Genomic DNA, 230,686 nt, shown 5'->3' on the forward strand with positions numbered 1-230,686 from the left:
GGGCAGCACGCATGAATTCACTATCGAGGTCGGTCCGGAAGTGCGCAACTTCGACCAGCTCAAGGTCGGTGATCTGGTCATCGCGACCTACCGGGCGGCCGCTGCGCTCGAACTGCTTCCCGCAGGAAGCGCATCGACCGGCGTCGTGACAGCCAGCGACGCGGCACGCGCGCCCAAGGGCACCCTGCCCGGCGCGGCCGCCGACCGGGCGATCTCGATCACCAGCAAACTCACTGCCATCGACCTGAAAAAGCACACCGTCACGCTGCAGGGCCCCGATGGCAAGCAGCGCGTGGTGGAGGTGAAGGACCCGGAGCGGCAGGCCCGCATGACGAAACTGCGCGTGGGCGACCTGGTTCGCATCACCTACGTGGAAGCGATGGCGATCGACGTGACGCCCAAACCGCACTGAGGCCGGCTTCGATCCTCAGGGTGATGTCACCGGGCCGCCGGTGTCACCGATCAGCGACACCGCATCGAGCAGGCGTTGCTCGCGTACATCGAGCGCGTTCTGCTGGGTGCTGTACAGCGTGGTCTGTGCCGTGATGGCCGTGGTGTAGTCGACCGTGCCGGCCTTGTACTCGTTGAACGCGATGTCCGAACCGCGCGTGGCGTCCGTCACGGCGGCATCGAGTACCTCGGCCTGCTGCGCGAGAATCCGTATGCCGGCCAGATCGTCCTCGACGTTCTGCAGCGCCGTCAGCACCGTACCGCGATAGTTCGCCACCGCCGATTCGTAGGACGCGCGCGCCGCGGCGACCTGCCCGTGGCGAGCGCCCGCATCGAAGATCGTCTCGCTGACATCGGCACCGAGCGACCAGACATGGTTGGCTACATGTAGCAAGCCGGTCAGTGGCGACTGCGAGAAGCCATCGGCACCCGAAAGCGTGATGTCCGGATAGTACGCGGCAACCGCAACACCGATGGCGGCATTCTGTGCAGCCATCTCGCGTTCGGCAACGGCGATATCCGGCCGGCGTTGCAGGAGCGTCGCCGGCATGCCAGACGGTACCGACGGGAGATCCGGCAGGGCGGCGCTGTGCGGGATGTCCAGTTCCTCCGGCGTCTTGCCGACCAGTACGGCGATCGCGTGCGCGTATCTTGCACGCGAGACGCCCAGGGCGATCAGACTCGACTGCGCGTTCTCAAGCTGCGTGCGCGCCGCAATCACATCCGACGGCGGCGTGATCCCCGCCTTGCCCTGGTTGTCCACCACACGCAGGAACTCCTTATAGGCATCCACCGTGCGGCTCAGCAGGTCGATGTTCGCATCGGTGACGCGCAGATCGATCACCGCGGTAGCCAGTGCCACCTGCTCGGTCAGCTTCGCATTCGCGAGCGTTGCCGCGCTGGCCTCGGCCGTGGCCTTGTTCTCTTCTACGGTACGACGCGTCTTGCCCCAGAAGTCGGGCGCCCAGCTGATATTGCCTTCCAGCGATCCTGCCGTGCGGATGCCCGGGTTCACGCTGACGGTGTTGCCCGTGCCGTTACTCGCGCTGCGCTGCTTCGTCGCGGAACCCGTCACCCCGATGGTCGGGAACAAGGCGCTACGCGCGATCTGCACTTCGGCCAGGGCCTCCTGGTAGTTCGCATAGCTCTGGGCAACGGTCTGGTTGGATACCGACACCATCGGTTCCAGCTGGTCCAGGAGGGGGTCGTGGAACACCGCCCACCAGTCGCCCTTCGGCGCGGCATCGTCAGGCTGCGCGGGCGACCACCCCGGGGTTTCCTTGTAAGCCACGGGCATCGTGACCTCCGGTTTCTTGTAGTCGGGACCGACCATGCAACCGTGCAGCAACCACGCGATCGACGCGACGAGGAGGGTTCGGGACATCTTCATAGGCTTGTGCTCGCGTCGACGTGGTTCCATGGCAGCCGTTCGTTCCAGCGTGCCAGCCTGGCGCGGAAACCGTCCAGGTAGAGATAGATCACGGGTGTGGTGTAAAGCGTGACGACCTGGCTGAGGATCAGGCCGCCCATGACGGTGATGCCCAGGGGCTGGCGCAATGAAGCCCCCTGCCCGATGCCGATCGCCAGGGGCACGGCGCCAAGCACCGCGGCCGCCGTGGTCATCATGATCGGGCGCAGTCGGATCACCGCAGCGTTATGGATCGCCTCGCGCGCATCCTGCCCCTTGTCACGCTGCAGGTGGATGGCGACGTCGATCATCATGATCGCGTTTTTCTTGACGATGCCGATCAGCAGGATGATGCCGATCATCGCGATCACCGAGAACGGCGTACCGAAGATCAGCAGCGCCAGCGTGGCGCCGATGCCAGCCGAGGGCAGCGTGGAGAGAATCGTCAACGGATGCACCGTGTTCTCGTAGAGAATGCCGAGCACGATGTACACCGCGACCAGCGCAGCGATGATCAGCAGCGGCATCGTCGACATCGATTGCCCGTAGGCCTGGGCCGCGCCGGCGAAGCTGCCGTGGACGGCCGCCGGCAAGCCGATCTGCTGCGACACCTGGTCGATGATGGCCGAAGCCTGGCTCAGCGAGCCTCCCGGCGGCAGGTTGAACGAGATCGTCGCGGCGACGAGTCCATCCTGATGGCTGACCTGTGTAGCGGTGTGGTTCGTCACGTAGCTGGCGATAGCGGGGAACGGCACCAGCGTTTCCGCCGCCGTGCTGTCGGCGCTACCACTGGAGCCGCCACCCTTGGCATTGGAAATCGCATTCGTCAGGAGGTTGGCTTCGGCATCCGCGTTCTTCGCGTTCGTCGTGCTGGCTGTGCCCGAGGTGGTGCTGGCGACGGTCGTCGCGGTCACGCCCTTCACCAGTGAACTCGACATCTGCGTCTGCTGCGTGCCACTCGCGTTGCCTGCCGCCGTGCTGAAACGGATGCGCTCGAGCATCTGCGGGTACTGCCAGTACTTCGGTGCGACTTCCATCACCACGTAGTACTGGTTGAGTTCGTTGTACACCGTCGAGACCGTGCGCTGGCCGAACGCGTCGTACAGGCCGGTGTCGATCTGGTTCGGTGCGAAGCCATAGCGCGCCGCCGTGGCACGATCAAAGTTCACGTACACCTGGAGGCCGTGCTGCTGCAGGTCCGAGTTGACGTCGGAGAGCCGCTCCTTGCTGAGCGCGGCGACCAGCTTCGGCACCCAGGTGAACAAGGTGTCCGGGTTGTCGCTGGTCAGTGTGTACTGATATTCCGCGGCCGACTGCCTGCCGCCGATGCGAAGGTCCTGCGCCGCCTGGAGCAACAGGCGCGCGCCGGACACCGCGTTGAGCTTCGGTCGCAGGCGGTCGACGACCTGCGCCGCGGAGATCTTTCGCTCCGCGAGCGGTTTCAGTTCGATGAAGACATTGGCGGTGTTCAGTGCCCGGCCGCCCGTGAAGCCGGCCACGGAGGCGACCGCGGGGTCTTTCTGAACGATGGCCTGCAGCTGCGCCAGCTTCTTTTCCATACCCTGGAAGGAGATGCTCTGGTCCGCGATGATCTGGCCCTGCAGGATGCCGTTGTCCTGTTCGGGGAAGAACGTGGACGGCACGAAGCGGATGAGGAACACGTTGAGGACGATGAGCCCGATCAGCACAAGGGCAACCAGCAGGCGATGGTCCAGTGCCGTCGCCAGCGAACGGTCGTAGCCCTGCTTGAAGCGCTCGAACTGACGCTCCGACCACACTGCAACGCGGCCCTGCTGCCTCGCCTTGCCACGGCCGCGCAGGACGAAGGCGGCCATCGTCGGCGTGACCGTCAGCGAGATCACCAGCGAAAGCATGATGGCAATCGACAACGTCACCGCGAACTCGTGGAACAGCAGGCCGACGATACCCGGCATCAGCAGGATGGGAAGGAACACAGCGATCAGTGACAGGCTCATGGAGATCACCGTGAAGCTGACCTCGGCGCTGCCGACCAGCGCGGCTTCGTGCACCTCCATGCCCTCGTCCACGTGGCGCACGATGTTCTCCAGCACCACCACGGCATCGTCCACCACGAACCCGGTACCGATGGTGAGGGCCATCAGCGAGAGGTTGTCGAGACTGTAGCCGAGCAGGTACATCGGGCCGAACGTACCGATGATGGACAAGGGTAAGGCCACGGCCGGCACCAGCACCGCGCGTGGCGATTGCAGGAACACGAACACGACGCCGATGACCAGAAGGACGGCAATGAACAGCGTCCGTTCGGTGTCGCCGACTGCGGCGTTCACGGACTGCGAGCGGTCGACGGCAATGCCGACATGGACATCGTGCGGAAGCGTTGCCTCCACGTTGGGCAATACCTGCCGGATCTGCCCCACGGTCTTGACGATATTGCTGCCGGGCAGCGGGTAAACGATGACGAGTACCGCGTCCTTGCCGTTATAGAGGCCAGCATTGCGCAGGTTTTCCGCCGAATCCTTCACCTCGGCGACATCGCGCAGGAAGACAGGTGAGCCCTGGCGGTACGCCACCACGATGTCGCGGTACGGCGCGGCCTTGCTGATCTGGTCGTTGGATAGCACCTCGAAGCGCTGGTCGCCCTGGTCGATATGTCCCTTGGCGCTGTTGGCATTCGCCGAACTCAGCGACGCGCGTACGTCTTCCAGGCCGATGCCGTAGCTATTGAGCTGGTCGGGTTGCAGCTCCACGCGGACCGACGGCAGCGCGCTGCCGCCCAACGTGATCTGGCCGACACCGTCGACCTGCGACAGCTGCTGCTGCAGGATCGAGTTGGCGGAATCGTAGAGCTGCGCGCGGGTCAGCGTGGCCGACGTGAGCGCCAGCACCATGATCGGCGCATCCGCGGGATTGAACTGCCGGTACGTGGGATTGTTGCGCAGCGTGCTGGGGAGATCGGCACGTGCCGCCTGGATGGCCGCCTGTACGTCGCGCGCGGCGCCGTTGATGTCGCGTCCCAGGCCGAACTGAATCACCACCTGCGCCGAGCCGACCGAACTGGACGAAGTCAGCTCCGATACGTCGGCGATTGCGCTGAGGCGTCGCTCCAGTGGCGCCGCCACCGTGGACGCCATGATGTCGGGACTCGCGCCGGCCATGCTCGCCTGCACCACGATGACCGGGAAGGTCACGTTTGGCAACGGCGCCACCGGCAGTTTGAAATAGCCCAGCGCACCCGATAGCAGGATCGCGACGGCCAGCAGGGTGGTCGCCACCGGACGCCGGATGAAGAGGCCCGGGATACTCATGGTTCATCGTGCCCGATCAGTTTCTGTTCGGGACGCGGCCGCATGCGAGCCGCCAGGCGATCGAAGAACAGGTAGATCACCGGCGTGGTGAACAGCGTGAGCAACTGGCTTAGCGCGAGGCCACCGATGATCGCCAGGCCCAGCGGCCGACGCAGTTCGGAACCGGTGCCGTTACCCACCAGCATCGGCAAGGCACCCAGCATGGCGGCCAGCGTCGTCATCAGGATGGGACGGAATCGCAGTAACGACGCTTCGAAGATCGCCTCCGCCGGTGACTTGCCGTGGTCACGCTCGGCCTCGAGCGCGAAGTCCACGATCATGATCGCGTTCTTCTTCACGATACCGATCAGCAGCACGATGCCGATGATGCCGATCACGTCCAGGTCGTGGCCCGCCACCATCAGCGCCAGCAGGGCACCGATGCCGGCCGACGGCAATGTCGAGAGAATCGTCAGCGGGTGGATAAAGCTCTCGTAAAGCACACCGAGCACGATGTACACGGCGACAAGCGCGGCGATCAGCAGGTACACCTCGCTGGACAACGAATCCTGGAAGGCCTGCGCCGCACCCTGGAACGAGGACGTCACCGACGGCGGCAGGTGCACGGCCTGTTCGGCGGCAGTGATCTCCTTCACTGCCGAGCTCAGCGAGGCATCCGGCGTGAGGTTGAACGACACCGTGACCGCGGGGAACTGGGCCAGGTGGCTGATCACCAGCGGCGACTTCACGATCTGGATGTTCGCGATGCCCTTCAACGGTACCTGCCCGCTCGTACCCGTCTGGCTGGGCAGGTAGATGTCGCCCAGCGACGCCACGGTCGGCAGGCTCTCCGGCTTGGCCACCAGGATCACCCGGTACTGGCCTGCCTGTTCGAAGATGGTCGAGACGATGCGCTGGCCCAGCGCATCGTAGAGGGCGTTGTCGATCGTCGCGGGGGTGATGCCGTAACGCGCCGCAAGCTGGCGGTTCACCTCGACATTCACAGCGAGGCCATCGTTGTTGAGGTCGCTCGTGACATCGGTGATCGAGGCGATCTTATGCATGCGCTCGAGCAGCGCTGGCACATATTTCCCCAGCTCCTGCACGGACGAGCCGCGCAGGACGAACTGGTACTGGTTGGGCGACACGGTGGTATCCAGCGTCAGGTCCTGTTCCGGCTGCACGAACAGGCGGATACCCGGCACATTGGCGGTCTCGTCCTGCAGGTTACGCGCGATCTCGGCGGCACTGGACGAGCGGTCGTCCTTCGCCTTGAGGCCGATCAGGAACCGCCCGTTGTTGAGCGTCTTGTTCGTTCCGTCGATACCCACGTACGACGTGAGCCCGGTGACATTGGGATCCTTGAGGATCGCCTCGGCGAGCTGGGCCTGCCGTTTGACCATGGCGTTGTACGACACCGAGTTGTCAGCCACGCTGATGCCTTCCACCGCGCCCACGTCCTGCGTCGGGAACAGGCCTTTGGGAATAACGACGTAGAGCACGACCGTGAGCGCGACGGTGACCAGGAACACGATCAGGGTGAGGGTCTGGCGTGCCATGACGAAGCGCAGGCCGCGCTCGTACGCTGCCAGCGTCTTGTCGAACAGGCCCTCGCTGATGCGTTCGAAACGGCTCGGGTGCCGGTCTACCTGCGCACGAAGGATACGCGCGCACAGCATGGGCACCAGGGTCAGCGAGACGATGCCCGAGATAACGATGGTGACCGCCAGGGTCACCGCGAATTCGTTGAACAACCGGCCGATCACGCCGCCCATGAAAAGCAGCGGGATCAGCACGGCGATCAGGGAGACCGTCAGTGACACGATGGTGAAGCCGATCTGCCCCGCGCCCTCGAGCGCCGCCTCCAGGGGCGACATACCCTCTTCGAGGTAGCGCACGATGTTCTCGATCATCACGATCGAGTCATCGACCACGAAGCCCGTGGCGATGATCAGGGCCATGAGCGAGAGGTTGTCGATCGAGTAGCCGAGCTCGTACATCGCGGCGAGCGTGCCGATCAGCGAGACCGGTACCGAGATGCTGGGAATGATCGTTGCCGGGATGTTGCGCAGGAAAACGAAGATCACTACGACCACGAGCACGATGGCCAGGCCAAGCTCGAACGCCGCGTCGGAGACCGACGAGCGGATGACGCCCGTACTGTCCGCGACGACTTCGACCTTGATACCCGCCGGCAGCGTGGATTCCAGCTGCGGCAGCTTCGCCTTGATCTGGTCGACCGTGGCGATCACGTTCGCCCCCGGCTGCCGCTGCACGTTGAGCACGATGGCCTGGGTTTTGCCGAACCAGGCGCCCTGCTCCGTGTTCTGCGCGGACTGTGTCACCCGGGCAATATCGCGCAGGTACACCGGTGCGCCGTTCTGGTACGACACCACGGTGGCCAGGTAATCCACGGGATCGCGGATCTGGTCGTTACCGTTGATGGTGTAATCGAGGTCGGGGCCGTCGAAGTTGCCCTTGGGCTGGCTCACGTTGACGTTGGCGAGCAGCGAGCGAAGGTCGTCGATGTTCAGGCCATAGGCGGCGAGCTTCTTCGGATCCGCTTCCACGCGAATGGCCGGCACGTTGCCGCCGGCGGGGACCACCAGGCCGACACCGGGTACTTCGGCGATCTTCGAACCCAGGCGGTTGTTCGCCACGTCCTCGATCTGCGGCAGCGACATGGACGATGAGGTGACCGCCAGCGTAAGGATCGGCAGGTCGGCCGGGTTGACCTTCGCGTAGGTCGGCGGCGCGGGAAGGCCCGTAGGCAGCAGGCTGTTCGCGGCGTTGATCGCCTCCTGCACATTCTGCTCGGCGACGTCCAGGCTCAGCGACAGGTCGAACTGCAGCGTGATCACCGACGCGCCCGCCGAACTGTTCGACGTCATCTGCTGCAGGCCGGGAATCTCGCCCAACTGGACTTCGAGCGGCGCGGTCACCGTGCTCGCCATGACGGTCGGGCTCGCGCCCGGGTAGAAGGTCTGCACCTGGATGACCGGGTAATCGACCGAGGGCAGCGACGACACGGGCAGGAACTTCACCGCCACCAGGCCGACAAGGACAAGCGCGAGCATCAGGAGCGCGGTGGCTACCGGCCTGAGTACGAACAAACGGGAAATGTTCATCGGATCGCGTGCCCGCCTTTACGACGCGTGGCGTCTGGCTGGCGTGGCAGCCGTGGACGATCCGGCCGGCGGCTTCGCGCCAGCGAGCTTCACCTTTGCACCGTCGGTCAGGCGGTCCATGCCGTCGGTCACCACGGTCTGCCCTGCCGTGAGGCCGGAGGCGATCACGGTGAACTTGCCGTCGCTCGGCCCCAGCGTCACCTTGTGCACCGACACGGTCTGGTCGGCATTGACGAGGTAGACGAAATCGCCCGGTGCGCCCGTCTGCACGGCCGGCGTCGGCACGAGCACGGCCTGTTTCAGCGTATCCACCAGCAGGCGCACGTTGACGAACTCATTCGGGTACAGCGCTTCGTCGTCGTTATCGAAGGTCGCGCGCAGCGTGACCGTACCCGTGGCCGTGGCCATCTGGTTGCCGAGCGCATAGAGCTTGCCGGTGGCGATCTGGCGGCTGTTGTCGCTGCTGAAGGCGGTGACGGCGAGCGTGGTATCCGCCGTGCCGAAGCGCTTCAGCACATTGCCGAGGGAATTCTGCGGCACGGTGAACTGCACCGTGGTCGGCTTCATCGTGGTGATGGTGACGATGCCGGGCGAGGTCGATTGCGTCACGTAGTTGCCGGGGTCGACCAGACGCAAGCCGACACGCCCGGCCACCGGCGCGGTGATATGGCAGTAAGCAAGGTCGAGGTCGAACTGCGCGATGTTGGCTTCGTCCGCCTTCACGGCGGCTTCGTCCTGCTGCACGGTGAACTTCTGGTCGGCGAAGGTCTGCTCGGCGATCGACTTCTGCTCATTGAGCGTGGTGAAGCGAACCAGGTCCGCGCGCGCCTGGTCGAGCGCCGCCTTGTCTTTTGCCATCTGGGCCTGGGCCTGGCGTTTGTCGATCTCGTACTGGCGCGGATCGATCTGCCGCGAGGAACTGGCCCTTCTCGACGTCCTGCCCTTCCTTGTAGCCGACGTCGGTGAGGTAGCCGCTCAGCTGGGGCAGTACGTTGACCGTCGCCACCGGAGTGACCGTGCCGAGCTCGTTGAGGATCTCGGGCATGTCACCGAGCGTCGCCTTCGCCGCGCTGACCAGCTGGGGTGGCGTGACTGGCTTCTTCTTGCCGGAACCGCTTATGACGTGGAACAGCACCAGGGCGATGATGACGATAGCCACGATCGAGACGATCAGCAGACGCCGTCCCTTGTGACGAGGCTGCTTGGCTTGTGTCGCATCGCTCATGAATCGATCTCCTGGTTTACGCGCTATGGCTAGCCAACAGGAACGCACGAGGTCCGATTGCGTTTATCCGGAGAAAGACGCGTTTAACCTGCGCTCATCCGCCGCTGCTCGTAAGATTTCACGACGTAAACCCATGCGAAGGCGGGGCGTTCTCATCATCAGGCCCACTTCCCCAAGGTGTTGTGATGAAGACGCTCCGCTCCCTTTCCCTGGCCCTGTTCGTGACCATAGGCGCCGCCGCCGGCGCGTCTTCCGCTTCCGCACAGGTGTATGTCGATGAAGGCGTGGACATCGGGCCGGAGCCCGCCTGTCCGTACGGTTACTACGAGTACGCGCCCTACCCGTGTGCGCCTTACGGCTACTACGGTGCCGAATGGTTCGCCGGCGGCATCTTCATCGGCGCCGGCCCGTGGTTCCGCGGGCCGCGAGGCTTCCGTGGCCATGTCGATCCCCGTTTCGACCCGCGCCGGGGCTATGCCCGCCCCCTGCCCCAGGTCCGCGAACGCCCTGCGCCGGGTACCCGCTTCGACCGCATACCCGATTTCCACGGCGATGAATGGCATGACGGCCGTGGTAATCCGGGGCATGGCGACGGCCACCGCTGAGCGCGCACGTCGCCCCTCAAGAACCTGCGATCCCTGCCGTTATCAAGTGGAATCAGGCAGGGAAAGCAGGGCCAAGGATGACAATATCTTCATCGAACGCGCTGTCGCCGGCGGCCGTTTCGGTCGCCGTGCGTAACAACGCGGCGACGCCCGCGATAACCAGCGCGGCGGTCACGTCATCGCTGCCCTCGACCTTGCCCGTCACGCCACCACCTTCAGTCATCGTCACGCTCAGTGGCGCCACCAGCGCGCCTGCGCCGCTCCTCTATTCGCCGCAGTCGATCAAGGCCACGCCGATCTGGCAGGCCGCCTCCGTCGCAATCAAGACAGCAAGCGGTCGCAATCTCACACTGTCACTGCAGGACGACGGCAGCAGCTTCGCTATCGAGACCGACGGCGATGCACCCCTGAATGAAACCGACGCCAAAGCGGTCGCGGCGCTCGCCGATGCCTTCAGGACCACACTGGAGGGCATGACATCATCGCCACCACGCGTGGATCTTGCCGGTCTCGCTGGCGTCGACACCAGCGTCCTGTCGTCGGTGCACCTGAGCGCGCAGGCGTCGAACAGCAACCAGCCCATCCAGACGATCGACTTCACTGCCAACGCGAACTCGCGCACGGTGAAGATCGACGGCTCGGCCGGCAAGATCGATGTCACGGTGGATACGGCCTCGCCGGGAGTGACCGGTAGCAAGGCCCAGCAAGCGTCGGCGGTCACCAACTATCTCAAGCAGTTCGATCAGGCCGCATCCCGCGGTCATGCGGATCCTGCACTGATGGCGATGTTCAAGACAGCCTTCACCCAGATGAACGCACCGGCGGGGCTGAGCGCACCCACGCTCACGCGTTCCTCTTCGCCACTTAGTGAGACCGATCACGCACTCCTCAGCGGCCTGGCGGATTTCTCGGCATCGATCACGCAGACGGCGATCGCATCGAACCCGTACCGGTCCGACGAGCACGACGCGTTCTCGTTCCAGGTGTCGCAGAGCACCCGGGTATCGGGACGCGATGGATCGGAGCGTGGCATCACGCAGACCTCGTCGTCGCAAACGAAAGCGAGCTTCCACTCGGCACTTTCGGCCGACTTCCGCCTCAACCTGACCGAAGACCCGAAGTCGCAGAATTACTACTACACGCAGATCGACGACTCCGCGCAGAGCACCATGAAAATCGGTTACCAGAAGGGGCGCCTCGTCCAGGCGAGCCTGAGCCGTACCGCGAGCCAGCAAAGCGAACAACTGAAATACATCATGGGCCAGAAGGTCGAAGACGTGACGACGCCGCTGAAGCGGGCGCAACAACGCGACCTGCTCCCCCTGCTGAACGAGATGGAGCGGCACCCCCCGCAGACACGCGCCGAGCAGGAAGCACGCACGCGAGACCTCGCGACGATCCACGACAGCGTGGGATTCGAGACGAACCCGACCGTCCTCGGCTAGCCCGCCTGGCGTCCCCATAGGGATGTATAGAGGGCTATACATTCGAAATAAGTTTCGATATAACTGACTCACGTGCTGCGACGCAGCACGTTTTGTCACATACGGATGTAGCCGGCGCTAGCCCGGCTACCGGCACCCATCCCTGGCGATTCTCGCCGGTGTTGCGGTCGCGCCTTTGGGGGATTGCCTTCGATTACCCGTGATGCCCGGTTCTGCGGCAGCAGCGACCGCGCGCGCTCACGCCCAAAAAACGGTTCGAGGAGAGTGTCGTTCATGTCCAGCAAGACTCCCGGTATCCCGCGTGCCCTCGCCGCAGCCCTCGCGCTTGCAATCAGTTCCGCCAGCATGGCGCAGTCCACCACGGGCAGCCTGTTCGGGCAGGCGCCCGCCGCCGCCGGGGAGACGGTGACGGTGACCAGCGACACCGGCTTGAACCGGGATATCCCGGTTGACGAGCGAGGCCGCTTCTCGGCCGGGCAGCTGCCCCTGGGCACCTATACCGTCAGCCTGAAGGTCGATGGCAAGGTGGTCGACACGCGACAGAACATCACCCTCAAGGTCGGCGCCGGCACCGAGGTGTCTTTCGCCGCTACCCAGGCGCAATCGCTGGAGGGGGTGACCGTGTCTGCCGCCGCCCTGCCGAGCATCGACGTGTCGACCGTGGATTCGCGCACCGTGGTCACCTCCGAACAGCTGGCGCGGCTGCCGCTTGGCCGGAACTCCGAAGCCATCGCCCTGCTCGCCCCCGGCGTGGTCAACAACGGCGGCAGCTTCAAGGGACCGACGGGTAATTCCCTGGTGAGTTTCGGCGGCTCCGCGGCCAGCGAAAACGCGTACTACGTGAATGGCTTTTCCACGACCGATCCGCTGCGTGGCTTCGGCGGTCTCTCGCTGCCGTACGGCGCGATCGACCAGCAGGAGGTTTACACCGGTGGCTACAGCGCGCAGTACGGTCGCTCCGATGGCGGCGTGATCAACGTCGTCGGCAAACGCGGCACCAACGAATGGCATTTCGGTACCCAGGTGCTCTGGGAGCCGAGCTTCGCCCGCGCCAACCAGCGTAATCGGTACTTCGAGAACGGCCTGCCGGCGTCACCCAAGGCCGGCCAGCTGTATTCGCCGGACAGCAAGGATGCCTTCAGCAGCACGACGGTCAGCGCCTATGTGGGCGGCCCGCTGATCAAGGACAAGCTGTTCATCTTCCTCGCCGGCGAGTACGAGCGGCAGCAGGGCGACACCGTGAACCCGGTAAGCGGCTTCACCAGCACGAAACCGTATGTGGACTACCGCTACAACGAGCCGCGCTGGTACGGAAAACTCGACTGGAACATCACCGACAACAACATCGTCGAACTCACGGGCGCTTCCGACAAGTACGAAACCTCCGGCACTGTCTACAACTACGATTACCAGACGCGTACGCGCCAGGAACGGATCGGCAGCGACGACAACATCAAGACCGGCGGCGACCTGTGGACCGCCAAGTACACGGGCTACCTCACCGACAGCCTCACGCTGACGGCGCAATACGGCAAGCTGAAGAGCGACGACTACGACGCACCCGCAGGCTACGACCCGTCACTGACTTACGTGGACGGCCTGACCAACCAGAACCCAGAACTCAACGGTGGCGCGCCACGCGGCAACAACCAGACCGTCGCCAGCCTCAGCCCGGCTGGCCGCGGCAACCGCACCACCAATACGCGCATCGACCTGACCTACAAGATCGGCGACCACACCATCACCGCCGGCATGGACAACCAGACGGCGAAGGCGCTGGATCAGGGCACGATCACCTCGGGCGCGGGCGGCTATTCCTGGACCTACGGCCAGGGCGACCCGAACACGCCGATTTCCACGGGTCTCGGCGTCCCCGCCACAGGCGCCTTCCCCAACGGTGCGCAGGGCTATTACGTCATCCAGAATATCAACAGCAGCCTCGCGACCGTGCGCTCCACGCAGCGTGCCCAGTACATCGAGGACCGCTGGGAAATCGACGATCGTTGGTTGCTCTCGGTGGGCGTGCGCAACGACCAGTTCGAGAACTTCAACAGCGATGGGCAGCCTTTCGTCACGCAGCACAAGCCGCAATGGGCTCCGCGTCTGGGCGTCAGTTGGGACGTCAATGGCGACGCGACGTTCAAGGTCTACGCCAACGCGGGCCGTTACTACCTCGGCCTGCCGCTGAACCCGGCACTCAATGCGGCGGGCGGCGCACTGACCACCTCGCAATACTTCACCTATGGCGGTATCAGTGCCGACGGAACACCGAACAACCTGCTCGCCATTTCGCCACCCGTCGCGGCTAACAATACGTTCGGCCAGCTGCCGGACCCTTCCACCGTGACGACCAAAGGGCTGAAGTCGGAATACCAGGACGAGTTCATCCTGGGTTTCACCAAAACCCTGGGAACCAAATGGGTTTACGGCGCGAAGGCGACACAGCGCATCCTGCGCAACGCGATCGACGACTACTGCGATATCGACCTCGTGCTGGCCAAGGCGCAGTCGCTCGGCTATGACGTGACCACGTCGAGCAACCCGGTCAGCTGCTGGCTGTTCAACCCGGGCAAGGCGAACACGTTCAATCTCGTCGACACCTCGGGTAATCACGTGAGTGTGCCGCTGACCAACGAGGAGTTCGGCTTCGACCGCCTCAAGCGTCGCTACTATTCGCTGGAGTCGTTCCTCGAGCATCCGTTCGACGGCACCTGGTACGCGCGGGCCACGTACACGTTCTCGCGCAGCTACGGCAACACCGAAGGACAGCTGCGCTCGGACCTCTACCGCGAGTCGCGCGGCACCGGCCAGACCGCGGTGTCGACCACGCAGGACTGGGACAACTCGTACATCATGGTCAACACCAACGGGCCTCAGAACAACGACCACAAGCACCAGCTGAAGATCTTCGGTTACTACCAGATCACCCCGGAATGGCTGGTCAGCGGCAACCTGAGCATGATTTCCGGCGCGCCGAAGCCCTGCCTCGGCTACTTCGGCCCGGATCGCGAAGACCCGGCCGGCTATGGCAACAGCTATCACTTCTGCGACGGGCTTCCCTCGCCGCCAGGAAGCCATGGCCGGCTGCCTTGGGTGCGTCAGCTCGATATCGGCGCCACGTTCCGACCGGCCTTCGCCGACGCGAAGCTCGCCTTCAACGCGAACGTGTTCAACGTGTTCAACGAGCAGCGCGTCGTCGGCATCTACCCGAACGCGGAATCGAGCCCGAACCTGGCCAACCCGCTCTACGGCACGCCGACCTCACGCCAGCTGCCGCGTTACTTCCGCCTGAGCGCGAATTACGACTTCTGAGGAAGGCAACACTCAGCCATCGTCGTCGGGGGCCTCGAAGGGCACATCCTCTTCGGGGCCACCTTCGCTGGAATAGACGCCTTCGGCCGCTTCATCGTCGGCATCACGCTTTACCGGTGCCGTCCTGGGAACATATTCGGCCGGAATTTCGCCCCGGCTCTTGCGCAGGTCGTCAATGATCCGCTGGTTGATGCTCTGGAACGGGCTGCTCATCGTCGACCCCTGGGGCGGTGTGTCAGTGCCGCGATTTTCGCGGCGTCGTGCGTTCGGGTTTGGCGATCACCGAGTCCGGTGCCGCAACGGACTTGCGACCCCTCAGCTGCTTTGCCGTCAGTGGCAGGCACTCGCCCTTTTCGTTGATCTCGCGGATGGCACAGGCAGCCGGATGCGTGGCCGCTGCGACATCGTACGCCTCGAGAATCGACCTGCGTGCCTCGAGATATGACGGTCGATCCTTTGAAATCGTGGACATGACGCGTTACTCCCATGGACGACCCGACGCGCGCCGCCAGAGGCGAGGCTGCGCCGAGCCCCGTTACCGTGCCGTTAGCCTCGCGGGTACACCACGTGCACCTCGTGTTCCTTCTGGTCGTCCTTCAAGGGCAAGCTGTCGCCCTCGACCGACGCGCCGTCGAGCAGGATGCCCGTTAGCTCCCCGTCTCGCGCGGGACGGAGATCGATGACATACGTCGAGCCTCCGAACACGTAGCGCAGGTTGTAGCCCGCCCAGGAGGACGGGACACAGGGTCGGATCTGCAAACGAATCTCTTGCAGACTGAGGCCGAGCAGCGATTCGATCAGGAGACGGTACATCCACCCCGCCGAGCCGGTGTACCAGCTCCAGCCGCCGCGACCGATGTGCGGGGCCACGGAATACACATCCGCAGCCATCACGTATGGCTCGATCTTGTAGCGCTGGACGGCTTCGGCGTCGCCCGTATGACTACCCGGGTTGATCATCCTCGCCAGTTCCCAGGCCCGGTCGTGCTTGCCCATATGCGCGAAAGCCATCGCCGCCCAGACAGCGGCATGCGTGTACTGCCCGCCGTTTTCGCGTACTCCCGGGACGTAACCCTTGATGTATCCAGGATCCATGGCCGAGCGATCGAACGGCGGATCGAGCAGGCGGATCAGCCCGACATCGTCCTGCACGAGGTGGCTGTCCAGCGAGGCCATGGCCTGCGTACGCCGTTCTTCGGGCGCGACATCGGACAGCACCGACCAGCTCTGCGCGATCGCATCGATACGGCATTCGTCGTTTCCTGCCGAGCCCAGCGGCGTACCGTCGTCGAACCAGGCACGGCGATACCACTCGCCGTCCCACGCATGGGTTTCGAGCGCCGCCGACAGCTTCGCCACCTCGGCCACACAGCGTTCGGCGAAGATCGTGTCACCGCGCCGCCTTGCCGTGCCCGAAAACTCGCGCAGCACGTGGACCAGGAAGAAGCCGAGCCAGACGCTCTCGCCCTTGCCGCCCTCGCCCACCTTGTTCATGCCATCGTTCCAGTCGCCGCTACCCATCAGCGGCAGGCCGTTGCGCCCGCGCGGCATGGAATGCTCGATGGCCCGTACGCAGTGCTCGTAGAGGCTTGCGCGGATGCCCGAGGGGCGCGGCAGGTCGTAATACGACTCCTCGCCCGGCTTCAGGAGACGGCCTTCGAGGTACTCGATCGTTTCGTCGAGCACGCCGGTGTCCTTGCTTGCGTGCACGTACCGGCTGGTGGCCAGTGGCAACCAGAGGTAATCGTCCGAACAGGCCGTGCGCACCCCGCGCTCGATCGGCGGATGCCACCAGTGCAGTACATCGCCTTCGACGAACTGATGCGCGGCGCAGACCAATAGCTGCGCGCGGGCCATCGCCGGCGCCGCATGCTGGGTCGCCATGGAATCCTGCAGCTGGTCACGGAAGCCGATCGCGCCGCCCGACTGGTAGTAACCGCTACGGGCGAACAAGCGACTGGCGATCGTCTGGTAGAGCAACCAGCCGTTCGCCATCGTATCCATGGCGGGCTCCGGTGTCCGGGCCTGTACCACGCCGAGGACGCCACGCCAGTGATCACGTACCGCCGCAAGCGTCCTCGCGGCGGAGCCGTCCTGACGGAAACGCTGCACGAGACCACGCGCCTCGGCGTCGTTGCCCGCCATGCCGAGCCGGATGACGACTTCGCGCGACTCCCCGGGCTCCAGTTGGAAGACCGCGCGCGACACACCACACGGATCCAGTCCCGCCCCTATGCGATTGTTCCAGCCCTGGCGCCGCATCCCGAGCGGCGAGTCCATCCGACCGTTGCGGCCGAGGAATTCGGTACGGTCGCCGCCGACCGAGCGCTCGCCATGTCCCACGTCGAGGAAGGCGACGCGCCCCGGGAAGTCGCTGTTGTACGCATTGCGTGCGAAGAGCGCGCCGGTGATCGGGTCGACCTCGGTCACCACGTGCATCGAACTCTTCTCGCGCACATCGCCGAGCAACCATTCCACATAGGCGGTGACCGACAGGCGGCGTGCCTCGGTACCGTTGTTGGTTACCGTGACGACCTGGAACTTCACCGGGGCATCCAGCGCGACGAACATTTCCAGACGCGAGAGAAGCCCCTCTTCGTCATGCTCGAAGGTGCTGTAACCGAAGCCATGGCGCGTGGTGTAAGCACCCTTGCCACGCATCGGCAACGGTGTCGGCGACCATGCGCGCCCACTGGCTTCGTCCCGCAGGTACACCGCCTCGCCACTCGCATCCTCGACCGGGTCGTTATGCCACGGTGTGACGCGGCAACCGTGCGCATTCTCGGCCCAGGTATAGGCACCGCCGCTCTCGGACACCACGGTACCGAATGACGGATTGGCGAGCACGTTGCACCATGGCGCCGGCGTTTCCGCACCCGGCTCCAGGACGATCACGTATTCAGTGCCGTCCGCGGAGAACGCGCCGGTAGGTGCTTTCGCCGCCGACCGCTCGGGACGCGGGAGGCGCGGCCATGACGGCGGGTCCGCCGCAGCCGGGCGCGACTCAAGGCGATGACGTTCCATTTGCTCGGCAAGCGAGCCCAGGCTATCGACCACCACGATGCGCGCGCTGGCTTCCATCACCAGGCGGTCTTCATAGGAAAGCGGCTGCGCGGCACGAATGTAGACACCGCCGGGACGATCGAGCAGGTTCGACTCCGTCCCCGAGGCAAGCAAGCCCGTAAGCGCGTCGTGCAGCGCCTGTCGGTAGCCCGTGCTGTCTTCGTTCCAGATGACGAGATCGACCGCGAGCCCACGCAGTCGCCAGTAGGCGGCCGCGCGAATCAGGTCGCGCGCCACGTCGAGCCGCGCGATATCGCCGATGCGCAGCAGGACGATCGGTAGGTCGCCTGACACCGCCTGTCCCCACAGCCCCGATTGCCCACGGGCGTTCGCGGCAATGAGTGCCGGTTCGGCACGCAGGGCGAGGTTCGGGTAGACCACCGAAGTAGCCATGTGCTCATAAAGCTGGGCGTCGGCAATCGTGTTGTTCGCCTGGCGCAGGGATACCTGGCTATGGGTCCAGGCGAGATCGAACACGCGATCGGAAAGGTGGCGGTCGCGGTACTTTTCGATCAGGCGCATGCAGCCATCGCGCGCGTCCGCCACGCCGGTGACGAAGTCGAGCGTCGCGGTCTGCTCCGGATCCAGCGTGATGCGAACCCGGATGGCGACGATGGGATCGAGCACGGCGCCGTCCGTATCCGACAGGCGCTCCGAGTCGGCATCGAGTGCCGCCGGCTGCGCCGTGCTACGCCCGCGTCCGATGAAGCGGGAGCGGTCGGTTTCATATGAGATCGCATCTACGTCGACATCGTGCACGGCCACGAGGTGACACATCCACGGCGGCTGCTCATCCGCCGAACGCGGCCGACGTGCGCACAACAGCGCCTGCATCGACGCGACGATCTCCGTCGTGACGAACAGCTTGCTGAAGGCAGGGTGCGCCATGTCGCCGTTGGGGTCGGTGAGAACCACTTCGGCGTAGCTGGTCAGCTCGATGGTGCGGCGTGTGCGACCGCGGTTGGTCACGCGCGTACGACGCAGCTCGATGTCGTCCTCGGGCGAGACGACGATCTCGGTATGCGTCTCGAAGCCGCGCTGGCGCACGCGGAACTCCGCGCGCGACTCCGAGAAGATCGCCTCGAACAGCTCCGTCCGTCGTGCCACCGGCTGATACGCCGTGCTCCAGACATCGCCCGTTTCGGGGTCGCGCAGGTAGCAGAACATGCCATGGTTATCGCGCGTGATGTCTTCGCGCCAACGCGTGACCGCCATGGCGTCTCGCCGGCTGTACCCGCCGCCGGCACTGCTGACCATGACGTGGTAGCGCCCGTTGGAAAGCAGCTGGATCGCCGGCCGTGGACGGTCGGGGTCGGTGAAGAGGCGCAGGCGTGCCTCAGGCGTCGACGAAGCAGTGGCGTCGTCACCCAGGCCGGCCGTATGCAGGTACTCGGTCGCACTGCGCGGCACGCGTTCCTGCAACAGCAGGGTCGTCGCCATCACATGCGGATCGGACTCGAAACGCCGCTGCATCGGCTGACCCAGCAGGAGATGGTCGATGGCAAGCAGCGACATGCCCTGGTGATGGGCCATGAACGAACGCACCACCACGGCGTCCTGCCCTGGCGGAAGGCGAGACGGGGTGTAGTCGACCGCTTCGTACAGGCCAAAGCGTCCGGCGAGGCCGGCATCGGTGAGGCGGCGCAGGTTACTGGTCGCCGCTGCGGGCGCGACCATCAGTGCGAGCACGCTGGCATACGGTGCGACGACGAGATCGTCGCCGAGGCCGCGCTTCAAGCCAAGACCCGGCACACCGAAGGCACGGTACTGATACGTCAGGTGAGCATCGACGGCGTTGTAACCGGACTCGGATACGCCCCACGGCAGGTTGCGCTGCTTGCCGTATTCGATCTGCCGCGCCACGGCCGCCCGGCAGGTCTGGTCGAGCAGGCTGCCTTCGTAGGTCGGCATCACCAGCATGGGCATGAGGTATTCGAACATCGAGCCCGTCCACGAGAGCAGGACGGGTGAACCACCCGTTGTCGTGAGCAGGCGGCCGAGCGAGAACCAGCTTTCTTGCGGTATCTGGCCTTCGGCGATGGCAACGAAGGTCGTGAGCCGCGCCTCGGAGGCGAGCAGATCGTAGAACGACGCATCGAGGGTACGGCGCTCGATGTCGTAGCCGATCGACATCAGTCGACGGTTGTCGTCATAGAGGAAGGCGTGATCCATGATTGCCAGCTCGCCAGCCAGCGCGGCGATGTCGCCCAGCGCCTCGATGCGCGCGAGCGCCGCGGAGCGTTGCGCAGCATTCGATGCTCCGCCATGAGCGAGCTGCCACCACGTCGGAATACCGTCCACCTGCGCTTCCCCACCATGCCACTGCCCGGCCTCGGCCAGCAGGTCGGTGCACTGGGCAGTCAGGCGGGAGAGCCAGAACACGGCTTCGTCCGAGGGCTCGTACCGGAGTGCGGCATCCAGCAGGGCCAGGCGATCGACCTGGCTCTGCGCAAAAGCGAGCACCGCATCCAGAGACAGCGGCGGCGAACCCGTCGTTTCCAGCAGTTCGTCCGACCAGGCAAGCAGGTCCGTTCGGTGCACGTCATCCACGTGCTGCAGGAGAACGCCGAGCGTGTCGCGCAGTCCGTCGATCATCACGGCGCGGAACACCGGCTCGTGTGCCAGGGCAAGAAGCCCACGCTGCAGCGTCAGCAGATGGCCGGCAAGATTGCCGCTGTCCACGCTGGACACATAGAGCGGACGCAGCGGCACGAGCGCTTCAGTGTCGTACCAATTGTAGAAGTGACCCCGGTAACGCTCCAGCGCGTGCATCGTGTCCAGCGTCGCCGCCGTGCGCGTGATGACGCTGCCGATGGCGAGATAGCCAAGGTCGTAGGCGGCGAGGTTCGCAAGCAGGCCCAGGCCCATGTTGGTGGGCGACGTGCGCCGGGCGACCCTGGTATCGGGCGTCATCTGCACGTTGTCGGGCGGCAGCCAGTGATCGTCGGGACCGACGTGGGCCTCAAAGAAAGCCCAGGTGCGTCGGGCGAGCAGGCGAAGGAACCCGCGGTCCGCCGCGCTGGGCGCATACACGTGACTGACGTCGGGCCGGCTCACCCACCAGGCGAACACCGGCGAGAAGAACCACAGCAGCAAGACGGGCGCCGCGATAGCGAGCACCATGGGACGCTCGACAGCGAGCGAAACACCAAGCACGACGGCGACCGCTGGTCCGGCCCACAAGGCACGCCACGGTACGTTGTGCGAACCGCGCCCGCTGCGCTCCACCTCACTGGAAGAACGCCACTGCAGCAAGTGCCGGTGACTGACCACGATCCGCCACAGCGAGCGGACGACGGCATCGACACTCACCCAGGCTTCGTGCGGCAGCCACGCCATGGACAGCACCAGGCGCAAGCCATGCTGCCCTGTCGCGACAAGTGAAGCCTGCGCATGCTGCCGCCAACCGATGTCGCGCGGCTTGCGCGACGCTTCCATCAACGCCTGCAGCAGCACGGGCACGAAAGCCATCGACAGGACGGCCAGCGTCCAGGTCAGCACGGGCGTGATCCACAACCAGCCAGCGACCAACAGGGCAAGCGCCGCCGGTGCACCGACGCTGCGGCGCAGGTTGTCGAAGATCTTCCAGCGCGACAGGTGACTGAGATCGTTGCGCCGCCAGCCATCGCGTGTCGGCACCGTGGGCATGAGCCACGGCAGAAGCTGCCAGTCGCCACGCATCCAGCGATGACGACGGATGCTGTCGTCGACGTAACGTTCGGGGTTTTCCTCGAAGACCAACACGTCGCTGAGCAGCGCCGTGCGTGAGAAGCAGCCTTCGATCAGGTCATGACTGAGCACGCGTTCGTCGCGGAGACGTCCCGCCAACGCATGCTCGAAGGCGTCGACATCGTAGATGCCCTTGCCGATGAACGAGCCTTCGTGGAAGAGGTCCTGGTACACGTCCGAGACGGCGCGCGTATAGGGATCGATGCCGGCGTCCGCCCCATAGAGACGCGCGTATGCCGAGCGTGCCTGCGCGGGAAGGCCGATACCGACGCGCGGCTGCATGATCCCGTACCCGGCCACGACCACACCGCGCGTTTCGTCGAACACGGGGCGGTTCAACGGATGATCCATCGCTGCGATGAGCAGGTGCGCCGTATCGCGCGGCAGCTGGGTGTCGGTGTCCAGCGTGATGACGTATCGCACCGGCGGCAGGTTTTCGATCCGGCCAACGATCAGCAGGAAGCGATCCGCGCCCTCGCCACGAAGCAAGGCATTCATGGCGGCGAGCTTGCCGCGCTTGCGGTCCGCGCCGATCCAGCGCTGTTCGGTTTCGCTCCATTCGCGGGGGCGATGGAACAGGTAGAAGCGGTCGACCTCGGCCGAGGGGTATCTCGCGTTCAACGCCGCCACGCGCTCACTGGCGCGCTCGAGGATGGCGCCATCCCCCGGCATCGAGGCTGCGTCCGCATCCATGAAGTCGGTGAGCAGGGCGAAGTGCAGCGCGCCGTCGCGATTGGCCAGGAAGCGGACTTCAAGCGCTTCGGCCACGTCGTCGACATCGCCGGTGCTACCGAGCAGGGTGGGCACGGCGACCATGGTCCGGGCCGCGGTGGGAATCCCCTCGGCATAGTCCATGCGCGGCAGATGGTCGGGGGTGGTCACCAGCACCGCTGCCAGATTCAGCAGGCTGAGCGTGAGCTGGCTGGCCACGATGAGTGCACCGAACGACAGCAGCGCAAGCACCCATCCCGGGAACGACGACGGTGAAGCGCTTTCGACGAGGCCGATCGTCAGTCCGGCGAGCGCCACGAGAAATGCCGTGAACGAGAAGCCGAACGGCGCACGGTCGAAAACACGGCGGCAGCGTGCGGCGAACGAGGGTCGCGTGCCGAGACGCCGTTCGAGCGCGGCAAGGCCCGGACCGACAAGGTGATAACCCACGTGCGTGATCGCGCCGTCCCGACGTTGTCCCGGATCGGGGCAACTCGCCGTCAGGGCGGCGCGCGCCGTGGCGACTTCGCCCATGTGCCCTGCACGTGCCAGACGCTCCACGACGTGGCGATAGCGATCGCGGCTAGCGAAATCCATCGCCGCGTAGATACCCGCGGGGTCCTCACGCAGGCAAGCTTCGACGAGGCTGGCGTGCTCGACGAAATCGCGCCAGTCGACGGTGACCAGCGCACGGAGGCTGCCGATGCTGTTGCCGACCGACACCTGCTGCGCGGCCTGTTGCTGCGACTCCATCTGCACGAGGTAGTCGATGCTCCTGCCAGACTCGGCGAGGCGCTGCTCGATCCAGCCCAGCGGCATGGCCAGTGCGGGGCCCTGCCCTTGCAACCGGCGAACCAGTTCAGCGACGAAGGGGGCGCTCATCACGGGCGACGATCGCGCCATGTCGGCCACGACAAGGACCACGTTCTTCGGATCGTCCGCCGCCATGTGTGTCATGGCGTCGGCCCAGCGCGTCGCGCGACGCCGCCGCGCCTTGTCGAGCATCACGCGTGCGGCGATGCGCCGGAGATTCTCGATCAGCGCGAGGCGCAGCATGATCGGAATGGCCCACAGCTCGCCGAGCTTCAGCGGCACCACGGACTGGTAAGACTGCAGGAAACGGGCGAGGCCCGCTGCGTCGATGCGACCATCGCCATGCGAAATGACTTCCAGCGCGATGTCGTAGACGCGTGGCAGCCCGCGCGACGGACCATCTTCCAGCTGCACCAGCTCGCGGCTGTAGCCTTTAGGAAAGTCCTTGTTGGCGATGCGGATGTGTTCTTCGATGAGGTAGAGGTTGTCGAGCAACCATTCCCCCGCCGGCGTGGTGCCCGCGCCGCGCCGTCCGGCCGCCATCAGCGCGCGGCAGACATCCAGGATGACGCGTTCATTGTCGGCAAGCCTGGGTAGCAGCCATTCGGCCGATCGCCGCGTGGCTACCTGATGGCGCCTCGCAAGCACCAGCCCGTGGGCTTCCATTTGGTCTGCGTTGAAAAGTTCGGCCCGCAGTGCGGGCTCACGCTCCGTACCCGGAGCGTCATGAGGACGTGCGCGCCTGAACAGCTCTATATCCTGCCCCTCGGGGGTGGTGGACTCGATTCGTGAATCAGCGCAGAGGGCCCCGTGACTCGGGGCGCCTTGGCAGCATACGCCTTCCGCTACCGCGCCGTGCGAAAGGTCAGGTTGAGCCGGTCCATGCCCGTGAGCGGATGATGCGAGGCCTTCAGTGGCAGCACGCCGTGGTAATTCATGCGTGAAGGGCCGCCCCAGACGACGATATCGCCATGGACCAATGGGATGTTCAGCGGCCGGACGCCCTTGCCCTGGCCACCAAACTGGAACATGGCCGGCACGCCGAGCGATACGGAAACGATGGGCTCGGAATCGCGCCTCTCGTTCCGATCCTGATGCATGGTGAGGCGCGAGCCGGTGACATACCGATTGACCAGGCACGCATCCGGCACGAAGCCCGCGAACCCGGCCTCAGCCGCTGCTTCCGCCGCCAGCCGCATGAACAGGTCGGGCATGGCCGGCCACGGTTGCCCCGTCTCGGGGTCGATGGCGTCATACCGGTACCCACGCCTGTCGCTGACCCACCCCACGCTGCCGCAATTGGTCATCGCCACGCTCATGGTGTGGCCGCCAGGCGTGACCAGATGCCGGAATGGCGACACGGCGGCTATCGCATGAATCGCGTCGACCAGCGCCGCCCCCTGCTCCAGCCCGAAGGCGCGAAGCACCATCGCGCCCGGGCCCAACAGCTCGTTGCGTCGCTCGGTAGCGGGAGTATCGGCGAACAGATCCGCAGTCATCTCTGCATTATCCCCGATTGGTTACTCGCCGAGAAATTTACCTAGCAGCCGTTTGAGTTCGTCGAACTCGGCGCGGGTGAATGACTTCAGGTGGGTGTTGATCACGGGTGGGACGATCTCCGGGATGGCATCGGCGACGCGGGTGCCTGCGCGGGTCAGGGTGAGGTTGACCACGCGGCGGTCCTTGTCGTCGCGGGAGCGCTCGAGCAATCCCTTCTCCTCGAGCTTGTCGAGCATCCGGGTCATGAGGCCCGTGTCGATGCCCAGCAGCTTCGACAGCTCGAACGGCGTGCTCGCCATGTTCGTGCTCAGCGAAATGATGATGCCCATCTGCTGGCTGCTGATGTCCAGGTCCCTGAGGGCCGCGTCGATCTCGGACGCGAGCACGTTCCGGGCCCGGGCCAGCATGAAGCCGATGCTCTGGGTGTGGACGAAGTTCTTGCGCGTGTAATGGTCCATGGGCGGATTATGGCCCATCAATGGCCCGCTGCCGCAGCCGCCGCCCCGCCACTGCCCTTGGTCGACCGGGCCACCCAGATCAGCGGGATGATCACGATGAAGGTGATGCTGGAGAGCCAGAAGATGTCGTTGAGACCAAGCATGGTCGCCTGCGCCGTGAGGCTACGCTCGAAGAACGCCATGGCGGCGTTCGTATCCACATGCAGCGTGTCGCGCAGCGAGGCGATCGTCCCGAGGAAACCCGGATCGTAAATCGTGGCGCGCTCGGTCAGTTGCGAGTGATGGAGGATGGTGCGGTCGCTCCAGCCGGTGGCGACCAGGGAGGTACCCACCGCACCGGCGAAGACGCGCACGAAGTTCGACAGGCCGGCCGCCGCCGGTACCTGGTCCGGGCGCAGGCCGGACAGAATGATCGCCGTGAGCGGTACGAAGAACAGCGCGGTGGGGATGCCTTGCAACAGCGTCGGCAGGACCAGGGTCAGGCTGTCGACATCGGTGGTGTACAGCGAGCGCATGAAGAACACGATGGCGAAGCCGATGAAAGCGAGCGTTGCCAGCACCCGTGCATCCGTCTTGCCCATGATCCGGCCCATGGCCGGGGCCAGGATAATCGCGAAGATGCCAAGCGGCGCGGTCACGAGCCCGGCATCGACCGATCGGTAACCGAGGTAGCCCTGGATCCACTGCGGCAGGACCACGAGATTCGCGAAGAACACACCGTACGCCACGGAGATGGCGATGGTCCCCCCGAGGAAATTACGCCCCGCGAAAAGGCGCAGGTTGACGATCGGCCGCTCTTCGGTGAGCTCCCAGATGATGAAGAACGCGAAGCTGACCAGGGCGAAGATACCGAGCGCGCAGATCAGCGGCGAATTGAACCAGTCCAGGTCCTTGCCCTTGTCCAGCATGATCTGCAGCGAGGCCACCCAGGCGATCAGCGACAGCAGTCCCATGACATCGATCGGCACGCGCTTGGTCGGCGTTTCACGGTCGCGGTAGATCGTCCAGACCACACCGGCGGCGAACAGGCCTACCGGGATGTTGATGTAGAAGATCCACGACCAGCTGTAGCTGTCCGTGATCCATCCGCCAAGTGCAGGCCCTGCGATCGGGCCGACCGTGGCGGTCATCGCCCACAACGAAAGCGCCGAGCCGCCCTTTTCCTTCGGGAAGGTGTTCAACAGCAACGCCTGCGAAAGCGGTACCAGAGGTCCCGCTGCCACGCCCTGCAGGATGCGTGCTGCCAGCAGCACCGGCAATGTCGGGGCGATGCCACACAGCCACGACGAAAAGGTAAACGCCAGGATCGCGACCACGAACAGCTTCACCTGTCCCACCCGTTGGGTAAGCCAGCCCGTCAACGGAATCGACACAGCGTTGGCGGCAGCGAACAGGGTTATCACCCAGGTGCCCTCGTCCACCGACACACCGAGGTTGCCGGATAACGTGGGGATGGCGACATTGGCGATGGAGGAATCGAGCACGTTCATGAACGTGGCGAGCGCCACGGCCACCGCGCCCAGGACGAAGCGCGCGCCGGTGAGCGGCGCGGGGAGAGGAGCTGCCGATGGCGACGACATGGGGACGTCCAGCTTCTAGATATCTGACATATCAGATATGAGGGTAAAAAGAAGACCGCGATCGTCTGCCCGCAACAACTTGCGGGAGACGGCGGTCCGTCCGGTGCGCCGACGTGCCCGTGCCAGCTACCTGACCACAACTATATCTGACTATGCAGTTATATACAAGGCTTCAGCCAAGAGATTTACGTAGATCTACGCATGCCCTGCGCGTGGCGGCAGGCTTAACGTTGATCGACGTTCGTCCCTTCCGCCGTGGAGCTCACCATGTCCGACAGGAACCGTACCCGCCGAGCCCTTGCCCTGCTGCTTCCCGCTGGCATCCTCGGGGCCTCCACCCTGCTCGGCTCGGCCCAGGCGACCGTCCTGCCCGCCCGGCATGCATCGACCGACCCGGCGGAGGTAACGCTCAACGTGGCCGACCGACTGGCTGCCATTCGCGAAAGTGTTGCCAGCGAAACCACCGACAGTGGGGCCGCCCGCGGCACGGTATATCCCCTCATGGCGTGGGTTAACTTTGGCGGATTCGGCTGGCGCAACGGTGGATGGCGGAACGGCGGTTGGAGGAACTGGGGCAACGGGTGGCATAACTGGGGTAATGGCTGGCACAACTGGGGCAATGGTGGCTGGCATAACTTCTGGCACAACTGGTGAGCCCGGCCATCGTGCGCGCGGACGTTGCCCGTGAGGAGGCCCCTGTCGAGGCAACACCGTGCATCGACACGGTCGTGCTGCAGCCCACGCCCTTCTGCAATATCGCGTGCCGCTACTGCTACCTGCCCAGCCGCAGCGACACCGCGAAGATGTCGCTCAATACGGTGCGCGCGGTATTTACCGCCGTTTTCGCCTCGGGCTGGTCCCATCCTTTCCTCACCGTGATCTGGCACGCCGGCGAGCCGCTGGTCATGCCCGTGGCGTACTACGAAGAGGCCTTCTCCCTCATCGCCTCGCTGACTCCGCACGGCGTTGAAGTGCGTCATGCCATCCAGACCAACGGCATGTTGATCGACGCCGCGTGGTGCGCCCTCTTCCGTCGCTGGGAGGTCGGCATCGGCGTGAGCATCGATGGGCCGCGGGAGATGCACGATGCCAATCGGATAGACCGGCGCGGGCGCGGCACCTTCGACAAGACCGTCGCGGGCATTCGCTGCCTGATCGACGAGAAGATTCCCTTCCACGTGATTTCCGTGCTGTCTAAGCGTAGCTTGCAGGCGCCGGATGACATGCTCGCCTTCTATCGCGAGCACGGCATCACAGACGTCTGTTTCAATGTCGAGGAATCCGAAGGCGATCACGTCTCCGAACTCTTCGCCGAGGAAGGCGTCGAGGTATGTTTTCGCCAGTTCCTCAGCAGCTTCTGGCGGAAGTCGCGCGAAACGGCCGGCATCCGCTTCCTGCGTGAAATCGACGGCATGCTCACGCGCATCCTCCGGCCGGACGATGCGTCCGCTGAGAACTCGCAAGTGCAGCCCTTCGGCATGATGAATGTGGACTGTCACGGCAATGTCTCCAGCTTCTCGCCCGAGCTGCTCGGGCTGAAGAACGCTGACTACGGTGACTTCATCGTCGGCAACATTCACACCGATTCACTCGAAACCATGCGACGCAGCGACGTCATGCACGCCATGCTTCGCGACATTTCCGCTGGTGTCGCCGCGTGCAAGGCGGAGTGCGCCTATTTCTCTGTTTGCGGCGGCGGATCGCCGATCAACAAGCTGACCGAGAACGGCAGCTTCGCCACCACCCGGACTTCGTTCTGCGACCTGGTCCAGAAGGTGCCCACCGACCTGATCCTCGAGGCGCTCGACCGGCTCGAGACAGTTCTCGACGACGACATGCTGGTAAGGAGCGCGTCATGAATGCAAAGACTCAGCTCGTTTTCATCCTTGCCGCGGGCTGCCTCTGGCTGGCACCGCACGGCCTGGCTGTCGGCCAGAGCAGGTCGGCCACGAGGGGTGCCACCGTGCAGGACACGCCCGGCTCGACCGCGGACCAGCCGGCCAGCGAGCAGGACGCGGGCGATGAGGAAGCCGTGCCGATCCTCAAGATCAGCAGCGTGGAACTGATGCGCAGCACCCACGCACCTGAGCTCGATATCGTCCGGGTGCGTGGCCTCAGCAGCACGGAAAACTGGAGCGATCCGCAACTCGTCGCCATCTCGCGTGGGCCGTCGGCCGATGGGATGCTGGACCTGCTGTTCGTCGCTCGCGCGCCGGATGACGTGTCCACCGCAACGAAGTTCGGCCCCATGGAAGCCATCTTCGTGATCGAGCCCGGGCACCCCTACAAGGGGATCCGTGTGCGTAGCGCCACTAACACTGTCAAGCTCACCCAGCTTCCCGGCTACGCAGAGGTTCAGGGGCGCGAGGTCGATTGTTCGGGTTGTGTCGGCAAGACGTATGTGCCCAAGGGCGGCGCGGGCGGTGGCAAAGACGCCGTGCGCGAGGAAGACCTTCCCACGAGTACGCGAGTGCTTCGCGAGAACGACGGCATCCGCAAGCTGGACACCGACCCGAACCGGTTGACGTTGATCCTGGGGCCGAACGACAGGATCGTGCAGGCTTTCTGGGACTGAGTGGCTAGAGCATCGCCGCTGAAGCGGCTCCCACACAGAGCGACAGGCTTTCTGTGGGAGCCGCTTCAGCGGCGATGCTTCACTGTGGGAGCCGATTCATCGGCGATGCTTTATCAGACGCCGCCAGCGTACTGACAACCCGCCTGATCACATCCTCGTCAGGCAACTTGCGCCCGTAGTGGTCGAGGTAAGCACCATCTGGACCGACCAGAAACAGCACGGTCGAGTGGTCCATCAGATAGCCGCCGCCATCCACCGGCACTTTCTTGAAATACACGTGGTACTCATCCGTGATGACGTCGATCTGTTTCGTCGTCCCGGTCAGGCCAACGACGTTCTCCCCGAAGGCCCGCACATAAGCCTGCAACCGCGAAGGCGTATCGCGTTCCGGGTCGATCGTGACAAAAACGGGCGTGACATCCTTGCCACTGGCCTGCCGCACCGCGTCGGCGATCTTCACGATCTTCGCAAGGTCCACGGGGCAGACGTCGGGGCATGAGGTGTAGCCAAAGTAGAGAAGTAGCGGGCGCCCTTCGAACGACGCTTGAGTCACGGCGTGACCATCCTGGTTGGTCAACTGAAACGGGCCGCCCACCGTCGTCGCTCCTGATGCGCTCCCGGCCGGACCTGCTGCCGAGGCCGTGGGCGGCGACAGGGACAAGGCCACGAGCATGACAAACAGCCACCGCATCAGAAGGATCCGTTTAGCGTGATCGAAACGCCGAGCAACCCGGACGTCTGTCCGCCCTGGCGCGAGCGGCCACCCGACAGCGCCAGATCGACGAGGCCGGTGACGTGATACACCATGCTCGCTTCGGTGAGGTACTCGTTGTACCGCGACGCCCCAGTCGGCGAGATCTGCTTGTTGGTGTGCGTAAGCCCGTAGGCAAAACGCCCGGCATCGAACGTGAGGGAAGTAGTCAGGTATTCGGTATCGAAGCCGGGCACGCCATTTTCGTTGTGCACCTTCACGTACTCGACGAAGGGCACGAGGTCGAGATAGCGACCGGCGAGCGTCGGGCCGAGGTCGGTCGTGGGCACGAAGGGAATCATGTAGCGGACCGAGGCCGCACGCATCTGCTCGTTGGCGGCCGTGGGTGATGCGGCAGACACATCGCCCTTGTGGTTGCTCATGTAACCCACCTGCACCTCGAGGTAGGGAATGGCGGCCGGGGCGCGCCAGTTGACCACGGCAGCCGCATTATTGAGCTTGCCCGTGTTGGTCGCGCCACCATCGGCGCGTCGCGCCTGCTGCGACGGACGCAGGAAAGATCGGCTGAGCACCGAGGTGTCGGCGGCATACACGCTCAGGCTGGGAGCGATGGTGCCCCAGTTGTCCGGGTAGAACCGATATTCATAGGTACCGCCATTCATGCCACCCAGGGCATAGGGCGCAACGAAATCCGACGTATACAAGCCGGGTGCGGCGTTCTGCGCGCGACCGAACGGCACGTCGTACTTGCCCAGGCGGAACGACGACACATAGCCCTGGTGGTACCAGTTCACGTCAGTGATATTGAGGCCGGTGCCACCGAGCCAACGCCGCTCACCAGGACGCGTGTCGGTCACGGGACTGACCTCACTACCCACCCATATCTCGTCGATGGTGGTCAGGCGGAAGTGCACCGCGGTGGTGATGTCGAAGTAACCGTTCGTCGTCACCGTATGCGGCTGGTGAGGAACGTCCAGGCCACTGAAGTCGTACTGGATGGCCGTGCTGTAATCCATGCCGAGGCCGGGGTAGCGGCCGTTGCTTGCCTGGGCCTGCCCGGCAAGGGAGAGGCCAAGCGCAAGCCCGACGCCAACGCCGACGTAGTCGATGCGCCTCCTCATGGCTGCTTTTCCGGGGTCGCACCAAGTGGGCGACTAGCGTTCGAAGGCAGCCTCAGCGGGTTGCCACCCGTATTGCGCAGGTACGTACACATCTGGTTGGCGCCGTATATGCCGCCCAGGGGTTCGAGTTTCACTGCCTCGTCGTACTCGGCCGGACGGACCACCTGGATCACCTGCATCATCCCGCCGTCTTCGTGCTCCATGATGTGGCAGTGATAGACGAACTTGCCGAGGATGACCGGATCGGTGAACGGGATCAGCACCGTGGTGGAACCCAGGGCGGGAATGAACACGTTGTCGCGATAACCGATGAAGTCAATGTCCTTGCCGTTGATCTTCGTCACCTGGAAGTCGAGCTGGTGGATATGAAACTGGTGAAGCTCCTGGCTCGGGTTGACCAGGGTCCACTCTTCCACGTCACCGAGCTTTACGGTGGTGTCGACGCGACCGATGTCGAACTGACGACCGTTGATGAAGAAGGCATTGGGATCGGAGTCGGAGTCCTGGAAAACGAAGCGGCGGCGATTGGCCGGCGTCACCTTGCGAAGGTCCGACACGGCCGGATATGGACTGGTGATTGCTACCGTCTTCATCGGTTCACCCGACGAGACGAGCATCCCGAGCAACGCTCCGGCATAGGTATCGCCGGCCGGGCCGGTATTTGCCGAACCCAACGCAAGCGGATAGGAACCCGGGGCGGGACCGGTGACCAGGATGCTCACGCGCGCTGAGGGCCCGATAAGCATCTCGTCGACACCGACCTGCTTGACCACGGTGTCCGCGTCCTGGGAGAGCAGCTGCATGTGGACGCCGTCGATACGGATGCGGAAGTACTGGTTCGCAGCGATATTGAACAGATGCCAGAGCTGGGTTTCGCCCGGATGGATCCGGATGGTCGGCTGGAACTGCCCGTTGATCGTGCGGATGGAAGGCGCGCCGGTCACGATCTCGCTGGCCAGTTGTCCCGTGGAAGTCTTCTGGAAGTTGCGCAGCACCAGTGCGCGCTCCCGCACATTCTTCAGCTCCGGGAACTGGTCCTTGATGCCGTCGACCAGAATCGGGCCCGCCAGGCCGCCGGACACCTGGTGCTCCGCGCCGTCGTGGAAATGGCTGTGATACCAGTAGGGTCCCGGCGAATGGTCGTCGGGTAGATGCAACACGTACTGGCCCTTTTCGTGCGGAGCGGTGGTCCGGAAGATGCTGTCACCGTCGTCGAGCGGCGAGACCTGCATCCCATGGAAATGCAGGTTGGTCAGCTCATCCATGCGGTTATCGAGGGTGAGCTTGATCGTTCCACCCGGACGCGTACGGATAAGCGGCGCGTCGTAGTCGTCGTTGAACACTAACGACGTATAGGGCGTATTGCCGACAAGGATCTTCGACTTCGCGGCCACCAGGGTAACCGTGGTCACCCCGTTCGCGTCGTAGGTGTACTCACGTGGCGGACGCAGGTCATCCGAAGGCGGATCGGCCAGCGCCGTGCCGGCCAGACTTGCCAGCAGGACCAGCGTCGTCGCACGCACGGACCAGCGTCGTTTCATACGCTCAGTGGCGCCCGTTCTCGTTGGCGACATCCGCGGCAAGGCGCAACTCCTCGTTGGCCTGCTCGAGCAGACGCTTGGCGTTCGCTGCGTGGCCGCCCAGGCGAGAATCGTTCATCTCCTGCGCTTCGCTCACCAGATGCCACGCCTGAATGATATTTTCCTGGGCCTGGCGAAGGTTGCCGTGCCGGTTGCCGATGTCGACAGTCGGCCCCTGCTGGGCTTGCGTGGCACAGCCGAAAGCCAGCGCCGCGCCAACGACGGCGCCGATCAGAATCGACTTTTTCATCGTGGAACTCCCCATGTCCGGGCGGTGCCGGCGCACGATGCGTCGACTCCCCTTCGATGCTCATGGTGTCGTTCCCTGCGCAAGCGGTCTTTCGGATACGCAGGCCACTTTTCCGATTCGAACGACGCGACCGCCCCACCGTCCGCCCCGGTGCTCTCCATTCGTCCTAAGTAGTTCTTCGGCTTACCGGGCGGCAGCACAGGCGTAGCGTCTATCTCAGCCATCGGGGAGACGCTCACGTGCGCCTGGACGAGACCTCATATGCATCCGCGGGCGAACGGGATGGCCCTGCCCTCGTCCCCCTGGAAACGATCTGGCTAGTGCCGTCAGGACCGGCCCGAGTCGCGCCACACGTCATGGCGACCCGCTGGATCGAGCGACGAGCGTCGGCACAGCTGGCGGGCATCACGCCGCCGGACGTCTACGTCGTGCGTGTCTTTTTGAGCGCAGCCATGATCCGGCTCGATGCCAACGGCCGAACGATCGTTGACGGTGCCCTGGCTGCGGGCGCGGTGCATGTCAGCCTTCCCGGCGATGCGCTGTCGATGACAAGCGAGGGAGCGTGCGACACCCTTCAATGGTACCTGCCAGGGCCGTTCGTCCGCGATGCTGCCTCCCATATGGGTTGCGCGGCGTTGCTCGACGCTGGCTTGTTCGGCGGCATCTACCACGACAGCGTGATCGAACAGCTGGCAATGGCCCTGCTCACCGTCAGCTCGGGGCCGTGCTTGCTGGACACGGCAGGGCACTTCGCCATCCCCGTCCTCAGCCGCCTGTTCCAGCTTGCCGGTTCGCCGGCGACGACCTCGCTCGACCCGGTGAAACTCGCCATGCCGAGATGGCGCATGCGGCGTGTCGATACGTATATTCATCAACACCTGGGGGACCCGATCAGCCTGGCCGCCGTCGCGGCTGCGGCGGGCCTTTCACCCATGCACTTCGCCGCGCGTTTTCGCCTCGCCACCGGCCAGCGGCCGCATCACTACATCCTGCGGGCGCGCATCGAACACGCGAAAGTCCTGCTCACGTCGTCTGGGCGATCCGTCGTCGAAGTGGCCGGCGACGCGGGCTTTCGCACGCAGGCGCACTTCACCACCATCTTCAAGAAACTCACCGGCGCCACGCCCTGCGCCTGGCGCCGCGAGCGCAACGGTGAATCAAAACATGTGGGGAAATTCAGGTCGCCGGATGAGTGACACCGGGCGCGTTGGACACCATCCCGATCAGCTCCGACAGGCCAAGCCAGAGAATCTGCAGGCCGATGCAGAAGATGAAGAACGCGAACAGGCGCATCACCACCTGCGTTCCCGCCGTGCCGAGGCCACGCTCGATCCGCTCGGCGAAACGCATGCACAGGTAAATGCTCGCGCTGATGATCACCAGCGCGATGCCCACGGCGGCGAAGTGGATCAGGGTAGGCCCCTGTCGCGGCGACCCCGTGCCCAATGCGATAGCCACGGCGATCGAACCCGGGCCGACCGTCAGCGGTAGCGTCAGCGGGTAAAAGCTGGGATCGCGCCGGCCATGGTGGTGGTCCACCGCCGCGGCCTCGTTGTCCTGCTCCTCCTCGACATCGTCCGGAGAGTCCAGCAGCCGCCATCCAGCCATCGCCACGACGAGGCCGCCGGCCACGCGCAGCACCGGAATCGAGATACCGAAGAACTCCAGCACGTAAGCACCGACCAGCAACGAGGCGAGCAACAGGGCGAAGCTGTTCACGGCGACACGGCGAGCCATGTCCGCACGCTCGGCGTCCGTGGCATGCGGCACGATGCTGATCGCCATGAAGGCGGACGCAGGCGGGTTCACGATCGGGAAGAGGCTCGCCACGATCAGCAACACGGTCTGGGTCAACTCTTGCCACATGGGTTTCTCCGGGACGCAGGTTGTTGCGACGCAGGATGACAGATTCGTGTCGGTTGAATCATCCTCGCCGCCGGTGCGTCAGGGGGCGCGTCGCTTACTCATTCAACGCAGGGATCTCGATGAATCATCGACGCATGACGCCGTGTATTGCCGTGTCCGCTCTTCGCCTCCGTCCCCTGGCCCTTGCCTGCACCGCCGCTCTCCTTGTGTTTTCGGTGACCGATGCGTTTGCCCAGGAACAGGCAACGTCGCCGGCCGCCCCGAAAAGTGAGACGCCGTCCACAAAACCGGCAAAAACCGAGAAAAAGAAGGACCAGCGCGCAGCCAATCCGGACGCGGCGAGCAATCTGGACGCGATCGTCGTCACCGGCATCCAGGGCAGCATCCAGAGCGCGATCAAGGCGAAACTGAATTCGGACAACATCATCGAGGCGATCTCCGCCGAGGATATCGGCAAGCTGCCGGACAGCAGTATCGCGGAGAGTCTCGCCCGCCTGTCCGGCCTGGCGACGCAACGCGTCGATGGCCGGGCCAACCAGATCTCGATCCGTGGTACCTCTCCCGACTTCGCGGGCACCCTGCTGAACGGGCGCGAGCAAGCCACCATCGGCGAGAACCGCGGTGTGGACTACGACCAGTACCCCTCCGAGCTGATCAGCGGCGCCGTGGTCTACAAGACGCCGGACGCGAGCCTCATTGGCCAGGGTCTATCCGGCACGGTGGACCTGCACACGATCAAGCCGCTCGACCTGCCGAATCGCGCCTTCGCCGCCAACCTGCGCGGCGAGAGCACGACCAACGGCAGCCTCAATCACGGCAGCGGTGTCGGCGACGCCGGTCACCGCGCCAGCTTCTCGTATATCGACCAGTATTTCGATCACACCCTCGGCCTGGCGGTCGGTTTCGCCCAGCTCGATTCGCCGATCCAGGAAAAGCAGTACCAGGCCTGGTGGTGGAGTAACAACAACGGACCCAACGGCGCCGAGGGCCAGTGGGGTGCCGCACACACCCCGGGTCTGCCTGACGACGTGCTCTCCCAGGAGGGTGCACAGTTGCGTGCGAAGTCCGAGAACCAGCTGCGCAACGGCCTGATGACGGTGCTCGAATGGGCCCCGGACGATCACTACCACTCCACCCTCGATCTCTATTACTCGACTTTCGACCAGAAGACCTACCTCAACGGCGCGCAATGGTCGAGCAGCCCTTACGACAACGTCGCCTATGCGAACGTCGGCACCACGCCGGCGCAGCCGTATCCGATCGTCACCTCGGGCCATATCGACGGCCTGAAGACCGTCCTGCAGAACGAGTACACCAAGGAGCGCGACAAGCTGTTCTCGGTCGGCTGGAACAACCAGTACGACTTCGGCAACGGCTGGAACGCCACGGCCGATCTCTCTTACTCGAGCGCGAAGAAGCATCTGCATGACGCCTACCTGTTCGCCGGCCTGCCGGGCCAGGCGACCTCGTCGACGGACTTCCAGACAAGGCGCGATGAGGGTTTTCCCGACTTCTCGCCGGGCACGGACTGGTCAGACACCTCGGCAGTGAACTTCACCGACCCGAACAACTACGGTTACGACGGGCGCGAGGAATACGACAAGCAGAAGGATACGATCAAGGCGTTTCGCCTGGAGATCAGTCATCCGGTTGGCTGGATTTTCAGCGACTTCAACTTCGGCGTGAACTACTCCGACCGCGAGAAGACCAAGCAGGCCGACGTACTCTTCGCCTGGCTCAACGGCAATGGCTCAACGTCGGCCGACTACCTGCCCGGCTTTGCTGCACCGATCGATCCGGCCTCACTGCGTGGTATCACCGATCTCGGCTTCGGCGGCATTCCGGGGATCGTGAATTACAACGTCCTGAGGGCGCTGGACAACCAGTACTACGAAACCGACCGGAACACACAGGGCGACTGGAGCCGCAACTACACCGTTCGCGAAAAGGTGCCTGTCGTGTACCTGAAGTTCAACATCGATACGATGCTGGGCGACGTGCCGCTGCGTGGAAACATGGGTGTGCAGGTGGTGCGCACCATCCAGTCATCCGACGCACTGCAGACCAATGGCGACGCCCTGGTCGGCAAGATTTCCGACGGGACGAACTACACCAAGGCGCTTCCCAGCCTTAACCTGGTCGCCGAAGTCGCCGACAAGCAGTTCCTGCGTTTTGGCCTGGCCAAGACAATGGCGCGTGGACGTATCGACGACGAGAAGGTCGCCACATCCGCCGGGGTAGCCCTGGTGACCGACGGCCCCGCCGCCGGCCAGGTACTCTGGGCAGGCAGTGGCGGCAATCCGAAGCTGAAACCGTATATCGCGGTCGGCGCGGATCTTTCGTGGGAGAAATACTTCGGTACGGCGAGCTATGTCGCCGCGGCGGTGTTCAACAAGAACCTGCTGAACTACATCTACAACGAAACCACGCTCAACTACGACTTCTCGCGCTACACGAACGATACGCCGACCCTCACGCCAACCAGCACCATCGGTTCCTTTACCCGTCCGGAAAACGGCACGGGCGGCCGGATGCAAGGGCTGGAACTGTCGGGCGTCTTCGAGGGCAACCTGCTCACCCATGCGCTCGACGGGTTCGGCGTGCAGGGCAACTTCTCGCTGACCAACAGCTCGCTGCCCGTCAGCGCTGTTTCGACCATCCCGGGTAGTCCGTCCACCCTGCCCGGCCTGTCGCGGAAGGTGGCGAACCTCGCCCTCTTCTACGAGAAGCATGGCTGGTCCGCGCGCATTGCCGAACGCTACCGTTCGTCGTTCACCGGCGAAGCGGTGGCCCTGTTCGACCAGCTTGGCTACCAGAAGATCCTGGCCGACAAGCAGACTGACCTGCAGCTCGGCTACGCCTTCAACGAAGGTCGCTGGAGCGGATTGTCGGTGCTCCTGCAGGTGAACAACGTGACCAATTCGCCGCTGAAGACCCAGCAGATTTCCGCGTTGCCGAACAATCTCCAGATCGGCCGGCCGCTGGAGTACGACACGTATGGCCGCACGGTGATGTTCGGCGTGAACTACAAGCTCTGAGTCGGCTCAGTTAGGCCAGGGCGTGTCGGACGCGGGCTGGCCGAGGTGTTCCTCGGCCGGTCCCGCGCAAGCCCAGCAGGGCACGCCAATCTGGCAGCCGACTTCTTCGTCGATGTAGGTCAGCTCACCCACACCCTGGCAGATCGGGCAGGGTTCGCCGCCAGCGAACGTCGCAGCGATGGGAGGGGGCATGGCAAGGGCCTCATGCGGTCGTCGAAGCCCTGTTATACGCTGCCGCTATCGCCGGCGCGACGCTGGGAGAGGAACGGCATGCTGCGACAGGACACGTCAGGCCCTATCTTGCGGCCCTCGTTGGCGAGACGCCTGCTGTGGGCCATCGCCGGTGTGATCATCGTTGCACCGCTGCTTTACCTGGCGGCTGCGGTCGTGCTCGGCGCCATTCCGGTGAATCGCCACTGGCAACCCGCCGATGACGGCGTCACGGTGTGGCTGACCACCAACGGCGTCCACGCGGGCCTGGCGATGCCCGTGCGGGATCCCCTGATGAACTGGACGACGCTTTTTCCACCCGTGCATAACGCGCACGCGAACGATAGCAACGGCGATGCCTATGTCACCGTGGGCTGGGGTGACCGCACGTTCTTCCTCGACGTTCCGCAATGGAGCGATCTCCGCGCCTCGACGGCACTCAAGGCGATCACCGGGCGCGACGGCGCCGCCATGCACGTCGAATACGGCCCGGCACCGACCGGAGACCCCAAGGCAATACGACTCACCATCACACGCGAAGCGTATGCCCGTCTGGTCGCCTACGTTCGTCACAGCGCCACCGTCGACGACACGGGCACGGCGGTATGGATTGCCGGTCACCACTACGACACGAACGATGCCTTCTATGAAGCCAGCGGTCGTTACAGCCTCTTCGTCACGTGCAACCAGTGGACTCGCAATGGCCTGGACGCGAGTGGCGTGCGTGTGCCCGTCTGGTCCCCCTTCGACAAGGCGCTGTTCTGGCAGCTGCGCGATCAGGCGGGCCGCTAGGCCACCGTGGCTTTCGCGATAGTGGCCACGAGCTCACGCAGCCACTGGTGTGCCGCGTCGGCCTGCATGCGCGGGTGCCACGACGCGTAGAGGGAGATATCGTGCGTGGGGATGGGTAGCTCAAACGCATCCAGGCGTCGGGCAAAGCGTTGCACGAGCCGCGAAGGCATGACCCCGACATAGTCGGTGGCTTCGAGGATGTCCGGCATCAGGTGGTACTGCGGGACGGACACGGCCACCTGGCGCTGGCGACCGAGTCGGTGCAGGTAGTCATCCATGAAGCCATGAAAACCACCGCCGTCGAGCGACACAAGCACATGGCGTAGAGCGCAATACGTATCCAGGTCAGGCGCCGTCGTGCCGCGCGGATGCCCCCTGCGCTGCGCCATCAGATAGCGGTCTTCGAGAAGCACGCGCGCCTTCATCGCGGGCGGGATCAGGCTCTGGATGCTGATCAGCAGGTCCACGTCGCCGTTTTCCATCAGCGCGCCGATGCGCGCGGGATCGACCGGTCGAAAAGCCACGCGGATACCGGGCCCCGCATGCGAAGCCACCCATGCGACGAGGTCGACGCCGAGGATCGCCACGCCGTTGTCGCTCATCGCGATCTGGAAGGCGCGTGTGCTTTCTGCAGGGTCGAACTCCGGCGCGTGGGTAACCACGCGGTCGAGATCGCGCAGCGCAGCGCGCAGTGGATCGCGCAGTCCCACCGCCCGGGCCGTGAGCGTCATCCCGCGCCCCGTCTCCGCGGGGAGCAACAAGGGATCACCGAACAGATCGCGAAGCCGCGCGAGCTGGGCGGACAAGGCGGGCTGGCTGAGTTTGAGGCGCCTCGCCGCCCGGGTAACGTTGGCTTCCTCAAGAAGCACGTCCAGGGAGACCAACAGATTCAGGTCGGCGCGGTTCATATCCATGGAATGGATAGCTCGTATGTCTGGAATCAATATTGATTATAGGTCTACCGGCCCGAAATAAGGCGCTCCCTACCTCTTGCGAAGCCGTCATGGCCCGTCTTTCCCCTCCCCTTGCGCTGCGCATCCTCAGCATCTGCAACTTCGCGCTCGGCAGCGCCTCGCTGGCCGTCGTAGGGGCCCAGGCCTCCATGGTGGGGTCCGGCATGACGGTCGCCGAGGCGGCGGAGCTGGTGGCTGTCTTCGCCCTGACCTTCTCGGTTGGCGCACCGCTTGCGCAACTCTTCGTCGGCCATCAGCGGCGGCGCGACGTGCTGATCGGAGGGCTGGTGATCCTGGCCCTCGGCTCGGTGCTGTGTGCTTTCGCGCCCAGCTACGGCTGGTTGCTGGCAGCGCGCGTGCTGGCCGGCATCGGTGCCACCGTGGTGGGGCCGATGGCTTCGTCGATCGGTGCGGGACTGGTGCCTGCCGAACGCCAGGGCCATGCGCTGGCCGTCGTGTTCAGCGGCATCGCCATCGCCAGCGTGCTTTCCGTGCCGATCGCTATCTGGGCGTCCGCGGCCTTCGGCTGGCGAGTCGTTTTCGGCGGCCTCGCCGTGCTCGCTGGCGCCGCCGCCCTGCTGGTCTGGTTGACCGTGGACGACCAGTCGCGCGGCGTCCGCCTCGATCTGCGCCGGTTGCTCCGCGCGCTCACCCACCCGGCCACCGGAACGGGGCTGGCGGTGATCTTCTTCCAGGTCTCCGCGTACTTCGTCACCTATACGCTGATCACAGCGTTGCTCCGCGACCGCTTCGGCGCCGACACGGCGACCGCTTCGGCCATCATGTTCGGCTTCGGCATCCTGGGTGTCGCCGGCAATTGGCTCGCGCAGCGCCTGGCGTTGCGCTTCGGCGCGAACCGACTGCTCTATGCCGCGATGGGCACGATGCTGCCCGTCTTCCTCGCACTGGCCGTCGTCCCGTCTTACTGGTGGGCACCCGTGCTACCGCTACTCGTATGGGCCCTCTCACAGGACGTGTTCTATCCCTCGCAGCAACGTCGCGTGGTCGAGCTGGAGCCCGAGATTCGCGGCCTCGTGCTCGCGCTCAATTCGTCAGGTCTGTTCGCTGGTATCGCCTTCGGTTCGTTCGTCGGAGGTCGCATCGCGCAGACCAGCGGCGTCGCCAACCTGCCGCTGGTCTCGCTCCTGCTGACGGCACTTGCCCTGGCGGCGCTAACGGTATCCCGTTATGCCGCCCGCAAGCATGCCGTTCAGGCCCGGTCGATGCGCGCGGCATAGCAGCCATACGCCGCGTAGTGCACGTGTGCGTAACGAACCGACGACATCGTGAACAGCCGCTCGATCGCTTCGTCCAGCAGCGTCCCGTCGACGAGCACCGCGCTGGCAATGTGGTCACGCTCGTCGAAACCGCGCAGGGCAAGCATCCGGGTGCGCAGCACCTCGGGTACCTCGTCGCTCACGGCGCAGGCTTCCATGGCGCCTTCGCGAATAAAGATCGCGTGGCTGGAGCGATACGGGGAGTCGGCAGGCTGGTGCGTGTGATTGAGCAGGAGCAAGGCTTCGCCGCGACGCGCGTTGCGTAGCTCGATCCGCTCGGGGTATCCGGTGTCGTTCGCGGCGATGACGCGGATCACGCCGCGCTTGGCAAGCTGCGAGTCATCGAGCCCGTAGAGCGAGGTGAACGGCTTCGGATCGATACCGGTGATGCGGAAAGACATGGCGTTGCTCCGTGGTGGGGTGTGGCCATGTTCCGCCCGCGCGAACGCTCCCACCATCCGGATCTTGCGTCACGTCGGGGTCTTTCCCTCACGGCGAAAACGCGCCGGCGTGCTGCCCATGACCCGGGTGAACGCCTTGCCGAAGGCCGATTCGGATCGGTAACCAACACGATCCGCCACCGCCCCGGCCGTCAACTCGCCACGGCGTAGAAGCTCTGCTGCCAGATGCATCCGCAGCAGGGTCAACACCTCATGCGGCGCGACGTTGCCGCGCGCCTCGAAGTGACGCGCAAACGTGGCGCGGGACATCGCCGCCTGTTCGGCGAGCGTCGCCACGGTCCACTCACGCTCCGGCTCGCGGAGCATGGCGAGCACGGCGCGGCTGAGTCGTGGATCGACCATCAACCCGAGCAGCGAGGGCGGCATGATCCCGTCACGCAACTGCGCACGCAGCGCAAAAACAAACAGTGCCTGGGTCAACGCGGTCACCACGGCCAGGGCACCCGGCTCCATGTGCGCCACTTCGTTGCGAAACATCGTGACGACGCCGGACAGGGCACCCAACCCGTGCTCGGTACCGAGGCGTACGTGCAGCACCTCGGGCAACGCGCTGAAAAGCAGACGTCCCGCGTCCGGCGCGAAGGTGAAGCGACCACAGAGCAGGTCGAGATCGGTGCTGCCCTCGGTGTTGCGCTTGATGCTGAAGGGACCGGCGTGATCGAGCGAGATCGCGGTGGTGACGTCCCGACCGCGAAGGTCGTGCACGCGGTGGCGTGTTCCCTGGGGGAGCACCAGCAGATCGCCCGCTTCCATAACCACCGTGTGTCCCGGCAGCTCCATCGCCGCGCTTCCGCCAAGCACCAGATGGAACGGCGCTTCGCCGGGCTCTGCGTCGACATGATCGAGGCTGAAGCCGCCGGCCAGCTGGCATCGCAGGTCGAGGGCGCCCTGCACCTGGGCCAGTTCGAGTACGCGGGTCAAGGCGTCCATGAGACGTTCGCGCCATTCATTGAGTGATATGAGTATTCATCCTCTCAGGCAGGCGAGCAACACTTTCTTCGCCCCCTTCGGAGAACCTCGTCCCATGAACACCACTGCCCGCCATGCCCTTAGCGCCTTCGTCCGTACCGAGCGCCTCGGCCCGAACCTCATGCGTATCGCCATCGCCATCGTCTTCCTCTGGATCGGCGCGCTGAAATTCGTTCCTTTCGAAGCCGACAGCATCACGCCCTTCGTCGCCAACAGCCCGGTGATGTCTTTCTTCTACAACCATCCCGACGAATACAAGGCGCACCTGACGCACGAAGGCCAGCTGGTGCCCGAGCAACGCGAATGGCAGACGGCGAACAACACCTATGGCTTCTCCACCGGCCTGGGCATGGTCGAGTGGACGATCGCACTGCTGGTGCTGTCGTATCCCCTGTCAAAGAAGCTCGGCTTGTTGGGTGCGTTCCTGTCCTTCGGCACCACCCTGGTCACCCTGTCCTTCCTCTTCACCACTCCCGAAGCATGGGTGCCCGCGCTGGGTGATGCACAGCATGGCTTCCCCTACCTCTCCGGTGCAGGACGCCTCGTGCTGAAAGACACCATGATGCTGGCAGGGTCCTGGATCATCGGCATCGACGCGGCCAAGGCGATCCTCGCCGGCGATCAGAAGCGATAACCGACGCTGACCCCATAGACCCAGGGATCGATGTGGGCGGTACCGATACCGGTGCCGCCCACTTTGACGTGGGAGTCGATATCGATCCAGCGCGCGTCGACGGTAAGCATCCAGCGCTCATCGAGTGCGATATCGACGCCGCCGTGCCAGGCCACACCCCAGCTATCGTTGAGTTCCACATGTTCGCCGTTCAGGGCGTTGTGACCTTTCGCATTGAAGAAATGCGTGTAGTTGATACCAGCGCCGAGGAAAGGCGACACCGTGTGGCCGGCGAAGAAGCGATAGTTGATCCCGACCACGGGAGGAAGCTGTTTTACGCTCGCCGCGCGCTGACAACCGAGGCGGACGTCATGCTGGAACGGCAGGGCCGCAAGCGCCTCGATACTCCATGACGATGTCATCAGGTACTCGATGCTGACCGAAGGACGCATGTTGCGCGTCGTGCTGGCGCGTATCCCTGCGAGATCGCCCGTGCCGGACGTCGGATCGACCACGTGCGCCCCGACGTGCACGATCCATGGCGATTCCACGCCCTGTGCGATCGAACCCGTGACAGGTGCGACGCACATGAGGGCGGCGATGATGCGATGTTTCAGGTGAGACACGTCGAACTCCTTGCCTGCTTGCATCGGTCGTAGTGACCGGATGCACACAGGTTAGGAATTCGCGTTGAGGGGCGTGCGGAATGTCGCGTCGGCGCGACAATCTGCCCGCCTGCGCGCCACGACGACGTTGCCTGTTACGACGCTACCTCTTACGGCATTACCGCTTACGGCATTGCCGGTTGGAGCGGCGCGGGCGGCGGAGCGACCGCTGCAGGCGGCAGGAACTTGTTCTGTGCGACGCGCACCACGGTTCCGACTATCAGCACCGCCATCACCAGGTTGGTAAAAACGAACAGGACGGGCGCAAGCTCGGCGATCGCACCCGTCAGTCCTCGCAAAGTCATGGTCAACGCGCTCCCCGAGAGCGCCGTGATGCCGAAGCTGAAAGCCCAGTAGCTGGACGCGAAGGGTTGCTTCGCAATCCATGGGAAGAGGCGAATCATCAAGAGCAACTGCACGAGGCCATAGCCCCAGGCGGCCTGCACCATCAGTTCCGGCGGGCCCTGTGTGTTCGCCAGCCACGCGGCGGCAGCGACCACTGGAGGCGCTAGCTGGATACCGAGGGTCGGCCTCAATGGCGGCGGCAAGGGCGTCGCGTTGAGCAGGCGGTTGACGATCACCGACTCCAGCGCGAGCCAGCTGAACACGCCGACCCCGAAGAAAAGGATTCCCCAGGAAGGGAATCCAAGCAGGCCCGCCGCCGCCGCGATAATCAGGTTACCGGCGACCGAAGGCAGGTAGATCACCGGGGTCGTCGTCGAGATATCGCGATCGCCCTGGAGCATGCCGCCGAAGCGCCATAGCGCGAAAGTCACCTGCCCTACGCCTCCGGCCAGCAGCGCGGCGACGGCCAGCCCGTGCGAATGCGGCGCCAGCACGATGCCCATCAAGGCACCCGACGACGGCACCAGGCCGATAAAGCAGCACTGCACCGGGTGCAAGGCCTCCTCGATGGCGGCACGCCGGTGAAAGAGCCACTTGTACGCATAGGCGAGCGTCAGCACGGCGCACACCACGAAGGCCACGGCCATGATGCTTTCGCCGATCGCCGAAGGAAGGCCCCACAGTCGCGACGCGCTACGCCAGTTGGCGCCAAGGCCGACAAGCCCAAGGACCATGCCGAAGAACGACGCGGGAATGGGACGTGGAAGAGCCATGGAACCCCCTTGCTGTGGACGGTGAGACGCAGGCGCCAGAAGTAGATCGTTTCGCGTATGTTCGGACGTACCCGGCAGGATCATGATCTTCCTACCGACGACGCAAGCCCGTGCCGCCGGCCATTCTGGAGACACCGTCATGCTCGACTGGCCTGAATATCGTAAAGAACTCGGTACCCGTATTGGAGAAATCGGCAAGCTCAGCCCCGATACGATCAAGGGCTACCAGACCTTGTCCGGCGCCGGCGCCAAAACCAACCACCTCGATGCCAAGACGCGCGAGCTGATCGCCCTGGCCGTCTCGGTCACCACCCGCTGCGATGGCTGTATCACCGTGCACACGGCCGAAGCGCTGAAGCATGGCGCAACGCGTGAAGAGATCGCCGAAGCCCTGGGTGTCGCCGTCGCCCTTAACGCCGGTGCCGCGCTGGTCTATTCCGCCCGCGTCATGGACGCCACCGAAGCGTATTCAAAAGCCTGACGGCTTGTCCTGCCTCGCCCCCCTTTAGGAGCCCTGTGGACCTTGTGGGAGCCGATTCATCGGCGATAGCTCATGTGGGAGCCGATTCATCGGCGATAGCTCATGTGGGAGCCGATTCATCGGCGATGGGTGCTCGCCACACCCTTTCAAGAGCATCGCCGCTGAAGCGGCTCCCACATGTCGGGTTTCTACATACGGTCGGGCACGTCGATGGCCAAAAGCCACAACGCCTTTTCCAGCGTGCGCAACGTCAGCATGCAGAATCCTAGCCGTGAGGCACGCGCCTCCGGATCCGCCTCGGCCAGCACCGGGCACTCCGCGTAAAACCGGCTGAAGCGCTGTGCGAGTCCGAACGCGTACTCGGCGATCACGCCCGGCTGCATCACCCGTTCCGCCTCGGCCACGACATCGCCGAAACCCAGGCATGCGATGACCAGAGCCCGCTCGCTATCCGCCAGCGGGACGCCTGCTTCGGATGCCATGCCGTCAGCTTTCGCCAGCAGCGACCGCAATCTGACGCACGCATATTGCAGATACGGCCCCGTGCGACCCTCGAAGGCCACCAGGCGATCGACGTCGAACACATAGCCGGATAAACGGTCTCCCGACAGATCCGCAAACTTGACCGCGCCCAAGCCGACACGCCGGGCAAGCGTCAGTTGGCCTGCTGAGTCCAGGCCGCTCCCATAACCGGATCCCTCGATCCGCTCGGCTGCCTTGCCCACGGCGGCGTCGAGAAGATCGGTCAGACGGGCCACGCCGCCATCGCGCGTCTTGAACGGCCGGCCGTCCGGACCATTCACGGTGCCGAAGCCCACGTGGATCAATGCCACGCCGGGGGCAATGCCTGCCTTCGCCGCCGCACGAAACACCTGCTCGAAATGCAACGCCTGTCGCTGGTCGACGACGTACACCACGCGTGCGAGGCCTTCATGCAGGGCCCGCGCTTCCAGCGTCGCGAGATCGGTGGTCGCATACAGCGCGGCACCATCGCGCTTGGCCAGAAGAAGGGGCGGCACGTCGAAAGCATCCTCCGGCGTAGCGACATCGACAACGATGGCTCCATCGCTTTCCCGCGCCACGCCGCTGGCGCGAAGTCGCTCGACGAGGGGCGCGATGGCGTCGCGCACGTCGCTCTCGCCGTCCAGCGCATCGAAGACGACACCGAGCTCCCGGAAGTCCGCTACCTGCGAAGCGAGACTCAATGCCCGAAGCGAACGCCACAATGCGAGAAGCCCGGGATCACCTGCCTGTAGCGTTGCCGTATCGGCGCGGGCTTCGGCCATCCGCCCGGGGTCGGTCCGGCAGGCGGCTGCGGCCTCCGGATACAGACGCTCGAGTTCGTCGAGGGTGACGGGCGGATTCGACGGAAAGGCATCCTGCGCCGTTGCCGCATGGAAGTACGGCAACGAAGGCTCCCGCCGCCGTATGGCTGCACTCAACATGCCCATTTGCAGGCCCCAGTCGCCCAGGTGCGCATCACCCAGCGTGCGCCAGCCCAGCGCGGCATGGATGCGACGCAGGCTCTCGCCAAGTACCAGCGAACGGAGATGGCCCACGTGCAGCGGCTTGGCAACGTTGGGGCCGCCAAAGTCGAGAATCACCAGCCGGCCACGCCCCGTATCGGGCACGCCCAGGTCCGGCCGCCCGGTCATGACCGCGGCGGACTGTGCCAGGTATGCCCCGGCCAGCGTGAGGTTGACGAAGCCGGCGCCGGCGACCTCGACCGCGGAAAAGATCGCGTCATTCCTGAGCAACCGGGCGATGTCTTCCGCAATAACGCGCGGTGGACGTCCGGTCTCGCGGGCGAGGCCGAGCGCGGCGTTGCACTGGAAATCGCCGAACGAAGGCCGGCCGGAAGGCTGCGCGCGAGCAAGAGCCAGGGGAAGGCCAAGGGTAGCGAATACAGCGGCAAGCGAGGCGTCGACCTGCGACGCCAGGGACAGGAACATGGACTTCTCCGAATACGACAGGCATGGGCGCACGCACGAGCGCGCCGGCGGGATCAGCGTGTCGTTCGTCGTCGGAGCAGTCTTGTGTCAGGCATGCACCCGATTAAGCCGAAAAAGGCGAGTCTTCGCAAGCAAGCAACGAATCCATGCGTATGCTCGAACCCAGATTATCGAGGAGACTCCTATGACGGCTTCAAAGCGACCCGGTGCGCACACCGTCGTGATCGTCGGCGGCGGCGCGGCGGGTATCGAACTGGCGGCACGGCTGGGCAAGCGCGGCGACCTTGACGTCGCCCTGGTCGACCGGGACAGCAGCCACTTCTGGAAGCCGAGGCTCCACGAGCTGGCGGTCGGCCTGCTGGGCGACGGCGAAGAAGCCGTGCCCTTCCTGGCTCACGCGCAGTCACATGGCTACCGCTTCGAGCCCGGCGCACTTCAGCGCGTCGACACGGCAGCAAAAACCATCGCCCTCGATGAAGTCCGTTTCCCGCTGACCGACGAAATCATCCTGCCGGCACGCAGCCTGAAGTACGACACCCTCGTGCTCGCCTTTGGCAGCCGGGTGAACGACTTCGGCACCCCCGGCGTCCTCGAATACTGCGACATGCTTGACAGCCCGGCACAGGCCATCGACCTGCGGCGCAAGCTCCTGGCTCTTGCGTTGCGGACGGCGGGCGATCCTGACAAACGCATCCGGGTCGGTATCGTCGGCGCGGGCGCGACCGGCGTCGAACTGGCCGCCGAGCTGCATCACGCCTTCAATGACATGCACCGCTACGGCGGCCTCGATCCGGCCAGCAAGCTGGACATCACGCTCATGGACATGGCGAAGCGGGTGCTTCCCAATGTCGATCCCCGCACGTCGGAATCGGCAGAGAAGATTCTGCTGCGCATGGGCGTCACCCTGCGCACGGGCGTCGGCGTGGACGAGGTGAAAGACGGCGCCTTCCACCTCTCCGATGGCAGCAGCGTGCCTTGCGACGTCCAGGTCTGGGCAGCGGGCGTTACCGGGCACGACATGGTCAAGGGACTCGGTCCGTTCGAACTGTCGAAAGACCGGCGCATCCTCGTCGATGCCCACCTCAGGGCCCAGGGTCTCACCGACATCTACGCGATGGGCGACTGCGCCTTCGCCACGACAACGCCCGGCGGCCCCAGCGTACCGCCCACCGCGCAGGCGGCTCATCAGCAGGCCACGTACCTGGCGCGCGCCCTGCCCCGTGCCCTGAGCGGCGAAAGCGTGGCGCCGTTCGTGTATCACTCCAAGGGCACCCTGGTGTCCCTGGGATCGCGCCAGGCAACGGGCGAGCTTCCCTCCGGCCCCAAGGGCAGATCGATCATCCCGATGCGCGGATGGTTGGCGAAGGTGCTCTACGTGTCGCTGCAGCAGCTGCACCGGGCGACACTTCATGGCTGGCCGAGGGCGACGGCACTGTGGCTGGCAGACTGGTTGCGAAACACGACGCTACCGCCGGTAAAGCTCCACTGAAAAAGGCAACCTCGCTCTCGTAGGAGGTGTTTTTCTTAGTCAAGCCGCGCGACGGTTGTTCAGTGGCTCGACACACAGATTGACGCGGTAACTAAGGACAGTAAGCGCATCCTCGACTTGATCCAGCTTCGCAAGACAAGCGTAATGGCATCCACCGACTCCTGCAGGGCTTCGGCATGGCGTTGGGGTGACGCGCCTCTGATGGACGGCATTGCCCTGCAAGCCGTCTGAAAATTCACGCAACAGCCCCCTCCAAGTCGCTATAACCCCAGCAAGCGAAGCGGGCTGTCCTCAGGATGGTGACGTGGGTCACGTCTGGCCGCTGGCTAAGCCGCTACGTTCCGCTGTCCCTTATCGAGGAGTCGCGATGCAACCCGCGTCCCTGCCCGCCGACGAACAACGCCGCCTCGAGCGCCTGCGCGCCCTGGCCGTGCTCGACACGGCACCGGAGCCGTTCTTCGACGAGATCGTGCGGGTGGCCACCCTGGTGACGGGCTCGCCGACCAACCTGGTCAGCCTGGTCGGCCCCGTGCCCGAGGAGCTGACAGCTACCCAACGCGAGATCCTTGCCACCCTGGCCGGATTGGTCGGCATGGCGCTGGACCAGCGGGAGACGGCTGGCGAACGTAATGCCGCGCTTGCGCGCGAAATCACCCTGGAACGCGACCTCCGCCGGTCGGCGGAGGAATGGGAGGCGCATCGGCGTCGGGCGGTAGCCTCCCTGGAAGCCAGCGAGCGTCGCTTCCGCCAGCTATTCCATTACAGCCTCGGCCTGATCTGCACCCATGACCTGGATGGCATCCTCCTCTCGGTGAATCCTGCCGCGGCCCGCTCACTGGGCTATCCGATCAACCGCCTCATGGGCCGTTCGCTCGCCGAGTTCATGCGACCCGAGATGGTCCCGGCGTTCGACGCGTACCTGCGTCGCATCGTCGATGAAGGCAGTGATTCAGGACGCCTCGAGCTGTGCGCAGCCAATGGCGAGTTGCGGATATGGGCATACCACAACGTGCTCGACGAGGATGACGACGAGCGCTATGTCCTCGGCCACGCCCAGGACATCACCGAGCAGCATCGCCAGGAACGCCAACTGCGCGAGTGGTCGCTCAGCGACCCGCTCACCCATTGCTTTAACCGCCGCTATCTCGGCCAGCTCGGTGAGCTGACGCGGGACGAATCGCTCGGCTGCATCACGGTCGATCTCGATCACTTCAAGGCAGTGAACGACACCTATGGTCATCAGCGCGGCGATGACGTGCTGGTGGACATGGCGAAGTTCCTGCGTGCACGGGTGCGGGACGAAGATGCCGTCGTTCGGCTGGGCGGTGACGAGTTCCTCGTCGTGCTGCGTAGTGCCGACGATATCCAGCTCGCCGAAGTAAGCGGCCGTCTCCGCGCCGAGGCCCGGGCGGCACCGATTGGATTCACCCTCGGCTCGGCGATCAAGGCGATCGGTATGCCGCTGGATGCGGCGCTTTCCAGCGCGGACCAAAAGCTTTACGAGGCGCGGGCGAGCCGCACCGCGCAGTAAGCAATGTGCGAGCCGCTTCAGCGGCGGCGAGGCAATGTGGGAGCCGCTTCAGCGGCGAAAAGCCAACGGAGCAGAGAAGCCCAAGCACTAACCACCGATGAATCGGCTCCCACAGAAAGCTTCGCCGATAAATCGGCTCCTACATTTCGTCGACTTTATTTTACGGCGTGCTCGAGCGCTTCGAAGTCTTCCTGCGACAGCTTCAGCGCGGCGCCCTTGACGTTCTCTTCCAGGTGGTCGGGGCTGCCCGTGCCAGGAATGGGCAGGATCACCGGCGACCGCTTGAGCAACCATGCCAGGGCAACCTGGCCGTCGGTCGCGTCGAGCCTCTTCGCGATCTTCGAAAGCACGGAACCTTCCTTGGCCAGTTCACCGGCAGCGAGCGGGAACCAGGGGATGAAGCCAATGTTGTGCTTGTCCGCGTAGTCGACCACTGCCTCGCTCTGGCGGTTGCCGAGGTTGTAGAGGTTCTGCACGGTCGCGACCTTGAAGAATTTCGAGGCGGCTTCGATCTGCTCCACATTGACCTCGGAAAGACCGACGTGCCGAATCAGACCTTCGTTCTGCATGTCGCGAATGACACCGAACTGCTCGTCCTGCGGAACCTTCTCGTCCACGCGATGCAATTGCCACAGGTCGATGCGCTCGACACCGAGACGGCGCAGGCTCATCAGAACGCACTGGCGCAGGTATTCGGGACGGCCAAGCGGTGCCCAGATGTCCGGACCGTGCCGGGTCAGGCCGCCCTTGGTCGCAATGACCAGACCCTTGTACGGATGGAGGACTTCGCGAATCAGGTCCTCGCTGACGTATGGGCCATAGCTATCAGCCGTGTCGATCAGGTTCACGCCAAGCTCGGGCAGCTTTGCCAGGGTCTCGCGCACGGCCTTCGGATTGGCCGGGTCACCCCAGATGCCCTTGCCGGTGATGCGCATGGCGCCGAAGCCGAGGCGATTGACCTCGAGGTCACCGCCGATCTTGAACGTGCCGCTCGCGGATGCGTTGATGCTTGCCATCTGTAGACTCCGTTACGTTGGGACGAGGGAAACTCAGACAGACATTGGTACGCCATCGGACGTTTAAAGGGCGTCGTGACAGGTCAGTGCAATGATGATCGACATCGTGAGAGTTTGCGTTCGAGTGAGCTCAAAGCAGAAACGCGCAAGTGGCGCAGGTTTCATCCAAAACGTCACTATCGTGTCATTTAAAGCCGCGCGGAAATCGCGTCGAGCAAACCATCGATCAGCTTCGCGTCGAGCGGCTCCCCGGCGAGCGCCCGCTCGACGCGATCGATGTCCGCGGCGATCGACGTCGCACCCCAGACCAGCGCCCCACCCTTGAGGCGATGGGCGAAATGAGCGGCCCGGATGAGGTCGCGATCAGTGAGCGCACCGCGAATGGCGTACACGTCAGCGAGGCATTCCTTGATGAAAGTGGCATCGATTTCGGACTCGGTGCGCGGCGCCACCAGGGCAGCTTTGAGGCCCTCGAGTGAAAGCGGCTTGCCGAGCACGGTATCGATGCCGCTCTCTTCGCAGCGTCGTATGTGCGCCTCGCCGTGGTTCGCCGAGATGGCGATGAAACGCGTGCGCGCACCGCCTGCCGAGCGCTCGCGGGCGCGCAATTCCGCGGCGATGTCGTAGCCGGACATATCCGGCAGTTCGCAGTCGAGCAATACGCCGACATAACGTCCCGCTTCAAAAGCGTCGATGGCCGCCTGTCCGTGGTCCACCGCGTGAGTCGCGTAACCGATGAACTTCAGCTGCGCCGCGATGATCTGCCGATTGGCCGGATGATCCTCAACAAGCAACACCGTGCCGACCGGATCGTCCTTGGCGATGTCGATAGCCTCTTCCCCTGCCACTGCCGTCACGGCGGGCACGAGGCTCGTCGGTAATTCGATACGGACGGCGGTACCCACGTCGACCTCACTGGTGAGATCCAGGCGACCGCCCAGGTGCGAAACGATATCGCGACAGATCGCGAGCCCGAGGCCCGTGCCGCCGAGCCGGGTGTCCAGTGCTCCATGCGATTGAGCGAATGCGCGGAACAACTCCCGTTGCCGATCCGCCGGCACGCCGATACCCGTGTCGAAAACCTCGACGACCAGCCGACGCACGCCATCGGCCGTCTCTTCGGTACCCTGCCAGAGGGCGATGCCGACATGTCCCTGCTGGGTGTACTTCACCGCGTTGGCCAGCAGGTTCTCCAGCACCTGGCGCAGGCGTGTTTCATCCAGGAGCAGCCACGGCAACGCGCCCATGGGGAGATCGAGGCGGACGCCCAGGGCTTTCGCCTCGATCGACGGGCGTTGTGACTCGATGACCTGCCGCGCCACGGCGACGACGTCGCACGACACGGGATCCGGTGTGAATCCCTGGACCTCGGATCGCGTGTAGTCGAGGGCGCTTTTCAGGAGTGTACGCAGGTTGCGACTGCTCGCCTGGGCGATTGCCATGAGATCGCGCTGAGGACCCTCGAGCGGTTGCCGGGCCATGAGGTCGATGGACGACACGACCGCATTCACCGCGTTGCGCACCTCGTGACTCATCACCGCGAGCAGCATGGTCTTCTGTTGTTCGCCTCGCTGCGAGGCCAGCTGCGCGCGCCGCATCTGCCAGAGCGCGAAGAACAGGGCCAGCAACAAGGCGGCGCCCAGGACGATCTCGCCCCGATACACCGAAACGACCTGGGACAGGGTAGGCGCACGCAGGTAGGCGGCTTCGAGCCACCGTTCGATCACGGCCTCGTTTTCGTCGGCGGTGATCCGGCGCATGCCCCCATCGAGAATTTCCAGTAGCTCCGGTTCGTCGCGCTGGACGACCACCCTCACCGTCACCGGCATCTCCGGCACGTCGCCGGCGATACGCAGGCTGGAACCGTAGTCGCGCCGCACGATCGGGTGGTACGCGACGTCCATGCCTACGGCGGCGTCCGCGATGCCGCTCTCCACGGCCGCCAGGACCTCGTGGATGTCATCCAGCGGAAGCCGTGTGACCAGCGGGTGCTCGCGCCTGAGCCAGCTTTCGTAGGCGCCACCGCCTTTGAAGGCGACGGTATGACCGTCCAGGTCGCGCATTGTCATCGTCGCCGGCCCGACGGTTCGCGCCACGATCAGCGTGCGCCCCACATAGAACGGCGCTGAAAGAATGGCGCGGTCGCCCAGGTCCGCAACCACCATGCGATCGCTGATCGACGGCAGCAGATCCACCCTATGCTCGGTGAAGGCCTTGACGGACTCTTCCCAGGACCGGGTACGCAACGTCTCGAACCGGACGCCCGTGTGCTCCGCCACCAGCCCCAGGTACTGGCCAACGAGCGGATTGGCCTCCCCGCCACGAATCTCGGCGCCCTGCTGCGGGTCGAGCGCAAGACGCAACACCGGATGCTTCGCAACCCACCGCTCGCGGTCCGGGTCCGGGGAGTCGGTCGCACCGGAGGCGTTCATGGCAAAGGCGACCAGGCCCAGGACGATCCATCGCCTCACTTCGGTGGCGCCTCGCTGTCCGACGCCAGCAGGTACGAGCGCAGCATGTGCAGTTCATTGTCCGCGCCGATATCCAGCTTCCGGTAGGCCGCTGTCTTCTGCGTACTCACCGTCTTAAGGCTGCGGTTGAACTTGTTCGCTATCTGCGTGATGGACAGGCCCTCGAGTACACAGCGGATCACTTCCCACTCGCGGGGCGATAGCCCGGCCATGGGGTGATCCGCCAGTCCGCTGAGCATACCCGGTGGCAGATATTCGCGGCCGGTCATCACCGCATCGATGGCACGAATGACCTCGTCCGGCTCCTGGCTCTTGGTAACGAAGCCGTGTGCACCGGCCTGCAAAAGACTGCGAATGACCAGGCGCGAACCGTGCGCCGAGACCACGAGGATCTTCAGCGCCGGATGCGATGCCAGCAGCAACCGGATCAGGGCGGCACCGTCGATATCGTCCATGGCCAGGGAATAGTCGATCAGCGCGACGTCCACCGGCATGGCAGCCAGCATCGCCCTGAAAGGTTGGCTGCTGCCGTGGCTGCCAACGATCAGTATCGAAGGAATTTTCTCAAGGTGCGCGGTGAGCCCCTTAAGGACGAGCGCATGATCGTCCAGCAAGGCCACGCGCACTGAGCCGGTATAGGTTCGCGCGGACATGGATCGATCGGGGAACTGCCTTGTAGTCATATGCCCTGCCTCTCAAGCGGAGCGGGATGAACCATATATCGGCCATGGCGGCTTGTAAACGTCGCTTTTACGTGGCCGCCGGTGGCCGAACCGGTTCCTGCCGCGAATGTGCATCGGCCATTCGTCTACCTCCGTAAGCCGTACAGGCAACCGGCGGGTGGATTGGTAACCTCTCATCGCCCCGCACGACGGGGTCATCGGGCCACTGAGGGGAAGGACGCGGGCATGGATACAGTAAGCCGCAGGCCGGCCGGCACCACTGCCGTGCGCGAAGCCGCCGTCGACGACCGGCCTTACGACGTTGCTCGCGACGCCGTGACGCTGTCACTGGACACGGTGCGCATCGGCATCGTCGGGTTGGGATACGTGGGCCTGCCGTTAGCCGTCGAATTCGGCAAGCGCTACGCAACCCTCGGATTTGACATCAATTCCGGGCGCATCGACGAGCTTCGTCGTGGCCATGACGTCACGCTCGAAGTGGACGGCGACGAGCTGGTGGCATCCCGTCGCCTGCGCTTTTCCTCAGGTACCGAGGATCTGGCGGAGTGCGATGTCTACATTGTCACGGTCCCTACCCCGATCGACGATGCGCGCCGCCCCGACCTCACGCCGCTTATCCGGGCGAGCGAAACCCTGGGCAAGGTGCTCAAGCGTGGCGACATCGTGGTGTATGAATCCACCGTCTACCCGGGGTGCACCGAAGAGGTCTGCGTACCGATCCTCGAGAAAGTTTCCGGCCTGGTGTTCAACGAAGATTTTTTTGCCGGGTACAGCCCCGAGCGCATCAATCCCGGCGACAAGACCCACCGGGTTACGGGAATTCTCAAGGTTACCTCGGGTTCGACGCCCGCCACGGCCGATTTCGTCGACGCCCTTTACCGCTCGGTGATCACGGCCGGCACGCATAGGGCGAGCTCACTGAAGGTCGCCGAGGCCGCCAAGGTCATCGAGAATACCCAGCGCGACCTCAACATCGCCCTGGTCAACGATCTCGCCATCCTTTTCAACAAGCTGGGCATCGATACCCTCGAGGTGCTCGAAGCGGCTGGCACGAAGTGGAACTTCCTGCCCTTCCGGCCCGGCCTCGTGGGCGGGCACTGCATCAGCGTCGATCCCTATTACCTGACGCACAAGGCACAGCAGGTTGGCCACCACCCCGACGTGATCCTCGCAGGCCGACGCACCAATGACGGCATGGGTACCTATATCGCCTCGGAAGTGGTCCGCCTGATGGTCCGCAAGGGCATCAACCCCGTGCGCGCACGTGTGCTCATCCTCGGGCTGGCCTTCAAGGAGAACTGCCCGGACCTGCGCAACACCCGTGTGGTCGACATCATTGGCGCCCTGGATGCCTATGGCGTCGGCGTGGACGTTCATGATCCCTGGGTACGCGCGAGCGAAGCCGAGCACGAATACGGCATCACGCCCATGGCCGATCCTGCGCATGGTGCCTATGACGCCGTCGTGGTTGCGGTGGGGCATCGCGAGTTCGTCGCCCTGGGTGCCGCAGGCATTCGCGCATTCGGCAAGGTCGAGTCCGTGGTTTATGACGTCAAGTACGTCTTGCCGCGTGACGCCGTGGACGGACGCCTTTGATCACGGTGCTACCAGCATGAAAGTGCTCGTGACCGGCACCGCCGGCTTCATCGGATCGCACGTCGCGATGCGCCTGCTCGCCCGTGGCGACGAGGTCATCGGTTTCGACAGTCTTTCCGACTATTACGACGTGGAACTGAAGAAGGCGCGCCTCGCGCGCTTCGCCCACCAGCCCGGTTACACGCATATCCACGGGGACCTGGCCGACCGCGATGCCGTGGAGAATGCCTTCGTTACCCACAAGCCACAGCGCGTGGTGAACCTGGCGGCACAGGCTGGCGTGCGTTACGCCGCCGAGAATCCGCACGTGTACATCGCAAGCAACGTGACTGGCTTCCTGCACATACTCGAAGGCTGCCGCCGTCATGGTGTCGAGCACCTCGTCTTCGCCTCCACCAGCTCGGTCTATGGCGCGGACACGCGCATGCCGTTCTCCGAGCACCAGCCGACCGAACATCCGTTGACCCTGTACGCGGCCTCGAAGAAGGCCAACGAACAGATGGCGCACAGTTACGCGCACCTGTATGCCGTGCCGTGCACCGGCCTGCGGTTCTTCACCGTGTACGGTCCATGGGGTCGCCCGGACATGGCGCTGTTCCTGTTTACCAAGGCTATCCTGGCCGGTGAACCGATCCGCGTGTTCAACCACGGCCACCATAAGCGTAGCTTCACCTACGTCGACGATATCGTCGAAGGCGTGCTGCGCACCCTGGACCAGATTCCCGAAAAGAATGCGAGCTGGTCCGGTGATCGCCCTGATCCGGGCTCCAGCGGTGTCGCGCCCTATCGCATCTACAACATCGGCAACGAAAAGCCGGTGGAGCTGATGGAATACATCCGGGTGCTCGAGAAGCGCCTGGGCAAGACGGCAAAGCTCGAGATGCTACCCCTGCAGCCCGGCGACGTACCCGATACCGAAGCCAACGTTTCGGCCCTGGTCCAGGCCACCGGCTACCTGCCGAAGGTAGACGTATGCGAAGGCGTGGGTAAGTTCGTGGACTGGTACCGCGGGTACTACCACGCGTAAGCCGCACCAAGAAAAAGAAAAAACTGCACATACCACGCTGGGAGATACACCCCGTGATCATCGACTACCTCGACGCGTCGGCAGCTGCCGACTATCAGGCGGACCTCTGCGTCATTGGCGCCGGACCCGCCGGCATCGCCATCGCGCGAGCATTCCTCGGCACCTCGACCACGGTCTGCCTGATTGAAGGCGGCGGACTGACGGGCGAAGATCGCAGCCAGTCGCTGTACGACGGAGCATCCACCGGCAGCACGCCATTCGATGCCGGCACCTCACGTATGCGAGTGTTCGGCGGCAGCTGCACGCTGTGGGGTGGTGGCTGCATTCCCCTGGCGGATACCGACCTCGAGGCGCGCGACTGGGTACCTGACAGCGGATGGCCGCTTCGCTACGCCGATCTGGCGCCCTGGTATCAGAAGGCCCGCGAATTCTGCCAGATCGATCCCGAACACGACTTCGGCCCCGGCACGTTTCACGGACCGACACCGCGCGCCCCGCTCGAGCTCGACGCCGAGGCGATGGTCAACTTCATCTTCGCCCGAAGCCCGATCACCTTTGGCGAGGCCTACCGGGACACGCTCGCCCAGGCCGCGAACATTACGGTGATCCTGCACGCCAACGTGATGGAGCTACGTGCCACCGACGACGCCGGCGCCGTGACCGATGCAACCATCGGCTCGGTCGACGGCCGTCGGGGACGCGTGCGCGCGCGGCACTATGTGCTCGCGGCGGGCGGCATCGAGAATGCGCGCATCCTGTTGCTCTCCGACAGCGTGGCTCCCAACGGCCTCGGAAACGACCACGACCTGGTCGGACGCTATTTCATGGATCACCCACGCGGTTCGATCGGCAGCATCCGTTCAGCGCAGCCGGATCGTCTGACCCGACCCTACGAGCGAACCGTCGGAAAAATGCGCGCCTCCGTCGCGTCCGAAATCGGCCTCTCCCTCGAAGCACAGCGTAAGCACCGTACGCTGAACGGGCGTGTGCATCCGTTTGCCGTCGAGGGCGAGGTGCCGCGAGGCATCCGGGCCTTGCGCGATGTGCGTGCGGCCTTGCGACCGCCGACGCGCGATGAAGCCGCGCTGCTCGAGGCGCGCCTTTCGGCCGCGCTGCAGAACGGACCCGGTGGCGCAACCGCTGCGCTGGTCGGGCCCCAACATCTTGCCATCAGCGCCATGCGACTCGGCCTGCATATCGGGGACGTGATCCGCGCGGTGGCGTCGAAAGTCAGCGACCGGCCCACGGTTACGAGCGAACGTGTCGAGCTGGTCGGCTTCTTCGAGCAGGCACCGAACCGGGATAGCCGGATCATGCTCGACGACAAACGCGACGCCCTGGGCCTTCGGCGCGTGCGCGTGGACTGGCGCCTGACCGACCTCGACCGCCACACGCACCGCGCGCTCACCGCGCTGACCGGCGATCGTCTTGCCGACGCCTGCGGCGGTCGCTTCGACCCGGCCGCCTGGACGATCGACGACGACGCACCGTCCGATGTGCATGGCACGGCGCACCACATGGGTACGACGCGCATGGCCGAGGATGCGTCGCAAGGTGTCGTCGACACGCAGGGCAAGGTGCACGGCGTCGCCAATCTTCATGTGGCGGGCAGCTCCGTCTTTCCCACGGGTGGCTGGGCGTTTCCGACGTTCACCCTTATCGCCCTGAGCCTGCGTCTGGCCGAGCAATTGCGCGTCTTGCTCAGCGTCGCGTGAGCAAAGCTGTAACGGAGCTGTTACAGGGGGCGATACACCGATGCATCAGGCGGCCGTTTGGCCTAGCCGTGTGCAACCCGGAAGTGCAATCGACAGATCACCCCCGTGTTTCTAGCCTCCATGTATCGACACGTTCGGACAACGTGCGGAGGGGAACACGATGATCCGTCTTTTCAGACAGCCTATCGTTCGCTGGCTCATCCTGATGGGTGCCTGTGAACTGCTGTTGTTAGCCGCCTCGCTCAATGTGGCGACCTATATCCGGTTTGCGCCATCGCCCGACGACCTTGCGGCATCGACCCAGACGCTCACCGCACGCGCGGTGATGTTCGCCGCGGTGATCTTCCTGGGCATGGCAGCCCTCGGTGAATACCGCTCCACCCTGCGCATGAGTTGGCGCGGCCAGCTCGCCCGCCACGCTATCGCCTTCGTCCTGGGCGGACTGGCCCTCGTGGTCGGCTACTACGTCATTCCGCAAGCCTACGTCGGGCGCGGCGTGCTCGGCATGGCACTGGGCATTGCCTTCGTCGCCACGGCGACGTTCCGCGGACTGTTCATGCGGCTGGTCGAAATGGAGTCACTCAAGCGCCGTGTCGTGGTTCTCGGCGCAGGGCAACGTGCCGCGCAGATCCACAACCGCATGCGTCGTCGCTCGGATCGCCGCGGCTTCTGTCTGGTTGGCTACCTGCAGGGCTACAACGAGACCGTACTCGTTCCCGAAAACCTGCTGCTTCCCGGCAATGAGTCGCTCGCGCAGCTCGCGCGTCGCGAACACCTCAACGAGATCGTCGTCGGCGTCGATGATCGCCGCGGCAGCCTGCCGATGGATGACCTGCTCGCCTGCCGTCAGCTCGGTGTACAGATCACCGACCTGACGACCTTTGTCGAACGCGAAGCCGGCCGGGTGCAGCTGACCATGCTCGATCCCTCGTGGCTGGTGTTCTCCGGCGGCTTCAATGCGTCGCCGACAGCCGTGTTCCTGAAGCGCGCCTTCGATATCGCAGCATCGCTGGCGATCGCCCTGCTCTGCTGGCCGATCATGCTCGGCGTGGTCCTTGGTATACGTCTGGAATCCGGGCGCGGACAACCGATTTTCTACCGGCAGGAACGTGTCGGCGAGCATGGCCGTCCGTTCTGGCTCTATAAGTTCCGCAGCATGCGCACCGATGCCGAGATGGATGGTGTGGCGGTGTGGGCCAAGAGCAACGACGACCGTATCACCCGCGTCGGCCGGATCTGCCGCAAGCTACGTTTCGATGAATTGCCGCAGCTGTGGAACGTGATTCGTGGCGACATGAGTATTGTCGGTCCGCGTCCCGAGCGTCCGCAGTTCGTGTCCGACCTGGAAACGAAGATTCGCTATTACAACCTGCGCCATAGCATCAAGCCGGGTCTCGCCGGCTGGGCGCAGCTCAGCTATCCGTATGGCGCCTCGGAAGAGGATGCCGCCGAGAAGCTCAAGTACGATCTCTTCTACGTGAAAAACCACAACCTCTTCCTCGACATGGTGATCCTGATCGAGACGGTCGAAGTGGTGTTGTTCGGGCGCGGTGCGCGCTAGAGCGTGGATGCCGTGCTGACTGCTGCTTCGGCTGAGGTATCGTCGTCTTCGGCGCCTCCGACGGGAATGAGCGACCACGCAATGACCGCGACGATGACAAGTGCAGCGAGCCAGAGCCAGCGGGTGCGCCACGCACGGAGTGGTGTCTCTTCGAACGACGACTCCCGGTATGTCTCCGCCGCAGCCAGCGGCACGTCGGTCTCGACATACACGGCGGCTTCCGAGGCTGAAGCGACGACGCTAGCGACGCGCGGCGGTGCCACCGCACCGGGCAAGCGCCCATGACGTCGATGGAATTCCATGGCGGCGCTGTACTGGGAGGTGAGGCGTTGCAGCCGCGCAGCGGCGAGCGCATCGGCACGACTGCCACGCCGGCGATCCGGATGCCAGGCGGCGACATGGCGGCGATAGGCCTGCTTGAATTCCGCCAACGAACACGTCGGCTCCAGGCGAAGCTTGCCGTACAAGTCGATAAAGTCGGTTTCGTCAGCCACCGTGCGGCTCCCCTGTTGCGACGTGCACGGCGTATCGTCGTGCGAGCCGTCGCCCGGCCAAGCGTGGCGTACGCCCGCGCGCCTTGCAAGTACAACTTTTGGAGAACATCGATGCGCCAGGCTCGCCGATTCGCGCTCGCCGGTCTCCTGTTTGGAGTGCCTGCCATGTCCGTAGCCGCCGATGCTGCCTCTCCCTCTCTCGGCGCGCACGTATTCCTCGGTCAGGGCGAAGGCCTCGGCGTCAGCCCAGCCGTGACGCCGACTGTGGATACACAGACCAACGGCAGCGTCTTCGTTATCTTCAACGCCGGTTACAGCAGTAACGACGGCTCACCTGTCGACACCTATGGAAACCGCTGGAAGGCCCTGGGCCACCCGCTGACCTACGCCGACTACGGCGACCGTTTCGATGTCAGGGCGTATGTCGCGAGCGCGGGCAAGGGTGGCCCCGGCCACACCGTATCGATCGCCAAACGCGGCGAGCCCAAGGGTGAACTATCCCTACCCTTCGTCGAGGTGCGCAACGCATCGCGTGTGCAGGCCTTCGCGCAGAACTACGCCGACAAGGCTTTGGTTGTCGCCAGCAACGAAATCACCGTCGATGGTCCTGCCACCCTGCTGGCATTCTGGTGGGGAGACGGCGGCGTCAAGAGCATGACCGCGACACCGGGCGACGGCTTCCAGTTGATCGATGCGTTTGTCGAATTGCCCGACGAAAGCGGCGTGCAGGGTGCCGTCGCGTGGCGTCAGGTGGACACCGCAGGCACGTATCGCGTGCACTGGACCGTCGCACCCGTGCAAGGTGCCGCCCTCTGGATCATCGCCATCCGCTGAGTACTGTCCGATATCGGACTTTCGTGAATGCTGACGGATCAGACGCAAGCCCGTCGTACCGCCGTCCCCAAGAGATGGCGGACAACATGAAAAGGAATTCCAGAAAAACGCTGTCCGGAAGCGGACGTTGGCGCCTACAACCATCGACCTATTTTCTTCGGAATTACATGGGATTAGCTTTGGTTCTCGACACCCAGGGCCGCGGCGAGTCGATGGAATAGCCACGGAATATGCTGGGAGCAAGGCAGCTTCAGTCTGCGCAAGGACGCCAAAGGCACGGACGCCTCGGACTGAGCATGAGTGCGCAAGGGACGCGGGATGCACATAGCGCACCTCGCACGCGGCCCCGCGGTGTCGACTTCTCAACAAAACAACCATGCCGTCCCGTTGTATGGGACGGCATGGCCGTGCGCACCGCAGAAAGCGCGATCAGAACGTGACGCGAATCCCCACGTTACCGGCCCAGCCTTGCATGCCATAACTGCCGACGAAATGCTTATAGGTACCTTCGCCGTAGATCTGCACGTGCTCACCCAGCTGGCTTACCACACCTGCAGCCGCACGATAGGAGTTGCCCACGCGTCCCGAACCGAAGCGTTCGCTGATGTCCCAGTCCGCGCTGGACACGTCCGCATTCGGGTCACCGTTGCTCGTATGGGTCAGATCCACACTGGCATAGGGCATGAACACGGGGTTTGCCGTCCGCGTGATGCGACCACCGAGACTGGCACTGGTCTGCTTCGCTGTTCCGAGCTTCACGTCGATGCCGTCGCTATCGGTGAAGTCGCGAAAATTCAGCGACTGGTGTTTCAGTTGGAACCGCGGCTCGACCGTCCACTCGTTGCCGAGAGCGAAGGGCATGCCTGTCTCGACCGACATGGTCCAGCCATTTGCACGTACGCGTCCCACGTCCGCACCGCGCAGATCGGTGCCCACGTCGCCACGGTAACGCGTGGTGCCGAGTACCCCGTCCACCCATAGCCCGCTGCCCTGCTGCCAGGTGATCCAGGCAGACATACCGTTGGCACGGTACTTCGCCGAGCTGTTGCCGTCGGCTGCCTTGGGCGTGACACGCGTGGTGCCGTGGTCGGCTGCCCAACCGGCACGAAGCGTGCCATTGTCGCCATCGAGCGCGATGAGGCTGCCGCCCAGCTGCAGTGCATTGATCTGCTGATCGAAGTCGTAGCCGTAACGCTGAAACGAGAGATTCGACGAGTAGCGCAGCTGGCCACCGAGGTAGCGTGCAAAGACTTCGCCGCCGACGGGGTCGTGCGATGCGCCCGAGCGAATATCGCCCAGACGCTGGTGCAGACCATCGTTCATCATGTCGCCGTAGGTCAGCAGAGCTGCCGGTGCCGACAGATACGACGGCAGTTGTGGCAAGACGGCGACGCGACCGTTATCCGGAGGAAGGACAGGATCGACCGGGTTCTCGGGATCGCCGGGATTTTCCGGATCGCCTGGGTCACCCGGATCCACGGGCTTCGTCGGATCCACGGGATCACAATCCGTCTGGCAGACGTAACGGTTGCCCAGCCGGTAATCCCAGTTGAGCGAACCGGTTGATAACGCATTCTGCGCCTGGTCGGCGTCGCCCGGCCCGAACGCGTGCAAGGTGTATTGCCACGGACCGGCAGCAACATATCCACCCTGAAGAGTGAAGGCATCCGCGCGCGAACTGCCCGCGACCTGAACCAGCGAGATACCTTCAGCTGCTTCGACGACGCCATTCTGGTTGGCATCGGTGCGCGCACCGGCGCCTGACGGCGTCACCACGATCGCGACCGGCCCCGTCGTTGTGACATTCCCCTCGATCAGCAACCGGTCGGTGGCCTGCAATGCCAACGCACCGCCCTCATTCATCACTGTGTTGAGCGCAATCGTGCCGCCGCTGCCGGCAAAGTCGCCGTGGACGGTGGTGGCGCGATGACTTCCGTCCGTGCTGGGCTGAAACGCCAGCGTCCCACCATTCAAGGTGTAGGCGCGCAGGTCGGAATCGCCGGTGACGTTCCAGATCGAGCCCGCTGCCTGCGTGAGTGCGTTCACGCTGGTCATCCGACCCGTGACACTGGTATTGGCATCGTTGAGGTTGATGTCGAGAACGCCATCGTCGACTGCCAGCATGTCGCCCGTGATGTGACTTCCTTCGATGCCGACGGTCACTTCGGTCTGGGCGAGTGCTTCGATGGCTACGCCATTGCCGCCGATGAGGTTTGCGCCATGGCGCAACTCAATCGAGGCGACGTTGGGACGATTCGGCCCAGAGATATCCTGCACGCGAATGGCGCTACCTGTAACGCCAATCGCGGTTGATGCGTCGACGACGACAAGGCGGCCAAGATCGTTGATGCCCCGGGTGTCGTCCGCGATGATGATGCCGTTCTGCTGCCCTTGGGCAATCGATCCGGCAAGAAGATTCGCGGTGCCGTTGGACACGCGCACACCGGATGCAGTCGCCAACGTGCCCTCAGAGCGGGTGCCCTGGTCCAACGTCAACACGCCACCGCCAGAGAGCAGGATCCCATCGGTACCGCCCCTGACCGTCGAACCGAGCAGCGTGGCGCTCGACGGAGCGGCGCCCTGCAGGCTCAGTCCACGGCCCGTCGAATCGTTGACCAGGTTTGACCCGGCAATCGTTGCCGTCGCGCCGTCGTGTAACTCAACGGCAGCCCCGAAGAGATTGGTCGTCGCGCTGGCTGAGCCATTGGTCATGGTCAGCGTCGCACTCGTATTGACGATCGTGCGCAGTACCCGTCCTCCATCGACGATAAGCGCCGCCTGATCAAAGGCGCTCCACGTCTCGACCGGCGAGTTCGCGTTGACGATGGCACTATTTCCAGCGCCAGTGACTGTCCCTGCGTGCGCGGAAAATGTCGGGAAAACGCAAGCGATGGCGATAGCTGCGCACAACTGCCTGCGCACGGGTAAGCTGCATGAGAATGCATGCATGATGGTATTCCTTCAATGTCGATGCGCGTCACGCACGAAGACGTGAACAGCAACCCTGATTCGCCGCGGAAAGGGGGAAGGTGGTGAGGGATGCGCGGGGTGGCCCGATGTCGGCTACGCATTCCAGCACACGAGGAACAACCCGCCTATGGGGGATTGTCCTAAAATCGAGCACGAATCGTTGCATGAGTCCTCCTCGCCATTTCCGTTAGCGCTGAACGAACCGATGTGCTGATGAGGTCGGGTGCCTTATGGCGGTTCCGGCGCCGCAGGCAACGACACTGACTTAGCTAAGGCATGGCGAGTGATCGATTCGTGAACACGCAAAGAGGCGGGACGTCCGTTCGTCAGTGGCCGAAAACCGGCAGTCGCCCCTACAACTTCCGGCATATGTACGGTGCCACCCGCGCAGGAATACGGTGACCGTCCAACCAGGAAGTATCACGACAAGGAGCAAGTCATGGGTAAGAAACCCGTCGTCGCCCCATTGGGCCGTCACTCAACCGTCATCGTCGCGCAACAGGGTAACCCCCGGCTCCGCGGTTCGGTGGACATCGCAAAGACGGCTTCGGACAACGCACTGCTGACCGACGTACCACTTCCTTACCCACCCATAGTGACGGAGGCACTTGCCGACGGCACCATCACCCTGCCTGTCCTGACAGCGCCGCTCAAGGTCACGGTTGCCAAGTGGGATCAAACCGAAGAAGAGGATCTGGTCTTCCTCTTCATCGATGGAAACGCCGTTGGCAATGTGAATGGCGTACCCATCAAGGATGAGCCAGATCCGATGCAGCTGACGATTCCTGTAGCGGATATGGCTGCGCTCACTGAGGGGCCGCACGAGATCATTGCCCAGATGGGCAGCGGTTTCGGTGACTCCTATGTCACGCAGCCTGCCGGTATCATCATCGACAGAACGCCTCCGGGCGGCGTCACCCTGCCGATCATCAGATTCAAGCTCGATTACGAACAGTCCGGCGTCAGCCTCGCGCAGATAGTCGCAGACGGAAACGTACTCGACGGCTCGATCGCCTCGTACGACGGTCAGATGGAAGGCGATCTCATCAAGACGTTCATCCAGACCATTCCGCCCTCGCCGGCGCAGCCTGCACCACCGACACCGGGGCCTGAAATTCCGGTAGGCAATAGTACCGAAGCACATGCCGGGGCGTTCACGCTTGCACAACTGCAGGCAGCCGGGGCATCGGGCAACGTCGACTTCTGGTACGACGTCTACGACAAGGCGCTGAATCCGAAGACGGCAGATCGCGCACGGCTGCGCATGCTTGTCGCTGGCTCACCCGATCTGATGATCGCGCCTCGGGTTCCCCTCTTCAGCGACGACAAGCTGATCCACGAAGGCGATGCACGCACACCGATCACGGTCGAGATCCCGCAGTTCGGTCACGGTGAGGTCGGTGACATCCTGTGGCTTCTTCTTGGCGACGCGCTGCCCATCGAGGTCGAAGGGCCGCTCATCGCCGCCGACCTCCCTACCGATCCCGCCGTGCCCGATCCAGCGCTATCCATCCGTACTATCAGTGTTCCCTACGCCTTCATCGCGGCATTGCAGCCCGCCCCGGGGGGCGTGGTGAATCCTGTCTTCGGATTCGACGTGCGTTACGAAGTCCGGCGCGGCATTTTCAGGATTCCATCCCCTGCGCTCGCCGTCAGCGTCGACCTGACCCTGCCCGGCGGTGAGGATCCTGACCCGGAGACACCCGCAGATGAGCGACTGAAGAAGACGACGGTCAAGCATTCCGGTACGGGTGCGACTGACAACCTGATTCCCGTCGGTTATACGCTGCCGGTTTTCGCCACGATTTCGCATCTGACGGAGGCCCCGGCTGTCGAGGTCTTCGAAACCGGCGACACAGTACAGCTCTACCGCCTCGACACCGATGGCGTCACCGAAGTCGCCATCGGGGGTAAAACGACGGCGGTGGTAGGGGCCGATTTGACGATCAATTTCAATCCGCCGGACATCATCGCGGGCAACTGGCCTGTGTTCTACAAAGTGGGCCGAACCCTGGCCACGGGGCAGGTGAACGAGGCGGTATCGCCGGTCCAGGCCGTCATCATCCAGGACGCGGGTTCGCAACCGGGCGGTCCGGATGTGTTGCCGCAGGCAATTTTCCGTGAGTCGAACCTCGTCCAGGGATTCCCTGCCATCGGCTATACACGCGCGTCGAACGGAACCATCGTGCGTGTCTACGATTACCTGAACATGAAGCTCGATGACAAGATCGACCTGATCTGGCAAGGCAACGACAAGCTTCGTGGCGACGGCGCCGATATCGTCGACGCGAAGCTAACCCTCTCACATACGGTTGTCGCCGACGATCTTCTCGAGAAGGACGACCGCCTGGACGACGATCCGAACCGTCCGCCCACTCCGGTCATGAGGATCTTCGTCGACTTCCCGGTCTCCTATGCCGAAATGCAGAAGATCAAGCCAGCGGCCGATTCGGAAACCCTGGCCTACGGGTCGGCGTGGGTGACCTATACGGTCACAGCTGATTCGGGTGCAGGTGCGTCGAACACGTCCGAAACCGATCGGGCGAAGTTCAAGCCGTTAGTGATCGATGCCAGGCCGCCGAAGCCGTAATTGCCGGGCGGCGAAACTGGCGACTTCGAAGCGGCGGCGCACCAGGTCCGCCGCTTCGAGAGGATAGATCAACGGTATGGCGAGCGTCATAAGGACATGACATGAAGAAGCGCAACGCACCGTATTTCAGGAACGCAACCCGGAGCGTCCCGGGCGCCCCCCAGGCCGACCTCGTCGCCCCGGACGTGCCCGATGTCCGCCGCTTCGGCGGCATCAACCGCGCGCACATCTTTCCGCCACCGGGACGTGGTGTGACGGTGCAGATCAGTGCCTTCAGCCTGTACGAGGGTGACCAGGTCAGTGTGTACTGGGCCAGCGACAGTGCGCCGGCTGCCAGTGCCGACGTACCACCCGGCCAGAACGGTCCGCTGGACATCCTCGTTGCCGCCGACAAGCTGCAACCCTATCCAGGCAACATCGAGGTCTGGCACACCATCTATCGACCGGCCTTGGGACAAACCTTTACCTCCGAACGGTTGCCTGTCCTGGTCGACTTCGAGGTCCCCGGCGATCCGGATCCGGATCAGTCCACGCCTTACGTCAACGAGAACCTCGCGCCTATCAAGGGCCTCGATGCCGGTATTCCGCCGGGCCAGCCGCTGACGATCAGCGTGCCGCGTTGGAGGTACTGCAGCTTCGGCGACAAGCTCATCGTGTCCTGGGGCGCGGTCGACCTGCCCCCCGTCGTCATCACCGACACGTCCGGCGAGGCCGGCCCCGACGTGCCGGTCACCGTGCCCTGGTCGATCATCGAGACCGTCAACGGCGGCCTGGCCTTCGTCACCTACCATGTCGAAGACACCGTCACCAATCACTCGCTATGGGCCAAGTCGGTCGAGGTCGACGCCAGTACCGGAAGTCGCCTTCCCATGCCGACCGTGGTCGACACCGACGACTTCGGCCAGCTGCCGATCGAAGTGTTGAACTTCGGTCCGGTGCGCGTGCAGGTGCAATACGCCGCCTACGCCAGTGGCGACTTGGTCGTCCTCACCTTTGGCGGGATCACTCGCGACGGCATTGCACTGCCCGATACGTCATATACCTACACCTGGCCCAGCCCCGCCCCGATCCGGCACACCTTCGAAGTGCCTTACGAGAAGGCGCTGGCCTTGGTCGGTGGCGAGATTCGCACCTCCTATACCGCGCAAGCGCTCGGCGCAGTCAAGGCCACCCCCTCGGCCATCGCCATGGTGGAGGTGACCGGCACGGCGACGAACCTGCCAGCTCCCGTCGTCGCCGAAGCCGTTGGCGGCGAACTCGATCCGGCAGCGCCCGGTCTGTATGTGACCGTCACCGTCCGCACCGATTACCCGTTCTTCCAACCGACCGATCGCATCACCCTCTACTGGCGGGGTGAAAGCCTCGATGGCTCGACCATCGTCAGCGAACAACAGTTCCAGTTCGGCAGCGATGCCCTTAACGGCGAGCTGCATTTCTCCGTCGCCCGGGCCAAGGTCATGCAGGTCGCCGGTGGCAAGGTGACGGTCAGCTACGACGTGCAGACCCTGGCCAACATCATCGTGCCTTCCGACGTACTTCCCCTCACCGTCAAGGCGGGGGGCGGAAGCGTCGGTTTGCCACCCCCGATCGTCGAAGGCGTCTCGCCCGACGATACCCTGGATCCGGGCGATGTCGGTGACGCCATCATCGTGCATGTGCCGGCAAATGCCACCTTCCTCTCCGGCGACACGATCCAGGTCGCCTGGCAAGGCGTCGGTATCGGCGGCTCCTACACCACGCCGACCCAGGCGGCGAACGCCGCCGGCATGCGCTTCGAGGTCGACAAGTCGGTGCTAGATCCCAACGCCGGTCAGCGCGTCACCGTGTTCTATCTCCTTATCCGCCCCGGCGTCGACGATCAGGACTCCGAGAAGCGCCATCTCACCGTGCTCAAGGATTCCAGCGAAGGCGACCTGCCGGCGCCGACCGTCACGCAGGCACCCGCTGGCACGCTCGATCCAATCGCCGCCGCCAATGGCGCCACGGTGGTCGTACCCGCGCGTGCCGACCTCGAGACCGGCGACACCGTCACTGCCACATTTGGCAGCTACACCACTTCGCCACCCCAAGCCGCCCAGCCGGGCATGACCTTCGTGATCCCGGCGGGCGAAGTCGCCCGCTACCTGGGTACGAGTATCAGCGTCGTCTACACCCGCTGGCGGAACGGTACGCCGCTCGACTCGGAGGTGCTGCCGCTGCAGGTGCTCAATGTCGCCGACGACGATGCACGAGTCACGAAACCGGTCTTCGTCGAGGCCAACGGCAGCTTCGTCCTCGACCTCAATGATTTCGTCGGGGATGCCGCTGTCAAAGTCACGGCCTGGCCACTGATGGCCATCGGCCAACGCTTCTGGCTGCGCGCCATCGGCGGGGGAAACAACTGGCTCATCGCTGAAGGCGAGCCCGTCGGCGTCGTGGGGGACCTCATTAGCTACCTCGCCCGCAGCCTGCTCGATACCCTCGCCGACAATGCCAGCCTCACCCTCCAGCTTAAGGTCGCCTTCGACGGCGGTAGTGAAACAACGGCGAAAACCTTCACTTCACAGCCGTATACCGTGCGGGTGAAAGCAACTCAGTTGATCTTGCTCAGGCCAGAACCGGACTTTCTTGTAGGCGAGAACATCAACATAGACAACATCACCGATCCGCGAGGACTGAGAGTCACCGTCAAGCAATTCCAGGGAATGGCCGTTGGTCAGACACTGGCGTTGACGTGGGTCGTACCCGGAGGTTATCCCTCCTTCAAAGAGGAAAAAACCGTCGACGCGGTCCGCGACTGCGAGTTCTTCGTCGCGAGGTCGCTGATCGAGGAGCTCATGCGAAACATCGATCCGGCCATCGCCGGTTTTGAATACACGGTCACTGCGCCCGGTATCTCGGAGATTTCCCCTCTCACCAGGGTGACCTTCCACACGCAAGCCCCTCCGGCGTCACTTTCGGTGAGTCCGGGCATTTATAACAACGTACGTGCTGGACAGACGTACGCCTTCGAGGCTCGCGGTGGAACGCCACCGTATCGATGGTCGACGCAGTTCCCCCAAACCGTCGAGTTGCACGATACGTCAGGCCCGACTCTCTCGCTCACGACAACCTCCGAGTTCCCCGTCCACGTATCGGGAGACGAGGCAGACACGATCGTGACCGTCGCGGATGCCAACGGTAAGTCCGCCATGGCGTACCTCGCGTACGTCCCCTGACAATGTCCGGTCGCATTCAACCGAGGCTTCGCCCGGACGTGCAAGGAATCGCCTCACATATCCACAAGGAAGTAGCATGTATACGCGGCCGAAGGGATCAATTGAGTACGTTATTCGCTGCTGCGCATACCTGGCGTTTGTCTGCCTGGGGGGATGCGTCGAACCTTCCGTAAGACCTGCCATAAGGACGGCACCCAATTCGATGGCCATCACGGCCACGCAGACGCAGATCCACATACAAATAGCACCCAATCTGCCAGGGTCAGTGAGTGGGCATTCGTGGACCGCGCTGGTCGGCCCGGTACGTTACCGAGACCGGGCTCCCTTCGGAGGGCCAACTGCCTGGGCTGGAAAGCGATGCCACGGCACCATCCTGCCCTGCCCGAGCAACACGTGGGCGGCCATCGAAAGCGGTTGGTCGCAGGTGTTCGGCGGATCGGTAACCATGACGCGAAGCGATACCGACTGGCTCCCGGGCGATCAGGTTTGCGAAGGGACTGCCTCAAAGACGTCTGACGACGCGACCTGGATGCCATCCCCCGGGGAAATTTCGATTCCAGGTTCATGCGTCGCCTTACCGGATCCCAAGCCGACACCCCCACCTTCGTGTTCTCTGAGCACACCAACCACGCTGGCTCACGGCAACCTCGCCGTTGCGGCTGTGCAGGGGGCAACGGCCGCTGCCAGCGCTACGCTGCTTTGTAATGCGAACATGACGGTGGCGGTCAAGGCCTTCCGTAGCACGAACAACCCCACGTCGACAGTCCCCGTCCGCGCGGATAACAGCATCACCTCCCACCTGACCGTCAATGGCGCCGATGGCGCGACAGGAACGACGATTTCAGCCGTCGCCAACCGACCTGTTGCCATCCCCCTGGCGTCAATACTGACCACCAGCAACCCGACGGACGGAGCGCTCCAGGGCAGTGCCGTTCTGATAGCCGGACAGCTGCAAAAGCCTCTCACTATCAACGGCAATGTCCTTGCCGCTGCGACCGCGCCCCGAGCGGTGTTGAGCATGACGATGATTGCGAATGCGCAATCGAACCTCGGAGTCACGTGGTCGTGGTCGACCACGACCGTCGACTACGGCAGCGATCTTGTGCCTGCCAATCATTCGGTGGGCCTGTTCATCCGTAATGCCGCGCAGACGAAGTGGTCCGCGTTTCGCACAGACACGTCGGCGGCCACAGCGGCCGGCTGGGCGCAACGCATCCAGCGTTTCCATGACCAGAACGCTGGCGGTGGCATCCGGGAGCCGGGCTCCCGAATCTTCGAGAGCGGGACGTGGTGCGTGACACTCGCGGCCGCCTCCACAGCAGAGACGGGGGGCGTCTTCCTCCCGGCCCCCGGCGCGGCGGAAAGTTGCGTCACCGTGCCTTAGGAAAGATGCGCCTCATGATTGAAGGAGCACCACCATGAAGCTATGTACCCTATTCCTGATTGCGTTATGGATGGCCATTGCATGTCCTCGCGTTCTGGCCTCGACAACGACCAAGGCAACGTTCGATGGCACATATACCGTTATCAACGTCACCTGGATCGACGATGGCCTGGACGGAGGTCGGCCCAGCGAGCATGTTTCGTTCAGGTGCGACCAGACCGGCGGCGTACCGATCTACTTGATGTTCTTCGTCGATGGAACGGCTACCGACTCAAGCCCGTCACTGCGGCTATACCCTAACCTCACCGACTGGGGTGCGTGCGATGGCCGGGGTGTCTTTCAGGGAGTGGCGCGGTACTACAAGAATCCGTTTACCGTCAACATTCCCGGCAATGTCACCGGGAAGACACTTTGCTATGGGACCAAGTCGGCTCAGCTCGAGATTGGCCCGTTCCCCGGGCAACGTTGCACTACGGTGGGTGGGACCCCCGAACCTGTCACTTGCGTCATCACCCAGCCGGCTCCCGTTGCGCACGGGGATCTTGCATCCGGCGCCGTGCAAGGCAACACCTCGACGACAACCGCCCAGGTGGCCTGCACAGGAGCGGGGAAAACGGTCAGGGTTCAGGCAGTCGCCAGCGCCAACGGCAATACCGCCATCGTGCCTCTGCGCTCAGATAGCAGCATCACTTCGCACCTGACCGTCATGGGCAACGACGGGTACGCCGGCGTGAACGTATTTGCGTCGCTGGGCTATCCGGCGAAGGTGACGATCACTTCGACGCTGTCGTCCGACAGCCCGACGGGAGGGTTGCTGGAGGGAAACGCTGTTCTGAAGGCCGACGGAAAACAGCAGCCGTTCGTCATTCGTGGCTCCGTCATCGCACAAACAGCGCCCAGACTGGTATCGAGCATGGAGCTGCTGGCCCACGGGACCACGTCCAACCTGGGTATCACCTGGTCGTGGGCAACCACCTCCGCGGACTACGGCAACGACAGGGTCCCCGCTAATTATCGGGTAGGCCTTTTTGTTCGGAACGACGCAGAGGGTGCGTGGTACGGGCTCCGCCTCGATGCTGCCGGCTCCGCAGCAGCACCATGGGCGGAACGTATCCAGAGGTTCCATGATTCGTTCCCGCAAGGCGGCATCAGGGATGAAGCACCCATTCACTTTGGCAGCGGAAGGTGGTGCGCGAAGTTAGGAGCGGCCAGCACCCCTGAGACGGGCGGAACGTTCTTGCCAGCACCCGGCGCAGTGGAGAGCTGCGTGACGGTTCCTGCCGCTCCTCGGCCATTTGCCTACCCCGGCTAGCGCGCCAGTTGTATATGCCGACCCTGACCCGGGGGCTATAAATATCCCACAGACGCGACAGGGACACTCCGTCCCTGCCGCGTGACCGGGGGATCGCATGAAAGCCGAAGGCACGGCACGTTGGACGATGGGAATCAGGGGCAAGACGCGAACCCGCTACGAGGCGCCACGCGCCTCGCACTGCTTCGCTGTTGCCGCCTCGTCCATTTGGCCTATGCCTTCGCGCTCTCCCAACGGGTACGAGGCCATACGATGAACGACGCTCTTCCTGGCAGCCTGCGTGGCGCCGACACCGTCCATGGACGTTTCGCTTCCGTGGCAAAAGCCTGGCCGGACCGGATCGCCCTGGCGTCTGACGCGTCGAGCCTGACCTACGCTGAGTTGGATGCACGCAGTGATCGTGTTGCTAACGGTCTGATGGCTGCGGGCGTCGAACCGGGTAGCTATGTGGCCTTGTTGATGGAACGGTCTGTCGACGCGATCGTGGCGATCTTTGGTGTGCTCAAGGCGGGCGCAGCTTATCTGCCGATCGATACACGGTGGCCGGAGGAGCGGGTTGCGTTTGCGTTGCGGGATGCGGATGTGGCGGCGGTTGTTGCGGATGAAGGACTGGACGTTCCGGGTGACGAGATTCCTGTGCTCACGGTTTTCGAGGTGGAGGCGGGTTTTGGCGAGCACCCTTCGCCGCTGAAGCGGCTCCCACAGGGGCGGGAGGCGGCTGACCTTGCTTATGCGATGTATACGTCGGGGTCGACGGGGACGCCGAAGGGTGTCGAGATTCGTCATGCTGCCATCCTTCGGCTGGTGCTGCGTTCGGACTATGTCGACTTCGATGCGCCAAAGGTTTTACACGCCGCACCGCTGGGCTTCGACGCGTCGACCTTCGAGATCTTCGCGCCGCTGCTGAATGGCGGCACGTGCGTGGTGTATGGCGAACGCGTTCCCACCGGCTGCGGTATTGCCCGTACCGTAGCGCGCCACGGCGCCGAGATCGCGTGGCTGACGGCCGCCCTCTTCAATGCCATCGTCGATGACGATGCGAGCAACCTTTCCGGTCTGCGCGTGGTGCTCACGGGCGGCGAAGCCCTTTCCGTACCGCATGTGCGCAAGGCTTATGCCGCGCTGCCGGCTACCCAGTTGATCAACGGCTACGGTCCGACTGAATGCACGACATTCGCGACGACCTATCGCATCCCACGCGAGCTCCCGGACGACCTGGCCGCGATTCCGATTGGCATGCCGATCGGCGAGACCTCGCTACATGTACTCGACGCCAGCGGCAACGACGTTGCTGCTGGCGATATCGGCGAGCTATACATCGGCGGCAATGGTGTCGCACGTGGCTACCTCAATCGCCCCGAACTCACCGCCGAGCGCTTTGTCGCTAGCGGGACCCGCTACCGCACGGGCGATCTCGTGCATTGGCTGCCGGATGGCAATCTCGCCTTCGTCGGCCGTGTCGACGGCCAGGTGAAGATTCGCGGCTATCGTATCGAAACGGGCGAGATCGACCTTGCCCTGCGTGCGCTTCCCGGGATCGTCGCTGCCGCCGTTATCGCCCGTGAAGACACGCCCGGTGAAAAGCGCCTTGTCGCCTACTACGTCAGCCACGGCGGCGATGTCACGGCACGTCGCCTGCGCGACGCCCTCGCCCTGACGCTGCCCGAGTACATGCTGCCGGTGGCCTGGATGCGCCTCGACGCGCTGCCGGTGAACGACAATGGCAAGCTCGACCGTCATGCGCTGCCTGCACCGAACAGCACGCGGCCCGAACTGGCTGCACCCTACGTCACGCCGCGCGGTGAGATGGAAGCGCATCTCTGCCGCATCTTTGCCGAGACGCTCGGCCTGGATATCGTTGGCCGCGACGACAACTTTTTCGACCTCGGCGGCAGCTCTCTTCTTGCAACGCGCGCCATGACCCGCGTGCATGAGGAACTGTCGCCGACTCCTTCCCTGGTCGGCTTCTTCGCTGAGCCGACCCCGGCCGCGGTCGCCGCCACGATCGAAGGGCGTACGACCCGTCAGGCCCTGGCAGCACGCCTCTCTGGCGGCGCGCCGTCGGCGGGCGAACCGGTAGCGATCATCGCCATGGCCGGTCGCTTTCCGGGCGCGCCGGACGTCGAGACGTTCTGGGACAATCTGTGCAACGGCCGCGAGTCGATCCGGTTCTTCGCACCCGGCGAGCTCGATCCGGCGGTGAGCCAGGCTGACCGTGAGGATCCTGGCTATGTCGCCGCACGCGGCGTGGTCGACGACGTGGAACAGTTCGACGCGAGCTTCTTCGGCATGTCGCCGCGCGAAGCCGAGCTCACCGATCCGCAGCAGCGGCTGTTCCTCGAACTGTGCTGGGAGTGTCTCGAGCGCGGTGGATACGTTCCCGATGCACAAGATTCACCGGTCGGCGTCTTCGGTGGCATGCACAACGCAACGTATTTCCAGAAGCACATCAGCGGTCGCCCCGACCTGATCGACAAGCTCGGTGCTTTCCAGGTGATGCTTGGTAACGAAAAGGACTACCTGGCCACGCGCGTCGCGCATAAGCTCAACCTCACGGGACCGGCGATCAGCCTCAACACCGCTTGCTCGACCTCCCTGGTCGCGATTGCGCAAGCTTTCGACGCGCTTCGCGCCGGTCGTTGCAGCATGGCGCTGGCTGGTGGTTCTTCGATCTCCTGCCCGCCGAACAGCGGTTACGTCGCGCAGGAAGGCTCGATGCTCTCGCCCGATGGCCATACGCGCACCTTCGATGTCGATGCGCAAGGTACGGTATTTAGCGATGGCGCGGCCGTGGTGCTGCTCAAGCGTCTTTCCGATGCGCTGCGCGATGGCGATCCGATCTACTCGGTCATTCGCGGTGTCGCGGTCAACAATGACGGTGGGATAAAGGCCAGCTTCACCGCGCCGAATGCGGCCGGCCAGGCGGCCGTGATCACCATGGCGCTCGACGATGCGGGTGTATCGCCACGCGACATCTCTTACGTCGAGGCGCACGGCACGGCCACGCCGCTGGGCGACCCGATCGAACTCGAAGGTCTCACGCAGGCTTTCCGCCAGGGCACGTCGGACAAGGGTTTTTGCGCGCTGGGTTCGTTGAAGAGCAACGTCGGCCACCTCGTGATGGCCGCCGGCGCCGCAAGCGTGATCAAGACCTCGCTGGCCCTGTGCGAGCGTCGCCTTCCGCCGTCGCTGCACTTCAAGGCCGCCAATCCGCGCCTCAACCTCGCCGATTCTCCGTTCGTGGTGAACGATACGCTGCGTCCCTGGCAGACGGCCGGCGGCCCGCTGCGCGCCGGCGTCAGCTCGTTCGGTGTCGGTGGCACGAACGCCCACATCATTCTCGAGGAAGCTCCGGAGCGTGCTCCCTCCGACGTCGCCAGTGGCGCCCAGCTCCTGCTGCTCTCGGCAAGAACGCCCACGGCACTCGGTAACGCCGCCGCGCGGCTTGCCGACCACCTGGCCGCCCATCCGGACGGTAACCTCGCGGATACCGCGTGGACCCTCGCCCGTGGCCGCAAGGCATTCGTCCAGCGCACGCATGTCGTCGCCACGTCCACCAACGATGCCGTGAGCAAGCTGCGCGACATCGCCGCGGCTGCCATGTGCCGTACCTGCACGATGCCGTCGCCGGAGATGGTCTTCCTTTTCCCTGGCCAGGGCTCGCAGTACGCCGGCATGGGTCGGGAGCTGCACGCTACCGAACCGGTCTTTCGTGCCGCGCTCGACGAAGTCGCCTGCGCGCTCCGCGACGAACTCGGCTTCGATCTGCGCGACCGCATGTTCGCCGCCGACGCCGATGCGTTGAAGGCCACCGAACTCACTCAGCCGGCCACCTTCGCGCTCGAATACGCGCTTGCCCGACTTTGGACGAGCCTGGGCGTCGAACCCGCTGCCATGATCGGCCACAGCGTCGGCGAGTTCGCCGCCGCTGTGCTTGCAGGCGTGATGTCGCTACCCGATGCCGCGCGGCTTGTCGCTCGCCGTGGCCGCCTGATGCAGGCCCTGCCTGCCGGCGCGATGCTTTCCGTTCGCCTGGGAGCCGCCGAACTGCAGGCGCGCCTCCCGGGCGCTCTTTCGCTCGCCGCCGAAAACGCACCGAATGCCAGCGTGGTGTCGGGCCCGACCGACGAAGTCGACGCTTTCCGCATCGCGCTGGAAACAGACGGCGTTGCCTGCCGCCTCCTGCACACCTCGCACGCCTTCCATTCCGCGATGATGGATCCGGTGCTGGACGCTTTCCGGGCCGAGGTGGCCGCGGTAGCCCTCCACGCGCCGCGCATCCGCATCGTCTCTACCCTGACGGGCCTTCCGCTGACCGACGAGGAAGCCACCTCGCCGGACTACTGGACGCGTCACATGCGTCACGCGGTGCGTTTCTCGCCCGCGCTTCTGCATGCGCTCGATGTGGGCACCTATGCCTTCCTCGAAGTCGGCCCGCGCCCGAGTCTTGCCCTGCTTGCCCGCCAGCACTCGCAAAGCCGCGGTCGCAGCATCGTCGCCAGCCTCGGCGACGGTCCCGCCGATGAACGCGCCGCCTTGCTCGGCGCGGCAGGTGCCCTGTGGTCGGCCGGCGTCGCCGTCGACACCAGCGCTTTCGACCACCGCGAGAACCGGCGCCATGTGCGCCTGCCCACCTATCCCTTCGAACGGAAGCGGCACTGGATCGACGCGCGGCTCCCGGCCTCCGTGACCCCGATCGCCGCAGCGACGCCACTGGCTGCCCCGCTCGTTCCCGCCATTTCTGCCTCTCCCGCCGTTCCGGAGCCTCTTATGCCGATGCCTTCCGCCCCCGCCAGCAACGCCCGCCCGCAGCGCCTCGTCGGCGAACTCCTCGCGCTGTTCGAGGATGTCTCGGGAACCGAGCTCGAGGGTGTCGATCCGGGAGCCAACTTCGTGGAGCTGGGGCTCGACTCGCTGTCGCTCACCCAGGTGGCGTTGCAGCTGCAGAAGACGTACGCCTTGAAGATCACCTTCCGCGAGCTGATGGACGGCTGCTCGTCGTTCGAGCGGCTTGCGGCGCACATCGATCGTCTGTTGCCGGCCGAGGCCCAGCCGGCGGCGCCCGCACCAGCGGCTGTCCCCGCTCCGGTTGCGGCGGCGGCGCCCATGGCGATGGCCATGGGCGGCGGACTGGTCCAGGACGTGATCGCGCAACAGATGCAGATCATGCGGGAACAGTTGGCGTTGCTGGCGGGAGCCGCCGCTCCTGCATTGACCGCTTCTGTGGGAGCCGCAGAAGCAGCTCCCACACAGAGCCTGGCTCCCACAGGGAGCCAGGCTCCCATGCAGGGCCAGGCCCCCGCGCCGAATGACGAAGAGGCGGCGCTTGCCCACACCACTTACGACGTCAAGAAGGCCTTCGGCGCCATTGCCCGGATTCATCACGGTGCGACCGAGCTCAGCGGTCGCCAGCGTGCGCGCCTGGACGCCTTCATGCGCCGCTACATCGAGCGCACGAAAACCTCCAAGGTCTATACCGAAGAACATCGCGGACACCTCGCCGATCCGCGCGTCGTCAACGGCTTCCGTCCGCTGCTCAAGGAGATCGTCTACCAGATCGTGATCGAACGCTCCAAGGGGCCGCGCGTCTGGGATCTCGATGGCAACAGCTACGTCGACGCGCTCAACGGCTTCGGCATGAACCTGTTCGGCTGGCAGCCCGACTTCGTCCTCGACGCCGTGCGCAAGCAGCTCGACGCCGGCTACGAGATCGGTCCGCAACATCCGCTGGCCGGCATCGTCGCGAAACAGGTCTGCGACCTCACCGGGTTCGACCGTGCTGCACTGTGCAACACCGGTTCCGAAGCGGTCATGGGTTGCGTGCGCGTCGCACGTACCGTCACGGGTCGCGACACCCTGGTCATCTTCTCCGGTTCGTACCACGGCATCTTCGACGAAGTGCTCGTCCGCGGCACGAAGAAGCTGAAGTCCGTGCCGGCAGCACCGGGCATCCTGCGCAACACCTCCGAGCACGTGCTCGTGCTCGACTACGGCACGCCCGAGTCACTGCAGATCATCCGCGAGCGCGCTTCCGAGATTGCCGCCGTCCTGGTCGAGCCGGTGCAGAGCCGTCGCCCCGACTTCCAGCCGGTCGAGTTCCTGCAGGAACTGCGCGCGATCACCGAGGAAGCGGGTTCACTGCTCATCTTCGACGAAGTGGTTACCGGTTTCCGCGCGCATCCTCGCGGAGCCCAGGCCGTGCTTGGGATCGACGCCGACATGGCCTCGTACGGCAAGGTGGTCGGCGGTGGTTTCCCGATCGGTGTCATAGCCGGCAAGCGTCGCTTCATGGACGCGCTGGACGGTGGCCACTGGAACTTCGGCGACGATTCCACGCCAACCGTGGGCGTCACCTATTTTGCCGGCACATTCGTCCGCCATCCGCTCGCGCTTGCCGCGGCGCACGCGGTGCTCACCCATCTCACCAACGAAGGCGGCCAGCTGCAGACCACGCTCAACGCGAAGGTTACGGCGATGGCCGAAGAACTGAATGCCTTCTGCGTCAGCGTCGGTGCGCCGATCCATATCGTGCATTTCGCTTCCGTATGGAAGACGACCTTTACCGAGGACCACCCGCTGCAGGACCTGCTCTTCGCCATGATGCGCAGCCGCGGTATCCATATCCTCGACAACTTTCCCTGCTTCTTCACCACCTCGCATGCCGAGGCGGACTTCGCCGCCATCGTCACCGCGTTCCGTGAATCGATTCTCGAAATGCAGGAAGCTGAATTCCTGCCGCGCCGCCGCGACACGACTTCCTTCGATGCCGAGCGTCCGCCCGTAGCCGGCGCACGCCTGGGCAAAGATCCCGAAGGCCGTCCCGCCTGGTTCGTTCCCAACCCGGAAGCGCCGGGCAAGTACCTGAGGGTCACCGCATGATGCCGAACGAGCTGGCCGCCGCCACAGCGGTCGACTATGACCCCTTCGCCGGTGCGCCGTTAACGCGGCTCGTACCGACCACGGAGCCGCAACGCGAGGTGTGGCTGGCATCCCGGCTGGAGCCGGAAGCCTCGCTGGCGTTCAACGAAGCGGTCTCGATCAACCTCAAGGGCTTGCTCGACGTGCCGGCTCTGGAAGGTGCACTGCAGGCGATCGTCGATCGCCACGAAGCGCTCCGGGCCACGTTCAGCAGCGACGGCGAGAGCCTCTTCGTCGCCGAGCGTACGACGCTGCCGATCGCCTTCCACGATGTGTCGCTGCTCGCACCGTTCGAGAGCGACTCGCGGATCATGGCTGCGCTCAACCGTATCGTCACCACGCCATTCGATCTCGAACACGGCCCGCTGGTCCGCGCGGAACTGTTCCGCCTGGCCGGCGACCGCCACTTGCTTACCATCGCTGCCCATCACATCGTTTGTGACGGCTGGTCGTTCGGCGTGATCGTGCGCGATCTCGCCGCCCTCTACGCGCAGCGCATCGGCCAGGGCCCCGGCCCGGCAGACGCGGGCGCGTTCTCGAACTTCGCGTTGGCCGAGGCCGCGCACGCCGGCACCGGGGCAGCCCGCGAGGACGAACAGTACTGGCTCTCCCGGTTCGCCGGCCCGGTGCCCGTACTGGACCTCCCCACGGACCATTCCCGTCCCCGCCGTCGGTCGTTCACCTCACGGCGCGAAGACCGCACGCTGGACCCGACCGAAGTCACCGCGATCAAGCGCATGGGTGCTGCGCAGGGCGCGAGTTTCTACGCGACCCTCCTGACCGCCTTCGCCGTCCTGCTTCGCCGTATCGCGGGGCAGAACGACGTCGTCATCGGCACGCCGTCGGCCGGCCAGGCAGCGGACGGGCTCGACACCCTGGTCGGTCACTGCGTGAACGTCCTCCCGCTGCGTACGCAGGTCGATGACACGGCCACGTTTGCCCAGCTGCTGGGCACGGTGCGCAACGACCTCCTCGACGCCTTTGACCACCAGCGCTACACGCTCGGCAGTCTGCTTGCCCGCCTGTCCCTGACGCGCGATCCGTCGCGCCTGCCGCTGGTGAATGTGCTGTTCAACCTCGACGCCCAACTCGACGAGAGCACGGTCACATTCCCCGGCCTGCGCTTCGACGTCGAAGCCGTGCCGCGCGCGTACGAGAATTTCGAACTGTTCGTCAACGCGGTGCAGGTCGATGGCGGCCTGCGTCTCGAATGCCAGTACAACGCCGACCTGTTCGACGCCGCCACGATCCAGGGCTGGCTCGACGCCTACGCCATGTTGCTTCGCCAGGCCGTGCTCGATCCGACCGTCGAAGCGGTGGCGCTACCGGTCGTTTCAGACGCCGTCTATCGCGAGCTGGCGGCCCTGCAACCGGCGCCGACGCCGTTCCCGGAACTGCGCCTCGCCCATGAATTCTTCGAGCAGCAGGTAGACCGCGCGCCGGAACGTTCAGCCGTCCGCCACGCCGACCGCTCGCTGAACTACGCGGCGCTGGAGTCGCGCTCCAACCGTGTCGCCAATGCCTTGCGTGAGCGCGGCATCGGTCACGGTGACCTGGTCGGCCTTTCGCTGGCACGCGGCCTGGACATGGTCGCGGCCGTGCTCGGCGTGCTCAAGTCCGGGGCAGGCTATGTGCCGCTGGACCCGGCCTTCCCGGCCGACCGTCTGGCCTTCATGGCCGAAGACGCTGCGCTGGCCGCGCTGGTTGTCGACGACAACGCCGCACTTGCGTTCCCGTTCGATCCGACGCGCGTGCTGTCGCTCACCAGCGACGAGGTGGTGCACGCCTCGTTCGAACGCCCCGAGCGCAACCGCAAGGCGGCCACGCCCGACTCGGTGGCCTATGTCATCTTCACCTCTGGCTCGACCGGGCGCCCGAAGGGCGTGCGCGTACCGCATCGCGCTGCCGCGAACTTCCTGACCAGCATGCAGCGCGTACCCGGAATCGCACCGGACGACCGCCTTGTCGCCGTCACCACGCTGTCGTTCGATATCGCCTTCATGGAGCTGATGCTGCCGCTGACCAGTGGCGCCGAGATCGTTGTCGCCGGTCGCGATGACGTGCGCGATGGCGGCCAGTTGCGTCGCCTGATCGAGGACGTGGACGCCACCATGATGCAGGCCACGCCGGCTGGCTGGCGTTTGCTGGTCGATGCGGGCTGGAAGGGCCGTCCGGCCTTCCGTGCGGTGTCCGGTGGCGAACCGCTGCCCGTCGATCTTGCCGAGGCCCTGCTCGACCGCTGCGGCGAGGTATGGAATGGCTACGGTCCGACCGAGACCACGGTGTATTCGACGTACTGGCGCGTGTCGGATCCGCGCGAGGGCATCTACATCGGTCGCCCCATCGCGAATACCACCGTGCACATCCTCGACGAGCGCGGCAACCATTGTCCGCTCGGCGTGCCTGGCGAAATCCATATCGGCGGCGCTGGCGTCACCCTTGGCTACCTCGATCGCCCGCAACTCACGGCCGAACGCTTCGTACCGGATCCCTGGTCGGAGACGCCGGACTCGCGCATGTATCGCACGGGCGACCGCGGTCGCTGGCTCGCCAACGGCATGATCGAGCACCTTGGCCGCCTCGACTTTCAGGTGAAAGTGCGCGGCTACCGCATCGAGCCCGGCGAGATCGAGAGCGTGCTCGCAGATTCACCGGAAGTCGCACGCGCCGTGGTCATCGCGCGTGAGGACCGCCCGGGAGACGTGCGCCTGGTGGCGTATATCGTCGCCCGCGACGGGGTAACCGTGAGTGAGGACACGCTGCGGTCCCGGCTGCGTTCGCGCCTGCCCGACTACATGATTCCGCAACACATCCTCCTGCTGGACGCCATTCCCCTCCTGCCTAACGGCAAGATCGATCGCAAGGCACTGCCCCCGCCGATCGCCCATTCCGTGGCGACATCCGGCGAGCGCATGGCGCCACGCAACGACGACGAGCGTCGCGTCGCCGCTGCCATGGAAGCCGTGCTCAGCCTGCCCGACCTCGACGTACGCGACGACTTCTTCGCCCTTGGCGGTCATTCGCTGCTTGCCGCACAACTTACCGCACGGCTCAATCGCGAGTTCGAGGTCACGTTGTCGTTCCGCACGCTGTTCGACGCACCGACCATCGAACAGCTCGCTGCAGCGATCGGTTCGCAGGTCGCCAGTGGAACCGCGCCGGCCACCGCGCCGATCGACCATCGCACCGAGCAGGACCAGGCGCCGCTGTCGCTCATGCAGCGCCGTCTTTGGGCCCTGGAACAGATGCACCCCGGCCAGGTGACCTATAACGCGCCCTCGGCGCACCGCCTGCGTGGTCGCCTCGACGAACATGCCTTCGACATGGCCTTCCAGGCCCTGATCCAGAGGCAGCCGAGCATGCGCACGGCCTTTCACGATGTCGGACAGGACATCATGCAGATCGTCGCACCGACGCTGGAATACCCGCTCTTCCCGGCCGAGGATCTCTCCCAGCTCCCGCCTGCCGAGCGCGAAGCCCGCCTGATGGAGCGCCTGCAGGAACTCACCGACACGCCGTTCGAGCTCGGCAGCGCGCCGCTTTTCAGCGCGCGGATGTTCCGCCTGTCCGCCGACGAGCATGCCTTCTTCTTTATGCCGCATCACATCATCTGGGACGGTTGGTCGTTCGACATCCTCTACAACGAACTCTCTGCGCTGTATCGCTCTTTTGTTGCCGGCCTGCCCTCGCCGCTGGCTGCGCTGCCGGTGACTTACGGCGACTTCGCCGAATGGCATTCGCACTGGCTTGAGTCACCCGCCTTCCAGTCGCAGCTTGGTTTCTGGCGCGAGCGCCTCGCCCAGATGGGCGACGTGCGCGCGCTACCGACCGATCACCCGCGTCGCCCGGGCATGTCGGGGCTTGGCCGCACCGAGTGGATCCGCGTGTCACGCGACGATACCGACGCGATGCACGAGGTGGCCAGGCAAGCCGACGCCACGCTCAACATGACCCTTCTCGCGCTGTATTACGCCATGCTGTCGAGCTCGGCGGGCCAGCACGAGCTCGTTGTCGGTACGCCGGTACGCGGCCGCAACCAGACCGAGGTCGAGAATCGATCATGGGTTACTTCAACAACCTGCTGCCGCTGCACGTGAGCGTGGACCCCGCACTGTCGTTCCTCGAGTTCGTGCGCCACGTGAAGCGGATCGCCATCGAAGCCTTCGGCCATCCGGACGTCCCGCTGGAGTACCTGCAGCGTGAGTTGAAGGTCGGCCACGGTGCGAGCGCCACCCTGTACCAGGCCCTCTTTTCCTTCCAGGACGCACGCCAGCGCTCGGTCGACTGGGGCGGTCTGGCCCATGAGCAGATCCTGCTGTTCCAGAGCGCCGCCACGGAAGACCTCGGGTTGTGGTTCCTGGAAAGCAACGCCGGCATGGTCGGTGGCGTCACTTACAACGCCGACCTGCTCCAGGCGAATACCGCACGGCTCATGCGCGAACGCTACCTGGACATGATGCAGCGCGTCGCCGCCAACCCGTCTCTCTCGGTGGGCTCACTAACGGCTGCCACGCCCGCCGAGCGCGAGAAGATGCGCAGCTGGAATGCCACGGGTAGTGATGCACAGATGCCGCTCGACCTGTATGCCATGGTGGAAGCACAGGCGAGGAAAACGCCCGATGCGACCGCCGTCATCCACGGGCCACGCAGCACGAGCTACGTGACGCTTCTGAGCCGTGCCCTGCGCATGGCCATCCTGCTACGCGACCGCGGCGCGCTGCCGGGCAGTGTGGTCGGCCTGTGCGTCGACCCCGGCGCCGACCGCCTCGCCGGACTTCTCGCGATTGCACACACCGGTAGCACGGCCTTGCTGCTCGATCGCGCCGACCCCGCCGCGCGCCTGCGCGACATCGTGGCCGATGCAAGGATGACGGTCCTGATCGGTGACATCGCCCTGGAAACCACGTTGGACTGGCCGCGCGCATGTGCCCTCTGGCTCGACGCCGATCACGCCGAACTCGATGGCGTGAAGCTCGACGACGTGCCCGTCGGCGCCTTTCCGGAGCCCGACGCACTGGCGATCGCCTTCCACGTGCCAGGTGCCGACGGAAACGCACGTGGGGCCGCGCTCTCGCATCGCTCCATGACGAATACCGTCGAAGCCCTGGTCAATGCGCTCGACGTCCACGCCGGCCTGCGCATCGGTGGGGACGCCCTGCCCGCCGATCCCATGTCCACGATCGAGCCCCTGCTTGCCCTCGCCAGCGGCGCTGCCTGGGTCGTGCAGGAACCGCAGGACATCGCCCGCGGGGACTTGCTGGCCCTCGACCGTTTCATTGCCACACCCGAGACGTGGCACGACCTGCTCGACCACGGCTGGACGGGCGATGCGCCATTGCATGCCGCCATCATCGGCGGTGCGCCCACCCCGGAGATGGCCGCGCATATCCGCGAACGCACGGCGGGCCTGTGGACACTGTTCGGCGACGCCTTGTCTGCCCCGGTTGCGTTGTACGAAGGTCGTCCGCTGGCGAACAATGAAGTGTGGATGCTCGACGACGACGGCGAGCCGTGTCCCATCGGTGCGACCGGTGAGATATCCATCGCCGGTCGCAGCCTTGCCACGGCTTTCGGCAGCCGCGCGCTGGCCGACCGTCAACCAGGCGACGACCGTCTTATCCGGACAGGCTACCGGGGTCGTTGGCTTGCCGACGGCGTGGTGCAGGTGCTGGAGCGCGATGACCGGCGCATCCGCCGGCACGGCCTGGATATCGAACCGAGCGCCATCGAAACGCTCCTGCTTGCCCAGCCAGGCATCGTCCGCGCCGTCGCGGTTCCACGCACCGGACATGCGGGCGACCAGCGCATCGACGCTTACGCTGTCGCCGCGCCAGGCTGCCAGCCCGACGTGGACGGCGTGCGCGCCGCCCTCGCCGCGCATCTTCCTGCCTGGTCCATGCCTGCCAGCCTGACCTTGCTCGATGCCATGCCGCTGCTGGCAACCGGTGAGCCGGACATCGCCGCATTACCGTTACCGGCGGAGCAGCGCTCGGCCAACGGCACGCCGAACAGCAACGAACCGCACACCGAAAGCGAGCGCCTGCTTGCGTCGGTGTGGCAGGAACTCCTGGGCATGTGCCGCATCCGCACCAGCGACAATTTCTTCGACGTCGGCGGTCACTCGCTGCTCGCCGTCGACATGGCCATGCGCGTGCAGAAACTGACGGGCGTGCAACTCAACCTTCTCGATATCGCCAACGGGACGCTCGGCACGCTCGCCGCGGATCTTGCACTGGCGCCGCCAGCTGCAGCGACCGCGTCGAAACGTGGCCTCTTCAGTCGTCTCATCGGGCGCGGTTGACGACACGGCACCGGGGGGAACGCCATGATCACGCACCTTGCCTGGCTCGTCTGCTGGCTATCGGCCCTGCTGCTGGTCCACGTCTTCGTGGGCTATCCCGTGCTGGTATGGCTGCAGGCCCGCCTTCGGCCGCGACCGGTAGCACGTCGCGCCATCCTGCCGACGGTCAGCATCGTGATCGCCGTGCACGACGGCGCTGGTTTCATCCGCTCGAAACTGGCCACGCTGCAGGCGCTGGACTATCCGGCCGAACTCATCGATATCGTGATCGCCTGCGATGGCTGCCACGACAACACGGTGACCACCGCTCGCCGCTCCACCGATCCTCGCCTTACCGTGCTCGATTTCCCGAATCGCCGCGGCAAGGCCGCCTGCCTCAACGATGCGGTCGCCCTTACCCGCGGCGAGGTGCTGCTGTTCACCGATGTGCGCCAGAAACTATCGCCCACCGCGCTGACCGAACTCGTCGCCAACCTGGCCGATCCCGGCGTGGGGGCGGTCGGCGGTGAACTCCACATGGAAAACATCCGCACAGGCTTCGCGCAGGGCGTCGATTTCTACTGGCGTTACGAGAAAGGCATCCGCCACGCCGAAAGCCGTTCCGGTTCCACCATCGGCGTGAGCGGTGCGCTTTACGCCATTCGCCGCAGCCTGTTCCAGCCCATTCCGCCCGGCACGGTGCTCGACGACGTACTCGTGCCGATGCGCGTCGCGGCCCAGGGCAAGCGCGTGGTCTTCGAGCCGCGCGCCATGGCCTGGGACCAGCCCTCGCAGGTGCCGGAAGACGAGCGCCGCCGCAAGATCCGCACGCTCGCCGGCAATTACCAGTTGATCCAGCTCGCTCCCTGGCTGCTCGTTCCCTGGCGTAACCCGCTGTGGATGCGCTTCGTCAGCCACAAGCTGCTGCGCCTGCTCGCCCCGTGGCTCATCCTTTCACTCACGGTGAGCACAGGCCTGCTGTTCACGCGTCACCCGATGTACGCCGTCGCTTTCTGCTGCCTGGTCGCGGGTGCCCTCATGGTCGGTCTCGCGCGCCTGCGCCCCGCCCTCGGTCGCCTGCTTCCGCTACGTATCGCTGTCGCGTTCTTCTACCTCAACCTCTTCGCGGCCCAGGCCTTGCTGGCCTTTGCACGCAATCGAAGGCTGCACCTATGGTGATCGATATGAACGGTGGCGCTCCAGGCATTCGTGGCCGGCTCGGCGAACTGTGTTATTCCAGCGGCTTGCTGCATTCGTTGCAGCGCGTACGCGCGTGGTGGCAGCGCGACCTGCGCATTCTGGCTTACCACCGCATCATGCCCCTGCCGGATCCGGACACGTATGAGTTCGACCTCGAACTCATCAGCACGCCGCCTGACCAGTTCCGCGAGCAGATGCTACGTATCCGCAAGTACTTCCGGCCGATGCGGCTGACCGACGTCGTTGCTGCGCTCGACGCGGGCGAGGCGCTGCCGCCGGACACCGTCGCCGTCACCTTCGACGACGGCTACGACGATAACTACCGGATCGCCGCACCGATCCTCGACGAACTCGGCATACCGGCGACCTTCTTCGTCTCCACCGGTCATATCGACAGCGGCAGGCCGTATGCCTATGACTGGCTGGTCCACATGATCCTCATGACCAGCGCACCGCGTCTGGTGCTGCCGGAACTGCAGATCGATATTCCCTTACCGCCAGACCGTGCTTCGCGTCGCCGTATCGCCGGCAGCATCCTGCTCAAGATGAAGTGGCTGGACGCCCTTGGCCAGACGGCGATGACCGAGCGCCTCGAGGCCGAGTGGAACATGCCGTCGGCGAAAGCAAGGCCGATCGACTGTCGCCCGATGACCTGGGATCAGATCCGCGAGATGGAAGCCGCCGGGCTCGAGTTCGGCTCACATGGGGTGCATCACCGCATGCTGGCGCGCTTGCCGCAGGCGGAGATGGAGCGGGAAATCCGCGAGTCCAAGACCACCCTTGACCGTGAGCTGCGCAATCCAGCCCTGGTGATGTCGTATCCGGTCGGAGGCGATCGCGCCTACAACGACGCCGTCATCGCGGCAACGCGGAACGCGGGGTTCAAGCTCGGCTGCAGCTATATCTGCGGGACCAATGCGGAGCCCTCCGAGAATCGTTACTCCCTCTACCGTTTGCCGGTGGAGAGCAACATGGGGCCAGGCTGGTTCGCCGCGATGCTCGCCCTGCCACAGCTGATGAGCTACCCCACGCCGTCGCACGAAGCAAACGGCCCGAAGGATCACGCATGTTCCCCCTGATCCTCCTCTACGTGGTGCTGACGATCATCCGGCCGCAGGATTACCTGCCGGGACTGGAGAACGTGCCCGTGCTATCGGTCGTGCTCCTGCTCGCCTTCGCGTCGTGGCTGTTCTCGAACACGAAGACCTTCGCCGCGCCGCAGTTCCTCATCCTGCCCGCCTTCCTGTTGATCCTGATGATCTCCGAGGTGACCAATGGCTGGACCGGCGGCGCGATCGACGAACTCGCACGGTTCGGCCCCGTGGTCATCGCCTTCTTCGTTTTCGGCGCAGCCTGCAATACGCAGAAGCGTGTGCGCGTCGCCATGGGCGTATTCGTCGCCTGCGCCGCCGTGCTCGCCCTGCACGGTGTGGAGCAGTCCCAGCTCGGTACCGGCTGGACCGGCATCCCGTTGAGCGAAGGCGGCCGTATCCAGTACGTCGGCATCTTCAACGATCCGAACGACCTGGGCCTGCTGTTCGCCGCCTGCCTGCCGATGGCCGTGTTCCTTGGCCGTCGCGGAGGCGGCATGATGCGTCCGGTCTGGTTAGGCTCTGTCCTGCTGCTGCTCTACGGCATCGTATTGACAAATTCGCGCGGCGCCCTGCTCGCCGTGCTCATCATCGGCGGCTGCTACGTGTGGTACCGGCGCGGCATCGTCACGGCGGGCATCCTCGGCGTGATCGGCCTCACGGCGATGAAACTGGTTTCCTCGCGCATGGACGAGCTGGACGCGGGAGAAGAATCGGCAGCGGGTCGTGTCGATGCCTGGTACGCCGGCCTGGAGATGTTCCGCGACAACCCGGCCTTCGGCGTCGGCGCCGGCAACTTCACCGAGTACAACGAGCTCACCGCACACAACTCCTTCGTGCTGGTGCTGGCCGAGACCGGTTTCGTCGGCTTCGTCACCTGGCTTGCGTTTGTCGGCTACGGCTTCTGGATGATGCTGACCATCATTCGCCACGTGCGCGTTCCCGGCAACGATCCCAAAGTAGAGGCCGAGTGGGCGATGGAGAAGCAGATGGCGCTCACCCTGCTGCTTTCGCTGTGTGGCCTGTTCGCCGCCGCGTTTTTCCTCAGCCGTAGCTACATGGTGGTGCTTTACCTGATCGCCGCGATGGTCGCGGGTCATTACATCGGCGCACGCAAGCGCTGGCCGGAACTGCCCTTCTTTCGCTTGTCCGATGGCGGATGGCGTTGGGTGCCAGCCGCCGCGGGTAGTGTCGCCGCCCTCTTCGTTCTCGTCGCCGTGCTGCTGAGAACCGTATGAGCCTCTACGAATCCGCCCTGCGCAATGTCATCTGGCCCGCCTATGAGGGTGGCTTGCGTCGGCGCGAAACCCCGCGGCACATGCGTCGTTACGAAGCCGATCAGTGGCTGAGCCCGGAGCGCCTCGAAGCGCTTCAGTTCGAACGCCTGCAGCGCCTGCTCGAGTGGTGCTACCGCGAGGTGCCGTTTTACCGGGAACGCTGGACCGCCCTCGGCATCGTTCCGCAGGACATTCGTAGCCTGGCCGACTTCGCGAAGCTGCCCGTGCTGACCAAGGCCGATATCCGCAGCCACGCGGACGAACTCAAGGCGACGTCGCTGAAGGCCGGGCTCGGCTACAAGGCCACCGGCGGTTCCACTGGCGAACCGCTGCGTTTCGGTTTCACCCGCGAGAGCAACGACCGTCGTGTCGCGGTCATGTGGCGCGGCTATGGCTGGGCCGGTTCGCGCATGGGCCGGCGCACGCTGTTCCTCTGGGGTGGCCCTGTCGGCAACCCAAGTGCGAGCCATCAGCTGAAGGACCGCCTCTACAATGCCGTCTTCGCGCGCAAGCTGCTCGACAGCTTTCGAATGAGCGAAACGAACCTCGCCGAGTACGCCGACGCGATCGACGCCTACCGGCCGGAAGTCATCGTCGGTTATGTCGGCCCCCTGGTCCGCCTCGCCGAGTGGCTGCTGGCCAACAATCGTCGCGTCGCCGCCCCGACCTCGATCATCGGCGCCGCCGAGGCCCTTCACCCGTTCCAGCGCGACATCATCGAACGCGCCTTCGGTGCACCGGCCTTCAACACCTATGGCTGCCGTGAATTCATGCTCATCGCTTCCGAGTGCGAGCACCGGAACGGCCTGCATGTGAACGCCGATCATCTCGTCGTCGAGACACTGGACGCGAATGGCCAGCCGCTCCAGACGGGCAGCGGAGAGATCGCGATCACCGACCTGTTCAACTACGGCATGCCGTTTATCCGCTACGTCAACGGTGACATGGCCACGCATGCCAGCGCTGCGCCGTGCCCCTGCGGCCGGGGCCTGCCCATGCTGGCCTCGGTGGACGGGCGCAAGCTCGACGCCATCCGCACGCCGGCGGGCCATGTGCTGCCGGGTGAGTTCTTCCCGCACATGCTCAAGGATGTGCCGGGACTGACACGCTTCCAGCTCGTACAGCGTCGACTGGACCGCCTGGATCTATCGATCGTGCGCGGCGATGCCTTCAACGACGCATCGCTCGACTACATCCGCCATGAAGTGGCGAAGGTGCTCGGCGAAAGCGCCGAACTGCACTGCCACTTCGTCGACGATATTCCGCTCACCCGTAGCGGCAAGTTGCGCGTCACCGTTTCGGAGCTGACCTGAGTGAACATCACCCACTTCGTCGAGAATCTGAATCGCGGCGGCCTGGAGCGCATGGTGCTCGACCTGGTCACCGAGCAGCATCGCCTCGGCCACAAGGTGCAGGTGGTTTGCCTGTTCGAGCGCGGCTCACTCGCGGGCGAACTGGATGCCCTCGGCATTCCCGTACACGCCTGCCACAAGCAGACCGGCTTCGATCTCCGCGCGATAGGTCGCGCGCGTGGGTTCATGGCCGGGCACCGTACGGAGGTCTTGCATACCCATAACGCCGTCGCACACTACCAGGCCGTGTTGGCTTCGGCAGGCATGGGAATTCGCCAGGTAGTGAACACGCGCCATGGCATGGGTGGCCAACAGAAGCCCGGCCGGCGCGAATGGCTGTTCCGCCGCGCCATGAAGGCTACCGATGCCGTGGTCGCCGTCTGCGAGGCCGCCCGTCACGATGCCGTGCGCCGTGGCATCGTTCCGGCTGCGAAGGCATGCGTGGTACCCAACGGCATCGTGCTCGGTGGCTTCGAACTGGCTTCGGACACCATGCACGAGCGGCTCACCCGCATGCTCAACGTGCCGACGGGCACGCGCATTATCGGTACGGTTGGCCGGCTCAACTGGGCCAAGGACCAGGCCAGCCTGATCCGTGCCTTCCGCGAGGTCCACCAGAGCCGTCCGGACACCGTTCTGGTGCTGGTCGGCGATGGCGAACTGCGCGAGACCCTCCGCGCCTGCGCCTATGACGAAGGCGTGGCGGGCAGCGTACATTTCCTCGGCGACCGCAACGACGTACGCCAATTACTGCAAGGCCTGGATATGTTCGTGCTCTCGTCGATCACCGAGGGCTACTCGATGGCCTTGCTCGAAGCCTGCGCCACAGGCCTGCCGATCGTCGCGACCGACGTGGGCGGCAACGCCGAGATCGTCCACGACGATGCCACCGGGCGTCTGGTTCCCCCGGCCGACGCACCGGCCCTGGCCCGGGGCATCCTTGGGTTGCTCCACGAATCCCAGCGTGCGTCGTCGTTCGGCCGCGCAGCCCGCCAGTGGGTCGAAACCCATGGCTCGCTCGAAGCCATGGCGACCCGGTACGGAAAGCTCTACTTTGGCGACATGGAGGCGGCGTCATGAAAATCCTGATCCTGACCAACCTGTTTCCCACTCCGTGGGACCCGCGCCGCGGCACCTTCAACCGCCAGCAGTTCCAACGCCTGGCGGAGCGGCATGAGGTGGATGTGCTCACCGCCGTCGACTTCCGCGAGCGCATGGCCGGGGAACAAGGCAGCGTGCACGTTCCTGGTCTCAAGCGGGACCATTTCACGTTCTATCACCCGCCGGGCATCGGCCGCTTCCTCAACGCGCTTTGTTTCTTCGCCTGCGTGATGTGGCAGCGCGGCCGGGAGCTGCGCGCCGCGCGCTACGACGTTCTCCTGGCCAGCTGGGCGTTTCCCGATGCGGTGGCAGGCGCGTGGGTCGCGCGGCTGCTCGGCATTCCCTATGTGGTCAAGGTGCACGGCAGCGACCTGAATGTGCAGGCCGAGGCGCGCCTGCGCCGGCCGCAAATTCGTGCGGCCCTGCGTGGTGCCGGCGCGGTGGTCGCGGTTAGCCGGGCGCTCGCCAACAAGGCGGTCGAACTGGGCGCGCCCGCAGACGCCGTCGAAACCATTTACAACGGCGTCGACACGCGCATCTTCAACCGGGGCGACCGCGTCGCCGCGCGACAAAGGCTAGGCCTTCCGGCCGAAGTGCCCATCGTGCTGTACGCAGGTAACCTCAAGGCCACCAAAGGCTGCCACGACCTCATCGAAGCGTTTCCCATGCTGGTAAAACGACATCACGACGTACGCTTGATCTACGTGGGTGAAGGCGCCTCGCGCGCCAACCTGGAGGATCGTGCTGCCTCATTGTGCTGTTCACCGGCGGTGCGTTTCGAAGGCGCCGTGGATCATGCGGCCCTGGCCGACTGGTTCCGTGCCGCGGACGTGCTCTGTCTGCCGAGTCACAACGAAGGCGTCCCCAACGTCGTGCTCGAGGCCATGGCCTGTGGCACACCGATCGTGGCAACGGCGGTGGGTGGTATTCCCGAAGTGGTTCCGGAAACGGCGGGCATCCTGGTACCCGCGCATCAGCCGCACGAGCTTGGCACGGCCCTGGTCGAGGCCTTCGAGCGCCATTTCGATCCCGTCATGATCGCATCGCATGCGGCCACCTTCCGCTGGGACGAAAACATCGACCGGCTCGAACACACACTCCATCGCGTAGCCGCCGGGCAACCGGCACATCTTGGCGCCAATGCATGAACTGGAAGCTCAAAAAGCACGACTTGCTCGGCCTGCTGCCGGAAGCGCTAGTGCTCACCCGCACGCGCGACCACGACCTGCGCTACCTCAGTTTCGACGACGGTCCCGACCCGGAACACACGCCGAGGCTGCTCGACACGTTGGCGCGTCATAACGTCAAGGCGAGCTTCTTCCTGGTAGGCGAGAAGATCGAGCAGTACCCGGAGATCGTCCAGCGGATCGTCGCCGACGGTCACATGATAGGCAACCACTCGTACAGCCATTGGTCCTTCAGTAACATGGACCTGCGCAAGCAGCTCGACGAGGTCTACCGGACCGACGCCCTGCTGCGCCTGTTCGACAACCGCCCGCATCACCGCATGCGGCCGCCGCACGGCTATGTGGGAGCGAAGCTTCTCCTGCATTTCGCCCGGCGCAAACGCAGTTTCATCTACTGGTCGTACGACAGCCTCGATTATCAGGATCGTCCGATCGAAGCACTGATCTCGCGTCTGCGGGACGACCCACCCGCCGCCGGTGACATCGTGCTCATGCACGACGACAGCGACAAGGCCGCCGATGCGCTGGATGTGCTCCTGCCCGAGTGGATCGACCAGGGCATCCGCTTCGGAGCGCTCCCTGGCAACGCGCCGTGAACATCCTTTACCACCACCGGACGCGCGGGCGCCACGTGGAGGGCGTACATATTCGTGGCATCGTTCACGCCTTGCGTGAGTTGGGCCACGACGTGTCGGTCATGTCGTTCCCGGGTGCGGATCCCGAACGCGAAGTGCCCGAAACTGCCGGGACCGGCGGGCGCGGCCGGCTGGCAGGATTCGTTACCAAGCTCCCGGGCGTCGTTTTCGAAGTCTTCGAGCTGCTCTACAACCTCGTCACCCTGGTCCGCATGACCCGCGCCTGGCGCGACCATCCGCCGAAGCTGATTTACGAGCGCTACTCGCTCTTCCTGTTCGCCACGGTATGGCTGGCCCGCCGTCGCGGCATTCCGCTGGTGCTCGAGATCAACGACTCCGCACTGGTTGACCGCGTCCGCCCGCTGACGATGAAGGGACTGGCACGTCGGATCGAAGGCTGGTGCCTGAGGCATGCGACCGGCCTGGTTTTCATCTCCACCTACTTTCGCGACGAAGCCATCGGGGCCTACGGAAACATCGCGCCCTCGGTGATCTCACCAAATGCCGTCGACCTGGCCCGGTTCGATCCGGCTCGGTTCGACCGCGATGCCCTGCGCGCCGAGCGCGGGCTGACCGGACGCACCGTGTGCGGTCATATCGGCGCCTTCGCCCACTGGCATGGCGTCGACGACTTCGTCGAGGCAATCGCCAACCGGCTGCATGATGTGCCGGAACTGGCGCTGGTGTTCGTTGGCGACGGCAAGACCCTGCCGGCCGTGCGTGCCCTGGTCGCCGAACGCGGCCTGAGCGATCGCGTCCTCCTGCCTGGCCGCGTGCCGCACGAGGACGTGGCCAGCTGGATCGCCTGCATGGACTATGCCGTGTTGCCGAATTCCAATCACTACGGCTCTCCCATGAAACTGTTCGAGTTCATGGGCATGGGCGTTCCCATGGTCGCACCGGACTACGCGCCGGTCGCCGAAGTGATCGCCGATGGCCGCACGGGGTGGTTGTTCCCGCGTGGCGACGCCGCCGCCTGTGTCGAGCGCGTGCTCGAGCTGGCCCGGCTTACCGATGAGCGCAAACGCGTGGGTCATGCCGCGCGGGATTACATCGCCAGTGAACGGCAGTGGCGTAACAACGCCGAGCAGCTGCTCACCCTGATGCCAGCCGGAGCCGCCGCGTGATCTTCGTCGCCCTGATCGTCCTGGTCCTTCTCGCCTTCGCCGCCGCGGTGACCGTGGCGATTCGCGCGCGAAACATGCAGTACTGGCTGTGGGGCTACCTCACCCGGACGAAGCCGCCGAAGGTTTCCGGACCCGTCCACGTCATGTTCTGTTTCGTCGACCACTTCGAACCCAACTGGGGCCGGGTGGACATGGACACGCAGCGCCGCCGTGTCGACCGCTGGTGCACCGACTACCGCGCCCTGGCATCGCGCCACCGCGATGCGGACGGTCGCGTGCCACAACACAGCTTCTTCTACCCTGAAGAGGAATACGTGGAAGAGCACCTCGACAAGATCGAGTCGCTCTGCGCGGATGGTTACGGCGAAATCGAGATCCACCTGCACCACGACAACGACACGCCGGAAAACTTCGTCGCCACCATCGACCGCTTCAACCGCCTGCTGCACGACAAGCACAATGCCCTGCCGCGCGATCCCGTCACCGGTCAGCTGCGCTTCGCCTTCATCCACGGCAACTGGTGCCTCGATAACTCGCGTGCGGATGGCCGCTGGTGCGGCATCAACAACGAACTGATCCTGCTGCGCGAACTCGGCTGCTACGCCGACTTCACCCTGCCCTCCGCACCCAGCGACACGCAGACGCGGATGTCGAACGCTATCTACTACGCCACCGACGATCCGCATAAGTGCAAGTCGCACGACACCGGCGTGCGCATGCGCGTGGGCGGCAAGCCGTCGGGCGACCTGCTGATCATCCAGGGCGTGCTCGGTCTGAACTGGAAGAACCGCCGCTTCGGCATCATCCCGCGCATCGAGAACTCGGACATCCGCCGCGGCTCTCCGCCCACGCCGTCGCGCGTGGACCAGTGGGTACGCACCGGCATCCACGTGGAAGGCCGCCCGGAGTGGATCTTCATCAAGATCCACACGCACGGCACGCAGGAAGGCGATATGGACACCCTCCTCGGCCAGCCCGTCGACGCGATGCACGACTATCTCGAATCCGCCTACAACGACGGCCGCGACTACGTGCTGCACTACGTCAGCGCTCGCGAGATGTACAACATCGCCAAAGCCGCCGAAGCCGGCAAAACCGGCGACCCCGGCCGCTACCGCGACTACGAACTCCCCATGCCCGGTAAGCCTGCAACCACCAACACCAACACCTCGACTGTGGGAGCCGCTTCAGCGGCGATCCCAACCGTGTCGTAAACCCCATCGCCGATAAATCGGCTCCTACAGAGCGGGAGATCGACACCTCATGTCTACGTTCGATACCGACGGCGAGAGTGGCGATGGTGACCTTACCGACCTGTTGGGCGAACTCCGTGTCCTCCTCCCAGCCGCTCAGCTGCTCTCCGGCTTCCTGATCGCCGTTCCATTCGCACCTGGTTTCGCGCGATTGGTCGGCGCCGAACAGCATATCTTTCTCGCGACCTTCGTTTTCTCGTTGATCAGCCTTGTCATGCTTAGCGGCCCAGCCATACAACACCGCTTGATACGCCCGCTGCGCGATCGCGAGCGGTTCAAGGTGGTTGCCGGGAGACAGATGTTGGCCGGAGCAGTGGCCCTCGCGATAGCCATCGTGCTGGTCACGCAGCTGGTGCTCTCCGCCGTTATGGGCGACATCATCGGCAACATCGCAGCCGGCGCACTCGGCACACTGATTGCGTTGATGTGGTGGGTGCTGCCTCTGTGGCTCCGCGGTCGCGGACACGTGTAGTGGCCGCTTGGTCGTAAGAAGCATCGCCGATGAATCGGCTCTTACGATGGGTTGTGTGGGAGCCGCTCAGCGGCGATGCCCTAATTCCCGCCAAACCTTCGCTGCGTATCCGCCACGTTGAAGTCGCAATACTCATTCGTACACCCGATCAGCTTCGGATCATGCGTCGAAGGTCCGCGTGCCCCCGTACACCACTCGTAGCGAACACGGTCTCCCTTGATCTTGTCGCACGCCCCCGGATACTGAGGCGACCTGACGTAAGTACGTCCGAGGTGGACAATCCTGCCTGTCGGACCCGCCATCGCAGGCGCCACCTGCCTGACACAACCGGCGAGCTGGTCGAATGCCTCTGCGGAAACGAAGATCTCTTCCGGGTCATCCTGAGCGCCGAAGGAAGACTCCTGCCAGGCGATTTTCTTGAAGCAGCCGGCATCCTTGTCTCGCACCTCGTGCGCAGCCCCCACAGCCGACGCGAACGCCAGAAGGGCGCTCGCCACCCACAACAGTAATCTGGCCCCTTTCCCTTTCATCGCCAGTCCCCGTGACGGCCGCAGCCAGAGCCGGCTGCTCGCAACACTCCATGGTGAGGAATCTTTCATCGCGCCCGTACAGGACGCGTGAAATGTGCGTGCGGGCGCTCATGGAGAAAAACCAGGAGAAACAGTCATCTGGCCGCGACACGCCCGATTCGGCGGCGATACCACCGAATTCGCAGAACGAAGCCGCCGACCAGTGCGCCGGCGCAGCAGTTGCAGATGATCAGTCCGGGCAGTGCGAGCGACCCGCTCCACTCCCGAGGCGGGCTGAAGGCCTCCAACATCACGATGCCAACGATGGCCACGGAGAGGAAGGTCACGACCCATAGTCCGTAGGCCAGGACGTGATCCCGCGAGCCGTATTTGAGGAAGCCGATCGCCCCCGGTACGAAGGCCGCCGACCCTATGAATGGCTCGGCCGCGACATTCGCGGCCCCCAGTTGGAGCGAAAGTCCACCTTCGACCAGGGAGGACGCCAAACGCATCAGCAGTGGGACAGCGCCGAAGAACATCGCCGTCCACAGCACAGGGAAACGTCTGGCCATGGCCGTCGAGGCCGCCGCGATGATCCACTTCTTCCAAGTCATGGGCCGGAAGACTACTTGCCGCGACAGTGCTCAGATATCGGAAGATTCTGAAAAATGCCCCGGGTTTTCGACTGACCCACGCTTCGTTCTTCGACATTGCGAGGGGTCGCGCCTCAGTCCCCCCTCCTCCTCTCCAACCAGTCATAAAGCACCGGTAGCAGAATCAACGTCAGCAACGTCGAACTGATCAGCCCCCCGACCACCACCGTCGCCAACGGCCGCTGCGTCTCCGCCCCCACCCCCGACGAAAGCAGCATGGGCAACAGCCCAAGAATCGCCACGCTAGCCGTCATCAACACCGGCCGCAGTCGCTGCGCCGTACCGCTCAGAACGGCCTCGCGAACCGACAACCCGGACGCGCGCCGCCCATTGAGGAAGCTCACCAACACGATCCCGTTCAACATCGCCACCCCGAACACGGCGATGAACCCGATCGCCGATGGCACCGACAGGTACTGTCCGGTGACAAACAACCCGACCACGCCACCGATGACCGCGAACGGCACGTTCGCCAGCACCAGGGCCGCATGCCGTGCGGACTGAAACGCCGTATACAGCAGGACGAAGATGAAGAAGATGGTGACAGGCACGATGAGGGCCAGCCGCTTCAACGCCCGCTGCTGGTTCTCGAACGCCCCACCCCAGGCTGTGTACGAGCCTTGTGGCAACGTGACGCTCGCAGCGATCTTTGCCTCAGCCTCCCGCACAAAGCCGTCGATGTCACGGCCGCGCACGTCCATCTGGATGACCGCATAGCGGCGCAATGCCTCGCGCCGAATGAAGGAGTAGCCTTCCGCCTCGCTGACCTTCGCCACCTGCGACAACTGCACCAGTGCCCCTCCCGGAGTCCGCAACGGAATCCTCTCAATGGCAGGCAGCGACGCCTTGCTCGCATCATCCAGGCGAACGCTGATATCGAAGCGACGAACGCCATCCAACAGGGCCCCGACGGGTTCGCCGCCGATGCCGTTGCGGACTACCGTAAGCACGTCGTCAGCGTTTAACCCGTAACGAGCGAGGGCGTCCCGATCGACCTCGATCCGAATCTGCGGTTTGCCGATGTTGGCCTCGAGCGACAGATCGGCCACGCCGGGCACCGCAGCAAGCACGTCCTTCAGTTGCGCACTGACACGATCGAGCTGATCGAGATCGTCACCGTAGATCTTCAGCGCAAGCGTGGCACGAACCCCTGATATCAGCTCCTCGATACGCATCTGGATCGGCTGGGTGTAGCTGACGACGGCCGTTGGCAAAGCGTCCGTCAACTCCTTTTGCATATCCGCTTCGATGGACTCGAGTGTCTGCCCGTCCCGCCAGGCCGAGCGCGGCTTCAGCGGCGTATATACCTCCATGTAGTTCACGTCGGCTGTCTCGCCCTTCTCAGCCCGACCGATCATCGCCAGCGTGGTCTCTACCTCAGGGAATGTCGCCTGGATACGCTCGGCGACGCGTCGCGACAGCGCAATGGATTCGTCGAGCGACGCGGAGGGAATTGACGTGATTCGCCACATGATCGCGCCCTCGCGGAGGTTGGGCATGAACTCCTTGCCCAGGAAGGGGAACAAGGCGACCGCGCCGATCAGGGCCGCAAGAGCCACGCCGACGACGACGCGACGACGACGCAGCGACCATGTCAGTGCCCGGGCGTAGCCGCGCTTCAGCACGGCGACCAGCCGCGTGTCTTTCTCCTCCTTCGGCTTCAGGACCAGCGCCGCCAGCACCGGCACGAGGGTAAGCGACAGAAGCAGCGAGCCGCCCATGGCGAAGGCAATATTGAACGCCATCGGCTTGAACATCTTGCCTTCCAGCCCTTGCAGGCTGAACAGTGGCAGGAAGACCACGATGATGATCAGAATCGCAAAGGCCAACGGCTGGGCCACCTCGCGCGCCGCTTCCAGCACGGCGGCCGTGCGATCGACGGGCTCGCCGGTCGCCTTGCGCTCGGCCATGATCCGAAACGCGCTCTCGACCATGACCACCGCGCCATCGACCATCATGCCGATACCGATTGCCAGGCCCGCCAGCGACATCAGGTTGGCCGACAGTCCGGCCCAGCCCATGCCGATGAAGGCCATGAGCATCGCCAACGGCAGTGTCACGACGACGATCAGGGCGCTGCGCAGCTCGCCCAGGAACAGGAACAACACGATCGCCACGAGCAAGGAGCCTTCGACCAGCGCGCGCACTGCCGTGCCCACGGCCGCATCCACCAGATCGGTGCGCTCGTAGACAGGCTTGACCAGCACTCCAGGCGGCAGGGCCTTCTTCACGGTCTCCAACTTCTGCTTGACCGCCTCGACGACGCTGCGCGCGTTCTCGTCGATGCGGGCGAGCGCCTGCCCCATGACGACTTCCTTGCCGTCGCGCGTGACGGCACCGGTACGCGGCGCGCCCGCCTCGACGACACTGGCGACGTCGCGCACGTAAACCGGCGTTCCGTCCGTGCTTTTCAGCACGATGTTGCCGATGTCCGCCGCATTGCGGACCAGCCCGAGACCGCGAACCAGGTACTGCTCGCGCCCGACGTCGATGACATTGCCGCCGAGCTGGGCGTTGTTCGCTTCGAGCGCCTGCATCACGTCCCTGAAGCCCAGTCCGTGTGCGATCAGGCGCATGGGATCGATACGTACCTGAAACTGTTTCTCCTGCCCACCCCATGAACTCACGTCGTCGACGCCGGCCGAGGTTCGCAGGCCGAGGCGTAACGTCCAGTCCTGCAGCGCGCGCAGATCCATGTCGGAAGGCGCATCCTTCGACGCATGGTCCGCGCGCTCCACGGTGTACCAGAACACCTGGCCGAGGCCCGATGTGTTCGGACCCATTTCCGGTTTGCCGTAGCCCGCAGGCAAACGCTCCGCGACCTGCTGAAGTCGTTCATTGACGAGCTGGCGAGCGAACCAGACGTCCATGCTGTCGTCGAAATAGACCGATACGTACGAGAGCCCGAAAAGGCTGACCGAGCGGATATCCGCCACCTTGGGCAAGCCGGCAAGCGCCGACTCCACCGGGGTCGTGAGCAGCAACTCCACATCCTCGGCAGCCAGTCCGGGTGCCTCGGTGTAGACGTTCACCTGCACGGGCATGACGTCGGGAAAAGCGTCGATAGGAAGCTGACGCACGGCCTGTATACCGAGAAAGGCGATGCTGGCGAAGGCCAGAACCACGAGCAGTTTGTACTGGAGTGAGAGTGCGACCAGACGTTCCAGCATCAGTCTTCCCCCAGTTCCGAACGCAGGATCTGCGCCTTCAGCACGAAGGCACCCTTGCGTGCGTAAGGCGTGCCGGCAGCAACCCCCTGGCGGATTTCAGTCCAGCCACCGCGTGTTTCACCCACTTCCACCGCCACGGGTTCGAATTGGCCAGCGCTCTTGCCCTGCACGAACAACGTGGACTGGTTACGCAGGAGCACCACCGCCTCCGCCGGCACAGCCAGGCGTGCGGTCGCCTCACTCACAGCGATCCGTGTCTCGACCAGTTCGCCGGGATGGAGCAGGTCGTCACGGTTGGCCACCTGCACGCGGAGGTCGGTACGGCGTGTCGTTTCGTCGGTCTGGTGCGAGCGTCCGATCAGCTTGCCGGGTAGCTCCCGACCGTGGGCAAGCACCGTCACCGCCGCCCCTTCGCGCACGCGCTCGGCGTCGGCCGGTGAAAGTCGCGCCTCCACCCACACGCTGTCTTCGGTAACCACGGTGAACAGCACCCGGCCCGGCTCGACGCGTTCGCCGACCATGAAGGCGTCGGTGACGATCCTGCCCGCGCCCGGCGAGATCAATTCAAACTCCCCGTTCGCCGCTGCCGAACCCCGCTTCAGCATGCCTGCGATCTGCCCTTCCGTAAGCCCATAGGCACGCAACTTCGCACGCGACTGATCGCGCTGCACGAGCGCTTCGCCATAACGCCGGGCGGAGACCGCCTGCGGCCCGAGAGAAGACACGCGCTGCCAGTCCTGGCTCGCAACAATCAGCTGCCCCTGCGTCTCCGCCACATCCACGCTGGACAGCACGACCAGGGGCTGCCCCTTGACCACGACATCACCAAGACGCGCCTTCCGCGCCACGACCTGCGACGCAACCCGCGGCGACACCACCACCGTCGCATACGCATCCACCTTCACCTCGCCCGGCGCCTTCAACTCATCCCCAAGCAGCCGAGTCCCCACCACATCCACAACAACCCCCGCCGGCACGCCGCCCGCCGTTGTGGGAGCCGCCTTTGTAGGAGCCGCCTTTGTAGGAGCCGCCGTTGTGGGAGCCGCTTCAGCGGCGATAGCCCCCACCAAAACCACCACCCCACCCACAACCAACCACCGCAAAATATTCATAGCCCCACCCCCTCAACCCCACCATCAATCCAATCCCCAAGCCGCGCCGCAGCCGCCAGATACTCAAACCAGGCCCCCCAGACCTGCGCCTGCAACCCCACACCCGCCTGCGCCGTATCAAGACTCTGGTTGAGTTGCACAAGGTAGTCAGAGGTATCCAGCTCACTCGCCTGCCACAGCCGATGAAGCAATTCAGTACGCGCATCCAGCGCATCGACCCGACTGTCACGCACGCCTTCGCTAGCCAGTCGTAAGGCTTCATAAGTCACCCTCGCCTGCTCCAGCGTCGCCGCGGCCTCAAGCCGGACGACCCGTTGCGACGCCGTCGCGGCATCTGCCTCGGCCATCGCCGCGGCGACATCGGCACGCCCGCTGTTGAACACAGGCAACGGCATGCTGATAGCAAGGCCAACGACCTGGTCGGTGCGCGTACCACTGCGGACGCGTCCACCGGTCAGGCTCAGCGTGGGATCCGGGCGACGCGCACGGTCTGCCACGGCGATACCCGCCTGCGCACGGTCCTGGCCTGCCTTTGCGAGTTGCAGTTCAGGGCGATCGTCGAGTGCACGAGGTGCGAACACCGCGGCTGGCGGCGGCGTGACATCAAGCGCCTCGGGTAGCGGCGTGCCTGGTCCCAGGCTGGCAAGCAAACCACGCGCGCTGGCTTCCTGCCCTGCCAGCGTCGCCTGACGCATCCGCGCATCCGCCAACCCGAGCGCCGCCAGATCGCGCTCGGACGTACCGATGTCTCCCACGGCAAGCCGTTGCGCAGCCAATTCGTCGAAGCGCTGCATGAGCAGCACCCGCCGCTGGCCGAGTGCGCTTTGCCGTGCCGAGCCTTGCGCGGACGCCCAGGCCTTCAACCAGCGCGTCGCCACATCACGTCCCTGCAGTTGAAGCTGCACTTCCGCTTCGCGGGTGGCCGCTTCGCTTTCGATAACGCGGGCGCGTCGCTTGCCGGAGATATCCAGCGGCAGGCTGAGGCCCACCGTCCGTCGATCGACGTCGGCGTTCTCGCCTTCAAGGGCTAGTGAGGGGTTGTAGACCGGCTGTGACGCGGCCCTGGCGCGAGCCCTCGCGGCCTCTAAGGACGCCTGGGCAGCTTCGACTTGTGGGCTCTTGTCCCAGAGCTGGTGCAGCGCGGCACGCAGCGCTGGCGGCGCCGACGTGACGCCGGCAGGCTCGGGAGTGACGGGCGATGCGAACGCCGTTGAAAAAAAACAAAGGCACACAGCGCCCCAGGGCGCTGAACGAAGGTAAGACATGAGAATTTCCTGAGAACGGTCACGAATCGACGCCACCGTGCGGGTAGCACGGTGTCGGACATCGGAAGGTTTCAGGCGATGGGAGGGCGCTGCGGAGGAATGGCCGGAGCGTCGGGAGCACGACGATACGTACCCAACGGCAACTCATCGACCGGCGTGCGCACCTGCATCGTTAACGTGTCGGGCAAGGTGCAGGGCTGAACGCCGAAATAGTGCGCATGCAGGCAAACATGGGTATCTGCCTGGTCTCCGTCACCGTCGCGGTGCGGCTCATCGGCATCCCAGGCGACGGACTGCGTCGACAGGGTTTCATGCTGCGCATCCACTGCGTGCATCACCCAGCGCGGGATGCCGCCAGCAACCACGAGCAGCACGGCGAGTACCGCCAGCGCACGGAAGCGCAGGGGATGGCAGTGGAGCAAGCGGCGGATGGCGGGGAAGATGCGCATGACGCGTACAGGATGGCATTTCGGGACGGGGGTGAAAAGTCAGGAATCCCGGCGCCTCAACGCAAACCCAAAATACCGGTCCAGCGACTTCTCCGGATGAAACGGAATAATGCAGCTCCGCAGTGGATTCTCCCACCGGTCCAGCAGCTCATACCCCAAGGCCTGGAGCCCCCCGAGGAATTCGCGTTCCGCCCTGATCCCATAAGGGCAACAGGCCACCCCAATGTTCTGCACCGTGAAATACGACTCGCGCATATGAATCGGTACGGAGTTCAGCAGCAGGAACGCCGGCTTCTCCTCCATGAAACCTAACGCGTCTTCGAGCGAATAGCTCAGATACTGCAACGACCCCGCCGCGAACAGCACATCGGATCCGGAGGCCGCACTGACCTCATCAGCAAAGTGCAGTCTCCGCGCAGGATCATGTTCCACCGCCCACTCGCTGCCCGACGCATTCACGGCAGGCACGTCCATCACCGTCCAGCTAAGGCTCGACGGGTAAGAAAGGTACTTCTGATAGGCGTAATACGCGATCCCGATATGACCGCCGATATCGAAGACACGATGCGCCCCCTCCGCGAACCAACGCCCGAGCCAATAGATCATCGGGTAATCGTTGATAAATATCCGCCGGGTACGCTCGCGGTAAAGCTCCGCGGACTCCGTGTTGTCGTACCCACTGACGTTAGCGGGCGGGATACTCGTCTGCGCCTCGTCGAAGGTCGCGAAGACACCCCGGTACAAGTGATGCGTGAGCGCATGGTGGGCGAAGAATCGCCGGGTATACCGCGCTTCCTGGAACTGGCGTAACAACGGCAGCCTTGCCATCGCCTCCGTACGGGTGGAGTCGACATGGGCGTTCATAAGCGGCTCGTGCAGCTTTGACAGGGGCAGCATGCGCCGGTGGCGATTTGCCGAATATACACCCGGCGCGCTAGGTCGTCCGACCTACGGATTTTTCGCGAGTTGATAGAAACCAACCGATTGCATCATGCGTTCCTATAAAGCGTATCGATCGCCGTGGACGACTCGCCGAGGCGCTGATAAACAGACAACGGAGCGATGACGCTCGACAAGACGGAGCAGGAGATCGACATGGAAATCCGTACGCCCGCGGAAGTGAAAGAAAGCTTCAACACAATCGACCCCGACACGCCGGTCACAGCACAGCCCATCGAGACCGCGTGGATGTCAATCAGCGCGGAAGGGTCGAGTCACCACGCGTTCGTAAAGACCCCGGTTGGCGAGTCGACCCACAGTGATGGGACATCTCTCCGGTTGCACGGAGCCGGGAAAGTGCGTTTCAAGCTGAAGGCCGGCGTCAGAATACTTATTCATAGCGGTTGGCACGAAGATTCAGCGGCGGGTTCAAAGCTTCATTTCCGCTACTTCGATGCCAATGATCAGACGATTGACGAGTTCGATAGGGCCCTGGGCGCGCCACGTTACTACTTCAATTCGAAGATCCCGCTGAGTGCCGACGTCTGGGGCCTTGAGGTTTCTTTCATTCACGGTAGCGACGGAAACGCCCAGTGCGGCCTCGACAACTTCTTCTCCCTGGAACCTGGGTCAACCCGGTTTCAGACCATCGTCGAACTGGCAAAGATCGAGACTTCCCGGTAACCCGGTTTACCCCTGCCGTCGAGCCTGCATATCCGATCGCACCCGATGCAAGCCCCGGTACAACCATCGTACCGGGGCATACATCCGAAAGCCCGCCGTAGCGCCCGATGAGCGCACCACATACAACGAGCCACACGGTTCGGAACGGGTCGAAAGCAGTCGTTTGTACTGATTATCGCCATACCCAAAACTGACCCGCAGCCCGGGAAAACGATCGATCAGCGCACGAATAGCCTGGAACGTCGCGACCGACCCGATACCCACCTTGGCGACCTCCTCGTCATACCCAAGGTCGTCGACCAGATAGGTGCCTCCGAGCAGGTACCCGTGCACATAGGCAAGCGGCCGCCCTTCCTTCACCACCACGTGCCCGATCAGCTGACCGGCCGCAGCGAGCCGGGTGAACAGGGCGACACGCTCAGCCGCTTCCCAGTCGGTCGGCAGGTCAGCATGGTGCCAGGTGCGCGCGTAAACCTCGTTCATGAGCCGGCAATAGGCGGGCATGTCCTCGGGACGATCAAACGTCTGCAGCGCAGCGTCACCGCCTAGCTTGCGATACGCACGACCAACCCGTTGCGTGAGATCGCCACGCTTCTTCTTGTCGAAGCTGGCCAGCCATGCCTCGGACGAAGCCTGCGGCTCGATCGACCATTGCACCTGGTCGAGCAGATGCGCGGCCACCGTGCGAAACCCGCCCCCGCGGGAGAGCGCCTCGGCGAAGCGGTTCGGCAGGTCGGCTTCCTGGATGCGGACGACGCTCACGTCGTTGTCGCCCATCAGCTGGCGGGTCACCACCAGGCCGACCGTGTCGCGGTCAGCTTCGGCGGCCACGATTCCCGCGCCGAGCAAGCGCAGTGCAGCGCCCTTGTAAAGTCGAACGCGGCGGCCGGCGAGGTCCAGGCGTGCGGTGTGCATGATCGCCAGCAAGGGGGCGTAGCCGATCACGTGTCCGGCGGTGTCACGCACTACGATCACATGCGGCACCGTGCCGTCGTGCCGGCTATCGACTTCGAAAGCGATCCAGTCCGGATGCTGCACGATGCCGCTTGCCGCGCCAGGGAGTTCGGCGACGGCCGCCAGTTCGTCGCGCCAGGCGCGCAGTTCGTCGACGGTGTGCAGGATCACGCTCAGGTACGTCATGGACTGGCCTTCGCCACGGAGGGCTGCACGAACTGGAGCGCGCGGAGGAAAACGCGGCCCGGTGGGCCAAGCCGGCGGCTGATGCCGGCCATCAACTGGAGATCGTCGTCCGTCCAGTAGCGGACAATGACGCTCATTGGCGCATAGACGGCAATGAAGACCGCCACCCCAACCAGAAAGCCGAGACGCGAGGGCGTCGCCTCGGTAACAGCCCAGGCAGCCCCCGTGGCGACCAGACCCACGACGAACAGCCGGGCCATGGCGGCGACCGGCAAGGCACCGCTGGTGGCCTTGCGGAGGTAATGAATAGCCAACGCCATCTCGACGATGCGCGTGGCGGCATAGGTAATCACCGCGCCCGCCAGCCCGAAGGTCGGGATCAGCGCGATGCCAAACACCGCGTTGGCCACGACGGCCACGGTGGCGATACGAATACGGTCATCCTGACGATCCACGACCGTCTGGAAGGCGGCAATGCCGTTACCGATCAGCAGTAGCCCGCCCAGGACAAGGGTCGCTTCGATGGCGGGAATCGCATCGACATAGCGCGTGCCGTACATCAGCCGGACGATCTCCGGCGTCGTCACCAGTCCCAGCCCGGCGATGGCGATGCCAACCGCCCAGTAGAAGCGCGTCGCTTCTGAAAGGAAACGCGCCGCACGAGCCGTCCCGCTTTCGCCGAACGTCTTGGCCATGTAAGGCAGCAGCGTCGACGTGAGGCCCACCGAGAACAACTGTACGGCGCCACGCGTCAGCGTACCTGCGATGGCGAAGTAACCCACGGCCACGGACCCCGAGAACGTGTTCAGCAGGAACACCTCGATGGTACCCACCCGGAACGAGCCCATCAGCACAAGAACGGCGGTGAGCTTGAGGTGCCGATTCACCCGCGCATTCGTCGCCGGCGGAATCGGCCCCGGCTCGAAGCTGCGGCAGTAATGTCGGTAACATAGCCGGTTGACGAGGTTCAATAGCAGGCACGCGACCGCGAACAGCGCCACGAAGGTGATCAGGTCCGCATGCAGCAGCATCGCACCGAGGACGAAGATCATGCCGACGATGCCACCGACCACGGTAGCGATAGCCTCGGGCTCGAAACGCTCCTGGCCCTTGCCGATGGCGACAAGCACGGCGTAGTTCGATTTCGCAACGACAGCGATCACCACCAGTACCATGAGCGGCAGCAGCGACGTGCCCCACTCCGCCGGGCTGGCAATGGACGCGATCGCAGCAAAGAGCCCGATGACGACCAGCGAGCTGTACGTTTGAATGCGCGAGAACCGAGCGGCAAGGCTCGATGCCAGGCCCGGGTCGCCCATGCCATCCGCCTCGGCGATGAACTTGGTCGACGACGTGGTGAGCGCGTGATTCGAGCAGACGATGAGCCAGCCGCAAAGCCAGACGGTGAAGGCGTAGCGACCGAAGTCCGATGGCCCTAGCGAACGAGCAATCCACACGCTCATGAGCAGGCCGAGCGCGTACTCGATATACGTCGACACCGTGACGATACCGATGCTCCGCAACACGGCAACGCGACGGTTCACGGCGCGCTCCCGGGCGGGTTGGACGCGCGGGCAAGTCCAGCGCCTGCCGGTTGTTTCATCATCCATTGCGCCACGCCGGCGCCGCGGTTATTCCAGTTGAAACGCCGCAGCGTGTCGGAGATGGAGGCGCACGAATCGCTGTAGGACGAGGACAGCGCGGCAAAGCGCTTCTTCAGCGCCGCGGCCTTCGCAGGATCCTTTTCGAAGTAGTAAGCCGCCGCCACCGGAAGACCGAGTTCCACGGTGTGGCCATCGCTGTACCAGCCCTCCGACTCCTGGATCTTCATCAAGGCATCCGTCTTCGCATGCGACGACGACCAGTACCAGGCGATCTGTCCGCCCGCGCCGGAGCATTCGTTGCGCCAGTCATGCGGATGCACGAGCAGCGACGGATCGATCCAGCCGTAGCGCTCGAGGTAGGCGCCAAACGCCGTGAGCATCGGCGGGATGCGCGTATCGTCGGTCACCAGCCATGCGTGCCACAGACCGTCGACGATGTTCTCGCTCATCCATGGCGAAGCGCCGCGCACATCATCCGCGCCGCCCGGGTCGTTCTCGTGGATGTTCCAGCTGTTCCGCCAGGAGCCGTCATTGCCCAGTCCATCGGGGTTGGAACGCTGTTGATCGCTCAGCCAGCCCACGCGGGCGTCGATACGCTCGCGATAACGTTTGTCGCCGGTCAGTTCGAAAGCCGCCACGGTCTCGATCAGGCCCAGGCCCGCGAGGCGTTCGGTGAAATAGTCATCCGGATGCTTGTAAGCGCCCGGCGCTCCGTTCCAGCCACCGCTGTTCCACAGGTCGGCCATCTTGCCGACCGTGGCGGTGTCGTGCATGGAATCGTCGCCGGTCAGCGCGACGGCGAGCAGGATGGATTCGATATAGACGTACTTCACGTCGCACGGCTTGCCATCGGGCAACCAGCCGCCGCCGCAGATCGGGCTCACGGCGGGGCCATCGCGCTTGATCCCAGCCATATACCAGCGATAGCTTTCTTCGGCGGCCTCGAGGTAGTCGGCCCTACCGGTGCGTACATACGCCTTGAACAGCGTGGACGGTCGGTCGAACAGCCAGGCCGTGGTGTCCTTGACCGGCAAAGCGGCAGCCCATTTGAACTGGGCGTCGACATACCGGGCATACGGCTCGTCGTGTGAGGCCACGGATTGCGGACCGGCGATCAGGGAGGCGGTCAGCCATTCGGGCGTCAGGGTACCCAGCGCAGCGGGCCGATCCTTGACCAGATCACGCGCATACGGCCACGCCGGCAGATCGGCCGTGCGAGGCTGGCCCAGCTCAAAGTAATAGGCACCCGGAGACGCCATGAATTCAGCACGTACCGCCCGCAGGCTGCCGTCACGGAAGTGCCAGGTCAGCATGCGCGTCACCGCAGCGGGAACTTCCTTGCCCTTGGCGTCGAGGATGCGCAGGTGCTCCGTATCGCGAAGGGCGCCCGGCGGCAGAGGAATACCCACCGAAACCGGCAAATTGTCACCCTGCCCCGCAACACGCCGCACATCGATCCGCTGGGCGGCAACGACACCCACCTCGGCCGATCGTGCCCCTTCCGAAGCGAGGGAGGCAGCCAGCGCAAGCACACAACCGATCACGAAGAGCACGTGGCGCGGAAACGACGGCGTGGCGACCGGCACGGCGTCGCCTTCGCGCAAGACCCGCCTGCGCTGACGCAGCGACGGATGGTAATGAATGTTCATGCCACCGACGCGGTGGGCAGGTCAGCCCCGGCCAGGTGATATTCCCAGGTCAGGGCGGTGCGCACGATGAAGTCGAGATCGTCATAGCGAGGGGTCCAGCCGAGTTCCTGCCGCAAGCGGTCACTGCAGGCAATGAGCTTGGGGATATCGCCGGGCCGACGGGGAAGCTCGATCACGTTCAGCGCGTGTCCGCCGACGCGTGTCACGGCATCGACGACTTCACGCACGCTGTAACCATGACCGTAGCCACAGTTGAGGGTCAGTGAGGCACCGCCGTCGCGAAGATGATCCAGCGCCTTCAGGTGGGCCGCCGCGAGGTCTTCGACATGGATGTAATCACGCACGCCTGTACCGTCGGGCGTGTCGTAATCCGTCCCATAGATGGAGATGGAGCGCCGCTTGCCGACAGCGTGCTCGCAGGCCACCTTGATCAGCAGCGTAGCTTCCGGCGTCGAATGCCCGATGCGACCCAACGGGTCGCAGCCGGCCACGTTGAAGTAGCGCAGGATCACGTGGCGCACCGCGCCGGTCGCCGACCAGTCGCGCAACATGGTCTCCGACATCAGCTTCGAGGTGCCGTATGGATTGATCGGTCGGGTCTGCGTGTTTTCGTCCGCCACCCCCGCGTCGGTCGTGCCATAGACTGCCGCCGTCGACGAAAAAATGAACTTATCCACGCCAGCCTGCGCGCACGAGGCAAGCAGGTTGCGCGTATTGCACGTGTTGTTTCCGTAATACTTGAGCGGGTCGCTCATCGACTCCGGGACCACGGTGTGCGCAGCGAAGTGCAGCACGGCATCCACCTGGTACGTCTCCAGCGTCCGCGACACGAGATCGCAGTCACCCACGTTGCCTTCGACAAAGGCAGCGCCCTGCACCGCTTCGCGGAAGCCGGTCGAGAGGTTGTCGATCACCACCACGCGATCGCCACGGGCGACCAGTTGCTGCACCGTGTGACTGCCGATATAGCCGGCGCCACCGGTGACAAGGACCGTATTCATGGGTGCCTCCCGGCGCTTGCCGGCGGGAAGTTGTGTGAGAGCCAGCCGCCGATGCCGTCGAGCAGTCGGGCACGGTCGCCGGTGAGGATGTAGGTGTGATCGGTCTCGGCGGCGTAACGCGTCGTGACTGCCGGATGGCTCATCACCTTGCCGAAGCACTCGCGGAACTGCCGCGCGTGGTTGAAGTAGTTGCTGATGCCACCGGAATACACCAGGTAGAGCTTCATGCCACGCTCGACCATGCCGGTGAAATCGGCGATGACCTCGTCACGCGGTGCGGGCGCCACGGCGAAAACCGGCTGCGCCACCTTGGGTAGGGCAGCTGCTGTGTCACCGCCAGCGCGGCGCATCAACCGGCGCGCCCAGCGAGCCGGGTCGACCAGCCGTGGCAGGTAGTGCCGGAGCTTGTAGCCCAGGGTGCGGAAGGCATAGCCGTCGAGGAACACGGCACCGGCGACGCGCGGATCCGTCGCCGCTACCACGTGAGCGTTCTGCGCACCCGAACACAGGCCGACAAGCACGAAGCGCTCGCACCCCGCACGCTCGCTCAGGAGCTTCATGGCATCGTCGACATCGGCGCAGACCGCCTGCGTGCGGGTCTGTTGCCCGCCGCTGGCAGCGCTGTCACCGAGCGTCGAGAGATCGAAGCGCAGCGTCGGATAGCCCGCGGCGTTGAGCTGACGGGTCAGTTCCACGTGCAGCCGGAACGGACCGATACGATGCACCAGGCCCGCATTGAGCACGATGACACCGGTCTCGCCACGCGCGCCTTCGGGAACACCGGCGATACCGACCAGATGGCGGGACCGACCAAAGCGATGGGCTTCCTCGCGCATCATGCGACCTCCTTCATCCGGCCGGTCACGGCCTGGATAAGCGGATGCGAAAGAATCGCCGATTCCAGACGCTCCAGGTCGTCCCAGGGTGTCGACGGGGTAATGGCCGCGACCCTGCCGCGCTGTGACACGATGCGATCCCAGCGTGGTTCTGGCGTGGCCGGAAGCGAGTCGAGGACCAACGTGGGGACATTAGCCCCTGCGACACGCAGGTCGGAAAGTTGATGACGCAACGTCCCACCGATGTCGAAGCCAAGCCACTGCTCTGCGACATCCGTGTGACTGCGTGGCTGGTTGAAACGACTGGCGTCCTCGCGTAGCGCCGCTTGCATGGCGTCGAGTTCCGCCACGTAATGATCGCCGTCGAGGATGGGGTCCCACGCGATCACCTCACTGAAGTGCGCCTGCGCGGCAGCCGACAGGGCGACACTGCCGCCCAGCCTCGCGCCGAAGGCAACCACGCGATCGACACCCGCACGCCGACGAAGCTCAGCGGCGGCGGCAGCGGTGTCGGCCACGCAGCGCATCCAGTCCACCTCGCCACTGCTACCGGCCGAGTCACCCGTGCCGTGATAGTCAAAGCGCAATACCGCCATCCCCTCTTCGGCCAGCGACTGCGCGAGCTGACGGTAGAGCCGATGGCAGCGGATCAGATCCTGTCCGAGCGGCGGGCACATCAGCATGGCGCGGCGTGCCGGTACGGCCGGCGCGTGATACATGCCGAACAGGCCGGCATCCGGCCCGAAGAAGAACGGGATTTCAGCTTCCTGGCGCATGTTACCTCCGGTAGACCACGCCGACGAAAAACTCGGTTTCGTGATAGCTCTGGCCGATCGCATCGCTGGTCCGGCGCTCGCGCGCCACCGAGGCATGCCAGCTCCAGTGCCGGTTCCACTGCTGGCCAAGATCCAGGCCCAGGCGCACGGTTTTGTCCTTGCGATCGAACGAGTCGTACTGGGTATGGTCGTAAGTACCGAACGCGGTAAGCGTCATGGTCGGCTTGAGCCGGTAACCGACGCCCGCACTGATGCTCTTCTCGGTCTGGTCGAACGTGTTGTCGGAGAGGTAACGAAGCTGGCTGTACGACGGCGACACCGTCACGCTCAGGCGTGGCTGCTGCCAGCTCCAGTTCGCCTCGAACCGCTTCTCCTTATAGACATCCGACCCGATCACCGCGCTACCGGTACCAATTCCAGTCGCGCTGCCGCGTCCGAGGCCGCCGGTGTTGGCGAAGGGGTCGAGGGCTTCCGCGCGATCCGCGACATCACCATTGGCTGCCAGAAGGCCCGGCGTCGTGATGATGTCCTGCGCTGCATCCGCGTACTGATAGGTGCCTGCCACACTCAGTGAGTTCTGTACCGTCGGCTGCCAACCGATCTGCAGCCGGACCAGGGGTGAGGTCGCATCGCGACCCTCGTCGAAGTTCAGGCGCGTGCCACCGACCAGGATATCTGCATCGAAATGAGCCAGATTGCTTGTGTAGCGCAGGTAGGCTTCCTTGCGGTCGTAGTTCGCACTGCTCGGCTGCTTGTCGAAGTCGACCCGCTGGAACTCGACGTTTCCGGAAAGCGTGTCGGTAGGCGACAGGTCGCGAAAGACGCGAAAGGCGGCGAGCGCGCGTGAGGAGTCGAACTCATCGACCTTTGACGCGTAGCTGTCGATATAGCGCAATTCGACCTGGCCACGTGCGGCATCGCCGAAGCGCATATGCAGCGTCGGACCGACCACGACGACGTTGGTCTGCTGCTGGTTATCCGGTGAATTGGCGGACAACTGGTCCACCGGCTGCACACCGGCATAGTCTTCCAGCGAAAAATCAAGACGATCCGGTATCGCTGTCCAGTTGGCCTGCGCGGCCAGTTGGGTCTGCAACTGCGAGTCAAAATCGTTCTGCAGGTATTTGCGGTATTCCAGGGTGCCAGCGACATTTGCCTGGAAGGTAGAGCCAAGCTGGGTGTACTGGAAGGTCGCGCCAGGCGTAAAGACGCTCTCGCTGATCGGCTGGTCGGAAGACAAGGCGATATTGTTGCTGTGTTCGAGACCTGCGTAGACCGTGTAATCGAAGGTACCCGCGAGCGCCATGGTGGGTGCCGACGCGAGCCCGATCACGATCGCACGGGCGAGCCTTGTCGATGCCGGCATGTTCCCTCCCTTAGCCCCTGTGTCCGTGGAACGCCTGCCGGCCGTTCCACGCGAGCGTCGTCCTTACGGCGACTGATTGAAAACCACACCCGCGAGCTTGGCGGGATCGAAATTGGCGACGGCCTGGTTGATCGACGCCGGCGTATCGCGCCCGTAGCCAGCCACGATGACGACGAAGTCGGCGAGGTCGGCGAGAATGCGTGCGTCGGGCGAGCCCTTGACCGGCGGCCCGTCGAGGAACAGATAACGATCCGGATACCGGCAACGCAGCGAATCGAGCACGGCACGCATGCGGAACGAGGAAAAATATTCGCCACTGTTCTCACGCGATTTGCCCGCCGGAATGAGGCGCAGACGGGGCACGCCCGTGTGGTACATGATCGATGCGATACCGCGTGAAGGGTGTTCCAGGAAGTCGATGAGTCCACCGGTCCGGGCTTCCACGCCAAGTGCCTTGTGCTGGTTCGGGTAGCGGAGGTTGCAATCCACCAGCAGGCTGGTCTTGGCTTCGTCGAAGGCGAACGCCGCTGCCAGGTTGCGAGTAACGAAGCTACTGCCCGAACGCGGGCTCACGGCCACGACGAGGGTGATGAAATTAGTTTCGCCTGCCATCTCGAGCAACCGCGTGCGGATGCCGCGGAAGGCGTCCGACTGCTGCCGCACCGACTCTTCACGATGGATGAGGCGCTTGCGTTCGCAGTCGATCGGCGCAAGTGCGCCGGCTTCCTCGCGCATCCGCGCGATCGAATGGCTCGGGGTGGCATGGCTGTCGCCATGGTGGTCTTCGCCATGACGGTCGGCGAGCATGTCGCTGAAGTCTGTGTTGTCCGCGGCCAGTTTGTTCATGGTCAGCCCTTCATCCTCATCCAGAACAGCAGCAGGTAGACCGCGCCGACACCCACCACGATCAGGCCGAGCACCATGTTTTGCAGGTGGTCGCGCCGGCGATCACGTGGTGTCGGGTAGAACGGGATCGATGCAAGCACCGGAAAGCCCGTGGCGCGTTCGAGCTGGCCGACGGAGCGCACGCGTGGGTCGAAGCGGGCGACGGCGAAGAGCAGACCGAACGGAATCGCCAGCGACAGGGCCAGGCCGGCCAGGCCGAAGTGCATGAAGCGCAGCCCCGATGGAGTCAGCGGCATCACCGCCGGGTTCTGCACGAGGAAGGTTAGGCCGCGCTGCTCGGCATCGAGGTTCATCGATACGCGGGCGTTCTCGCGGCGCTTGAGCAGGTCCTGGTACACGTCACGGTTCACGTTGTAATCGCGAGTGAGTTCGGCGATGACGTTCTCGGAGCTGGCAATACGTTTGCTACGCTCGAGCTCGGTCTGCAGCATGGACTCGCTCGCGCCAACCCGCGCCGCACTGGCGGCAGCGTCGCCCTTGACCGCGGAGAGCTGGAGGCGCATCTGCTGGTACACCGGGTTCATCGTGGTCGAATGATCGATCGGCATCGGACCACCTGCAGCGCGCTGGGCGTCGGCGACCTGTGCCTGCTTACGCACGTCTTCAATCTGGTGACGCAGCCGGATCACGTCCGGGTAGTCCTCGGTGTAGTTGAGCAGCAACTTGTCCAGCTGGCCCTGCAAATCGCCCAGTTGAGTCGTATAGATGCCGCCGACCGTCTGTACCGCATTGACCTCCGACTCGCCATTGATCTGCGAGGCGATCGACGCGGCTTGCGACTGCTTCTGCATGTAATCCATGCGGTTGTTTTCGATCTGCATGCGCAGCTGGCTGATGCGCGAATTGGTGTCCACGTCGTTGCCCGGGCGTGCATCCGCATTCGCATCGCGGTACGCCTTGAGCTTGCCTTCGGCGTCGGTCAGCTTGGCGCGGTACGCCTCGACCTGGCTGTTGATGAACTCGTAGGCTTCGCGACTCTCGCGCTGTTTGGAAGCCAGGCTCTCGCTGATGAACAGCTGGCCGAAGGCGCGGGTGACTTCGAAGGCACGCTTCGGGTCCGAATCGAAATACGTGATGGTGATCAGGTTTTCGCGGTTGTTGATGATCTTGGTGCGCCCCTTGATCCCCTCGATGATCTTGTCGCGGTCCAGCGCCGACGGGCTGTTTGCCAACCAGCCTCCGCTGCGCAGCACTTCGTCGAGCACGCGACGACTGAAGATCACGTCGCGGGCGATGCCGGCGCGATTCTTGTTGCCCGTGGCCGAGGCCGCGCCTTCCATCAACGGCGTGATGATGCTGCTTTCCTCGGCGAGGATCGTGGTCGACGCCTCGTACTTCTTCGGCCAGACCAGGCCGACCCCGAGGGCAATCAGTGCGATTGCCGCGAAGATCACGCCCATCGTCACGCGACGCCTGCGCGCTTCGCCGATCAGTGCGGGCAGGATGCCCGTGAAAGGAACAAGTTCCCCGCTCATCACATACCCCTGTCAGAACGCACGCTGCGGTACCGTAATCACGTCGCCGGGCTGGACCGGGTAGTTGTTGCTCAGGTCGCCCTGCTGCAGGATCTTCTGCAGTTGCACGGCGTAAGCCTGGGTCGAACCACCTTCGTTGCGCCGATAGAGTTCGGTGCGGTCGGGAGCGGCGAATTCCGTCGTGCCGCCAGCGGCGAGCACGGCGTCGAGCACGGTCATGCCCTGCCGATACGGAATGGAAATGGGACTGCGCACGGCACCGGTAACGCGAACACGCGAGAGGTACTCGTGGCTGCGCAGTGCCGTGAGGATCACGGCGACCTGCGGATCGCGGATGTACTGGGCCAACTTCTGCTGGATCTCCGCACCCACCTGGTCGGTGGTGCGTCCACCGGCGGCGACATCGCCCACCAGGGGTACGGTGACCTTGCCATCCGGTCGTACCGGCACGCTGACGCTGAGATCCGGGTTATGCCAGACCGTAACCTGTAACTGGTCGTCGACACCGATCAGATAGGACTCGACCACCGGAGCGGCGGCGTCCATCTTCGGTGGTGCCGTAGTGATTCCGCCTGTCGCGCATGCCGTCAACATGACGGTAGCAACCAATGTGGCGACGCGATTCCAACGCTTCATGATGACACCTGCCCCTGTGACTTCGCTCGGTCGGTATCGTCAGGTCGATAGGGGTCCACGTCCATTCCAACAGCCCGCCTATGCCATTCGACCGACGCGCCGAAGCTCGCGAAGTGCGCCATGCTTGTCGCCCCGCGAAACGAGGAGAGCCGGGATTGTCGGAAGCGGCGGACATCGTCGGACGACTCACCCATCCCGCCGTCCAGGGGCTGTCGCTCGCCGTGTTATCGACGGCGCTGGTGCTGTGGCGGCGCCCCCGCTGGGCGGCGCTGGTGGCGGCCTGTGCCCTGGCGTGGATCTGGATCGCCTCGACCCCGATGCTGGCCCTGCGCCTGCGCGAGGGACTGGCAACACTCGCCGCGCCTTCGACACCACATGCGGATGCCATCGTCGTGTTGGGTGGCGGCAAGCTACCGGTGACGGATTGGTCCCGCACCACCACGCGCGCCGGGCGGGGACTGACCCTGTGGCGTGACGGTTTCGCCCCCCTCCTGCTGGTGTCCGGTAGTGATCAGGCGGACGAACTCGCGCGCGGATTTGCGCTTTCGGGCGTACCGGGTGACGACCTTCGCGTGGAGGGGAGCAGCGTGAACACTCACGAAAATGCGCGCAACTCGGCGGCGATTCTCCGGGCCAGCGGCTTGTCGGAGGTGCTGCTGGTGACCTCCGCCATCCACATGCGTCGTGCCGCCGGCTGTTTCCGACACGAGGGCATCGTGGTATCGCCGGTGCCGGCCGATGATGGCCACGCGAAACTGGTTGTCGCCCCGGCGTGGTTACCGCGCCGCGACGCCCTGACCCTCACCGCCCGCTGCCTGCGCGAGTACCTCGCCCTGATGGTCTACCACTGGCGGGGCTGGGTGTAGCAATGTGGGAGCCGAATAAAATCGGCCCCCACATTACAGCGCCGCGACGATGCCCAGCTGTTTCAACACCACCTGCTCCCACACGCCATCCAGATCACCGTCTGCCAGCATGTCGTAGGCATTCCGGCCAGAGAACGCCCGCTGCGGCATGACCAGCCAGCGCGCGGCGCGGTGGCGGTCGCCCACGCAGGAGACGACCAGTTGCGCCAGCGGCGGGTGTCGGCTCTCCAGGGCGTCCAGCGCCCGTTCGATCACGGCCTCGCGAGCGTCGTGCAACCGGGTCAGCTCGGAGGCGAGCTCGGCGTAGGTAGGCTCTTTCATCGACATGGCGCGGCTCCCCGAAGTCTATGGGGGAAAGCTAGCGTCGCCGGCCCACGGCGCGCTTGTACGCCTATGAGGCGACTTCTAGGGATCGCCGGTTTCGATCTGCAGGTTGGTCTTGCCTTCACGGCGGACCAGACCGGGGCCGAACTGCACGACTTTCGCGTCCTTCAGGATGACCGTGTAGTCCTCATGGGAGAACGAAAAGCGTCCCGGACGACGATCGATCCAGCTCATCACCTCGAACCCGATCATGTTCCGGTCCGAGTCGGGGGGACCGAGGTGGTGCACGACGTCATCTCGCGGCGTGCCCACTTCCAGGCGGGCAATCTTCGAGGACATGCCCGCGCAACCGGCCAGGCCGGCCGTCAGCAGGGCCACGGCAATCGCTCGTTTCATCCTCACTCCCCGCTCAGGTACGGCACCCGCCGGATGGTAGCGCACTGGCGCAAAACCGTGCGAGCCGCCAGCTTCGCGCCTTCAATGTGCCAGATCAGTGCACCGTCGACGCGGCGGCAGGTGCGACCGAGGGAGCCGCAGCCTGCCCAACCGGTCGGCCGTGCGGATCCAGGGTGTGTCCCTGCGCATCCAGGTCATGCGTATTGGCATTCTGTACGCGCTGGGTGACGCCATGATGACCTGGCTGGACAGGCGCCAGCCCACGCTCCGTGGCACCGGCATCCGAGGCGGCTTGCACTGGCGCGGACCCCGGATTTACCTGGACGGGGCTCGGCGCGGCCGCAGGATTCCCACCGGGCGTGGCAGGAACGGCCGGGTTCGGCTTTGGAGCCGCTGTTGGCGAGGGCGCCGTCTGACCGACCGCCGCCGTAGACGACATGACGAGCAACGCAAGAACACAGGGCAGGCGCACAAGCATGGAAGCCTCCGGATGCATCGCAAGAAGTGATGCTTCTGCCGGCCACGCTAGTCCGGCGGATGTGAAGCCTCCGCGTCCCTGCTAGGCTCTTTCGATACCAAGACGGAGACACCCGATGTTGCTTGCTCTCGCTTTTGCCCTCGCCACCGACAGCGGTTTCGATGCTCGCGTCCAGGCTGCCAAGGCCCTGGAAAAGAACCCGGAAGGCAAGGCGTGGCAGGCGGCGTTGTGGGACAAGATCGGCAATCCGGCCACGGACGCTCTGAAGGATTGCATCGCCAGCAACGCGCCAGCTGACAAGACACCCTTCACGATCGTCGCGACGATCGACGCGAAAGGCCGCTCCAGCGACGTGGCGGTCCAGCCGGACACCCCGGTGGCGAAATGCTTCACCGGGCAGTTCGCCGTGTGGACCCTTCCGCCGCCGCCGAAGAAGCCGGCACCCTACCCGTTCGAGATCGACGTCTCGATGGGTAAGTAACTCAGTTCAGTTGATCCGGATGCGGGCCCATGCGGTTGCCCGCGTCCAGCCCGTCGATCGCCTTCATCTCGTCTGCCGACAGTTCAAAATCGAACACGTCGATGTTGGCCTTGATCCGTTCAGGCGTCACCGATTTCGGAATCACCATGTGCCCAAGCTGCACATGCCAGCGGATGACCACCTGCGCCGGCGTCTTGCCATGCTTCCTGCCGATCGCGACGAGTGCGTCGTTCTTGAGCAGGTCACCGCCCTGTCCCAACGGACTCCACGACTCGGTGACGATTTTCAGCCTGGTATTCGCCGCGACGACGTCGCGCTGTGCGAAGTCGGGATGCAACTCGATCTGATTGACCACCGGCACGACGCCGGTTTCCTTCACGAGGTGATCGAGATGCGTGGGCTGGAAGTTGGAGACGCCGATGGAACGGATGCGCCCTTCCTCACGCAGGCGAATGAACGCCTTCCAGGTATCGACGTAGAGGTCGCGCTTCGGCGTCGGCCAGTGAATCAGGTACATGTCCACGTAGTCGCTGCCGAGCTTCTTCAGGCTCGCGTCGAACGCCTTCAGCGTGCTATCGAAACCCTGTTCGGCATTCCACAGCTTGGTCGTGAGGAAGATGTCTCCACGCGCGACGCCGGAGCGCTCGATGCCCTGGCGCACGCCGGCTTCATTCTTGTAAATCGCGGCAGTATCCAGCGAGCGATAACCCGCCGCCAACGCGCTGGCAACAGCGTCGGCCGTTTCACCGTCGGGGATCTGGAATACACCGAAGCCGAGCTGCGGCGCCTTGTTGCCATCGTTGAGGTCGAGGACCGGAACGGAAGAGGTCATGCCTTTTCTCCTGCGGGGGAACCGCCGGTAATGATGCCCGGCGCCCCCGCATTCAAGGCGTGATGGGTCAGTCGCCGCGCGCGGCGTAGTGCGTCTCGACGTAGTTGTTGAGGATGGCGACGAACTCATCGGCGATGTTGTCGCCGCGCAATGTCATCGCTTTTTCACCGTCGATGAACACCGGTGCCGAGGGCGCTTCGCCGTTACCCGGTAGTGAAATTCCGATGTTGGCGTGCTTGGATTCGCCCGGACCGTTAACGATGCAACCCATGACCGCAAGGGTAAGGTTCTCGACGCCGTCATACTTCACACGCCACACCGGCATCTGCTCGCGCACGTGGCTCTGCACGGTCTTGGCCAGTTCCTGGAAGAACTCGCTGGTGGTACGGCCACAGCCGGGACATGCCGTCACGAGGGGCGTAAATGCGCGAAGACCCATGGTCTGCAGCAGTTCCTGCGCCACGATGACTTCCGCCGTGCGCGACTGGCCCGGTTCCGGCGTGAGCGAAATGCGGATGGTGTCGCCGATGCCTTCCTGCAGGAGCACACCGAGCGCGGCGGCGGAGGCCGTGATGCCCTTTGAGCCCATGCCGGCTTCGGTCAGACCGAGATGGAGCGCGTAGTCCGCGCGACGTGCGAGATCGCGATAGACCGCGATCAATTCCTGTACGCCCGAGACCTTGCAGGACAGAATAATGCGATTGCGCGCCAGACCGAGGTCCTCCGCGCGCGCAGCGGAATCCAGCGCGGAGCGGATCAAAGCTTCGCGGGCTACGTGACCGGCGTCCCAGGGATCGGCGCGGCGGGCGTTCTCGTCCATCAGGGCGGCGACCATGGACTGGTCGAGGGAGCCCCAGTTGGCGCCGATACGCACGGGCTTGTCGTAGCGGATCGCCATCTCGATGATCGAGGCGAACTGGGCATCTTTTTTCTTGCCGAAGCCGACGTTACCCGGATTGATCCGGTACTTGGCCAGGGCTTCCGCGCAGGCCGGCTCACCTTCCAGCAGCTGGTGACCGTTGTAGTGGAAGTCGCCGATCAGGGGCACCGAGACGCCCATCATGTCAAGGCGTTCACGAATGCGCGGCACCGCGGCCGCGGCAGCCGGCGTGTTCACCGTGATGCGGACCATCTCCGAACCGGCCCGAGCCAGCTCGGCGACCTGTTTCGCGGTCGAGACCGGATCTTCGGTGTCCGTATTGGTCATGGACTGGACGACGATCGGCGCGCTACCACCCACCTGGACACGGTCGACGATCACGCCCGTGCTGGGGCGGCGGGCAGCGGCTTCCGCGGGACGCGGGCGGCTAGGGAGGTCTTCGGTCATAGCCCGGCATTTTAGCGCATCGATGTGACTGAAAGCCGCAATCCCCAATCGCCGCTGAAGCGGCTCCCACACTTGAAGCCGGCTCCCACAGTGGGCACCGTGATGCCTTTACACTTCAGTCCCATGAACGTACGCCACCGCAGCACCGGATTCTCCAACCGCCTCTTCGCCGAGCAGGCCCTCAGCCGAAGCGCCGGGGCACCCCTGATCGGCGGCAATGCCGTCGAGCTGCTCATCGACGCACGCGCCCACTTCGACGCCTGGCTGGCTGCGATCGCCACCGCCAAACGCCATGTTTTCGTCGAGAACTACATCATCCGGGACGACAGCATCGGGCAGGCGTTTCGCGCCGCCCTGGTCGAGCGTGCGAAGGCCGGGGTGTTCGTCGCCGTCATTGGCGACTGGGTCGGTTGCCTGGGGCAGTCGCGCTCGTCGTTCTGGAACGAGCTGCGCGCCGCCGGCGGCCATGTGCGCATCTACAACCCGCCGAAGCTCGGCAGTTCCTTCGGCTGGGTCAGTCGCGATCACCGGAAGGTGCTCACCGTGGACGGCGACGTGGGCTTTCTGTCCGGCGTCTGCCTCAGCGAGAAATGGCTGGGCGATCCGGGCCGGGACGTGCCGCCCTGGCGCGACACCGGCGTCGTGATCCATGGTCCGGCGGTCGCGGAAATCGAACACGCCTTCGCCGATAGCTGGCAGCAGGCCGGAGAGCCCTTGCCCGACGACGAACGCCTGCGGCCGACAGCGGAAAGCAAGGACGCCGGCGACGTGTCGCTGCGCCTGATCGCCACCCAGCCCAGCACCGCGGGCATGTACCGGCTCGACCAGATGGTCGCGGCGATGGCGCGCAAGACCCTCTGGCTCACGGACGCCTACTTCGTGGGTGTCGCGCCTTATGTGCAGGCCCTCGCCGCCGCCGCGCGCGATGGTGTCGACGTACGCCTGCTCGTGCCCGGCACCAGTGACATCCCCATGGTCGCCGGCATGTCGCGCTCGGGCTATCGTCCCCTGCTGAAGGCAGGCATCAGGGTATTCGAGTGGAACGGCTCGATGCTGCACGCAAAGACCGCGGTGGCCGATGGCCGCTGGGCTCGCGTCGGCTCGTCCAATCTCAACATCGCAAGCTGGCTGAGCAACCGCGAAATCGACGTCGCGATCGAGGACAACGGCTTCGCCGGCAAGCTCGAAGCGCAGTACGAAGCGGATCTCGAGAACGCCACGGAGATACTGCTACGCGGACGCCGTCGCCGCTCCGGCAACGAGCGCATGCATAGCCGCTCCCCCCGGCCACCCCGGCCCCGTCACACCGGCGGCAGCTCGAGCCGCGCGGCGGCGGGTGCCTTGCGCCTCGCCAACACGGTCGGCGCAGCGCTGACGGAGCATCGCGTGCTTGGGGATACCGAAACCGGTCCGCTGATCGCCGGTGCACTCACGGCGATCGTGTTGACTGTCGTCGCTATCTTCTGGCCGGCGGTGATTGCCTGGCCGCTCGCGCTGATCGGCGCGTGGTTCGCGGTAAACCTTTCCGTGGCGTGGTGGAACCTGCGGCAGAAGCGCAAAGGTTCGCCGCCGAAACCGGAAAACCCGACGGAATCGACGGACCCCACGGCCCCGACAGGACCGAACCGCCCCCTGTAGGAGCCGATTCATCGGCGATGCTCTCCCTCCGATGAGACTGAGGCCAGCAACCTCGGAGGAGCCGCTGCTGCGCAGCGGGCGTGATTACCATTCGCCGATCGGCTCCCCCATGTCCTGATTCAAGCGCGGGGCTTGAAATGCAGCGGCTGCGCCTCGGTCTTCACCGCCGGCGCCGGCCCACAGCTTCCACAGGAACCACAACCGTCACCGCAGCTTCCGGTGGCGGCAGCGGGCTGCATGCGCCGCCCAAGCGCCCGTAACGCCGCCGAGCGGCCCTCATGATTGAGGCTGGCCGAGAATCGCGCCATGACGCGAGTGGATGTCTTCGGCAGCAACTTGCGGAACGCTACATAGGCGGCAAGCAGTACGACCAGTGAAATGATCACGCCCTGGAGGATGTCGAACGTGTTCATGAGAGCGCCCTCGTAATCTGATACGTGGCAAGCGAAGCGAGGTAGGCCAGGCCAAAAAGATAGCCGGCCGCCACCGCGACATTACGCCAGGAGTTCGTTTCGCGACGAATCACCGCCAGCGTCGACATGCACTGTGGCGCGAACACGTACCACGCCAGCAGGGACAACGCCGTCGCCAGCGACCACTGGTGCGAAATGAGCGGCCCGAGCTGCGACGCGACCGCATCGTCGCTACCCGACATGGCATAGACCGTACCGAGCGCGGCCACGGCGACTTCACGCGCAGCAAGTCCCGGCACCAGGGCCACGCAGATCTGCCAGTTGAAGCCGATCGGCGCGAACACGTATTCGAGCAGGCGACCAAGACGACCGGCGATGCTGTAATCGATAGCCGGCTGCGTCGCGCCTTCCGGTGCACCCGGGAAGGTGGACAGGAACCACAGCAGCACGGTGAGCGCGAGGATGATCCCGCCGACCCGCTTGAGGAAGATCAGCGCGCGCTCCCACAGGCCCAGTGCGATGTCGCGCACGTTCGGCAGGCGGTACGACGGCAGCTCCATGATCAGTGCGTGCTCGCTCTTGTCCTTGCGCAGGCGCTTCATCACGAAGGCCACGCCGAGTGCACTGAAGATGCCCGCGAAGTACAGCGTGAACAACACCACGCCCTGCAGGTTGAACACGCCCCACACTGCGCGATCCGGAATGAACGCGGCAATGAGCAGCGTGTACACGGGCAGGCGTGCCGAACAGGTCATCAGCGGCGCGACGAGAATCGTGGTCAGGCGATCTCGCGGATCCTGGATGCTGCGCGTGGCCATGATCCCGGGAATCGCACAGGCGAAGCTCGAGAGCAGCGGGATGAACGCCCTGCCCGTCAGGCCGACGCGGAACATCATCTTGTCGAGCAGGAAGGCGGCACGAGGCAGATAGCCGGACTCCTCGAGCACGAGGATGAAGAGGAAGAGGATGAGGATCTGCGGAAGGAACACCAGCACCGCGCCGAGACCCGCAAACACACCGTCGTTGAGCAGGCTGTGTATGGCGCTATCGCCCGGCAGGAAACCGGTCACCCACGTACCCAGCCCGGTGATGCCAGCCTGGATGCCGTCCATCACGGGCTGCGCCCACGAGAACACGGCCTGGAAGATGAAGAACATCAGCGTGGCGAGGATCAGCAGGCCGAACACCGGATGCAGGGCCCAGCGATCGAGGGCATCGTCGATCGCTGCGGTGTCGCGCGGCAGCTTCACCGTTTCGGCCAGGATCGAACGCACTTCCGCGTGGAGCTGCTCGATGCTGGCGCTGTCGACCTCAGACGGCATTACCTTGGGAACGTGCGTATCGATGCGCTTGACCAATGCTTCGGCACCGCCACGTTTGATCGCGATGGTCTCGACCACAGGTACGCCCAGTCGGCGCGACAGGCCTTCGACATCGATGACCATGCCGCGGCGGCGAGCCGCGTCCATCATGTTGAGCGCCAGCACCACCGGACGCCCAAGACGACGCACTTCAAGCACGAAGCGCAGGTGCAGCCGCAGGTTCGTGGCGTCGGCCACGCAGACGATCAGATCGGGGGCGGCTTCACCCGGATAGCGACCGTGGCAGACGTCGCGCGTGATCGCTTCGTCGGGGCTGGTCGCGTCGAAACTGTAGGCACCCGGCAGGTCGAGCACGTGCAGCGTGCGCCCGGACGGCGCGATGAACCGGCCTTCCTTGCGTTCGACAGTGACGCCGGCGTAATTGGCGACCTTCTGGCGGCCACCCGTGAGCTGGTTGAACAGCGCCGTCTTGCCGCAGTTCGGGTTGCCGACCAGGGCGATACGCATCGAGGTGGCGCTCATGCAGCGCCATCCACGGTCACATCCACCCGCGCCGCCTCGGTTTTACGCAGCGCGAAGCGCGTCGAGCCGATCTGGATCAGGAGGGGATCGCCGCCCAGCGGGCCACGGGCCACCAGGCGTACCGGCTCGCCCGAGACGAAGCCGAGATCACGCAGGCGTTGAGCGATCGGATCAGCGGGATGGGCATCGGTGACGGTCTGAACCACGGCATTTGCACCTTTCGGCGCGTCTGAGAGGCGCACTGGGCTTACTCAAATAAGAACTGTTCGCATTATATGCCTATAGCTAAGCCCCTGCACATCAAGCAAGAAATCGCTGACGGCCACCCGTGCCTACCCCTTATGATCGCCGCCTACGCAACAGCTGCCGAGAGACCTATGTCCGCCGTCCAACTGATCCGCGAGGGGTCCCTCGCCCGCCTGGTCATGAACCGTCCCGACGTCCACAACGCCTTCGACGATGGCCTCATTGCCGAGCTGACCGACGTCCTGGACCGGGTGGAAGGCGACGACACGGTCCGTGCCGTGGTGCTCACCGGCGCCGGGGCCAGTTTTTCCGCGGGTGCCGACCTCAACTGGATGCGCGGCATGGCCAGCGCCAGCGAAGTGGACAACCGCGCTGATTCCCTGCGCCTGGCCACCCTGATGCGCCGCCTGCAGTTCCTCGCCAAGCCGACCATCGCGCGCGTCAACGGCGCGGCCTTCGGTGGCGGCGTCGGCCTGGTCGCCTGCTGCGACATCGCCATCGCGGCCGAGGGGGCTAAATTCGCCCTGTCCGAGGTGAAGCTGGGCCTCGTGCCGGCCGTCATCTCGCCGTACGTCATCGCCGCGATCGGGCTACGCCAGGCGCGCCGGCTGTTCATCACGGGAGAAATCTTCGGAGCCGCCGCCGCCCTGTCCATGGGCCTGGTGCACGAGATGGTCCCGGCCGAGGAGCTCGATGCCGCCGTGGACCGCGTGGTCGGCCTGCTCGGCAAGGGCGGCCCGATCGCCCAGAACGAAGCCAAGCACCTCGCCCTCAACATGGGCGGCATGGAGCTCGAGGCCATGCAGGAAGTCGATGCGACCAACGCCGCACTTATCGCCCGGCTCCGCGTGTCGGCCGAAGGTCAGGCAGGACTCACCGCCTTCCTCGACAAGACCCAGCCAGCGTGGATCGGCTGAACCGCCTGCCCTGCGGGAGCTGTACCACCTGTGGGAGCTGCACCACCTGTGGGAGCCGCTTCAGCGGCGATTGGCCTTGCAGCTAAACCGCTGCGTAGGCTTTTCGCCGCTGAAGCGGCTCCCACATGTACCTATTCGCCGCTGAAGCGGCTCCCACATGTCCTTATCCCAGGACCTTGGGCAGGTCTTTGCCGATCTTTTCCGGTGTGTCGGTCGGGGCGTAGCGCTCGACGACCTGTCCCTCGCGGTCGATGAGGAACTTGGTGAAGTTCCACTTGATGCGCTCGGTACCGAGCAGGCCCTTCTTTTCCGCTTTCATCCACCGATACAGCGGATGCGCGTTGTCACCGTTGACCTCGATCTTCGAGAACATCGGGAAGCTCACGTCGTAGGTGAGCGAACAGAAGTCGCGGATCTCGTTCTCGTCGCCCGGCTCCTGGTGACCGAACTGGTCGCAGGGAAAGCCCAGCACCTCGAAGCCCTGGCCCGCGTACTGCTTCTGCAATTCCTCCAGGCCCTTGTACTGCGGCGTGAAGCCGCACTTGGAGGCGACATTCACCACCAGCAAGGCCTTGCCACGGTACTCCGCGAGCGAACGCTCGTTGCCTTCGATGTCGCGGGCGGAAAAATCGTAGATAGCGGTCATGCGCGTCTCCATACGTGGGTGGAATCCCCGGAGTCTACCCCCGCAACGCCGGCCGTGGCGCGGCTTGGGCTACCATGAGCGCTTTCGTCCCTCCCGGAACCTCCGTGATCCGTTTCGCCGCTGCTTCCAAGTCCTATCAGGTCGACGGAGTCCTCGTTCCCGCACTCGAGCCCATCGACCTGGTGATCGAACGCGGTGAAGTCTTCGGCATCATCGGCCACTCGGGTGCCGGCAAGTCGACCATGCTCCGCCTGATCAACCTCCTCGAGCGCCCTACTGCGGGTCGCATCTTCATTGAGGACAACGACGTCACCCATGCCACGGGTATCGAGCTGCGCAAGCTGCGCGCCGGTATCGGCATGATCTTCCAGCACTTCAACCTGCTCTCCTCGCGCACGGTGGCCGAGAACGTCGCCTTCCCGCTGCGTCTCCAGGGCAATATCTCCGATGGCGAAATCACCGCCAGGGTGGACGAACTGCTGGAGCTGGTCGGCCTCACCGCGCATGCGCGCAAGTATCCCGCCCAGCTTTCCGGTGGCCAGAAGCAGCGCGTCGGCATCGCGCGCGCGCTGGCCAGCCGGCCGTCCATCCTGCTCTGCGACGAAGCCACCAGCGCCCTCGATCCGCAGACCACCGCGTCCGTGCTGGAACTTCTCGCGGACATCAACCGTCGGCTGGGACTCACCATCGTGCTGATCACCCACGAGATGGATGTGATTCGCCGCGTTTGCGATCGCGTCGCCGTGCTCGACGCCGGGCAGATCGTCGAAATGGGCGCCGTCGCCGATGTCTTCCTGCATCCGCGACACACCACCACCCGTCGCTTCGTCGCAGAAGCCGATCATTCTGAAGGGCACGGCCCCGAGTTCTCCGGCGTGGCCGGCCGCCTGTTCCGCCTGTCGTTCCGCGGTGAAGCCACGTATTCGCCCGTGCTCTCCAACGTCGTGCGCGATACGGGCGTCGAGTACAACCTGCTGTCGGGGCGCGTCGACCGGATAAAGGACACCCCGTACGGCCAGCTCACCCTGGCCATGAACGGCGAACGGGTGGACGACGCGCTCATGCAGATCCGTAACGCCGGCGTCGACATCGAAGAGGTGGCCCGATGAGCCCCATGCAGACCCTGTTCCCCAATATCGACTGGGCCGAAATCGGCCAGGCCTGCATCGACACCCTGCTGATGCTCGGTGGCTCGTTGCTGTTCACGGCGCTTCTCGGGTTGCCGCTGGGTATCTGGCTGTTCCTGACGGCGCGCGGACAGCTTCATGCGAAACCGAAGCTTTACGGCCTGCTCTCGCTGGTCGTCAACGTGCTGCGCTCGGTGCCCTTCATCATCCTGATGATCCTGCTGATCCCGGTCACCAAGGCGATTACCGGCGTAAGCATCGGCATCCGCGGCGCCATCGTGCCGCTGGTGATCGGCGCGGCACCGTTCTTTGCCCGCCTGGTCGAAACGGCGCTGCGCGAGGTAGATCGCGGCGTGATCGAAGCCAGCCAGGCCATGGGAGCGACCACCGGGCAGATCGTGACGCGGGTATTGCTACCCGAGGCCCGTGCTGGCCTGATTGCCAGCGCGACGGTCACTGCCGTGGCCCTGGTCGGCTACACGGCCATGGGCGGCATCGTCGGCGCCGGCGGCCTTGGTGCGCTGGCCTACCAGTATGGTTACAACGGATACAAACCCGATTACATGCTGGTCACCGTCGCCCTGCTGGTGGTGCTTGTGCAGATCCTGCAGTCCCTCGGCGACCGCCTGGTTACTCGCTATAGCCGTCGCTGAACGGCGGCGCGGCCGTCTTTGCATCCGGCGGTATGGACGTCTATGCTGGCGCACCGCAACATAAGCCACGGATGCCTCCATGAAGAAGTACCTGCTCCCCCTCGCCGCCTCCCTTGCCATGCTTCTCGTAGGCTGTTCGGGTGGTGATGGCGGCAGCAAGGATGGCTCCGGCGAGGTCACGCTCACCGTGGCGGCCACGCCGGTGCCGCACGCCGAGATCCTCAAGGAGATCAAGCCGCTGCTCGCGAAGCAGGGCGTGAACCTGGAGATCAAGGTGTTCACCGACTACGTGCAACCGAACATGCAGGTGGCGCAGAAGCAGCTGGACGTCAACTTCTTCCAGACCGAACCCTACCTCGATGCCTTCAACAAGGAACGCGGCACCAACCTGGTCAAGGTGGTCGGCGTGCACATCGAGCCGTTCGGCGCTTACTCGAAGAAGTACAAGACCATCGACCAGCTGCCCGACGGCGCCAACGTGGTCATCCCGAACGATCCGAGCAACAACAGCCGTGCGCTGCTGCTGCTCGCGAAGCACGGCCTGATCACGCTGAAGAATCCGAACGATCGTCTGGCCACGTTGAAAGACGTCGCGACAAATCCGAAGAACCTGAAGTTCCGTGAGCTCGAGGCCGCCATGCTGCCGCGCGTGCTCGACGAAGTGGATCTCGCGCTGATCAACACGAACTACGCCCTCGCCGCCGGCATGAGCCCGGTGAAGGACGCCCTGTTGATCGAAGACAAGGATTCCCCGTACGTGAACTTCCTCGTCTCGCGTCCGGACAACAAGGACGATCCGCGCGTTCAGAAGCTCGCCGCCGCCCTTACCTCGCCCGAGGTGAAGGCGTTCATCGAGAAGAACTACAACGGCGCGGTACTGCCGGCGTTCTGAGCCGGCAAGCCGAACACCTTGCGCAGGTACGAGACGTATTCCATGTCGTCGCTCATGTTCTTGCCCGGCGAGTCGGATAGCTTCGCCACAGGCTGACCATTGCAGCGCGTCATCTTGATCACGATGTTGAGCGGCGACGGCCCGACATCGTTGGTCAGGTTGGTACCGACACCGAACGACAGCTGGCAGCGTCCTTCAAAGTGTGAGTACAGGTCCATCACCCGTGGAATATCGAGGCCGTCGCTGAAGACGAGGGTCTTCGTGCGCGGATCGACACGGTTGTGGACGTAGTGCGAAAGCACGCGATCGCCCCAGATGAACGGATCGCCGGAATCATGGCGTGCCCCGTCGAACAGCTTGCAGAAATACATGTCGAAATCGCGCAGGAATGCGTCGAGGCCGTAGACATCGGACAACGCGATACCAAGGTCGCCCCGGTATTCACGGGCCCATGCCTCGAGCGCAGCGGTCTGCGAATCGCGCAACCGTGGCCCCAGAGACTGGAACGCCTGCAGGTACTCATGCGCCATGCTGCCAATCGGCACCAACCCCTGGCGCATGGCGAACCAGACGTTGCTGGTACCGGCAAGATGCGGACCCCACTCGGCCTTCATGATCTGCAGGGCCTCTTCATGCCAGGCGCGGGAGAAGCGCCGGCGCGTGCCGTAATCGGCAATGCGGACCCGGTCGAAGCCCTGGGTGTCGCGCAGCAGGGCGATCTTCGCGCGAAGCCTTGCTCTGCCCTCGTCGAGATCGACCTCAGGATGATTCGCAGCGAAGTAAAGCTCGTTGACGATGGCCAACAATGGCACTTCGAACATGATCGTATGCAGCCACGGACCAGTGATGACGATGTCGATCTCGCCGTCGTGATCAGTGGACGGCGCGATCGTCACGTAACGGGCATTGAGGTGGAATAGCCCGAGGAAGTCGACGAAATCACTGTCGATGAAACGCAGCGTGCGCAGGTAGGCGAGTTCGTCATCGCCGAAGCGAAGCGAGCAGAGATGGTCAAGCTCTTCGCGGATGCGCGTGATCAACGGGACAAGGTCGACGCCCGGCGTACGACAGCGGAAACGGTATTCCACTTCAGCCGCGGGGTATTGATGCAACACCACCTGCATCATGGTGAACTTGTAGAGGTCGGTATCGAGCAGCGACTGGATGATCATGCGGCGGCACCCGTGAGTGCGATCTGCTTGTTTACCGCGTCGATGAACGGCTGCGTCCCTGGCCAGGCGGTAATGCGGCCGAGTTTCTTACCGCGGTGGAACAGGAAGAAGGCGGGAATACCGTGGAGGCCAAAGCGCGTCCCCATCGTCGGATCGTCATAGACGTTGTCGTGCAGCCAGCGCACCTCGGGCCAGACGAAACGCTCGCTGGTCAGGAGGATCTGTCGCTTGGCGATATCGCAATTCGGGCAGTCGCGACCCCAGAGGAACAGGATAGCGATGCGGTTATCGTCCGCAGCGAGGTCGGCATCGAGACCCGCATTGACGACGCGCGTCATCGGGAAGCGCTCGAAGAACTCGGGGACAGTCGTGTCGGCCATGGGTGAATCCGTGATCGGGTCGAAGCCCCGACATGGGGCCGCGCGAGCGATAATCCGATGGTACCGCGACACCGTGTCGCCTCGCCAAGCCAGAAGGACCCCGCCGTGCGCCTGTTGACCGGATTGTTGCTTACCCTCTGCGCCACGCTCTGCCAGGCCGCGACGCTGACCATCGACACAGGCCATGGCGCACGCGCCCTGACCACGGAGCAGTTGCTCGCCCGTCCTGACGTGCGCGAGATCTCGGTGCCCGGTGACGTCTCGTATCGCCGCAGCATGACGTACAGGGCCGTGCCCATGAAGGCGCTCCTCGACGGCGTGGCACCGGATGCCCATCTCCAGTTCACCGCGCTGGATGGCTTCGCGGCCGAGATACCGGCCGGCCTGATCCTCGACTCCCATGGTGCTCAGGCATGGTTGGCGATCGAGCCCCCAGGCAAGCCCTGGCCTGCCCTCGGCGATGGGAAGCCGGGCGCCGGCCCCTTCTACCTGGTGTGGCTGAACCCAGAGGCCGGCCACGTCGGCACCGAGCAATGGCCTTACCAGGTCGCTTCGATCCGTATGCTCGCCGACCCGGCGAGCCGCTTCCCGGCCATGCGCCCTGCCCCCGGTCTTTCGGCAAACGACCCGGTCACGCGAGGCTTCGCCGTCTTCCAGCGCAACTGCATCTCCTGCCATACGCTCAACGGCCAGGGCGATGCGAAGCTCGGACCCGATCTGAATATCCCGCACAGTCCGACCGAGTACCTGCGCGACGACATGCTGCGCACCCTCGTGCGCAACCCGCAGGACATGCGCCACTGGCCGCAGGCCAGGATGCCCGGCTTTAATCGCGAGACGCTGTCGGATGCCGACCTCGACAACCTCGTCGCCTACCTCAAGCACATGGCTAACCGAAAGGCTAAGCCCTGACCAGGCACAATGCCCTGGCTTTTGTGGGAGCCGCTTCAGCGGCGATGGGTGCTCGCGCCGACCTGATCCGCTGCCGCGGGATCGCCGAGAATCGGCTCCCACAGAAATCCGCCCGCCGGCGAACCTAGCGCTTCAGGGCTTGCAGCTGTCGTGTGCGCTCGTCGGGCGATAGCTTCGCCAACGCCGACACCTTCGCGAAAAACAGCGGCCACGCCCTGCCCGACTGGTCGAACAGCGTCGCGAACGATGACGTCCAGGTGTCGTAGAGCCCGAATGGCAGCAACGACGCATTATTCAGCGGCCGCGCCATCCAGCGGTCGTAACGACGGTCGCCACCGGCCTCCCCCGCGCGCCACGCAAGGTACCGCCCGCGGAAATCCTCGAACTCTTCGCCCTTGGCGACACGCTTCGCAGCGTCCGTCCACGGCTGCGCATAGATCGCTTTCAGCCGGTCACGAAGCGCGAGTACTTCTCGCGTAAACGCATGGTCCAGAGCATCGCCGTGCTCGTCCGGCGGTGGCAGGCCACGCGCCTGCCTCCACTCGCGCACGCCTTCCTGCTCGACGAAGCTCGCATAGGATTCGTTGAAGGAGGAATCGTCCTTCACGTAGATCTTCTGGTGCGCCAGCTCGTGGAAGATGGTTCCCACCAGTTCATCGTCGTCCCAACGCATCATGCTGCTCAGGATGGGATCGGCGAACCAACCCAGCGTCGAGTACGCCGGCACCTCGCCTAGCGCCACGTCGTGACCGAGCGACCGTTCGCGCGAGGCCTCACGATCGGCGAAGTCTTTGCGGAAAAAACCGCGGTAGGCCACGCAACCGGCAATGGGGAAACAATGCGTCACCGGCGCCACGGAAAGTTCAGGAGCAGCGAACACGTTCCACGCTACCCACTGCCGGTCCAACTGCACGAAATAGGTGTAGCTGCGGTTATCCGGCAGGTCGAGTTGCTTCGAGGCAAAACGCCGGGCGTCCAGCGCAAGCTCGAGCCGTTGGCGGGTCTTGTCAGGTGTCTTCGGATCCGCGACGACCTTGTCGATGGAGCGGCGTTGCGTGAGCAACGCCGCCTGTCCATGGGTCACGTGCGCGTAATAGCCGAGCGATCGGCAACCAGCGAGCACGGTGATCAGGGCAAGTAAGGCATAGCGCATGCGTGCATTGTGCCTTACCGACCCGCGCGTCAATCGCTCGACCCACCGGTCATCGATTCCAGGACACCATCGCGACGAATCAGCCCGTGCATCAGGGCTGCGCCCATATGGGCCAGGAAGGTCAGGAAGAACAGCCACGCGAGATACCGGTGCGCCTCGCGGAGCCAGGCATACAGCGCCGGGCCGGCAGGCAGGATCGGCGGCAGCTGGAAACCGGACCACAGCGTCACGGGGAAGTTACCCGCCGACAGCATGCCCCAGCCGATCAGCGGCATGGCGATCATCAGGCCATAGAGCATCCAGTGCGACCCATGCGCGGCGAGCTTCTGCCACTCGGGCATATCCGCCGGGAGTGGCGGCGCCTTATGCGTCAGGCGGAATCCGAGACGGATCAGCGCAAGAATGAAGATAGTGATGCCAAGCGGCCGATGGATGGACAACAACCAGGCGTGCTTGGCCTCGACGCTGGTGACCATACCCGCACCGACAAACAACATGGTGAGGATCATGATCGACATCAGCCAGTGGATTACACGGGCAAAGGGGTGGAACGTGTCGACGCGGCTCATCACTTCGTCTCCTTCGGGTGCTCGGTACCCGGGAGATGACCCTCCTCACCGGTACGACGCAGATAGGACACCGCATAGGCCGCCGAACGCGCGACGATGATCGGATCGCCCGATATTTCGATACCGTGCGGCAGGATGGTCGGATCGTAATTGACGTCACGGCAGGGACCGTTCGCCTGCGGCTGCGAGCTGTCGATCACGACGACGCCCGCGTCGATCGTCTGCCGGTCATCCGGCCATGCTTTCGTCGCATCGTCGACGGGGTCGCCGGGAGCGGCGAGAACCATCTGCAGGTGCCAGCGCACCGGGCCCTGGGCCAGGCGCTTCGTCAGGTCGGCGTCGAGATAGTCGGTGTCGCCCGCCGCCGGGCCGCCATCGCCAGTCGCCGGCGTTTCCGGCACAACCTTCCAGCGGACGGCATGGCGCTCGCCATTCGCGTCGCGCAGGTAGAACGCGTTGATGCTCTGGTAGGTCTCGTCGACGTAGCTGGCCGCCGGTTTGGCCGTCTTGATCCAGCCAAGGAACGGGCCTGCTTCCGGGTGACTCATGAAGAAGGCCTTGGCCTTGTCCGGATTCGGCTTGCCCGTGGCCGGATCCGGGCCGGTCGCCACGGTAAGGTCGTAGAACGCCTGCGGCGTGGAAACCGGGAACACCGGCATCGCATTCATGCCCGTGCGCCACTGCTCGCCATCGGCAAGGTCGAAGCGCAGGGCGAAGCTGCGGATGGGGACACTGCTGTCGGCGGCATAAGGATTGCCACCCGGCAGGGCCAGGCGCCCGACCACCGGCGTGCGGCCGCCAGCGAACAACGGGGACGACGAGTACTTGGCCAGCGCGCCACTGGCCTCGAAATAGCCACCGACGCAGATGCCCTTGGCATGGTTTCGCCGGTAGCCGGGGTGGTCGCCACCGGTGGCCTGCAGCGCATTGACGATGCGCTTCGGCGTAAGTCGCGATGGCGTCAGCCAGCCGCCCACGTAGGCAAATGCCCCCGCAACGACTACAACGACAAGGCCTATCAGTGCCCAACGTCCGGCCAAATTGGCCGGCGGGGGTCGCTTCTTGGGTTCTTGCATGGTCCTGCTCCTTCCCGCGGGATCGCGTTTCCAGTGTGGGACGTACGTCCACGACTTTTATTCCCTTCCGAAGGAATAATCTTCCCCGGACGGCGTCTGACAGTGATGGAACGCCCCAGGTACGAGGCCCGGCATGTCCGACCCGCGAATCGATGAAGCCCTTCGCCCGCTGCTGCCGCGCTTGCGGCGCTTCGCGCTATGGCTCGCTCGCGACCCCCACGCGGCGGACGACCTGGTTCAGTCGACGGTTGAGCGCGCCCTGTCGAAATGGACGTCACGCCGTGAAGACGAGAGTCTGCGCGCCTGGCTCTTCGCGATCTTGTACCGCCTGTTCCTTGACGGGAAGCGTCGTGCCAGCCGATACGCCCGGCTCCTCGGCAGCCTGCACCAGGACGAACCCACCTGGCCCTCGGCCGAGCGCGTTGCCATCGCCCACTCCACACTCGCCGCCTTTGCCGGCCTGCCAGTGGAACAACGCAGCCTGCTGTTGTGGATCACCGTCGAGGGCATGAGCTACCAGGAAGTGGCCGACATCCTCGAGATCCCCATCGGCACAGTCATGTCCCGACTTTCCCGCGCCCGCCGGGCCCTGCGCCTGCTCGGCGAAGGCGGCAGCACGGAAACCCCCCCCCTGCGACTGTTGAAATGAACACGACGCCTCCCAGCGAACACGACATCCATGCCTACGTAGACGGCCACCTCGACGGCCCGCGGCGTGGCGAGGTGGAGCGTTACCTTAGCCGGCACCCCGAGCGCGCCGAGGAGGTCCACGCGTGGCGGCAGGATGCCCAGCAACTGCGCACGCTGCTTGCAGGTGATCTGGGCACGGCACCATCCAGGGAAGACGCGATGGACCCTGCCGTGGTCCGCCAGCGGCGCGACAGGCGCCGCCTGAGCCGCGCGGCCATGGCGGCGGGTCTGGTGCTGTGCCTGGCTCTCGGCGGCATCGGTGGCTGGGTCGGACGCGGCATGGGAACCGGCGGCATCGCTCCGATGGCAGATGCCATGCAGGCCTACCAGTTGCTCGCCGTCGATCACGGCGTGGGCATGGACATCACGACCGGCAACGAAGGCGACCTGCGCGCCTGGCTGGCCGGCCGTGTCGGTGCCACCGTGCACCTGCCCGACCTCGCCGATGCCGGATTCCGGCCCATGGGGGGAAGGCTCTTCGCCACGGACCAGGGCCCGGCGGCCATGGTCCTTTACGACGACGGCAACGGCCACACGGTGAGCTTCTACGTGCGGCCGCCGGGCGCCGCCCGCCGCCTGCTGCCTCGCGGAGAACGCGAAGACAACGGCCTGCTGGCCAATTACTGGTCGGACGGCTGGCACAACTACGCGGTAGTAGCCCTGGCCGACGCCGCCGGCCGGGCCGCGGCGCAACGCATCGTCGTCAAAGCCATCTGAGCTGCGCGAGCCGCTTCCTGCGTGAGCCGCTTCCTGCGTGAGCCGCTTCCTGTGGGAGCCGCTTCCTGTGGGAGCCGCTTCAGCGGCGATTGGGTGCTCGCCGTGAGCTGGCCCGCTGCCGCGGAATCGCCGCTGAAGCGGCTCCCACATCGCCGCTGAAGCGGCTCCCACATCGCCGATGAATCGGCTCCTTCAAAGGGCTTCGCCGATGAATCGGCTCCTACAGGTCCGCATTACTTCTCGTGCAATTCGCCCGAGTGCAGTTCCAGCGTGCGATCCATTTTCCCGGCAAGACGTGAGTCGTGCGTTACCAGTACGAAACTCGTGCCTATCTCACGATTGAGCTCGACCATCAGCTCGTAAACCGCCGCCGCATTGGCTTCATCGAGGTTGCCGGTCGGCTCGTCACCGAGCACGCAAGCCGGCCGCGTCACCAGCGCACGCGCCACCGCGCAGCGCTGACGTTCGCCACCGGACATCTCAGCCGGACGATGCCGCAGACGAGCACTCAACCCCACGCGATCGAGCAAAGCCGTCGCTTCCTTCTGTGCCTGGGAAATCGACACGCCGCGAATCAACAGCGGCATGCACACGTTCTCCAGCGCGGTGAACTCAGGCAACAGATGATGGAACTGGTAAATGAAGCCAAGCGAGCGATTGCGCTCGCGACCACGCTCGGCATCCGACAACTCGGAAAGCACGCGGCCGTTCACCTCGACCTTGCCGGCCGTCAACGTGTCCAGACCGCCAATGATGTGCAGCAGGGTCGACTTGCCCGAGCCGGATGCACCGACGATGGACATCGTCTCACCGCGACGCAGGGCGAAGTTCACGTTGGACAGCACGCCCGTGCGCAGGTCGCCCTCCTCGTAGACCTTGGCGACGCCCGTAGCGCGCAGCACGATGTCGTCGTTGGGCTTATTCATAACGGAGCGCCTGGGCAGGCTGCGTGCGCGAGGCGCGCCACGCGGGGTAAAGCGTGGCCAGCAGGGAGAAGAGGAAGGTAATCAGCACCACCCAGCCCACGTCGGACCACAGCAGCTGGCTGGGAAGTTCGCTGATGTAGTACACGTCCGGCGAGAGGAAGGTCTGCCCGGTGACGTGCTCGACCCACTTGACGATAACCGGCAGGTTGAGCGAGAGCACCGCACCAAGAAACACGCCGAAACCGATGCCGACGATACCGACCAGGATGCCCTGGACCATGAACATGCCCATGATGCTACGCGGCGTGGAACCCAGCGTGCGCAGAATGGCGATATCGGCCTGCTTGTCGGTAACCAGCATCATCAGCATCGAGATCAGGTTGATCACGGCGACAAGGATAATCAGCGACAGGATCACGAACATCACCGTCTTCTCCATGTCGATCGCACGGAAGAAGTTGGCGTGGGTATCCATCCAGGTTTCGACGCGGTACGCCTGGCCGAGCTTGTTCACCAGCTCCTGTGCCACCGGCCAGGCCTGGCGCATATCGTCCAGCTTGATGCGGATCCCCGTGGGGCCTTCAAGGCCGTTGAGCCGTTCGGCATCGGGCATCGACACGAGCGCGAGGTTCGCGTCGTACTCCTGCATGCCCAACTCGAAGATGCCGCTCACGGTGAAGCTGCGCAACTTGGGCACCGCGCCCATCGGCGTGGCAGTGAACTGCGGCACGACCACGGTGAGCTTGTCGCCCACGTTCACGCCCAGCGTGAGGGCCAGCTCACGACCCAGGATGATCTTCCAGCTGCGGTCGGTGAGATCCGACATCTTGCCTTCGACCATGTGCTTGTCGAGGTCGGAGACATTCGGCTCCATCGACGGCACCACGCCACGGATAAGCGCACCGCTGGGACGCTTCGCCTGCAGGAACGCCTGGGTCTCGACGTAGGGCGCGGCGCCGAGCACGTGCTTCGTACCCTCGGCCGTCTTGACCGCGGTCTGCCAGTTCTGCACGGTCTCGTCGATGCCGGACACGGTGACGTGTGACACCGCGCCGAGGATGCGCGTCCGCAATTCACTGTCAAAGCCGTTCATCACGGACATAACCGTGATGAGCGCGGTGACGCTGATCGCGATGCAGACGATCGAGACCGTCGAGATGAACGAGATGAACTGGTTGCGACGCTTGGCGCGCGTGTAGCGCAGTCCGATAAAGAGTTCGAGGGGTCTGAACATACCTGTCGATCGCAGCCTGTAAGGAGGGAGCCCGCCACGAAAGGCATGCACCGCGCGGCAGAGTGCCCGATGCCGCCGGTTCCGGCAAGTTGGTGGGTCTCAGCGCGCCGCCGAGAGGCGGGCCCTGAGGACCCGCAGATGCTCTGCGTCGGTGTTATCGGGCAACAGGGCTACGTGCCCTGCCCGGCCATTCCAGCGGAAATGCAGGAAGACCGAGGTTCCGACCACGCGCGAGGCCACGAGTTCGGCCGGAAACGAGCGTCCGGAGCGCTCCCGAACGGTCCAGAGCCCATCGAAGGCCCATTCCAGTACCTGCAACTCCGGGCTGCGACCATGCGCCGCACGCCCCAGGCCAACGGCCAGGATCAGGCCGGACAGCGCAAGACGAGCGATCCAGGGAAGCGAGGTGAACAGCGGAGCGATCGTCGCGAGCGCGACGATCAGAAGTACGAAACGGCTCAGAAGTGGCGACGGCCGGACGTCAAAGCTGATGCCGCGTGCGAATTTCATCGATGATGACCTGCCAGTCGTCGCGGGTGGCGCGGGCATGACCCATCACCCAATCCCAGAGATCGGGATCCTGCACGTCCAGCAGTTCGTCGAATGCCGTCCGTTTCGCCTCATCGGCGTCGGCGTAGCGCTCATCCAGCCAGCCACCAAACAGGCGATCGAGCTCACGCGTCCCCCGGCGGGTCCGCCAGCGCAGGCGTTTGAGGCGGGCTTCTTCCATCAGCGTGTTATCTGTGGGAGCCGCTTCAGCGGCGATAGGGTGCTTGCAACACCCTGGAGGCCGCTCCGCGGCCATCGCCGATGAATCGGCTCCCACATGGCCTGTATCAGGCCGAGCGACGCTGCACGATCAACTTCTTGATCTCCGCGATCGCCTTGGCCGGGTTGAGACCCTTCGGGCAGGTGCGCGCGCAGTTCATGATCGTGTGGCAACGGTAGAGCTTGAACGGGTCTTCGAGATCGTCCAGGCGGGCACCGGTGTCTTCGTCACGGCTATCGACGATCCAGCGGTAGGCCTGCAGGAGGATCGCCGGACCGAGGTAACGGTCGCCGTTCCACCAGTAGCTCGGGCACGACGTGGAGCAGCAGGCGCACAGGATGCACTCGTAGAGACCGTCGAGCTTCTTGCGGTCTTCCGGCGACTGCAGGCGCTCCTTGTCGGCAGGCGCCGGGCTCTGCGTGCGAATCCACGGCTTGATCGACGCGAACTGCGCGTAGAAATGCGTGAGGTCGGGCACCAGGTCCTTCACCACCGGCATGTGCGGCAGCGGATAGATGGCGACCGTCCCACTGCTGCACTCGTCGATCGCACGGGTGCAGGCCAGCGTGTTCGTGCCGTCGATGTTCATCGCGCACGACCCGCAGATGCCTTCACGGCACGAGCGGCGCAGCGAGAGCGTCGAATCGATTTCGTTCTTGATCTTCAGCAGGGCGTCGAGAACCATCGGACCGCACGTATCGAGATCGACCTCGTACGTGTCGGTGCGCGGGTTCTGGCCGTCGTCCGGCGTCCAGCGATAAATCTTGAAGGTGCGAACATTCTTCGCGCCCTTCGCCGGGAAATGCTTGCCGGCCTGGATCTTGGAATTCTTGGGTAGCGTGAACTCTGCCACGATTGCCTCTCCGGTCCGGTATCAGTAAACGCGCTTTTTCGGCGGCACGACTTCTACGTCGTCCGTCAGGGTGTACATATGCACCGGGCGGAAGTCGAAGCTGGAGTTACCGGCCTCGTCGATCCACACCAGCGTGTGCTTCTGCCAGTCGTGGTCGTCACGGTCCGGGAAATCTTCGCGGGCATGCGCACCGCGGCTTTCCGGACGCTGCTCCGCCGAATGCATCGTCGCCACGGCCTGCGCTAGCAGGTTGGACAGTTCCAGCGTTTCGATGAGGTCGGAGTTCCAGACCATCGAGCGATCGCTGACCTTGACCTGGCCGAACGAGGCGTATACGTCGGAAATCTTGGCCTTGCCTTCCCTCAGCGTCTCGCCGGTGCGGAACACCGCGGCGTCGGACTGCATCGTCATCTGCATTTCAGCGCGGATGTCGGCGGTCGGCTTCGAACCGTCGGCATGACGCAGGCCGTCGAAGCGCGCGAGGATCTTGTCCAGCGCGTTGGCCGGGAGATCCTTGTGCGGCGTGCCCGTCGTGATCAGCTCGGCGCAACGATGCGCCACGGCACGGCCGAAGACGACCAGGTCGAGCAGCGAGTTCGAGCCCAGGCGGTTCGCGCCATGGACCGACACGCAGGCCGCCTCGCCGATGGCGAACAGGCCCGGCACGATCGAATCCGGATCGTCGTCGCGCTTGGTCACGACTTCGCCGTGATAGTTGGTCGGGATGCCGCCCATGTTGTAGTGGACGGTCGGCAGGACCGGGATCGGCTCCTTGGTCACGTCGACGCCGGCGAAAATGCGTGCCGACTCGGCGATGCCCGGAAGACGCTCGTTGATGACCTCGGGACCGAGGTGCATCAGGTTCAGGTGGATGTGGTCCTTCTTCGGGCCCACACCGCGACCTTCGCGGATCTCGATGGTCATCGCGCGGCTCACGACATCGCGCGACGCGAGGTCCTTCGCGTTCGGCGCGTAGCGCTCCATGAAGCGCTCACCCTCGGAGTTGGTCAGGTAACCGCCTTCACCGCGCACGCCCTCGGTGATCAGGCAACCCGCACCATAAATACCGGTCGGATGGAACTGCACGAACTCCATGTCCTGCAGTGGCAGGCCGGAGCGCAGCACCATGCCGCCACCGTCGCCGGTGCAGGTATGGGCCGAGGTGGCGCTGAAGTAGGCACGGCCGTAGCCGCCCGTCGCCATGACCACGGCGTGGCCGCGGAACAGGTGCAGGGTGCCCTCATTCATGTCGAGCGCGAGCACGCCCACGCACTTGCCGTCCTCGAATACGAGGTCGATGGCGAAGTACTCGATGAAGAAGGTGGCGTCGTGCGCGAGCGCCTGCTGGTAGAGCGTGTGCAGGATGGCGTGACCGGTACGGTCGGCCGCGGCGCAGGTGCGCTGCGCGGTGCCCTGGCCGTAGTGGGTGGTCATGCCGCCGAACGGACGCTGGTAGATCTTGCCTTCCTCGGTACGCGAGAACGGCACGCCGTAATGTTCCAGCTCGATGATGGCCGGGATGGCCTCACGGCACATGTACTCAATCGCGTCCTGGTCGCCGAGCCAGTCGGAACCCTTGATCGTGTCGTAGAAGTGATAACGCCAGTCGTCTTCACCCATGTTGCCGAGCGCGGCGGAAATGCCACCCTGCGCAGCGACGGTATGCGAACGGGTCGGGAAGACCTTGGTGATGCAGGCGGCCTTGAGGCCCTTCTCTGCCAGGCCGAACGTGGCACGCAGGCCCGCGCCACCGGCGCCGACCACGATCACGTCGTACTTGTGTTGTTGAATCTTATAGGATTCCATCGATCAGCTTCCGAGCGCGATGCGCAGCACGGCCAGCACGCCCGTAAGCGCGGCGAGTACGGCGATGAACTTGATGAGAACCAGCGAGGTCATTTCGAGCCAGCGGGTATGGACGTAGTCTTCGATCACCACCTGCAGGCCAAGCACGGCGTGCCTGAACATGGTGATGACGAGAGCGATGAGCAGCACCGCGTTCCAGGGCTTCGCGATGGTCGCGCGCGCCGTGGCGTAGTCGGTGTGCATCAGGCCAAGCACGGTGATGACGAACCAGAGGGTCAGGAACACCAGGGCTAGCGCGGTGATGCGCTGGGTCATCCAGTGGCCGACGCCTTCCTTTGCCGAGCCGAGGCCGCGGGCGCGGGCCAGCGGGTTGCGCAGGTCCTTGCTCATGCGTGGCTCCCGGTCAGTACATAGGCCCATACGGCGACCGTGAGCACGATGGAGACGATGATCGCCATCCAGCTCGAACGGACGAACGACTCGATCGCGTAACCCTTGCCGGTGTCCTGGACCAGATGACGGATGCCGTTGCACAGGTGATAGAAGAAGACCAGGGTCCAGCCGACCATGATGATCATGCCGAAGGGGCTGGCAGCGCAGGCGGTGAAGGTCGCAAAAGCGTCCTGACCGGCAGCGAGGGCGGCGAGGCCCCATACGATGATCAGGCTACCGACGGCGAGGATGATGCCGGTGACGCGATGCAGGATGGAAGAAGCCATCTGCACTTGCCACTTGTAGACCTGGAGATGCGGTGAGAGCGGTCGTCCCGTTTGTGCCATGGCGGCTATCCTGGATTGGAATCGCTGATGCCCGACGGTATACCCCTCGCCTTCCGATCCTCAGAAGTCGATGCAGCGTCCGTTCTTTTCCCAGTCGCCGTAACGCGTTGGGTCCAATGGCGCTTTCTCGACCCCTGGCGTGCCGTTCGTGGGGACGATCGGCGTGACGAGCGGTTTCGCCGGAGCGGTGCCGTTCGTGTCTTTGGGTTCGGAGGGATTGTCGGACATGGTTATAAAGCCCTAAAAGCGTAATACCTGTGCCACCTCAGCACAACCTTCACGATCATGGAGGAGGGTTGGTTTGGCCTTGGCCCGGCCGTATATCTTACGCTTCCGCCCTGCCTTGCGCCTCCCCATGCCGAGCCGTACCACTCGCAGTATCACCCTGACCGGCCCCGACGCGGCCTCCTTCGCCAACGCCCAGTTCAGCAGCGACGTCCTGGGGCTGCCCCGGGGCCAGTGGCAATGGGGTGGCTGGCTCGACCCCAAAGGCCGGGTCCGCGCGATGCTGCAGATTGCCCGACCCGAGGACGAACGGCTCGTCGTCATTCCGCGAGGTGGTGACGGTGAAGCGATTGCGAACGACCTGCGTCGTTTCGTCTTCCGCTCGAAGGTGAAGATCACCGTGTCGGATGCGCTGCACACGAGTGACGGAAATGCGCTCGACGACATGCATGTGCATGAAGATGAAAACGGTGCGATCTCGTTCGGTGAGGGCGATGAATCGGTGCGTTTCAGCAATGCAAACGACGACGCAAACGACGACGGCATCGATCGCAACGATGCATGGCATGCGCGACACATCGAGAAAGGTTATGCATGGCTGCCGACGGCAGCCTACGATGCGTTGTTACCACCTGCACTTTCGATGGAACGACTGAGCGCGGTCTCGTTTACTAAAGGCTGTTTTCCAGGACAGGAAATCGCGGCGCGACTGCATTACCTGGGCGGCCACAAGAAGCATCTGCACGCCGTTACATCGGAGCAGCCGCTTGACGAAGGACAATCGATACGCATTGACGGCAACAGCGTCGGTATCGTGTTGATGTCCCACGCATCGACGGCGAAGCCTATGTCGCTTGTCGTATTGGATGACTCAGCTGTTCAGGCGGACACTCTTGAAATAGAAGGCGCGCGTCTGCACATCGTATCGACGTTTGATGCGTGAGCTTTGTACGATGTTCGTAAAATAAAGTTCTGCAACGTGTGTGAGCAAAAGCTGAACCGTGCCGCGCACGCACTTGCCAAATACGTGCCACGCCACTAGGCTCCGCCGATCCATTCAGGTGGCTGTGGTGTTGCATCACGGTTACACCCGCGACGATCCGTCGACGATGACGGTTCTGGCGCGACCCGGCAAAAGCCGGAGCACGAAACGCGCGCACCTTCTCACTGCGCGTAGTAAGCCGACGGAGCCGCCGCCCATTGCGCGATGCCGCTCCCTTTCGGCGCACCCCCATTACCGGACGGCTCCGGACAGCCGTTCAGTACAGTCACAGTGTGTGACGCCCGACTCATTCGCCCAACAGATTCACAGCGAATGCCTTCGGTTGGTCCAGGTAGTAACGGCCTGCCCGCCCGTCTACCGCTCATACGTCCCCCATGGCTCTTTCCAAAGAATGCCGCAAGTGACGGAAAAGCTCGTTGGAGGCAGATACACATGAAACTTTCCGCTTTGCTATGGATGGCGTCCGTCCTTCCAAGCCACCTCGCTGACCAGACGTGCCTGGCGACGACGGTTTATCTCGAAGCACGCAGCGAACCCACCATCGGCCAGTACGCCGTGGCGGAAGTCGCCCTACGGCGCCGCGATCGCGGCATGGGCGGCGACAAGGTGTGTGCAGTCGTCTCGGCGCCACGCCAGTTCGCAATCACCACCACGCCGAAGGATTTCGAGGTTACCGACCTCGTCTCGTGGACCAAGGCATGGAAAATCGCCGGCGACTCGCTCAATAACTGGAGCCTGCCGAAGAGCGAACGCCTGGTTTATGTTCCGCAGGCAGATCATTTCGCGACCGTAGCCGTCGCGCCGAGCTGGTCCGCCAGCCGCGTCGTTCGCAAGATCGGCGACCACGCGTTCTACGCCGTCAACTGACGTAAGCGAAGAACACGCGGGGGAAAAAGAATCCAGGCGGGCAGCTTGGGATTCTTGGGAAAAGGGGCCCTCGGATGAGGGCTTTTTTTTGGCCTTTTTTCCGACCTTATCGGACCCCTGCTTTTTGTGGGAGCCGATTCATCGGCGATGGGTGCTCGCCACAACCCGGCCCACTAAAAAAGAAAGACCCGCTTCACAGCGGGCCTTTCCGGTTTAGACGTCTAGACGTCCATTTACTACATCCGCGACCTGCTATCGCCGGTGAAGCGGCTCCCACATGGAGAGCCGTTGCCGCCATCTCCAGGCTGCGCGGACTATCGGCGGTAGACGTGATCGCCCTGGATGACGACATAGTCACCACGGCGAAGCTGTGGATCTTCGCGCTGCGTGACCGTAGCGACTCGCCCGTCATCCAGGCGGATGCGCACGCGGAAGACGACTTCGTCGGCTCCATTACGCTGACCGACAGCATTACCCACGAACCCGCCCGCAACGGCGCCACCGACGGTGGCAGCAGTACGGCCGTCACCATGGCCGACGGTGTTACCGAGCAACCCACCCGCCACAGCCCCGATGACGGCGCCGAGCGGCGACGAGTCACGCTGCTTGTAGACCTGCTCGACGTCGCTGACCGTACCGCACTGGTCACAGCCACGCGGCGGACCGGAATACACCACGCGATCCTCGTGGTAGACACGACGCGGCGGCTCATAGCACGCCGTCAACGAAAGCGTGGCGATGGCAGCGGCAACGAGGCCGGACTTACGGACGATACTGTGCATGGATGACGTCCTGATAGGTGTTGTGATCAACGCGCGTCGGAAATGACGGAAACGCCTTCCTGCACCTGGACGCGATCGCCCGGGTCATGGTCCATGCGCACGGAACGGGTGACGCCGTTGTACTCATAGCGCACGTCGTAGGCGACGACCTTGTCACCGCTGCTACCCTGCACCGTCTCGCACTTGCGCACCGTGCTCGTAGTCGTGTTGTTTTCCTGGCGGTTCTCCTGGATCTCGTGACCGGCGTAGCCGCCGCCCACCGCTCCCGCGACCGTCGCAAGCGTACGACCCTTGCCGTGACCGATCTGGTTGCCCAACAGGCCGCCTGCGACGGCGCCAATTGCGGTGCCGGCGACCTGGTGCTGATCCCTCACCGGCACATGGCGCGTCACAACCTCGTCGTGGCACTGGCGCTGAGCCGACGTGGCGGCCTCGCGGACGGGATCGACGCTGACGACGCGGCCATATTTCGGGCCGACCGGCTCGGGCTGCGGCGCGGCGGCGGCATTCAACGAGGCCGTACCGGCGCCCGGCGCATTGGCCACATCGGCGTTCGCATCGCGGTTGCAGGCGGAAAGGCCCAACAAAAGGGCCGCGCCCAAACCAGCGTTCAGGACGGAAATCTTCAACCTGCTCATAACCCTACTCTCCTGACAAAGGTCGGCGACTCGATGGTGCATTCAGCCCCATCACCCGGAAGTCGCCTCGGTTTACATTTGACAGTCGTTAAACTGAACGACGCCTTAGACTGCAGACTACAACCCAACCGGCCGCTGACTGACATGCTCGATCTGGTAGACACGCACGCCCATCTGGACGATCAATCCTTCGACGCGGACCGCAGCGCGATGTTCCGCCGGGCGAGTGACGTCGGCGTGCGGCGCTGGATCGTACCGGCGATCGACCGTGGAAACTGGGAAACGATCAACGGTTTGTGTGCGGCGCGTGAAGGTGCGTATCCGGCGTATGGGCTGCACCCCCTCCTTATCGATAGCCATCGCGATGAGCACCTGGCCGAGTTGCCTGACTGGCTGCAGTGCAACGAAGCCATCGCCGTCGGCGAAATCGGACTCGATTTTTACGTGGAGGGCCTCAATCCCACACGCCAGCGTGAGGTGTTTGTCCGCCAACTCGAGATCGCCCGCGACCACGACCTCCCGGTGATCGTGCACGCCCGTCGTGCCTTCGAAGAGGTGATCCATACCCTGCGCCGCTTCCGCGGCCTGCGGGGCGTCGTTCACAGCTTCTCCGGCAGTGAGGAACAGGCGAGGCAACTGTTCCACCTCGGCTTCCATCTCGGCATCGGCGGCCCGGTGACGTACGACCGGGCAAACCGTATCCGCCGCGTGGTCGCTTCGATGCCGCTGGAATGGCTGCTGCTGGAAACCGACGCACCCGACCAACCCTGCGCGCATCACCGCGGTGAGCGCAATGAACCGGCCTTCATGACGGATGTCCTCGACACCATCGCAGCACTCCGCGAGGAGTCGATGGAGGACATCGCCGCCGCGACGACAGCCAACGCAGCAAAACTCTTCAAGCTCCCGTAACGCTCCCGTTGTTCTGGGAGCTTCGGGCAGACACATTGCGCCCGGACGCAGATGCTTGCTAACCTGATAGTTCACCAGCGAACTATTAGCCAGCGAAATGTCCAGCCTCAAACCATGTGTCGACGCCCTCTACGAGGGTGTGGACCGCGTCGCTCAAAGTATCGACGGGCTGCCGAAGTCCGAGGTCTTCCTCGTCCGGCTGCTCATGCTTACCGCAGGTGCCCTGCTGCGCGAGTTCGAAAGCAAGCTCAAGCCCTATGGCATGAACGACAGCGACTTCCGCACGCTTATGATGCTGTACAGCAGTGAAGACGGCAGCGCGACGCCCGGCGAGCTTTGCGCCCTGGCCGAGCAGAAGCCGACCAACATGACGCGCATTGCCAATGCGCTGGCCAAAAAGGACCTGATTTCGCGGTCCCACGCCACCCACGACCGTCGACAGGTACTGCTCCGGATCACCCCGGCCGGCCGGCGGTTCGTCAACAAGATGCTCCCGCCGATGTTCCCGCCCCTGCTGGAGAACTTCGCCTGCTTCAGTTCCGCCGAGCGCAAGACCTTCGAGAAGCTTTTGAAGAAGCTCGCCCTGCACATCGACTCGACGGTCGACACGGACGACACCCCATGAAACCTGCCCTGCTCCGCCCCGCGCTGCTCGCCGCCGCGGTAGCTACCCTGCTCGCTGGCTGCCATATCCCCGCGAAAATCGACAAGCCCGCGCTACGGGCGGATGTGCCGCTCGCCGGCCTGGTCACGGATCAGCGCCCGGGCTGGCCTGCCGCCGAGTGGTGGCGCGCCTATAACGATCCGCAGCTCGATACCCTGATGGACATGGCCCTGCGCGGCGCACCCGATCTCGCCCAGGCGAAAACCCGCGTCGACTCCGCGCAGCAAAATATTCGCGTCGCCGCCGCGCAGGCAGGGCTCCGTGTCGACGGCAGCGCCCAGGTCGCACGCCAGCGCATGAGCGAACACGGCCTGATCCCCGCCCAGTTCCTTGGCTTCACCTGGTACAACCAGGCCGACATCGGCGTGCAGGTCAGCTACGACTTCGACTGGTGGGGAAAGAAGCGCTTCGCGCTTGAATCCGCCATCGACAGCGCGCGTGCCGCGGAAGCGGAACGCTCCGCGTCATCGCTGGCAATTCAGGCCGTCGTGGCCGACACGTACTTCGGCTGGCTCGCCGACATGTCCCGCGTGGCGATTGCCGACCGAGCCGTCGCCGTGCGCGAACGCGGCCTGCGCATCGCCGAACTGCGAGTGAAGCAGGGTGTCGACGTTCCCGATACCGCCCAGCAGGCTCGCGCTGAACTGGCCGGCGCCCGTCAGCAACGCGTGGCGCTGCAAGGCTCCGCAGATATTCGACGGGCGTCGATCGCGACGCTGGTTGGTGTCTCCCCCGCACAGCTTCCGGCACTCACGCCCCATGCCCTGCCCGATATAGGCACGGGCCTGCCGTCGAATGTCGGCAGCGACCTGATGGCCCGCCGCCCCGATATTGCTGCCAGCCGCTGGCAGGTCGAAGCCGCCCTGCGCCAGACCGACGCAGCACGCGCCCAGTTCTTCCCCGATGTGAGCCTGACCGGCATGGCCGGGCTGTCCAGCATCGACATGGACAAGCTCTTCTCGGCCAGCAGCCGGGTCTTCTCGCTGACCCCGGCGCTCCACCTGCCGATCTTCGAAGGCGGGACGCTCGAGGCCAACCACGGCGTCAGCCAGGCGCAACTAGGCGCGGCCGTGGCCCAGTACAACGCCACCGTAGCCTCCGCCGCACGCGACGTAGCCACGCAAGCCCTGGGCGCCCGGCAGCTCGCCGGCCGCCGGACACAACAGGCCGAACAGATCGATGCCGCCAGGACGCTGCTGGCTAGCGCGAAAGCGCGAGCGGCCCGCGGCGTCCGCGACGACCGCGAGTCACTCGAGACCGAGGCCTCCCTTGCGCAGCAGCTGGACATGGACGCTGACCTGCAGGGTCAGGCCCTCTCCACCGATGTTGCACTGATCAAGTCACTCGGCGGCGGCTACCGCGCCGAACCCATCGATTCCTCTTCCACGCACAGCACGAACGGAACCCAGAGCCCATGAGCGCCACCACGACCGACACGCCGCGCACGCAGGAAGAAAGCGGCAATGCGCCCAAGGACAAGGGCAAACGGAACCGTGCGCTGCTCATCGCCGCGCTCGTCTTCGCCCTCGCCGCGCTGGCGTGGTTCCTGCTCTGGCTGTTCGTTTTTTCCAAACGCGTGACCACGGATGACGCTTACGTCGGTGGCAATCAGGTCGGTATATCGGCCCAGGTGCCGGGTATCGTCGTGGGCGTCTTCGCTGACGACACGCAGCGCGTGAACGCCGGCCAGGTGCTGGTGAAGCTCGACCCGACAGATGGAGATGTGGCCCTGCGCAAGGCCAGCAGCGCACTCGCCCAGGCCGTGCGCCAGGTGCGTCAGCAGACCCAGTCCGCCGCCAGCGCCGATGCTTCGCTCGGAACGCGCCGCCAGGATCTGAAGCGCGCGCAGGACGACCTCAAGCGCCGCATCCCGTTGCTCGCCGAGAAGGCCGTGGCCCCGGAAGAAGTGCAACACGCACGCGACGCGGTGGATACCGCCCGGTCCGCCCTTGAATCCGCGCAGCGCCAGGCCGATGCCTCGCGTGCCCTGGTCGATGGCAGCGATGTGGAGAGCAACCCCGCCGTGGAACAGGCACGCGCCGGTTTCCGCCAGGCGTGGATCGCCGCACAGCGCAACGCCATCGTCGCCCCCATCGACGGCTATGTCGCGCTGCGCAGCGTGCAGGTCGGCAACAGCGTGCAGCCCGGCCAGCAGCTGATGACCGTGGTGCCACTGCACGACCTCTGGGTCGATGCCAACTTCAAGGAAAGCCAGTTGCGCCACGTGCGCATCGGCCAACCGGTGAAGATCGAAGCCGACATCTACGGCGGTGGCACGGAATACCACGGCAAGGTGATCGGCCTGGGTGCCGGTACCGGCAGCGCGTTCTCGCTGCTTCCAGCGCAAAACGCCACCGGCAACTGGATCAAGGTCGTGCAGCGCATTCCGGTGCGCGTCGCGCTGGAGCCGAAGGACCTCGACAAGCATCCACTGCGCATCGGCCTTTCCACCGACGTCACCGTCGATATCACGGACGATGCGGGCGACGTACTGGCGAAGTCACCGTCGACCACGCCGGTGGCACAGACCAACGTCTATGACGACGTCGCCGCCAAGGCCGACGCTGCCGCAGACGTCATCGTGCGCAAGAACCTCGGCGCGGGCGCCAACCTCGGAGCGAGCGTGCCTTGAGCGACGCCGCCGCCATCCCCGACGCCGCGCCTGCGAGCGGCCTCAAGCCGATCCAGGGCGCGACACTTGCCGTGCTGACGATCGCCGTTGCGTTCTCCACCTTCATGGAGATTCTCGACACGACCATCGTCAACGTAGCCGTGCCGCACATCGCCGGCAGCCTGGGCGTGAGCTCGAGCGAGGGTACCTGGGCGATCAGCTCGTACTCCCTCGCCAGCGCGATCATGCAACCGCTAACGGGCTGGCTGGCGAAGCGCTTCGGTGAAGTGAGGACCTTCGTCGTCTCAGTCATGCTGTTCGTGCTCTTCTCGATGCTTTGTGGCCTGGCGACCAGCATGCCCATGCTGGTGTTCTTCCGCCTGCTGCAGGGCGCAGGCTCGGGTCCGATGGTGGCGTTGTCGCTGTCCCTGTTGCTATCGAGTTATCCGAAAACCAAACAGGGCATGGCCCTCGCGATGTGGGCAATGACCGTCGTGGTGGCGCCGATCTTCGGCCCCATCCTTGGCGGCTATCTCACCGACAACTTCTCGTGGCCGTGGATTTTCTACATCAACGTGCCCGTGGGTGCGCTCGCCGGCGTCATCACCTGGACGATCCTGCGCGATCGTGAAACGAAGATCCTGCGCGCGCCGATCGATACGGTGGGCCTGGCCCTGCTCGTCATCGGCGTCGGCGCGTTGCAGTTCATGCTCGACAATGGCAACGACCACGACTGGTTCGCCTCCCCGCTGATCGTCACCCTGGGCCTGATCGCGCTCGTCGCCCTGGTCTTCCTGGTGATCTGGGAACTCACCGCGAAACATCCAGTGGTGGACCTGTCGCTGTTCGGCCGCCGCAACTTCGCGGTGGGCGTGACAGCCCTGTCGCTGGGCATGCTGGCCTTCTTCGGCATCAACGTGGTGTTTCCCCTCTGGTTGCAGACCACCCTCGGCTACACCTCCACCTGGGCCGGGCTCGCCACGGCGCCCGTCGGCATCCTCGCCTTCATCGTCTCGCCCTTCATCGGAAAAAATATCCAGCGACTTGAACTGCGCGCCGTGGTGACGTTCGCGTTCATGGTGTTCGCCTTCACCTCGTTCTGGTTCGCCGGCTTCAACAGTGGCGCCTCGTTCGCCACGCTGGTCCTGCCCCGTTTCATCATGGGCATCGCCATCGCCTGTTTCTTCATCCCGCTCAACCAGATCTTCCTGTCCGGCCTGAATCCGGACCAGATCGCCGGCGCGTCGGGTCTGTCGAACTTTTTCCGCACCCTGGCCTCCAGCGTGTCCACGGCACTCACGGTGACGCTCTGGCAACACCGGGGCGAGTCACACCATGCGTCGCTGACCGAGTACGTAACCCAGGCCTCACCAGCGACTGCCACCTACACGAACCACCTAGCCACGCTCGGGATCCAGGGGAAGCCTGCATTGGCGGTGATCGATCAGGTCTTGAATCGGGAAGCGTTGACCCTGGCCGTAAACGACGTGTTCTTTGGCTGCGCGGTGCTTTTCCTCGCCCTGATTCCCGTTCTTTGGCTGGCCAAGCCGCCGTTTGGAAATGCCGGCGGTGCAGCGGCGCATTAAATTGCCGTTATCTAAATCGATTTAAGACCCGGATGTGAAATCCGAAAACGATTACGCCCCCTTTCGGCAACTGGTGCGGCGCAATACCTCGTGGTAGCTTTCGCCGCATGGCACAAACCCTACGCATCATTAAGAAGTACCCGAACCGCCGTCTCTATGACACGGAGATCTCGAGCTACATCACGCTGGAGGAAGTCCGCCAGCTGGTACTCGATGGGGAAAACTTCGAAGTCCGCGACGCCAAGTCGGGCGAGGATCTGACGCGCTCCGTCCTCCTGCAGATCATCGCGGAGCACGAGGAGCACGGCCAGCCCATGCTCTCCCCGCAGCTGCTGTCGCACATCATCAGGTTCTACGGCGACTCGCTACAGGGCTTCATGGGGCCGTATCTGGAGCGCAGCCTGCAGGTTTTCCTCGATCAGCAGCAGCAGTTCCGCACCCAGTTGAACAGCCTGATGGGCCAGACCCCCTGGTCGATGCTCAACGAAATGACCGAACGGAACCTCGACGTCTGGAAGTCGATGCAGCGCGGTTTCCTTGACGCGGCAACGGCGAAGCCGGCCGATCCCGTCACGCGGACCACCACCCGCCCGACGGGCAAGAAAGCCAGCTAATCCTGACGCTGCGCCGCGGGCTTGCTCCCGCTGGCGCTGCGGCGCACGATGCGCTGCCCTGCAATATCGCGCCTCCGAATCAGGTCGACCATGCCCCGTAACGACATCGCCGTGGTTGGCGCCGGATTGGTCGGCGCCCTGATTGCCACTTTGCTGACCCAGCGCGGTTTCCGCGTCACGGTGTACGAGAAACGCTCCGATCCCCGCCGTGCCGGATTCCAGGGCGGCCGGTCGATCAACCTGGCCTTGGCCGAACGTGGCCTGCACGCCCTGCGCGCCACCGGCCTGGCCGACAAGGTTCTCGAGCAGGCAGTCATGATGCGCGGACGCATGGTCCACGATCCTGCGGGCCACAGCGGTCTGCAGCGCTACGGCGTCGACGACTCCGAGGTGATCTGGTCGGTTTCCCGTGGCGGCCTGAACACGCTGATGCTCGATGCCGCGGAAGCAGCCGGCGCCAGCATCCATTTCGACCAGGGCCTGGCCTCGGCCGACCTGGATGCCGGCACGCTGACCCTGAGCGACCCCGAGGGCAACCTGCGCACCGTCGAGGCACCGATCATCATCGGCGCCGACGGCGCGGGTTCTGCCCTGCGCGCCGCGATGCACCTGCATTCGCCGCTGGGCGAGCGCATTGAAGAGCTCGGCCACGGGTACAAGGAACTGGAGATTCCCCCTCGGGCGGACGCATCCGGCCCTTTCGCGATCGAGCGCAACGCCCTGCACATCTGGCCACGCGGCCACTACATGTGCATCGCGCTGCCGAACCGCGAAGGCAGCTTCACCGTGACGCTGTTCCTGCCGAACGAAGGCGATCACCCGAGCTTCCGCACGATCGCCGGCGCCGGCGCCGCCGAGGCGTTCTTCCGCACGGATTTCCCCGATGCGCTTGCCCTGATGCCGGACTTCGCTTCGGACTGGGCGGAGCACCCGGTGGGTACCCTGGCCACGCTCTATCTCGACCGCTGGCACATCGGCGGTCGCGCCCTGCTGATCGGCGACGCCGCACACGCCATGGTGCCGTTCCACGGCCAGGGCATGAATTGCGGCTTCGAAGATGCCGCGGACCTCGCGGATCTTTTCGCCGCCCAGCCGGACGATGCGGCGGCGGTTTTCGCCGCCTTCGAGCAGCGTCGCAAACCCAACGCGGATGCGATCGCGCGGATGGCCCTGGAAAATTACGTCGAGATGCGCGACTCCGTCGCGGATCCGCATTACCTGCGTAAGCGCGAACTCGGCGGCCTGCTTGCCGAGCGTTCGCCGACGCATTACCTGCCGCGCTATCGCATGGTCACGTTTACGCATCTGCCTTATCGCTATGCGCTGGAGCGCGGGCAGGCGCAGGATGTGCTGGTGGAGCAGCTGTTGAAGGGGTATGAGTCGGTGGCCGATGTCGACCTCGATGCAGCGGTGCGGACTTTGGAGGCCACGTTGCCGCCGTTGCCGAAGCAGGCGTTTGAGCGGGGCTGAGGCCTGCGAGTACTGATGTCTGGGGCTAGCACCCATTCGCCGATGAATCGGCTCCTACATAGAGCACCAGCCAGCCCAATGAATGTTCTGCCTGACAACGTCGCCCTGCTTGAAGCGCGAGGCTTGTGCTTCCTGCGCCAGGACGAGCCGGTGTTCGGGCCGATCGACTTTGCCCTGCATGGGGGTGAGATCGCGCTGGTGGAAGGCGACAATGGCAGCGGCAAGACGACCCTCATGCGCGTTCTGACGGGCATGCTGCGTCCCGGCGAAGGCCAGGTACTCCTGGATGGCTCCCCCTTCTCGCTGGACACGGTCGCTGGCGCGGTGGTTTTCCTCGGCCACCACCTGGGTTTGAAGTTCGACATGACGCCGCGCGAGAACCTGCGACTCTCGGCGGGCCTGTACGGGTTGCGCGACGGCACGGACGAGAATGGGGTGCTACGCGAGGTTGGTCTGGCGGGGTACGAAGACGAGCCCGTTCGCCAGTTGTCCGCCGGGCAGAAAAAACGCGCCGCCCTGGCCCGCTTGCTGTTGTTGCCTGCTCGCGTGTGGTTGCTGGATGAGCCGTACGCCAATCTCGATCGCGAAGGCATCGCTTTGGTTAACCGCCTGCTCGAGCAGCATGCGGCGCGTGGCGGCGCGGCGTTGGTCACCAGCCATGGCGCCGTGAGCTTCGCCGGCGGCGAACCACGCCGCATCCGGTTGCACGCGTGACGCCCGGTAGCACGCCCGCGGCCTGCGCCGCCCTGCTTCGCCGCGACCTCACGTTGGCCTGGCGGCGTCGCGGGGATATCGCGATGCCGGTGCTCTATGCGGTCATCGTCACCACCCTCTTTCCTTTCGCGATCGGCCCGGAGCCCGCCCTGCTTGCGCGCATCGCCGGCGGCGTCGTGTTCGTCATCGTGCTGCTGGCTATCCTGCTGTCGCTGGATCATCTTTTCCGCGGCGATATCGAGGACGGCTCGATGGAGCTGCTGATGCTGGCCCCACAGCCGCTGGCCCTGCTGGTTGGCATGAAGATCCTGGCGCACTGGATCACCTCATCGGTACCGCTGATCATCGTCGCCCCCGTGCTGGCCAGCATGCTCAAGCTGCCACCGGAAGCCATGCCCGTGCTCGTGGTCGCGCTCCTGCTGTCGACGCCCCTGCTGTGCCTGCTGGGCGCGGTGCTGGTCGCGCTGACGGCCGGATCGAGACGCTCTGGTATGCTTCTGGCGCTCATGTTGTTGCCGTTGTGCGTGCCGGTCGTGATCTTCGCAGCCGGGGCCCTGTCCGCCGCGCAGGAAGGTTTGCCCTGGGTCGCGCCGATCGCCTGGCTGGGCGCCGGCCTGGCCATGGCACTCGTTCTTGCGCCGCTGGCCTGCGCCGCCGCGCTTCGCATCGCCATGGACACATGAACGCTTGCAACCGTGGACCCCGATTTACGGACTCACGGTGTCCGAACGCATTGGGTAACAGGTAACGATGGCTAACTGGGTTCCGCTCTGGCTTCACCGCCTCGGCTCGCCGCCGGTGTTCTACCGGTTCGCCGGGGCCGTACGCCCGTGGGCGTTCGGTCTGGCGCTCCTGCTGGGCGCTGTCGCGCTATACGGCGGACTCGTGGCGGCGCCGGCGGATTACCAGCAGGGTGATGCCTACCGGATCATCTTCATCCACGTGCCGAGTGCCTGGATGAGTCTCTTCATCTACGGCGCGATGGCGGTTGCGGCATTCATCGGGCTGGTCTGGCGAATCAAGATTGCCGAAGTCGTCGCGATGGAATCGGCGCCAGTCGGCGCGGCATTCACCCTGATCACCCTGGTGACCGGTTCGCTCTGGGGCAAACCCATGTGGGGCACCTGGTGGACCTGGGATGCTCGCCTCACCTCCGAACTGGTGTTGCTTTTCATCTACCTCGGCATCATCGGCCTGTATCACTCGTTCGAAGACCGCCGCCAGGGCGCACGCGCTGCGGCCTTCCTCGTGCTGGTCGGTGCGGTGAACGTCCCCATCGTGCATTTCTCGGTGAACTGGTGGAACACGCTGCACCAGGGCTCCACGATTCGCCTGCTCGGCCCCTCGCATATCTCGGCGAGCATGCTCTGGCCGCTGCTGACCATGATGGCCGCGACCAAGTGCTACTACGTGGCCAGCCTGTTTGCGCGCGTGCGTGCCGACCTCATCGCTTCCGAAGGTGGCAAGACCTGGGTGCGCGACATCGCGCTCGGCCAGGCCAGGAACGACGCCGCATGAACCAATTCCTCGCCATGGGCGGTTATGGTTCGTATGTGTGGACCGCGTTCGCCACCTTCCTCATCGTCCTTCTCATCGACACGCTGGCCCCGTTAGCCCGGCGCCGCCGCAACCTGCGCGAACTTCGCGCGCGGCTCGCGCGCCAGGAAAACCGCCGCCGGCCCGGAACCCCGCCAAGCAATGAATCCAACGCGTAAACGTCGCCTTGCCATCGTCATCTCCGTCATCGTCGCCGCTGTCGTGGCGGTGGGCCTCACCGTGTTCGCGCTGCAGCGGAACATGAGCTACCTGTTTACCCCAAGCCAGGTGCAGGAAGGCCAGGCCACGCCGTACAAGAGCTTCCGTCTCGGCGGCATGGTCAAGGCCGGTTCGATCCAGCGCGCTGCCGACACGTTGCGCGTGAGCTTCATCGTCATCGACGCGGACGGCGCCATGCCCGTGGAATACACCGGCATCCTTCCCGACCTGTTCCGCGACAACCAGTCCGTGATTGCGACGGGCCGCATGGACGGCGCGCGTTTCATCGCCAGCGAAGTCCTCGCCAAGCATGACGAGAACTACATGCCGAAGGAACTGAAGGACGCCATGGCCAAGGCTCACCAGAACAAGAAGATCGACGACACCGCGATGAAGGACACACCCAAGTGATTCCCGAGCTCGGCCAGTTCGCCCTCGTTCTCGCGTTGCTCCTGGCGATCGCCCAGGGCGTGCTGCCGATCGTCGGCGCGTGGCGTAACAACGCTGCGCTGATCGCCGTGGCTCGTCCCGCTGCCGCCGGCCAGGGCGTCTTCGTTTTCGCCGCGATGGCGATCCTGATCTACGCCTTCCTGACCTACGACTTCTCGGTGGCCTATGTCGCCGATAACTCGAACCTCGCGCTGCCCTGGTATTACCGTGTCACCGCGGTCTGGGGTGCGCACGAAGGGTCGATGCTGCTCTGGGTGTTCATCCTCAATGTGTGGTCGGTGGCGCTGGCCGCGTTCAGCCGTCATTTGCCGCCGGCTTTCCTGGCCCGCGTGCTCGGCGTGCTTGGCCTGATCGGCGTCGGCTTCCTCGCCTTCATCCTCTTCACTTCCAACCCCTTCCTGCGCGAATTGCCGATGCCCGCCGACGGCGGTGACCTCAATCCGGTGCTGCAGGATCCGGGCATGACTTTCCACCCGCCCGTGCTCTACATGGGCTACGTGGGCTTCTCGGTCGCCTTTGCATTTTCGATCGCCGCCCTGCTCGGCGGCGGCATGGAACAGGCCTGGGTGCGCTGGGCACGTCCGTGGACCAACGTCGCCTGGGCATTCCTCACCCTTGGGATCGTTGCCGGCAGCTGGTGGGCGTACGCGGAACTCGGCTGGGGCGGCTGGTGGTTCTGGGATCCGGTTGAAAACGCGTCCTTCATGCCCTGGCTCGTCGGTGTCGCGCTGATCCACGCGCAGGCCGTGACGGAGAAACGCGGCTCGTTGCCAGCGTGGACCATCCTGCTTTCGCTGTTTGCGTTCTCGCTGTCGCTGCTCGGCACCTTCCTCGTCCGGTCGGGCGTACTGACGTCGGTGCACGCTTTTGCGTCCGATCCGCGGCGCGGCCTGTACATCCTCGCCTTCCTGATCATCGTGATCGGCGGTTCGCTGCTGCTCTACGCGATTCGCGCACCGAAGGTCGCCACGGGGAAGGCGTTCGCGCCGCTCTCGCGCGAAACCGGCGTCATGGTAGCGAACCTGCTTTTCACCACATCCGCCGCGATGGTGTTGCTCGGCACGCTCTTTCCGCTGATCGGCGATGCGCTGAACCTCGGTCGCGTTTCCGTCGGGCCGCCCTACTTCGGCTTCCTTTTCGTGCTGCTGATGGCACCGGCGGTGCTGCTGCTTCCGTTCGGCCCGTACTTGCGCTGGGGCCGCGCCGAAGGCCACCAGCTGACCACGATGGCCTTGCGCGCCGGTGTCGCCGCGATCATCTGCGCCATCGTCGCCGCGTTCTTCGCCCAAGGGCACCTGCGTGCGATCGCCGGTATCGCTGGCGCAGTCTGGGTCGGCGCAGGCACCTTGTCCTACGTGATCAAACGCTGGCGCGAGATGCCGCGTGGCCGCCGCTTCCCCGCCGAGATGGCAGGCATGCTGCTCGCACATACCGGCGTCGCGATCTTCCTGGTCGGCGTGATGCTGTCCGAATCGCTGAGCATGGAGCGCGACGTCCGCATGGAGCCGGGGAAGACCGAATCGGTCGGCGGCTACGATTTCCGTTTTGACGGTGTCGAGGAAACCACCGGTCCGAACTGGCGCGCTGACGAAGGCATGGTCACCATCCTCCGTGACGGTCGGGTGCTGACAACGCTCCACCCGCAGAAGCGCACCTATTCGCGTGGGCAGGTGCAGACCGAATCCGCGATCGATGCGGGGCTGTTCCGCGACATCTATGTCGCCCTCGGCGAACCGATGGAAGCGACGAACGTGCAAGGTGCCTGGGCCCTGCGCCTGTATCACAAGCCGTTTGTTCGCTGGATCTGGCTGGGCGGTCTCTTCATGATGGCGGGCGGCTTCCTCGCCGCCATGGAGCGCCGCTTCCGCGCCAAGAGGGCACCCTCGGCCGAAACGGTAACCACTGCCGTGACGCCGCCAGCCAAGGAGTCGCTCGCGTGAGCCGCCTTTTGCCCCTGTTCGGCTTCCTCGTCCTGGTAGGCCTGTTCGGCTTCGGCATCTGGTGGAACACGCAGCACGACCAGCACGAAATCGCGTCGCCCCTGATCAACAAGCCAGCGCCGGCGTTCGCCCTGCCCGTCCTCGACGATGCCGGTCGCACCGTCACCAGGGACTCGCTGCTGGGCAAGCCGTATTTCCTCAACGTATTCGCCAGTTGGTGCATCGAATGCGTGCACGAGCACCCGATGCTCATGACCGAAGTGAAGCAGCTCGGTCTGCCACTCATCGGCTTCAACTACAAGGACGAGCCGCAAGCGGCTAGCGCATGGCTGGCCGAGCACGGCAATCCCTTCGATGTGATCGTGGCCGATCGCGAAGGACGCAGCGGTATCGACTTCGGTGTGTACGCGGCGCCGGAAACCTTCCTGATCGATGCGAAGGGCGTGATTCGTTACAAGCGCATCGGTCCGATCACGCCTGAAGTGGTCGACAAGGAAATTCGTCCGGCACTAGCTGCATTGGCGAAGGAAGCGCCGTGATGCGTCGCTGGCTTCTCGTGCTCGGCCTGGTTCTGTTGCCCATGCTGGCGACGGCGCAGGCGATCCAGCCGCTGCCGTTCCGCGATCACGCCGAAGAAGTTCGTTTCCAGCACCTCAGCGCCGAACTGCGCTGCCCGATGTGCCAGAACGAGACGCTTGCCGACTCCAACGCGCCGATCGCGCATGACCTGCGCCGCCAGGTCTTCGAGATGATCCAGGCGGGCAAGAGCGACGACGAGATCAAGGCCTATCTGGTCGACCGCTATTCGCAGTTCGTGCTCTACAAACCACCGGTCGAACCCGGCACCTGGCTGCTCTGGTTCGGACCACTCGCACTGCTTGCCATCGGTGGCATCGTCGTCGCCGTGCAGGTGCGCCGTCGCGCCAGGCAGGCACCGGCGGACACGACGCCGATCAACGATACCGGGGACGATTGGTGACCTACGCGTTTTATCTCGCCGCCGGGGCCATGCTGGCCCTCGCGCTGGCCCTGCTCTTGGTTCCGATCGTTCGCCATGGCCGTCGCCACGGTCGTTCGCGCGGTGCGTTTGTCGTGTTGATCGCGATTGCCGTCGTCGTGCCGCTTGCGAGCGTCGGCCTCTATGCGCTCGTCGGCACGCCGTCGACGCTCGGCGGTGTCGAGCCGGCGAAGGAAATGGACGTCAACGAAGCCATTGTCGCGTTGCGTGCACGCCTGAAGGACCATCCCGACGATGCGCAAGGCTGGCTGCTGCTCGGCCAGACGTTCACCATGCTGAAGCAGCCGGCGGACGCGCGCGACGCCTACGACGGCGCGCTGAAAGCGGACCCTGCAAACGGCGCCGCCATGGTCGGCTGGGCAGAATCCGATTCCCTGGTGCGCGGCGATCACCGTATCGAGGGCCGGGCGCTCACGTTGCTGCAAGCGGCCGTCGCCGCGAATCCCGAGAACCAGCGTGCCCTGTGGTTGCTTGGCATCAGTCAGTTCCAGCACGAGCAGTACACCGAAGCCTCGGCGACCTGGAAGAAGCTGCAACCGATGCTCGATCCGGATTCCAACGTCGCCCATGCCGTTGCCGAACAGATCGCCCAGGCGGACAAACGCGCGGCCGCCGACGCCGGCAAGTGAGCGCGAAGCGGGCCTGCCGTGGCACCATGGCCGGTACCAGTTGAAGGACCTACCCATGGGCGACGCACGCCGCTACCACACGCTTTCCTCTCCGTTCCGCATGAAACGCGGCGGCGAACTGCATGGCGCACGCGTCGCGTTCGAAACCTGGGGCACGCTGGACGCCGCGCGAGGCAATGCCGTGCTGATCCTCACCGGCCTTTCGCCGAGTGCCCACGCCGCCGCCAATGCGGAGGATCCGACGCCAGGCTGGTGGGAAGAGATGATCGGCCCCGGCAAGGCCTTCGACACCGACCGCTACTTCGTCATCTGCGTGAACTCGCTGGGCAGCGACAAGGGTTCCACCTGCCCTGCATCGGTCGATCCGGCAACGGGCGAACCCTACCGGCTCAGTTTCCCCGAACTATCGCTGGAAGACGTCGCAAACGCCGCACGCGAAGCCGTGACCGGTCTGGGCATCACGGAGCTGGCGTGTCTGGTCGGCTGTTCCATGGGTGGCATGAGCGCGCTCGCGTACATGCTCCTTCACCCCGGCTCGGCGCGCACGCACCTCAGCGTCGACACCGCACCGCAGGCCCAGCCGTTCGCTATCGCCATTCGCTCGCTGCAACGTGAGGCGATCCGCCTCGATCCGCACTGGAATGAAGGTCGCTACGACAACGAGCGCTGGCCGGAACACGGCATGAGCATCGCCCGCAAGCTCGGCGTCATTACGTACCGCTCTGCCATGGAGTGGAACGGCCGCTTCGCCCGCATCCGCCTAGATGCAGACCAGCGCGAAGAAAACGAGCCCTTCGGCTTCGAGTTCCAGGTGGAGTCGTATCTCGAGGGCCATGCGAGGCGCTTCAATCGCCAGTTCGACCCGAACAGCTACCTCTATCTGTCGCGCGCCAGCGACTGGTTCGACATCTCCGAATACGGCGAAGGCGACGTCATGCGCGGCCTGGGCCGGATCCAGGTCGAACGCGCCATGGTTATCGGCGTCAGCACCGACATCCTGTTTCCATTGGAACAGCAGGAAACCATCGCCAAGGGCCTGGAGGCGGCCGGCGCCAGGGTCGAATTCGTCGCGCTGGATTCCCCCCAGGGCCACGACGCCTTCCTGGTGGATATCGAAAACTACAGCCGCGCCATCGGCGGCTTCCTGCGCTCGATCTAACCCCGTGGGAGGGCACGACCCGCATTTTGCTATCATCGGCTCCGAACGGCGTCCCCACGCCACCGCCATCCAGAGGTTCCAGCCATGATCACGGTCGACTTCCCGGGCAGCAACAAGCTCATCGAGGCCATTGACGCCTCGGTCGCCCAGGCGAACACTCCGGCGATCACCGACGCCCTGCGCAACGCGCTGTGTCGACTGATCCGCTCCCAGGAAGTGAAACTTCCCGAGTGTGTTTTTGAAATGGCCGGCGACCACTACGCCCGCCGCGAGCTCTACCGCAGCGACGACCATGGTTACAGCGTCATCGCCATGACCTGGGGACCTGGCCAGGGCACCCTGATCCACGATCACTGCGGCATGTGGTGCGTCGAGGGCGTCTGGGCCGGCTCGCTCGAAATCGTCCAGTACGAACTGGGCGAGCATGAGGCAGAGCGCTACCACTTCCGTCCCGTCGGCTCGATTCAGGCCGGCCCGGGCTCTGCCGGTAGCCTGATTCCGCCGCACGAGTACCACACGATCCGCAATCCCAGCGAGGATTCGGTCGCCGTCAGCCTGCACATTTATTCGGGCCGCATGACCCAGTGCGCCGTGTTCAATCCCGAAGGCGACGACTGGTACCAGCGCAGCGAACGCCAGTTGGGTCTCGACCGGGTGCACTGATTCACGCATAATGCGTGGCCCCATGCCGAAATGGCGGAACCGGTAGACGCGGCGGACTCAAAATCCGTTTGTAGTGATACAGTGAGGGTTCGAGTCCCTCTTTCGGCACCAATTACAACATCGAAGGCCGCGCACTGCGCCTTCGAATGTTCTCAACGAACCCGCCTTTTCAGGCGGGTTTTTTGTTGCCGTCGCCGCGCGACGCGACACATCCTGACGGCGGGCAACGCAACGCTTGGCGCTTCCGTCTTCCCGACGCCTACTGATGAGTGCCATTCCCGAAGCGTAGGATGCCAACCTGTTATTCGGGAACCTGACGGGCTGATGGATAGCTGCGCGAAGCTCAAGAGTTTGAACCTGCCAACGGTGAGGGAATTCTTCCTCGCCAAAGGTGCCAAGGACGAGTGCCTGTCGTGCGGCGCCGCGTCGTGGACATACACCGGCCCGACTGACGACACGCATCTTCTGCTCGGGGTGCCCTTCGGATTTCCCCAGGAGAGCCAGCCGACCAGTACGCTGCTGGCATCGCTCGACCTGATGCGCCCTTCGATCATGATGACCTGCAACCACTGTGGTTTTCAGCGCCTGCACGATGCATTCATCATCGCCACGTGGGCTGATGAACGCGCACGCACGCCGGGATATAAGGCATGAACGTCACGAAGGGTCCCTGGGACGACGTTCGGCAAGGCGGCGGCGACCCTCCTCGAGACGGCGGCACTGGCCGAAGAATCGATCGCCTTGATCGCGCTGTCGATCAAATCGCACAAGACGTCACGGCGATCAGGGTCTCGATTGCCAAGGTCGAGACACGCATGGAAAACGCAGCAGCAAAGACGTGGGTCATGAGCGGAGCCATCGCCGTGCTTATTGCCTTGATCGGTGGGTTTGCGTGGATGGCGCAACAGTACCTGGCGCCCTTGCTTGCCGCAGCAGGCAGGAACGGAGTTCCCTAAAGAGGCGTGATACTTCCTCGCCTTCGATTGTTCTCAGTGAGGCCGATGCCTTCGCGCGTTCTGTGATTGAGTGAACGATGATCACGAACCGGCCCTACAGCAGGCGGGTCAACGCCTGCTGCAGTTCTCGGCTGAGCGCCTACTGATCCAGAATTTCTGGCGACGTACGATGCGCACTCAATTCCTTATCGGCTGCCGGTGGACCAAGTGCAATCGCCCGAAAAACCAAAGTTCGTCCGCTGCGGCGCCGTAAAGAACAACGAACGACTGGACGCGCGAGTAGCGACCCTCGAAACCGAAACGAAGTTCGTACGCAGCGACCTTGCCGAGGTCCGCATCGATGTGCGCGACATTCGCAAACGCGTCAGCTCAATCGAGGTGACCTTAAGCGTGATGTCGGAGAGACTGGAGTCGACTTCGGGAAGCACCACTGTTCGAATGGATTCCATGTCGTTAAGCCTCAACGACCGGATGGATTCCATGTCGGCAAGCCTCAACGGCCGGATGGATTCTATGTCGGCAAACTTCAAGGACCGGATGGATGACATGTCGGCAAGCCTCAACGGCCGGATGGATTCTATGTCGGCAAACTTCAAGGACCGGATGGATGACATGTCGGCAAGCCTCAACGGCCGGATGGATTCCATGTCGGCAAACTTCAGGGGCCGGATGGATGACATGTCGGCAAGCCTCAACGACCGAATGGATGCCTTGTCAGCCAATCTGTCAGACAAGCTTGACCGTTTCCCCACCAAGCTTCAGTTGAGCCTGTGGACGTGTGCCGGGCTGACCACGATGCTCGGCGTCGCCGCATCCATGATCGCCGTATTACTCCGCCTCTATGGCCATGACGACGCCGCGACGATCGTCGACGCCGCCACCGGCAAGTAACGCCCGATTGCCAATCGGGCCGCATCAGCTCAGGCCATGAAGCCGCCGTCGACGGTAAGGCTTGCCCCCGTCGTGAACCGCGCCTCGGGCCCTGCCAGATATGCCACCAAGGCCGCCACTTCATCCGCCTTACCCATCCGACCCATAGGAATCAGCGGAAGCACCAGATCCTCTACGTAGGCCGGATTCATGTCCGTCGCAATCGGACCCGGCTGCACGTTGTTGACCGTGATGCCACGTGGGCCCAGATCACGAGCGAAGCCACGCGTCATCGCCTTGACCGCACCTTTCGACGCGCTATAGATGGATGTACCAGGGAAGCCACTGCGATCGGCGACGACGCTTCCCACCGTGATCACGCTTCCGCCCTCCCCCATATGCTTCGCGGCAGCGCGTGTGCCGGCGTACACGGCGCGGACGTTGACGGCAAACACCCGGTCGAACTCCTCGATTGGCAGATCATCGAGTACTCCGTGAGTGATCACTCCGGCGCTGTTGACGAGGATATCCAGCCGGCCATGCTCCGCTGCCGCCGCGTCGATGGCTGTCGTCAGGGCGCCCGCGTCCGCGCTATCTGCCCGAACGGCCACGGCGTTTCCACCCGCAGCGTTCACCGCAGTCTCGACGGCCTTTGCCGCATCCGCGGACGCCGCATAGGTGAAGGTCACAGAGGCGCCCTGCAGGGCGAGACGGCGCACGATGGCCGCGCCGATACCGCGAGAGCCGCCGGTGACAAACGCGGCTTTTCCTTCAAGGGGTCGCAGGTTCATAACTTCTCCAGTTCTGGATTGATTAGTCAATTAATGGATGAAAAAAAAGGCCAATCCAGGCGTGGTCAAGGGCGTGGAAGGGTCTCGGGCCAGATTGTACACATTTCTTGACTATTCATTCCATAACTCAGTCGTCAAGGCGCCAGCGCTCGCAGCGCCACCGCAACGATGCCACGCAAGGCCTCGCGCGATGCTCCGCCGCGAGCTGCTACCTTCAGCCCTGACAACGTCGCCAGCAAGAACTGCGCGGCTGCCGAGGCATCCAGATCCGCCGCGAGCTCCTTGCGTTCGATCCCATCGCGCAGGCGGCTCTCGAACGCCAACAGCGTTCGGTGACCTACCTCGTCGGTTACGGCGCGCACATCGGGCTCCGACGTGCCGAACTCCGTGATCGCATGGATGCCAAGGCACGCCGGACCACGACCGGCGACGGCGTCGTCAACGAATCCCAGCAAAGCATGCTCCACGCCCTCAAGCACGGCATCGCTCGCGAACATCGCAGACAGCGTGGCGCCGGTGCTCTCATCCGAGTAACGCCTCAACGCCTCCAGGTAGAGGCTCCGTTTGTCGCCAAACGTGTCGTAGAGGCTCTGCCTGCCGATCTTCATGGCGTCCAGCAGCATCGGTGTCGTCGTCCCCTCGAACCCGTGGGACGCAAATGTTTCGATGGCCCGCTGGAGGGCGGTATCCCGGTCGAATTCACGTGGACGCGCCATGTCTCACCACTTCTGGATCGAAAAGTCCACAAAATGCTAGCACCGATCATGGTCGACGTCCCGCACAGCCGCTAGACTGGGCACGATGAGTGGTAACGGGGCCATGCTTCAAACAGATGTCGATACGTCGGTCGAGGCGATTTTGCGTCTTCCCGTCGTGCCGCGCATCCTCGACGCCGTCGTCCGCGCCACAGGGATGCGTTTCGCCGCCGTCGCCCGGGTGACCGAAAACCGCTGGACCGCCTGCGCCGTACGCGACGACCTGGGTTTCGGACTCAAGCCCGGCGAAGACCTGGTCCTCGAGACCACCATATGCAATGACATTCGCTCGCACCGTCAACCGGTCGTATTCGGCCACGCGAGCGAGCACGCCGTCTATTCGAAACACCACACGCCGAAGCATTACGGGCTCGAGTCCTACGCATCCGTACCGATCTATACGGTCGACGGCGAATTCTTCGGCACGCTCTGCGCGATCGACTCGCGCCCCAATGACCTGGATGAAGAACAGGTTGCCGCAGAGATGGTTCTCTACGGCGAACTCATCGCGTCGCAGATGGCCCTGGAAGGCCGCGTGGAAAACGCCGAACGCGCCCTGCGCACCTCGGTCGATGAAGGTGTGCTGCGAGAGCAGTTCCTCGCCGTTGTCGGCCACGACTTGCGTAGCCCCTTGCAGGCAGCGGGGATGGCTGCCGAAGCCCTATCCGGCATGGATCTGCCACCGCGCGCCGGCCGCCTGGCGGCCGTGGTCACGGCCAGCGCGAAACGCATGGCTGATCTGATCGACGACATCATGGATTTTGCCCGGGCACGCCTGGCCTCGGGAATTCCGGTCGCCCAGCTTGATCAAGGCGACCTCGCCGCAGCGATTGGACGTGTCGTTGCCGAGGTCTCGGCTGCACACCCTAATGCAAGAATCGTCAGCCAGGTCGACGTTCCCGGCGAACTGCGCTTCGACCCGGTGCGCCTTCAGCAGCTCCTTGCCAATCTGCTCAACAACGCCATCTCACATGGCGACACGCGACGGCCGATCCGCGTCGAGGGGCACGTCGAAGACCGCATCGTCGTCCTGGCCGTTACCAACTTTGGTACGCCCATCGATCCTGCGACGCAAGGCATGCTTTTCCAGCCGTTCTACCGGCCCGAAGCCGCGACGCCTCGCCCCGGTCTCGGTCTGGGGTTGTACATCGCGTCCGAAATTGCCCGTGCGCATGGCGGCACGCTGACCGTCTGCTCCAGCATGGACGACGGCACCTGCTTCACCCTGCGCCTGCCCCTTAGCGCCGCCTGACCCCCGGAGCCGCCGACCCTCAGCGCGCTGCCGCGGCCGGATACTCGGTCGTCGTCTCGAACTCCGCATAGGGCTGCCCGCTCTCTGGCAAATTTGCCAGCGGCAAGCGTTCGGCGACACCCATCAGGCGAGCTCGCAGGACACTGACCTCGCGCAATTTCTCCGACGCGGCGAACGAATACTGGTCGGTCATTTCAAAGGCCGCGACCACGTCACCATCTTCGCTTCGCATGATCCAGGGGCGTCGCGCCGTGATCAGTCCCGCGCGCTGCATCGCCTCATAGATTTCGAGAAGAATCGAAACGACCAGATCGGTGCGACCCGGAAACGGACGATAGCCAACGATGATGGAGGTGGACACGCTCGGACCTCGTGGCGTCGGATAGGGCTAAACCTCATTTGTAACCAGTAACGGTTCGGCGTCAAGCGTTACGTGGCGCGGTTTCGGCAAACCTTACAGCGCCCACTACAGTTCGCGCACGACACGAAATCCGACGCGTGCACTGCGCAGGTCCGCGGCCGCGCCCTGACGGTAGGCGGAGCGGACCATATCCGGAGCGCTGCCCCATGATCCACCCCGGATGACGCGACGTGAACAGCCCGGATTGACCCAGGCGTCGGCCGTACGCGGGGCACGTATGTAGTTGTCGTGCCAGCAGTCGCCGACCCATTCCGAGACATTGCCGCCCATGTCGTAAAGGCCGAATGGATTCGCCGCGAAGCTCATGACCGGCGCCGGACCCCAATAGCTGTCCTTGTAGCCGTTGAACGCATTGCTCCAGCGGCGTCCGGAGCCCGAGCGGTCGTTGCCACCGGTCAGGTTCTCCACCCGCGACGTGGGATTGTCATCACCCCACCAGTACCGCGTCGTGCTGCCGGCGCGAAGCGCGTACTCGAATTCCGCCTCGCTGGCGAGGCGATACTTCTTGCCCGTGCGCTGCGAAAGCCAGTCGGCATACGCCTTGGCGTCGTTCCAGGATACGTTGATGACAGGCAGGCGCTCCTGGCCAGGTTTTCCCGCGTAGTCGTCCTGCCAGGTTGCCGAGGTTTCGTCACGCAGGCCGCCGCTCTGTTCGTCGTAGACGCTGCCGCCACCGAGGGATTGCGACTGCGGCACGTAACCGCTGGACCGCACGAAGTCGCGAAACTGGCCGATCGTCACCGAGCTGCGGCCCATGCCGACGCCCTTGTCGATCTGGACTTCGTGCGCGGGCGCCTCATTGGTATCGTGACCGCGCTCGCCGTCTGGCGAGCCCATCATGAAGCGCCCCGTGGGAAGGACGACGAGGGCGGGAGCCTGTCCGGTCGAGTCGACGAACCGATCGGCGAAAACCTGACCCGGCTTGTAACTTGCGTAAAGGCGGGCGTTTGTCACGCGCTCGTTGAAATCGTCGATGCCGGCCAGGTCGGGGCTGATCTGCTGCGCCTTCGTCGCCAACTGCTGGGCCAGTTCGATATTGCCGGCATCCAGCGCCGAACGGGCCTGGGCAAGCATGGCCGAGCCGCTCTGGCGACGCATGCCTTCGATACGGCCGCGCGTATCCTGAAGCCCTTGCGATTCGGGCAGGATGGTCGCCGCCTCAGCCAGGAAGGTGTCCGCGGCAGCGAAGTCGTTCTGGGCGACAGCGGCCAGCGCCTTGTCGAGGACAGCTCGCTGGACCTGGATCACGCCTTGCTCCGCCACGGCGTTGTCCGGATCGAGCTCGAGCACCGCGCGATACGTGTCCAGTGCGCTGTCACCGTGCGGTTGGTCGGCCTTGCCTTCCTGCAGCTGGCTGGCCGCCTTGCCCAGCATCGGCCGCACCTTGTCGAGGATCGCCAGCTTCTCCTGCAGCGGCGTGACGTCGCCGGTGGCGCCTGGCAACGCCTTGAGCGCCGAGATTCCGTCGCGCGCGGCATCGGCGTCACCCAGTGCGATGTCCTGCTCGATTTCCGCCGCGAGCCGTGCACGTACCTCGTCCATGCCGCCAAGCGCGCGCTGGCTGTCCGCCTTCTGTTTGAGCACGGCCTCGAACATCGCTGCCGCGCTGTCCTTGCCACCGACCAGCCGATCGGCCTGCAAGGCCTTGTCGGCGCGGTCGAGTACGGCGCTCAGTTCGGGCGAATCGGGTGTCTTCTGGGCTGGAAGATCGACCTCGTTGGTCTTCTCGCGACGACGCCCGGCGATAACCGATGCAGGCGCAAGCATGATCGGCGGGCCCGCGTCGATCTCCGACACGATGGCACCGGGGGCAGCCTGCGGGCGTTGATCGAACCCCATCGTCGTGGGCTGCCCGCGCATCGGTGAGCGCGGCGTGTTCTGGCCCGGTTCCACATGCAGCAGCTGCGGAAAGAAGTGATAAAACAAGGCGAAACCGAGCACAGCCACGCCCAGGGAGCCGCCAATGGCGCGCTGTCGGCGGACGGTTTCGGTGTTCGGCATGGTGGGCTGTTCCGTGCGGGCCTGCTATCGTGCGCTGCCACCTTAGAGAATCGCGTGCGGCAGGGCAACACGAACGTCGCGCGCGCTCCATGCATGCACAAGGACGCAGGAATGACATCGAGCGACCTCGCTCCCGCCGCACCGTGGATCGACAACCACGACGAGTTGACCACCTGGCTCGCTCCGGTGGGCCCGACAGCCGTCGTCGGACTCGACACCGAGTTCATGCGACGTAACACCTTCTATCCGCAGCTCGCCCTGCTTCAGCTGGCCCACGAGGGCCGTTACGCGCTGATCGACCCCGTCGCGTTTCCGCTGGGTGACACGCTGAAACCCACGTTCGCCGACCACCCTGTCGTTACGGTGATGCACAGCGCCGGCGAAGATCTCGAAGCCATGTCGCCGTTCCTGCCTGACGGCCCGCATACCCTGTTCGACACCCAGATCGCCGCTGCCTTTGTCGGCATGGGCCTGGGCATCAGCTACCGGGCGCTGGTTGCGGAACTGGTGGGCGCGGAGCTCGACAAGGGCGAGACCCGCAGCGACTGGCTGCAACGCCCGCTGACCGAATCGCAGAAGCTCTATGCGACGCTCGACGTGGTCCACCTGCACCCGGTCCACGCGATCCTCAGCGAGCGCCTGGTCGAGCGTGACCGCGCTGCCTGGCACGCGGAAGACTGCTCACGAATGAAACGCCGTGCCAGTCAGCGCGAAGGCGATCCGCAACCGCAGCGCAGCTTCAAGGCCGCCGCAGAGTGGACTCCGGAGAAGCAGGCCCTGCTTCGCCGCGTGCTGCGCTGGCGCGAGACGACCGCTCGCGAGCTGGACAAACCGCGCTCGTGGCTTCTCGAAGACGCCCAGGCGCTGGATCTCACCAGCAGCCGGCCGCGTGATGCCGCGAACCTTGACGAACGCGTGCGTGGTACCCGCTCGCTGCGCTCGCCGCAGCGCAAGGAACTGTTCGACCTGCTTCAGCAACCGCTGGAGAGCGAAGAAATCGAGTCGACGGCGCCCGTCGTGGGTCATCCGGTGGGCGACGCCAAGCGCGCTATCAACGAGATGCGCAGCGTGATCGACCTGCTCGCAACCCAGCTCGACCTTCCGCCCGGCCTGCTCTGCTCGCGCCGGTCGATGGAGGAATACGTGATGACAGGCGCATGGCCCGAAGCCCTCGAAGGCTGGCGCCGCGGCGTCCTCCACGAACGCCTGGCCGGCCTCCTGCCCCGCTAAAAAGAACATGTAGGAGCCGATTCATCGGCGAATGGCCTTGCCACTTCACCGCTCCGTTGGCTTTCGCCGATGAATCGGCTCCCACACCAGCACGCTGAGGCGTTACCGCATCGCCGGATGCTGCGCCGAGAACCGCGCAGCGAGGTCGTCCCGCTCGAACGATGCCATCACGTGTTCCACGAACACGCGCGTCTTCCGCGGCAACAGCTTTTGCGCCGCGTAGTAGATCGAAATATCGCCGCCATCCACCCACCAGTCGGGCAACACACGCCTTAACAAGCCCCGCTCGATATACGGCAGCGCATGCGGCACGGACACCAGTGCGATGCCAAGTCCCTGCGTCGCCGCCTGGTTCGCTGCATCGGGATCGTCGAACAGGATGCGTGTTTCCAGGTCGATGGACGCTTTGCCACCCGCGCCGTCGACGAGAGTCCAGTTACGGATCCGACCGGTCTGGGGAGAGCGCAGGAGGATGCCTGCCCGTCCGGCGAGTTCAGCCGGTGTAGCCGGCACACCACGCGTCGACAGGTAGGACGGCGAGGCCACGAGGACCCGGTGCGCCGGAGCCAACCGGCGGGCGACCAGACCGGGCTGCAAGTCGAAGCCCCCGCCGATCGCAACGTCGAATCCCTCGCCGATAAGGTCGACGGCCCGGTTGTCGAAATGCCAATCCGGCTGGACCCTTGGGTTTGCACGGAGGAAGGCGCCCAATAGGGGAACGATCCAGTCGCGCCCGAATGCGTTGCCCATGCTCACCCGCAGCCTGCCGCTCGGACTGGCATGCGCCACAGTGGCGTTGGACATCGCCGTCTGCAGGCTGTCCAGACTGTCCACGACCTCCAGCCGGAACGCCTCGCCCGCCTCCGTAAGCGACAGACGCCGCGTGCTGCGCTGGAACAGCCGGACACCGAGGGCAGCCTCGAGGCGCGCCACGTTCTTGCCTACGGCAGCCGGGGTCAGCCCCAGGGCCCGACCGGCCGCGGCGAAGCTGCCGGACTCGGCACTACGGATGAAGCAGACAATTCCGTTGAGGGTGTCCATGGCACGATTCTAAACCGATAGGATCGACTGCATGGGCGACATCAAGCCTACCGATACCGACCCGCCGGCGCTATTAATGTTGGTGTCCACATCACCTCACTACGGAGTCATGCCATGAGCGATCTCAATTCCATCCAGGGCAAGAGCGCCCTCATCCTCGGCGGATCACGCGGCATCGGCGCCGCCATTGCCCGTCGCCTCGCCGCCGGTGGCGCGAATGTCGTGCTTACCTATGTCAATGGCGCTGCTGCGGCCGAAGCCGTCGTCGCCGACATCACGGCCAAGGGTGGTCGTGCCGTCGCTTTCCAGGCGGATAGCGCTAGCGACACCGCGATTGACGCTGCCGTCGCGAAGACGAAGGAAGCCTTCGGCGGTCTCGATATCCTGGTCAACAATGCGGGCGTCCTCGCCTTCAGCCCGATCGAAGATTTCCCGATCGAAGAACTCGATCGCACGCTTGCGGTGAACGTGCGGGCCGCGGTCGTCGCGAGCAAGTTGGGCGCCCGGGCAATGAACAACGGCGGTCGCATCATCCACATCGGCAGCACCAACGCGGAGCGCATGCCCGGCCCGGGTGGCGCAGTCTATGCCATGAGCAAATCGGCACTCCAGGGTCTCACCAAGGGACTCGCTCGCGATCTCGGCCCCCGCGGCATCACGGTCAATAACGTGCAGCCCGGCCCGATCGATACCGACATGAATCCGAAGGACGGCCCGTTCGCTGCGCAGTTGCTGCCGATGCTTGCCGTCGGCCGCTACGGTCATGCCGATGAGGTAGCCAGTTTCGTCGCCTATCTCGCCGGCCCCGAAGCAGCCAACATCACCGGTGCGAACCTCCTGATCGACGGCGGCTTCGCTGCCTGATGGTCTGTGTGGGAGCCGCTTCAGCGGCGATGCCAAGACATGTGGGAGCCGCTTCAGCGGCGAAAAGCCAACGGAGCGGTGACGCGCCAGGCCCCATCGCCGATGAATCGGCTCCCACACAAACACGACGGCTTAGTTGAACGACGCCCCGAACGTGATCATGAACGCGCGCGGCTGAAGCAGGCCGTAGGTCGGCGAGCTGGTATACAGCGAGCCCTGCGTGGTTGCGAGGAACTGCGCCGAGCTGACATACGAGAACGCCTTGTGGTCGGTCAGGTTGCTCACGTTGACCTTGATATACGGCGACTTGAGAGCCTCCCAATCACTGAAGCGGTAACCACCGGCCAGGTTGAACTGCGTGAATCCGCCCACGCGTTCGGTATTGAGGTAGTCACCGTAAAGCGAGCTGCTGACGCGCGCCGACAACGTGGCCCAGATGTGGGCGTTGTCGTCATAGCTGAGGCTCACGTTGCCGATGTTGCGCGCGGTGTCCGGCATCGTCTTGCCATTGGACGGATAGATACCGTCGCCACCACCGTCGATATTGCCGACGATCTTCGCCTGGGTGTACGTGTAGGACGCATACGCCGTCCAGTCCTGGCTCAGCTTGTAGCTGGCTTCCGAGCTGAAGCCCTGCATGTGCATGCGCTTGATCGACGTGTAATACGTATAGCCCGTCGTTTCGTCGAACGCGCTTTCCTGCTTGTTGTTGTAATTGCTGCGATAGACATCGGCGCTGACCGAGAGCGCATCGCCATAGAAACGCCAGCCAAGGTCCGTGTTCCATGCCGTTTCCGGTGCATTGGCCGCCTGCTGGTTAGCCAGCGAGTTCAGCAGGAGCACCGTGTTCGGCGGCGCGCGGAAGGTCTTGCCGCTGCCAATGTAGAACTGGTTGCGCTCATCCAGCTGGAACTTCACGCCTGCCGTCGGCAACACCTTGTGCCAGTTCTTGTCCACGTCCGTGGTGAACTGCTGCTTGGTCAACGCACCGGCGACCGAGCCCGGATATTCCTGCGCGAAGCCCGTGCGATTGGTCCACAGGTAGCTGACGCCCGCGGTGAACGTCCAGTAGTCGTTCGGCGTCCAGTTGTCGGTGACGAAGCCCTTCTTGATCTCGGTATTCGTGTATTCGTTGTAAACCTTCTGGCCCAGGCCGCTGCCCGGGTAGGTCACAAAGCTGTCGTCGCCCCAGATCGAAGCTGGCGTACCCTCGCCGTTCACCAAGCCGTAAATATCGGACTGGCTCTTGCGCGAGCGCTCGTACCACACGCCGTACTCGAGGCTGTTGTCCTGGCCCAGGTCCTGGTTGAACTTGGCGATGATGCCGGGGCGATAGGTCAGCGCGGCCGAGTACGAATAGACGACGCCCTTGTCGTTGGCCGAGACAACGCCGTTGTTGTTGACGTCCTGGTTGGCGTAGCCGAAGCGGTCCGCACCGGTCGGTGCTTCGTTCACCGTGGCACCCGCACCACTGCCGCCATTGCCGTACCAGAAGTACGGGACAACGGACAGACGCAGGCTGTCGCTGAACTTGAACTCACCATCCAGGCTGGCCATGTAACTCTTGAACGGATTGGTGCGCAGGCCGTAGTAATACGTGTTGTTGTTGATCGCGGCAGTCGAGCTACCCGGCAGCCAGGTGTTCAGGTAGTCGTAGTGGTAGCCGTTCTGGGCGACCTGCGCCTTGGTCAGCGAACGGTAATTGATGTTGTTTTCGCGGTTGTACTGCAGCGACGCGCTGATCGAGTTGTTATCGTCGATCGTCCACACCGACTTGCCGTCGACCTTGGTCACTTCCAGATCGCCCGGGCCACGCCATTTGTCGGCGGTGTTGCGCGAATACGAGATCCACGAACGCACCGGACCGGTGTCACCGGTGTTGAGGCGGATGAAGGTGCGGCGATAATCGTTGCTTCCCAGGCTCTGGGTGAAATCCACGCCGGCCTTGTGCGACGGATCGATCGTCGCCCAGCCGATGTGACCGCCGCTGGCGCCGGAGTCCGGCATGTCGATATCCGGGATGCCCTGCAGAACCGTGATGTCGCCCATGTTTTCGCTGTCGCCGTATTCGGTCGCGTAGACCGAGTAGCTGCCCGAGTCGGTGATGGGCGCGCCGTTGAGCGTCATGCCGATATCCGAGGAGTCGAAGCCGCGAATCGAGTAGTGGCCGTTGGCCAGGCCCGTGACGTCGTCGGTCGCGGCATTCACGCCCGGGATCGAGCCGATCATCTGGGTGAAGTTCGCGCCCGGCGAGGCCTTGACGATCGCGTCGCGGGTAATCGTCGAAACCGCCTTGGCCGCCGTCTGCACGGACATCAGGCCCGCACCCAGGGTGAGGCTGGAGGCCGAAACCTGCACATTGCTCATCTGCTGCACGCGACGCGTGTCGTTGGAGGTCGTCGTGTTGGACGTGCTCGAAGCACTGCGCTGTGCAGGCGTCTGCGTGGCGGTCGTGGTATCCGACTGGCTCGCCGCGTCCTGTGCCCAGACCGAAGCCGCGGCCATCGAAAAGACGACGGCGATCGCCAAGGAGAGATGGTTTCTTTTCACTGGAGTTTCCTGAGTTACAAGGGTTAATCGTTATCCGCAGTTACCCGTTCGACACTATCTTTCGATAATCGAAGGCACCTGCGATTTCTGCTGTCATTGCTGCGTAATACTTGCTGAAATACGCAAGTTCACACGCTTTCCCTAGGCATAAAAAAGCCCAGTCGACGTTGACCGGGCGGATATTGCGATGTCGTTTTTTTATTGCGGCGAATCGCACGAAATAATGCGTGCGTCTTCGCTACCCCAGAAGATTCTCATGCTTATTTTACAGCATATTTACAACGCCGCCATTAGGAAGAATTCCGCCCACAGTTAATCGGGGAGGCGGATTCAGCGGGCGTCGGCGTCGGCGTTGCCATAGGCAGCCAGGAACTCGTCGGAGGAGACGTAGTCCGCCAACGTCCGCAATGCGTCCGCCGCTTCGCTGCCGAGTACGTTCTCGACCTGCTGATTCGCCGCGGCCCAGAGATGCAGAGCGTCATGTAACACGACCGCTCCGTGGTCGGTGAGCGCGACCCGCTTGGCTCGCCTGTCTTCCTTATCCGGCGACAGCACCACCAGATCGTCCCGCACCAATGGCCGCAGCGCATGAGTGACGGCGGAAATCTGCAGCACCAGCTTGGTCGCCAGATCCTGGAGCGTCGGCGACCTCCCCTCGTTCGCGGCAGCCAGGCGCTCGATGTCCGCGAGCAGACCGATCTGCGTGGCTTTCAGCCCGACCGGGGCGAGCGCGTCGTCATAAAGATTGCCGAGGCGCCTCGCGGCCCGCCTCAGGGCCGTATTTGTGCAAGCGAGGGCGAGGAAGGCGCTCGCGTCAGACGCCGCCTTGTCGGCGACGGCTTGCTGCGCATTCGGCTTCTTGGAGGTTTTCGCCATGACGGAAGGATGGTTGAGCACTGAAGCATTGACAAGTCGCCAGTCTACGCCTATAACGTTGAGCACTCAACCTTTTGCTTGAGCCCTCAACTACTGTAACCGGAGTGTCATCATGTCCTCTTCCAAGAAAACCGCCGTCGTCACCGGTGCTTCCTCGGGTATCGGCGCCGTGTATGCCCAGCGCCTGGCCGCCCGGGGCTACGATCTGGTCCTGGTAGCGCGCCGGGCAGAACGCCTTGCCTCACTGGCGGACCAGCTCGGCAAGGCCCACGGAGTCGATGTACGCGTGCTGGCTGCCGACCTCGAGAAAGACGCCGATGTCGCGAAGGTGGAAGCCCTGCTCACCGCGGACGACAGTGTGCGGATGCTGGTCAACAACGCGGGCCTCGCACGTCTTCGTCCCTTGAAGGACACCTCGGTCGCGGATGCCCACTCGCAGGTGGCACTGAACATCACCGCCCTCACCCGCCTCACGCAGGCTGTCCTGCCGGGCCTCGTGGCGCGCAACGAAGGCACGATCATCAACGTCGCCTCGGTGCTCGCGGTGCATTCGCTGCCGATCAGCGCTGTCTACAGCGGCACGAAGGCTTATGTCCTGGCCTTCACCCGCGGCCTGCAAGCCGAGCTTGCCGACACCGGCGTCAAGGTCCAGTTGGTTCTGCCCGCCTCCACCGCCACCGAGATCTGGTCGGAAGAGGTCTCCGGCATCCCGCTCTCCGCGCTGCGCGAGGAGTCCATCATGAGCGCCGAAGACATGGTGGATGCTTCGCTCACCGGCCTGGACAACGGCGAGACGGTTACCTGGCCTTCCGTTGCCGACGACGGCCTGTGGACCGCGTACGACAGCGCGCGTGCCGCCCTGTTCGCGGCGACCCAGACCGGTACACCGGCGCCGCGTTATACGAAGGCGTAACGCTCCACGAGACGTGGTGCCAGCGGCCTTCCCCGGCGGCTGGCACCCGTGAAGCCTGCTAATATTCCGCTCGTGAAACCTCATCGATTCGGCGATATAGCGGCCTTCGTCGCCGTGGTGAAAGCGGGGAGCATCACCGCCGCCACGAACTCACTCGAACTGACCCGCTCTGCCGTCGGCAAGAGCATCGTGCGCCTGGAAACCCAGCTCGGCCTGCGCCTGCTTAACCGCACCACGCGCAAGCTGAGCCTGACCGACGAAGGGGCCGTGGTCTACGAACGTTGGCGTCAGATCCTGGACGAGCTTGAAGACGTCGACGCCACCATGGCACTACGTCGTAGCCAGCCTACGGGCACGCTGAAGTTCCTGATGCCGCCCACCTTCGGGCAGCGCCACGTGCTGCCCGTACTCAACGCCTATCTCAACGAGTGGCCCGCACTTCGCGCGGAGCTTTGGTTCACCGACCGCTTCGTCGACCTGGTCGAGGATGGTTTCGACCTGGCGATACGCATCGGTGCGCCCAAGGAAGACTCGCAGATGCTGACGCGTACTGTCGCCTGGCGGCAGTTCGTCGTGTGCGCGTCACCGGATTACCTGGCGAGGCGAGGCGTCCCCCAGGCACCGCGCGATCTGCTAAGTCACGACACGATCATGTACGCCGTCGGCGAACAACCGCGGCCATGGCGTCTCTACACGGGCGATGTGCCGCATGCCTACGAGGGGCCGGCGCGGCTGGACATCGACAGTTACGAGGTCATGCGTGAAATGGCGCTGGCAGGATTTGGCCTGACGTTCCTGCCGAACTACATACTCGCCGACGAGCTGCGTGCGGGCACGCTTGTTGAAGTATTGCGTGAGCATCGGCCCCCACCCGATCCCATTCGGCTGGTCTATCCGAGCAGGCAGCATCTGGCGCCGCGAACGCGTGCCTTTATCGACCTGCTTGCGCAGCGATGGGAATCAGGAGCGCCCTGGGAGACGTAGGCGAAGCACGGCATTGGGGACGGACAGGCCCGGATGAAGGTCGTCTGGCGGGGTATATCCGAGGCGCGATGCGGCAGAGACTGCCGCATCGCAACTACCCCAGCACGCCTCGCCATGAAAAGCACCGTTTCCGTTGCAGGCCAATCCGCCCTCCTCGCATGCACGCTGTTCGCGTCCACGCTACTCGCTGGCTGCCACGCGACGACCGACGCACGATGGACGACTGCCAACGACACCGTCTACCGCTGGGAGCACGCGCTGCCCACCCTGCCCGTCGAGGTTCGTGGGCATCTTCCGAACATCACCCATGAGCAGATTGCGCAGACGTTCCCGCATGCACTCCCGCTGCGCGATCCCACGGACCACCCGGCTGCTCGGCTCGTCGTGGACGCAGGGAGTGATGCGCCGCCGGCAGACGACACCTACTGCGCAACGCCAGCCCCGGGCCAGGCGAACACCGCTTCCAGGACGCCGTTTGCACTCACCATGACGCTCTGTGATGGCACGCGCCTGGTGGCGTCTTCGCGCTCACTGGTCGCTCCGGGCAAGAGCAACGTCGAGGATCTCCCTCGCCAGATCGACCACCTGAAGAACCTGATGCTCATCGGCATCGATGAGAGCCCCGCCCAGCGCGTCCATATCCAGGGCTAAAGCGTTGATCGACTTTCTCGTAGGGGAGCGGCAGGCCTGGATCTTCGTGTTCAAGTGCCTGCTCGCGTTCTATATCGCGGCATGGCTGGCCATGCTTCTTCAACTCGAACAACCCGCCACGGCGATGGTCACCGTCGCGCTGGTCATGCATCCGCAGAGCGGCATGGTCCGGGCCAAAGGCTTCTACCGCGCCATCGGCAACGTCGCGGGCAGCCTCTGTGCGCTGTTGTTGATCGCGGTGTTTCCGCAGCAGCCGGACATGTTCCTGCTGGCCCTCTCGTTGTGGGTGGCCGGCTGCGCCGCCGGCGCGATGACATACCGAAACTTCATGTCCTACGGCTTCGTGCTGTCGGGTTACACCGCGGCCATCGTCGCGCTGCCGGCCATCACCGATCCGACCAGCGTGTTCGACGGCGCCATGATGCGGGTCAGCGAAGTGCTGCTCGGCGTCATCGTGGCTGGCGTGGTCAGCGACGTGGTGTTTCCGGACCGCCTCGGCGATGTGCTTCGTCGCAGCAGGCAAGAGCATTTCGAACAGTTCATCGCGTTGACGGCCGCAGGCCTGCGCGCCGGTACGTCGCGGGTATCGATGGAACGAGAGCACATTCGCTTCCTGCGGGCATCCGTCCAGATCGAAGACCTGCGCTCGTCGGTCATCTTCGAAGACCCGGAGACACGTGCGCGCAGCCGTCGCATGCAGCTGCACAACCTTCGCTACATGGCCGCGGCGACCACCTTCCAGTCGCTTTACCACCTGATCCGACGACTCCAGCGGCAAAGTCATCCCGCGACCGCCGAGGCGCTCCTCCGGTTGTATGACCCTTTGAGCGAGGCGCTATCGGAAGCGTCGTCCGGACATACGGCGCCGGGGCCTCTGGCGAACCGTGTCGTCGCCTGTGAAGCGGAACTGCCGATGTTGGCGGCGACCTTGCGTGCGTCGCTGCGGGACGACGCCGATGTGCGGGCGGAATTCGACAGCGGCGCCGCGCTGACCCTGCGCTTTGCCGGCGAGATGGCTGACCTCACGGCGCTCGAGGTGTCACTACGCAAGAACGACGCGCGCCCGCCGGAGAGTGTCGAGCACGTCGCGTTTAAACGCTCCAATGACTATGTCGCACCGCTGGTCACCGCGCTGCGAGGCTTCGCCGCCCTCGCCATGTTGAGCGTGTTCTGGATCGGCACGAGCTGGTCGTCGGGCCCCAGCGCGCTGCTGACCGCCTCGTACTTCTGCGGGTTATTGGCAACGTCGCCGTCGCCGGTGTCGGCGGCCATCAATATCTCGATCGGTTACGCACTCGGCATGACCGCCGCCTTTATCACGGCCTTCTACCTGATGCCGGGTAGTGACGGCTTCCTGATGCTGGTTCTTTCCTCGATGCCGTTGATGCTGATCGGTCCTTACCTGCTCACGCGCAACGCCACCCTCCCTGGCATGGGCACCGGCTATGTCATGAGCTTCGCGGGCATCCTCGCCTTGAAAAACCCGATGGTCTACAACCCCGTGCAGTTGCTCAACGACGCGATCGGCTCATGGCTTGGCGTCGTCGTCTGTGGCGTCGCGTTCATGCTCATCCCCACCGTGATCGGCACCGGATGGTTGCGTCGCCGACAACTGCAGAAACTGCGTCAGCAGGTCACGTTTGCCGCATCGTCTCCGATGACTGGCCTGCTCCACCACGCTGAAAGCGCCAACCGGGACCTGCTCCACCAGATCGTGCAACACACGAAGCCGGACAGCGCTGAGCTGAAGCACCTGCTGACATGGGGACTCGCGGTTCACGAAAGCGTGCGCGCCGTCATCGAATTGCGCCAGGACATGCAGCATGCGGAGCTTCCGCCGCCGCTGAAAGGAGCCATGCAGCGCGCGGTGGACGCACTGGCCGCCGTGTACGAAACACCGGATGCCCACCTCTGGCGGGAGGCCGATCGCAGCATCGGGCATGCGATCACGCTTACCACGCAGGCGCTCCCACGCGCGTATGCGAGTTGTCGTGCACCGTTGACCCACCTGCTGCAACTTCACGCGGCACTCCGTGACGACGAGTCCGCCCTCGCCTCTTTCATCGACACGACACCGGAACCACTCCATGCCGCGTGAGATCGATTTCGCCGGCGCCACGGTGCCAGGCATGCTCCTCATCTACCTCGCCTGCCTGCTCCTGCAATGGTTGATCGACACGGTCGGCGGCCATTTCGGCCTGTATCGCCATGTGTGGCACCCGGCCCTGTTTCGGGTAGCCCTGTTTTTCTGCCTCTTCGCCTCGATCGGCCTGCTGGTCTATCCCTGAGTACCCCATGAAGACCACGCTCCAGTCCCTGCTCCGTCTCGGCATCACCGCCACCGTCGTCTGCCTCGCTTTGCTGCTCGGCCGCCTGTTGTGGAACCACTACATGATTTCCCCATGGACCCGGGACGCGCGCATGCGCGCGGAGGTCGTGCGCATCGCACCCGACGTCTCGGGCCTGGTGACACGCGTGGCGGTTGTCGACAACCAGGACGTAAAGAAAGGTGACGTGCTTTTCGAGATCGATCCCTCGCGCTTCCGCTTCGCCCTCCAGCAAGCGGAGGCGAATCTCGCCGCTGCGAAAGCCAGTGCCCACGCAGCCGGCGCGAATATCGATGCCGTGCAGGCAAGCGCCGACGCGCGCAAAACCGAATACGAGATGCGCCAGGAACAGGCCACGCGTCGCCAGGCACTGCTCGATTTGATCCCGAAGGAAGAACGCAACAACGCCAGATCGGTCGCCGACTCAGCCATGGCGGCATGGCATGAGGCCCAGGCCACCGGTCACCAGGCGGGTGCCGCGCGCGAACAGGCGCTGGCCGCGGTGGCCCTCGCCCAGGTCACCGTGGACCAGAGCCGGCTCGATCTGGAGCGTACCGAGGTCCGCGCCCCGGTCGATGGGTATGTCACCAACCTCGTCGTACGCACGGCGCGACTACGCAGCCACGGGAAGCCCGTACGTGGCGCTGATCGACCGACACAGTTACTACGTTTACGGGTATTTCGAAGAGACCCGCCTGCCCGGCCTCCACGTGGGCGACCCTGTCGACATCCGACTGATGAGCGGCGGCGTTCATTTCGGCGGGCACATCACCGGCTTTGCGCGGGGCATCACAGACCGCGACAACCCGACGGGCAGCGACCTGCTTGCCGACGTCAATCCCACGTTTACCTGGGTGCGCCTGGCGCAACGGGTGCCCGTGCGCATTGCCATCGACGAGGCGACGGTACCGGCGAACGCGATACTGGCGGCTGGGATGACAGCTAGCATCGAGCTGGCCCGGGAGTCCGCCCACTGACCCGTTGGCAGAGCCGATTCCGGCTGATATAGTCCCGGCTTCGTGGGGCCTTAGCTCAGCCGGGAGAGCGCGTCGTTCGCAATGACGAGGTCGGGGGTTCGATCCCCCCAGGCTCCACCACTTATTGAACGCATCGAAGCCTCGAAGACCATCGGTCTTTGGGGCTTTTTTGTGTGGAGGATGAGGCGCAGAGCCTTCGGTGCCCACCCTCGCTGGTGGAGGGCAAGGCGCAGAGCCTTCGGTGCCCACCCTCGCTGCTCAGACACCCCTTCGCGTTTCGTACCGGAAGGCCGCTACCGCGGCCCGTGTTCTTATTTGGCCTACGGCCGCTCCACTTGTCGGGAACTCGCCTCGAGGGTGGGCACCGAAGACTCTTCCGAACCCTGAGGTTCTTGCGGGTCGAGCCGACGAAGCAACGCCGCTTTGGCTGTTGGCTCTCCTTCCAGCTGACCGTATCGTCGTGAGAGGCCTTGGTGTCCACCCTCGATGCGAGTTCCGGACAAGTGGAGCGGCCGTAGGCCAAATAAGTACATGAGCCGCGTTAGCGGCCTTTCGGCACGAAACGCGGAGGACTGTCTGAGCAGCGAGGGTGGACACCAAGGTCTCCCCGCGAGACGCCCAAGTGTAGAGAGCGATGGCGCAGCCGAGCCCGCGAGGCCTCTTTTGTGGCCTCAGCCCCGGCAACCCGCCAGCAGATCCAGCTTCGGCTCGTACACCGTCGTGCGCGTATCGAAGAAGCCCAGCAACGTATGGAAGACGTTGTCCTGGCTGGCCGGCTGGGTGCGCCGCTGCGCCATGCAATCCAGACGGACGCCCGCGTCACGCACCCAGCCGGGCGAAAGCCACAGCAGCATCGGGATGTGCTTCTGCTGGGAAGGTGCCTTGTCCCAGTCGGCGCCGTGCAGATAGATGTCGTTTTCGCCCAGCGACTCGCCATGGTCGGAGAGGTACATCATGGCGCTGTCGACCTCGGGATCCGCCTTGAGCGCGTCGACTACCTCGCCAAGGATGTGGTCGGTGTAGAGGATCGTGTTGTCGTAGCTCGCCACGGCCTGGGCATAGGTGCAGGTCTGCACCTCAGCGGTATCGCAGCCCGGCTTGAACACGTTGAATGCCGCTGGGTAACGCTGGAAATACGCCGGACCGTGGCTGCCCTTGATGTGCAGGACGAGCAGCGCCGGCGAGCGCATCTTTGCCAGGCGTTCCGGCAGGTCGGCGATGAGGACGTCATCCTGGCAGCCGTTGGCGTCGCACAGGCCGTCGACTTTTGCAGCGGTGAGGTCGTCGTTGGGCACGCGCAGGCAGACGTCCTTGCAGCCTTCGTCGTTGTCACGCCAGTACACGTCCACCCCGGCATGCTGCAGCACGTCCAGCGCATTCCAGTGGGCCTTGGCCACAGGCTTGTCGAACTTCTCGCGGGTCATGTTCGAGAACATGCACGGCACCGACACCGTCGTCGCCGTGCCGCACGACCACGCATCGCTGAAATAGATAGCGCCGGCACGCTTCATCTCGGGATTCGTTTCCCGTGCGTAACCCTGTAGCGACTGATTCTCCGCCCGCGCTGTCTCGCCCACCACGAACACGACCACCCGCTTGCGCGCCGCCATGACGGCATTCGGTGCCAGCGTGGCATCGGTACCGATCGGCGTCATCGTCGCCTTCTTACGGAAGACATCCCGCTGAAGATAGTGGAACGTGCCGCTGAGTGCCGCGTACGGATTGAACACCTCGTACATCGGGCGGTGGTTACGTTCGAAGTAGACGTAGTTGCGACCGGTGAGCAACGGCGGCACGAGCAGCAGGAACGCCGCCCCGAGCACGATGCCGATACGCCAGCGAAGGCTTTGCCATCTCGGCATGAAGCGAACCGGCGTGAGCAGGACGAGGACGGCCGGCAGGATGCCGAACAGCGCAATCCAGCCGACGGAGGCCGTCGTGATCAACGCGGCCGCCTCGGCGCGCGTCGTTTCGAAGATGCTCTGGATGATCTCCTCGTTAAGCCGTGCACCGAACGTCTGCGCGTAGTACGCACTGGCGGCCGATACGAGTATCAACAAAGCCAGCAAGAACTTGCCGATGCGCGGCCACATCACCAGGGCAATGGTCAGGACGAGGTTACCGACCAGCCGACAATAAACGGTCACACTCAGGGCCCAGAATCCAGCAAGGCCCCGCGATCCCTCGAGGGCCTGATGCACTTCGGTCCAGAGCGTGCGATTGAGCACGACAAGGATGTAGAGCGCGACGAGGGCGCCCAGCGCCCAGGCCGGCAACGCCCATTTCGCACGGCGGGTGGCCGAGCGGTCTTGAATGATCATCCAGCGTCCTGTCCGGCCCGACACAATCGCGGGCCCTAGAAGCCGTGAAATCTACAGCAGGCCCGTCGACGGCTCAAACGGCTGGCGGCGGATATCACCCGAGCTAAGCCAGCACTAAGCCGGCCTTGCGTCCCCACCGAACGCAGCCACCAAGCCCGCGGGTGCGTTATCGCCGAAAAGGAGTTCACTCAGGGCCGCCGCCTCGCTCGCTGCAAACGCGCTACGGGAAAACATGGCTTCCTCGTACGCCCTGAGCGCGGCTTCGACATCGCCGGGGTGCGCGGCGAGTGCCGTGCCCAACTCAGCACCATCACACATGGCAAGGTTGGCGCCCTCGCCGGAAGGCATCATCAGGTGTGCAGCGTCGCCGAGCAGCGTTACCCCAGGTAACCGTTCCCAGCGGTGTTCATCGGGCAGCGCATGGATGGCGCGGGGCACCGGCGTGGTGTCACTACCGGTAATGAGAGTTGTCAGAGCTGGCGCCCAACCGTCGAACTCCTTCGCAACGACGCCCAATGCCTGGGCTCGGTCTGCGAAGTCGATACCACCCAACCACGACTCCGGCTTGTTCAACGCGACGTAGGTATGAATAACGCCATCAGGCTCACGGTGCGCCATGATTCCCTTTGACGGCGCCAGGGCGAAGAAAGAGCCCCCACCGACTGCCTGGGCGCTTGCTGCGTGGCGGACATCCGCCTCATGCAGATAGGTCTCGATGAACGCGGGACCCACGTAAACCGGCCTCGCGTCGGAAAGCAGCGGCCGGACTTTCGACCATGCGCCATCGGCACCGATGAGCAGATCGGTCGTCACTTTCGAGCCGTCGGCAAAAGTCAGTTCATGGCAGCCCTCGCCGATGACCGACACATCGGCAAGCTTGTGCCCCCAGCGAATCGTCCCCGCCGGAAGAGATTCCATCAGGATGCGGCGCAGCTCGCCCCGCGGCACTTCGGGTCGCCCACCCTGCCCGTCGTCGGGCTGGTCGAACAGGAGGTTGCCCTCCTTGTCGAATACCCGGACGGCCTGCGCACCCGCATGAACGAGCGCAAGGAATTCGTCGAACAGGCCGGCGGCCCTGAGTGCGACCTGTCCGTTTTCCTCGTGAATATCGAGCATGCCGCCCTGGCCGCGCGCGGTTGCAGAGCTCTCGGCTTCGAATACGGTCGCCGCGATGCCGTTGACATGTAAAACGCGCGCCAGGGTCAGGCCGCCAAGGCCGGCACCGACGATCGCGATCGGAATGTTCATGCGGATTCCTCGAGCCAGGCCGCTGGAACGGCATTCCATTATCTTGGAACGGCGTTCCAGTTATGTCAACATGGCGCATGGCCAGGGAATCCCTCTCGCGCGAGCGAATCATCGAAACCTCCATCGCCCTGCTCGACGAAGCCGGCGAAAGCGGGCTGACCTTCCGCGCGCTGTCGCTCAGACTCGCCACGGGACCGGGCGCGATCTATTGGCACATCGAGAACAAGAGCGAACTGCTCACCGCCGCCTGCGACGCGATCGTCGCCCGCGCCATGAAGCTGCCCCTCGCCGACGCCTCGCCCGAGGCATCCATCCGCGCCATCGCACTGGGCATGTTCGATGCGATCGATGCACATCCATGGGTGGGTTCGGCGCTAACGCATGCGCCGGGCCAGCAGCCGGTGATACGCCTGCTCGAGCGTCTGGGACAGCAATTGCGAGCTATCGGCGTACCGTCGGATCAGGAGTGGTCGACCGTTTCCGCCTTGCTGAATTACATCCTCGGCGTGGGCGGACAGCATGCCGCGAACACGCAATTCGCCCACGCAGGAAACATCGATCGAGCCGAGCTTCTGGATTCGGTGGCGACCGCGTGGTCTGAGCTCGATCCGGATGAATATCCCTTCGCACGCAGCATTTCCGGAAGCCTGCGCGGACACGACGACCGCGCGGACTATCTCGCAGGCATTGACCTGATCCTACGGGGCATTCATCTGCCAGCCAGCTACTGAGCGCCAATCCGCGTAGCCTTTCGCCGGACCTCGCTGTCGGCCCCTGCCCTCATGAATGACCTTCTCCATCCGCCCCATGACCGGGCGGCGCTTCCGCTCGCCCCTGCGTTGGACCCTGCGCTTGCGCAAGCGCATATGCCCAGCCGCCTTCCGCGCATTCGCCGGCGGCTGGTAGCGCTGACGTTGCTGGCAATGTTGCTTGCAGCTGTTGTCGCATCCATCGCTTACGGCCTGACGCGTCTCATCGCGCTGGTCACGCAACTGGCCTTCTTCGGTCAGTGGAGCACTGCATGGGTGAGTCCTGCGAGCAGCCACCGCGGCGCATGGGTGATCGTCATTCCGGTACTGGGCGGGCTCGTCGTTGGTCTCATGGCGCGCTGGGGTTCGCGGGCCATCCGCGGGCACGGCATTCCCGAGGCGATGGAGCAGGTGCTCACGAATGAGAGTCGTATCGCCGCACGGATGATCTGGCTGAAGCCCTTGTCGTCCGCAGTAGCGATCGGCACCGGCGGTCCGTTCGGTGCGGAAGGTCCGATCATCGCGACGGGCGGCGCACTGGGGTCCTACGTGGGACAGCTCATTCCCGTAACCGCCGACGAACGCAAGACTTTGCTGGCGGCCGGTGCAGCTGCAGGCATGGCCGCCATCTTCGCGGCGCCGCTGGCAGCGGTGCTCCTGAGCATTGAACTGCTGCTGTTCGAGCGACGCGCGCGCTCGCTTGTGCCGGTGGCCATGGCTGCGGCGACGGGAGCCGCCGTCCGCTTCGCGCTGGACGGTCCCGGTCCCGTGTTTCCCATGCTCAATCTCGGGCCCGCGTCGTTCGTCGCACTTGCGTTCTATACCGCCCTTGGCCTGGCGTTCGGCGTGGCTGGCGTAGTGGTTACGCGGCTGGTTTACGGTCTGGAAGACGCGTTCGAAAAGCTTCCAATCCATTGGATGTGGTGGCCGGCCATCGGTGGTCTGGCCGTAGGCATCGTGGGTTATCTGGTCCCCTCGACGCTCGGCGTGGGCTACGAGAATATCGTCGCCGTCATCGGCGGCCACCTCACCGTTGGCGCGCTGGCGATCCTCGCCTTCGCAAAGCTGCTGTCGTGGTCGATCGCCCTGGGCAGCGGCACATCCGGCGGCACGCTTGCCCCGCTGTTTACTATCGGCGGTGCGCTGGGCGGCCTGCTCGGTGTCGCTCTCGCGCACTGGCCGATCACGCAGGTGGATCCACGCATGGCCGCGCTGGTCGGCATGGCTGCCCTGTTCGCGAGCGCCTCGCGCGCCATGCTGACGGCGGCTGTCTTCGTCTTCGAGACAACCTTGCAACCGCACGCGCTGCTACCGTTGCTCGCTGCGAGTGTGGCCGCCTACCTCGTATCGGGCCTGATGATGCAGCACACGATCATGACGGAGAAAATTGCGCGACGCGGTGTGCACGTGCCGACCGACCTCGTCGCCGAGCACAAGGCACCACACCCGGTGTCTTGATAGGCGACGACGGGCCTCAGTGCTCGTCGCGCTCCTTCGCCAGCGCATGTGTCAGTGCGACAAAGTCCGCCTGCAGCGGCGTAGGCATCCAGTCGCGCCGACGCGTCAACGCGATACGCCGGCGCAGTTCCGCGCCGAGGTTGCCGATCTCGGTCAACGTCCCGGCGCGGTATTCGAAGAGGAACTGATCCCGCGACACCAGCGTGAGCCAGTCACCCTGCAGCAGCAGCCCGCGCGTGACCAGCACCGAACCGCATTCAATGCGCAGCCTGGGAGGTTCGACACCGCGGCTGGTAAATATCTGTTCCCACTTGTTGCGTAGCGGGATGCCGGGGGCCGAGACAACCCACGGGTACCCCAACAGGTCCGATAGCTCCAGCTCGCGTTTATCGCGCAGCGGATGGTCCGCGCGGGCGACGACCACCGGATCATCGTCGAACAGCTCTTCCTGTACGACATCGCGGCTCGGCGATGGATCGCGACGGGCGCCGATGATCAGGTCCAGATCGCCCTGGCGAAGACCGGCAAGCAGGTCGCGGTACGGTGCCTCGACCACCTTCACCGCCGCGGACACATGCGCCGTGGTGAACCTTGCGAGCAGGTCGGAGAAGAAAATCGCGCGTGCACTGGGCAGGATACCGACGGTGACGCGGCCGCCGTCGTCCGTGTTCATCGCGCGAATTTCCTCCAGACCCGCACGCAGCTCGGACAGCATGAGGCGGGCAAAGCGCACGAAGCGGCTGGCGACGTCCGTCGGTCGCACGATGCGGCCGACACGCACGAACAGATCCGTCCCGAGGATGTCCTGCAATTCTCGGACGGCCCTGTGTACCGCCGGCTGCGACAGACCCGTAAGCTCGGACGCCTGCACGTAGCTACTGTTGCCTTCCACGGCGATCAGCGCGCGTAGCTGCACCATCGTGACGCGCCGTTCGATATGCGGCAGCGGCGAGAGGCGCGCGGACCTTCTTACCAGGCGCCCCCCGTGCGCCAGGTAGTGCAGTGCACGATCGATCCGAAGCATCATTGTTTGCCCTGCAAGGGTCGGCGAGACACCGCCTGGCTGGCGGTCGAAAAGGCGCTCGCCCAGCACCCTCTCCATCTTCGCAACAGCCTGCGCAAGCGCGGGCTGGGAAAGGCTTACCTCGCGTGCAGCCGCACTCATGCTGCCAGAGCGGCCGGTGACCAGCAGTGCGTCAAGGTGTCTCAGGTTGAGTTGGAATATCTCGCTCACGAGCAATCAATCGCATTTACTTATATCTCGATCATAAAACGAATTTGGCAGAATGCCTACCCAGCGCGCACCGTTGATCCATCAGAAGCTACCGAAAACGGGCATGCCGACAGTCAATACCAAACTCCAGAGACCTGACCGCGATCTTCTCGAAGCGTTGGCGGCGCTCGGCGTGGCCACCGTCCACGAGGCGCAGGGCCGCAAAGGCCTGCTGGCGCCGCATCTTCGACCGATTTATGCCGGTGCCCGGATCGCTGGCTCGGCAATCACGGTGTCCGTGCCGCCAGGCGACAACTGGATGCTGCACGTGGCGATCGAGCAGCTGCAGGATGGTGACATCCTCGTCGTGGCACCCACGAGCGAGTGCAACGACGGTTACTTCGGTGATCTGCTCGCCACCTCCGCCGTGGCCAGGGGCTGTCGTGGCCTGGTCATCGATGCCGGTGTCCGCGACGTTCGCGACCTGACCGCCATGGGTTTCCCCGTTTGGTCGAAAGCGATTTCGGCGCAGGGCACGGTGAAGGAAACCCTGGGCTCGGTGAACCTGCCGATCGTCTGTGGCAACGACTATGTACGACCCGGCGACGTCATCGTGGCCGACGACGACGGCGTATGCGTGGTCCGCCATGAAGAAGCCAGCGAAGTGCTTGCGAAGAGCCTGGAGCGCGATGCCCGCGAGGCGCAGGTGCGCGACCGGCTGAGGGCGGGCGAACTCGGCCTGGACATCTACGCCATGCGCGAACGCCTGGCGGCGAAAGGCCTCGTTTACCGCTGAATACGAAACCCATGCTGCCCCACGTCCCCTGCCCGGCAAACATAAGAACCTCATGACCATTTTCGACACGCACACTCACGTCATTTCACCGGACGCCGCTATCTATCCCACCGATCCCATTGGTGGGCACCAGTCCGATTGGTCGCAGAAGCGCCCCGTCGACGCGGCGGGCCTGCTCAAGGCGATCGACGAAGCAGGCATCGCCCGGGCCGTCGTCGTACAGGCGTCCACGGTCTACGGTCACGACAATCGCTATGTCGTCGAGACCGTGCGCGCCAACCCATCACGCTTCATCGGCGTCTACTCGATCGACGCCCTCGCGCCCGATGCCGTCGAACGCATCGATTACTGGCAGGCGCAAGGCCTCTCCGGATTCCGCCTGTTCACCACCGGCAGCACCATGCCCGGGCAGTCGGACTGGCTCGGTCACAGGGACTCCTTCGCCGCCTGGGCCCATGCCGAGAAACAGGGCATCCCGGTCTGTCTGCAGATGACGATGGAAGGTCTCCCTGCCCTGCGTGCGCTGCTGGAGCGCTTCCCCCGAGTCCGCGTGCTGCTCGATCACTGCGCGCGGCCGGACCTTTCCGACGGCGCGCCGTTCGCCGCATCCTCGGCGCTCTTCGACATGGCGGCGTTTCCGGGCGTGTACCTCAAGCTCACCAACCGCACGCTCGCCTCGGCAACCGCCGGCAAGTCGACGCCGCAGTCGTTCCTGGCCCGCCTGATGGAATCCTATGGGGCGGGACGCATCGCCTGGGGCTCCAACTTCCCCGCCGCCGAAGGCGCGCTCCCCGCGCTTGTCGCCACGGCCCGCGAGGCCGTGTCCAGTCTCTCGACCGGCGACCAGGCGATGATCTTCAGTGGCACCGCGGCGACGATCTATCCCGCCCTGTCGGAGACCGGCAAGCATGGCTGAGTCGAGCCTCCTGCGTACGGTACTGGCCACGTCGCCCTTGTCGGCGCCGCTGAAGAGCGGCGCGCTGAGCAGCCCGGATGTCACCTTCGACTTCGTCGACGTGTCGCCGGTGCACAAGGCTTTCGCCCCGATGGTGCGTGACCAGGCCTTCGACATGGCCGAACTGGCGATTGTCACCGGCCTCCAGGCTGTCGCATTGGGCCGTCCGATCATGCTGCTTCCCGCGGTCGTGGCATCGCGCTTCCAGCGCGGCTGCCTCATCACGCGCCGGGAAAACGGCATCCACACGCCAGGAGACCTCGCAGGCAAACGCATCGGCGTGCGCGCATACACCCAGACCACGGGCATGTGGGTACGCGCTCACCTTACCGAAGACTATGGTCTCGCCACCGATGCCATGCGCTGGCTCACGCGTGATGCGGCCCATGTCCAGGAATACGTCGACCCGCGATTTGTCGAACACGCCGAGGACGATCGCAGCCTGGTCGACCTGCTTCGCCAGGGCGTGATCGACGCGGCGATCCTGGGCAACGACCTGCCCAAGGACGATGAATTCGTTCCGGTGATCGCTGATGCCGCGGTCAGGGACAAGCGCTGGTACGACCAGCACGGCTTCGTCCCGATCAACCACATGGTCGCGGTAAGCAACGCCGCCTGCCACGCGGCCCCCGGGGCGGTGCGTAAGGCGTACCGCCTTCTGGTCGAATCCCATGCCGGGCTCGCTGCCACAGCCGGCACGCCCTCGCCCTATGCTTTTGGCCTCGAGACCCTGCGCGGACCAGTCGAATACGTCATCGAGGCGTGTGTCGAACAGGGGCTGCTGCCCCGCCGCCTGGGCATCGACGAGGTCTTCGGCCCGGCGGAGGCCATACTTGCCGGGAGTCGCCACGTGGAATCGTCCAGGTAATGAGCAAGCTCACCGTCAATACCGTGCCCGCGCCGCCCGGAGTGCGGCGCCCGTTTTACCAGGACCTCACGTTCCAGGTCGTGACGGGCATGGTCCTGGGCGTCCTGCTGGGCGCACTGGCGCCGGACATCGGCAAGCAGATGAAGCCGCTCGGCGACATCTTCATCCGCCTCATCCAGATGGTGGTCGGGCTGATCATCTTCTGCACCGTCACCCATGGCATCGCCAGCGTGCGCGACCTGGGCAAGGTGGCGCGCATCGCCATCAAGGCCATGGTGTACTTCGAAGTGGTTACCAGCATCGCTTTGGTGCTCGGACTGGTCACGATCAATCTGCTCAAGCCCGGTGTGGGCATGCATATCGATCCGGCCATGCTGCACACCGGCGTGACGGCCGCCAGGGACGGGCCCGCTACGGTGCCGAAAGGCGCGGGCGACTTCCTCGTGAACCTGGTGCCGAACTCCGCCCTCGATGCGTTCGCCAAGGGCGACATCCTGCAGATCCTCGTGTTCTCGGTATTGTTCGCCTGTGGACTGGCGTCGCTTGGCGAGAAAGCGCAGCCCGTGCTCAACGTGGTCGATACAGTGCAGTCCGCGTTGTTCTGGATCATTCGCATCGTGATGAAGATCGCGCCGATCGCAGCCTTCGGAGCGATTGCGTTCACGGTTGCTCAGTTCGGCCTGTCGACCCTGCTACCGCTGGGCGCGTTGATTCTCGAATTTCTCCTCACATGCGTGCTGTTCTTCGGACTCGTGCTTGCGCCGATATCCGCCTACGCCGGCTTCAACCTGCTCAAGCTGATGCGCTACTTCCGCGAAGAACTCGTGCTTGTGCTCGGCACGAGTTCGTCGGAGAGCGTCTTTCCCCAGCTCACCGCCAAGCTCACGAAACTCGGGGTCAACGAGTCGGTGGTCGGCATGGTCCTGCCCACCGCGTACAGCTTCAATCACGACGGTACCTGCCTGTACTTCGCCGCCGTCGCGGTCTTCCTCGCCCAGGCCACGGGTACGGCGCTGGGCTGGGAGCAACAACTGGGTCTGCTCGCCATCCTGCTACTTACTTCGAAGGGCGGCGCCGGCGTGTCGGGCTCGGCGATCGCCGTGCTGACACTGACGCTGGCTGCCACCAAGACGATCCCCGTGAACAGCATCGCCCTGATTCTCGGCATCCACCGCATTCTTTCGGCGATGTTCGTCTTCACCAACATTGCAGGTAACTGCGTCGCCACCGTGGTCGTCGGTAAGTGGGAGAAAGCCGTCGACCACGCAACGCTCAAGCAGCAACTGGATACGGGCTACCAGCCCGCCTGATCCATCACATCGTCCGTAGTACATGCCTCGCGAAGTCCCTCCGGCTCCGCGATCGGGGAGGGATTGTCCAAATGAATCGCAACGCTTACATCGCTACCGCCTTATGTAGCCTGGCCACCGCCATCGCGCCGTCCATGTCACGGGCACAGAACGTACCCTCGATGTCGCCCGCCTCGGCGTCGTCGGCTCCGGATACCACCGAGCCGGGCTCCGCAGGAAGGGCCGTGACGCCGAAGGAAGGCTCGAAGGGGCCGTTCGCGGACGTGGGCACCGCCTTGAGGGACAAGGGCATCAAGCTGCGTAGCGCCCTCATCGACCAGTACGCCAACAACACCACGGGCGGCATCTACCAGGGCCACAGTAACGTCGGCCAGTTCAACATCGGCGCCGATTTCGACCTGGACAAGATGATCGGGCTGAGTGGGGGATCGTTCCACTTCACCGTGTACCGCGACTACGGCGAGAGCCTCAACAAGTACGTGACCGGCACGTTCACCAAGCAGCAGTACATCTACAAAAACGAGTTCTATCGCTGGCATCTTGGCCTGTTCGCGTATGAGCAGAAGCTGCTCGACGACAAGCTCGACATCACGGCCGGCCGCCTGGGTACGACGACCTATTACGGGCACCTCGTCACCAACTGCCAGTTCGAGTCAGCCGACACCTGCGGCGAGCCGCGCATCCTGGTGTCCGAGGCCGGCTTCAGCCTGCTTCCGTCGGCGACGTGGGGCCTGAACATCAAGGCACGTCCCACGCCGCACACGTACATCGAAACCGGCGTCTTCGAGGTCAATCCCACGACATCGGCAAGCAACGGCCTGGATTTCTCGGTCGGCAGCGCCACCGGCGTCACAGTCCCTGTGGAATGGGCCTGGCAGAAAACCGATCCGACGACCACACGCTTCCCGTTTGAGCTGAAGGTCGGTGCGTTCGTGAGCACGGCACCCCTGACGGATCCGTACTTCAACACGGCGGGCCGTTCGAAGGCACTGTTCGGTGGTACGGCACGCACGATCAACAGCAGCCGTGACGGCGTGTACATCATGGGCGACCGTGTCATCTGGCGGCCGAACGATGCCAGCACGCAGAGCTTCAACGTTTTCGGCGGCATCGTGCAGCAGCTGGATGAAGCGGAGATCATGCGACAGCAGGTCTATGCGGGCTTCGTATGGACGGCACCGTTCGCCAGTCGCCCGACTGACACGTTCAACTTCTCCATCTCCGAGTTCGAGCTGACCCCGCGCGAGCGCGAATTCCTCCGCGATGCGCGCAAGAAAGCCGGCGGCCACGGAACCAATGCCGCGCACCAGACGGCTTACGAGCTGACCTACGGCTTGCGCCTGGCGCGCGGTCTCGAAGTCATGCCGAGCCTGCAGTACATCGTGCACCCCGACAACTCGAGCATCACCAATACCGCCATCTTCCCGAAGAACATGTTCGTCTATGGCGTCAGCCTGAAGATGGACCTGGGCTACATGCTTGGCTTCGACAAGACCGCCGGCGGCGACTGATCCCCTTCCCTACGCATGGACACCCTCATGAGCAAGAAAACCGCCCTGGTCGTCAGCGCACACTCGGCCGACTTCGTCTGGCGCGCCGGTGGCGCGATCGCCCTGCACGCTGCGGCAGGCTGGGACATTACCGTTGTCTGCCTGTCCTACGGTGAGCGCGGCGAATCCGCCAAGCTCTGGCGCAAGCCCGGCATGACGCTGGACCGGGTGAAAGCGGAGCGTCAGGTGGAAGCCGAGAACGCCGCGAAACACCTCGGTGTCGCCGACATCCAGTTCTGGAATCTTGGCGACTATCCCATCACGCTGGACAACGATTCGCTGTTCCGGCTCGCCGACCTCTACCGCGCCGTCCGACCCAGCTGGGTGATGACGCATTCGCGCAAGGACCCCTACAACGCCGACCATGTCGCGGTGAGCGCGTTCGCCCAGGAGGCGCGCATCGTCGCCCAGGCGCATGGCCATGATCCTGAAACGCCCGTGATCGGCGCACCCCAGGTTTACCTCTTCGAACCACACCAGCCCGAGCAGTGCGACTGGAAGCCCGACACCATCCTCAACATCACCGATGCATGGGACAAGAAGCGTGCTGCCATCGAATGCATGCAGGGCCAGGAACACCTGTGGGAGTACTACACACGCGTCGCGCTGCAGCGCGGCGTCCAGGGCGGCCGCAATTCCGGAACGCCGATGACCTATGGCGAGGCCTATGAGTCGGTGTTCCCGGCGGTGGTAGCTGCGTTGTAATAGCATCGACGCATGAGCACAGACCTTGCAGACCTGTATCGCGCTTACATCGCTTGCCTGAACGCGCAAGACTGGACGAACCTGGGCGACTTCGTGGGTGACGACGTCGAGTACAACGGGAAGACCATCGGCCTCACGGGCTACCGCGACATGTTAGAGCGCGACTATCGGGAAATTCCCGATCTTCGATTCGACATCCAATTGCTGGCATGCGAGCCGCCGCTCGTCGCCGCAAGCCTCGCCTTCGATTGCACACCCATAGGCGTGTTCCTAGGCGTACCGGTCAATGGCCGACGGATTTCTTTCACCGAAAATGTGTTCTACGAATTCGACCAGGGGCGTGTCTGCAAGGTCTGGTCGATCATCGACAAAGCCGCTGTTGAAGCGCAGTTGACCTGACGATAAAAAGTGTGTTCCTCACAGGTAGCTGAGCCACCAGCTTTTATGCGTGGCCCGGTACCGGGCGTACCGGTTTGCAATGGGATAAAGCACCGCAAGTACCGCCAACCACACGCCGTACGTGCCGGCAAGCGATAGACCCCACCCGTCGGCACGGAGCCGCGACTGATCACTCAGCGTCCCGATGAAGTGCATCGCGGGTACGCCGTAGAACTGCGCAATGATCACCGCGAACATATGTGCGATGTACAGATGCAGCAGATAGGAAAGCATCGGTGTGCGACCGAAGGCCAGGAACGGCTTCAGCAGCCACGCCGGCGCGCGGCCGAGGGCGAGGCCAAGCAGCGTGGAAATACCCAGCGTGATCAGCACGTAGTCCAGCGACGGCGGATATTTCGCCACGGACATGATCGCTAACGGTGTCAGCGAAGGGTCGGCGGGAACCGTCCAGGGCCGTGGGTCGCCGTAGAAGTTCGGCAGACGCAATACGAAGAACAGAAGAATCGCGCCGATGGACAGCCATGCAAGCGTGCGGCTCCGCCGCGTTGGCTCCATGAGATAAATGTCGCCCATGCCATAACCCACGCACATGATCCCGAACCACGGCAGCACCGGATAGGCGATGAACCCGAACGGTAAGCGACCGGGCTGCATGAGCAGATGCCACGGCAAACCCCACGCACCCAACGTAGCCGCGTCCACGCTATCGAACAGACTGTGTCCGGCGACCAGAAGAATTCCCAGACCCAGCACCGCGCGTCGAGGCATTTGCACTGCGGCCGCCATCAGCACCATGCTCAGGCCGATCGCGTAGATAACCTGCAGGAAGATAGCGGGCCGGAAGTCGAAACCGAGATCGACCACGGTGACTTCGAGAAACATGAGCCAGAGGCCACGCGTCAGCAGGAATCGCGAAAGCGGCCACCCGGTCTTACCACGATGCGCCTGCAGGAAAATCGAAACGCCGGACAACAGCACGAAGGTCGGTGCGCAGAGGTGGGTGACCCAACGGGTCAGGAACAACGCCACCGAGGTCTTGTCCAGGTCGAGCGGATCGAACAGGAAGGCCTGCCGGTTAACGAAGTCGCGCGTGTGGTCCAGAACCATCAGCGCGATGACGAGGCCACGCAGCGCATCGATGAAGTCCAGACGTGGCAGAGGTGCCGTCGAGGACACCGGCGCAGTCGATACCTGTGCTTCCACCATCACCGCCTACCTCGGGATCAGGAGACAACCTGCCCTGTATAGCGCCTCACAGGGCCACCGGGAATCGGTGCAATAGCCTATGCCAAGCGGCTCGACGCTATGACCGGCTGAACCGCTGCCGGTAGACACCCGGACTTGTCCCCAGCTTGCGACGGAAGTGATGTCGCAACGTGGTTGCGGTGCCAAGGCCGGTCCGGTCGGCGATGAGGTCGATCGACAGGGTCGAGCCTTCGAGCAACTCCCGCGCTCGATCCACCCGTAACGTCGTCAGCCAGTCCGCTGGCGTGGTTCCTGTGGAGGCCTTGAAGCGGCGAATGAAGGAGCGTTCGCTCATCGCCGCCATGGCCGCGAGCGTGGCAAGAGGAAGGTCGTCGGCGAGCCGGCGGCGCATCGCATCCATCACCGGCCCGAGGAGATCGCGCTCGCGCACGGCCACCGGGCGCTCGACGTACTGGGCCTGCCCGCCATCCCGGTGGGGCGGAATCACCAGGCGTCTCGCAACATGATTGGCGATAGCGGGTCCGCGGTCACGGCGGATCAGGTGCAGGCAAAGGTCCAGTCCCGCTGCACTGCCGGCCGACGTGAGCAGCTGGCCCTCATCGACGTAGAGCACGTCCGGATCGACATCGATGGCCGGATAACGGCTGCGCATCGCTTCCGCGTAACGCCAGTGCGTCGTGGCCCGTTTTCCATCCAGCAGCCCGGTGGCTCCCAGGACAAAGGATCCGGAGCAGATCGACAGCAGGCGCGCACCGCGCGCATGGGCATGACGAAGCGCATCCACGATGGAACAAGGTACCGGCTGGTCGATGCCCTTCCAGCCCGGCACGATGATCGTGCCTGCTTCGGCAAGGCGATCCAGGTTCCCGTCCGCCCGGATCTGTGTGCCGTACTGGCCGCGGATGGCGCTCGCCTCCGCCGCGCAGGTCTCGAAGCGGTACCAGTCCTCGCCCAACTCCGGACGCGCCAGGCCGAATACCTCCGCCGCGCTGGCGAACTCGAACATGCACAGCCCGTCGTAGACCAAGGCTGCGACGAGCGTATTGGGAGGGGCGGGATAGCCTGGCATGATCTGATCGCATGATGGCGTTGCCGCCACTATGCCGCGTCGCTACCGTGCGGACAATGGCTGGCATGCCCACTGCCACGAGAGCTGCCATGTCCAACGCCGTCACCCGCATACCCGCTGCCGCCTCCGAGGTCGCCCTCGCTCACTTCGAGTCGGAGTTCACGTTCGAAACCGACTGCTGGGATACCCACGACGCGCTCGCCCAAGACGATCCGGGCTTCGTTCTGCTCGACGTGCGCAGCCCCACGCTGTTTGCGCAGGGCCACGTGCCCGGTGCCCTCAACCTGCCCCACGGCAAGATCATCGCGTCACGCATGGCGGCGTGGCCGGCATCGACGTTGTTCGTCACCTATTGCGCCGGGCCGCACTGCAACGGCGCTGCGCGCGGGGCCAGCAAGCTCGCGCGCCTGGGGCTGCCCGTGAAGATCATGGCCGGAGGCATCACCGGATGGATCGACGAGGGCTTCGAGCTGGCCCGTTCGGACGCGCTTGTTATCTGAACCAACCCGGCGGGGCCTACACAGAACGTCAACGCGAAATCGCCAAACTTGCCGATTATGAGCATATCGATCAGCAGGACTGCGGGATGAGCATGGATGCATCGCTGATGCATTCGTTGCTCGAATACGCCTTCTTCTACCCCTGGATCATGTCGCTACTCTGGATGAGCGGTGGCCTGGTTTATTTCTTCCGCGTCGAGCGCCGTAGAGGCGATCGGGAAAACCCGCCCGCGCTCGACTCGTATCCCTTTGTCACCCTCATCGTGCCCTGCTTTAACGAGGGCGAGCAGGTGCGCGAAACCATCGCGCACCTGGCGAGCCAGCGCTGGCCGGACTTCGAAATCATCGCGGTGAACGACGGCTCCAGCGATGACACCGGGGCAATCCTCGATGCATTGATGCGCGAGCAGCCGCGGCTCCGCGTGCTTCATCTGGAGTCCAATCAGGGCAAGGCGATGGCCTTGCGCGCCGCCGCACTGGCGACGCATGGCGAATACATCGTCTGCGTCGACGGCGATGCCCTGCTCGACGACTACGCCACGCACTGGCTGGTCTGGCAGCTCCTGCGCAACGTGCGCGTGGGCGCGGTGACGGGCAATCCGCGCATCCGTAACCGGTCCACCTTGCTCGGCAAGCTCCAGGTGGGCGAGTTCTCCTCGATCATCGGCCTGATCAAGCGCGCGCAGAGTGTCTACGGACGCATCTTCACGGTCTCGGGCGTCATCGCCGCATTTCGCCGGAGCGCCCTGCACGATGTCGGCTACTGGCATACCGACATGGTGACCGAAGACATCGACGTCAGCTGGCGGCTGCAGATGAACGCGTGGGAAGTGCGCTACGAGCCGAATGCGCTGTGCTGGATCCTCATGCCGGAGACGTTGCGCGGGCTCTGGCGGCAGCGGCTGCGCTGGGCTCAGGGCGGCTCCGAAGTGATCCTGCGCTACACGCGCAATCTTTTGCGCTGGCGTCATCGACGCATGTGGCCGCTCGCGATCGAGTACGTGCTGAGCCTCGTCTGGTCCTACGTCATGGGCGCGATCATCGTGCTGTGGGCCGCAGGCAAGGTGACCGAGATCCCGCCGCCTTTTCACGTGGAATCGCTTTTCCCGCAGTGGCATGGCGTCGTGCTCGGCATCACCTGCCTGGTCCAGTTCATGCTCAGCCTGCTGGTAGACCGTCGCTACGAGACGAAGATCGGCCGCAACTACTACTGGATGATCTGGTACCCCTTGGCGTACTGGCTCCTGAACACCGCCACCTCCATCGTCGCGCTGCCCCGGGCGGCTATGCGCCGTCAGGGGCAAGCCGCGACGTGGGTCAGTCCCGACCGCGGAATCACATGAAAGCCGAAACCATCCTGATCGACCAGCCCGAGAAGCAGTCGCTGCCCAGGCGCGTGCTCTACGGCATCCTTACCGTGCTGGCCTGGCTGCTCTGGGGTCTGCTCTGGCTGCCTGCCCTCCATCGGCTCGCCAGCCAGCTGAACATGCCGGTCCATGTCGAACGCTGGATTCCGGGAGTGGTTCTCAGCGGCACCCACGAACTGGCCGATATCGTCTGGTTGGCTCCGCTGAGCCTGCTGGTGTTCCTTGCCTGGTCACTCTACGAAGGCCGGCGCAAGCGTGGCCAACGCCAGCGCCGTCGCAGGCCGGGCGCGGTGCCCCTTCCCGACGCCGCGGAGTCTCTTGGCGCGACGACCGCTCAAGCGCGTTGCATCCAGGACAGCCGTCGCGCCGTATTAAGCGTCGACGATGACGGCCATATCGGTGTGACGGAGTCCGATGCAACCGCCAATAACGTTGTCAGCCTGAACGCGGAAACACGCCGACGTGCGTGAATGTGTCAAGGCGACACAAGTGGCACGGTGCTTGCCTTTACCGTGGCACGCTTTTTCAACTTCGTTGCCGGGAATGGACATCCGGCGCGATCGATACAGGTCATGTTGTGGGCATGGGAACACCTTTGACGATTTTTCAGCGCGGCATGCGACCGCCACGCGCAAGGCTTTGCCTGGCGCTGCTTCTGGCCCTTCATGGGCCTGCGGCCTGGGCAGCGGCGCCTCCGGAGCGCGATGCACTCATGGCCAGGGTACGTCAGGAGCGTAGTGACGGGCACCGCCTGGATGCACTGGCGCACTGTCAGGCGCTTCTCGCACGCTGGCCGGACGACCGCGAAGCACAAGCGCTCAACGTCACATTGTTGACGGAACTCGGAGGCACCACGCGCGCCAGGGAACTGGCATCGACGCTCCAGCCGCCGCAAAGCCCGACGGACAAGGCACGGCTCGATGCCGACCATGTCGCGCGCGAAACCCGCTGGGCCATGGGCGAACCCGCCGATCCACGCGCGCCTTACGCGGAAGCCGATCGCGCCGTTGTCGATGCACGGCGCCTCGCCGACGATCCACTGCTACCCGCCGACATGCGTCTGCGCGAGCAGTTCGATCTGATCGTCGCCCTCGACCAGGCTGGCCTGATGGACGAAGCCGTGCAGCGCTACGACGCCCTTCACAAGCAGGGCGTGACCCTGCCGGCGTATGCCGAGCGCAATGCTGCCGATGCGCTTCTTGCGAAGCGACGTCCTGCCGAAGCCGCACAACTTTACGAAGACAGTATCGCGAAGGAGCCGGGTCCTTACGACGCTGCCGAGATCGATCCGCGAATCGGTCTGATGTACGCGTACCTGGAGTCCGGACAGGACCGCAAGGCGCTCGCCACGATCGACGGCCTCGCAGCAAAAGAGCAGCCGTGGGTCCGCGTGCCCGGCATCCGCCTGCCCATCCAGAACCCGCGCAAGCTCGATGCCGACTCCGCTGCCGTCTCGGCGCGCAGCATCGTGGACATACAGGCCGACGCGTATGGCCGCATCGTGCCGCTGACGCGCGAAGCACCGGCCAATTCGGAACTCCGCCGGCAGCTGGGCATGGTGGAACTGGCGCGAGGCTGGCCACGCCGCGCGCAGGACGATCTTGCGATCGCCGACACGCTCAATCCGCGAGACGTCGATTCCTACCTCGATGCGGCCGACACCAAGCGCGCTCTGCGTGAGTACGAAGGCATCGATGACGACCTCGCCCAGGCGCAGGTGCTCGGGAACCGCACGGAGCGCGTCGACCGCGCGGTGCAATCATGGGATCGCGAGCGCGGCTGGCAGTTCGATATCAGCCAGGAAAACGGCAAGGGTTCGAGCCCCGACTACGGCGACCGCGACAGCGCCACCGTGGCGACGATAGAAAGCCCGCTGATCGACGACCACTGGCGGGTCGTTGCACTGGGCCGTTATTCGACGGCGGACCTGCCGGAAGGAGACGTCCGCCGTACACGGTTCGGCCTCGGCATTCGCGGCTACGCGCGTGGACTCGAAGCTTATGTGCAGGCGCTGCCCGCGGCGGACCGATACGTTGGCAAGACCGCGCTGGAAGCGGGCGTCAACTGGTCGCTCAACGACCACTGGGCGATCGCCGCCGATTTCAGCACCGCTGGCGAAGACACCCCGCTACGTGCCCAGTATTACGGTATCTCGGCGAAAACCCTGGAAACGGCCGTGACCTGGCGGGCCAGTGAACTGACCCAGGCCCGCCTTGGCCTTGCCCGCGACAACTTCAGCGACGGCAACAAGCGCACGAGCTGGCTTGCTGCCTTCACCCAGCGCGTTTACACCGCTCCCAACCTCGCGCTCGACGGTGGCGTCGAAGTCGGCGGTTCAATGAACACACAGACCGACCGTCCCTACTTCAACCCGCGCCGCGACAACAGCTATGCGCTGACCGGTCGCCTGGAAAACCTGCTCGGGCAGTTCTACGAGCGCCAGGTCACTCAGCGTATCGACGTCGCCGTCGGCGAATACAACGAACAAGGCTATGCCAGCGACTGGATGGCCAGCGTGCGCTACGGCCAGGTCTTCCAGCCCCGGGCGGGCATCCGCCTGGGCTGGGGCATCGGCTGGCACAACCAACCCTACGACGGGCGCCGCGAACATCGCGTTGTCCTCGACCTGACCCTGCACTGGGGAGAATGAGAGTCATGCGTTCGCTGTTGTTCCTGCTAGCCCTGCTCGGGCTCGCGCTCCCCACCTTCGCACAGACCGTCGCCCCGGCACGGCCTTCGCTCATCGTGCTCGCTTATCACGACGTGCGCGACGATGTCGGCCTCCAGGCGGATCGTGATCCCGATGCCACCAGTACCGATCACCTGCTGTCGCACTTCGACTGGCTCAAGGCCAATGGCTACAACATCGTCAGCCTGCAACAGGTCGTCGACGCGAGCCATGGCGGCGCCGCGCTGCCACCGAATGCCGTGTTGCTCACCTTTGACGACGGTCTGGAGAGCTTTTACACGCGCGCCTATCCGCTACTGCGCGCCTACAACTATCCCGCCGTGGCGGCGATCGTCGGCTCGTGGATCGATCTGCCCGCTGGCAAGCGCATGCCGTACAACGGCTCCGATTGCGATCGCGACTGCTTCCTCACCTGGGACCAGGTGACCGAGATGCACAAGAGCGGCCTGGTGGAATTCGCCTCGCACTCCTGGGGCATGCATGAAGGCACCAACGGCAATCCGCAGGGCAACCTGCTACCGGCGGCCGCATCCCTGCGTTACGACGACAAGGCGCACGTCTATGAAGACGAGGCGCAGTATCGTGCGCGAGTTGGCGCCGACCTGCAGCACAGCGCCGACGAGATCGCCGAGCACACGGGCGTCCGTCCGCGCGCGGTGGCGTGGCCTTACGGTGCCTATACGCGGGTGGGCCGTGAGGTCGCCGCCGAGCATGGCATGCCGGTGACCTTCAGCCTGGGTGATCGCCTGCCCACGCTCGAGGTCGGCAAGACGATCCCGCGCCTGCTGGTCAGCGGCAATATCACCGCAAACCGCCTCGGCTGGCTCATGCGCCATCTGGATCGCATCGAGCCCACGCGCGCCGTGCAGGTGGATCTGGACTACGTCTACGATCGCGACCCGGCCCAGCAGGATCGCAACCTGTCGAAGCTGCTCGATCGCATCAAGCGCTTGCATCCCAGCCAGGTTTGGTTGCAGGCCTATGCGGATCCTGACGGCGACGGTGTCGCCGACGCGGTGTACTTCCCGAACCGTCATTTGCCGATGCGCGCCGACCTGTTTTCACGGGTGTCGTGGCAGTTGCGCACCCGCGCCGGCGTGCGCGTTTATGCATGGATGCCGGTTCTCGCGTTCCGCTTCCCGGACGGCAAGAACCTGCCCTCGCTCGCCGGCGAACCCAAGCCCGGCGGCGATCACTTTCGACTGGCGCCGTACGATCCGAAGGTGCGCGCCATGATCGGCGACGTCTACGAGGATCTCGCCATGCACGCCGATACCGCCGGCGTGCTGTTCTCCGACGATGCGTACATCCGCGACACCGATAACCTCGGACCCTGGGCGAAGAACACGCCGGCTCAGAATACCCAGGCCCTGATCGACTTCACACTGGAGCTATCGCAGCGGATGCAGAAGTGGCGTCCGCAGCTGCGCACGGCGCGCAACCTGTACGCCCTGCCCATCCTGCAGCCCAATGCCGAAGGCTGGACGGCTCAGAGCCTGCCGGCGTTCCTCAAGGCGTACGACATGACCGCCGTGATGGCGATGCCGCAGCTGGACCAGCAATCGGATCGTATGGGCTGGTACAAGCATCTGGCGGCACAGGTCGCGGCGGTGCCGAACGGCTTCGAACGCACGCTGTTCGAGTTCGCGACGCAGGACTGGCGCACCCATAAGCCGATTGAAGACCGCGACCTCGCATTGCGCATGCGCACGATGCAGGCTGCGGGCGCATGGCACATCGGCTACTACCCGGACGACTTCCTGCACGACCATCCGGATCTTGAAACCATCCGCCCCTTCATTTCAGCGTCCGATTACCCCTATCCGGAGCCCATCCGATGAGTGGCGGGATTCTCCACGCACTGCTGGAATTTGCGTTCTTCTATCCGCTGGTGATGTCACTCTTCTGGATGACGGGCGGCGTGATCTATTTCATGCGCTGGGAGCGCAACGAACCCGTTCGCGTGAAACCGCCCGAGCTGTCGTCGTACCCGATGGTCACCCTCATCGTGCCCTGCCACAACGAAGGCGAGCAGGTTCGCGAGACGATCGCGCACCTGGCGTCTCAGCAGTATCCGAACTTCGAGATCATCGCGATCAATGATGGCTCCACCGACGATACCGGCGCCCAGCTCGACCAGTTGCTCGACCAGTACCCGAAGCTCCGGGTGATTCACATGTCGAGCAACCAGGGCAAGGCCATGGGCCTGCGTGCCGCCGCACTGGCGTCCAACGCCGACTTTCTGGTCTGCGTCGACGGTGATGCACTGCTCGACGACTATGCGACGCACTGGCTGCTTTCGCACATGCTGGAAAGCCCGCGCGTGGCCGCGGTCACCGGCAACCCGCGCATTCGTAACCGGTCCACGTTGCTGGGCAAGCTGCAGGTTGGCGAATTCTCGTCCATCATCGGCCTGATCAAGCGCGCCCAGCGCGTGTACGGCCGCATTTTCACCGTCTCCGGCGTGATCGCCGGTTTCCGCAAGAGCGCGCTGCACGACGTCGGATACTGGAACACCGACATGGTTACCGAGGACATCGACATCAGCTGGCGTCTGCAGATGCGCCACTGGGAGATCCGCTACGAACCGAACGCACTGTGCTGGATCCTCATGCCCGAAACGCTGCGCGGGCTGTGGAAGCAGCGCCTGCGCTGGGCCCAGGGCGGCTCCGAGGTTCTGCTGCGCTATACAAAGCAACTGTTCGCATGGCGCCAGCGCCGCATGTGGCCGGTGGCCATCGAATACGTGATGAGCCTGGTGTGGTCGTACACCATGGCGATCATCGTTTCCCTCTGGGCGCTCGGGCACTTCGTCGACCTGCCGCGCTCGCTGTATATCGAAACGCTGCTGCCCCAGTGGCACGGCGTGGTGCTGGGCGCGATCTGTCTGCTCCAGTTCCTGATCAGCCTCCTGGTCGACCGTCGCTACGAAACGCGCATCGGCCGGAATTACTACTGGATGATCTGGTACCCGCTGGTGTACTGGATACTCAATACGACCACCTCGATCGTGGCGATGCCCAAGGCGCTGATGAAGCGCAAGGGCACACGTGCGGTATGGGTCAGCCCGGACCGGGGACTGCGATGAAAGCCGATGCCATCATGATCCAGCGCCCCGAGCGCCAGTCGTCAGTGCAGAAAGCCATGTTCGGCGTGGCCACCGTCGTCGCCTGGCTGTTCTGGGCGTTTCTCTGGCTGCCCTTGATCACCCTGGGCGCCTGGGCCTTCGGCCTGCGCAATGCCTGGTTGCAGCTGCACGTACTGGAACCGGCGCGACAAGGCGGCGACATCAACGTCATCCTGCTTGCCGCCATTCTCTGTGCAGTGATCTTTTCAGCATGGTCGGGATACAACCATGCCCGCTTCTCCGGAAAGCAGAAGCGCCGCGGCAACAACCCGGTGGGCGTTGAAGCCACTGCCCGGGTCATCGGCGCGTCGACCGAAGATGCCATCAGCATCCAGGCCCATCGCCGCGCCGTGGTCAGCGTCAGCGACGCCGGCTACATGACCGTAGACGAAGTCCGCTAAGCGACTGTGGGAGCCGATTCATCGGCGATTCCGCGGCAGCGGGCCAGGTTGAGGCCAGCACCCAATCGCCGCTGAAGCGGCTCCCACAGAGATCACACGGAACGTTAGCGGACAACCAGCGCGAAAACGCCGAACGCCGGGTCCGGCGATATCCATTCCCGATCAACCTGCCAGCCCCCCGCCTCAGCCAACCGTGCGAACGAAGCCGGCGTGAACTTGTGCGAGTTCTCCGTGTGAATGGACTCGCCCGCGGCGAAGCTGAAGGATCGACCAGCCACCGTCACCTCCTGCGACACGCGGCTCACCAGATGCATCTCGATGCGCTCCAGCTCGGCGTTCCAGACCGCGCGGTGCTCGAAAGCCTGTGGGTCGAAGTCGGCACCAAGCTCGCGGTTGACGCGCACCAGCACGTTGCGATTGAAGGCAGCGGTGACACCCTTGGCGTCGTCATACGCCGCGATCAGCGTGTCGACCGACTTGACCTGGTCGGCTCCGACGATGAAATGGGCACCGGTGCCGAGCCGCTCACGGACCGACCGCAATAGCTCGATCGCTTCCTCCGGCACGAAGTTGCCGATGGTCGAGCCCGGGAAGAACGCCACGATCTGCCGTCCGGCCACCGCCTCGGGCACGGCGATCGCCTGGGTGAAGTCCCCGACGACCGGATACACCTCGAGCAAGGGATACGCCGAACGCAAGCGCTCCACCGCACCGTTGAGAGCGTCGATGCTGATATCCACCGGCACGTACGCGGAGATCTGCGGCGCCGCGTCGAGGAGGACGCGCGTCTTGTCGCTCGCGCCACTGCCCAGTTCGAGCAGCACGGCGCCGTCCGGAATGGTCGCCGCCAGCGCCGGCGCGATATCGTGCAACAGCGCCGTTTCCGTACGCGTGGGGTAATACTCCGGCGTCACGCAGATCGCTTCGAACAAGGCCGATCCGGCAGCGTCGTAGAAGTACTTCGGCGAGAAGGCTTTCGGCGAAGCGGAGAGACCGGCCAGCGTGTCACGCAGGAAGGTCAGCCGGTCGTCGTCGGGCGAACTACCCACATCGCGCGCCAGGCGCAGGCCGGAGAACATCCAGCGCTGACCCGGTCGGTAGAAGTTGCGGTACGAAACACGGACGTGATCCGGCGGCGTCACGCTCGCACCGCCGCGCAACACCATCTGTCCGCTCATGAACTTGCCGTTGTATTCGCCCACGGCATCGTCCGTCGCCCGAAAGCCGGGATACGGCGAATACGCGCTCGCCGTCCATTGCCAGGCGACGTCGGCGACCTGTTCCAGTTCGGCATGGTTGCGCGCGGCATGCTCCCACTCCGCCTCGGTCGGCAGACGCGCACCGGCCCAGCGTGCGAAGGCCTCGGCTTCGTAGTAGCTGATATGGGTCACCGCGGCGTCCGGATCCACTGGCCGCCAACCGCCCGGTGTCATGTGCGACCAGACATCGCCGTCGCGCCGCCAGTAGAGGGGCGCGTCCCAGTCTTCCGCCTGACGCTGCGCCCAGCCGTCGGAGAGCCACAGGTCAGCGCGGCGATATCCGCCCAATGCCATGAAGGCCAGCCACTGTCCGTTGGTCACCAGTCGGTCGGCGATTTCGAACGGTTCCAGCCACACCGTGTGACGCGGGCCCTCATTATCGAAGGCGAAGCGCTCATTCACGGCCCCAACGCTCACCGGGCCGCCGCCGACGCGGCGGAAGCGTCCGCTCGGGCCAGGGGTCTGCGAGGGCCATGCGGGATCCAGTGCGGGCTTCAGCGGCGACTGCGCGAACAGGTGCTGCACGTCCATCACCAGCAGTTCCTGGTGCTGCTCCTCGTGGGCGAAGCCCAGAAGCAGAAGGGCCTCCAGCTCCGCGGAAGGCGCCTCACCAAGGAAGGCCCGCATGTGCGAGTCCACATGGTGGCGATAGGCGACCACCTGCGCGACCGACGGACGTGTCAAAAGGCCCCGAAGCGGGCGTGGATGCCGCGGACCGACGGCCTCGTAGTACGAATTGAAGAGGTAGCCGAAATCGGCGTCGAAGACCTGGTAACCCGTCACGTTAGGCCCCAGCACGAACGTCTCGAAGAACCAGGTGGTGTGTGCGAGATGCCATTTCGCGGGACTGGCATCAGGCATGGACTGGACGACCATGTCTTCGGCGTCCAGGCCGGCGATCAGCGCTTCAGTACGCGCACGAACCGCGTTGTACCGTGCCAGGAGCGACGGCTCGGCATGACATCGGATGGCCGCCGCGTCTTCGCCGGAGCGAAGGGCGGCGGCGCCGGGGGCCCAGTGGGTATCGACGAAGGCTTGCATGATTCAGGTTCCCTGCGCTGGCCGATCAGCCCGGCGTGTGCTCGATGCTGACGCGATCGGCGTAAAAGGCGAGATGCTCGCGAATCGGCGCCACGGCGTCGTAAGGCGTCTCGTAGGTCCATATGGCGTTGATCGCCTTCTCGGCGTTACCGGGAAGACTGAAGTAGGACGCCTCGCCCTTGTACGGGCAGTAAGAGTGGTGCTCGGTCTTCGTCAGCGCGGCCATATCGGCATCGGCGCGCGGGATGTAGAACACTGCGGGATACGTGGACTCCTGCAGGGTCAAGGCGTTACGGGTGTCGGCGATCACGCGGTCGCCATCGCGCACGACCACGCGGCCCCCCGACGGAGTCACGGTGATCGGATGGTCGGGCCCTGGGATACGAACGGGACGGGAGGACATGGCACTCTCCTTCATGCGAATACGGTGCAAGCCACACATCGTGCGACCGCCGGCGGCCGTTTCCAAGGCGACAGCCCGGAACAGGTGACATTACCCGCAGGCAAAGCTGGCCGGATTGGACGTTTCTGACCGCCTAGGACGGTTTTGCGAACCGGTAGTGGGCGACCAGCCACTCCTGCCCGTTCGCGTACCCGAACAGCTCGGCACAGGCCATCCAGAACATCCGCCAGCGTTGGAACCACAGGCCGGCTGCCTCGCCGTAGGTGCCTTGCAACACTTTCATGATCTCTTCACGCGCCATGTCCTGGTTGGCCAGCCAGTGATCGGCCGTGCGCTGGTAGTGCGTGCCGTCCACATGCCAGCGGCGCTCGATGCCCAGGTCCTTCTGGAACCACAGCAGCGTGTCTGACGCAGGCATCAGGCCCCCGGTGAAGAAATGCCTGCCCATCCAGTCGTCGCTGCCTTCGGTCTCGAAGGGGTACATCAGGGTCTTATGCGCGAAGATATGCACGAAGAGCTTGCCGCCCGGCCGCAGCCACCGCGCAATCCGCGACAGCAGCGTTTCGTAGTTGCGCATGTGCTCGAACATTTCCACCGACACGCAGCGATCAAACTGAGTCTCGCCCAGTTCAAGGGTGTTGGCGTCCGCGGTGATCACGTTGACGTTGTGAATACCGCGGGACGCGCAATTGGCTTCGATGTGCCGGCGCTGGCTGGCCGAATTCGACACGGCGGTGATACGGGAACGCGGGTAACGCTGGGCCATCCACAGGGTGAGGGAGCCCCAGCCACAACCGAGTTCGAGGATCGACTGGTCGTCGGCCAGTTCGGCGCGTTCCGCATACAGCGAAAGCATGGCCTCCTCCGCATCGGCCAGTGACTCGGTGCCGGTCGGGTAATAACACCCCGAGTACTTCAGGCGAGGCCCCAGGCACAGTTCAAAGAAGCGCGAAGGCAGCTCGTAGTGCTGGCCGTTCGCTGCATCGGTGTGGATGGCCACCTCGCTGTGCTTCAGGCCTTCAATCCGTTGCTGGAAACGAGCGGCGACGGCCTCGAGGCCACCCGCGCCCTCCTCCGCCAGTCGTTTCGCACACAGGCGGCGTATGCCGGCGCGCAGCAGCGCGTCGGGAACCAGGCCACGTTCGGCAAGACCGAGAAGGCCGGGAGCGGCACGGTCCTCACGGGCGTACGGGGCGGAAGCACTCACGACGGTATTCATGCGTTATCGCTCTCATGTTTCGGAAACCACGGGAAGAACATCGGTGTGTCGCGCTGGTAGCGACGGTAGGCCTCGCCACGCGTTCGCAGCGCCTGAGTCTCGGTGTACGGCACGCCGCTGACGAAGCGCAGGAACAGGAACATCACCACCGGACCGCTCCAGGCCAGCCACCACAACGGCGAACCGATGGCCAGCAGCACATAGGCAAACCAGTGCACCCACTCGAAGAAATAGTTCGGATGCCGCGAATAGCGCCACAGGCCGGCGCGGCAGGTCTTGCCGTGGTTGGACGGATCGGCGCGAAACGTGGCGAGCTGCCGGTCCGCCAGCGATTCACCGCCAACGCTGACCAGCCACACCACCACGGCCGCCAGGATGGCGGGGTACGAAACCGACGGGTTCGCAGCCACCGCCAGAAAAGGCACGGCGAAACCGCCGACGAGGAAAGCCTGGAACTGGAAGAAACCAAAGAACTTCATCTGGCTGCCGTTCCAGTGCTCGCGGAGCGCACGGTAACGGCCGTCTTCCGCTTCGCCGGCCACACGGCGCCACAGGTGCAACGCGAGACGAACACCCCAAAGGCCACCGAGGATCGCCATCACGAGCCGGTTCACCGGCGCGCCCGAACCGATCAGCGCCGCCAGCACCGCGGCGCCACCTACACCGGTCGACCAGAGCACATCGACGATGCCTGCATTGGCCTTGCGGCGTTGCCACGCCCACCCCGCCGTCATCAACCATGCGGCAGCGAGCCAGATCACCAGCAAGGTGTTGGTCGTGCTCATGCGGGAGTCCTCCTCATGGTCCAGCGGTGTGTCAGGGTGGCCAGCAAGGGCATCGCTAACGCCCAGCCGATGGCTAGTACGGCGAACGCCTGCCATGCCGGTGCGTGGACGACCAGCGCATCCCAGCCGCGCGCGGCGCCCGCATAGGCCAGTGGTCCGCCGATGCCACCCAGCACCACGGCGAGGATCGGCCGCGTGCCGAGCGCGCGCAAAGGGCCGCCCAGCGTCATCGAGAAACAGGCCCAGAGGCCGAGAATCCACAGGGGCGCGCCGCTGGCTGGCCACGCGGGAGCGTCAGCGGCGTAATCGGCCAGGTGCAGGCCACGCACGAGTCCGTCGACCACGACACCACAAAGCACCGCGATCGCCAGTACCTGCAGGTCCGCACGGCGATGCCGCGACACAGCGAGTTGCCAGCCGACGAACACCAGTGCAGCCAATACCCCCGGCCACGGTTCACCGCGCCCGGCGAAGATCACCGCGATAAACCAGACGACCTGATAGCCGATGAGGCTAGCCCACACCATCATCCCGGCATACTCCCGTGCAGCGGCTTCTCCATCAGCAGGTGCGACACACCGATCGAACGCTCGCGGAAGCCGCCCTCGCAATAGGCAAGGTAAAACTCCCACGATCGGATGAAGCGTTCATCGAAGCCCTGCCCGCGTACCTGCCCGAGACTCGCGAGAAAACGCTCTCGCCATGCCTCGAGCGTTCGCGCGTATGAGAGGCCGAAGTCCTCCAGGCGAACCAGCGCCAGATCGGTCACGCGCGTCTTGGCCGCCAGCATCGCGTGGATCGATGGGATGAAGCTGCCCGGAAAAACGTGGCGCTTGATGAAGTCCACAGAGGCGAGTGCCTGTGCGTACCGGTGGTCTTCGATCGTGATCGCCTGCACAAGGGCGCGACCGCCCGGCCGCAGCAGATGGCCGAGCCTGGCGAAATAGGTGTCGAGGTAACGGGCACCGATGGCCTCGATCATCTCGATCGATACCAGCTTGTCGTAGGTGCCGGTCAGGTCGCGATAGTCCTCCAGCAGCAGCGTCACTCGGTCTCCCAGGCCCGCTTCCTCCACCCGCGCGGCTGCTAGCGCATGCTGCTCGCGCGAAATCGTGGTCGTCGTCACATGGCAGCCGTAATGACGCGCTGCATGCACGGCGAAACCGCCCCACCCCGTGCCGATCTCGATCACGCGGTCGCCCGGTTTCAGGTCGAGCCACTGGCAGACACGATCGAGCTTGCGTGCCGAGGCCACCTCCAGGGTGTCCGTGTCGCCTTCCCACAGCGCCGATGAGTACATCAGGTCCGACGAGAGAAACAGTCCGAAGAAATCGTTGCCGAGATCGTAGTGGGCGGAAATATTGCGACGACTGCCTTCGCGTGTATTTCGCCGCAGGGCATGCCAGCCCTTCATGGCAAGGCCGCCCAGACGTGCCAGCCCCGACTCCATGCTGTCCAGCCGGTCGCGATTGCGCACCAGCAGGCGAATCAGGCCGACCAGATCGTCACAGCGCCATAGTCCATCCATGAAGGCTTCGCCGGCACCGACGCTGCCGTTGGCGGCAACGGCACGGTAGAAGGCGAGATCATCGACCTGGACGTGGACGACGAGATCCGGATGCGTTTCGATCGACTGGCCCAGCTCCACGCGCCCCAGCGGGTCGTCGATGACCAGGCGGCCATGACGCATGCCATCCATCCGCGCCAGCAACAGGCGTCGCAGGAACCGTAACCCGCGCGAGGCCGGCGCGGCACCTTCTTGGCTGACGATGGCATTCATGGGCTTCTCGCAGGGTGATCGTGAATGGGATTGCGCTTGAGCCAAAGACGCAGCGCTTCGAAGTGAATCGCGCCAACGACCTTGGCCGTCATCAAGGGGTAGCGCCAGAGCACGCGCGACAGCGAAGCGCTGGTGAGTTCGCGACGCTGCAGCGACAGGTGCGCGTCGAACTCGCGAACGCCGTCGCGCAATACGTCCATGTGCACGCGAAGCTGCTCGCCCGGGCATGTGAAGCGCCAGCGGTACTCGCGCTCCATCGGCATGAAGGGCGACACGTGAAAAACCTTGGGGAAAGACGCGTCGATGACATGTCCTTGCGCGTTGTCATCCACGCGAAGCACGTAGCTGTGACGTTCCCGCCAGGGTGTATTGGTAATCTCGGCGACGACGCAATCGAGAGTGACGCCGTCCGTTTCGTAGCAGTAGTAGAACGTCACCGGGTTGAACACGATGCCGCCGTAACGCAGATGCGTAAGCACACGCACCGGGCCGGCCGGGCGATAACCCAGCGCGGTCTCCGCCCGCTCGCGCACGGCTTCGGCCAGCGGCTGGTCCGGGGCACCCAGGTAATCGGAACGACGGAACTCGGCGAGATTGCGGCTTCCGGCCGACCAGAGCCAGCGACCGGCGAACACCTTTTCGACCTCATCCAGATCCAGGTACATCTGAGCCATGCGGTAGCTGAAAGCGTGATCGTGCGGCGCATGGCGATGATGCGTCACCACCCCTTCGTAGACTGCGCTGGCGAAGCGTTCGCTCATGCCGGCGTACTCTCCCGCGTCATGGCCACGCGCTCGAAGTCGTGCGCCAGCTCCACCGCGCTACGGATACCGTCCTCGTGGAAACCCCACCCCCAGTACGCGCCGGCGAACCACACGCGGCGACGGCCCTGGATCTCCGCCTTGCGCGTTTGTGCCGCGACCGACGCATGCGTGTAAACCGGATGTTCGTAGCTCATGCGACGAAGGATCCGCTTCGGATCGATCGCGTTGCTGCGGTTGAGGGTGACGACGAAGGGCTCGGGCGAGCTGAAACCCTGCAGCAGGTTCATGCAATAGCTCACCGTGCAGGCGTCGCCCGGATCGGCGGGGATGAATGCATTCCACGCCGCCCAGGCCTTGCGCGAACGCGGCAGCAGCGAGGCATCGGTGTGCAGCACGGTGTCGTTGGCCTGATAGGTCATCGCGCCGAGGATCGAGCGTTCGGTATCGTCGGCGTCGGCCAGCAGGGCCAGGGCCTGGTTGCTGTGGCAAGCCAGCACTACTTCGTCGAAGGACTGGGTGCCAGCGGGCGTGACCAGGTCCACGGCATCGTCACCGCGCCTTACGGCCAGGACCGGCGTATTCAGGCGTTCGTCCACCGACCACCGCGCGCGCATCGCGTCCACGTAGCGGCGCGATCCGCCTGTCACCACGCGCCATTCCGGTCGCCCCGACAGGCTGAGCATCTGGTGATTGGCCATGAACTGCACGAGGTAATGCGCGGGAAAGCCGAGCACCGCCGCCGAGGGTGACGACCACAGCGCCGAGGCCATCGGCACGAGGTGTTCGTCGCGGAATGCCGCGCCGTAGCCACCACGTTCGAGGTATTCGCCCAGGGTCGGACCTTCGCCGGACTCTTCGAGCAAAGCCGGAGCCTCACGGTAGAAGCGCATCAGGTCGCGAATCATCCCCAGGAAGCGCGGCGACAACAGATTCCGGCGCTGGCAGAAAAGGGTGTCCAGGTTCGCTGCGTTGTACTCGAGGCCAGTTGCCTGGTTGCGAACCGAGAAGCTCATGGTCGTGGGTTGCGTCTCCACGCCGAGTTCGTCGAACAAGGCTGACAGCAACGGGTAGTGCGCACGGTTGTGGACGATGAAGCCGGTATCCACCGTGTAGTCGCGACCATCCATATGGATGGCATGCGTGTGCGTGTGGCCGCCGGGATAAGCATTGGTCTCGAACAGGGTCACCGCGTGCTTGCGCGACAGCAGACGAGCCGATGCGAGCCCGGCAATCCCTGAACCGATGACGGCGACGCGCATGCTCAGCGCCTCGCCTTCGCCGCGACCCAGGCCGGAATCGGCTTGAGGTCGTGCACCAGGCCCAGCCACGACATCACGCGAAGGCCGTAGTACGTCATGTCGATCTCCCACCAGCGAAAGCCCTGACGCACCGTGCCAGGAAAGAAGTGGTGATTGTTGTGCCAGCCCTCACCAAACGTGAGCAAGGCCAGCCAGATGTTGTTGCGGCTGTCGTCATCGGTATCGAAACGACGGCGGCCGAAGCGATGGGCCAGCGAGTTGATCGTCACCGTCGCGTGGAACAACACGGTGGTGGAGATGAAGAAGCCCCACACCAGCATCTGCCAGCCCGTGGTGCCCAGGCCCGGTGCGACATGCTGCAACACCTTGCCGAGGCCAAACAGGGCGATGGCCAGGAGCACGGGTATCGCCGTGTCGTAGCGATCCAGCCAGCGGAGTTCCGGGTATTTCGCCAGGTCAGGTACCCGTGCGATCTCGGTGCGGAAGCCATTCGGCGTGAGGAACCAGCCGACATGACTCCAGAGAAAGCCGTGGACCGCCGGTGAATGCGGATCGAGCTGGGTGTCCGTATGACGGTGATGATGGCGGTGATGGGCAGCCCACCAGAGCGGCCCGCGCTGCACGCAACTTGCGCCAATCAAGGCGAAAACGAATTGCACCATGCGCGAGGTGCGAAACGTGCGATGCGAGAAGTAGCGGTGGTAGAAGGCCGTCAGCGCAAACATCCGGACCGCATAGAGCGCCACGGCAACGCCGATCGCCACCGGCGAGACCCCCGTCCAGAACGCCCCGATGCATGCCAGGTGCATTGCAACGAAAGGCGAAGCGCGCAGCCAGTCGACCCGATCTCCTTTCGCGTCGTCGACCGGCGCGGTGGTGGAGGTGTCGAACCACCGGCGCAGGGTGGCGTTGGGGCGGACGTTCATGAGGACTCCCGTGGCGTTCTCTTACCTATACGGGGCGCCGGGGGTCACGGATGCACGATCCTGGCCTAGATGGTGCAGCGGCCGTCGAGTTTCGTCGCCAGGGCCTCTGCGACTGCGGTGTCGGCAACATTGCCTTCACGCTTGTCGGGTGGGAACTCGATACGGACGGCGCGTAATTTGCCGTTGTCGCCGCGGATCGAGCCCATGCCTTCGAAGCGACGCAGGGTGCGATCGGCCGTCGAGTAGCTGAGCACGACGGTGGGCGCGGCGAAGGCGTACCAGGCGTCGAGCTTCATGGTCATACGCCGGACCCCACCACTGGTCTGGCCATCGATCAGGCGAACGTTGTAATAGGCGAAGCGGGCGGGCAGGAGGAAAGGAATGCCATCGCCCGGCTTACCGACGTTCTCCCAGTGGGTGCGGACATAAACGTCAAAGCCGGCGTCGATCACCCCTTCTTTCTTGTCGGGAAGCGGCTTGGTCACTTCCTGGCCCGCGCCCCGTTTCGCGTAAACGCTACGGGCACTGCCCTTCGAACGCACCCCCTCGGCGTCGCCCGTGCGTGCATCCACGAAGCTGAAATCCGGCCCGATGACCGTGGGACCACCCTCGAGCAGCTTTCGCGCAAACACCTTGCCGTCCGGGCACTGGTACTGCACGACCTGACGTTCGGGACCCACGATGTGTACTTCGCGATAGAGCAGCTGGCCGCTGTCGGGCGCATAGGCGTCCCCGACGAAACGCTCGGTCGCTGCGGCCGACGCGGCGCTGGCCAGACAGGCGGCCGCGGCGAAAGGGACGATCGGGGCAGATGAAAGAAGCCTCACGGATACCTCGGTCGTCGGGCGGATGGGTGCCAGTGGATACGACGGGACGTGAAGAACGGATGCGGATCGCGACGTCTTGATCGCGGTCATGTTATAGATCGCCCCGCATCGCGCCACCGCCAGCCCGCATAAGGATTTCCGCATGTCAGCCACCAGCCCCGCCGAGCGCGACGAGCTGAATCGACTGTTGCAACGTACCGCCGACGAAGACCAACGCGCCTTCGAAGAACTGTACCGGCGCACCTCATCCCGGCTATTCGGGGTCTGCGTGCGCCTGATGGGCGACCGGGACGAGGCCGAAGAAATCCTCCAGGAGGCTTTCGTGACCGTATGGAAGCGTGCGCGGAGCTTCGATGCAAAGCTCTCCAGTGCCCTCACGTGGCTGGTCACCGTCGCCCGCAACAAGGCCATCGACCGCCTGCGCCAGCGTCCCGACCTGCGGCCGGTCGAAGTGGACTGGGAGACCCTTGTCGACGATGGACCCGGACCGGCGCATGGCGCCGAAAGCGACGAGGAATACCGCAACCTGCAGGCCTGCCTGGCCGAACTGGAGACTCAACAGCGCCGCTCGATCCGTGAAGCCTTTTTCGGCGGCGCTACGTATAACGAGTTGGCGGAACGTGCAAAGGTGCCCCTTGGCACCATGAAAAGCTGGATCCGTCGCGGTCTCCTGCAGCTCAGGGCGTGTCTTAATCCATGAACAGCACTTTCGAATCGGACAAGGACAACCTGCGCTACGCCGAGTACGTGCTCGGCCTGCTGGACGCAGACGCGCGCGCTGCCGTGGCGAGGGAAGTCGAGACGAGCCCCGAAGCAGCGGCTGCCGTGGCGTTGTGGCAGCGGCACTTCACGCCGCTCGCGATGGAAGTTACCGACGTCGCGCCGCCCGCCCACGTCTGGGCCGGCATCCGTCGTCGCCTCGCCCTTGATGGGGTGGCGCCGCCGCGAGTCAGCGCGTGGGACAGTCTGGGCTTGTGGCGATGGATCGGTGTCGGCGCCACGGCTGTTGCCGCCTGCCTGCTCGTGGTGACCATGACCCGGCCGGTAGCGCCCACCGCCGCGACACATCCCTCGGTGCTCATGGTCTCCACCATTGCGGGCGATAACGGTGTCGCCGGCTGGACTGCCACCATGGACATCGACCGCTCCGAATTACTGGTCGTCCCGGCCAGCCCCGCCGCTGTGGCAAGCGACCGCAACACCGAGCTGTGGCTGATTCCCGCCGGCGGTGCGCCGATCTCGGTCGGCGTTTTCCCGCCGGGCGATCCGAAGCGCTTCCACCTGGACAAGTCCCTCCTGGATCGCCTGGGGCCGACGGCGGCGCTCGCTGTTTCGCTGGAGCCGGTTGGCGGCTCGCCTACGGGTCAGCCCACGGGGCCGGTTATCGCCAAGGGCGCGATTCGGGCGGCTTGATGCAGCGCCATCGCCGCTGAAGCGGCTCCCACAAAGAGCCGGCGGTGCCCTCTGTAAAGAGCCGGCGGTGTCCTCTAGAAAGAGCCGGCGGTGTCCTCTGTGGGAGCCGCTTCAGCGGCGATGGGTGCTTGCAATAACTTCCAGTGACTCCATAATGAGCAAGCACTCACTTATTTTCGAAGTCTCATGGCCCGCCTCAAAAGCGAAGAAAAGCGCAACGCCATCCTCACCGCTACCGCCCAGGCCGTGGCGGAGCGTGGCATGGGCGCGCCGACCTCGCTGATCGCGAAGCTCGCCGGGGTTGCCGAGGGTTCGATCTTCACCTACTTCGCCGACAAGGATCTTCTGCTCAACGAGCTGTACCTGAGCGCGAAGAACAGCCTGCGCGAAACGATGTACGAGGGTTATCCGTCACGGGCGCCCATCCAGGAGCGCTTCGAGCACGTGTGGAATCGCTACCTCGACTGGGGCATGCAGCGACCCGCCCTGCGCACTGCCATGGCCCAGCTGATGGTCTCCGAGCGCATCACCGCGACGACGCGAGCCGAGGGCGAGCGCATGTTCGGGGACATCGCGGGCTTGTTCGACGAGGGAATCGCCAGTGGCGCACTTCGTCCGGGCCAGCCCATCGGCTTCATGACCGGAGTCATCACGGCCGTGGCCGAAACGAGCATGCAGTTCATGGCGCACAACACCACGGACGCCGACGATTATCGGCGTGCCGGCTTCGAAGCTATCTGGCGCGCTATCGGGTCGGGCTGAAAGGCACTTTTTCTGCTCAATTAACCGAGTGTGTACTCACTCACTTTTACGAGGTATCTCCATGGCACAGGTCTGGCTCATTTCCGGTAGCGGCGCGGGTCTCGGTCGCGATATCGCCGAAGCGGCGCTCTCCGCCGGTCACCGTGTCGTTGCCACGGCGCGACGCGTCGAGGTACTCGACGATCTAAAGGCCCGGTTTCCCGACACGCTCAGGGTCACCGCACTCGATGTAACCGACGAAGCCGCCTGCGTCGCCGCCGTGACCTTCACGCTCGACGCGTTCGGCCAGCTCGATGTGCTCGTCAACAACGCGGGTTACGGCCAGCTCGTCCCGTTCGAGCAGATGTCGTCCGCCGACTATCGCGCGCAGATCGAAACCAATCTCTTCGGCGTGGTGAATCTCACCCGCGCCGCTATAAGCCATATGCGTGAGCGTCGCAGCGGTCACGTCATCAACGTCTCCTCCGTCGGTGGCCGCATCGGCACCCCGGGCATGTCGGCCTACCAGGCGGCGAAGTGGGCCGTCGGTGGTCTTTCCGAAGTGCTCGCCGCCGAACTCGGCGCACTGGGCGTGCATGTCACGGCGATCGAACCCGGCGGCATGCGTACCGACTGGGCACGCCGCGCGGGCGCCGACCTTCCGCCCTTCCTTCCCGACTACGAAGCCAGCGTCGGCGCGCTGCGCAACATGCTTGCCGGTTATGCCGGCAACGAGGCGGGCGACCCGGCTCGCGTCGCCGAGGTGGTGCTCCGGCTCGCTGCGCATGCCAAGCCGCCGGTGCGCCTGTTGCTGGGTAGCGACGCCGCCCATTACGCCGGTGAGGCCGAGCAGGCACGTCGTGAAACCGATCAGCGCTGGATCGAGGTCAGCCGTTCGACCGACGTCGACGCCACCGCTGCCATTCCCGCCTTCCCGGCCTACTGAGGACACGCACATGAGGATCCTTCTCTTCGGTGCGACCGGGATGGTGGGCCAGGGTGTACTCCGCGAATGCCTGCTGGCACCCGACGTGGACGAAGTGGTCGCGATCGGGCGCACGGCCAGCGGAGCCACCCACCCGAAGCTGAAGGACATCGTCCACACGGACCTGTTCGACTACGGCGTCATCGAGGACCAGCTCGTTGGCTTCGACGCCTGCTTCTTCTGCATCGGCGTGACCTCGTTCCGGATGAACGAGGCGACCTACACGCGCCTCACCTACGACATGACGCTCGCGGCGGCTTCCACACTTGCCCGGCTGAACCCGACGATGTCGTTCGTATATGTTTCGGGAGCCGGAGCCGATAGCAGCGAATCCGGCAAAGTCATGTGGGCGCGCGTGCGGGGGCGCACCGAAAACGCCCTGGCGCGGCTGCCCTTCAAGCGAAGTCACGCGATCCGGCCGGGAGCCATCCAGCCCAGGAACGGCGCGACATCGCGCACCCGTGCTTACCGGATTCTCTACCCACTGATGGCCCCGATCCTGCCGATCTTTCGCAAGCTCATGCCGCACACGGTCGCCACCACGGAGACGATCGGCCGTGCTCTGCTGGGACTGGTCCGACACGGCTATGCAAAAACGGTACTGGAAACCCGGGATATCGAGGAGGTAGCGCGCCTGCCCGCCTGACCTTCACATTTGGCGTTGCGCGAACCGTAAAATCCGGCGCAATGAGCCTCAACTTCCTGCCACGACCGCCGATATGATCAATGCGTTGCAGGTCGGGGGAGGCACGCCATGAAAGCACTCATCGCCGCAGCGGCCATCGTCGCGGCCCACGCGGCCGCGCTGGCGGTCATGCCTGACAGCGGCATGGCGATCTCGTACACGTTCTTCTTCTGCGTCGCCGTGCTCGCCATGGGCAGCGTGTGGCGGGCGTGGCGGCGCTCAGGTACGCCACCCGACCACCGTTGGTGGCTGCTCCTGGCAAGCCTCGGGCTGTGGTCGATCGGCATGTCGTTGTCGGCCCGGCAGAACTACGTACTGGACAACTCCAATCCCGCGCCCGGCGACAGCATGTTCTTCTACATCCTGTACGTGCTGCCGGTCCTGGTTGCCGTGTCTTCGGCGCCCGTGGCGGCGCGGAAGAAATGGGCCATGGCGATCGACCTCGTGCTGGCCGGGCTGCTCGGCGTGCTCTTTTACCTGAGAACGTTCTCCATCGTGACGGTCGAGGGCGCGATTGGTCCGCAACAGGCCGTCGACGTCGCCTATATGCTCGACTTCGAAAACGTCTGTCTGGCCGTCGCTGCCTTGCTGCGTTTCGTCGCCACCGACCGCGCCGACGACCATGCCTTCTTCCGCGCGGTGATGGCTTTCTTCGTCGTCTATGCGATCTCGGGCTTCTTGTACAACCACTACGTCGCACTGAACGGCCACCCGGATTTCGGGACGTCCTCGTGGGATGCCCTGCTCGACCTGCCCTTCCTCGCGCTGTTCATCGTCACGACCACGCGGCAGCCGCAGCGCCATTGGCACCCCCCGGTCTACCTGATCCGTTTCGTGCAGAGCGCGAGCCCGACCTTCCTCGCCATGAGCGTGCTCGGCTTCGGCCTCATGGTCATCCCGGTGTATCCGTCGCTGGGCATCGGCGGCGCGATCGCCGCCGTGATCGGCATCGGCTTGCGCGGCACCCTGGCCCAGGTCGACCTGGTCGAGGAGGAGTATCGCCTCTCCCGAAGTCGCGACGAACTCCAGGGTCTCGTCTTCACCGACAGCCTGACAGGGCTGGCGAACCGTCGCGCGCTGGACGAGCGGCTGCTGCGCGAATGGCACCGGCCCGCACAGCGCGAGCCGATGGCGTTGCTGATGATCGACGTGGACTTCTTCAAGGAATACAACGACCGTTACGGGCATCTCGCCGGCGACGACTGCCTGCGAGCACTCGCTTCGGTATTGTCCGGTCGCGGACTGCGCGCCGGTGACTTCATCGCCCGCTTCGGTGGCGAGGAATTCGCCGTGATCGCCCCCGGAACGCGACTGCCCGACGCCGTGGCGCTGGCCGAAGACCTGCGCTCCCAGGTCGAAGCGCAAGGCATCGTGCATCCGCTGAGCCCGTTCGGCGTACTGACCATCACGATCGGCGTGGCGACCCTCCTGGCGAACGCGAATGGCGGTCCCCTGGACCTCCTCAACGCCGCCGACCGCGCGCTTTATCGCGCCAAGAACGCCGGCCGTAACCGCATCGGTGCCCAGGGCGACGCGCGGCTGGAACGCGTTTAACCCCTTTTCGTTCGCGCCACGTTTCATCTGCATGTCCCCCACGAGGCCACGCACGATGAATACGCTACGCATCACCCTACCCCTCCTGTTCACCGGCCTGGTGGTCGCAGCAGGAAGCGCCGCATCCGGCCAGTCGTCCCGCCAGCGTGTTGCGCCGGAACCAACGGTGGTCAACGACGCCCCCTGCGAGCAAGCCGTGCGCGGTTATGGCCCGGGACGTCCCCTGCCCATACCGATGTCCGTCCGGCGCATGGCGCCGGTCACTGAAGCGGATGCGATGAGCCCGGTCGCCGCGTCACCAGCGATGGCCAAGGCCCAGCGCTCGGCAGCACCCGTGCCGATGGGTAGCATGGTCGTCTCGATGCTTGCGCCGTCGCAGCCGGCGGACCGTGACAACTACAAGCACCGCGAAGCCAACGCCGTGCACCTGGCCGCCAACGATCCCGTGTCGACCTTCAGCATCGACGTGGACACCGGTTCGTACACGAATGTCCGCCACATGCTCAATGAAGGACGCCTGCCGCCGGCCGACGCTGTGCGCACGGAAGAATTCATCAACTACTTCGACTATGGCTACGCCCCGCCGGCCGATCGCTCGCGCCCCTTCAGCGTGACGACCGAGTTCGCGCCCGCGCCGTGGAACGCCAACCGCCAGCTGTTGATGGTCGGAATCCAGGGTTACAAGGTGCCCGCCAGTGAGATTCCCGCGGCAAATCTCGTCTTCCTCGTGGATGTCTCCGGCTCGATGGATGAGCCGGACAAGCTGCCGCTGCTCAAGGCATCACTGAAGCAGATCGTGCCGAAGCTGCGCGCGCAGGATCGTGTCTCGCTGGTGACCTATGCCGGTGCGACCTGCGTCGCGCTGCCGTCCACCCCGGGCGACCAGCACGCGACGATCACCGCGGCCATCGACGCCCTCGGCGCGGGCGGGTCGACCAACGGTGCTGCGGGTATCGATCTGGCCTATGCACAGGCCGCGAAGGGTTACATCAAGGGCGGCGTCAATCGCGTCATCCTCGCGACCGATGGTGACTTCAACGTCGGTACGACCGGCGTGCAGGCGCTGAAGGATCGCATCGCCGAGAAGCGCAAGGGCGGCGTGGCACTGACGACGCTCGGCTTTGGCGAGGGTAACTACAACGATGAGATGGCGGTGGAACTGGCCGACGTGGGTAATGGCAGCCACCACTACATCGACAGCCTCGACGAAGGCCGCCGCGTTCTCGTCGATGAGATGTCGGCCACGCTGATGACGATCGCGAAGGACGTGAAGATCCAGGTCGAGTTCAATCCGGGCGTGGTTGCCGAATACCGGCTGATCGGTTACGAAAAGCGCGTGCTTGCCCGCGAGGACTTCAATAACGATGCCGTCGATGCGGGCGAGATCGGGGCCGGTGCGAATGTCACGGCCCTTTACGAAATCACGCTCAAAGGTGCCAAGGGCGCTCGCCTCGATCCCCTGCGATACGGCAACGACGCTGCTGCCAAAGCGACAGGCAACGAACTCGCCTTCCTGCGCCTGCGTTACAAGGCGCCCGACGGTGGCGCGAGCAAGCTGATCGAAGAGCCGCTGTCCGCACAGGTTGCAGCGGCGCCCAGCGAACGCCTGCGCTTCGCCGCGTCGGTGGCAGCCTTCGCGGAGAACCTGCGCGGCGGCAAGTACGTCGACGGCTTCGGGTACGACAAGGTCGCGACGTTGGCACGCGGTTCGGTGGGCAAGGACGAGGGTGGTTACCGCGCCGGTATGGCAAGGCTGGCGGCGCTGGCCGGTGGCATGCAGACCGAGCAGCCGGTGGCGGGGGCGTTTGTTCGCTGAGGTGAGCACCCATTCGCCGATGTCGCTGCCCATCGCCCAAACCCGCCCGAATGCCGTACCCTCCCCGGCCATGGACGCACCCCTGGCCGACGATGGCGCACTGATGCTCGCGTGGGCGGACGGGGAGGCGGCCGCCTTCACCGAGCTCTACGCACGGCACAAGGGTCCGCTTTATCGCTTCCTGCTGAAGATGGTGAAGGACCGCGCAGCGGCCGACGAACTCTTCCAGGAGACCTGGAGCCGTGTCATCGCTGCTCGCGAGCGGTATCGTGTCGAAGCCAAATTCAGCACGTGGCTCCTGCAGATCGCGCACAACCTGGCCATCGACAGCTTCCGCAAGCAACGTCCGCAGGCCGGCGCAGAAGAAACCGAAGCCGTGTTCGCCGCGCAGGCCGCACCGGAACGAGAGCAGCCCGAGCATGCCCTGTCGGACTTCGAACTGCGCCGACGCATGCAACGCGCCATCGAGAGCCTTCCCGACGAACAACGCACGGCCTTCGTGCTGCGCATGGAAAACGAACTTTCCCTGGAGGACATCGCCGCCGTTACCGGCGTAGGACGCGAAACCGCGAAATCGCGGCTTCGCTACGCCATGGCCCGTATCCGCGAACTTGTTGCCGAATGACATGACCCCGATCACGCCCCCGCCCAGCGACGACGACCTGCCCGACGAGCGCGAACTCGCCGCGTTGTATGCGCGCCTGCCGAAGGTCGAGCCCGATGCGTCCCTGGATGCAGCGGTGCTGGCCGAGGCAACGCGCGCGTTGCCGGTGCGCCGACGCCCCCGCTGGCCCGTCGCCTTCGCATCCGCCGCCGTACTGGTGCTCGCGGTGGGTGTCGCCTGGCAGGTGCGCGAGTTGCCGCCAGAGCAGCCGACCTATGCGTCGGCGCCGCCCGCCGCGCCAGCACCTGCACCTGCTGCTGCCCCGGTCGTGCTGGCCAAGCCCGGATCGGGTGTGGCGCCTGCGACGGATGCCGTCGCCAGGAGCATCGCCGATGAATCGGCTCCCACACCATCGGCGAATGTGGGAGCCGATTCATCGGCGATGCCCGCGAAGCGGGCTCAAGAACACCGAATCGCCGCCGTCCCGGCCGCAGCACCGGCTCCGGCACCCCCACCGGCCCTAGCACCCGAACAACGCCGCTACGCGACGCCAGCCGCCGCACCCTCAGGCATGCTCCTCCAGAAGCTGGCCCCCAGCGCCCTCGGCCCGGACGACCGGGTCGGCGAAATCCGTCGCCTTCTCGGTCGGGGCGATCGCGCGCAGGCACTGCGCGAGTTGAAGGACCTGCGCCAGCGTTACCCGCACTACGACCTGCCCCAAGACCTGCGTGACCTGAACCCTTGAGCGCGCCGCTCGAAACCCTGGCATCGCCATGGCGGCACGAGGAAGACATTCGCAAGAGTCGCTTCCTCGCCCAGGCCGTGCCCGTCGGAAGCCCCGCGGAGGCACTCGCCTTCTTCGAGGCTGCGGGCGATCCGGCGGCCACGCACAACTGCTGGGCTTACCGCATCGGCGATGCCTACCGCTTCAACGACGATGGCGAACCCGGTGGCACCGCGGGCCGGCCGATGCTGCAGGCGATCGACGGCCAGGGCTGCGATCGCGTGGCTGTCGTGGTCACGCGCTGGTATGGCGGTATCAAGCTCGGCGCGGGCGGCCTTGCCCGAGCGTATGGCGGCACGGCGGCGGAATGCCTGCGCCTCGCTCCGCGCGTTGCGATCGTCGCCATGGGCCGGCTGTCGATCCGCTGCGACTTCGCCGAACTCGCGCTCGTCTCGGCGCGAATCCGCGACATGGACGCCACGATCGAACAGGAAAAATTTGTCGCCGACGGCGCGGAACTGACCGTTCTCGCCCCGCTCGACCGTCTTGACGCCATCGCGGCCAGGGTGGTCGACCTCAGTCGCGGACGCATCCAGCCAAGGCGGATCGATTGAATACTGCACCGGGTGGCCCCATCCGTTGGCGAATGACCACAGCAATGAGCCGCGCATGACCACCGAACGCAGGGAGAAGTCACGGAACATCGGTGCACTGCGCAATCTCTGGCCCTTCCTGAAGCCCCACAAGGGCCTGGCCATCGGCTGGGCATTCTTCCTGGCCATCTCGTCCGGCGCTTCGCTGCTGCTGCCGGTGGCCTTGCGCCACATCATCGACAAGGGCTTCCTGGCGTCGAACCTGGCCGCCATCAACGGCATCTTCCTTGCCCTCTTCGCGCTCGCGGTCGTCCTCGCCCTGGCCACCGCCGCCCGCTACTTCTGCATCGCGCTGCTGGGCGAACGCTCGCTTGCTTCGCTGCGTAGCTCGCTCTATCGCCATGTGATCAATCTCGACGTGGGCTTTTACGAAAGCACCCGTGTCGGCGAACTGACTTCCCGCCTGGGTACCGACACCGAACTGGTGCAGACGCTGGTCGGCTCGGGCATCTCGGTGGCACTGCGTAGCGCCGTCATGCTGATCGGCTCGGCCGCGGCCATGGCCTGGACCAGTCCTCGCCTTGCCGGGCTCACCGCCCTGGTCATTCCGGCCGTCATGCTGCCGATCCTGATCTTCGGCCGCCGCGTGCAGAAGCTGTCGCGCACCAGCCAGGACCGGCTCGCCGATGCCGCAGCTGTCGCCAACGAAACGCTCAACGCAGCGCAAGCCGTCAAGGCCTACGCTCGTGAGCCGGTCGAAAGCCGTCGCTATGCGAACGCCATCGCCCTCGCGCTGGCCACGGCGCGCCGTCGCATCGGCATGCGCTCGTTGCTGACCGCTGCCGTCATCGTGCTGATCTTCGGCGCCATCACCCTGGTGCTCTGGGCCGGCGCGCGCGATGTCATCGCCGGCGATCTCCAGCCCGGCGTGCTGACCCAGTTCGTGTTCTATGCCTTCTTCGCCACCGGCTCGGTCGCTGGCCTGTCGGAAGTATGGGGCGACGTGCTGCAGGCTGCGGGCGCCATGGAGCGCATCGGCGAACTATTCGCCGAGAAAGCCGCCATTGCGACGCCGGACGCGCCCGAACCGCTGCCGCAGCCAGTCGCCGGCGCCCTGCGCTTCGACCACGTGGAATTCCGCTATCCCTCGCGACCGGATGTCGCCGCGTTGGCCGACTTCGATCTTGAGGTGGCCCCCGGTGAAACCGTGGCGCTGGTCGGCCCTTCCGGTGCGGGCAAGAGCACGGTGTTCAGCCTTCTGCTGCGCTTCCACGATCCGGTGGCGGGCTCGATCCGCTTCGACGGCGTCGAACTCCGCGCGCTGGCCTTGCCAGAGCTACGCGGCGCGATCGCCCTGGTCCCCCAGGAAACCGTGATCTTCGGCGGCAGCGCGGCCGATAACATCCGCTTCGGTCGTGAAACCGCCAGCGATGAGGAAGTCCGCCAGGCCGCGCACCTGGCCGAGGCCGACGGCTTCATCGGTGCGCTTCCCGAAGGCTACCAGGCCATGCTCGGCGAACGCGGCGTGCGTCTGTCCGGCGGTCAGAAGCAGCGCATCGCGATCGCCCGCGCCATCCTGCGCGATGCGCCGCTGTTGCTGCTCGACGAAGCCACGTCGGCACTCGACGCGCAATCGGAAGCGGCGATCCAGCACGCTCTGGAGCGCCTCGAGAAGGGCCGCACCACACTGGTCATCGCCCATCGCCTGGCCACCGTGCAGCGCGCCGACCGCATCGTCGTGATGGACGGCGGCCGGATCGTCGCGCAGGGCACGCACGAGGCCCTGTTGCGTGAAGGCGGCCTCTACGCCGAACTCGCAAGGCTCCAGTTCGTCGCCTGACCCCGGAAATGTGGGAGCCGCTCCAGCGGCGAAATGTCCGCCCCTTGTGGGAGCCGCTTCAGCGGCGATAGCACCTCCCGTTTTCGCAACGTTGACAGGTCGCCACCTACCGTCCGTCCATGGACAGCGACCTGCTCCTCCCCCGCCCCGAAGGCCTTTACTGTCCCGCGGGTGATTTCTTCATCGACCCGATGCTCCCGGTACATCGTGCCGTGGTCACCCACGCCCACGGCGACCACGCGCGATCAGGCAGCGAGCTTTATCACGTCGCCAGCGCGGGCATCGGCCTGATGCGCGAGCGGCTCGGGGCGACGTCAACGATCCGCGACTACGCGTATGGCGAGTCGTTTACCCTGGGTGACACGCGCCTGTCGTTGCATCCGTCTGGACATGTCCTTGGCGCGGCGCAGGTACGCATCGAAGGTCGTGGTCTCGTTGCTGTCGTCTCCGGCGATTACAAGCGCGATCCCGATCCCACCTGCGTTCCGTTCGAGCCCGTTCCGTGCGACGTCTTCGTCACCGAGTCTACCTTCGGCCTGCCGATCTACCGCTGGCCACCGATGCACGAAGTCGTCGACGAGATGCTCGCGTGGCTGGACGAGTGTGCCGAACGCGCGGTGCCTGCCGTGTTGTTCTGTTACGCGCTCGGCAAGGCGCAGCGCATCCTTGCCGAACTTGCCACGCGCACCGACCGGACCGTGCACCTGCACGGCGCGATGATCCGGCTGGTCGAGGCCTATCGCGAGGCCGGCGTACGCATGCTCCCGACCCAGCCAGTCAGCGAATCGGCACGCGGCAAGGACTTCGCTGGTGAACTGATCATGGCGCCACCTTCAGCCGCCGGTTCGCCGTGGATGCGGCGTTTCGCCAAGGCGTCCACGGGATTCGCCTCGGGCTGGATGCAGGTGCGAGGCGCCCGCCGCCGTCGCGGTTACGATCGCGGCTTCATCGTTTCCGACCACGCCGACTGGCCTGGGCTGCTGCAGAGCGTACGCGACTGCGGCGCGAAGCGGATCTACGTGACCCACGGCGACGGCGAGGCCCTTATCCGCCACCTGCGCGACACCGGCCACGATGCACGGCCGCTACGCTCGCTGGGCGGCACCGTGGCCGACGCGCGTGACAGCGAGGAAGGCGACTGATGCGTCGCTTCGCTGCGTTGTTCGAAGTACTCGACCGCACCGCGTCGACCACCGCGAAGCGCGACGCGATGGCCGCGTATTTCCGGGACGCGCCGGCTGCCGACGCCGCGTGGGCCGTCTACGTACTTAGCGGTGGCAAACTGAAACGCACGGCCACATCGACCGAACTCCGCCTCGCGCTCGCCGCGGAAACCGGCTATGCGGACTGGTTGATCGACGACTGTTATTCGCACGTCGGCGACCTCGCCGAAACGATCGCCTTGATGCTGCCAGCTGCCGGGGACACGACGGACGACACGCCGTTGCACGTATGGATGGAAGCGCGTCTTCCGTCCCTGAGTAAACTCGAAGCCACCGAACGCATGGATGTCCTTCGCGAGTGGTGGCGCGCGCTGCCTCGTGACCAGCTCTTCCTGGTCAATAAATTACTGACGGGTTCACTGCGCGTAGGCGTTTCGCATCGTCTGGTCGTACAGGCCGTCGCGCACTGGTCGGCACTGCCGACCGATCTGATCGCCCACCGCCTGACCGGCAGCTGGAAGCCGGGCGCAGCCGCCTTCGAAGCCCTTGGTGGCCCCGAACGCGCCGACGAGCATGCGGGCGAACGGCCGTACCCTTTCTTCCTGGCGTCGCCGCTCGAACACGAGGTGACGACACTGGGCGACAGCAGCCAGTGGCTGGCCGAGTGGAAATGGGATGGCATTCGCGCGCAGCTCATGCGGCGTGACGGCGGTGCGCTGCTCTGGTCGCGAGGCGAAGAACGGCTCGATGGCCGCTTCCCCGAGCTCGAACGGGCCGCACTCGCGCTTCCGGACGGATGCGTACTCGACGGCGAGATTCTCGCCTGGGTGCCGGATGGCGACAGGCCGCTGCCGTTCACGGCGCTGCAGAAGCGTATCGGCAAGCTCAAGCCCGGGCCGAAGCTGCTCGCAGACACACCGGTCCGGCTGATGGTTTACGACCTGCTCGAACAGGACGGCAAGGATCTCCGCGAGCAACCGCTCAGCGCTCGTCGGTCGTCACTCGAAACGCTCATCGCCGGCCATGGTCCGACGCTCACGCTTTCGCCAGCGGTCAGCGCGGATCACTGGGACGCGCTCACGACGATACGTACCGAGTCGCGCGAACGACAGACCGAAGGACTGATGCTTAAACGCCTCGACTCGCCGTATCGCGTGGGACGCAAACGCGGCGACTGGTGGAAATGGAAAGTCGATCCGTACACCGTCGATGCGGTGCTGCTCTACGCGCAGCCCGGACACGGACGGCGCTCCGGACTGTTCACCGATTACACCTTCGGCGTGTGGGACGGTGATGCCCTGGTGCCGGTCGCCAAGGCCTACTCCGGCCTCGACGATGACGAGATCGGCCGCCTCGATCGCTGGATCCGCGCGCACACCATCGACCGCTTCGGGCCGGTCCGGTCCGTAGAACCCACGCACGTTTTCGAACTCGCTTTCGAGGCGATCCAGGCCTCGGGCCGTCATAAGGCCGGCGTGGCCGTGCGCTTCCCGCGCATCCTCCGCTGGCGAACCGACCTCGCGATACGCGATGCCGACAAACTCGACGACCTCCGCCGCCTGGCGACGGGCTGAGGCCCGCTTCATCGCCTGGTTCGCCGCGCAGGGTCGCAAGCCCGCGGCGTTCCAGCGCGCGGCATGGCGTGCCTGGGCCGACGGCAAGAACGGTCTTGTGCATGCACCCACCGGCACGGGCAAGACGCTCGCGGCTGCGGGCGGGCCACTGATCGATGCCGTGTTGCGTCCCCAGACGGGCCTGCAGCTGATCTGGATCACGCCGCTACGCTCGCTCGCCACGGACACGACCCAACACCTCACCGCAGCGGTCGAGGCGATGGGGC

200 protein-coding genes, 2 tRNA genes and 2 pseudogenes (2 of these 204 only partly in view) are annotated in these 230,686 nt (G+C 64.6%); 113 read left to right on the plus strand and 91 right to left on the minus strand.

Going from position 1 to position 230,686, the window contains the following annotated elements:
• Window positions 1-412: the 3' portion of a hypothetical protein gene (locus tag ACVWWJ_RS13605; protein ID WP_456968293.1), read on the plus strand. The gene continues 206 nt to the left of window position 1, outside the view; the window shows 412 of its 618 coding nt (coding positions 207-618); the start codon falls outside the window, past its left edge; its stop codon occupies window positions 410-412.
• A 15-nt stretch (window positions 413-427) separates the two neighbouring features.
• On the opposite strand, the gene ACVWWJ_RS13610 is transcribed toward ACVWWJ_RS13605, so the two are convergent.
• From ACVWWJ_RS13610 to ACVWWJ_RS13630, 5 genes are read right to left on the minus strand one after another with little or no spacing between them, the layout of a single operon-like run.
• The gene (locus tag ACVWWJ_RS13610) at window positions 428-1,834 is read right to left on the minus strand and encodes an efflux transporter outer membrane subunit (RefSeq protein ID WP_456968294.1); all 1,407 of its coding nucleotides are present in this window, start codon (window positions 1,832-1,834) and stop codon (window positions 428-430) included.
• Between the two features lie 2 nt (window positions 1,835-1,836).
• The gene (locus ACVWWJ_RS13615) at window positions 1,837-5,145 is read right to left on the minus strand and encodes an efflux RND transporter permease subunit (protein WP_456968295.1); all 3,309 of its coding nucleotides are present in this window, start codon (window positions 5,143-5,145) and stop codon (window positions 1,837-1,839) included.
• Window positions 5,142-8,252 carry an efflux RND transporter permease subunit gene (locus ACVWWJ_RS13620; RefSeq protein WP_456968297.1) on the minus strand — a complete coding sequence of 1,037 codons (3,111 nt, stop codon included), beginning with the start codon at window positions 8,250-8,252 and terminating at the stop codon, window positions 5,142-5,144. Before ACVWWJ_RS13620 ends, ACVWWJ_RS13615 begins: the two co-directional genes overlap by 4 nt.
• A gap of 18 nt (window positions 8,253-8,270) precedes the next feature.
• Window positions 8,271-9,110, minus strand: coding sequence for an efflux RND transporter periplasmic adaptor subunit (locus tag ACVWWJ_RS13625; RefSeq protein ID WP_456968298.1), 840 nt, complete (start codon window positions 9,108-9,110; stop codon window positions 8,271-8,273).
• Complete coding sequence (locus ACVWWJ_RS13630; protein ID WP_456968299.1) at window positions 9,043-9,477, minus strand: hypothetical protein; 435 nt, start codon at window positions 9,475-9,477, stop codon at window positions 9,043-9,045. The genes ACVWWJ_RS13625 and ACVWWJ_RS13630 overlap by 68 nt, the downstream gene beginning before the upstream one ends.
• Before the next feature lie 185 nt (window positions 9,478-9,662).
• On the opposite strand from ACVWWJ_RS13630, the gene ACVWWJ_RS13635 reads away from it, so the two are divergent.
• From ACVWWJ_RS13635 to ACVWWJ_RS13645, 3 genes are all read left to right on the plus strand, one after another.
• Complete coding sequence (locus ACVWWJ_RS13635; RefSeq protein WP_456968300.1) at window positions 9,663-10,082, plus strand: hypothetical protein; 420 nt, start codon at window positions 9,663-9,665, stop codon at window positions 10,080-10,082.
• Between the two features lie 77 nt (window positions 10,083-10,159).
• Window positions 10,160-11,527: a hypothetical protein gene (locus ACVWWJ_RS13640; protein WP_456968301.1), complete on the plus strand. Its 1,368-nt coding sequence runs from the start codon at window positions 10,160-10,162 to the stop codon at window positions 11,525-11,527.
• Window positions 11,528-11,800: 273 nt separating this feature from the next.
• A complete protein-coding gene (locus ACVWWJ_RS13645) occupies window positions 11,801-14,839 on the plus strand; it encodes a TonB-dependent receptor (protein ID WP_456968302.1) in 3,039 nt (1,012 codons plus the stop codon).
• 12 nt (window positions 14,840-14,851) lie between these two features.
• On the opposite strand, the gene ACVWWJ_RS13650 is transcribed toward ACVWWJ_RS13645, so the two are convergent.
• From ACVWWJ_RS13650 to ACVWWJ_RS13675, 6 genes are all read right to left on the minus strand, one after another.
• The gene (locus tag ACVWWJ_RS13650; protein ID WP_159892539.1) at window positions 14,852-15,052 is read right to left on the minus strand and encodes a hypothetical protein; all 201 of its coding nucleotides are present in this window, start codon (window positions 15,050-15,052) and stop codon (window positions 14,852-14,854) included.
• A 22-nt stretch (window positions 15,053-15,074) separates the two neighbouring features.
• Entirely contained in the window at window positions 15,075-15,311 is a 237-nt protein-coding gene (locus ACVWWJ_RS13655; protein ID WP_456968303.1) for a hypothetical protein, read from the minus strand.
• A 74-nt stretch (window positions 15,312-15,385) separates the two neighbouring features.
• Window positions 15,386-23,821 (minus strand): GH36-type glycosyl hydrolase domain-containing protein, encoded by an 8,436-nt coding sequence (locus tag ACVWWJ_RS13660; RefSeq protein ID WP_456968304.1) that lies wholly within the window; start codon window positions 23,819-23,821, stop codon window positions 15,386-15,388.
• A 179-nt stretch (window positions 23,822-24,000) separates the two neighbouring features.
• Entirely contained in the window at window positions 24,001-24,654 is a 654-nt protein-coding gene (gene alkB, locus ACVWWJ_RS13665; RefSeq protein WP_456968305.1) for a DNA oxidative demethylase AlkB, read from the minus strand.
• 21 nt (window positions 24,655-24,675) lie between these two features.
• On the minus strand, window positions 24,676-25,113 hold the full coding sequence (locus ACVWWJ_RS13670) for a MarR family winged helix-turn-helix transcriptional regulator (RefSeq protein WP_456968306.1): 438 nt from the start codon (window positions 25,111-25,113) through the stop codon (window positions 24,676-24,678).
• A gap of 17 nt (window positions 25,114-25,130) precedes the next feature.
• Entirely contained in the window at window positions 25,131-26,693 is a 1,563-nt protein-coding gene (locus ACVWWJ_RS13675) for a DHA2 family efflux MFS transporter permease subunit (protein WP_456968307.1), read from the minus strand.
• Window positions 26,694-26,960: 267 nt separating this feature from the next.
• Between ACVWWJ_RS13675 and grrA the strand changes: the two genes are divergently transcribed.
• Genes grrA through ACVWWJ_RS13690 form a run of 3 tightly spaced genes read left to right on the plus strand, consistent with a single transcriptional unit; the run spans window position 26,961 to window position 29,268 of the window.
• Window positions 26,961-27,347 (plus strand): GrrA/OscA1 family cyclophane-containing rSAM-modified RiPP, encoded by a 387-nt coding sequence (grrA, locus tag ACVWWJ_RS13680; protein WP_159894048.1) that lies wholly within the window; start codon window positions 26,961-26,963, stop codon window positions 27,345-27,347.
• Window positions 27,344-28,552, plus strand: coding sequence for a cyclophane-forming radical SAM/SPASM peptide maturase GrrM/OscB (gene grrM / locus ACVWWJ_RS13685; RefSeq protein ID WP_456968309.1), 1,209 nt, complete (start codon window positions 27,344-27,346; stop codon window positions 28,550-28,552). Before grrA ends, grrM begins: the two co-directional genes overlap by 4 nt.
• Window positions 28,549-29,268 carry a hypothetical protein gene (locus ACVWWJ_RS13690; RefSeq protein ID WP_456968310.1) on the plus strand — a complete coding sequence of 240 codons (720 nt, stop codon included), beginning with the start codon at window positions 28,549-28,551 and terminating at the stop codon, window positions 29,266-29,268. The genes grrM and ACVWWJ_RS13690 overlap by 4 nt, the downstream gene beginning before the upstream one ends.
• A 79-nt stretch (window positions 29,269-29,347) precedes the next feature.
• On the opposite strand, the gene ACVWWJ_RS13695 is transcribed toward ACVWWJ_RS13690, so the two are convergent.
• The 4 genes from ACVWWJ_RS13695 to ACVWWJ_RS13710 are packed head-to-tail and all read right to left on the minus strand — an operon-like array spanning window position 29,348 to window position 32,931.
• Window positions 29,348-29,959, minus strand: a complete 612-nt coding sequence (locus ACVWWJ_RS13695; RefSeq protein WP_456968311.1) for an SCO family protein — start codon at window positions 29,957-29,959, stop codon at window positions 29,348-29,350.
• Window positions 29,959-31,101, minus strand: a complete 1,143-nt coding sequence (locus ACVWWJ_RS13700; RefSeq protein WP_456968312.1) for a hypothetical protein — start codon at window positions 31,099-31,101, stop codon at window positions 29,959-29,961. Before ACVWWJ_RS13700 ends, ACVWWJ_RS13695 begins: the two co-directional genes overlap by 1 nt.
• The gene (locus ACVWWJ_RS13705) at window positions 31,098-32,642 is read right to left on the minus strand and encodes a multicopper oxidase family protein (protein WP_456968313.1); all 1,545 of its coding nucleotides are present in this window, start codon (window positions 32,640-32,642) and stop codon (window positions 31,098-31,100) included. Before ACVWWJ_RS13705 ends, ACVWWJ_RS13700 begins: the two co-directional genes overlap by 4 nt.
• 4 nt (window positions 32,643-32,646) lie before the next feature.
• Entirely contained in the window at window positions 32,647-32,931 is a 285-nt protein-coding gene (locus tag ACVWWJ_RS13710; RefSeq protein ID WP_456968314.1) for a hypothetical protein, read from the minus strand.
• 356 nt (window positions 32,932-33,287) lie between these two features.
• On the opposite strand from ACVWWJ_RS13710, the gene ACVWWJ_RS13715 reads away from it, so the two are divergent.
• The gene (locus ACVWWJ_RS13715; protein ID WP_456968315.1) at window positions 33,288-34,127 is read left to right on the plus strand and encodes a helix-turn-helix domain-containing protein; all 840 of its coding nucleotides are present in this window, start codon (window positions 33,288-33,290) and stop codon (window positions 34,125-34,127) included.
• Here ACVWWJ_RS13715 and ACVWWJ_RS13720 read toward each other — a convergent pair.
• Window positions 34,108-34,797 (minus strand): MarC family protein, encoded by a 690-nt coding sequence (locus ACVWWJ_RS13720; RefSeq protein WP_456968316.1) that lies wholly within the window; start codon window positions 34,795-34,797, stop codon window positions 34,108-34,110. The genes ACVWWJ_RS13715 and ACVWWJ_RS13720 overlap by 20 nt on opposite strands.
• 119 nt (window positions 34,798-34,916) lie before the next feature.
• Between ACVWWJ_RS13720 and ACVWWJ_RS13725 the strand changes: the two genes are divergently transcribed.
• Window positions 34,917-37,835 (plus strand): TonB-dependent receptor, encoded by a 2,919-nt coding sequence (locus ACVWWJ_RS13725; RefSeq protein WP_456968317.1) that lies wholly within the window; start codon window positions 34,917-34,919, stop codon window positions 37,833-37,835.
• A gap of 6 nt (window positions 37,836-37,841) precedes the next feature.
• On the opposite strand, the gene ACVWWJ_RS13730 is transcribed toward ACVWWJ_RS13725, so the two are convergent.
• Complete coding sequence (locus ACVWWJ_RS13730) at window positions 37,842-38,027, minus strand: hypothetical protein (protein WP_456968318.1); 186 nt, start codon at window positions 38,025-38,027, stop codon at window positions 37,842-37,844.
• Between the two features lie 78 nt (window positions 38,028-38,105).
• Here ACVWWJ_RS13730 and ACVWWJ_RS13735 point away from each other — a divergent pair, with 78 nt between their 5' ends.
• Window positions 38,106-38,837 (plus strand): TIGR02117 family protein, encoded by a 732-nt coding sequence (locus tag ACVWWJ_RS13735; protein ID WP_456968319.1) that lies wholly within the window; start codon window positions 38,106-38,108, stop codon window positions 38,835-38,837.
• Here the strand turns inward: ACVWWJ_RS13735 and ACVWWJ_RS13740 are convergent.
• Window positions 38,834-39,751 (minus strand): LysR family transcriptional regulator, encoded by a 918-nt coding sequence (locus ACVWWJ_RS13740; RefSeq protein ID WP_456968320.1) that lies wholly within the window; start codon window positions 39,749-39,751, stop codon window positions 38,834-38,836. The genes ACVWWJ_RS13735 and ACVWWJ_RS13740 overlap by 4 nt on opposite strands.
• Before the next feature lie 89 nt (window positions 39,752-39,840).
• On the opposite strand from ACVWWJ_RS13740, the gene ACVWWJ_RS13745 reads away from it, so the two are divergent.
• Entirely contained in the window at window positions 39,841-41,028 is a 1,188-nt protein-coding gene (locus tag ACVWWJ_RS13745) for an MFS transporter (RefSeq protein WP_159894064.1), read from the plus strand.
• Here ACVWWJ_RS13745 and ACVWWJ_RS13750 read toward each other — a convergent pair.
• Window positions 41,001-41,468: a DUF1203 domain-containing protein gene (locus tag ACVWWJ_RS13750; protein WP_456968321.1), complete on the minus strand. Its 468-nt coding sequence runs from the start codon at window positions 41,466-41,468 to the stop codon at window positions 41,001-41,003. The two genes, ACVWWJ_RS13745 and ACVWWJ_RS13750, sit on opposite strands and share 28 nt — an antisense overlap.
• 69 nt (window positions 41,469-41,537) lie before the next feature.
• Window positions 41,538-42,458, minus strand: a complete 921-nt coding sequence (locus ACVWWJ_RS13755; RefSeq protein ID WP_456968322.1) for an AraC family transcriptional regulator — start codon at window positions 42,456-42,458, stop codon at window positions 41,538-41,540.
• Between the two features lie 94 nt (window positions 42,459-42,552).
• Here ACVWWJ_RS13755 and rclC point away from each other — a divergent pair, with 94 nt between their 5' ends.
• Window positions 42,553-43,131 (plus strand): reactive chlorine resistance membrane protein RclC, encoded by a 579-nt coding sequence (gene rclC / locus ACVWWJ_RS13760; protein ID WP_456968323.1) that lies wholly within the window; start codon window positions 42,553-42,555, stop codon window positions 43,129-43,131.
• On the opposite strand, the gene ACVWWJ_RS13765 is transcribed toward rclC, so the two are convergent.
• Together ACVWWJ_RS13765 and tehA are read right to left on the minus strand one after the other, a co-directional pair.
• Window positions 43,119-43,736 (minus strand): OmpW/AlkL family protein, encoded by a 618-nt coding sequence (locus ACVWWJ_RS13765; protein ID WP_456968324.1) that lies wholly within the window; start codon window positions 43,734-43,736, stop codon window positions 43,119-43,121. The genes rclC and ACVWWJ_RS13765 overlap by 13 nt on opposite strands.
• Window positions 43,737-43,900: 164 nt before the next feature.
• Complete coding sequence (gene tehA / locus ACVWWJ_RS13770) at window positions 43,901-44,893, minus strand: dicarboxylate transporter/tellurite-resistance protein TehA (protein WP_456968325.1); 993 nt, start codon at window positions 44,891-44,893, stop codon at window positions 43,901-43,903.
• Window positions 44,894-45,032: 139 nt separating this feature from the next.
• Here tehA and ACVWWJ_RS13775 point away from each other — a divergent pair, with 139 nt between their 5' ends.
• Entirely contained in the window at window positions 45,033-45,374 is a 342-nt protein-coding gene (locus tag ACVWWJ_RS13775; RefSeq protein WP_456968326.1) for a carboxymuconolactone decarboxylase family protein, read from the plus strand.
• A 188-nt stretch (window positions 45,375-45,562) separates the two neighbouring features.
• On the opposite strand, the gene argS is transcribed toward ACVWWJ_RS13775, so the two are convergent.
• Window positions 45,563-47,326 carry an arginine--tRNA ligase gene (gene argS, locus ACVWWJ_RS13780; protein ID WP_456968327.1) on the minus strand — a complete coding sequence of 588 codons (1,764 nt, stop codon included), beginning with the start codon at window positions 47,324-47,326 and terminating at the stop codon, window positions 45,563-45,565.
• 184 nt (window positions 47,327-47,510) lie between these two features.
• Here argS and ACVWWJ_RS13785 point away from each other — a divergent pair, with 184 nt between their 5' ends.
• A complete protein-coding gene (locus tag ACVWWJ_RS13785) occupies window positions 47,511-48,815 on the plus strand; it encodes an NAD(P)/FAD-dependent oxidoreductase (RefSeq protein WP_159894077.1) in 1,305 nt (434 codons plus the stop codon).
• A 367-nt stretch (window positions 48,816-49,182) separates the two neighbouring features.
• Window positions 49,183-50,346 carry a GGDEF domain-containing protein gene (locus tag ACVWWJ_RS13790; RefSeq protein ID WP_456968328.1) on the plus strand — a complete coding sequence of 388 codons (1,164 nt, stop codon included), beginning with the start codon at window positions 49,183-49,185 and terminating at the stop codon, window positions 50,344-50,346.
• 155 nt (window positions 50,347-50,501) lie between these two features.
• Here ACVWWJ_RS13790 and ACVWWJ_RS13795 read toward each other — a convergent pair whose 3' ends face one another.
• The 3 genes from ACVWWJ_RS13795 to ACVWWJ_RS13805 form a co-directional block, all read right to left on the minus strand.
• Window positions 50,502-51,362 (minus strand): aldo/keto reductase, encoded by an 861-nt coding sequence (locus ACVWWJ_RS13795; protein ID WP_456968329.1) that lies wholly within the window; start codon window positions 51,360-51,362, stop codon window positions 50,502-50,504.
• Window positions 51,363-51,550: 188 nt separating this feature from the next.
• The gene (locus ACVWWJ_RS13800; RefSeq protein ID WP_456968330.1) at window positions 51,551-53,833 is read right to left on the minus strand and encodes an ATP-binding protein; all 2,283 of its coding nucleotides are present in this window, start codon (window positions 53,831-53,833) and stop codon (window positions 51,551-51,553) included.
• On the minus strand, window positions 53,830-54,486 hold the full coding sequence (locus tag ACVWWJ_RS13805) for a response regulator transcription factor (protein ID WP_159894105.1): 657 nt from the start codon (window positions 54,484-54,486) through the stop codon (window positions 53,830-53,832). The genes ACVWWJ_RS13800 and ACVWWJ_RS13805 overlap by 4 nt, the downstream gene beginning before the upstream one ends.
• Window positions 54,487-54,843: 357 nt before the next feature.
• Between ACVWWJ_RS13805 and tviB the strand changes: the two genes are divergently transcribed.
• The 4 genes from tviB to ACVWWJ_RS13825 all read left to right on the plus strand — a co-directional run bounded on the left by tviB (window position 54,844) and on the right by ACVWWJ_RS13825 (window position 60,415).
• A complete protein-coding gene (gene tviB / locus ACVWWJ_RS13810; protein ID WP_456969713.1) occupies window positions 54,844-56,112 on the plus strand; it encodes a Vi polysaccharide biosynthesis UDP-N-acetylglucosamine C-6 dehydrogenase TviB in 1,269 nt (422 codons plus the stop codon).
• A 16-nt stretch (window positions 56,113-56,128) separates the two neighbouring features.
• Window positions 56,129-57,139 carry an NAD-dependent epimerase gene (locus ACVWWJ_RS13815; protein WP_456968331.1) on the plus strand — a complete coding sequence of 337 codons (1,011 nt, stop codon included), beginning with the start codon at window positions 56,129-56,131 and terminating at the stop codon, window positions 57,137-57,139.
• Between the two features lie 53 nt (window positions 57,140-57,192).
• The gene (locus ACVWWJ_RS13820) at window positions 57,193-58,854 is read left to right on the plus strand and encodes a GMC oxidoreductase (protein ID WP_456968332.1); all 1,662 of its coding nucleotides are present in this window, start codon (window positions 57,193-57,195) and stop codon (window positions 58,852-58,854) included.
• A gap of 160 nt (window positions 58,855-59,014) precedes the next feature.
• The gene (locus ACVWWJ_RS13825) at window positions 59,015-60,415 is read left to right on the plus strand and encodes a TIGR03013 family XrtA/PEP-CTERM system glycosyltransferase (protein WP_456968333.1); all 1,401 of its coding nucleotides are present in this window, start codon (window positions 59,015-59,017) and stop codon (window positions 60,413-60,415) included.
• On the opposite strand, the gene ACVWWJ_RS13830 is transcribed toward ACVWWJ_RS13825, so the two are convergent.
• Complete coding sequence (locus tag ACVWWJ_RS13830) at window positions 60,412-60,909, minus strand: J domain-containing protein (protein ID WP_456968334.1); 498 nt, start codon at window positions 60,907-60,909, stop codon at window positions 60,412-60,414. The genes ACVWWJ_RS13825 and ACVWWJ_RS13830 overlap by 4 nt on opposite strands.
• Window positions 60,910-61,074: 165 nt before the next feature.
• On the opposite strand from ACVWWJ_RS13830, the gene ACVWWJ_RS13835 reads away from it, so the two are divergent.
• Window positions 61,075-61,743, plus strand: coding sequence for a hypothetical protein (locus ACVWWJ_RS13835; protein WP_456968335.1), 669 nt, complete (start codon window positions 61,075-61,077; stop codon window positions 61,741-61,743).
• Window positions 61,744-62,172: 429 nt separating this feature from the next.
• On the opposite strand, the gene ACVWWJ_RS13840 is transcribed toward ACVWWJ_RS13835, so the two are convergent.
• Window positions 62,173-64,692, minus strand: coding sequence for an autotransporter family protein (locus ACVWWJ_RS13840; protein WP_456968336.1), 2,520 nt, complete (start codon window positions 64,690-64,692; stop codon window positions 62,173-62,175).
• A gap of 460 nt (window positions 64,693-65,152) precedes the next feature.
• Here ACVWWJ_RS13840 and ACVWWJ_RS13845 point away from each other — a divergent pair, with 460 nt between their 5' ends.
• The 17 genes and pseudogenes from ACVWWJ_RS13845 to ACVWWJ_RS13925 all read left to right on the plus strand — a co-directional run bounded on the left by ACVWWJ_RS13845 (window position 65,153) and on the right by ACVWWJ_RS13925 (window position 97,089).
• Window positions 65,153-67,303 (plus strand): hypothetical protein, encoded by a 2,151-nt coding sequence (locus ACVWWJ_RS13845; RefSeq protein ID WP_456968337.1) that lies wholly within the window; start codon window positions 65,153-65,155, stop codon window positions 67,301-67,303.
• 101 nt (window positions 67,304-67,404) lie between these two features.
• Entirely contained in the window at window positions 67,405-70,500 is a 3,096-nt protein-coding gene (locus tag ACVWWJ_RS13850; RefSeq protein ID WP_456968338.1) for a hypothetical protein, read from the plus strand.
• Window positions 70,501-71,029: 529 nt separating this feature from the next.
• The gene (locus tag ACVWWJ_RS13855) at window positions 71,030-71,884 is read left to right on the plus strand and encodes an MrpH family fimbial adhesin (RefSeq protein WP_456969714.1); all 855 of its coding nucleotides are present in this window, start codon (window positions 71,030-71,032) and stop codon (window positions 71,882-71,884) included.
• Between the two features lie 34 nt (window positions 71,885-71,918).
• Complete coding sequence (locus ACVWWJ_RS13860; RefSeq protein ID WP_456968339.1) at window positions 71,919-73,196, plus strand: MrpH family fimbial adhesin; 1,278 nt, start codon at window positions 71,919-71,921, stop codon at window positions 73,194-73,196.
• A gap of 252 nt (window positions 73,197-73,448) precedes the next feature.
• Window positions 73,449-80,075: an amino acid adenylation domain-containing protein gene (locus ACVWWJ_RS13865; RefSeq protein ID WP_456968340.1), complete on the plus strand. Its 6,627-nt coding sequence runs from the start codon at window positions 73,449-73,451 to the stop codon at window positions 80,073-80,075.
• A pseudogene (locus tag ACVWWJ_RS13870) lies at window positions 80,075-85,665 on the plus strand (amino acid adenylation domain-containing protein); the annotation flags it as partial. The gene ACVWWJ_RS13865 and the pseudogene ACVWWJ_RS13870, both read left to right, overlap by 1 nt.
• Before the next feature lie 375 nt (window positions 85,666-86,040).
• On the plus strand, window positions 86,041-86,415 hold the full coding sequence (locus ACVWWJ_RS13875) for a phosphopantetheine-binding protein (protein WP_456969715.1): 375 nt from the start codon (window positions 86,041-86,043) through the stop codon (window positions 86,413-86,415).
• A gap of 24 nt (window positions 86,416-86,439) precedes the next feature.
• On the plus strand, window positions 86,440-87,573 hold the full coding sequence (locus ACVWWJ_RS13880; protein WP_456968341.1) for a glycosyltransferase family 2 protein: 1,134 nt from the start codon (window positions 86,440-86,442) through the stop codon (window positions 87,571-87,573).
• Window positions 87,567-88,673, plus strand: a complete 1,107-nt coding sequence (locus tag ACVWWJ_RS13885; protein WP_456968342.1) for a polysaccharide deacetylase family protein — start codon at window positions 87,567-87,569, stop codon at window positions 88,671-88,673. Before ACVWWJ_RS13880 ends, ACVWWJ_RS13885 begins: the two co-directional genes overlap by 7 nt.
• Complete coding sequence (locus tag ACVWWJ_RS13890) at window positions 88,661-89,923, plus strand: O-antigen ligase family protein (RefSeq protein ID WP_159894781.1); 1,263 nt, start codon at window positions 88,661-88,663, stop codon at window positions 89,921-89,923. Before ACVWWJ_RS13885 ends, ACVWWJ_RS13890 begins: the two co-directional genes overlap by 13 nt.
• Complete coding sequence (locus ACVWWJ_RS13895) at window positions 89,920-91,275, plus strand: phenylacetate--CoA ligase family protein (protein ID WP_456968343.1); 1,356 nt, start codon at window positions 89,920-89,922, stop codon at window positions 91,273-91,275. Before ACVWWJ_RS13890 ends, ACVWWJ_RS13895 begins: the two co-directional genes overlap by 4 nt.
• Entirely contained in the window at window positions 91,276-92,394 is a 1,119-nt protein-coding gene (locus ACVWWJ_RS13900) for a glycosyltransferase (RefSeq protein WP_159894777.1), read from the plus strand.
• On the plus strand, window positions 92,391-93,563 hold the full coding sequence (locus tag ACVWWJ_RS13905) for a glycosyltransferase family 4 protein (protein ID WP_456968344.1): 1,173 nt from the start codon (window positions 92,391-92,393) through the stop codon (window positions 93,561-93,563). The genes ACVWWJ_RS13900 and ACVWWJ_RS13905 overlap by 4 nt, the downstream gene beginning before the upstream one ends.
• Window positions 93,560-94,198, plus strand: a complete 639-nt coding sequence (locus ACVWWJ_RS13910; protein ID WP_456968345.1) for a polysaccharide deacetylase family protein — start codon at window positions 93,560-93,562, stop codon at window positions 94,196-94,198. The genes ACVWWJ_RS13905 and ACVWWJ_RS13910 overlap by 4 nt, the downstream gene beginning before the upstream one ends.
• Complete coding sequence (locus ACVWWJ_RS13915) at window positions 94,195-95,364, plus strand: glycosyltransferase family 4 protein (RefSeq protein ID WP_456968346.1); 1,170 nt, start codon at window positions 94,195-94,197, stop codon at window positions 95,362-95,364. The genes ACVWWJ_RS13910 and ACVWWJ_RS13915 overlap by 4 nt, the downstream gene beginning before the upstream one ends.
• A complete protein-coding gene (locus ACVWWJ_RS13920; RefSeq protein WP_456968347.1) occupies window positions 95,361-96,578 on the plus strand; it encodes a hypothetical protein in 1,218 nt (405 codons plus the stop codon). The genes ACVWWJ_RS13915 and ACVWWJ_RS13920 overlap by 4 nt, the downstream gene beginning before the upstream one ends.
• 49 nt (window positions 96,579-96,627) lie before the next feature.
• Window positions 96,628-97,089 carry a DUF6328 family protein gene (locus ACVWWJ_RS13925; protein WP_456968348.1) on the plus strand — a complete coding sequence of 154 codons (462 nt, stop codon included), beginning with the start codon at window positions 96,628-96,630 and terminating at the stop codon, window positions 97,087-97,089.
• A 664-nt stretch (window positions 97,090-97,753) separates the two neighbouring features.
• On the opposite strand, the gene ACVWWJ_RS13930 is transcribed toward ACVWWJ_RS13925, so the two are convergent.
• The 6 genes from ACVWWJ_RS13930 to ACVWWJ_RS13955 all read right to left on the minus strand — a co-directional run bounded on the left by ACVWWJ_RS13930 (window position 97,754) and on the right by ACVWWJ_RS13955 (window position 105,111).
• Entirely contained in the window at window positions 97,754-98,212 is a 459-nt protein-coding gene (locus ACVWWJ_RS13930; RefSeq protein WP_456968349.1) for a hypothetical protein, read from the minus strand.
• A 113-nt stretch (window positions 98,213-98,325) separates the two neighbouring features.
• Window positions 98,326-101,421: an efflux RND transporter permease subunit gene (locus ACVWWJ_RS13935; protein WP_456968350.1), complete on the minus strand. Its 3,096-nt coding sequence runs from the start codon at window positions 101,419-101,421 to the stop codon at window positions 98,326-98,328.
• Window positions 101,421-102,398 (minus strand): efflux RND transporter periplasmic adaptor subunit, encoded by a 978-nt coding sequence (locus ACVWWJ_RS13940; RefSeq protein WP_456968351.1) that lies wholly within the window; start codon window positions 102,396-102,398, stop codon window positions 101,421-101,423. Before ACVWWJ_RS13940 ends, ACVWWJ_RS13935 begins: the two co-directional genes overlap by 1 nt.
• A gap of 131 nt (window positions 102,399-102,529) precedes the next feature.
• On the minus strand, window positions 102,530-103,798 hold the full coding sequence (locus tag ACVWWJ_RS13945; RefSeq protein WP_456968352.1) for a TolC family protein: 1,269 nt from the start codon (window positions 103,796-103,798) through the stop codon (window positions 102,530-102,532).
• A 71-nt stretch (window positions 103,799-103,869) separates the two neighbouring features.
• Window positions 103,870-104,247 carry a hypothetical protein gene (locus ACVWWJ_RS13950; RefSeq protein WP_456968353.1) on the minus strand — a complete coding sequence of 126 codons (378 nt, stop codon included), beginning with the start codon at window positions 104,245-104,247 and terminating at the stop codon, window positions 103,870-103,872.
• A gap of 39 nt (window positions 104,248-104,286) precedes the next feature.
• Window positions 104,287-105,111 (minus strand): TIGR04325 family methyltransferase, encoded by an 825-nt coding sequence (locus tag ACVWWJ_RS13955; RefSeq protein ID WP_456968354.1) that lies wholly within the window; start codon window positions 105,109-105,111, stop codon window positions 104,287-104,289.
• Between the two features lie 198 nt (window positions 105,112-105,309).
• Here ACVWWJ_RS13955 and ACVWWJ_RS13960 point away from each other — a divergent pair, with 198 nt between their 5' ends.
• Window positions 105,310-105,870 carry a hypothetical protein gene (locus ACVWWJ_RS13960; RefSeq protein ID WP_456968355.1) on the plus strand — a complete coding sequence of 187 codons (561 nt, stop codon included), beginning with the start codon at window positions 105,310-105,312 and terminating at the stop codon, window positions 105,868-105,870.
• A 6-nt stretch (window positions 105,871-105,876) separates the two neighbouring features.
• On the opposite strand, the gene ACVWWJ_RS13965 is transcribed toward ACVWWJ_RS13960, so the two are convergent.
• The 10 genes from ACVWWJ_RS13965 to ACVWWJ_RS14010 all read right to left on the minus strand — a co-directional run bounded on the left by ACVWWJ_RS13965 (window position 105,877) and on the right by ACVWWJ_RS14010 (window position 117,259).
• Complete coding sequence (locus ACVWWJ_RS13965) at window positions 105,877-107,010, minus strand: GNAT family N-acetyltransferase (protein WP_456968356.1); 1,134 nt, start codon at window positions 107,008-107,010, stop codon at window positions 105,877-105,879.
• On the minus strand, window positions 107,007-108,554 hold the full coding sequence (locus tag ACVWWJ_RS13970; protein ID WP_456968357.1) for an oligosaccharide flippase family protein: 1,548 nt from the start codon (window positions 108,552-108,554) through the stop codon (window positions 107,007-107,009). The genes ACVWWJ_RS13965 and ACVWWJ_RS13970 overlap by 4 nt, the downstream gene beginning before the upstream one ends.
• The gene (locus ACVWWJ_RS13975) at window positions 108,551-110,263 is read right to left on the minus strand and encodes a hypothetical protein (protein ID WP_456968358.1); all 1,713 of its coding nucleotides are present in this window, start codon (window positions 110,261-110,263) and stop codon (window positions 108,551-108,553) included. The genes ACVWWJ_RS13970 and ACVWWJ_RS13975 overlap by 4 nt, the downstream gene beginning before the upstream one ends.
• Window positions 110,260-111,264, minus strand: coding sequence for a UDP-glucose 4-epimerase GalE (galE, locus tag ACVWWJ_RS13980; RefSeq protein WP_159893223.1), 1,005 nt, complete (start codon window positions 111,262-111,264; stop codon window positions 110,260-110,262). Before galE ends, ACVWWJ_RS13975 begins: the two co-directional genes overlap by 4 nt.
• Window positions 111,261-112,103, minus strand: a complete 843-nt coding sequence (locus ACVWWJ_RS13985) for a dienelactone hydrolase family protein (protein WP_456968359.1) — start codon at window positions 112,101-112,103, stop codon at window positions 111,261-111,263. Before ACVWWJ_RS13985 ends, galE begins: the two co-directional genes overlap by 4 nt.
• Entirely contained in the window at window positions 112,100-112,876 is a 777-nt protein-coding gene (locus ACVWWJ_RS13990; protein WP_456968360.1) for a serine aminopeptidase domain-containing protein, read from the minus strand. The genes ACVWWJ_RS13985 and ACVWWJ_RS13990 overlap by 4 nt, the downstream gene beginning before the upstream one ends.
• Window position 112,877: 1 nt before the next feature.
• A complete protein-coding gene (locus ACVWWJ_RS13995; protein ID WP_456968361.1) occupies window positions 112,878-114,242 on the minus strand; it encodes an outer membrane beta-barrel protein in 1,365 nt (454 codons plus the stop codon).
• Between the two features lie 63 nt (window positions 114,243-114,305).
• A complete protein-coding gene (locus ACVWWJ_RS14000; RefSeq protein WP_200851731.1) occupies window positions 114,306-115,088 on the minus strand; it encodes a P-loop NTPase family protein in 783 nt (260 codons plus the stop codon).
• A gap of 2 nt (window positions 115,089-115,090) precedes the next feature.
• On the minus strand, window positions 115,091-116,623 hold the full coding sequence (locus tag ACVWWJ_RS14005; protein ID WP_159893229.1) for an XrtA system polysaccharide chain length determinant: 1,533 nt from the start codon (window positions 116,621-116,623) through the stop codon (window positions 115,091-115,093).
• 12 nt (window positions 116,624-116,635) lie between these two features.
• The gene (locus ACVWWJ_RS14010; RefSeq protein ID WP_159893231.1) at window positions 116,636-117,259 is read right to left on the minus strand and encodes an XrtA/PEP-CTERM system exopolysaccharide export protein; all 624 of its coding nucleotides are present in this window, start codon (window positions 117,257-117,259) and stop codon (window positions 116,636-116,638) included.
• Between the two features lie 155 nt (window positions 117,260-117,414).
• Here ACVWWJ_RS14010 and ACVWWJ_RS14015 point away from each other — a divergent pair, with 155 nt between their 5' ends.
• Window positions 117,415-118,125, plus strand: a complete 711-nt coding sequence (locus ACVWWJ_RS14015) for a YdcF family protein (RefSeq protein ID WP_456968362.1) — start codon at window positions 117,415-117,417, stop codon at window positions 118,123-118,125.
• A gap of 33 nt (window positions 118,126-118,158) precedes the next feature.
• Here the strand turns inward: ACVWWJ_RS14015 and ACVWWJ_RS14020 are convergent, their stop codons facing one another.
• The 3 genes from ACVWWJ_RS14020 to ACVWWJ_RS14030 all read right to left on the minus strand — a co-directional run bounded on the left by ACVWWJ_RS14020 (window position 118,159) and on the right by ACVWWJ_RS14030 (window position 119,323).
• Window positions 118,159-118,446, minus strand: coding sequence for an antitoxin Xre/MbcA/ParS toxin-binding domain-containing protein (locus ACVWWJ_RS14020; protein WP_159893235.1), 288 nt, complete (start codon window positions 118,444-118,446; stop codon window positions 118,159-118,161).
• A gap of 84 nt (window positions 118,447-118,530) precedes the next feature.
• Window positions 118,531-118,845: a hypothetical protein gene (locus ACVWWJ_RS14025; RefSeq protein WP_456968363.1), complete on the minus strand. Its 315-nt coding sequence runs from the start codon at window positions 118,843-118,845 to the stop codon at window positions 118,531-118,533.
• 94 nt (window positions 118,846-118,939) lie between these two features.
• A complete protein-coding gene (locus ACVWWJ_RS14030; RefSeq protein ID WP_456968364.1) occupies window positions 118,940-119,323 on the minus strand; it encodes a hypothetical protein in 384 nt (127 codons plus the stop codon).
• A gap of 115 nt (window positions 119,324-119,438) precedes the next feature.
• On the opposite strand from ACVWWJ_RS14030, the gene ACVWWJ_RS14035 reads away from it, so the two are divergent.
• Window positions 119,439-119,804, plus strand: coding sequence for a peptidase C13 (locus ACVWWJ_RS14035; RefSeq protein ID WP_456968365.1), 366 nt, complete (start codon window positions 119,439-119,441; stop codon window positions 119,802-119,804).
• 1 nt (window position 119,805) lies between these two features.
• Here ACVWWJ_RS14035 and ACVWWJ_RS14040 read toward each other — a convergent pair whose 3' ends face one another.
• Both ACVWWJ_RS14040 and ispG read right to left on the minus strand, forming a co-directional pair.
• Window positions 119,806-120,636, minus strand: coding sequence for an aldo/keto reductase (locus tag ACVWWJ_RS14040; protein WP_456968366.1), 831 nt, complete (start codon window positions 120,634-120,636; stop codon window positions 119,806-119,808).
• A 67-nt stretch (window positions 120,637-120,703) separates the two neighbouring features.
• Complete coding sequence (gene ispG, locus ACVWWJ_RS14045) at window positions 120,704-121,963, minus strand: flavodoxin-dependent (E)-4-hydroxy-3-methylbut-2-enyl-diphosphate synthase (RefSeq protein WP_159893245.1); 1,260 nt, start codon at window positions 121,961-121,963, stop codon at window positions 120,704-120,706.
• 123 nt (window positions 121,964-122,086) lie between these two features.
• On the opposite strand from ispG, the gene ACVWWJ_RS14050 reads away from it, so the two are divergent.
• Window positions 122,087-123,601, plus strand: a complete 1,515-nt coding sequence (locus ACVWWJ_RS14050; RefSeq protein ID WP_456968367.1) for a phospholipase D-like domain-containing protein — start codon at window positions 122,087-122,089, stop codon at window positions 123,599-123,601.
• Window positions 123,602-123,720: 119 nt separating this feature from the next.
• On the opposite strand, the gene ACVWWJ_RS14055 is transcribed toward ACVWWJ_RS14050, so the two are convergent.
• Genes ACVWWJ_RS14055 through ACVWWJ_RS14065 form a run of 3 tightly spaced genes read right to left on the minus strand, consistent with a single transcriptional unit; the run spans window position 123,721 to window position 126,100 of the window.
• On the minus strand, window positions 123,721-124,014 hold the full coding sequence (locus ACVWWJ_RS14055) for a DUF6587 family protein (protein ID WP_456968368.1): 294 nt from the start codon (window positions 124,012-124,014) through the stop codon (window positions 123,721-123,723).
• Complete coding sequence (feoB, locus tag ACVWWJ_RS14060; protein WP_159893251.1) at window positions 124,011-125,858, minus strand: ferrous iron transporter B; 1,848 nt, start codon at window positions 125,856-125,858, stop codon at window positions 124,011-124,013. Before feoB ends, ACVWWJ_RS14055 begins: the two co-directional genes overlap by 4 nt.
• Window positions 125,855-126,100 (minus strand): FeoA family protein, encoded by a 246-nt coding sequence (locus ACVWWJ_RS14065; RefSeq protein WP_159893253.1) that lies wholly within the window; start codon window positions 126,098-126,100, stop codon window positions 125,855-125,857. Before ACVWWJ_RS14065 ends, feoB begins: the two co-directional genes overlap by 4 nt.
• A gap of 135 nt (window positions 126,101-126,235) precedes the next feature.
• On the opposite strand from ACVWWJ_RS14065, the gene ACVWWJ_RS14070 reads away from it, so the two are divergent.
• Window positions 126,236-127,021, plus strand: a complete 786-nt coding sequence (locus ACVWWJ_RS14070; RefSeq protein WP_456968369.1) for an enoyl-CoA hydratase-related protein — start codon at window positions 126,236-126,238, stop codon at window positions 127,019-127,021.
• 163 nt (window positions 127,022-127,184) lie between these two features.
• Here ACVWWJ_RS14070 and ACVWWJ_RS14075 read toward each other — a convergent pair whose 3' ends face one another.
• Complete coding sequence (locus ACVWWJ_RS14075; protein WP_456968370.1) at window positions 127,185-127,667, minus strand: glutathione peroxidase; 483 nt, start codon at window positions 127,665-127,667, stop codon at window positions 127,185-127,187.
• A gap of 104 nt (window positions 127,668-127,771) precedes the next feature.
• Here ACVWWJ_RS14075 and ACVWWJ_RS14080 point away from each other — a divergent pair, with 104 nt between their 5' ends.
• From ACVWWJ_RS14080 to ACVWWJ_RS14090, 3 genes are all read left to right on the plus strand, one after another.
• Window positions 127,772-128,776, plus strand: coding sequence for a methionine ABC transporter ATP-binding protein (locus ACVWWJ_RS14080; RefSeq protein WP_456968371.1), 1,005 nt, complete (start codon window positions 127,772-127,774; stop codon window positions 128,774-128,776).
• The gene (locus ACVWWJ_RS14085) at window positions 128,773-129,447 is read left to right on the plus strand and encodes a methionine ABC transporter permease (protein WP_159893261.1); all 675 of its coding nucleotides are present in this window, start codon (window positions 128,773-128,775) and stop codon (window positions 129,445-129,447) included. The genes ACVWWJ_RS14080 and ACVWWJ_RS14085 overlap by 4 nt, the downstream gene beginning before the upstream one ends.
• A 79-nt stretch (window positions 129,448-129,526) precedes the next feature.
• Entirely contained in the window at window positions 129,527-130,339 is an 813-nt protein-coding gene (locus ACVWWJ_RS14090; protein WP_456968372.1) for a MetQ/NlpA family ABC transporter substrate-binding protein, read from the plus strand.
• Here the strand turns inward: ACVWWJ_RS14090 and pncB are convergent.
• Together pncB and ACVWWJ_RS14100 are read right to left on the minus strand one after the other, a co-directional pair.
• A complete protein-coding gene (pncB, locus tag ACVWWJ_RS14095; protein WP_159893265.1) occupies window positions 130,309-131,511 on the minus strand; it encodes a nicotinate phosphoribosyltransferase in 1,203 nt (400 codons plus the stop codon). The genes ACVWWJ_RS14090 and pncB overlap by 31 nt on opposite strands.
• Complete coding sequence (locus ACVWWJ_RS14100; RefSeq protein WP_456968373.1) at window positions 131,508-131,891, minus strand: thioredoxin family protein; 384 nt, start codon at window positions 131,889-131,891, stop codon at window positions 131,508-131,510. The genes pncB and ACVWWJ_RS14100 overlap by 4 nt, the downstream gene beginning before the upstream one ends.
• A 105-nt stretch (window positions 131,892-131,996) precedes the next feature.
• Here ACVWWJ_RS14100 and ACVWWJ_RS14105 point away from each other — a divergent pair, with 105 nt between their 5' ends.
• Window positions 131,997-132,803 carry a c-type cytochrome gene (locus ACVWWJ_RS14105; protein ID WP_456968374.1) on the plus strand — a complete coding sequence of 269 codons (807 nt, stop codon included), beginning with the start codon at window positions 131,997-131,999 and terminating at the stop codon, window positions 132,801-132,803.
• A 124-nt stretch (window positions 132,804-132,927) separates the two neighbouring features.
• On the opposite strand, the gene ACVWWJ_RS14110 is transcribed toward ACVWWJ_RS14105, so the two are convergent.
• Genes ACVWWJ_RS14110 through ACVWWJ_RS14120 form a run of 3 tightly spaced genes read right to left on the minus strand, consistent with a single transcriptional unit; the run spans window position 132,928 to window position 135,601 of the window.
• A complete protein-coding gene (locus ACVWWJ_RS14110) occupies window positions 132,928-133,956 on the minus strand; it encodes an aminopeptidase (RefSeq protein ID WP_456968375.1) in 1,029 nt (342 codons plus the stop codon).
• 29 nt (window positions 133,957-133,985) lie between these two features.
• Entirely contained in the window at window positions 133,986-134,525 is a 540-nt protein-coding gene (locus ACVWWJ_RS14115) for a cytochrome b (RefSeq protein ID WP_159893273.1), read from the minus strand.
• A complete protein-coding gene (locus tag ACVWWJ_RS14120) occupies window positions 134,525-135,601 on the minus strand; it encodes a catalase family peroxidase (RefSeq protein ID WP_159893275.1) in 1,077 nt (358 codons plus the stop codon). Before ACVWWJ_RS14120 ends, ACVWWJ_RS14115 begins: the two co-directional genes overlap by 1 nt.
• A 133-nt stretch (window positions 135,602-135,734) precedes the next feature.
• Here ACVWWJ_RS14120 and ACVWWJ_RS14125 point away from each other — a divergent pair, with 133 nt between their 5' ends.
• Both ACVWWJ_RS14125 and ACVWWJ_RS14130 read left to right on the plus strand, forming a co-directional pair.
• Window positions 135,735-136,250: an RNA polymerase sigma factor gene (locus ACVWWJ_RS14125; RefSeq protein ID WP_456968376.1), complete on the plus strand. Its 516-nt coding sequence runs from the start codon at window positions 135,735-135,737 to the stop codon at window positions 136,248-136,250.
• Complete coding sequence (locus ACVWWJ_RS14130) at window positions 136,247-137,008, plus strand: anti-sigma factor family protein (RefSeq protein WP_456968378.1); 762 nt, start codon at window positions 136,247-136,249, stop codon at window positions 137,006-137,008. Before ACVWWJ_RS14125 ends, ACVWWJ_RS14130 begins: the two co-directional genes overlap by 4 nt.
• A 233-nt stretch (window positions 137,009-137,241) precedes the next feature.
• On the opposite strand, the gene lolD is transcribed toward ACVWWJ_RS14130, so the two are convergent.
• The 9 genes from lolD to ACVWWJ_RS14175 all read right to left on the minus strand — a co-directional run bounded on the left by lolD (window position 137,242) and on the right by ACVWWJ_RS14175 (window position 143,603).
• Entirely contained in the window at window positions 137,242-137,934 is a 693-nt protein-coding gene (gene lolD, locus ACVWWJ_RS14135; protein WP_456968379.1) for a lipoprotein-releasing ABC transporter ATP-binding protein LolD, read from the minus strand.
• Window positions 137,927-139,168, minus strand: coding sequence for a lipoprotein-releasing ABC transporter permease subunit (locus tag ACVWWJ_RS14140; protein WP_159893283.1), 1,242 nt, complete (start codon window positions 139,166-139,168; stop codon window positions 137,927-137,929). Before ACVWWJ_RS14140 ends, lolD begins: the two co-directional genes overlap by 8 nt.
• Window positions 139,169-139,267: 99 nt before the next feature.
• Window positions 139,268-139,678 (minus strand): hypothetical protein, encoded by a 411-nt coding sequence (locus ACVWWJ_RS14145; RefSeq protein WP_456968380.1) that lies wholly within the window; start codon window positions 139,676-139,678, stop codon window positions 139,268-139,270.
• Entirely contained in the window at window positions 139,650-139,898 is a 249-nt protein-coding gene (locus ACVWWJ_RS14150) for an FAD assembly factor SdhE (protein ID WP_456968381.1), read from the minus strand. Before ACVWWJ_RS14150 ends, ACVWWJ_RS14145 begins: the two co-directional genes overlap by 29 nt.
• A gap of 106 nt (window positions 139,899-140,004) precedes the next feature.
• Window positions 140,005-140,790, minus strand: coding sequence for a succinate dehydrogenase iron-sulfur subunit (locus tag ACVWWJ_RS14155; protein WP_159893289.1), 786 nt, complete (start codon window positions 140,788-140,790; stop codon window positions 140,005-140,007).
• Window positions 140,791-140,811: 21 nt separating this feature from the next.
• Window positions 140,812-142,596 (minus strand): succinate dehydrogenase flavoprotein subunit, encoded by a 1,785-nt coding sequence (sdhA, locus tag ACVWWJ_RS14160; protein WP_456968382.1) that lies wholly within the window; start codon window positions 142,594-142,596, stop codon window positions 140,812-140,814.
• A 3-nt stretch (window positions 142,597-142,599) separates the two neighbouring features.
• Window positions 142,600-142,986 carry a succinate dehydrogenase, hydrophobic membrane anchor protein gene (sdhD, locus tag ACVWWJ_RS14165; protein WP_159893293.1) on the minus strand — a complete coding sequence of 129 codons (387 nt, stop codon included), beginning with the start codon at window positions 142,984-142,986 and terminating at the stop codon, window positions 142,600-142,602.
• On the minus strand, window positions 142,983-143,375 hold the full coding sequence (gene sdhC, locus ACVWWJ_RS14170; RefSeq protein WP_159893295.1) for a succinate dehydrogenase, cytochrome b556 subunit: 393 nt from the start codon (window positions 143,373-143,375) through the stop codon (window positions 142,983-142,985). Before sdhC ends, sdhD begins: the two co-directional genes overlap by 4 nt.
• Before the next feature lie 60 nt (window positions 143,376-143,435).
• Window positions 143,436-143,603, minus strand: a complete 168-nt coding sequence (locus ACVWWJ_RS14175; RefSeq protein WP_159893297.1) for a DUF1674 domain-containing protein — start codon at window positions 143,601-143,603, stop codon at window positions 143,436-143,438.
• Between the two features lie 127 nt (window positions 143,604-143,730).
• On the opposite strand from ACVWWJ_RS14175, the gene ygfZ reads away from it, so the two are divergent.
• Both ygfZ and ACVWWJ_RS14185 read left to right on the plus strand, forming a co-directional pair.
• Window positions 143,731-144,543 carry a CAF17-like 4Fe-4S cluster assembly/insertion protein YgfZ gene (gene ygfZ / locus ACVWWJ_RS14180; protein ID WP_456968383.1) on the plus strand — a complete coding sequence of 271 codons (813 nt, stop codon included), beginning with the start codon at window positions 143,731-143,733 and terminating at the stop codon, window positions 144,541-144,543.
• A 492-nt stretch (window positions 144,544-145,035) separates the two neighbouring features.
• Entirely contained in the window at window positions 145,036-145,470 is a 435-nt protein-coding gene (locus ACVWWJ_RS14185) for a cell wall hydrolase (protein WP_159893301.1), read from the plus strand.
• 314 nt (window positions 145,471-145,784) lie between these two features.
• Here the strand turns inward: ACVWWJ_RS14185 and ACVWWJ_RS14190 are convergent, their stop codons facing one another.
• On the minus strand, window positions 145,785-146,252 hold the full coding sequence (locus ACVWWJ_RS14190; protein WP_456968384.1) for a glycine zipper 2TM domain-containing protein: 468 nt from the start codon (window positions 146,250-146,252) through the stop codon (window positions 145,785-145,787).
• 26 nt (window positions 146,253-146,278) lie between these two features.
• Complete coding sequence (locus ACVWWJ_RS14195) at window positions 146,279-146,932, minus strand: glycine zipper 2TM domain-containing protein (protein ID WP_456968385.1); 654 nt, start codon at window positions 146,930-146,932, stop codon at window positions 146,279-146,281.
• Window positions 146,933-147,034: 102 nt separating this feature from the next.
• On the opposite strand from ACVWWJ_RS14195, the gene ACVWWJ_RS14200 reads away from it, so the two are divergent.
• From ACVWWJ_RS14200 to ACVWWJ_RS14305, 22 genes are all read left to right on the plus strand, one after another.
• Window positions 147,035-147,802 (plus strand): TatD family hydrolase, encoded by a 768-nt coding sequence (locus ACVWWJ_RS14200; RefSeq protein ID WP_456968386.1) that lies wholly within the window; start codon window positions 147,035-147,037, stop codon window positions 147,800-147,802.
• A 97-nt stretch (window positions 147,803-147,899) separates the two neighbouring features.
• Window positions 147,900-148,427, plus strand: a complete 528-nt coding sequence (locus tag ACVWWJ_RS14205) for a MarR family transcriptional regulator (protein WP_159896685.1) — start codon at window positions 147,900-147,902, stop codon at window positions 148,425-148,427.
• On the plus strand, window positions 148,424-149,884 hold the full coding sequence (locus ACVWWJ_RS14210) for an efflux transporter outer membrane subunit (RefSeq protein ID WP_456968387.1): 1,461 nt from the start codon (window positions 148,424-148,426) through the stop codon (window positions 149,882-149,884). Before ACVWWJ_RS14205 ends, ACVWWJ_RS14210 begins: the two co-directional genes overlap by 4 nt.
• Entirely contained in the window at window positions 149,881-151,098 is a 1,218-nt protein-coding gene (locus ACVWWJ_RS14215) for an HlyD family secretion protein (RefSeq protein ID WP_456968388.1), read from the plus strand. Before ACVWWJ_RS14210 ends, ACVWWJ_RS14215 begins: the two co-directional genes overlap by 4 nt.
• Window positions 151,095-152,663 (plus strand): DHA2 family efflux MFS transporter permease subunit, encoded by a 1,569-nt coding sequence (locus ACVWWJ_RS14220; protein WP_456968389.1) that lies wholly within the window; start codon window positions 151,095-151,097, stop codon window positions 152,661-152,663. The genes ACVWWJ_RS14215 and ACVWWJ_RS14220 overlap by 4 nt, the downstream gene beginning before the upstream one ends.
• 107 nt (window positions 152,664-152,770) lie before the next feature.
• The gene (gene phaR, locus ACVWWJ_RS14225) at window positions 152,771-153,277 is read left to right on the plus strand and encodes a polyhydroxyalkanoate synthesis repressor PhaR (protein ID WP_200851993.1); all 507 of its coding nucleotides are present in this window, start codon (window positions 152,771-152,773) and stop codon (window positions 153,275-153,277) included.
• A gap of 90 nt (window positions 153,278-153,367) precedes the next feature.
• Complete coding sequence (locus ACVWWJ_RS14230) at window positions 153,368-154,747, plus strand: FAD-dependent oxidoreductase (RefSeq protein WP_456968391.1); 1,380 nt, start codon at window positions 153,368-153,370, stop codon at window positions 154,745-154,747.
• Between the two features lie 78 nt (window positions 154,748-154,825).
• Entirely contained in the window at window positions 154,826-155,461 is a 636-nt protein-coding gene (gene ccmA, locus ACVWWJ_RS14235) for a heme ABC exporter ATP-binding protein CcmA (RefSeq protein ID WP_456968392.1), read from the plus strand.
• Window positions 155,458-156,144: a heme exporter protein CcmB gene (gene ccmB, locus ACVWWJ_RS14240; protein ID WP_456968393.1), complete on the plus strand. Its 687-nt coding sequence runs from the start codon at window positions 155,458-155,460 to the stop codon at window positions 156,142-156,144. Before ccmA ends, ccmB begins: the two co-directional genes overlap by 4 nt.
• A gap of 67 nt (window positions 156,145-156,211) precedes the next feature.
• Complete coding sequence (locus tag ACVWWJ_RS14245; RefSeq protein WP_456968394.1) at window positions 156,212-156,979, plus strand: heme ABC transporter permease; 768 nt, start codon at window positions 156,212-156,214, stop codon at window positions 156,977-156,979.
• The gene (gene ccmD / locus ACVWWJ_RS14250; RefSeq protein WP_159896673.1) at window positions 156,976-157,176 is read left to right on the plus strand and encodes a heme exporter protein CcmD; all 201 of its coding nucleotides are present in this window, start codon (window positions 156,976-156,978) and stop codon (window positions 157,174-157,176) included. The genes ACVWWJ_RS14245 and ccmD overlap by 4 nt, the downstream gene beginning before the upstream one ends.
• Window positions 157,160-157,627, plus strand: a complete 468-nt coding sequence (gene ccmE, locus ACVWWJ_RS14255; RefSeq protein WP_456968395.1) for a cytochrome c maturation protein CcmE — start codon at window positions 157,160-157,162, stop codon at window positions 157,625-157,627. The genes ccmD and ccmE overlap by 17 nt, the downstream gene beginning before the upstream one ends.
• Complete coding sequence (locus ACVWWJ_RS14260) at window positions 157,624-159,606, plus strand: heme lyase CcmF/NrfE family subunit (RefSeq protein WP_456968396.1); 1,983 nt, start codon at window positions 157,624-157,626, stop codon at window positions 159,604-159,606. Before ccmE ends, ACVWWJ_RS14260 begins: the two co-directional genes overlap by 4 nt.
• Window positions 159,603-160,145: a DsbE family thiol:disulfide interchange protein gene (locus ACVWWJ_RS14265; RefSeq protein WP_159895109.1), complete on the plus strand. Its 543-nt coding sequence runs from the start codon at window positions 159,603-159,605 to the stop codon at window positions 160,143-160,145. The genes ACVWWJ_RS14260 and ACVWWJ_RS14265 overlap by 4 nt, the downstream gene beginning before the upstream one ends.
• On the plus strand, window positions 160,145-160,585 hold the full coding sequence (locus tag ACVWWJ_RS14270) for a cytochrome c-type biogenesis protein (protein ID WP_200851876.1): 441 nt from the start codon (window positions 160,145-160,147) through the stop codon (window positions 160,583-160,585). The genes ACVWWJ_RS14265 and ACVWWJ_RS14270 overlap by 1 nt, the downstream gene beginning before the upstream one ends.
• Complete coding sequence (locus ACVWWJ_RS14275) at window positions 160,582-161,253, plus strand: tetratricopeptide repeat protein (RefSeq protein WP_456968397.1); 672 nt, start codon at window positions 160,582-160,584, stop codon at window positions 161,251-161,253. The genes ACVWWJ_RS14270 and ACVWWJ_RS14275 overlap by 4 nt, the downstream gene beginning before the upstream one ends.
• A gap of 55 nt (window positions 161,254-161,308) precedes the next feature.
• Complete coding sequence (gene metX, locus ACVWWJ_RS14280) at window positions 161,309-162,412, plus strand: homoserine O-acetyltransferase MetX (RefSeq protein WP_456968398.1); 1,104 nt, start codon at window positions 161,309-161,311, stop codon at window positions 162,410-162,412.
• 84 nt (window positions 162,413-162,496) lie between these two features.
• Complete coding sequence (locus tag ACVWWJ_RS14285; protein WP_159895115.1) at window positions 162,497-163,075, plus strand: cysteine dioxygenase; 579 nt, start codon at window positions 162,497-162,499, stop codon at window positions 163,073-163,075.
• A 24-nt stretch (window positions 163,076-163,099) separates the two neighbouring features.
• Window positions 163,100-163,186 (plus strand) — tRNA-Leu (locus tag ACVWWJ_RS14290).
• Between the two features lie 213 nt (window positions 163,187-163,399).
• Entirely contained in the window at window positions 163,400-163,729 is a 330-nt protein-coding gene (locus ACVWWJ_RS14295; RefSeq protein WP_456968399.1) for a hypothetical protein, read from the plus strand.
• A complete protein-coding gene (locus ACVWWJ_RS14300) occupies window positions 163,726-164,031 on the plus strand; it encodes a hypothetical protein (RefSeq protein ID WP_159895119.1) in 306 nt (101 codons plus the stop codon). Before ACVWWJ_RS14295 ends, ACVWWJ_RS14300 begins: the two co-directional genes overlap by 4 nt.
• Window positions 164,032-164,238: 207 nt before the next feature.
• Window positions 164,239-164,922 (plus strand): hypothetical protein, encoded by a 684-nt coding sequence (locus tag ACVWWJ_RS14305; protein WP_456968400.1) that lies wholly within the window; start codon window positions 164,239-164,241, stop codon window positions 164,920-164,922.
• Between the two features lie 29 nt (window positions 164,923-164,951).
• On the opposite strand, the gene ACVWWJ_RS14310 is transcribed toward ACVWWJ_RS14305, so the two are convergent.
• Together ACVWWJ_RS14310 and ACVWWJ_RS14315 are read right to left on the minus strand one after the other, a co-directional pair.
• On the minus strand, window positions 164,952-165,692 hold the full coding sequence (locus ACVWWJ_RS14310; protein WP_456968401.1) for a 3-oxoacyl-ACP reductase family protein: 741 nt from the start codon (window positions 165,690-165,692) through the stop codon (window positions 164,952-164,954).
• Window positions 165,693-165,826: 134 nt separating this feature from the next.
• Window positions 165,827-166,408, minus strand: a complete 582-nt coding sequence (locus ACVWWJ_RS14315; protein WP_456968402.1) for a TetR/AcrR family transcriptional regulator — start codon at window positions 166,406-166,408, stop codon at window positions 165,827-165,829.
• A gap of 103 nt (window positions 166,409-166,511) precedes the next feature.
• Here ACVWWJ_RS14315 and ACVWWJ_RS14320 point away from each other — a divergent pair, with 103 nt between their 5' ends.
• The gene (locus ACVWWJ_RS14320; protein WP_456968404.1) at window positions 166,512-167,699 is read left to right on the plus strand and encodes a GAF domain-containing sensor histidine kinase; all 1,188 of its coding nucleotides are present in this window, start codon (window positions 166,512-166,514) and stop codon (window positions 167,697-167,699) included.
• A gap of 19 nt (window positions 167,700-167,718) precedes the next feature.
• Here the strand turns inward: ACVWWJ_RS14320 and ACVWWJ_RS14325 are convergent, their stop codons facing one another.
• Both ACVWWJ_RS14325 and ACVWWJ_RS14330 read right to left on the minus strand, forming a co-directional pair.
• Complete coding sequence (locus tag ACVWWJ_RS14325) at window positions 167,719-168,060, minus strand: hypothetical protein (protein WP_159895129.1); 342 nt, start codon at window positions 168,058-168,060, stop codon at window positions 167,719-167,721.
• A gap of 105 nt (window positions 168,061-168,165) precedes the next feature.
• On the minus strand, window positions 168,166-170,121 hold the full coding sequence (locus tag ACVWWJ_RS14330) for an SUMF1/EgtB/PvdO family nonheme iron enzyme (protein WP_456968405.1): 1,956 nt from the start codon (window positions 170,119-170,121) through the stop codon (window positions 168,166-168,168).
• Between the two features lie 111 nt (window positions 170,122-170,232).
• On the opposite strand from ACVWWJ_RS14330, the gene rnd reads away from it, so the two are divergent.
• Entirely contained in the window at window positions 170,233-171,351 is a 1,119-nt protein-coding gene (gene rnd, locus ACVWWJ_RS14335) for a ribonuclease D (protein WP_456968406.1), read from the plus strand.
• A 102-nt stretch (window positions 171,352-171,453) separates the two neighbouring features.
• Here the strand turns inward: rnd and ACVWWJ_RS14340 are convergent, their stop codons facing one another.
• Complete coding sequence (locus ACVWWJ_RS14340) at window positions 171,454-172,392, minus strand: LysR family transcriptional regulator (protein WP_456968407.1); 939 nt, start codon at window positions 172,390-172,392, stop codon at window positions 171,454-171,456.
• A 114-nt stretch (window positions 172,393-172,506) separates the two neighbouring features.
• On the opposite strand from ACVWWJ_RS14340, the gene ACVWWJ_RS14345 reads away from it, so the two are divergent.
• On the plus strand, window positions 172,507-173,256 hold the full coding sequence (locus ACVWWJ_RS14345) for a 3-oxoacyl-ACP reductase family protein (protein WP_456968408.1): 750 nt from the start codon (window positions 172,507-172,509) through the stop codon (window positions 173,254-173,256).
• A 132-nt stretch (window positions 173,257-173,388) separates the two neighbouring features.
• Here the strand turns inward: ACVWWJ_RS14345 and ACVWWJ_RS14350 are convergent, their stop codons facing one another.
• Window positions 173,389-175,806: a TonB-dependent receptor domain-containing protein gene (locus tag ACVWWJ_RS14350; protein ID WP_159895148.1), complete on the minus strand. Its 2,418-nt coding sequence runs from the start codon at window positions 175,804-175,806 to the stop codon at window positions 173,389-173,391.
• Between the two features lie 330 nt (window positions 175,807-176,136).
• On the minus strand, window positions 176,137-176,682 hold the full coding sequence (locus tag ACVWWJ_RS14355) for a MarR family winged helix-turn-helix transcriptional regulator (protein ID WP_456968409.1): 546 nt from the start codon (window positions 176,680-176,682) through the stop codon (window positions 176,137-176,139).
• Between the two features lie 112 nt (window positions 176,683-176,794).
• On the opposite strand from ACVWWJ_RS14355, the gene ACVWWJ_RS14360 reads away from it, so the two are divergent.
• The 8 genes and pseudogenes from ACVWWJ_RS14360 to ACVWWJ_RS14395 all read left to right on the plus strand — a co-directional run bounded on the left by ACVWWJ_RS14360 (window position 176,795) and on the right by ACVWWJ_RS14395 (window position 182,654).
• A complete protein-coding gene (locus tag ACVWWJ_RS14360; protein ID WP_159895152.1) occupies window positions 176,795-177,595 on the plus strand; it encodes an SDR family NAD(P)-dependent oxidoreductase in 801 nt (266 codons plus the stop codon).
• 72 nt (window positions 177,596-177,667) lie between these two features.
• The gene (locus ACVWWJ_RS14365) at window positions 177,668-178,579 is read left to right on the plus strand and encodes a LysR family transcriptional regulator (protein ID WP_456968410.1); all 912 of its coding nucleotides are present in this window, start codon (window positions 177,668-177,670) and stop codon (window positions 178,577-178,579) included.
• A gap of 114 nt (window positions 178,580-178,693) precedes the next feature.
• Window positions 178,694-179,230, plus strand: coding sequence for a hypothetical protein (locus ACVWWJ_RS14370; protein ID WP_456968411.1), 537 nt, complete (start codon window positions 178,694-178,696; stop codon window positions 179,228-179,230).
• Window positions 179,231-179,234: 4 nt separating this feature from the next.
• Window positions 179,235-181,328 carry an FUSC family protein gene (locus ACVWWJ_RS14375; protein ID WP_456968412.1) on the plus strand — a complete coding sequence of 698 codons (2,094 nt, stop codon included), beginning with the start codon at window positions 179,235-179,237 and terminating at the stop codon, window positions 181,326-181,328.
• Window positions 181,318-181,518: a DUF1656 domain-containing protein gene (locus ACVWWJ_RS14380; protein ID WP_456968414.1), complete on the plus strand. Its 201-nt coding sequence runs from the start codon at window positions 181,318-181,320 to the stop codon at window positions 181,516-181,518. The genes ACVWWJ_RS14375 and ACVWWJ_RS14380 overlap by 11 nt, the downstream gene beginning before the upstream one ends.
• A 133-nt stretch (window positions 181,519-181,651) precedes the next feature.
• Window positions 181,652-181,717 (plus strand): annotated as a pseudogene (locus tag ACVWWJ_RS14385) (hypothetical protein); the annotation flags it as partial.
• A 577-nt stretch (window positions 181,718-182,294) separates the two neighbouring features.
• Complete coding sequence (locus ACVWWJ_RS14390; protein WP_456968415.1) at window positions 182,295-182,534, plus strand: HlyD family secretion protein; 240 nt, start codon at window positions 182,295-182,297, stop codon at window positions 182,532-182,534.
• Between the two features lie 44 nt (window positions 182,535-182,578).
• Window positions 182,579-182,654: transfer RNA gene (locus ACVWWJ_RS14395), tRNA-Ala, on the plus strand.
• A gap of 551 nt (window positions 182,655-183,205) precedes the next feature.
• On the opposite strand, the gene ACVWWJ_RS14400 is transcribed toward ACVWWJ_RS14395, so the two are convergent.
• Together ACVWWJ_RS14400 and ACVWWJ_RS14405 are read right to left on the minus strand one after the other, a co-directional pair.
• The gene (locus ACVWWJ_RS14400; RefSeq protein WP_456968416.1) at window positions 183,206-184,855 is read right to left on the minus strand and encodes a phosphoethanolamine transferase; all 1,650 of its coding nucleotides are present in this window, start codon (window positions 184,853-184,855) and stop codon (window positions 183,206-183,208) included.
• 114 nt (window positions 184,856-184,969) lie between these two features.
• Window positions 184,970-186,103: an FAD-dependent oxidoreductase gene (locus ACVWWJ_RS14405; RefSeq protein ID WP_456968417.1), complete on the minus strand. Its 1,134-nt coding sequence runs from the start codon at window positions 186,101-186,103 to the stop codon at window positions 184,970-184,972.
• Window positions 186,104-186,165: 62 nt separating this feature from the next.
• Here ACVWWJ_RS14405 and ACVWWJ_RS14410 point away from each other — a divergent pair, with 62 nt between their 5' ends.
• Entirely contained in the window at window positions 186,166-186,834 is a 669-nt protein-coding gene (locus ACVWWJ_RS14410) for a TetR/AcrR family transcriptional regulator (protein ID WP_456968418.1), read from the plus strand.
• Between the two features lie 51 nt (window positions 186,835-186,885).
• The gene (locus ACVWWJ_RS14415; protein ID WP_456968419.1) at window positions 186,886-188,310 is read left to right on the plus strand and encodes a chloride channel protein; all 1,425 of its coding nucleotides are present in this window, start codon (window positions 186,886-186,888) and stop codon (window positions 188,308-188,310) included.
• Window positions 188,311-188,326: 16 nt separating this feature from the next.
• Here ACVWWJ_RS14415 and ACVWWJ_RS14420 read toward each other — a convergent pair whose 3' ends face one another.
• Window positions 188,327-189,544: a LysR family transcriptional regulator gene (locus ACVWWJ_RS14420; RefSeq protein WP_456968420.1), complete on the minus strand. Its 1,218-nt coding sequence runs from the start codon at window positions 189,542-189,544 to the stop codon at window positions 188,327-188,329.
• A 103-nt stretch (window positions 189,545-189,647) separates the two neighbouring features.
• Here ACVWWJ_RS14420 and ACVWWJ_RS14425 point away from each other — a divergent pair, with 103 nt between their 5' ends.
• The 7 genes from ACVWWJ_RS14425 (at window position 189,648) to ACVWWJ_RS14455 (ending at window position 196,106) form a co-directional block, all read left to right on the plus strand.
• The gene (locus ACVWWJ_RS14425; RefSeq protein ID WP_456969716.1) at window positions 189,648-190,319 is read left to right on the plus strand and encodes a 4-carboxy-4-hydroxy-2-oxoadipate aldolase/oxaloacetate decarboxylase; all 672 of its coding nucleotides are present in this window, start codon (window positions 189,648-189,650) and stop codon (window positions 190,317-190,319) included.
• Window positions 190,320-190,371: 52 nt separating this feature from the next.
• On the plus strand, window positions 190,372-191,235 hold the full coding sequence (locus ACVWWJ_RS14430; RefSeq protein ID WP_456968421.1) for an amidohydrolase family protein: 864 nt from the start codon (window positions 190,372-190,374) through the stop codon (window positions 191,233-191,235).
• A complete protein-coding gene (locus ACVWWJ_RS14435; protein ID WP_456968422.1) occupies window positions 191,228-192,142 on the plus strand; it encodes a PhnD/SsuA/transferrin family substrate-binding protein in 915 nt (304 codons plus the stop codon). The genes ACVWWJ_RS14430 and ACVWWJ_RS14435 overlap by 8 nt, the downstream gene beginning before the upstream one ends.
• Window positions 192,142-193,452 carry a C4-dicarboxylate transporter DctA gene (gene dctA / locus ACVWWJ_RS14440; RefSeq protein WP_456968423.1) on the plus strand — a complete coding sequence of 437 codons (1,311 nt, stop codon included), beginning with the start codon at window positions 192,142-192,144 and terminating at the stop codon, window positions 193,450-193,452. Before ACVWWJ_RS14435 ends, dctA begins: the two co-directional genes overlap by 1 nt.
• A gap of 71 nt (window positions 193,453-193,523) precedes the next feature.
• Window positions 193,524-194,963, plus strand: coding sequence for a carbohydrate porin (locus tag ACVWWJ_RS14445; RefSeq protein WP_159893411.1), 1,440 nt, complete (start codon window positions 193,524-193,526; stop codon window positions 194,961-194,963).
• A 27-nt stretch (window positions 194,964-194,990) separates the two neighbouring features.
• Window positions 194,991-195,707, plus strand: coding sequence for a PIG-L deacetylase family protein (locus ACVWWJ_RS14450; RefSeq protein WP_456968424.1), 717 nt, complete (start codon window positions 194,991-194,993; stop codon window positions 195,705-195,707).
• A gap of 12 nt (window positions 195,708-195,719) precedes the next feature.
• Window positions 195,720-196,106 (plus strand): ester cyclase, encoded by a 387-nt coding sequence (locus tag ACVWWJ_RS14455; protein WP_456968425.1) that lies wholly within the window; start codon window positions 195,720-195,722, stop codon window positions 196,104-196,106.
• Between the two features lie 18 nt (window positions 196,107-196,124).
• On the opposite strand, the gene ACVWWJ_RS14460 is transcribed toward ACVWWJ_RS14455, so the two are convergent.
• Window positions 196,125-197,312: a DUF1624 domain-containing protein gene (locus ACVWWJ_RS14460; RefSeq protein ID WP_456968426.1), complete on the minus strand. Its 1,188-nt coding sequence runs from the start codon at window positions 197,310-197,312 to the stop codon at window positions 196,125-196,127.
• A gap of 97 nt (window positions 197,313-197,409) precedes the next feature.
• Entirely contained in the window at window positions 197,410-198,381 is a 972-nt protein-coding gene (gene ftrA, locus ACVWWJ_RS14465) for a transcriptional regulator FtrA (RefSeq protein WP_456968427.1), read from the minus strand.
• A gap of 89 nt (window positions 198,382-198,470) precedes the next feature.
• Between ftrA and ACVWWJ_RS14470 the strand changes: the two genes are divergently transcribed.
• From ACVWWJ_RS14470 to pgaD (ACVWWJ_RS14500), 7 genes are all read left to right on the plus strand, one after another.
• Window positions 198,471-198,881 (plus strand): rhodanese-like domain-containing protein, encoded by a 411-nt coding sequence (locus tag ACVWWJ_RS14470; RefSeq protein ID WP_456968429.1) that lies wholly within the window; start codon window positions 198,471-198,473, stop codon window positions 198,879-198,881.
• Window positions 198,882-198,973: 92 nt separating this feature from the next.
• Window positions 198,974-200,224: a poly-beta-1,6-N-acetyl-D-glucosamine synthase gene (gene pgaC / locus ACVWWJ_RS14475; RefSeq protein WP_456969717.1), complete on the plus strand. Its 1,251-nt coding sequence runs from the start codon at window positions 198,974-198,976 to the stop codon at window positions 200,222-200,224.
• Window positions 200,221-200,718 (plus strand): poly-beta-1,6-N-acetyl-D-glucosamine biosynthesis protein PgaD, encoded by a 498-nt coding sequence (gene pgaD / locus ACVWWJ_RS14480; RefSeq protein WP_159893399.1) that lies wholly within the window; start codon window positions 200,221-200,223, stop codon window positions 200,716-200,718. Before pgaC (ACVWWJ_RS14475) ends, pgaD (ACVWWJ_RS14480) begins: the two co-directional genes overlap by 4 nt.
• Before the next feature lie 242 nt (window positions 200,719-200,960).
• Window positions 200,961-202,898 carry a poly-beta-1,6 N-acetyl-D-glucosamine export porin PgaA gene (pgaA, locus tag ACVWWJ_RS14485; protein WP_456968430.1) on the plus strand — a complete coding sequence of 646 codons (1,938 nt, stop codon included), beginning with the start codon at window positions 200,961-200,963 and terminating at the stop codon, window positions 202,896-202,898.
• A 5-nt stretch (window positions 202,899-202,903) separates the two neighbouring features.
• Window positions 202,904-204,778 (plus strand): poly-beta-1,6-N-acetyl-D-glucosamine N-deacetylase PgaB, encoded by a 1,875-nt coding sequence (gene pgaB, locus ACVWWJ_RS14490; RefSeq protein ID WP_456968431.1) that lies wholly within the window; start codon window positions 202,904-202,906, stop codon window positions 204,776-204,778.
• Window positions 204,775-206,025: a poly-beta-1,6-N-acetyl-D-glucosamine synthase gene (gene pgaC / locus ACVWWJ_RS14495; RefSeq protein ID WP_159893395.1), complete on the plus strand. Its 1,251-nt coding sequence runs from the start codon at window positions 204,775-204,777 to the stop codon at window positions 206,023-206,025. Before pgaB ends, pgaC (ACVWWJ_RS14495) begins: the two co-directional genes overlap by 4 nt.
• Window positions 206,022-206,465, plus strand: a complete 444-nt coding sequence (gene pgaD / locus ACVWWJ_RS14500; protein ID WP_159893393.1) for a poly-beta-1,6-N-acetyl-D-glucosamine biosynthesis protein PgaD — start codon at window positions 206,022-206,024, stop codon at window positions 206,463-206,465. Before pgaC (ACVWWJ_RS14495) ends, pgaD (ACVWWJ_RS14500) begins: the two co-directional genes overlap by 4 nt.
• A 104-nt stretch (window positions 206,466-206,569) precedes the next feature.
• Here the strand turns inward: pgaD (ACVWWJ_RS14500) and egtB are convergent, their stop codons facing one another.
• The 10 genes from egtB to ACVWWJ_RS14550 form a co-directional block, all read right to left on the minus strand.
• A complete protein-coding gene (egtB, locus tag ACVWWJ_RS14505; RefSeq protein WP_456968432.1) occupies window positions 206,570-208,765 on the minus strand; it encodes an ergothioneine biosynthesis protein EgtB in 2,196 nt (731 codons plus the stop codon).
• Window positions 208,766-208,790: 25 nt separating this feature from the next.
• Window positions 208,791-209,168, minus strand: a complete 378-nt coding sequence (locus ACVWWJ_RS14510; protein ID WP_159893389.1) for a DUF427 domain-containing protein — start codon at window positions 209,166-209,168, stop codon at window positions 208,791-208,793.
• 133 nt (window positions 209,169-209,301) lie between these two features.
• A complete protein-coding gene (locus tag ACVWWJ_RS14515; RefSeq protein ID WP_456968433.1) occupies window positions 209,302-210,387 on the minus strand; it encodes an SAM-dependent methyltransferase in 1,086 nt (361 codons plus the stop codon).
• Entirely contained in the window at window positions 210,384-211,172 is a 789-nt protein-coding gene (locus ACVWWJ_RS14520; RefSeq protein WP_456968434.1) for a DUF1295 domain-containing protein, read from the minus strand. Before ACVWWJ_RS14520 ends, ACVWWJ_RS14515 begins: the two co-directional genes overlap by 4 nt.
• The gene (locus ACVWWJ_RS14525) at window positions 211,169-211,702 is read right to left on the minus strand and encodes a DUF2878 domain-containing protein (protein WP_456968435.1); all 534 of its coding nucleotides are present in this window, start codon (window positions 211,700-211,702) and stop codon (window positions 211,169-211,171) included. The genes ACVWWJ_RS14520 and ACVWWJ_RS14525 overlap by 4 nt, the downstream gene beginning before the upstream one ends.
• Window positions 211,699-212,952 (minus strand): class I SAM-dependent methyltransferase, encoded by a 1,254-nt coding sequence (locus tag ACVWWJ_RS14530; protein WP_456968436.1) that lies wholly within the window; start codon window positions 212,950-212,952, stop codon window positions 211,699-211,701. The genes ACVWWJ_RS14525 and ACVWWJ_RS14530 overlap by 4 nt, the downstream gene beginning before the upstream one ends.
• Window positions 212,949-213,713, minus strand: a complete 765-nt coding sequence (locus ACVWWJ_RS14535) for a DUF1365 domain-containing protein (protein ID WP_159893380.1) — start codon at window positions 213,711-213,713, stop codon at window positions 212,949-212,951. The genes ACVWWJ_RS14530 and ACVWWJ_RS14535 overlap by 4 nt, the downstream gene beginning before the upstream one ends.
• Window positions 213,710-214,975, minus strand: coding sequence for an NAD(P)/FAD-dependent oxidoreductase (locus ACVWWJ_RS14540; RefSeq protein WP_456968437.1), 1,266 nt, complete (start codon window positions 214,973-214,975; stop codon window positions 213,710-213,712). The genes ACVWWJ_RS14535 and ACVWWJ_RS14540 overlap by 4 nt, the downstream gene beginning before the upstream one ends.
• Before the next feature lie 2 nt (window positions 214,976-214,977).
• Complete coding sequence (locus ACVWWJ_RS14545; RefSeq protein WP_456968438.1) at window positions 214,978-215,901, minus strand: acyl-CoA desaturase; 924 nt, start codon at window positions 215,899-215,901, stop codon at window positions 214,978-214,980.
• A 65-nt stretch (window positions 215,902-215,966) separates the two neighbouring features.
• Window positions 215,967-216,818, minus strand: coding sequence for a hypothetical protein (locus ACVWWJ_RS14550; protein WP_456968439.1), 852 nt, complete (start codon window positions 216,816-216,818; stop codon window positions 215,967-215,969).
• A gap of 52 nt (window positions 216,819-216,870) precedes the next feature.
• Here ACVWWJ_RS14550 and ACVWWJ_RS14555 point away from each other — a divergent pair, with 52 nt between their 5' ends.
• The 14 genes from ACVWWJ_RS14555 to ACVWWJ_RS14620 all read left to right on the plus strand — a co-directional run.
• Window positions 216,871-217,428 carry a sigma-70 family RNA polymerase sigma factor gene (locus ACVWWJ_RS14555; protein WP_159893376.1) on the plus strand — a complete coding sequence of 186 codons (558 nt, stop codon included), beginning with the start codon at window positions 216,871-216,873 and terminating at the stop codon, window positions 217,426-217,428.
• Window positions 217,425-218,141: an anti-sigma factor gene (locus ACVWWJ_RS14560; RefSeq protein ID WP_456968440.1), complete on the plus strand. Its 717-nt coding sequence runs from the start codon at window positions 217,425-217,427 to the stop codon at window positions 218,139-218,141. The genes ACVWWJ_RS14555 and ACVWWJ_RS14560 overlap by 4 nt, the downstream gene beginning before the upstream one ends.
• 186 nt (window positions 218,142-218,327) lie before the next feature.
• The gene (locus ACVWWJ_RS14565; protein WP_456968441.1) at window positions 218,328-218,903 is read left to right on the plus strand and encodes a TetR/AcrR family transcriptional regulator; all 576 of its coding nucleotides are present in this window, start codon (window positions 218,328-218,330) and stop codon (window positions 218,901-218,903) included.
• A gap of 61 nt (window positions 218,904-218,964) precedes the next feature.
• Complete coding sequence (locus ACVWWJ_RS14570) at window positions 218,965-219,828, plus strand: SDR family NAD(P)-dependent oxidoreductase (RefSeq protein WP_159893373.1); 864 nt, start codon at window positions 218,965-218,967, stop codon at window positions 219,826-219,828.
• A gap of 10 nt (window positions 219,829-219,838) precedes the next feature.
• Entirely contained in the window at window positions 219,839-220,513 is a 675-nt protein-coding gene (locus ACVWWJ_RS14575; protein ID WP_159893372.1) for a Rossmann-fold NAD(P)-binding domain-containing protein, read from the plus strand.
• A gap of 108 nt (window positions 220,514-220,621) precedes the next feature.
• Window positions 220,622-222,106: a diguanylate cyclase gene (locus ACVWWJ_RS14580; RefSeq protein ID WP_456968442.1), complete on the plus strand. Its 1,485-nt coding sequence runs from the start codon at window positions 220,622-220,624 to the stop codon at window positions 222,104-222,106.
• A 55-nt stretch (window positions 222,107-222,161) separates the two neighbouring features.
• Window positions 222,162-223,922 carry a vWA domain-containing protein gene (locus ACVWWJ_RS14585; protein WP_456968443.1) on the plus strand — a complete coding sequence of 587 codons (1,761 nt, stop codon included), beginning with the start codon at window positions 222,162-222,164 and terminating at the stop codon, window positions 223,920-223,922.
• A 70-nt stretch (window positions 223,923-223,992) separates the two neighbouring features.
• Window positions 223,993-224,547, plus strand: coding sequence for an RNA polymerase sigma factor (locus ACVWWJ_RS14590; protein ID WP_456969718.1), 555 nt, complete (start codon window positions 223,993-223,995; stop codon window positions 224,545-224,547).
• Between the two features lies 1 nt (window position 224,548).
• Window positions 224,549-225,271: a hypothetical protein gene (locus ACVWWJ_RS14595; protein WP_456968444.1), complete on the plus strand. Its 723-nt coding sequence runs from the start codon at window positions 224,549-224,551 to the stop codon at window positions 225,269-225,271.
• On the plus strand, window positions 225,268-225,864 hold the full coding sequence (locus ACVWWJ_RS14600; RefSeq protein WP_456968445.1) for an IMPACT family protein: 597 nt from the start codon (window positions 225,268-225,270) through the stop codon (window positions 225,862-225,864). The genes ACVWWJ_RS14595 and ACVWWJ_RS14600 overlap by 4 nt, the downstream gene beginning before the upstream one ends.
• A gap of 55 nt (window positions 225,865-225,919) precedes the next feature.
• Entirely contained in the window at window positions 225,920-227,683 is a 1,764-nt protein-coding gene (locus ACVWWJ_RS14605; protein ID WP_456968446.1) for an ABC transporter transmembrane domain-containing protein, read from the plus strand.
• Window positions 227,684-227,802: 119 nt separating this feature from the next.
• Window positions 227,803-228,825 (plus strand): ligase-associated DNA damage response exonuclease, encoded by a 1,023-nt coding sequence (locus ACVWWJ_RS14610; RefSeq protein ID WP_159896146.1) that lies wholly within the window; start codon window positions 227,803-227,805, stop codon window positions 228,823-228,825.
• Entirely contained in the window at window positions 228,825-230,420 is a 1,596-nt protein-coding gene (locus ACVWWJ_RS14615; RefSeq protein WP_456968447.1) for an ATP-dependent DNA ligase, read from the plus strand. The genes ACVWWJ_RS14610 and ACVWWJ_RS14615 overlap by 1 nt, the downstream gene beginning before the upstream one ends.
• On the plus strand, window positions 230,377-230,686 hold the 5' end (the start) of the coding sequence (locus ACVWWJ_RS14620) for a ligase-associated DNA damage response DEXH box helicase (protein WP_456968448.1). 2,132 nt of this gene lie beyond the right edge of the window; 310 of the gene's 2,442 nt are visible here — the first part of the coding sequence; it begins with the start codon at window positions 230,377-230,379; its stop codon lies beyond the right edge, outside the window. Before ACVWWJ_RS14615 ends, ACVWWJ_RS14620 begins: the two co-directional genes overlap by 44 nt.

This window comes from Luteibacter sp. HA06 (genome assembly GCF_054061215.1).

Coding starts and splice junctions, on each gene's coding strand:
- ACVWWJ_RS13610 (WP_456968294.1), bottom strand. CDS start 1,834: ATGTCCCGAACCCTCCTCGTCGCGTCGATCGCGTGGTTGCTGCACGGT.
- ACVWWJ_RS13615 (WP_456968295.1), bottom strand. CDS start 5,145: ATGAGTATCCCGGGCCTCTTCATCCGGCGTCCGGTGGCGACCACCCTG.
- ACVWWJ_RS13620 (WP_456968297.1), bottom strand. CDS start 8,252: ATGAACATTTCCCGTTTGTTCGTACTCAGGCCGGTAGCCACCGCGCTC.
- ACVWWJ_RS13625 (WP_456968298.1), bottom strand. CDS start 9,110: ATGGCAAAAGACAAGGCGGCGCTCGACCAGGCGCGCGCGGACCTGGTT.
- ACVWWJ_RS13630 (WP_456968299.1), bottom strand. CDS start 9,477: ATGAGCGATGCGACACAAGCCAAGCAGCCTCGTCACAAGGGACGGCGT.
- ACVWWJ_RS13635 (WP_456968300.1), top strand. CDS start 9,663: ATGAAGACGCTCCGCTCCCTTTCCCTGGCCCTGTTCGTGACCATAGGC.
- ACVWWJ_RS13640 (WP_456968301.1), top strand. CDS start 10,160: ATGACAATATCTTCATCGAACGCGCTGTCGCCGGCGGCCGTTTCGGTC.
- ACVWWJ_RS13645 (WP_456968302.1), top strand. CDS start 11,801: ATGTCCAGCAAGACTCCCGGTATCCCGCGTGCCCTCGCCGCAGCCCTC.
- ACVWWJ_RS13650 (WP_159892539.1), bottom strand. CDS start 15,052: ATGAGCAGCCCGTTCCAGAGCATCAACCAGCGGATCATTGACGACCTG.
- ACVWWJ_RS13655 (WP_456968303.1), bottom strand. CDS start 15,311: ATGTCCACGATTTCAAAGGATCGACCGTCATATCTCGAGGCACGCAGG.
- ACVWWJ_RS13660 (WP_456968304.1), bottom strand. CDS start 23,821: ATGGAAGCCCACGGGCTGGTGCTTGCGAGGCGCCATCAGGTAGCCACG.
- alkB (WP_456968305.1), bottom strand. CDS start 24,654: ATGACTGCGGATCTGTTCGCCGATACTCCCGCTACCGAGCGACGCAAC.
- ACVWWJ_RS13670 (WP_456968306.1), bottom strand. CDS start 25,113: ATGGACCATTACACGCGCAAGAACTTCGTCCACACCCAGAGCATCGGC.
- ACVWWJ_RS13675 (WP_456968307.1), bottom strand. CDS start 26,693: ATGTCGTCGCCATCGGCAGCTCCTCTCCCCGCGCCGCTCACCGGCGCG.
- grrA (WP_159894048.1), top strand. CDS start 26,961: ATGTCCGACAGGAACCGTACCCGCCGAGCCCTTGCCCTGCTGCTTCCC.
- ACVWWJ_RS13690 (WP_456968310.1), top strand. CDS start 28,549: ATGAATGCAAAGACTCAGCTCGTTTTCATCCTTGCCGCGGGCTGCCTC.
- ACVWWJ_RS13695 (WP_456968311.1), bottom strand. CDS start 29,959: ATGCGGTGGCTGTTTGTCATGCTCGTGGCCTTGTCCCTGTCGCCGCCC.
- ACVWWJ_RS13700 (WP_456968312.1), bottom strand. CDS start 31,101: ATGAGGAGGCGCATCGACTACGTCGGCGTTGGCGTCGGGCTTGCGCTT.
- ACVWWJ_RS13705 (WP_456968313.1), bottom strand. CDS start 32,642: ATGAAACGACGCTGGTCCGTGCGTGCGACGACGCTGGTCCTGCTGGCA.
- ACVWWJ_RS13710 (WP_456968314.1), bottom strand. CDS start 32,931: ATGAAAAAGTCGATTCTGATCGGCGCCGTCGTTGGCGCGGCGCTGGCT.
- ACVWWJ_RS13715 (WP_456968315.1), top strand. CDS start 33,288: ATGGCGACCCGCTGGATCGAGCGACGAGCGTCGGCACAGCTGGCGGGC.
- ACVWWJ_RS13720 (WP_456968316.1), bottom strand. CDS start 34,797: ATGTGGCAAGAGTTGACCCAGACCGTGTTGCTGATCGTGGCGAGCCTC.
- ACVWWJ_RS13725 (WP_456968317.1), top strand. CDS start 34,917: ATGAATCATCGACGCATGACGCCGTGTATTGCCGTGTCCGCTCTTCGC.
- ACVWWJ_RS13730 (WP_456968318.1), bottom strand. CDS start 38,027: ATGCCCCCTCCCATCGCTGCGACGTTCGCTGGCGGCGAACCCTGCCCG.
- ACVWWJ_RS13735 (WP_456968319.1), top strand. CDS start 38,106: ATGCTGCGACAGGACACGTCAGGCCCTATCTTGCGGCCCTCGTTGGCG.
- ACVWWJ_RS13740 (WP_456968320.1), bottom strand. CDS start 39,751: ATGGATATGAACCGCGCCGACCTGAATCTGTTGGTCTCCCTGGACGTG.
- ACVWWJ_RS13745 (WP_159894064.1), top strand. CDS start 39,841: ATGGCCCGTCTTTCCCCTCCCCTTGCGCTGCGCATCCTCAGCATCTGC.
- ACVWWJ_RS13750 (WP_456968321.1), bottom strand. CDS start 41,468: ATGTCTTTCCGCATCACCGGTATCGATCCGAAGCCGTTCACCTCGCTC.
- ACVWWJ_RS13755 (WP_456968322.1), bottom strand. CDS start 42,458: ATGGACGCCTTGACCCGCGTACTCGAACTGGCCCAGGTGCAGGGCGCC.
- rclC (WP_456968323.1), top strand. CDS start 42,553: ATGAACACCACTGCCCGCCATGCCCTTAGCGCCTTCGTCCGTACCGAG.
- tehA (WP_456968325.1), bottom strand. CDS start 44,893: ATGGCTCTTCCACGTCCCATTCCCGCGTCGTTCTTCGGCATGGTCCTT.
- ACVWWJ_RS13775 (WP_456968326.1), top strand. CDS start 45,033: ATGCTCGACTGGCCTGAATATCGTAAAGAACTCGGTACCCGTATTGGA.
- argS (WP_456968327.1), bottom strand. CDS start 47,326: ATGTTCCTGTCCCTGGCGTCGCAGGTCGACGCCTCGCTTGCCGCTGTA.
- ACVWWJ_RS13785 (WP_159894077.1), top strand. CDS start 47,511: ATGACGGCTTCAAAGCGACCCGGTGCGCACACCGTCGTGATCGTCGGC.
- ACVWWJ_RS13790 (WP_456968328.1), top strand. CDS start 49,183: ATGCAACCCGCGTCCCTGCCCGCCGACGAACAACGCCGCCTCGAGCGC.
- ACVWWJ_RS13795 (WP_456968329.1), bottom strand. CDS start 51,362: ATGGCAAGCATCAACGCATCCGCGAGCGGCACGTTCAAGATCGGCGGT.
- ACVWWJ_RS13805 (WP_159894105.1), bottom strand. CDS start 54,486: ATGTCCGCGCGAACCTATACCGGCTCAGTGCGCGTGGCCTTGCTGGAC.
- ACVWWJ_RS13815 (WP_456968331.1), top strand. CDS start 56,129: ATGAAAGTGCTCGTGACCGGCACCGCCGGCTTCATCGGATCGCACGTC.
- ACVWWJ_RS13825 (WP_456968333.1), top strand. CDS start 59,015: ATGATCCGTCTTTTCAGACAGCCTATCGTTCGCTGGCTCATCCTGATG.
- ACVWWJ_RS13835 (WP_456968335.1), top strand. CDS start 61,075: ATGTCCGTAGCCGCCGATGCTGCCTCTCCCTCTCTCGGCGCGCACGTA.
- ACVWWJ_RS13840 (WP_456968336.1), bottom strand. CDS start 64,692: ATGCATGCATTCTCATGCAGCTTACCCGTGCGCAGGCAGTTGTGCGCA.
- ACVWWJ_RS13845 (WP_456968337.1), top strand. CDS start 65,153: ATGGGTAAGAAACCCGTCGTCGCCCCATTGGGCCGTCACTCAACCGTC.
- ACVWWJ_RS13850 (WP_456968338.1), top strand. CDS start 67,405: ATGAAGAAGCGCAACGCACCGTATTTCAGGAACGCAACCCGGAGCGTC.
- ACVWWJ_RS13855 (WP_456969714.1), top strand. CDS start 71,030: ATGCCATCCCCCGGGGAAATTTCGATTCCAGGTTCATGCGTCGCCTTA.
- ACVWWJ_RS13860 (WP_456968339.1), top strand. CDS start 71,919: ATGAAGCTATGTACCCTATTCCTGATTGCGTTATGGATGGCCATTGCA.
- ACVWWJ_RS13865 (WP_456968340.1), top strand. CDS start 73,449: ATGAACGACGCTCTTCCTGGCAGCCTGCGTGGCGCCGACACCGTCCAT.
- ACVWWJ_RS13875 (WP_456969715.1), top strand. CDS start 86,041: ATGCCGCTGCTGGCAACCGGTGAGCCGGACATCGCCGCATTACCGTTA.
- ACVWWJ_RS13880 (WP_456968341.1), top strand. CDS start 86,440: ATGATCACGCACCTTGCCTGGCTCGTCTGCTGGCTATCGGCCCTGCTG.
- ACVWWJ_RS13885 (WP_456968342.1), top strand. CDS start 87,567: ATGGTGATCGATATGAACGGTGGCGCTCCAGGCATTCGTGGCCGGCTC.
- ACVWWJ_RS13890 (WP_159894781.1), top strand. CDS start 88,661: ATGTTCCCCCTGATCCTCCTCTACGTGGTGCTGACGATCATCCGGCCG.
- ACVWWJ_RS13895 (WP_456968343.1), top strand. CDS start 89,920: ATGAGCCTCTACGAATCCGCCCTGCGCAATGTCATCTGGCCCGCCTAT.
- ACVWWJ_RS13905 (WP_456968344.1), top strand. CDS start 92,391: ATGAAAATCCTGATCCTGACCAACCTGTTTCCCACTCCGTGGGACCCG.
- ACVWWJ_RS13910 (WP_456968345.1), top strand. CDS start 93,560: ATGAACTGGAAGCTCAAAAAGCACGACTTGCTCGGCCTGCTGCCGGAA.
- ACVWWJ_RS13925 (WP_456968348.1), top strand. CDS start 96,628: ATGTCTACGTTCGATACCGACGGCGAGAGTGGCGATGGTGACCTTACC.
- ACVWWJ_RS13930 (WP_456968349.1), bottom strand. CDS start 98,212: ATGACTTGGAAGAAGTGGATCATCGCGGCGGCCTCGACGGCCATGGCC.
- ACVWWJ_RS13935 (WP_456968350.1), bottom strand. CDS start 101,421: ATGCTGGAACGTCTGGTCGCACTCTCACTCCAGTACAAACTGCTCGTG.
- ACVWWJ_RS13945 (WP_456968352.1), bottom strand. CDS start 103,798: ATGTCTTACCTTCGTTCAGCGCCCTGGGGCGCTGTGTGCCTTTGTTTT.
- ACVWWJ_RS13950 (WP_456968353.1), bottom strand. CDS start 104,247: ATGCGCATCTTCCCCGCCATCCGCCGCTTGCTCCACTGCCATCCCCTG.
- ACVWWJ_RS13955 (WP_456968354.1), bottom strand. CDS start 105,111: ATGAACGCCCATGTCGACTCCACCCGTACGGAGGCGATGGCAAGGCTG.
- ACVWWJ_RS13960 (WP_456968355.1), top strand. CDS start 105,310: ATGACGCTCGACAAGACGGAGCAGGAGATCGACATGGAAATCCGTACG.
- ACVWWJ_RS13965 (WP_456968356.1), bottom strand. CDS start 107,010: ATGACGTACCTGAGCGTGATCCTGCACACCGTCGACGAACTGCGCGCC.
- ACVWWJ_RS13975 (WP_456968358.1), bottom strand. CDS start 110,263: ATGAACATTCATTACCATCCGTCGCTGCGTCAGCGCAGGCGGGTCTTG.
- galE (WP_159893223.1), bottom strand. CDS start 111,264: ATGAATACGGTCCTTGTCACCGGTGGCGCCGGCTATATCGGCAGTCAC.
- ACVWWJ_RS13985 (WP_456968359.1), bottom strand. CDS start 112,103: ATGATGCGCGAGGAAGCCCATCGCTTTGGTCGGTCCCGCCATCTGGTC.
- ACVWWJ_RS13990 (WP_456968360.1), bottom strand. CDS start 112,876: ATGCGCCAGGAAGCTGAAATCCCGTTCTTCTTCGGGCCGGATGCCGGC.
- ACVWWJ_RS13995 (WP_456968361.1), bottom strand. CDS start 114,242: ATGCCGGCATCGACAAGGCTCGCCCGTGCGATCGTGATCGGGCTCGCG.
- ACVWWJ_RS14000 (WP_200851731.1), bottom strand. CDS start 115,088: ATGAACAAACTGGCCGCGGACAACACAGACTTCAGCGACATGCTCGCC.
- ACVWWJ_RS14005 (WP_159893229.1), bottom strand. CDS start 116,623: ATGAGCGGGGAACTTGTTCCTTTCACGGGCATCCTGCCCGCACTGATC.
- ACVWWJ_RS14010 (WP_159893231.1), bottom strand. CDS start 117,259: ATGAAGCGTTGGAATCGCGTCGCCACATTGGTTGCTACCGTCATGTTG.
- ACVWWJ_RS14020 (WP_159893235.1), bottom strand. CDS start 118,446: ATGAAAGAGCCTACCTACGCCGAGCTCGCCTCCGAGCTGACCCGGTTG.
- ACVWWJ_RS14025 (WP_456968363.1), bottom strand. CDS start 118,845: ATGAAACGAGCGATTGCCGTGGCCCTGCTGACGGCCGGCCTGGCCGGT.
- ACVWWJ_RS14030 (WP_456968364.1), bottom strand. CDS start 119,323: ATGCTTGTGCGCCTGCCCTGTGTTCTTGCGTTGCTCGTCATGTCGTCT.
- ACVWWJ_RS14035 (WP_456968365.1), top strand. CDS start 119,439: ATGTTGCTTGCTCTCGCTTTTGCCCTCGCCACCGACAGCGGTTTCGAT.
- ACVWWJ_RS14040 (WP_456968366.1), bottom strand. CDS start 120,636: ATGACCTCTTCCGTTCCGGTCCTCGACCTCAACGATGGCAACAAGGCG.
- ispG (WP_159893245.1), bottom strand. CDS start 121,963: ATGACCGAAGACCTCCCTAGCCGCCCGCGTCCCGCGGAAGCCGCTGCC.
- ACVWWJ_RS14050 (WP_456968367.1), top strand. CDS start 122,087: ATGAACGTACGCCACCGCAGCACCGGATTCTCCAACCGCCTCTTCGCC.
- ACVWWJ_RS14055 (WP_456968368.1), bottom strand. CDS start 124,014: ATGAACACGTTCGACATCCTCCAGGGCGTGATCATTTCACTGGTCGTA.
- feoB (WP_159893251.1), bottom strand. CDS start 125,858: ATGAGCGCCACCTCGATGCGTATCGCCCTGGTCGGCAACCCGAACTGC.
- ACVWWJ_RS14070 (WP_456968369.1), top strand. CDS start 126,236: ATGTCCGCCGTCCAACTGATCCGCGAGGGGTCCCTCGCCCGCCTGGTC.
- ACVWWJ_RS14075 (WP_456968370.1), bottom strand. CDS start 127,667: ATGACCGCTATCTACGATTTTTCCGCCCGCGACATCGAAGGCAACGAG.
- ACVWWJ_RS14085 (WP_159893261.1), top strand. CDS start 128,773: ATGAGCCCCATGCAGACCCTGTTCCCCAATATCGACTGGGCCGAAATC.
- ACVWWJ_RS14090 (WP_456968372.1), top strand. CDS start 129,527: ATGAAGAAGTACCTGCTCCCCCTCGCCGCCTCCCTTGCCATGCTTCTC.
- pncB (WP_159893265.1), bottom strand. CDS start 131,511: ATGATCATCCAGTCGCTGCTCGATACCGACCTCTACAAGTTCACCATG.
- ACVWWJ_RS14100 (WP_456968373.1), bottom strand. CDS start 131,891: ATGGCCGACACGACTGTCCCCGAGTTCTTCGAGCGCTTCCCGATGACG.
- ACVWWJ_RS14110 (WP_456968375.1), bottom strand. CDS start 133,956: ATGCGCTATGCCTTACTTGCCCTGATCACCGTGCTCGCTGGTTGCCGA.
- ACVWWJ_RS14115 (WP_159893273.1), bottom strand. CDS start 134,525: ATGAGCCGCGTCGACACGTTCCACCCCTTTGCCCGTGTAATCCACTGG.
- ACVWWJ_RS14120 (WP_159893275.1), bottom strand. CDS start 135,601: ATGCAAGAACCCAAGAAGCGACCCCCGCCGGCCAATTTGGCCGGACGT.
- ACVWWJ_RS14125 (WP_456968376.1), top strand. CDS start 135,735: ATGTCCGACCCGCGAATCGATGAAGCCCTTCGCCCGCTGCTGCCGCGC.
- ACVWWJ_RS14130 (WP_456968378.1), top strand. CDS start 136,247: ATGAACACGACGCCTCCCAGCGAACACGACATCCATGCCTACGTAGAC.
- lolD (WP_456968379.1), bottom strand. CDS start 137,934: ATGAATAAGCCCAACGACGACATCGTGCTGCGCGCTACGGGCGTCGCC.
- ACVWWJ_RS14140 (WP_159893283.1), bottom strand. CDS start 139,168: ATGTTCAGACCCCTCGAACTCTTTATCGGACTGCGCTACACGCGCGCC.
- ACVWWJ_RS14145 (WP_456968380.1), bottom strand. CDS start 139,678: ATGAAATTCGCACGCGGCATCAGCTTTGACGTCCGGCCGTCGCCACTT.
- ACVWWJ_RS14150 (WP_456968381.1), bottom strand. CDS start 139,898: ATGGAAGAAGCCCGCCTCAAACGCCTGCGCTGGCGGACCCGCCGGGGG.
- sdhA (WP_456968382.1), bottom strand. CDS start 142,596: ATGGAATCCTATAAGATTCAACAACACAAGTACGACGTGATCGTGGTC.
- sdhD (WP_159893293.1), bottom strand. CDS start 142,986: ATGAGCAAGGACCTGCGCAACCCGCTGGCCCGCGCCCGCGGCCTCGGC.
- sdhC (WP_159893295.1), bottom strand. CDS start 143,375: ATGGCACAAACGGGACGACCGCTCTCACCGCATCTCCAGGTCTACAAG.
- ACVWWJ_RS14175 (WP_159893297.1), bottom strand. CDS start 143,603: ATGTCCGACAATCCCTCCGAACCCAAAGACACGAACGGCACCGCTCCG.
- ygfZ (WP_456968383.1), top strand. CDS start 143,731: ATGCCGAGCCGTACCACTCGCAGTATCACCCTGACCGGCCCCGACGCG.
- ACVWWJ_RS14185 (WP_159893301.1), top strand. CDS start 145,036: ATGAAACTTTCCGCTTTGCTATGGATGGCGTCCGTCCTTCCAAGCCAC.
- ACVWWJ_RS14190 (WP_456968384.1), bottom strand. CDS start 146,252: ATGCACAGTATCGTCCGTAAGTCCGGCCTCGTTGCCGCTGCCATCGCC.
- ACVWWJ_RS14195 (WP_456968385.1), bottom strand. CDS start 146,932: ATGCACCATCGAGTCGCCGACCTTTGTCAGGAGAGTAGGGTTATGAGC.
- ACVWWJ_RS14200 (WP_456968386.1), top strand. CDS start 147,035: ATGCTCGATCTGGTAGACACGCACGCCCATCTGGACGATCAATCCTTC.
- ACVWWJ_RS14205 (WP_159896685.1), top strand. CDS start 147,900: ATGTCCAGCCTCAAACCATGTGTCGACGCCCTCTACGAGGGTGTGGAC.
- ACVWWJ_RS14210 (WP_456968387.1), top strand. CDS start 148,424: ATGAAACCTGCCCTGCTCCGCCCCGCGCTGCTCGCCGCCGCGGTAGCT.
- ACVWWJ_RS14215 (WP_456968388.1), top strand. CDS start 149,881: ATGAGCGCCACCACGACCGACACGCCGCGCACGCAGGAAGAAAGCGGC.
- phaR (WP_200851993.1), top strand. CDS start 152,771: ATGGCACAAACCCTACGCATCATTAAGAAGTACCCGAACCGCCGTCTC.
- ACVWWJ_RS14230 (WP_456968391.1), top strand. CDS start 153,368: ATGCCCCGTAACGACATCGCCGTGGTTGGCGCCGGATTGGTCGGCGCC.
- ccmA (WP_456968392.1), top strand. CDS start 154,826: ATGAATGTTCTGCCTGACAACGTCGCCCTGCTTGAAGCGCGAGGCTTG.
- ACVWWJ_RS14245 (WP_456968394.1), top strand. CDS start 156,212: ATGGCTAACTGGGTTCCGCTCTGGCTTCACCGCCTCGGCTCGCCGCCG.
- ccmD (WP_159896673.1), top strand. CDS start 156,976: ATGAACCAATTCCTCGCCATGGGCGGTTATGGTTCGTATGTGTGGACC.
- ccmE (WP_456968395.1), top strand. CDS start 157,160: ATGAATCCAACGCGTAAACGTCGCCTTGCCATCGTCATCTCCGTCATC.
- ACVWWJ_RS14270 (WP_200851876.1), top strand. CDS start 160,145: ATGCGTCGCTGGCTTCTCGTGCTCGGCCTGGTTCTGTTGCCCATGCTG.
- metX (WP_456968398.1), top strand. CDS start 161,309: ATGGGCGACGCACGCCGCTACCACACGCTTTCCTCTCCGTTCCGCATG.
- ACVWWJ_RS14285 (WP_159895115.1), top strand. CDS start 162,497: ATGATCACGGTCGACTTCCCGGGCAGCAACAAGCTCATCGAGGCCATT.
- ACVWWJ_RS14295 (WP_456968399.1), top strand. CDS start 163,400: ATGGATAGCTGCGCGAAGCTCAAGAGTTTGAACCTGCCAACGGTGAGG.
- ACVWWJ_RS14300 (WP_159895119.1), top strand. CDS start 163,726: ATGAACGTCACGAAGGGTCCCTGGGACGACGTTCGGCAAGGCGGCGGC.
- ACVWWJ_RS14310 (WP_456968401.1), bottom strand. CDS start 165,692: ATGAACCTGCGACCCCTTGAAGGAAAAGCCGCGTTTGTCACCGGCGGC.
- ACVWWJ_RS14315 (WP_456968402.1), bottom strand. CDS start 166,408: ATGGCGCGTCCACGTGAATTCGACCGGGATACCGCCCTCCAGCGGGCC.
- ACVWWJ_RS14320 (WP_456968404.1), top strand. CDS start 166,512: ATGCTTCAAACAGATGTCGATACGTCGGTCGAGGCGATTTTGCGTCTT.
- ACVWWJ_RS14330 (WP_456968405.1), bottom strand. CDS start 170,121: ATGCCGAACACCGAAACCGTCCGCCGACAGCGCGCCATTGGCGGCTCC.
- rnd (WP_456968406.1), top strand. CDS start 170,233: ATGACATCGAGCGACCTCGCTCCCGCCGCACCGTGGATCGACAACCAC.
- ACVWWJ_RS14340 (WP_456968407.1), bottom strand. CDS start 172,392: ATGGACACCCTCAACGGAATTGTCTGCTTCATCCGTAGTGCCGAGTCC.
- ACVWWJ_RS14345 (WP_456968408.1), top strand. CDS start 172,507: ATGAGCGATCTCAATTCCATCCAGGGCAAGAGCGCCCTCATCCTCGGC.
- ACVWWJ_RS14355 (WP_456968409.1), bottom strand. CDS start 176,682: ATGGCGAAAACCTCCAAGAAGCCGAATGCGCAGCAAGCCGTCGCCGAC.
- ACVWWJ_RS14360 (WP_159895152.1), top strand. CDS start 176,795: ATGTCCTCTTCCAAGAAAACCGCCGTCGTCACCGGTGCTTCCTCGGGT.
- ACVWWJ_RS14370 (WP_456968411.1), top strand. CDS start 178,694: ATGAAAAGCACCGTTTCCGTTGCAGGCCAATCCGCCCTCCTCGCATGC.
- ACVWWJ_RS14380 (WP_456968414.1), top strand. CDS start 181,318: ATGCCGCGTGAGATCGATTTCGCCGGCGCCACGGTGCCAGGCATGCTC.
- ACVWWJ_RS14390 (WP_456968415.1), top strand. CDS start 182,295: ATGAGCGGCGGCGTTCATTTCGGCGGGCACATCACCGGCTTTGCGCGG.
- ACVWWJ_RS14400 (WP_456968416.1), bottom strand. CDS start 184,855: ATGATCATTCAAGACCGCTCGGCCACCCGCCGTGCGAAATGGGCGTTG.
- ACVWWJ_RS14405 (WP_456968417.1), bottom strand. CDS start 186,103: ATGAACATTCCGATCGCGATCGTCGGTGCCGGCCTTGGCGGCCTGACC.
- ACVWWJ_RS14410 (WP_456968418.1), top strand. CDS start 186,166: ATGTCAACATGGCGCATGGCCAGGGAATCCCTCTCGCGCGAGCGAATC.
- ACVWWJ_RS14415 (WP_456968419.1), top strand. CDS start 186,886: ATGAATGACCTTCTCCATCCGCCCCATGACCGGGCGGCGCTTCCGCTC.
- ACVWWJ_RS14425 (WP_456969716.1), top strand. CDS start 189,648: ATGCCGACAGTCAATACCAAACTCCAGAGACCTGACCGCGATCTTCTC.
- ACVWWJ_RS14430 (WP_456968421.1), top strand. CDS start 190,372: ATGACCATTTTCGACACGCACACTCACGTCATTTCACCGGACGCCGCT.
- ACVWWJ_RS14435 (WP_456968422.1), top strand. CDS start 191,228: ATGGCTGAGTCGAGCCTCCTGCGTACGGTACTGGCCACGTCGCCCTTG.
- dctA (WP_456968423.1), top strand. CDS start 192,142: ATGAGCAAGCTCACCGTCAATACCGTGCCCGCGCCGCCCGGAGTGCGG.
- ACVWWJ_RS14445 (WP_159893411.1), top strand. CDS start 193,524: ATGAATCGCAACGCTTACATCGCTACCGCCTTATGTAGCCTGGCCACC.
- ACVWWJ_RS14450 (WP_456968424.1), top strand. CDS start 194,991: ATGAGCAAGAAAACCGCCCTGGTCGTCAGCGCACACTCGGCCGACTTC.
- ACVWWJ_RS14455 (WP_456968425.1), top strand. CDS start 195,720: ATGAGCACAGACCTTGCAGACCTGTATCGCGCTTACATCGCTTGCCTG.
- ACVWWJ_RS14460 (WP_456968426.1), bottom strand. CDS start 197,312: ATGGTGGAAGCACAGGTATCGACTGCGCCGGTGTCCTCGACGGCACCT.
- ftrA (WP_456968427.1), bottom strand. CDS start 198,381: ATGCCAGGCTATCCCGCCCCTCCCAATACGCTCGTCGCAGCCTTGGTC.
- ACVWWJ_RS14470 (WP_456968429.1), top strand. CDS start 198,471: ATGTCCAACGCCGTCACCCGCATACCCGCTGCCGCCTCCGAGGTCGCC.
- pgaC (WP_456969717.1), top strand. CDS start 198,974: ATGGATGCATCGCTGATGCATTCGTTGCTCGAATACGCCTTCTTCTAC.
- pgaD (WP_159893399.1), top strand. CDS start 200,221: ATGAAAGCCGAAACCATCCTGATCGACCAGCCCGAGAAGCAGTCGCTG.
- pgaA (WP_456968430.1), top strand. CDS start 200,961: ATGGCCAGGGTACGTCAGGAGCGTAGTGACGGGCACCGCCTGGATGCA.
- pgaB (WP_456968431.1), top strand. CDS start 202,904: ATGCGTTCGCTGTTGTTCCTGCTAGCCCTGCTCGGGCTCGCGCTCCCC.
- pgaC (WP_159893395.1), top strand. CDS start 204,775: ATGAGTGGCGGGATTCTCCACGCACTGCTGGAATTTGCGTTCTTCTAT.
- pgaD (WP_159893393.1), top strand. CDS start 206,022: ATGAAAGCCGATGCCATCATGATCCAGCGCCCCGAGCGCCAGTCGTCA.
- egtB (WP_456968432.1), bottom strand. CDS start 208,765: ATGCAAGCCTTCGTCGATACCCACTGGGCCCCCGGCGCCGCCGCCCTT.
- ACVWWJ_RS14510 (WP_159893389.1), bottom strand. CDS start 209,168: ATGTCCTCCCGTCCCGTTCGTATCCCAGGGCCCGACCATCCGATCACC.
- ACVWWJ_RS14515 (WP_456968433.1), bottom strand. CDS start 210,387: ATGAATACCGTCGTGAGTGCTTCCGCCCCGTACGCCCGTGAGGACCGT.
- ACVWWJ_RS14520 (WP_456968434.1), bottom strand. CDS start 211,172: ATGAGCACGACCAACACCTTGCTGGTGATCTGGCTCGCTGCCGCATGG.
- ACVWWJ_RS14525 (WP_456968435.1), bottom strand. CDS start 211,702: ATGATGGTGTGGGCTAGCCTCATCGGCTATCAGGTCGTCTGGTTTATC.
- ACVWWJ_RS14530 (WP_456968436.1), bottom strand. CDS start 212,952: ATGAATGCCATCGTCAGCCAAGAAGGTGCCGCGCCGGCCTCGCGCGGG.
- ACVWWJ_RS14535 (WP_159893380.1), bottom strand. CDS start 213,713: ATGAGCGAACGCTTCGCCAGCGCAGTCTACGAAGGGGTGGTGACGCAT.
- ACVWWJ_RS14540 (WP_456968437.1), bottom strand. CDS start 214,975: ATGCGCGTCGCCGTCATCGGTTCAGGGATTGCCGGGCTCGCATCGGCT.
- ACVWWJ_RS14545 (WP_456968438.1), bottom strand. CDS start 215,901: ATGAACGTCCGCCCCAACGCCACCCTGCGCCGGTGGTTCGACACCTCC.
- ACVWWJ_RS14550 (WP_456968439.1), bottom strand. CDS start 216,818: ATGACCGCGATCAAGACGTCGCGATCCGCATCCGTTCTTCACGTCCCG.
- ACVWWJ_RS14555 (WP_159893376.1), top strand. CDS start 216,871: ATGTCAGCCACCAGCCCCGCCGAGCGCGACGAGCTGAATCGACTGTTG.
- ACVWWJ_RS14560 (WP_456968440.1), top strand. CDS start 217,425: ATGAACAGCACTTTCGAATCGGACAAGGACAACCTGCGCTACGCCGAG.
- ACVWWJ_RS14565 (WP_456968441.1), top strand. CDS start 218,328: ATGGCCCGCCTCAAAAGCGAAGAAAAGCGCAACGCCATCCTCACCGCT.
- ACVWWJ_RS14570 (WP_159893373.1), top strand. CDS start 218,965: ATGGCACAGGTCTGGCTCATTTCCGGTAGCGGCGCGGGTCTCGGTCGC.
- ACVWWJ_RS14575 (WP_159893372.1), top strand. CDS start 219,839: ATGAGGATCCTTCTCTTCGGTGCGACCGGGATGGTGGGCCAGGGTGTA.
- ACVWWJ_RS14580 (WP_456968442.1), top strand. CDS start 220,622: ATGAAAGCACTCATCGCCGCAGCGGCCATCGTCGCGGCCCACGCGGCC.
- ACVWWJ_RS14585 (WP_456968443.1), top strand. CDS start 222,162: ATGAATACGCTACGCATCACCCTACCCCTCCTGTTCACCGGCCTGGTG.
- ACVWWJ_RS14590 (WP_456969718.1), top strand. CDS start 223,993: ATGGACGCACCCCTGGCCGACGATGGCGCACTGATGCTCGCGTGGGCG.
- ACVWWJ_RS14595 (WP_456968444.1), top strand. CDS start 224,549: ATGACCCCGATCACGCCCCCGCCCAGCGACGACGACCTGCCCGACGAG.
- ACVWWJ_RS14605 (WP_456968446.1), top strand. CDS start 225,920: ATGACCACCGAACGCAGGGAGAAGTCACGGAACATCGGTGCACTGCGC.
- ACVWWJ_RS14610 (WP_159896146.1), top strand. CDS start 227,803: ATGGACAGCGACCTGCTCCTCCCCCGCCCCGAAGGCCTTTACTGTCCC.
- ACVWWJ_RS14615 (WP_456968447.1), top strand. CDS start 228,825: ATGCGTCGCTTCGCTGCGTTGTTCGAAGTACTCGACCGCACCGCGTCG.